The organism is Janthinobacterium salmonicoloratum (assembly GCF_051380845.1).
GTDB lineage: Bacteria > Pseudomonadota > Gammaproteobacteria > Burkholderiales > Burkholderiaceae_D > Janthinobacterium > Janthinobacterium lividum_F.
This window is the reverse complement of the sequence record NZ_JBNYXV010000009.1, coordinates 57,672-229,817: the sequence shown is the minus strand read 5'-3', so window position 1 is coordinate 229,817 and position 172,146 is coordinate 57,672. Positions and strand designations below refer to the sequence as shown.

At 64.6% G+C, this 172,146-nt stretch carries 138 protein-coding genes and 2 pseudogenes (1 of these 140 cut by a window edge); 54 read left to right on the top strand and 86 right to left on the bottom strand.

Annotated elements, in window-relative coordinates; genetic code table 11:
• Positions 1 to 163: 163 nt before the first annotated feature.
• Complete coding sequence (locus ACQ4WY_RS27230) at positions 164 to 2,353, bottom strand: prolyl oligopeptidase family serine peptidase (RefSeq protein WP_436506771.1); 2,190 nt, start codon at positions 2,351 to 2,353, stop codon at positions 164 to 166.
• Between the two features lie 408 nt (positions 2,354 to 2,761).
• Between ACQ4WY_RS27230 and ACQ4WY_RS27225 the strand changes: the two genes are divergently transcribed.
• On the top strand, positions 2,762 to 4,549 hold the full coding sequence (locus tag ACQ4WY_RS27225; protein ID WP_436506777.1) for a GGDEF domain-containing protein: 1,788 nt from the start codon (positions 2,762 to 2,764) through the stop codon (positions 4,547 to 4,549).
• Positions 4,550 to 4,600: 51 nt separating this feature from the next.
• Here ACQ4WY_RS27225 and ACQ4WY_RS27220 read toward each other — a convergent pair whose 3' ends face one another.
• The 5 genes from ACQ4WY_RS27220 to ACQ4WY_RS27200 form a co-directional block, all read right to left on the bottom strand.
• Complete coding sequence (locus ACQ4WY_RS27220; protein WP_436506770.1) at positions 4,601 to 5,044, bottom strand: DUF6386 family protein; 444 nt, start codon at positions 5,042 to 5,044, stop codon at positions 4,601 to 4,603.
• Positions 5,041 to 5,517 carry a DUF4262 domain-containing protein gene (locus ACQ4WY_RS27215; protein WP_436506769.1) on the bottom strand — a complete coding sequence of 159 codons (477 nt, stop codon included), beginning with the start codon at positions 5,515 to 5,517 and terminating at the stop codon, positions 5,041 to 5,043. Before ACQ4WY_RS27215 ends, ACQ4WY_RS27220 begins: the two co-directional genes overlap by 4 nt.
• A 137-nt stretch (positions 5,518 to 5,654) precedes the next feature.
• Entirely contained in the window at positions 5,655 to 7,052 is a 1,398-nt protein-coding gene (locus tag ACQ4WY_RS27210) for a tetratricopeptide repeat protein (protein ID WP_436506768.1), read from the bottom strand.
• Between the two features lie 176 nt (positions 7,053 to 7,228).
• Positions 7,229 to 7,858, bottom strand: coding sequence for a 3'-5' exonuclease (locus ACQ4WY_RS27205; RefSeq protein WP_171985014.1), 630 nt, complete (start codon positions 7,856 to 7,858; stop codon positions 7,229 to 7,231).
• Positions 7,859 to 7,897: 39 nt separating this feature from the next.
• Positions 7,898 to 9,148 (bottom strand): Hsp70 family protein, encoded by a 1,251-nt coding sequence (locus tag ACQ4WY_RS27200; protein ID WP_436506767.1) that lies wholly within the window; start codon positions 9,146 to 9,148, stop codon positions 7,898 to 7,900.
• 97 nt (positions 9,149 to 9,245) lie between these two features.
• Between ACQ4WY_RS27200 and ACQ4WY_RS27195 the strand changes: the two genes are divergently transcribed.
• Both ACQ4WY_RS27195 and ACQ4WY_RS27190 read left to right on the top strand, forming a co-directional pair.
• Complete coding sequence (locus ACQ4WY_RS27195) at positions 9,246 to 9,485, top strand: hypothetical protein (protein WP_436506766.1); 240 nt, start codon at positions 9,246 to 9,248, stop codon at positions 9,483 to 9,485.
• A gap of 235 nt (positions 9,486 to 9,720) precedes the next feature.
• A complete protein-coding gene (locus ACQ4WY_RS27190) occupies positions 9,721 to 10,746 on the top strand; it encodes a LacI family DNA-binding transcriptional regulator (protein ID WP_436506765.1) in 1,026 nt (341 codons plus the stop codon).
• A gap of 195 nt (positions 10,747 to 10,941) precedes the next feature.
• Here the strand turns inward: ACQ4WY_RS27190 and ACQ4WY_RS27185 are convergent, their stop codons facing one another.
• A complete protein-coding gene (locus tag ACQ4WY_RS27185) occupies positions 10,942 to 11,361 on the bottom strand; it encodes a YidB family protein (RefSeq protein ID WP_353657385.1) in 420 nt (139 codons plus the stop codon).
• A gap of 260 nt (positions 11,362 to 11,621) precedes the next feature.
• Between ACQ4WY_RS27185 and ACQ4WY_RS27180 the strand changes: the two genes are divergently transcribed.
• From ACQ4WY_RS27180 to ACQ4WY_RS27170, 3 genes are all read left to right on the top strand, one after another.
• Entirely contained in the window at positions 11,622 to 11,834 is a 213-nt protein-coding gene (locus tag ACQ4WY_RS27180) for a hypothetical protein (protein WP_034751103.1), read from the top strand.
• A gap of 79 nt (positions 11,835 to 11,913) precedes the next feature.
• Positions 11,914 to 12,651, top strand: coding sequence for a hypothetical protein (locus tag ACQ4WY_RS27175; RefSeq protein WP_436506764.1), 738 nt, complete (start codon positions 11,914 to 11,916; stop codon positions 12,649 to 12,651).
• A 73-nt stretch (positions 12,652 to 12,724) separates the two neighbouring features.
• Positions 12,725 to 13,198, top strand: a complete 474-nt coding sequence (locus ACQ4WY_RS27170; protein WP_436506763.1) for a DUF6328 family protein — start codon at positions 12,725 to 12,727, stop codon at positions 13,196 to 13,198.
• On the opposite strand, the pseudogene ACQ4WY_RS27165 reads toward ACQ4WY_RS27170, so the two are convergent.
• Positions 13,195 to 13,377: pseudogene (locus tag ACQ4WY_RS27165) on the bottom strand (LysR family transcriptional regulator); the annotation flags it as partial. The gene ACQ4WY_RS27170 and the pseudogene ACQ4WY_RS27165 overlap by 4 nt on opposite strands.
• On the opposite strand from ACQ4WY_RS27165, the pseudogene ACQ4WY_RS27160 reads away from it, so the two are divergent.
• Positions 13,357 to 13,682: pseudogene (locus ACQ4WY_RS27160) on the top strand (aldo/keto reductase); the annotation flags it as partial. The pseudogenes ACQ4WY_RS27165 and ACQ4WY_RS27160 sit on opposite strands and share 21 nt — an antisense overlap.
• A gap of 374 nt (positions 13,683 to 14,056) precedes the next feature.
• Entirely contained in the window at positions 14,057 to 15,274 is a 1,218-nt protein-coding gene (locus ACQ4WY_RS27155) for an MFS transporter (protein ID WP_436506762.1), read from the top strand.
• 50 nt (positions 15,275 to 15,324) lie between these two features.
• On the opposite strand, the gene ACQ4WY_RS27150 is transcribed toward ACQ4WY_RS27155, so the two are convergent.
• The 4 genes from ACQ4WY_RS27150 to ACQ4WY_RS27135 form a co-directional block, all read right to left on the bottom strand.
• The gene (locus ACQ4WY_RS27150; RefSeq protein ID WP_436506761.1) at positions 15,325 to 16,023 is read right to left on the bottom strand and encodes an aspartate/glutamate racemase family protein; all 699 of its coding nucleotides are present in this window, start codon (positions 16,021 to 16,023) and stop codon (positions 15,325 to 15,327) included.
• A gap of 128 nt (positions 16,024 to 16,151) precedes the next feature.
• A complete protein-coding gene (locus ACQ4WY_RS27145; protein WP_436506760.1) occupies positions 16,152 to 16,667 on the bottom strand; it encodes a hypothetical protein in 516 nt (171 codons plus the stop codon).
• 24 nt (positions 16,668 to 16,691) lie between these two features.
• Positions 16,692 to 18,227 (bottom strand): hybrid sensor histidine kinase/response regulator, encoded by a 1,536-nt coding sequence (locus tag ACQ4WY_RS27140; protein ID WP_436506759.1) that lies wholly within the window; start codon positions 18,225 to 18,227, stop codon positions 16,692 to 16,694.
• An 11-nt stretch (positions 18,228 to 18,238) separates the two neighbouring features.
• A complete protein-coding gene (locus tag ACQ4WY_RS27135; protein ID WP_436506758.1) occupies positions 18,239 to 19,069 on the bottom strand; it encodes an alpha/beta fold hydrolase in 831 nt (276 codons plus the stop codon).
• A 237-nt stretch (positions 19,070 to 19,306) separates the two neighbouring features.
• Here ACQ4WY_RS27135 and ACQ4WY_RS27130 point away from each other — a divergent pair, with 237 nt between their 5' ends.
• Positions 19,307 to 20,569 (top strand): PepSY-associated TM helix domain-containing protein, encoded by a 1,263-nt coding sequence (locus tag ACQ4WY_RS27130; RefSeq protein ID WP_436506757.1) that lies wholly within the window; start codon positions 19,307 to 19,309, stop codon positions 20,567 to 20,569.
• Positions 20,570 to 20,584: 15 nt separating this feature from the next.
• On the opposite strand, the gene ACQ4WY_RS27125 is transcribed toward ACQ4WY_RS27130, so the two are convergent.
• From ACQ4WY_RS27125 to mdcA, 10 genes are all read right to left on the bottom strand, one after another.
• On the bottom strand, positions 20,585 to 21,139 hold the full coding sequence (locus tag ACQ4WY_RS27125) for a S41 family peptidase (RefSeq protein WP_436506756.1): 555 nt from the start codon (positions 21,137 to 21,139) through the stop codon (positions 20,585 to 20,587).
• A 64-nt stretch (positions 21,140 to 21,203) separates the two neighbouring features.
• Positions 21,204 to 22,148: a malonate decarboxylase subunit epsilon gene (gene mdcH / locus ACQ4WY_RS27120; protein ID WP_436506755.1), complete on the bottom strand. Its 945-nt coding sequence runs from the start codon at positions 22,146 to 22,148 to the stop codon at positions 21,204 to 21,206.
• Positions 22,145 to 22,753 (bottom strand): malonate decarboxylase holo-ACP synthase, encoded by a 609-nt coding sequence (locus ACQ4WY_RS27115; protein WP_436506754.1) that lies wholly within the window; start codon positions 22,751 to 22,753, stop codon positions 22,145 to 22,147. Before ACQ4WY_RS27115 ends, mdcH begins: the two co-directional genes overlap by 4 nt.
• Positions 22,753 to 23,517, bottom strand: a complete 765-nt coding sequence (gene madM / locus ACQ4WY_RS27110; protein WP_289947998.1) for a malonate transporter subunit MadM — start codon at positions 23,515 to 23,517, stop codon at positions 22,753 to 22,755. Before madM ends, ACQ4WY_RS27115 begins: the two co-directional genes overlap by 1 nt.
• Positions 23,510 to 23,938, bottom strand: a complete 429-nt coding sequence (gene madL / locus ACQ4WY_RS27105) for a malonate transporter subunit MadL (RefSeq protein ID WP_436506753.1) — start codon at positions 23,936 to 23,938, stop codon at positions 23,510 to 23,512. Before madL ends, madM begins: the two co-directional genes overlap by 8 nt.
• A gap of 54 nt (positions 23,939 to 23,992) precedes the next feature.
• The gene (mdcE, locus tag ACQ4WY_RS27100) at positions 23,993 to 24,805 is read right to left on the bottom strand and encodes a biotin-independent malonate decarboxylase subunit gamma (RefSeq protein WP_436506752.1); all 813 of its coding nucleotides are present in this window, start codon (positions 24,803 to 24,805) and stop codon (positions 23,993 to 23,995) included.
• Complete coding sequence (locus tag ACQ4WY_RS27095; RefSeq protein ID WP_436506751.1) at positions 24,802 to 25,656, bottom strand: biotin-independent malonate decarboxylase subunit beta; 855 nt, start codon at positions 25,654 to 25,656, stop codon at positions 24,802 to 24,804. The genes mdcE and ACQ4WY_RS27095 overlap by 4 nt, the downstream gene beginning before the upstream one ends.
• Complete coding sequence (locus ACQ4WY_RS27090) at positions 25,653 to 25,961, bottom strand: malonate decarboxylase subunit delta (RefSeq protein WP_436506750.1); 309 nt, start codon at positions 25,959 to 25,961, stop codon at positions 25,653 to 25,655. The genes ACQ4WY_RS27095 and ACQ4WY_RS27090 overlap by 4 nt, the downstream gene beginning before the upstream one ends.
• The gene (locus tag ACQ4WY_RS27085; RefSeq protein ID WP_436506749.1) at positions 25,948 to 26,841 is read right to left on the bottom strand and encodes a triphosphoribosyl-dephospho-CoA synthase; all 894 of its coding nucleotides are present in this window, start codon (positions 26,839 to 26,841) and stop codon (positions 25,948 to 25,950) included. Before ACQ4WY_RS27085 ends, ACQ4WY_RS27090 begins: the two co-directional genes overlap by 14 nt.
• Positions 26,841 to 28,514 (bottom strand): malonate decarboxylase subunit alpha, encoded by a 1,674-nt coding sequence (gene mdcA / locus ACQ4WY_RS27080; protein ID WP_436506748.1) that lies wholly within the window; start codon positions 28,512 to 28,514, stop codon positions 26,841 to 26,843. The genes ACQ4WY_RS27085 and mdcA overlap by 1 nt, the downstream gene beginning before the upstream one ends.
• A 119-nt stretch (positions 28,515 to 28,633) precedes the next feature.
• Between mdcA and ACQ4WY_RS27075 the strand changes: the two genes are divergently transcribed.
• Positions 28,634 to 29,557: a LysR family transcriptional regulator gene (locus ACQ4WY_RS27075; RefSeq protein WP_436506747.1), complete on the top strand. Its 924-nt coding sequence runs from the start codon at positions 28,634 to 28,636 to the stop codon at positions 29,555 to 29,557.
• A gap of 119 nt (positions 29,558 to 29,676) precedes the next feature.
• Here the strand turns inward: ACQ4WY_RS27075 and ACQ4WY_RS27070 are convergent, their stop codons facing one another.
• From ACQ4WY_RS27070 to ACQ4WY_RS27055, 4 genes are all read right to left on the bottom strand, one after another.
• Complete coding sequence (locus ACQ4WY_RS27070; protein ID WP_436506746.1) at positions 29,677 to 30,036, bottom strand: immunity protein PIM1 family protein; 360 nt, start codon at positions 30,034 to 30,036, stop codon at positions 29,677 to 29,679.
• A gap of 159 nt (positions 30,037 to 30,195) precedes the next feature.
• On the bottom strand, positions 30,196 to 32,085 hold the full coding sequence (locus ACQ4WY_RS27065; protein ID WP_436506745.1) for a glycoside hydrolase family 15 protein: 1,890 nt from the start codon (positions 32,083 to 32,085) through the stop codon (positions 30,196 to 30,198).
• Positions 32,054 to 32,845 carry a trehalose-phosphatase gene (otsB, locus tag ACQ4WY_RS27060; protein WP_436506744.1) on the bottom strand — a complete coding sequence of 264 codons (792 nt, stop codon included), beginning with the start codon at positions 32,843 to 32,845 and terminating at the stop codon, positions 32,054 to 32,056. The genes ACQ4WY_RS27065 and otsB overlap by 32 nt, the downstream gene beginning before the upstream one ends.
• The gene (locus tag ACQ4WY_RS27055) at positions 32,845 to 35,112 is read right to left on the bottom strand and encodes an alpha,alpha-trehalose-phosphate synthase (UDP-forming) (RefSeq protein WP_436506743.1); all 2,268 of its coding nucleotides are present in this window, start codon (positions 35,110 to 35,112) and stop codon (positions 32,845 to 32,847) included. The genes otsB and ACQ4WY_RS27055 overlap by 1 nt, the downstream gene beginning before the upstream one ends.
• A gap of 259 nt (positions 35,113 to 35,371) precedes the next feature.
• Here ACQ4WY_RS27055 and ACQ4WY_RS27050 point away from each other — a divergent pair, with 259 nt between their 5' ends.
• The 4 genes from ACQ4WY_RS27050 to ACQ4WY_RS27035 all read left to right on the top strand — a co-directional run bounded on the left by ACQ4WY_RS27050 (position 35,372) and on the right by ACQ4WY_RS27035 (position 39,377).
• Entirely contained in the window at positions 35,372 to 36,487 is a 1,116-nt protein-coding gene (locus ACQ4WY_RS27050; protein WP_436506742.1) for a mechanosensitive ion channel family protein, read from the top strand.
• Positions 36,488 to 36,537: 50 nt separating this feature from the next.
• Entirely contained in the window at positions 36,538 to 37,833 is a 1,296-nt protein-coding gene (locus ACQ4WY_RS27045; RefSeq protein ID WP_436506741.1) for a cation:proton antiporter, read from the top strand.
• A 109-nt stretch (positions 37,834 to 37,942) separates the two neighbouring features.
• Positions 37,943 to 39,124 carry a serine hydrolase domain-containing protein gene (locus ACQ4WY_RS27040; protein WP_436506740.1) on the top strand — a complete coding sequence of 394 codons (1,182 nt, stop codon included), beginning with the start codon at positions 37,943 to 37,945 and terminating at the stop codon, positions 39,122 to 39,124.
• A gap of 91 nt (positions 39,125 to 39,215) precedes the next feature.
• Positions 39,216 to 39,377 (top strand): hypothetical protein, encoded by a 162-nt coding sequence (locus tag ACQ4WY_RS27035; protein ID WP_436506739.1) that lies wholly within the window; start codon positions 39,216 to 39,218, stop codon positions 39,375 to 39,377.
• Here ACQ4WY_RS27035 and ACQ4WY_RS27030 read toward each other — a convergent pair.
• Positions 39,374 to 39,757 carry a YkvA family protein gene (locus tag ACQ4WY_RS27030; protein ID WP_436506738.1) on the bottom strand — a complete coding sequence of 128 codons (384 nt, stop codon included), beginning with the start codon at positions 39,755 to 39,757 and terminating at the stop codon, positions 39,374 to 39,376. The two genes, ACQ4WY_RS27035 and ACQ4WY_RS27030, sit on opposite strands and share 4 nt — an antisense overlap.
• A gap of 92 nt (positions 39,758 to 39,849) precedes the next feature.
• On the opposite strand from ACQ4WY_RS27030, the gene ACQ4WY_RS27025 reads away from it, so the two are divergent.
• Entirely contained in the window at positions 39,850 to 40,947 is a 1,098-nt protein-coding gene (locus ACQ4WY_RS27025; RefSeq protein ID WP_436506737.1) for a DNA topoisomerase IB, read from the top strand.
• Here ACQ4WY_RS27025 and ACQ4WY_RS27020 read toward each other — a convergent pair.
• Positions 40,901 to 41,131 carry a hypothetical protein gene (locus ACQ4WY_RS27020; RefSeq protein ID WP_436506736.1) on the bottom strand — a complete coding sequence of 77 codons (231 nt, stop codon included), beginning with the start codon at positions 41,129 to 41,131 and terminating at the stop codon, positions 40,901 to 40,903. The genes ACQ4WY_RS27025 and ACQ4WY_RS27020 overlap by 47 nt on opposite strands.
• Positions 41,132 to 41,621: 490 nt before the next feature.
• Positions 41,622 to 42,065, bottom strand: a complete 444-nt coding sequence (locus ACQ4WY_RS27015) for a ricin-type beta-trefoil lectin domain protein (protein WP_353657415.1) — start codon at positions 42,063 to 42,065, stop codon at positions 41,622 to 41,624.
• Between the two features lie 368 nt (positions 42,066 to 42,433).
• Here ACQ4WY_RS27015 and ACQ4WY_RS27010 point away from each other — a divergent pair, with 368 nt between their 5' ends.
• The gene (locus ACQ4WY_RS27010; RefSeq protein ID WP_436506735.1) at positions 42,434 to 45,826 is read left to right on the top strand and encodes a hypothetical protein; all 3,393 of its coding nucleotides are present in this window, start codon (positions 42,434 to 42,436) and stop codon (positions 45,824 to 45,826) included.
• Between the two features lie 13 nt (positions 45,827 to 45,839).
• On the opposite strand, the gene ACQ4WY_RS27005 is transcribed toward ACQ4WY_RS27010, so the two are convergent.
• From ACQ4WY_RS27005 to ACQ4WY_RS26970, 8 genes are all read right to left on the bottom strand, one after another.
• Positions 45,840 to 46,655, bottom strand: a complete 816-nt coding sequence (locus tag ACQ4WY_RS27005; RefSeq protein ID WP_436506734.1) for a ferritin-like domain-containing protein — start codon at positions 46,653 to 46,655, stop codon at positions 45,840 to 45,842.
• Positions 46,656 to 46,698: 43 nt separating this feature from the next.
• Positions 46,699 to 47,619, bottom strand: a complete 921-nt coding sequence (dsdC, locus tag ACQ4WY_RS27000) for a DNA-binding transcriptional regulator DsdC (RefSeq protein ID WP_436506733.1) — start codon at positions 47,617 to 47,619, stop codon at positions 46,699 to 46,701.
• On the bottom strand, positions 47,619 to 48,938 hold the full coding sequence (dsdA, locus tag ACQ4WY_RS26995; protein ID WP_436506732.1) for a D-serine ammonia-lyase: 1,320 nt from the start codon (positions 48,936 to 48,938) through the stop codon (positions 47,619 to 47,621). The genes dsdC and dsdA overlap by 1 nt, the downstream gene beginning before the upstream one ends.
• Before the next feature lie 121 nt (positions 48,939 to 49,059).
• Positions 49,060 to 49,491, bottom strand: a complete 432-nt coding sequence (locus tag ACQ4WY_RS26990; protein WP_436506731.1) for a hypothetical protein — start codon at positions 49,489 to 49,491, stop codon at positions 49,060 to 49,062.
• Between the two features lie 283 nt (positions 49,492 to 49,774).
• Positions 49,775 to 50,248, bottom strand: coding sequence for a hypothetical protein (locus ACQ4WY_RS26985; protein ID WP_436506730.1), 474 nt, complete (start codon positions 50,246 to 50,248; stop codon positions 49,775 to 49,777).
• 131 nt (positions 50,249 to 50,379) lie between these two features.
• Positions 50,380 to 52,467, bottom strand: a complete 2,088-nt coding sequence (locus ACQ4WY_RS26980) for a TonB-dependent receptor (protein WP_436506729.1) — start codon at positions 52,465 to 52,467, stop codon at positions 50,380 to 50,382.
• An 89-nt stretch (positions 52,468 to 52,556) separates the two neighbouring features.
• Positions 52,557 to 52,952, bottom strand: a complete 396-nt coding sequence (locus ACQ4WY_RS26975; RefSeq protein ID WP_436506728.1) for a DUF2946 domain-containing protein — start codon at positions 52,950 to 52,952, stop codon at positions 52,557 to 52,559.
• A 55-nt stretch (positions 52,953 to 53,007) separates the two neighbouring features.
• Positions 53,008 to 55,152: a TonB-dependent siderophore receptor gene (locus ACQ4WY_RS26970; protein WP_436506727.1), complete on the bottom strand. Its 2,145-nt coding sequence runs from the start codon at positions 55,150 to 55,152 to the stop codon at positions 53,008 to 53,010.
• Positions 55,153 to 55,398: 246 nt separating this feature from the next.
• Between ACQ4WY_RS26970 and ACQ4WY_RS26965 the strand changes: the two genes are divergently transcribed.
• Together ACQ4WY_RS26965 and ACQ4WY_RS26960 are read left to right on the top strand one after the other, a co-directional pair.
• Positions 55,399 to 58,872 carry a DUF748 domain-containing protein gene (locus tag ACQ4WY_RS26965; protein ID WP_436506726.1) on the top strand — a complete coding sequence of 1,158 codons (3,474 nt, stop codon included), beginning with the start codon at positions 55,399 to 55,401 and terminating at the stop codon, positions 58,870 to 58,872.
• A 109-nt stretch (positions 58,873 to 58,981) separates the two neighbouring features.
• The gene (locus tag ACQ4WY_RS26960; RefSeq protein ID WP_436506725.1) at positions 58,982 to 59,818 is read left to right on the top strand and encodes a hypothetical protein; all 837 of its coding nucleotides are present in this window, start codon (positions 58,982 to 58,984) and stop codon (positions 59,816 to 59,818) included.
• A gap of 101 nt (positions 59,819 to 59,919) precedes the next feature.
• Here the strand turns inward: ACQ4WY_RS26960 and ACQ4WY_RS26955 are convergent, their stop codons facing one another.
• The gene (locus ACQ4WY_RS26955) at positions 59,920 to 62,370 is read right to left on the bottom strand and encodes a membrane-bound PQQ-dependent dehydrogenase, glucose/quinate/shikimate family (RefSeq protein WP_436506724.1); all 2,451 of its coding nucleotides are present in this window, start codon (positions 62,368 to 62,370) and stop codon (positions 59,920 to 59,922) included.
• Between the two features lie 330 nt (positions 62,371 to 62,700).
• Here ACQ4WY_RS26955 and ACQ4WY_RS26950 point away from each other — a divergent pair, with 330 nt between their 5' ends.
• From ACQ4WY_RS26950 to ACQ4WY_RS26920, 7 genes are all read left to right on the top strand, one after another.
• Positions 62,701 to 64,368 carry a methyl-accepting chemotaxis protein gene (locus ACQ4WY_RS26950; RefSeq protein ID WP_436506723.1) on the top strand — a complete coding sequence of 556 codons (1,668 nt, stop codon included), beginning with the start codon at positions 62,701 to 62,703 and terminating at the stop codon, positions 64,366 to 64,368.
• A 49-nt stretch (positions 64,369 to 64,417) separates the two neighbouring features.
• A complete protein-coding gene (locus ACQ4WY_RS26945; protein ID WP_353657429.1) occupies positions 64,418 to 65,056 on the top strand; it encodes a hypothetical protein in 639 nt (212 codons plus the stop codon).
• 143 nt (positions 65,057 to 65,199) lie between these two features.
• Entirely contained in the window at positions 65,200 to 65,826 is a 627-nt protein-coding gene (locus ACQ4WY_RS26940) for a response regulator (protein WP_436506722.1), read from the top strand.
• A gap of 34 nt (positions 65,827 to 65,860) precedes the next feature.
• On the top strand, positions 65,861 to 66,223 hold the full coding sequence (locus tag ACQ4WY_RS26935) for an Hpt domain-containing protein (protein WP_436506721.1): 363 nt from the start codon (positions 65,861 to 65,863) through the stop codon (positions 66,221 to 66,223).
• Positions 66,220 to 67,683 (top strand): response regulator, encoded by a 1,464-nt coding sequence (locus ACQ4WY_RS26930; protein ID WP_436506720.1) that lies wholly within the window; start codon positions 66,220 to 66,222, stop codon positions 67,681 to 67,683. The genes ACQ4WY_RS26935 and ACQ4WY_RS26930 overlap by 4 nt, the downstream gene beginning before the upstream one ends.
• A 97-nt stretch (positions 67,684 to 67,780) precedes the next feature.
• Positions 67,781 to 71,191 (top strand): response regulator, encoded by a 3,411-nt coding sequence (locus ACQ4WY_RS26925; RefSeq protein WP_436506719.1) that lies wholly within the window; start codon positions 67,781 to 67,783, stop codon positions 71,189 to 71,191.
• 54 nt (positions 71,192 to 71,245) lie between these two features.
• Complete coding sequence (locus ACQ4WY_RS26920) at positions 71,246 to 71,371, top strand: hypothetical protein (RefSeq protein WP_436506718.1); 126 nt, start codon at positions 71,246 to 71,248, stop codon at positions 71,369 to 71,371.
• Between the two features lie 4 nt (positions 71,372 to 71,375).
• On the opposite strand, the gene ACQ4WY_RS26915 is transcribed toward ACQ4WY_RS26920, so the two are convergent.
• The 9 genes from ACQ4WY_RS26915 to ACQ4WY_RS26875 all read right to left on the bottom strand — a co-directional run bounded on the left by ACQ4WY_RS26915 (position 71,376) and on the right by ACQ4WY_RS26875 (position 83,930).
• Positions 71,376 to 72,584 carry an NnrS family protein gene (locus tag ACQ4WY_RS26915; protein WP_436506717.1) on the bottom strand — a complete coding sequence of 403 codons (1,209 nt, stop codon included), beginning with the start codon at positions 72,582 to 72,584 and terminating at the stop codon, positions 71,376 to 71,378.
• A 135-nt stretch (positions 72,585 to 72,719) separates the two neighbouring features.
• Positions 72,720 to 73,382 carry a response regulator gene (locus tag ACQ4WY_RS26910; RefSeq protein WP_175445142.1) on the bottom strand — a complete coding sequence of 221 codons (663 nt, stop codon included), beginning with the start codon at positions 73,380 to 73,382 and terminating at the stop codon, positions 72,720 to 72,722.
• A gap of 23 nt (positions 73,383 to 73,405) precedes the next feature.
• Positions 73,406 to 75,307 (bottom strand): type IV pili methyl-accepting chemotaxis transducer N-terminal domain-containing protein, encoded by a 1,902-nt coding sequence (locus ACQ4WY_RS26905; RefSeq protein ID WP_353657437.1) that lies wholly within the window; start codon positions 75,305 to 75,307, stop codon positions 73,406 to 73,408.
• A 122-nt stretch (positions 75,308 to 75,429) separates the two neighbouring features.
• Complete coding sequence (moaA, locus tag ACQ4WY_RS26900; protein ID WP_436506716.1) at positions 75,430 to 76,416, bottom strand: GTP 3',8-cyclase MoaA; 987 nt, start codon at positions 76,414 to 76,416, stop codon at positions 75,430 to 75,432.
• Positions 76,417 to 76,518: 102 nt separating this feature from the next.
• Positions 76,519 to 77,265: a peptidylprolyl isomerase gene (locus tag ACQ4WY_RS26895; protein ID WP_436506715.1), complete on the bottom strand. Its 747-nt coding sequence runs from the start codon at positions 77,263 to 77,265 to the stop codon at positions 76,519 to 76,521.
• A 15-nt stretch (positions 77,266 to 77,280) separates the two neighbouring features.
• On the bottom strand, positions 77,281 to 77,967 hold the full coding sequence (narI, locus tag ACQ4WY_RS26890) for a respiratory nitrate reductase subunit gamma (protein ID WP_070256335.1): 687 nt from the start codon (positions 77,965 to 77,967) through the stop codon (positions 77,281 to 77,283).
• A 34-nt stretch (positions 77,968 to 78,001) separates the two neighbouring features.
• On the bottom strand, positions 78,002 to 78,670 hold the full coding sequence (gene narJ / locus ACQ4WY_RS26885) for a nitrate reductase molybdenum cofactor assembly chaperone (protein WP_436506714.1): 669 nt from the start codon (positions 78,668 to 78,670) through the stop codon (positions 78,002 to 78,004).
• 9 nt (positions 78,671 to 78,679) lie between these two features.
• Positions 78,680 to 80,230, bottom strand: coding sequence for a nitrate reductase subunit beta (narH, locus tag ACQ4WY_RS26880; protein ID WP_251348990.1), 1,551 nt, complete (start codon positions 80,228 to 80,230; stop codon positions 78,680 to 78,682).
• Between the two features lies 1 nt (position 80,231).
• Positions 80,232 to 83,930 carry a nitrate reductase subunit alpha gene (locus ACQ4WY_RS26875; protein ID WP_436506713.1) on the bottom strand — a complete coding sequence of 1,233 codons (3,699 nt, stop codon included), beginning with the start codon at positions 83,928 to 83,930 and terminating at the stop codon, positions 80,232 to 80,234.
• Between the two features lie 231 nt (positions 83,931 to 84,161).
• Between ACQ4WY_RS26875 and ACQ4WY_RS26870 the strand changes: the two genes are divergently transcribed.
• Positions 84,162 to 84,533: a ribonucleotide reductase subunit alpha gene (locus ACQ4WY_RS26870; RefSeq protein WP_353657442.1), complete on the top strand. Its 372-nt coding sequence runs from the start codon at positions 84,162 to 84,164 to the stop codon at positions 84,531 to 84,533.
• On the opposite strand, the gene ACQ4WY_RS26865 is transcribed toward ACQ4WY_RS26870, so the two are convergent.
• The 3 genes from ACQ4WY_RS26865 to ACQ4WY_RS26855 are packed head-to-tail and all read right to left on the bottom strand — an operon-like array spanning position 84,519 to position 87,900.
• Complete coding sequence (locus tag ACQ4WY_RS26865; protein WP_353661044.1) at positions 84,519 to 85,214, bottom strand: carbonic anhydrase; 696 nt, start codon at positions 85,212 to 85,214, stop codon at positions 84,519 to 84,521. The two genes, ACQ4WY_RS26870 and ACQ4WY_RS26865, sit on opposite strands and share 15 nt — an antisense overlap.
• A gap of 59 nt (positions 85,215 to 85,273) precedes the next feature.
• On the bottom strand, positions 85,274 to 86,659 hold the full coding sequence (locus ACQ4WY_RS26860; RefSeq protein ID WP_436506712.1) for a NarK family nitrate/nitrite MFS transporter: 1,386 nt from the start codon (positions 86,657 to 86,659) through the stop codon (positions 85,274 to 85,276).
• On the bottom strand, positions 86,656 to 87,900 hold the full coding sequence (locus ACQ4WY_RS26855; RefSeq protein WP_436506776.1) for an MFS transporter: 1,245 nt from the start codon (positions 87,898 to 87,900) through the stop codon (positions 86,656 to 86,658). The genes ACQ4WY_RS26860 and ACQ4WY_RS26855 overlap by 4 nt, the downstream gene beginning before the upstream one ends.
• Before the next feature lie 282 nt (positions 87,901 to 88,182).
• On the opposite strand from ACQ4WY_RS26855, the gene ACQ4WY_RS26850 reads away from it, so the two are divergent.
• Positions 88,183 to 88,638, top strand: a complete 456-nt coding sequence (locus tag ACQ4WY_RS26850) for a GNAT family N-acetyltransferase (RefSeq protein WP_436506711.1) — start codon at positions 88,183 to 88,185, stop codon at positions 88,636 to 88,638.
• A gap of 87 nt (positions 88,639 to 88,725) precedes the next feature.
• On the top strand, positions 88,726 to 89,103 hold the full coding sequence (locus ACQ4WY_RS26845) for a SirB2 family protein (protein ID WP_436506710.1): 378 nt from the start codon (positions 88,726 to 88,728) through the stop codon (positions 89,101 to 89,103).
• Positions 89,104 to 89,107: 4 nt separating this feature from the next.
• On the opposite strand, the gene ACQ4WY_RS26840 is transcribed toward ACQ4WY_RS26845, so the two are convergent.
• The 3 genes from ACQ4WY_RS26840 to ACQ4WY_RS26830 all read right to left on the bottom strand — a co-directional run bounded on the left by ACQ4WY_RS26840 (position 89,108) and on the right by ACQ4WY_RS26830 (position 93,136).
• Positions 89,108 to 91,564 (bottom strand): TonB-dependent siderophore receptor, encoded by a 2,457-nt coding sequence (locus ACQ4WY_RS26840; protein WP_436506709.1) that lies wholly within the window; start codon positions 91,562 to 91,564, stop codon positions 89,108 to 89,110.
• Between the two features lie 85 nt (positions 91,565 to 91,649).
• Entirely contained in the window at positions 91,650 to 92,624 is a 975-nt protein-coding gene (locus tag ACQ4WY_RS26835) for a FecR domain-containing protein (RefSeq protein WP_436506708.1), read from the bottom strand.
• On the bottom strand, positions 92,624 to 93,136 hold the full coding sequence (locus tag ACQ4WY_RS26830) for a sigma-70 family RNA polymerase sigma factor (RefSeq protein ID WP_436506707.1): 513 nt from the start codon (positions 93,134 to 93,136) through the stop codon (positions 92,624 to 92,626). Before ACQ4WY_RS26830 ends, ACQ4WY_RS26835 begins: the two co-directional genes overlap by 1 nt.
• A gap of 192 nt (positions 93,137 to 93,328) precedes the next feature.
• Here ACQ4WY_RS26830 and ACQ4WY_RS26825 point away from each other — a divergent pair, with 192 nt between their 5' ends.
• Entirely contained in the window at positions 93,329 to 93,841 is a 513-nt protein-coding gene (locus tag ACQ4WY_RS26825; RefSeq protein ID WP_436506706.1) for a hypothetical protein, read from the top strand.
• A gap of 10 nt (positions 93,842 to 93,851) precedes the next feature.
• Here ACQ4WY_RS26825 and ACQ4WY_RS26820 read toward each other — a convergent pair whose 3' ends face one another.
• From ACQ4WY_RS26820 to ACQ4WY_RS26800, 5 genes are all read right to left on the bottom strand, one after another.
• Complete coding sequence (locus ACQ4WY_RS26820) at positions 93,852 to 95,159, bottom strand: DUF3472 domain-containing protein (RefSeq protein ID WP_436506705.1); 1,308 nt, start codon at positions 95,157 to 95,159, stop codon at positions 93,852 to 93,854.
• A gap of 63 nt (positions 95,160 to 95,222) precedes the next feature.
• On the bottom strand, positions 95,223 to 96,614 hold the full coding sequence (locus ACQ4WY_RS26815; protein ID WP_436506704.1) for a Gfo/Idh/MocA family protein: 1,392 nt from the start codon (positions 96,612 to 96,614) through the stop codon (positions 95,223 to 95,225).
• Between the two features lie 64 nt (positions 96,615 to 96,678).
• A complete protein-coding gene (locus ACQ4WY_RS26810) occupies positions 96,679 to 99,723 on the bottom strand; it encodes a TonB-dependent receptor (protein ID WP_436506703.1) in 3,045 nt (1,014 codons plus the stop codon).
• Between the two features lie 504 nt (positions 99,724 to 100,227).
• Positions 100,228 to 103,173 carry a TonB-dependent receptor plug domain-containing protein gene (locus ACQ4WY_RS26805; protein WP_436506702.1) on the bottom strand — a complete coding sequence of 982 codons (2,946 nt, stop codon included), beginning with the start codon at positions 103,171 to 103,173 and terminating at the stop codon, positions 100,228 to 100,230.
• 100 nt (positions 103,174 to 103,273) lie between these two features.
• Positions 103,274 to 106,624 carry a TIM-barrel domain-containing protein gene (locus ACQ4WY_RS26800; protein ID WP_436506701.1) on the bottom strand — a complete coding sequence of 1,117 codons (3,351 nt, stop codon included), beginning with the start codon at positions 106,622 to 106,624 and terminating at the stop codon, positions 103,274 to 103,276.
• 347 nt (positions 106,625 to 106,971) lie between these two features.
• Here ACQ4WY_RS26800 and ACQ4WY_RS26795 point away from each other — a divergent pair, with 347 nt between their 5' ends.
• The 8 genes from ACQ4WY_RS26795 to ACQ4WY_RS26760 all read left to right on the top strand — a co-directional run bounded on the left by ACQ4WY_RS26795 (position 106,972) and on the right by ACQ4WY_RS26760 (position 117,089).
• Positions 106,972 to 108,108: an SIS domain-containing protein gene (locus ACQ4WY_RS26795; protein ID WP_436506700.1), complete on the top strand. Its 1,137-nt coding sequence runs from the start codon at positions 106,972 to 106,974 to the stop codon at positions 108,106 to 108,108.
• Positions 108,095 to 109,048: an ROK family protein gene (locus ACQ4WY_RS26790; protein WP_353657454.1), complete on the top strand. Its 954-nt coding sequence runs from the start codon at positions 108,095 to 108,097 to the stop codon at positions 109,046 to 109,048. Before ACQ4WY_RS26795 ends, ACQ4WY_RS26790 begins: the two co-directional genes overlap by 14 nt.
• Positions 109,048 to 110,391, top strand: coding sequence for a D-tagatose-bisphosphate aldolase, class II, non-catalytic subunit (locus ACQ4WY_RS26785; RefSeq protein WP_353661046.1), 1,344 nt, complete (start codon positions 109,048 to 109,050; stop codon positions 110,389 to 110,391). Before ACQ4WY_RS26790 ends, ACQ4WY_RS26785 begins: the two co-directional genes overlap by 1 nt.
• 35 nt (positions 110,392 to 110,426) lie before the next feature.
• A complete protein-coding gene (locus ACQ4WY_RS26780) occupies positions 110,427 to 111,194 on the top strand; it encodes a DeoR family transcriptional regulator (RefSeq protein WP_034751280.1) in 768 nt (255 codons plus the stop codon).
• A gap of 3 nt (positions 111,195 to 111,197) precedes the next feature.
• A complete protein-coding gene (locus ACQ4WY_RS26775; protein WP_436506699.1) occupies positions 111,198 to 112,292 on the top strand; it encodes an N-acetylglucosamine-6-phosphate deacetylase in 1,095 nt (364 codons plus the stop codon).
• A 37-nt stretch (positions 112,293 to 112,329) separates the two neighbouring features.
• Complete coding sequence (locus ACQ4WY_RS26770; protein WP_436506698.1) at positions 112,330 to 114,117, top strand: MFS transporter; 1,788 nt, start codon at positions 112,330 to 112,332, stop codon at positions 114,115 to 114,117.
• A 210-nt stretch (positions 114,118 to 114,327) separates the two neighbouring features.
• Positions 114,328 to 115,725: a branched-chain amino acid transporter BcaP gene (bcaP, locus tag ACQ4WY_RS26765; protein WP_353657457.1), complete on the top strand. Its 1,398-nt coding sequence runs from the start codon at positions 114,328 to 114,330 to the stop codon at positions 115,723 to 115,725.
• Between the two features lie 77 nt (positions 115,726 to 115,802).
• Positions 115,803 to 117,089, top strand: a complete 1,287-nt coding sequence (locus tag ACQ4WY_RS26760) for a DUF445 domain-containing protein (protein ID WP_436506697.1) — start codon at positions 115,803 to 115,805, stop codon at positions 117,087 to 117,089.
• Positions 117,090 to 117,104: 15 nt separating this feature from the next.
• Here the strand turns inward: ACQ4WY_RS26760 and ACQ4WY_RS26755 are convergent, their stop codons facing one another.
• Genes ACQ4WY_RS26755 through ACQ4WY_RS26745 form a run of 3 tightly spaced genes read right to left on the bottom strand, consistent with a single transcriptional unit; the run spans position 117,105 to position 119,053 of the window.
• Positions 117,105 to 118,127, bottom strand: coding sequence for an LLM class oxidoreductase (locus tag ACQ4WY_RS26755; protein WP_436506696.1), 1,023 nt, complete (start codon positions 118,125 to 118,127; stop codon positions 117,105 to 117,107).
• Positions 118,128 to 118,145: 18 nt separating this feature from the next.
• Positions 118,146 to 118,769, bottom strand: a complete 624-nt coding sequence (locus ACQ4WY_RS26750; RefSeq protein ID WP_436506695.1) for a glutathione S-transferase family protein — start codon at positions 118,767 to 118,769, stop codon at positions 118,146 to 118,148.
• On the bottom strand, positions 118,766 to 119,053 hold the full coding sequence (locus ACQ4WY_RS26745; protein WP_436506694.1) for a hypothetical protein: 288 nt from the start codon (positions 119,051 to 119,053) through the stop codon (positions 118,766 to 118,768). The genes ACQ4WY_RS26750 and ACQ4WY_RS26745 overlap by 4 nt, the downstream gene beginning before the upstream one ends.
• Positions 119,054 to 119,176: 123 nt before the next feature.
• Between ACQ4WY_RS26745 and ACQ4WY_RS26740 the strand changes: the two genes are divergently transcribed.
• The 5 genes from ACQ4WY_RS26740 to ACQ4WY_RS26720 all read left to right on the top strand — a co-directional run bounded on the left by ACQ4WY_RS26740 (position 119,177) and on the right by ACQ4WY_RS26720 (position 124,858).
• Positions 119,177 to 120,094, top strand: coding sequence for a LysR substrate-binding domain-containing protein (locus tag ACQ4WY_RS26740; RefSeq protein ID WP_436506693.1), 918 nt, complete (start codon positions 119,177 to 119,179; stop codon positions 120,092 to 120,094).
• Between the two features lie 149 nt (positions 120,095 to 120,243).
• On the top strand, positions 120,244 to 122,049 hold the full coding sequence (locus ACQ4WY_RS26735) for a PHA/PHB synthase family protein (RefSeq protein WP_436506692.1): 1,806 nt from the start codon (positions 120,244 to 120,246) through the stop codon (positions 122,047 to 122,049).
• A 24-nt stretch (positions 122,050 to 122,073) separates the two neighbouring features.
• Positions 122,074 to 122,919: a universal stress protein gene (locus ACQ4WY_RS26730; RefSeq protein WP_436506691.1), complete on the top strand. Its 846-nt coding sequence runs from the start codon at positions 122,074 to 122,076 to the stop codon at positions 122,917 to 122,919.
• 100 nt (positions 122,920 to 123,019) lie between these two features.
• On the top strand, positions 123,020 to 124,081 hold the full coding sequence (locus ACQ4WY_RS26725; protein ID WP_436506690.1) for an alpha/beta fold hydrolase: 1,062 nt from the start codon (positions 123,020 to 123,022) through the stop codon (positions 124,079 to 124,081).
• A 78-nt stretch (positions 124,082 to 124,159) separates the two neighbouring features.
• A complete protein-coding gene (locus ACQ4WY_RS26720; protein WP_436506689.1) occupies positions 124,160 to 124,858 on the top strand; it encodes an alpha/beta hydrolase in 699 nt (232 codons plus the stop codon).
• Positions 124,859 to 124,867: 9 nt separating this feature from the next.
• Here ACQ4WY_RS26720 and ACQ4WY_RS26715 read toward each other — a convergent pair whose 3' ends face one another.
• From ACQ4WY_RS26715 to ACQ4WY_RS26670, 10 genes are all read right to left on the bottom strand, one after another.
• Positions 124,868 to 125,854 carry a magnesium and cobalt transport protein CorA gene (locus ACQ4WY_RS26715; RefSeq protein ID WP_436506775.1) on the bottom strand — a complete coding sequence of 329 codons (987 nt, stop codon included), beginning with the start codon at positions 125,852 to 125,854 and terminating at the stop codon, positions 124,868 to 124,870.
• A gap of 425 nt (positions 125,855 to 126,279) precedes the next feature.
• On the bottom strand, positions 126,280 to 126,564 hold the full coding sequence (locus tag ACQ4WY_RS26710; protein WP_436506688.1) for a hypothetical protein: 285 nt from the start codon (positions 126,562 to 126,564) through the stop codon (positions 126,280 to 126,282).
• A gap of 353 nt (positions 126,565 to 126,917) precedes the next feature.
• On the bottom strand, positions 126,918 to 129,143 hold the full coding sequence (gene paoC, locus ACQ4WY_RS26705; protein WP_436506687.1) for an aldehyde oxidoreductase molybdenum-binding subunit PaoC: 2,226 nt from the start codon (positions 129,141 to 129,143) through the stop codon (positions 126,918 to 126,920).
• 4 nt (positions 129,144 to 129,147) lie between these two features.
• Positions 129,148 to 130,107, bottom strand: coding sequence for an FAD binding domain-containing protein (locus ACQ4WY_RS26700; RefSeq protein ID WP_436506686.1), 960 nt, complete (start codon positions 130,105 to 130,107; stop codon positions 129,148 to 129,150).
• Positions 130,104 to 130,763, bottom strand: a complete 660-nt coding sequence (gene paoA / locus ACQ4WY_RS26695; RefSeq protein WP_436506685.1) for an aldehyde dehydrogenase iron-sulfur subunit PaoA — start codon at positions 130,761 to 130,763, stop codon at positions 130,104 to 130,106. The genes ACQ4WY_RS26700 and paoA overlap by 4 nt, the downstream gene beginning before the upstream one ends.
• A gap of 76 nt (positions 130,764 to 130,839) precedes the next feature.
• A complete protein-coding gene (locus ACQ4WY_RS26690; protein ID WP_436506684.1) occupies positions 130,840 to 131,559 on the bottom strand; it encodes an RNA polymerase sigma factor in 720 nt (239 codons plus the stop codon).
• Positions 131,560 to 131,567: 8 nt separating this feature from the next.
• A complete protein-coding gene (locus ACQ4WY_RS26685) occupies positions 131,568 to 144,233 on the bottom strand; it encodes a filamentous hemagglutinin family protein (protein ID WP_436506683.1) in 12,666 nt (4,221 codons plus the stop codon).
• Positions 144,234 to 144,379: 146 nt separating this feature from the next.
• Positions 144,380 to 145,354, bottom strand: a complete 975-nt coding sequence (locus ACQ4WY_RS26680; protein WP_436506682.1) for a FecR family protein — start codon at positions 145,352 to 145,354, stop codon at positions 144,380 to 144,382.
• Positions 145,355 to 145,362: 8 nt separating this feature from the next.
• Positions 145,363 to 145,938, bottom strand: coding sequence for an RNA polymerase sigma factor (locus ACQ4WY_RS26675; RefSeq protein WP_436506681.1), 576 nt, complete (start codon positions 145,936 to 145,938; stop codon positions 145,363 to 145,365).
• Positions 145,935 to 146,675, bottom strand: coding sequence for a hypothetical protein (locus tag ACQ4WY_RS26670; protein WP_436506680.1), 741 nt, complete (start codon positions 146,673 to 146,675; stop codon positions 145,935 to 145,937). The genes ACQ4WY_RS26675 and ACQ4WY_RS26670 overlap by 4 nt, the downstream gene beginning before the upstream one ends.
• Positions 146,676 to 146,884: 209 nt before the next feature.
• Between ACQ4WY_RS26670 and ACQ4WY_RS26665 the strand changes: the two genes are divergently transcribed.
• From ACQ4WY_RS26665 to ACQ4WY_RS26655, 3 genes are read left to right on the top strand one after another with little or no spacing between them, the layout of a single operon-like run.
• On the top strand, positions 146,885 to 147,901 hold the full coding sequence (locus tag ACQ4WY_RS26665; RefSeq protein ID WP_353657482.1) for a M14 family zinc carboxypeptidase: 1,017 nt from the start codon (positions 146,885 to 146,887) through the stop codon (positions 147,899 to 147,901).
• Positions 147,898 to 148,701 (top strand): alpha/beta fold hydrolase, encoded by an 804-nt coding sequence (locus tag ACQ4WY_RS26660; RefSeq protein ID WP_436506679.1) that lies wholly within the window; start codon positions 147,898 to 147,900, stop codon positions 148,699 to 148,701. Before ACQ4WY_RS26665 ends, ACQ4WY_RS26660 begins: the two co-directional genes overlap by 4 nt.
• Positions 148,692 to 149,732: a serine hydrolase domain-containing protein gene (locus ACQ4WY_RS26655; RefSeq protein WP_436506678.1), complete on the top strand. Its 1,041-nt coding sequence runs from the start codon at positions 148,692 to 148,694 to the stop codon at positions 149,730 to 149,732. The genes ACQ4WY_RS26660 and ACQ4WY_RS26655 overlap by 10 nt, the downstream gene beginning before the upstream one ends.
• A gap of 10 nt (positions 149,733 to 149,742) precedes the next feature.
• Here ACQ4WY_RS26655 and ACQ4WY_RS26650 read toward each other — a convergent pair whose 3' ends face one another.
• Positions 149,743 to 150,873: a YbfB/YjiJ family MFS transporter gene (locus ACQ4WY_RS26650; RefSeq protein ID WP_436506677.1), complete on the bottom strand. Its 1,131-nt coding sequence runs from the start codon at positions 150,871 to 150,873 to the stop codon at positions 149,743 to 149,745.
• Positions 150,870 to 151,739, bottom strand: coding sequence for a LysR substrate-binding domain-containing protein (locus ACQ4WY_RS26645; protein ID WP_436506774.1), 870 nt, complete (start codon positions 151,737 to 151,739; stop codon positions 150,870 to 150,872). The genes ACQ4WY_RS26650 and ACQ4WY_RS26645 overlap by 4 nt, the downstream gene beginning before the upstream one ends.
• A gap of 104 nt (positions 151,740 to 151,843) precedes the next feature.
• Between ACQ4WY_RS26645 and ACQ4WY_RS26640 the strand changes: the two genes are divergently transcribed.
• Complete coding sequence (locus ACQ4WY_RS26640; protein ID WP_436506676.1) at positions 151,844 to 152,905, top strand: NAD(P)H-dependent flavin oxidoreductase; 1,062 nt, start codon at positions 151,844 to 151,846, stop codon at positions 152,903 to 152,905.
• Positions 152,906 to 152,927: 22 nt separating this feature from the next.
• Here ACQ4WY_RS26640 and ACQ4WY_RS26635 read toward each other — a convergent pair whose 3' ends face one another.
• Together ACQ4WY_RS26635 and ACQ4WY_RS26630 are read right to left on the bottom strand one after the other, a co-directional pair.
• The gene (locus ACQ4WY_RS26635) at positions 152,928 to 154,007 is read right to left on the bottom strand and encodes an agmatine deiminase family protein (protein ID WP_436506675.1); all 1,080 of its coding nucleotides are present in this window, start codon (positions 154,005 to 154,007) and stop codon (positions 152,928 to 152,930) included.
• A gap of 11 nt (positions 154,008 to 154,018) precedes the next feature.
• On the bottom strand, positions 154,019 to 155,185 hold the full coding sequence (locus tag ACQ4WY_RS26630; RefSeq protein WP_436506674.1) for an agmatine deiminase family protein: 1,167 nt from the start codon (positions 155,183 to 155,185) through the stop codon (positions 154,019 to 154,021).
• Between the two features lie 127 nt (positions 155,186 to 155,312).
• Between ACQ4WY_RS26630 and ACQ4WY_RS26625 the strand changes: the two genes are divergently transcribed.
• Positions 155,313 to 156,239 carry a LysR family transcriptional regulator gene (locus ACQ4WY_RS26625; protein WP_436506673.1) on the top strand — a complete coding sequence of 309 codons (927 nt, stop codon included), beginning with the start codon at positions 155,313 to 155,315 and terminating at the stop codon, positions 156,237 to 156,239.
• Here the strand turns inward: ACQ4WY_RS26625 and ACQ4WY_RS26620 are convergent.
• From ACQ4WY_RS26620 to ACQ4WY_RS26610, 3 genes are all read right to left on the bottom strand, one after another.
• Positions 156,197 to 156,766 carry a phospholipase D family nuclease gene (locus ACQ4WY_RS26620; RefSeq protein ID WP_436506672.1) on the bottom strand — a complete coding sequence of 190 codons (570 nt, stop codon included), beginning with the start codon at positions 156,764 to 156,766 and terminating at the stop codon, positions 156,197 to 156,199. The genes ACQ4WY_RS26625 and ACQ4WY_RS26620 overlap by 43 nt on opposite strands.
• A gap of 10 nt (positions 156,767 to 156,776) precedes the next feature.
• Entirely contained in the window at positions 156,777 to 157,583 is an 807-nt protein-coding gene (locus ACQ4WY_RS26615) for a TOTE conflict system archaeo-eukaryotic primase domain-containing protein (RefSeq protein WP_436506671.1), read from the bottom strand.
• A 72-nt stretch (positions 157,584 to 157,655) separates the two neighbouring features.
• Positions 157,656 to 159,170, bottom strand: coding sequence for an MFS transporter (locus ACQ4WY_RS26610; protein ID WP_436506670.1), 1,515 nt, complete (start codon positions 159,168 to 159,170; stop codon positions 157,656 to 157,658).
• A gap of 150 nt (positions 159,171 to 159,320) precedes the next feature.
• Here ACQ4WY_RS26610 and ACQ4WY_RS26605 point away from each other — a divergent pair, with 150 nt between their 5' ends.
• Positions 159,321 to 160,181: a LysR family transcriptional regulator gene (locus tag ACQ4WY_RS26605; RefSeq protein WP_436506669.1), complete on the top strand. Its 861-nt coding sequence runs from the start codon at positions 159,321 to 159,323 to the stop codon at positions 160,179 to 160,181.
• Here the strand turns inward: ACQ4WY_RS26605 and ACQ4WY_RS26600 are convergent.
• Together ACQ4WY_RS26600 and ACQ4WY_RS26595 are read right to left on the bottom strand one after the other, a co-directional pair.
• Complete coding sequence (locus ACQ4WY_RS26600; RefSeq protein WP_436506668.1) at positions 160,161 to 161,555, bottom strand: MFS transporter; 1,395 nt, start codon at positions 161,553 to 161,555, stop codon at positions 160,161 to 160,163. The two genes, ACQ4WY_RS26605 and ACQ4WY_RS26600, sit on opposite strands and share 21 nt — an antisense overlap.
• A gap of 92 nt (positions 161,556 to 161,647) precedes the next feature.
• Complete coding sequence (locus ACQ4WY_RS26595; RefSeq protein WP_436506667.1) at positions 161,648 to 161,857, bottom strand: Asp23/Gls24 family envelope stress response protein; 210 nt, start codon at positions 161,855 to 161,857, stop codon at positions 161,648 to 161,650.
• Positions 161,858 to 161,941: 84 nt separating this feature from the next.
• Here ACQ4WY_RS26595 and ACQ4WY_RS26590 point away from each other — a divergent pair, with 84 nt between their 5' ends.
• The 3 genes from ACQ4WY_RS26590 (at position 161,942) to ACQ4WY_RS26580 (ending at position 164,261) form a co-directional block, all read left to right on the top strand.
• Entirely contained in the window at positions 161,942 to 162,838 is an 897-nt protein-coding gene (locus ACQ4WY_RS26590) for a LysR family transcriptional regulator (RefSeq protein ID WP_353657495.1), read from the top strand.
• Between the two features lie 108 nt (positions 162,839 to 162,946).
• Entirely contained in the window at positions 162,947 to 163,555 is a 609-nt protein-coding gene (gstA, locus tag ACQ4WY_RS26585; protein ID WP_436506666.1) for a glutathione transferase GstA, read from the top strand.
• A gap of 133 nt (positions 163,556 to 163,688) precedes the next feature.
• Positions 163,689 to 164,261: a DUF4337 domain-containing protein gene (locus tag ACQ4WY_RS26580; protein WP_436506665.1), complete on the top strand. Its 573-nt coding sequence runs from the start codon at positions 163,689 to 163,691 to the stop codon at positions 164,259 to 164,261.
• Positions 164,262 to 164,274: 13 nt separating this feature from the next.
• On the opposite strand, the gene ACQ4WY_RS26575 is transcribed toward ACQ4WY_RS26580, so the two are convergent.
• Together ACQ4WY_RS26575 and ACQ4WY_RS26570 are read right to left on the bottom strand one after the other, a co-directional pair.
• Positions 164,275 to 164,895: a ParB-like protein gene (locus ACQ4WY_RS26575; RefSeq protein WP_436506664.1), complete on the bottom strand. Its 621-nt coding sequence runs from the start codon at positions 164,893 to 164,895 to the stop codon at positions 164,275 to 164,277.
• Positions 164,896 to 164,944: 49 nt separating this feature from the next.
• The gene (locus tag ACQ4WY_RS26570; RefSeq protein WP_436506663.1) at positions 164,945 to 166,600 is read right to left on the bottom strand and encodes a SulP family inorganic anion transporter; all 1,656 of its coding nucleotides are present in this window, start codon (positions 166,598 to 166,600) and stop codon (positions 164,945 to 164,947) included.
• A gap of 160 nt (positions 166,601 to 166,760) precedes the next feature.
• On the opposite strand from ACQ4WY_RS26570, the gene ACQ4WY_RS26565 reads away from it, so the two are divergent.
• On the top strand, positions 166,761 to 167,090 hold the full coding sequence (locus ACQ4WY_RS26565) for a hypothetical protein (protein WP_436506662.1): 330 nt from the start codon (positions 166,761 to 166,763) through the stop codon (positions 167,088 to 167,090).
• A 223-nt stretch (positions 167,091 to 167,313) separates the two neighbouring features.
• On the top strand, positions 167,314 to 168,411 hold the full coding sequence (locus tag ACQ4WY_RS26560; RefSeq protein ID WP_436506661.1) for an acyl-CoA dehydrogenase family protein: 1,098 nt from the start codon (positions 167,314 to 167,316) through the stop codon (positions 168,409 to 168,411).
• On the opposite strand, the gene ACQ4WY_RS26555 is transcribed toward ACQ4WY_RS26560, so the two are convergent.
• Genes ACQ4WY_RS26555 through ACQ4WY_RS26545 form a run of 3 tightly spaced genes read right to left on the bottom strand, consistent with a single transcriptional unit; the run spans position 168,394 to position 171,137 of the window.
• Positions 168,394 to 169,752: an MFS transporter gene (locus ACQ4WY_RS26555; RefSeq protein WP_436506660.1), complete on the bottom strand. Its 1,359-nt coding sequence runs from the start codon at positions 169,750 to 169,752 to the stop codon at positions 168,394 to 168,396. The genes ACQ4WY_RS26560 and ACQ4WY_RS26555 overlap by 18 nt on opposite strands.
• Positions 169,753 to 169,788: 36 nt before the next feature.
• The gene (locus ACQ4WY_RS26550; protein ID WP_436506659.1) at positions 169,789 to 170,436 is read right to left on the bottom strand and encodes a 4-carboxy-4-hydroxy-2-oxoadipate aldolase/oxaloacetate decarboxylase; all 648 of its coding nucleotides are present in this window, start codon (positions 170,434 to 170,436) and stop codon (positions 169,789 to 169,791) included.
• A gap of 35 nt (positions 170,437 to 170,471) precedes the next feature.
• Entirely contained in the window at positions 170,472 to 171,137 is a 666-nt protein-coding gene (locus ACQ4WY_RS26545; RefSeq protein WP_436506658.1) for an RraA family protein, read from the bottom strand.
• 88 nt (positions 171,138 to 171,225) lie between these two features.
• Here ACQ4WY_RS26545 and ACQ4WY_RS26540 point away from each other — a divergent pair, with 88 nt between their 5' ends.
• Entirely contained in the window at positions 171,226 to 172,119 is an 894-nt protein-coding gene (locus ACQ4WY_RS26540) for a LysR family transcriptional regulator (RefSeq protein ID WP_436506657.1), read from the top strand.
• A 7-nt stretch (positions 172,120 to 172,126) separates the two neighbouring features.
• Here the strand turns inward: ACQ4WY_RS26540 and ACQ4WY_RS26535 are convergent, their stop codons facing one another.
• Positions 172,127 to 172,146 carry the 3' end of a (R)-mandelonitrile lyase gene (locus ACQ4WY_RS26535; protein WP_436506656.1) on the bottom strand. The gene runs 466 nt beyond the window's last position, so 20 of the gene's 486 nt are visible here — the last part of the coding sequence; its start codon lies beyond the right edge, outside the window — the gene reads right to left on this strand; the stop codon is at positions 172,127 to 172,129.

Sequence of the window (172,146 nt, the reverse complement as noted above, 5' to 3'; positions counted from 1 at the left end):
TGTTTGCCGAGATCAATGCCGATGAGCGTAACGGTTTCCATGATGGCCTCCTTCAGAAATGAAAACACCCTACAAGTTTAGTAACTTATAGGGTGGAGGGTGACCATCTCATTAAGCGCGGGCCAACTGCGCCCGCGCTTTTCACCTTACAGCAACTGCTTGATTACTGTGCCGCCACCTTGGCCGGCTCCGCCACTACCGGCGTCATCTTCAGCGAACGGCTGAGGAAACCCCAGCGATCGGCCACTTCTTCGATCTGCTTGGTCGTCGGCTTGCCGGCGCCATGGCCAGCCTTGCTGTCGATGCGGATCAGCACGGGCGCCGCGCCGCCTTGCGCTGCCTGAGCGGCGGCGGCGAACTTGAAGCTGTGGGCAGGCACGACGCGGTCATCGTGGTCGGCCGTCGTGATCATGGTGGCCGGATAGCAGCCGCCCGCCTTCAGGTTGTGCAGCGGTGAGTATTTCACCAGCGCCTTGAACTGCTCGGCATCGTCCGACGAACCATAGTCAGGCACCCAGCCCCAGCCCACGGTGAACTTGTGGAAGCGCAACATGTCGAGCACGCCCACTTGCGGGATGGCCGCCGCGAACAGGTCGGGACGCTGCGTCATGGCCGCGCCCACCAGCAGGCCGCCATTGCTGCCGCCGCCGATCGCCAGTTTCGATGGCGAGGTGACCTTGTTGTCCACCAGCCACTGCGCCGCGCCAATAAAATCGTCGAACACGTTTTGCTTGTTCAGCTTGGTGCCAGCCTGGTGCCAGGCTTCGCCGTATTCGCCGCCGCCGCGCAGGTTGGCCATCACGTAGACGCCGCCCATTTCCACCCAGGCAAGGTTGGCCACGGAGAAGCTTGGCGTGAGCGAAATATTGAAGCCGCCATAGCCGTACAGGTAGGTCGGGTTCGTGCCGTCCAGCTTCATGCCTTTTTTCGAGACGATGAACATCGGCACCTTGGTGCCATCGCGGCTGGTGAAAAATTGCTGGCGCGTTTCAAAGGCGTTCGGGTCGAAATCGACCTTCGGCTGGCGGTAAACCGTGCTCTTGCCCGATTTCATGTCATAGCGGTAGATGGTCGCCGGCGTCGTAAAACTGGTAAACGAGTAGAACGTTTCCGTGTCGCCACGCTTGCCCGCGAAACCACCGGCCGAACCGATGCCCGGCAAGGCCACTTCACGCACCAGCTTGCCGTTCAGATCGACGATCTTGATTTGCGTTTGCGCATCTTTCAGGTAGTCGAGCACCAGCTGATTGTTGATCAGGTTGACGGCGACCAGGGTTTCCGCGCTTTGCGGCACGATTTCCTTCCAGTCGGCAGGTGCAGGTTTACGCGTGTCGATGGCGATCACGCGCGATTTCGGCGCTTGGTTGTCCGTCTTGAAGAAGAACACGGGGCCGTCATTGTCGATGAAGGAGTAGGAAGCGTCGAACGCTTCCAGCAAGCCCACGACCTTGGCGTCCTTCTGGCGCAAGTCCTTATAAAAAACGCGGTTCTTGCGTTCCGTGCCTTGCGTGGCCGTGATGATCAAATAATTGCCGTCGTCGCTGACGGTGCTGCCGCCAAACGCCCATTCCTTCTGGTCGGGACGGTCGAAGACCAGCACGTCGTCTCTTTGCGGCGTGCCGATCTTGTGGAAATACAATTTCTGGAAGTAATTGATATCGGCCAGCTTGGTTGCTTCGTTCGGCGCGTCATAGCGGCTGTAGAAGAAACCCTTGTTGTCCTTGGTCCACGACGCGCCGGAGAACTTGGCCCACTTGATGTGGTCCGTCAAATCCTTGCCCGATTCGATGTCGCGCACCTTCCACTCGTTCCAGTCGGAACCGGAGGCGGAGGTGGCGTACGCCAGGTACTTGCCGTTCGGGCTGATCGAGGTGCCGGCCAGCGCTACCGTGCCATCCGTGGACAGCGTGTTCGGATCGAGCAGCAGACGTGGCTCGTCCGTTAGTTTTTTCACCGTGTACAGCACGGCCTGGTTCTGCAAGCCGTCGTTGCGGCTGTAGAAGTAGCGGCCACCCTGCTTCGTTGGCGTAGAGAAACGCTCATAATTCCACAGCTTGGTCAGGCGCTGCTTGATCGCGGCGCGCTCGGGAATGGTGCCCAGGTACGACTGCGTCAGCTTGTTTTGCGCCGTGACCCACTCGCCCGTTTCGGCGCTGTTGGCGTCTTCCAGCCAGCGGTACGGATCGGCGATGGTGGTGCCGAAATAGCTGTCTTGCTGGTCGACTTTTTTGCTGAGCGGATACGTCACGGGAGCGCCGTCGCCTGCCGGGCATGCTGGTGCGGACTGTGCCATGGCATTGCCACCGAAAGCGGCCAGCAAGCTGAATATGAGGGTTGCACTACGTAATTGCATGGGTTGTTTGTCTCATTGTTGGATGTCGAGGAAAGCAGGCCGCTCAAGCACGGCTGCCCATGTTGACTTTCGCCAAGAGAAATCATAGCGCGGATTGCCACTTTTAAAGCACAGTTATCCGGTAGATTTGCCGTCTTTTGTTTGGACAATTTACATGAATGACCATGATAAATCTCGCTTTCACCGGAATCGGCAAACTGACGTTCATACAAGAAACATTATCAAAAGCAAAGTCGTTTCATCATGCCGTCATAAATCTTCTTTACCATCGGCAACATGTTCATGGCCCGTCCAGAGGCCGTGCCGCCACGTCCGCCTATGCACACTCTCGCCCTCCCATCCGCCACCGCCGCGCCGCCCGGCGCGATGCCATCGAATGTGGCTTACCTGAAGCCGCCTTCGACCCCCATGTCCATCGAAGGGACGGATGCCTTGCACGATATCCTGGCGGGCCGCAAGCTCAGCGCGCTGTTCCAGCCCATCATCCACATGCACAGCGGCGACATCATCGGCTACGAAGGCTTGATACGGGGGCCGTCCGACAGCCCCCTGCACGCACCGATGAATCTGTTCAAGGTGGCGCGCGCGCATGACCTGACCCTGGAAGTGGAGCACCTGTGCCGGCAAGTGGTGCTCGAACGCTTTGCCGAACTGCAGCTGCCAGGAAAACTGTTCCTCAACGTCAGCCCTGAATGCCTGCTGCTGCGCAATGCGCGCCATGGCGAAACGCTGGAATACATCGAACATATCGGCATCAACCCGGACCGTGTCATCATCGAGCTGACGGAAAACCAGCCCACCTACGATTACGAGCTGATGCGCGAAGCGGTACTACATTACCGCAACATGGGTTTCCAGATCGCCATCGACGACCTGGGTGAAGGCTTTTCCAGCCTGCGCCTGTGGTCGGAACTGCGCCCGGAATACGTGAAAATCGACATGCATTTCATCCAGGGCATCAATAACGACCCCGTGAAACTGCAGTTCGTGCGCTCGATCCAGGAAATCGCCGAGAAATCCGGCACCCTGGTGATCGCCGAAGGCATCGAGGCGCAGACGGAATTGCTGGTCTTGCGCGACCTGGGCGTGGCCTTCGGACAAGGCTATCACCTGGGCCGGCCCAATGCCGTGCCGGCGCGCGCCCTGCCGGCCGAAGTGGTGCAGGCACTGGGGCGCAATGGCGTGGCCGTGTATCCGCAGCGCAGCAGCCTGGAAAAGAACGGCGCCAGCATCCGCAAGCTGCTGCACCGCGTGGCGGCCGTCTCGCCGCAACTCAATAATAACGAGGTGTACGACATCTTCCTGAAAGACCCGAAGCTGATGATTATTCCCGTCGTCGACGACGGGGTGCCGCTGGGCCTGATCAGCCGCTTCGAAATGATCGACCACTTCGCCCGTCCCTACCAGCGCGAACTGTATGGCAAGAAATCGTGCAGCCTGTTCATGGATGCCACGCCCCTGATCGCCGACCACGAGACGAGCTTGCAGGAACTCAGCTATACCATGGTGCAGTCGGATGCCCACCACCTGTTCAACGGCTTCATCATCACCGAACAAGGCCGCTACCTGGGCATGGGCACGGGACACGACCTGATGCGGGAAATCACGCAGATGCAGATCAACGCGGCCCGTTACGCCAATCCGCTCACGCAACTGCCCGGCAACGTGCCCATCAACGAGCATATCGACCGCCTGTTGCACAGCGCTGCCCGCTTCTGGGTCTGCTATTGCGACCTCGACCACTTCAAGCCCTTCAACGATGTGTATGGCTACCGCAAGGGCGACGACGTGATCCAGCTGACGGGAGAAATCCTCAGCAGCCATTGCGACCCGAACCGCGACTTCATCGGCCACATCGGCGGCGACGATTTCATGATTTTATTCCAGAGCGAAGACTGGGAAACTCGGTGCCAGGCCATGCTGGACGATTTCGCGGCCGCCATCCTCGCCTACTACAGCACGGGCGACTGCGAACGGGGCGGCTACATCAGCGAAGACCGGCAAGGCAAGAAAGTGTTTTACTCGTTGATCAGCCTGTCGCTGGGCGTCATCAAGGTCGAGGCGCACCAGTACTACACGCACCATCAAATTGCCACGCAGGCGGCGGAAGCGAAGAAGCAGGCGAAGAAAATCCACGGCAACAGCCTGTTCCTGGACCGGCGGCAAGGCGCGGGCTTGGCGCGCATGGATGCCTAAGCAAGGTTGATAGTCAGAGGCTGAACCGGGATCGGGATCGGACAGGCGCGATCAAATACGCACGAGGTCATCAAACGCATTGCTGCTGCGCGTATCGGGCACGAATGCCAGGCTGATCAACTCGCCATCGCGGCGCGCCATCACGCGGTAGCTGCCTGCGGGCACGTCCACGAACAGGCCGCCGTATGCCGTGTCCGGTTCCAGACCGCCGCCCGTGACGTCTTCCCCCGCGCCGATGAAGACGCGGCCCGAGACGATAGCCAGATGCACGACCACATGCGGCTCGGCAAGTTCATCGTGCACTACCAGGTCATACGCACCGTCGCCGCCCACGTTGAAAAATGCCACCTGGCCCGCATTCACGGCCGCCAGTTCCGCACTGGGGATGCTCCACCAGTCGCAGTCATCGTCCAGCTTGTGACGCAAGAGGGCCGGGTCGAACACGCACAGGGTTGCCGTGCCGGTAACAATTCTGACGGACGTGTCTGCCGTCATGCGGCCAGCGGCGCCGGTCCCAGCAGGGGCTGGCTCTCCACGTACTTTGCGTTGGCCCCGGCATCCCACGGGAAATGGCCATCGCGCGACGGCCAGACGATCTGGTACAGCGTAAAATCATCGCCCTGGTAATACCAGCGCGCATAGCCGACATAGTTGCGGTATTGCTCGACGGGTACGCGCACGAAAGCGCAAAGATGGCCTTCCAGCAAGACATCCGTGGTGGCCATGAAATCCGTGACGGCGCCGCTGCGCGCGGCGTCCAGCGCCACGTCGAGTATCTGGTGGGCCATGGCGCGCGGCAAACCCATGATGAGAAATTCAGGCTGGCCGAAGCTATGACAAGCACCTATCGTGAAGGCATAAGCTGGACCTTCCTCATCTGCACTGATATGGACGCCATGCCAGCCATGCGTGGCGATGTCGTCGATGACTTTTTGCTCGGATGCATCCTCGCCTGCCTGCCTTACCATGTTCCACCTTTCACTGTGCCAAAAACCCGCGCCGCATGCACGTCTTGCCTCATAGCACATTGCCTCCTTGCGGCGCGACATGCCCTTCGGCAATTATCGCATGCAGTGCGCGTGCGCGCCCGCACGACGCCGGCGCTTCAGTCGCGCTGCGGCCGCAGCGGCCGCAGCGGGGAGCGCACCTGATGCCATTGCCGCATGCGCTGCTGCGCCTCTTGCAGCTGTGCCGGCTCCAGCCTGGCGGCAGCCGCTTCCAGGGCCCTGGCCGCCCCGCTATCGCCGCCCTCTGCCGCCAGCGCCAGCCACATATAGCCACAGACGGGATCTTTCTCCACGCCGCGCCCGCTGTTGTGCATGCCGCCCAGGTTGTACTGCGCCAGCGCATGGCCCTGGCCGGCAGCGCGCGCATACCATTGCACCGCCAGGCCATCGTCTTGCAGCACGCCATGGCCGTTCGCATACATGACGCCCAGGTTGTTCTGCGCGCTGGCATCGCCCTGCTCTGCCGCCGTGCGATACCAGCGCACTGCGCACACTTCGTCGCGCTCCACGCCCTGGCCATTGGCATACATCACGCCCAGGTTGAACTGCGCATTCGACGCGCCCTGGGCCGCCGCCCTGGCATACCAGTCCAGCGCCTGGTGCAAGTCGCGGGCGACGCCGCGCCCGCCCGCAAACATGCCACCCAGATTGTATTGCGCCATGCAATGGCCTTGCAGGGCGGCACGCCGGTACCAGACGACGGCGCGCGCCTCATCCTTGTCCACGCCCTGGCCGCGCGCCAGCATCAAGCCAAGGTTGAACTGGGCGTCGGCGTCATCCTGCTCGGCCGCCCGCTGCAGCCACGCATAGGCGCGCAACTGGTCGGGCGCCACGCCCAGGCCTTCCGCATACGCCACGCCGAGTTGCCGCTGCGCCACGGCCATGCCCTGGGCGGCGGCCTGGCGGAACCAGGCCAGCGCCTGCGCATCGCTTTGCGCCACGCCCTGGCCGCGCTTGTAGACGAGTCCCAGGTTCAGCTGCGCCTGCGCATCGCCCTGCAAGGCTGCCTTGCGGAACCAGGCCAGGGCCAGCGCATCGTTCTTTTTCGCCCCCAGCCCTTGCGCATAGGCTTCGCCCAGCAGCGATTGCGCGCTGGCTACGCCCTGTTCCGAGGCGCGGTAAAACCACACCAGGGCCAGCTCGTCGCTCTGCAGCACGCCCCGCCCCTTGCGGTACATCTGCCCCAGGTTTTGCTGGGCCGAAGCATCCCCCTGGGCGGCCGCGCGACGAAACCACAGCACGGCGTCCTCGTCGCTCTGCGCCACGCCGCGGCCGTGGTAATACATGGCACCCAAGTGATTCTGCGCGAAAGCCAGCCGTTGCAGCGCGGCCAGGCGCAGCCAGACAAAGGCGCGCGCATCGTCCTGCGCCACGCCTTCGCCCTTCTTGTACATCAAGCCCAGGTTGAACTGGGCATAGGCATTGCCCTGCTCGGCAGCCGTGCGGAACCAGATATACGCCTGGTGGCTATCTCTGGCAGTGTGGTGCTTGTCCATGTGCGCCCCCATCCACATTGCGCTTGCCGGCAGCACGCGCAAAACGGCGGACCAGGGCGACGAAATCGTGTGTTGCTTAAATTTTAAATTCGATGCGGGGAAAGGACTTGAGCAGGCTCAAACGAAATAACAAAATTATATCGTTTTGATGAGCCCGCTTCGAGAGGAAACGGCGATCAGCGGCGTGACGGATGCTTTTGCAGGAATTGCGGCACCTTGGCGGCGGCGAGCTTGTTCAGCGACACCAGCAGGTCGGCGTCGACATCGGCGATGCCATAGCTGCTGCGCAAGTGGCGGCCGATATGGATCAGCACTTGCGCCGCCACTTCCGCATCGGACTCGGCCCTGTGGGCCGCGCTCTTGAAGGCGATGCCCAGTTGGCTCGACAGCAAGCCCAGCTTGTAGCTGGCCATGCCGGGAAACACGCGGCGCGACAGTTTCAAGGAACACACGAGCGACTGATGCGCTGGCGTCAGGTTCAGCCTGGCGCTTTCCGCGCGCAGGAATTTTTCATCGAAGCTGGCATTGTGCGCCGACAGGGCGTCGCTGCCGATGAAGTCGAGCAGTTGCGGCACCACTTCGGCCACGGGCGGCGCCTTGTCGACCATGGCCTGCGTGATGCCCGTCAAGCCCGTGATGAACGAGGGAATGCGCGCATTGCAGTTGATCAGGGTCACATAGCGGTCCGTGATCTGCCCGCCCTCGATGCGCAGCGCCGCCACTTCCGTGATGCGGTCGCCCATGTCGGGCGACAATCCGGTCGTCTCGAAGTCGATCATGACGATCGGTTTGTCAAACACATTCATGGGGCGTTCTTTCGTGGGTGCGGCAATGGGTGACGATTATCAACCAAATTTACGTACTGCGTCCAGCGCCAATCCCGCACCGATACTGCCGAACAGGTCGCCTTCGACCTTGCGCGCGGCCGGCACCAGGGCTGCGATCTTTTCGCGCAGCAGGCGCACGCCGCTGGAGCCGCCCGTGAAGAACACGGTATCGACGGCTTCCGGCGCCACACCCGCGTCGCGCAGCAGGCGCAGCACAGTTTCTTCCACGGAACCGCACAGGTGGCCGATGGCCTCATCGAATTGCGTACGTTTGAGCAACAGGCTTTGCGCGGGCGACAAGCGGTCCAGCTCCAGCTGCACTTCGGCCGCGTCGGACAGGGCAATCTTGCCCTCTTCCACTTTCATGGCCAGCCAGTGGCCGGCGCGCTCGTCGATCAGCTTTTGCAGACGGCCCATCTTGTCTTGCTCACGCGCATCGCGGCATACATCGGCCAGCTGCACCCAGATCTTCTTCGTGTACGCCAGGTTGATCGTATGCCAGGTAGCCAGGTTGAAATAATAGCTGGACGGCACTTCGCTATTGTTATGCAGACGGCTGCCGTAGCCGAGCAGAGGCATGACGGAAGACAGGCTCAGGTATTTATCGAAGTCCGTTCCGCCGATGTGCACGCCGCCGGTGGCGAGGATATCTTCGCGCCGCTCGGTTTTTTTCGCCCGTTCCGGCGACAGCCGCACCAGCGAAAAGTCGGAAGTACCGCCGCCGATGTCGGCGATCAGTACCAGCTCTTCCTTGTCGATTTGCGACTCATAGTCGAACGCGGCGGCAATCGGCTCGAACTGGAAGGCGACATCCTTGAAGCCGACGGAGCGGGCCACTTCGGCCAGCGTGTCTTGCGCCAGCTGGTCCGCTTGCGCATTGTCATCAATAAAGAAGACGGGACGGCCGAACACGGCGGACGAGAATTCGCGGCCGGCGGACTGCTCGGCGCGGCGTTTCACTTCGCCAATGAATTGCGCCAGCAACATGCGGAATGGCAGCGCGCGGCCGCCCACTTCCGTCTGGCCATCGATAAGGCTCGTGCCCAGCAAGCTTTTCAGCGAGCGCATCAGGCGCCCCTCGTAACCGGCCAGATAGCCGGCCAGCGCCGCGCGGCCAAAACTGACTTCCTCATCTTCCGCATTGAAGAAGACAACGGACGGTAAGGTCGTCTTGCCATCTTCCAGGCCGAGCATGGTGCTCTGCCCGGGACGTGCCCAGCCTACCGTGGAATTTGACGTGCCGAAATCGACGCCGCAAGCATTGGCCATGTCGACCCTTCCCTGAATAAAGGGGCGTTATGTTATCAGAAGGCAGGCCATTGCACCAGCAAAACCGGTTCGACGGGGTCAGCAGCATAAGCTTGCTTTGCATCAAGTACCCGCCGCGTGCAAAAGCTGTATCCCCCTAACCGTCAGCTATCCGCGCAATGTTGGTTCCTGGGTGCATGTCACCCTGACTGTGCGCGGCACCGTCAGCGGTACGGAGGCAAGCGCCACGGCGGCTTTCCCATTACCCACCTTGGCCAGCGATTTCAGCGCCCGCCGCGTCGATCCGCCGGGACGCCTCAGTCCCTATGGCAGCGGCCCCTGCAACAGTCCCGATTGAGGAGCAAGCATACCACTTGCCATTCAGTCATATTTTTTGCAACATGAACAAGAAAACAGTCTTGCCACACGGCAATCTTTTGCGCTATGCTCGTTCTGCCCTCCCTGCCGCCACAAGTGGCCGGGCCTGCAGGATTACTTTGACACAGCTTGCTTGCCAGACCAATATGCGAAAAAAGAATACTGTCGCCCGGACGCCCAGCACCACCCGCCCAATCCCCGGTACCGCACGGCGCGTGACCTCGTATGACGTGGCCCTGCTGGCCGGCGTGTCGCAATCGGCCGTGTCGCGCTGCTTCAAGCCGGGCGCCAGCATCTCACCCGCCACCCATGCCAAGGTCATGCAGGCGGCCATCAGCCTCGACTACATCCCCAACGCGGCTGCGCGCAGCCTGATCACGCGACGCTCGAACCTGGTGGCAGTCATCATTTCCAACCTGGCCAATCTCTACTATCCGCAAGTGCTATCCGACCTGAGCCAGCAAATCGCCCGCCAGGGCAAGCGCCTCTTATTGTTTACCCTGGAGCGCGAAGCGGACATCGGCAAGGTCTTGAGCGATGTGTGGCAATACCAGGTCGACGGCGCCGTCGTGGCCGCCTGTCTGTCAGACGAGCTGATGGCGGAATTCGGCCGGCGCGACGTGCCGCTGGTGCTGTTCAACCGCAGTCCGCGCGAGCACGCCGTGCATGCCGTACTGTGCGACCAGGCTGAAGCGGCGCGCCTGCTCGTCTCGCGCCTGGCCGAAGCGGGCCACCGCCAGTTCGCCATCATCGACGGTCCCGGCGACTCGGCTGTCGCGCAGAAACGCAAGGCGGGCATGCTGGACCGCTTGCTGACCCTGGGCTTGCCCGCGCCCATCGTCGTCAGCGGCAACTACGATTACGCCAGCGGCGGACGCGGTTTGCGCAAGGTCATCGACCGCCTGGGCCGCGTGCCGGACGCCGTCATTTGCGGCAACGACATCATGGCCATCGGCTGCCTGGACACGGCGCGCCACCAGATGGGCATTCAGGTGCCGCTGCAAATGTCGGTGGCCGGTTTCGACGCGCTGGAAGCCTCCGGCTGGCTCAGCTACGACATCACCACCCTGCGCCAGCCCGTGCAAAAGATGGCCACCGACGCCGTCGCCATGCTGGGCGAACTGATGGAGCGGCGCGGCGGCATCGCCGAGCGGCGCCGCTATTGTTCCTATCTGGTCGAGGGGAGCACGGCGCGGCTGACTGCCGAGCCTCAGCGTTTCGGCATGATGGCCGCCGCTTAGAACGCCTGAGAAAACGCCCATGGCGTTGTTGCCGGGGTTGCTCTTGTCCTTCGCCGTACTCGCGTACTGTCTTCGGGGCGGCGCCTAGCCCTGGGCGTTTTTCAGACGTTCCCTCCTCTCATACAAAATACAAAAATCCCGCGCAACAAAAAACCTCGCATCGCTGCGAGGTTTTTTGTTGTTGCATCGGCTGTATCAACCGAAAATCTTGCCCTTGAGCATATTCAAACCCTGGCTGACCAGGTCATTGCCTTCTGGCACTTGACCGTTCGGGGTCAGCTTGTCGATCAACTGTGGCAGCAGAGCTGCCAGGCCGCCCGAGGCCGCGTCCGGGGCGACGCCCGCTTTTTCCGCGATCTGGGTGATCGTGTCGGCGCCCAGCGCATCCTTGATCTGGTCGCCGGAGACGGGCGCATTGGCGCCGGTGCCGATCCAGCTGGCCACCTGATCGCCCAGGCCGCTTTCCTGGAATTTCTGCAGCAGGCCGGGCAAGCCGCCATGCTGGTTGACCAGGTCCATCACACTGGCCATCAATCCCGACTGGGCTTCCCCGTCCGCACCCTTGTTGCCCAAAGCGCTCATCGCCTGTCCTGCAAGTTGATCTAGCAAACTCATCGTATTCTCCTGAACGCTATCGATTCGTGCCGCGTAACTGCGGCGTCCGGCATGACGCAGACTATTCTCCGCCATGGAAATCATTATACTATGAATAATAACAGTGCCATAATTACAATTTCAAGACGAACGCACAGAGAGACTCAATGTCGAGCCGCCCACCTCCATCATATTTAGTTCAGCACAACTTGCAAGCGTAAATTGATGGTTCACAAAAACGTGTAGAATTAATTTTCCTATTTACTGAGGAGTTTCAACACATGAACATCAATAAAGCGGTAGACAAGGCTTACGAGAAAAAAACGTTCAAGGAAATCGCTGATGCACCCGTCGATGCGCTGCAAGGCGTAAGCGAGAAAGATGCGGAACTGCTCAAGCAGGCATTCAATATCAAGACCGTGCGCGACCTGGCGAACCTGAAGTACTCGAAGTGGGCACGCGCCATCGTTACCCTGGCCGATACGGAAGAATAGACCGGGCCATGCCCCTTGCATTCCCGTCAGCACAGCCCGCCCCAGTCGGCGGGTTTTTTCATTCCAGCAGGCTATTGGGTTGCAAGCCGATAGCTGCGCGGACGCGCCATTGGCCACGTCGCTGACCCTGCCCGGCATCTGCTGGCCCTTGCAAGCGAGCACGGGCCATCTTGCCGTCACCACGCCCCACATCACGGGCCACTTTCGCGCCGGCGCGGGAACTGACGCCATCGTCCTCTGTGATCTGCTGCCCGCTGGAAAATTTCGCAACGGCGCGGCACGCCACTGGTGCCGCACGCATCAGTGCTACTGGGGCACGCAGGCCGACCTGGCCGGCTGGCAGGCGACGCGGCAGATGCGTTGCCGCCAGCACGCCAGCCCCATGGGCTATGTGCTGTATCCGGCGCTGTTCGACCCCAGCCAGTTTCACGCCACCACCTTGCGCCTGGGCCCGGACGGCTTGCTGCAACTGCGCGCCAGGGCCGATGACGGCGGCGCCCTGCTGGCGCGCGACGCGGCCGCGCTGGCCATCGACTGCCGCGCCCTGCCCGGCCTGTTTCCTGCCGACATAGTGCAACTGAATATCACACCACCGGCCGCGCAGGCGTTCGCCGCCGCCTTGCAGGCCGGCGCGCCGCTGGACTGCAGCGACTGCGCCCGCTGCGGCCACCCGCATCTGGACCTGGACAGCTTCGCGCTGGCGCCGCACCGGCGCCACAGTTGCGGCCATTGCGGCCATGACGCCTCGCACAGCGCCACGCCCATCGTTTCGAGTCCCCTGTGGCGCTTGCGTCTACGCATCACGCAATGCTTCTGAAAGTGCGCCCGCCCACAGTCGGACTGCTCGCTTGTGCGTAGACTGGCCCCATCTCCACCACGAGGACGGTTCCATGCCAGACGCGCAACACCAGGATGAAGATGACCAGCCAGGCGACGAAGGCGATTTGTCCGACCTGCTCAGCGAATTGCGCATCCTGCTGCCGGGCGCGCAGATGCTGACGGCCTTCCTCATCATCCTGCCCTTCAACGGCGGCTTCGCGAAGATCGTGCAAGCGGAAAAGATCGTCTTCCTGCTGACGTTTTTCCTTTCCATGATCAGCCTGGTGCTGCTCAGCGCGCCAGCCATCCAGCACCGCGTGATGCGCCCCCTGCAAGACCGCGAACGTTTCAAGCGCGTGGCCGACCGCATCATGATGTGCGGCGCCTTTTCGCTGGCGCTGGCATTCATCCTCGGCACCAATTTAGTGATGTCGGAAGTGTTCGGCCACATCGCCGGCATCGTCGCCTGCGTGCTGATGGGTGCGCTCATCATTTGCATGTGGTGGTGGCTGCCCTTGCACTTGAAGCGCGCCAGGAAAATCTAGGCTGCTGCACCTGCCTGCTCCAACAACGTTTCGCGGAAAATCCCCACCAGCGGACGCAGGTTCACCTTGTGCCAGGCCAGCCATAAGGGCGTGCGGTAGCTGAACCACGGCAATGCGCGCACGACGACGCCGGCCGGCGCGTGCTGGCGCAGGCTGTGCTGGATCATGGCCGTGCCCAGCCGGACGCCTTCCTGCTGGCCGACCGCTACACCCAGCTCGACCATTAACGGGCACTGCAGCGCCTGATGCCTGCCGCGGCAAAGCAAAACGTCGACATCGTCGTGGGCGGCCCCTACAGTTCGTGCATCCTGGCCGGCGGCGCGCACTTCGAATACCAGCAAGACTCACCGAGATCATTGCCAAAGTCGAATGCATCAAGGCGATTGCCGCGCGCCATGGCATCAGCGTGAAGGCCGCTGCCCTGCAATTCTCGCTGGCCAATCCTGCCGTGGCTGCCGTGATCCCCGGCGCCAGCCGTCTGGAATGGCACACACGACTGCTTCCATCGACATCGCCGCCACGCTAGCGGGCCTGGAAGCGCTGCAGCAATCATTAGTAAAGTAACACGCGACGTAGACCATTTCCGCCACAGCCTGCTTTTCTTCGCCTGCCCTGTGGCGGAATCGCGCGCGTTCCGTGTTATCGTTAACAACAAGAGCAATCGCTGGTGTGTGCGGTGCAGCAGATTTTAGCCATCGCCCAGCAGAGCTGGCCCGAATCTTTTACAATGTTGTCCTTGGGCAGTTCCTATAGCCCGAAAATACCGGCCAGCCGTCGACTCTGGTGGCACCTGGCCACTTCCGGCCGGGCCACAGCGCGCCTCTCCACCCTGTCATTCTTTACCCAACTAACAAGAACATGCACGCCTCCGTAGATCCCCTGATTCCGCGCGTCACCGCGCCTTTTGGCGCTGCTTATGCCGACCTGGCTCTGGCCATCGGCGGCCTCGCCATCGGCACGGGCGAATTCGCCTCCATGAGCATCTTGCCCGTGGTGGCCGACGACCTGGGCACGACCTTGCCGCAGATGAGCCACATGATCAGCGCCTACGCGCTGGGCGTGGTCATCGGCGCCCCGCTGATCACGATCTTCCTGGCGCGCATGCCGCGCCGTTTGATGCTGATCTGTTTGATGCTGATGTTCGCTGGCGGCAACTTGCTCAGCGCCATCGCCCCCAACTACGGTTTGCTGGTGGTGGCCCGCTTCGTCGCCGGCATCCCGCACGGCGCCTACTTTGGTGTGGCAGCGCTGGTAGCGGCCGCGCTGGCCGAACCGGACAAACGGGGACAAGCTGTCGCCCGCGTCCTGATGGGCTTGACCGTGGCGAATATCTTCGGCGTGCCGCTGGCCACGTATATCGGCCAGACCCTGGGCTGGCGCTCGGCCTTTTTGCTCGTCGCTGCGCTGGGCTTGCTGACCATGCTGATGGTGCGCATCTTCGTGCCCATGGTCGCTGCCGGCGATTCGAGCCCGCGCCGCGAGCTGGGCGTGTTCCGCCGCCTGCAAGTGTGGCTAACCCTGCTGATGGTGGCGATTGGCTTCGGCGGCATGTTCGCCGTCTACACCTTCATCACGCCAACCTTGCTGGAGATCACGAAAGTCTCGCCGCTGGTCATCTCGATCTTGCTGGCCATTATCGGTGTCGGCATGACGGTGGGTAATCTGATCGGCGGCTGGCTGGCCGACCGCTCGCGCCTGTGGACCATCTTTGGCGTGCTGCTGTGGAATGTGGCCGCCCTGGCCGCCTTTACCTATACCAGCAGCAATGTCTGGCTGACGGCGATCAACCTGTTCGCCATCGGCGCCGGCATCGCTGTCGCCCCGGCCGTGCAGACGCGTTTGATGGACGTGGCCGGCGACGCGCAAACCGTGGCTGCCGCTCTCAACCATTCCGCCTTCAACATCGCCAACGCTCTGGGCGCCTGGGCCGGCGGCATCGCCATCGCCATGGGCATGGGTTTGCGCTCGACGGGCTGGGTCGGCGCCATGCTGGCCTGCGGCGGCATCGTCGTGCTTGGTATTTCCGTGCTGGTGGAAAACCGCAGCCGCAACCTGGGCGGCGCGCAGCCGGCTTGATGGTGTCAGCGAGCGGCGGCCTGCTCAGGCGGCCGCTCATGTGCAAGCAGCTAGTTGTCGATGGCAAACGCCACCGCCGCCTCGCAGTGAATGGCCGTCGTGTTAAATAGCGGCAAGTCGACATCGCCCTGCTGGATCAGCAGCGGTATCTCCGTGCAACCCAAAATCACGCCCTGCACGCCTTGCAGCCGCAGCTTCTCGATGATGCCCAGGAAGATCTTCCGGCTGGCGTCGGTAAAGATATTCTGCACCAGTTCCGTGTAGATAATCTCGTGGAGGATTTCCTGGTCGGCCGCCTCGGGCGTCACCGTCGCGATGCCGCACTGTTCCAGTGCCCGGTGATAAAAGCCGCCCGCCATCGTCTGTTTAACGCCCAGCAAACCGACCTTGCGCACGCCCGACTGCTGCACCCGTTTCGCCGTTTCCTCGACGATGCTGATAAAAGGCAAGCCGATCCGCGGCACGACGGCCGGCGCGAAACGGTGCGCGCCATTCGCGCACAGCAAAAAGAAATCCGCGCCCATGCCTTGCAGGCGCTGTCCTTCGCCGATCAGAAATTGCTCGATGGCATGCGAATCGGGCTGCGCCGCGTGCGCAACGAAATCGGCCTGGTCCATGCTGACCAGCATGATGCGCGCGCTATGCGCCGGCCCGATGCGCGCTACCAGCATTTCATTGAGCAAGCGGTAGTATTCCAGGGTGGAAGCCCAGCCGATTCCGCCAATCAAGCCTATCGTTTTATGTTGCACGGTTATCCTGGCAAAAATAGTTGTGTAAATTATATGTTAATGCATATACATTTGGCTGCAGAGATGCACGCAGGCAAGACGAACGAAAGAGCAGCCGTTGGCGGGATTGAAGGTCAATCATGCGCACCTTACTTGATGTCATGGCCATTGGAAGTCTGTCGGCTGTATGCACGTTCGAACGCGGCCAGACTCTCCGCTTGCGCCCACAGGCCGGCGATATAGTGAAATTCATCCTCGAACGGCTGCTCGAAATTCGGCACATCCGTCGCATACTCGCAATTGCGGCTCAGCATGACCAGCCAGTCGGGATAATCGAGCGCTGGATACAAACGGGTAAAGATGACATCGAGCGACGACACGCTTTCCCGGCCCGCCAGGTAAGCTGCGCGCAGTTCGACGATATATTTGCCGGCGAGAAATTCGTCCTCCAGGCGCTGCGCGCCCCGATAGCGCGCGATGATCACGTCGGCCAGCGGCAGCACCTCATCGCGGCCACGGGCGCTGGCCAGCAGCACGACCTCCAGGTCATCGCCTTCCTGGTCCATGCGCAAACGCTCCACGGCCCAGTCCACGCAGCGGTCCGCCGTGGCAAAGCCCATGCGGAGCTGGAAAACGGCGATTTCAAGTGCTGTCAGTTGTTCCATTACTTTCACCTGCGAATACCATCCTCACCCAGGCTGCAACATCTTTTGCAACACCGCATCGAGCTCATAAAAATCCACGGGTTTGGTCAAGTGCAAGTCAAACCCCGCATCGGACGCCATCTTGCGGTCCTTGTCCTGGCCCCAGCCCGTGACGGCCACGAGGATGGCGTGCTGGCCGCAGGGCTGGCTGCGCAACAGTCTTGCCACGTCGTAGCCGTTCATGTGCGGCAAACCGATGTCGAGCAGAATCACTTGCGGCATGAAACTTTGCGCCGCCGCGATGCCGGCCGCGCCATCGCAGGCCGTGCGCACGTCGTAGCCGAGGATGTCGAGCGCCAGCGCCAGGCTTTCGGCGGCGTCGGCGCTGTCGTCGATGACCAGCACCTTGCCCTCGCGCGTGCCGGCCAGCAGGCGGCGGTCCACGGGCACGGGCGGTTCCAGCGGCACGGCGGGCAGCGGCAGGCGCAGCTCGAAGGTGCTGCCCTGCCCCACGCCATCGCTGCGCGCGCTGATGCTACCACCATGCAATTCGGCCAGGCCGCGCACCAGCGACAGGCCGATGCCCAAGCCGCCCTGGGCCCGCGACAGGGCTGGCTCCAGCTGCGAAAACAGGTCGAACACCTTGTCCAGGTGCTCGGGCGCGATGCCGATGCCCGAATCACGCACGCTAATGTGCACTTCGTTTTCCGTGCAAGCCACTTCCAGCCCGATGACGCCATCGGCCGGCGTGTACTTGACGGCGTTGGTCAGCAGGTTGGCGATCATCTGCCCCAGGCGCGTGGCGTCGGCGTCGAGCCAGACGGGCTGCGGCCATTGCACCACGTGCACCTTGTGGCCGGATTGCGCGGCCAGCTCCGCCACGCTGTGCAGAGCCGCTTCCACCACGGGCGCCAGCTCCACGCTAGCGCGGCGCAATTCCAGACGGCCCTGCGTGATGCGCGACACTTCCATCAAATCGTCGACCAGGTGCGTCATATGGCCCACTTGGCGGCCCAGCACATCGCGGGCCCAGCGCAGCTGCGGGTCGTCCAGCTGCGCCAGACGCAGCACTTCCAGCACATTGCGGATCGGCGCCAGCGGATTGCGCAACTCGTGCGCCAGAGTCGCCAGGAACTCGTCCTTGCGCCGGTCGGCGGCCGCCAGCTGTTCGTTGAGCTCGCCAGCCTCCTTGCGCGCCAACTGCAGCTGCTGTTCATATTTGCGCCGGTCGCTGGCGACAAAGGCGGCGATTTCGTCATAGCGCACGCCGTCATGCACGCGGCGCACGGCATTGAACAGCATGGGGATGGATAGCCCCTGGCGCTGGCGCATGTCGAGCAAGATTTCCGACACGCTGCCCTGCACCTGCATCAGGGGCAGCCAATGGGTCTGGTGAAACACGCGCCCACCGATGGTCAGCAAGTCCTGCAATTTCTTATTGCCGATCAAATCCCCGGCGCCATAGCCGAGCCAGCCGCAAAAGGTGGCGTTCGCCTGCACGATGGTGCCGTCGGCCGTGCATAGCAGCAAGCCGCAGGCCGCGTGCTGGAACAAGGTACTGGTATCAGGCAAGGAAGGCATCGTCTCGCGCATTACAGGTGCAAGCCGTCAAGAAAGTGACGGATGGCACGGTAGCTGGCATCGGGCACGCTCATGTGCGGGCAATGGCCCACATTCTCGACCACGTGCAGGCTGCTGTGCGGCAGCCTCTCGCGCAAGTATTCCCCCACGGACGGCGGCGCGATGAAATCGTCGCTGCATTGCACGATCAGGGCCGGCGTGCTGTTATGCGGCAAGATGGCGCGGTGGTCGGACAGAAACGTGGTTTGCGCGAAATGCCGGGCGATGTCCGGGTCCGTGCGGCAAAAACTGTGCGTCAAGTCTACTCCCAGCGCTGGCTGCCCGGGCGCGCCCATGATGGCAGGCGCCATGCTGGCAGACCAGCCCAGGTAATTGCTGTCCATGGCGCTGAGCAGGTCATCGATATCGGCACGGCTGAAGCCGCCCCGGTAGCCGGCGGCCGCATCGTCGACATAGCACGGCGACGGCGCCAGCATGACTTGCGCGGCGAACAACTCCGGCTCGGCGATCGTGGCCAGCAAGGCGCTCATGGCGCTGACGGAATGGCCCACGCAAATCACGGGGCCGCCGCCGATGGCGTGGATGACCTGGCGCAAATCGGCGCCATGCGCATCGAGCCGCGCATAGCGATCAAAATCATAGGCGCTCAGGTCCGACGCGCCGCTGCCGACCAGGTCGAACAATACCGTGCGGTAATGCGGACGAAACAGCGGCTCCAGATAGCGCCACATGGTTTGATCACAGCCAAAGCCGTGCATGAACACCACGGTTGCTGCCGCGCCCGCCTGCGGCGCACCGCTGGGTTCGCTAACGCGGACATTGTTACGATTTTCTATACGCATACCTGTTTCGCCCTGAATGTTTCCACATGGAATGCAAGTTAGCATCTTGCTAGTATCTTAGCATGCGCGATTTGACCCTGGCTAACACCATTGGCACTGGACAAACGCCACGCCCCGGCAGATAATGAGAACGATTCCCATTATCAAAATACCAGGCCTGTGCCTGGCTTTCCCTGCGCGCCGCCATGGCGCCTGCTGGCGGCTACAAGCCGGTTTTATGTTGAAGGTTTGTACCGCATGCGCGCTTTCTGGACTGTCATACACCGCTGGGCCGGCCTGACCATCGCCCTCTTCCTCATCGTTGCGGGACTCACGGGCGCCATCACCTCGTGGGACCACGAACTGGACGAATGGCTCAACGCCGACATCATGGACACGCCCGGCCGTGGCCCACTGCAGCAACCATTTGCGCTGGCGCACAAGGTAGCGGCCGCCGACCCGCGCGTGGAAGTCAATTACATGACCCTGGGCCTGGAAGAAGGCCATGCGGCCGCGTTCATGGTACGCCCATTGACCGATCCGGCCACGAACAAACCGTTCGTACTCGACTACAACACCGTCTACATCGACCCCGTCACGGCGCACATCACGGGCACGCGCGATTCGACAGCCATCTCCCTGTCGCGCCGCAGCCTGATGCCGTTCTTGCGCCACTTGCACTACAGCCTGCACGTGCCCGCTTTCTGGGGCACGGACCGCTGGGGTTACTGGCTGATGGGCACGGTTGCCCTGATCTGGCTGCTCGACAGCATGGTGGCGTTCTATCTGACGACGCCGCGCCGTTTGCGTGAACGGGCTGACGCGCCGCGCCACCGCGACGCCGCCAACTGGTGGCAACGCTGGAAACCGTCGTGGGTGGTCCGCTGGGCGGCCGGCGGCTACAAGCTCAATTTCGATTTGCACCGCGCGGGCGGCCTGTGGGTGTGGAGCATCATTATCGTCGTCGCGTTTACGTCGTTCTCGCTGAACCTGTACCGCGAAGTGTTTTATCCCGTCATGTCGCTCGTTTCCACCACCACGCCGGGACCGTACGAAACGCAAACGCCAGCGCCCTACGGCACCTACATCACGCCCGTGATCGGCTTCGAGCAGGCTGTGGAGATCGCCAAGAAGCAAGCCGTGCAGCGCGGCATCACGGCGCCCATCGGCGGTATTTATTATGGCGGCAATTATTCGTTCTACAACGTCTCGTTCTTCGACCCCGCCGACGAATTCGGCGCGGCCGGCATGGGCCTGTCGAACCTGTACGTCGATGGCATGGACGGCAGCATCATAGGCCAGCACAAGCCGTGGGAAGGCACGGCAGCCGACGTCTTCGTGCAACTGCAATTCCCCCTGCACTCGGGCCGCATCCTCGGCCTGCCGGGACGTATACTGATGTCCTTCATGGGCGTGATGGTGGCCATGCTGTCCATCACAGGCATCGTCATCTGGGAAAGAAAGCGCCGTTCGCGCCGGCTGCAGGCGCATAAATTGAAGGCAGTGGACACCCGTGCATAGCACCGCCGCGTCACGCTAGGGCTTCAATTCACCGCGTTTTTCTCCAGGCCGGGGATCGACGCGCGCCGCCGCCAATCGCTCCAGCGCCAGTTGATGGGCCTTTTCCAGCGCCTCGCTGGCCGGCACGCCGATATCGGGCGTCACGCCATTGCCTTCCCAATTGCTCTTGCTAATCGGATTGATGGCGCGCCCGTTCGGGATGAAGGCGGCGAAATGCGGACCCAGTTCACGCATGCGGCCGGGATTGGCGCCGCCGCCCGTTGTCTCGCCCACCAGGGTCGCGCGCTTGAGCTGTTGCAGCTTGTAGCTGAATTCTTCCGCGCCGGAGAAAGTACGGGGTCCCGTCAGCACGTAGACGGGCTTGTGCTGGCCGTAATGCTTGGCCCGCAGTGCCGCATCGATCCTGGCGGCTACCTCTGGAAACACATAATAGTCATTGAGCTGCTGGCGCAGGGTATCGATCAACTGCCCCCGTGTGGCGGCATCAAGGACGGGCAATTGCGCCTGCGCGGTCCTGCAGAACAGGGCAAATGCGAGCAAGGCCGCAGCGGCTGGACGGGACAGTGGCATGGCGGCTCCGAAGGAAGTGGGTGCGCCGATTCTACCGGAAAGCGCTGCGCCATATTGCCTGACGTCAAGCCCTGTCCGTATCCCTATTCTGCTCGCGCTGCACCAGCGCCAGCAGGCTGTCGCCCCGGTTGCCGTCGCAGCAGACGGCCACGCCGTCCGTGAAGTCAGGCGCCGTCAGCCGCGTCAGCACGCTGCCCGGCGGCATTTCCAGCGCCAGCCGGGCGCCCCGCTCCCACGCCAGGCGTATGGTGCTAGTCCACTGCACGCGCTGCGCCATGTTGGCGGCCAGGCTGTCGCGGATGCGGGCCGGATCGAACAGCGCGCGCGCCGCGCTGCTGCTCAGGTAAACGAGCGACGGGCGGCGCACAAGCACGCCATCGAAGGCGGCGGCCATGTCGGTCGCGGCGCCTTCCAGCAGCGGACAGTGCGACGGCACGCTGACGGCCAGGCGCTTGGCCTTGCTGGCGCCATGCGCCAGGGCCAGCGCCATGACGGCTTGCAGGGCGGGTTCGCTGCCGGCAATGGCGATCTGGCGCGGCGCGTTCAGGTTGGCGATATACACAGGCGTGGCGGCGCCGTGCACCTGGGCCAGCAACGATTCGAGTTGCGCCAGTTCAAGCCCGATGATGGCCGCCATGCCGTAGCCGGTGGGATACGCCTGCTCCATCAATTCTCCGCGCCGCGCCACCAGGCGCACGGCATCCGCATAATCGAGCGCGCCAGCCACGACGGCCGCCGCATACTCGCCGATGGAAAAGCCGGCCACCATGTCGGGTGTCGCGCCGCGCGCGGCCAGGGAACGCGCCATGGCCACGCCCGCAATCAGCAAGCACAGTTGCACGGCCCGTGTCGACGCCAGCGCGCAAGCCGTGTCCAGCGCCAAAGGATCGTGGCCCAGCACGCCCGCCGCTTCGGCCAGAGCCGCCCTCACCGCCGCGTCGTCCGGCAGCGCGTGCAGCATGCCCGCATACTGGGCGCCCTGGCCGGGAAAGGTAAATAACACGCTCATGCACGCTCCCATGGCGTGGCCGTCAGCATGGGCCCCTGGTCCGTCTTCAGCAAGACCCTGCCCCGGCCCGCCGCCCACTCGGCGTAGGCAAAACCGCCATGGCCCGTGTCGATCTGCAGGTCCAGCCGGCACGCCGTGACGCTCGCCGCTATGGCGCGCAGGGCGTCGGCCTGGGCAGCGTCCGGCGGCGCGACGATGCGCAGCACGAGATCGAGGTCGCTGTCGGCGCGCAGCACGGGCAAGCCGCTGGCCAGCGCGAAACCCACGCCGCCCGTCGGTCCCCAGGCCCAGCCCGTGGCGTCGAGCAAGGGCGCCACCTGCCGCAGCGCATCGAGCGCAGCGCAGGAAAAACCTGGCATCGGCATCCGCGCCAGCATTTCCGGCGTCACGCGGCGCACGACGGCAGCGACCTCCACTTCGCACGCATGCCGCTCGCTGCGCAGCATGCCGCGCAAGCCCACGGGAATGCGTCCGGGCGCACAGCTGGCGCGCCGCACCACCAGCGGCGCCTCCCGCAGCCAGGCCGCGTCCAGCCAGGCGGGCAAGGATGCGTCGTCCGGCAGACTGTCCAGCCACAGCAAATCATGCGCGCGCCAGGCTTCCATCAGGCCACCACCGCCTTGACGGCAAAGAACAGCAACGATGGTCCCAGCAGACAGCCCAGGCCCGTATGAAACGTGGCCACAAGCGCGCCATACGGCACCAGTTTGCGGTCGGTGGCGGCCAATCCGGCCGACACGCCGCTGACCGTGCCGGCCAGGCCGCCGAACACCATCGCCGAGCGCGGCGTTTTCAGGCGCAGGAAGCGCGCCGCTGCGGGCGTGCCCACCATCACCAGAATGGCCTTGATCAAGCCCGCCGCGATGCTGAGGGCCATGACGTCCGAGCTGGCACCGATGGCCGCACCCGTGACGGGGCCGACGATATACGTGACGGCGCCGGCGCCGATGGTGGTCATGCTCACGGCATCTGAATAACCAAACGCATAGGCGACGCCGGCGCCCACGAGGAACGGCAGCACCACGCCCAGCATCAGCGCCACGACGCCGATCAAGCCGGCCTTGCGCGCCTCGGTCGCTTGCACTTCGAAGGCGGTGGCGACGATGGCGAAGTCGCGCAGCATGGCGCCGCCCATCAGGCCGATGCCGCCGAACAGCGACAAATCGGCCAGGCCCTTGTGGCCGCCGCTATGCACGCCGCCCCAGTAAGCGAGCCCCAGGCCAATCACGATGGCAATGGCCGAGCCGTGCACGCGGCCCAGGGTCAGATACTTCGACAGCGCCACCGACAGCAGCATGATCAGGCCGACAAAGGCGAATGCCGTCACCAGGCCATTGTGGATGGCGGCTTTTTCAAAGATTTCAAGCATGACGGTGCTCCTTCATCAGCGTGGATTCGGCTTGCAGACCCTCAGCTTCGGCGGCGGCGATGGCGGCCGGGCTTTCCATCCTGTTAATCAGAGAAATCACGGCGCCGCAGACCAGCACGGAACCGATGGCGGCCAGCACGGCCACCGGGCCGCCGCGCAGCGCCGCGACCACGTCCTGCTGCGCCGCCATCGCCACCACCACGGGAATATACATGGCGCCCCAGTATTCGACGCCCCGTTCCGTCATCTGCGGCAGCCAGGCGCGGCGCTGCATGTAGAGCCGGGCGCAAATCAGCAGCAGCATGGCGATGCCCACGCCACCCACGTTGGTCTTGACGCCCATCAACTGCCCGAGCAAGTCGCCCAGGAAGATGCCAAGCAAATGGCACAGGGCCAGCAATGCGGTTCCGTAAATGATCATGATGTGTCTCCTCTATAGGAATGGAATGACTTGATGTCTTCTCTTGTGTTGCACCTACCATTGCTGCCCTAGCACCTCCCTGACCCGGACCGAGGCCTGGCGGTGCGACGCACCCAGGCGGCTGGACAGATCGCGCTCCGGAGCGGCACGGATGTCGGCCAGCGCCGCCCGCAGGCAGGCGTCGACGGTGGCCGTATCCTGGGCCGACGGATCGTCCGGCTGCGCCACCTGCAAGGTTTGCCACAGCAGCCCCAGGGTGGCGTAGTTGCGGATGTCGTAAGCCATCGGCGCGATGGTCTCGGCCAGCGCTTCGAGCGCTGCGACGGTGCGCAGGGTGATGCGCGCGGCCGACGCCTTGCCCATGGCATGCACCATCACTTGCGGATCGTCCAGGGCGATCAGGCGGTTGGCCTGGTAACCGTGGGCGAGAAAAGCACCCGACATGGCCTTGCCGACGATCAGGCCGATCACGGGATGGCCGGCCAGGCGCGCCTCGGCGTAAGCCCCCGCCGCGCCGGCCAGCGCCTGGTGGATGCCGTACGCTTCTTCGCGCCGGCCATACGCCTGGCTGGCCACGTCGATGACGGCGACGATGGGACGCTTGACGGCCAGCGCGTGGTCCTCAATAACCACCTGCTTCACGGCGCGCGCCAGCTGCCACGCTTCGACCAGGCCGATTTCACCCGTGCGCGCACGGGTAAAACGGTTGTCCGGGTCGGGCAGCACGGCCAGGTAACGCGCCGGCTCGCCCGCCAGCGGCGCGTCCACCACGCGCACGGAAGGCGGAAAGCCGTCCAGCGGCGCGGCATTGTGCGTCAGGGCCGCGAGCCAGGTGGCGCCGCGGCTCGTATCGGTAATGGCGTTCATGCTGCGACTCCTTTGCTGTAGACGGCGCGCACGTCGCCTGGCGTAGCTTGCGGGCCGGCGTCCACTTCCGCCAGGCGGGCCAGGAAGACGTCTGCCTGGCTGCTGCGGTGCTGCTGCGGCACGCCGCGGGCGAACAATTCGGCCACGGTGGCGCGCATCTGCGCCGTGTCATCCGCCACATAGGCGTCGGCCAGGCCGCTGTGAAAGCGCTGCTCGCCGCCCGTCAGGCTCCAGATGTAGGGCTTGTTGCGCGAGTCGAATTCGTCCACGCCCGCTTCCTGCTCGATCACGGCCGGCCCGTTGAGACCCAGGCGCGCCTCGCGCGTGACGATCAGATAGCTGCACAGGCCCGCCGCGATCGACATGCCGCCGTAGCAGCCGACGGTGCCGGCCGTGATGCCGATGACGGGCTGGTAGCGGCGCAGGTCGACGATGGCGGCATGGATATCGGCAATGGCAGCGAGGCCCAGGTTGGCTTCCTGCAGGCGCACGCCGCCCGTTTCGAACAGGATCACGGCCCGCGTCGGCACGCCCTGGCGGTTATCGCGCGCCGCCAGTTCCAGCGCGCCGGCGATCTTCGCGCCCCCAACCTCACCCATGCTGCCGCCCTGGTAGGCGCCCTCGATGGCCAGCACCACGGCCGGCTGGCCGTCGAACAAGCCCTTGGCCACTACCACGCCATCGTCGGCCTGGGCCGTCACGCCCTGCCGCGGCAGCCAGGGGGAAGCGATGCCGCAGAACGGGTCGAGAAGTTCGCGCATGCTGCCAGCGTCCAGCAAGGCACGCGCCCGGCTGCGGGCACCGCGCTCGATGAAGCTGTCGCGTTCGAGTAATTCCTTCAATGTGCTCATGCCGTCCTCCCCGCTTGCAATTCTTCGTAGGCTTGCTCGATGCGCATGCGCACCACGCCCGGCGTGGCGCCGCAATCGTTGATGGCGATGCGCGCCGCCGGCAGCGGCTCGCCGCCGAATACGCGCTGCAGGAGCGCATCCCACACGGCGCCCTTGCCGTCGACGGAGGTGTTGACAATGATGCGGGTCACGCCATCGTCGCCGGGCTGCAGCAGCACTTCCAGGTCGCCGGAGCCCACCACGCCGGCCAGGGCGCGCCCTGAGGCCGGCTGCCCGGCCGGGAATGTATAGTCACGCGTCTCCATGCGCTTCTCCTTCTGTCAATCGATCCAGGAACAGGGTGGCCGCCAGCAGGTCCGCCGCGCCGCCCGGCGACACGCCGCGCGCCAGCGCCACCGCTTCCAGCGCCAGCAGCGCCTGCGACCCGGCGGCAGTGGCCGCGCCGCCGGCGGCCAGCACCCGCGCCGCACCCGCCTGCAGCGCCAGCAAAGCCGTCTCGCCGCCGCGCGACAGCACGCAGGTGTCGTCCAGCTGGCTGATAATCGCCAGCAATGCGTTCAGGCGCGCTGTCGTTTCGTTGTCGCCGCGCGCCCGCGAGGCGTGCAAAGCCTGCAACCCGGCGCCCGTCACCAGGGGAAAACCCGCGCGGGCCTGGCCGCGGGCCCCTTCGACCCGATACTGGCGGCAGGCCAGCTCGCCCTTGTTGCCCGTCTCGCCTGGCGCGCTGCGATCATGCAAACGGGCCAGCGCACCGGCCCGCGCCGCCACGGCTTTTGGCGCCAGCGACGCGCCGCGCGCGCCCTGCTGCGCCGCCGCCGTCACCAGCAGGCCCAGCGCCCAGATGGCGCCCCGGTGCGTGTTCACGCCACCCGTAGCTGCCAGCATCAGCGCCTCCCCATCGCGGCCGATGGCGCCGATGCGCTGGCGCAGGCCGTCGTCATCGTTACCTTCCCAGCCTGCCTGCGCCATGGCGGCAAACACCGGTTGCAGCACGCAGGCCGAATGGCACATCAGGGCCCAGTTCAAATCTGTATGGGCGCCACGGCTGCGCAAATCGACCAGGCCCGGTTTCGGCGTCAGGGTCACTTCATCGAGCAGCGCCTGCAGCACCTGCCGCGCCAGCGCGGCGGCGCGCTCCCGCACCGGCGCTGTCGTCATCATCATTGTCGTCATCATTGTGCTCATTACCAGCTCCTGAATTTGGCGGGGGGTTGATACAGGCCGTCGGACCATTCGACCAGGTCGGCGATGCTTTTCGCCGCCAGCAGCGAGCGGTTCGCCTCGCCGCGCTGCACGCCGATATCCTCGGGCAGCGCGATCAGGCCGTCGGCGCGCAATTTGGCCGTGGTCTTCGGGTCGTGGCGCAGGCCGATGGGCGTCACGCCGGCGACCGCCGCCAGCATGGCCTTGCGCTCGTCGAGTGAACGGGCCTTGTACAGGTAGGCGATGCCCTCCTCCGTCAGCACGTGCGTGACGTCGTCGCCATAGATCATCACGGGCGCCAGCGGCATGCCGCTGGCCTGGCCCACGGCCACGGCGTCCAGCGATTCGACGATGGTCGGCTGGCCGCCATCCTGGAACGTCTCGACCATCTGCACCACCAGCTTTTTGCCGCGCGCCAGCGGATCGTCCGTCTCGATCAGGTCCAGCCAGGCGGGTGTCGGGTGGCGCCGTCCGTGCGGGTCGTGGCCCATGTTGGGCGCGCCGCCGAAGCCGGCCAGGCGGCCATTCGTCACGGTCGACGAGTTGCCCAGGCCATCCATCTGCAAAGTCGCGCCGATGAACAGGTCGACCGCGTACTGGCCGGCCAGCTGGCACAGGGCGCGGTTCGAGCGCATCGAGCCGTCGCGGCCCGTGAAAAACACGTCGGGCCGCGCAGCCGCATAGCCTTCCATGCCCAGTTCCGCGCCGAAGCAATGCACGCTCTCGACCCAGCCCGTCTCGATGGCCGGTATCAGGGTGGGATGGGGATTGAGCACCCAGTTGCGGCAAATCTTGCCCTTCAAGCCCAGCTGCTCGCCATACGTGGGCAAAATCAGCTCGATGGCGGCCGTGTTGAAGCCGATACCGTGATTGAGCGACTGCACCTGGTGTTTTTCATACACGCCGCGGATCGCCATCATGGCCATCAGCACGTGCACAGGTTTAATGACGCGCGGGTCGCGGGTAAACAGCGGCTCGATGAAGAACGGTTTGTCCGACTGCACGACGAAATCGATCCACGAGCCGGGCACGTCGACGCGCGGCAAGTCGCTGACGTCGTCGACGATCTGGTTCACCTGGGCGATGACGATGCCGTCGCGGAAGGCCGCCGATTCCACCAAAGTGGGCGTGTCTTCCGTGCTGGGACCCGTGTACAGATTGCCCTGGCGGTCGGCCATGTAGCCGGCCACCATGACGACGTTGGGCGTGAGGTCGACGAACAGACGCGCATACAGTTCGATATACGTATGGATGGCACCCACTTCCAGCAAGCCATCCTGCAGAAACTGGGCGATGCGCAGGCTTTGCGTGCCGGCAAAGGAAAAATCGAGCTTGCGGGCGATGCCCCGTTCGAACAGGTCGAGGTGCTCGGGCAGGCTGACGCTGGGCATGATCAAGTGCAGATGGTGGATCTTGTCGGGATTGACCTGGGTCAGCATGCGGGCGAGAAAATCGGCCTGCTTCTGGTTATTGCCTTCAAGAACAACGCGGTCGCCCGGCGCGAGCAAGGCTTCGAGCACGGCGACCATGTCGCCCTGTTGCAGCACGGGGCCGCTGGCGTACTGGCGCACGGCATCGAGCCGGCGGCGTTTCTCGGTGCGCCGCGTGTCCCATTGTTTTTGCCGCTGCGCTGGCGCTGCTGTGGCGGTTGACATCTTGCCTCCGAAGTGAGCTATCGAAGCCTGACGATAGAGCGAAAACGGAGCCGCGACAATCAAGCTGCTACCATATTCATTACCTTGAAGTTAATGAACTCCCTTGAAAGAGGCTGGCCATGGCCATCAACGAAGAAATCACCCTGAAAAAGCTGGAAGTTTTTCTCAGCTTTATGGAATTGAACAATCTGGCGCGGGTGGCCGATGCGCTGGGCCAGAGCACGGTCAGCGTGCACCGCGCCCTGCATACACTGGAAGACGGCTTGCGCTGTCCCCTGTTCAAGCGCGAGGGACGCAGCCTGATCCCGCTGCATGCGGCCTACACTTTTGCCGAATCGGCGCGGCGCGTGCTGGCCGAGTGCGAAGAAGGCGTGCGCAAGGTGCGCGAAATGTCCGGCATCAACCCCGTGCGCTTGAAAATCGGTTCGCTGTATTCCTTGACCCTGCACTGCATCCCGCAACTGGTGATCGCCTTGAAACTGCGCCGGCCCGGTCTCGACATTGACCTGACCCTGGGCTCGAACCGCGAACTGCTGCAAAGCCTGGCTGATGGCCGCCTGGACGCCATCATCGTCGGCGTGCAGGAAAACGAACACCATGCCGGTCTGGTGGCGGTGCCGCTGTTCCAGGACGACGTCTACCTGGCCGCCCCGCTCGGCTCGCCGTATGCCGGCGCGGCCTCGGTGGACTTGCAGCAGCTGCGCGATGACAAATTCGTCACGCTCAACGAAGGATTCGTCACCTCGCAAAGCTTCAACCATGCATTTGAACTGGCGGGCTTCGTGCCCGACACGGCCATGCGCGTGGGCGACATCTTCTCACTGATCAACCTGGTCAGCGGCGGCATCGGCTACAGCCTGCTGCCGGGCCGCGTGCGCGCCTTCAGCTCGCGCATCGAACTGCTGCCGCTGGACGCGCGCTACGGCTCGCACCAGCAGATCACTCTGCTGATGCTGAGCAGCCGCGAGCGCGATCCGAATTTGCTGGCGCTGGCGGCGGAATGCAGGTTGTATGGGCGTGGCGAGCGCGCAACTGGTAGCTAAAATGACGTCGCACGTCGAAACGGTAGCGCGGAAGACTCGACCGTGCCCATCATGTACTATCAATCTTCAACTGGACAGATCGAGATCATTTCTGCACTTTGAACCAAGCCTGTATCAGCTCAAGTTGGAAATTCTCCGCGCATATAGGTTTTCCAGAGATTGTCGATAAAGTCGGTCTCGACTTTATGGTGACATGCCTGCGCAATCAAGCCCATGTCGTCCGACACATATCCAGCAAGGTCGGAATTTTCAGTGACTTGATACACTTTCTTGAATACGATCTCCCTGATTTCCTTCACCAGGACGCCTTCGGGTGGACAAGATGCGGTCACTTTTTCGTAGCTGGCACACCATGCGCCATCAAACTCAAAAGAGTCCCTGGCGCACAATGCAGCATCCCAGTCAGTATCTTTCTGAAAAATAGTCTCAAAAAAAATACTCTCATTTATTGTCGCTAAAATTTCGCTTACTGTCGTCATCTCGATATTTCGTATTCATCTGTGTGGATGCCATTCGGCGTTTCGGGTGCCGGCGCGCCAACGATTGTTATGACCTGACGCTAAAACGCCCGCAAGCACGTCAACACGCCCATTATAGGGACTGGCATGGACTGCTCACGGGAATGGAGCACGATACAATTAAATCGCACTATCCCACGGCGCCGACAACCTGACCGCGCAATTGATCAACCCCACCATCGAATACGTCTGCGGGAAATTGCCCCACATTTCGCCCGTCACGGGATGTGTATCTTCCGACAACAGGCCCAGGTGGTTGCGCGCCATTAGCATCGTTTCGAAGATCTTGCGCGCCTCGTCTTTCCTGCCGATGCGGGCCAGGGCGTCGATGCGCCAGAAGGTGCAGATGTTGAAGGCTGTTTCCGGCTTGCCGAAGTCGTCGGGCGCCTCGTAGCGGCGCATGTAGGGGCCGTCGCACAGCGACGCTTCCAGCGCATCGACTGTCGCGATGAATCGCGGGTCCATGGGGTCGATGAAGTTGACTTCCGCCATCAGCAGGACGGAGGCGTCCAGGTCGCGCCCGCCCAGGCTTTCGGCGAAGGCCTGGCGCTCCTCGCTCCACGCTTCGCGCAGCAGGCGTTCGCGGATCAGCACGGCGCGGCTGTTCCAGTGGTCGGCCCGGTCCGGCAAACCCAGCTTATGGGCGACCTTGGCCAGGCGGTCGCAGGCGGCCCAGCTCATCAGCATGGACGAGGTATGCACGCGCGCCCGCGTGCGCAGCTCCCACATGCCCGCGTCCGGCTCCGCATGCAACCGGAATGCCTGGTCGCCCACGGCTTCCAGCGCGGCAAACTCAGCCTTGCCGGCCCGGTGGAACAAACGGTGGTCAAGGAAAGCTTGCGCCGCACCAAGGACGATGTTGCCGTACACATCGTGCTGGAAATGTTCCTGCGCCTGGTTGCCAACGCGCACGGGGCCGTTGCCCCGGTAGCCAGGCAAGTGGTCGAGCATCGATTCCGGCAACTGCTCTTCCAGGCCGATGCCGTACAGGGGCTGAATGTGGCCACCTTTCGAGCGGGCCACGATATTCGTCAGCCAGCGCAAATACTCTTCCATCGTGCCCACTTCGGACAGGCTGTTCAGGGCGCGCACGACAAAGAAGGCGTCGCGCAGCCAGCAGTAACGGTAATCCCAGTTACGGCTGCTGCCCGGCGCTTCCGGGATACTGGTGGTCATGGCGGCGATGATGGCGCCCGTGTCTTCATATAAAGACAGCTTTAATGTGATGGCGGCGCGGATGACCACGTCCTGCCATTCCAGCGGCACGGCCAGCCGGCGCGTGTAGGTGCGCCAATAATTGATGGTTTCCTTTTCGAAGATGCGCGCCGTCTCGTCGATGCCGCCGGCCAGGGTTTCATCGGGGCCCAGCAGGAAGTTGGCGGTGCCGCCCAGCACGAAATACGTTTCGCTCAGTACATAGTTGAGCGACACATCCGTATTCAGGCGCAAGGTCTGCTCCGGTCCCACATAGCGGATGTGGTGGCTGCCCTGCGTGATCTGCGGCGCCAGCTTGCCCCAATCGTAGCGGGGGCGCAGGCGCACCCGGATGCGCACGGCGTGATCGAGCGGACGCACGCGGCGGATCAGCATCAGCGGGCGGAACATGCGGTCGCGGCTGAGGAATCGGGGCGCGAAATCCGTGATTTCCACGCCGCGCCCTTCCGTGTCGTACAAACGCGTGCGCAGTACGGCCGTGTTCGGTTCGTAGAATTGCTCGCTGCGCGCATAATTTTCAATGTCGATGGCCCACACGCTGCCGTTTTCCGTGTCATCCAGCAAGCGATTGAAGACGGGATCGCCATCGAAACGTGGCAGGCAGGACCAGACGACTTGCCCGGCCTGGTCAATCAGGGCGCTGAAGGCGCAATTGCCCACCACGCCGCAGTTGAGGCTAGCCTGGATGGGGGTGGCAGGTGCCGACGCGCTGGCCGCAGCGGTGGCGGAAGCGGCCAGCGAGGCGGCAGCGCCGCTGGGCGTGTCATACACTTGTTCTTGGGAACTCGTCATCATCTACTCCTTCTGGGGATACGGAGGCGGCCAGCAGCGCGGCGCGCAAGGCGCCCGGGCTGGCCAGGCGCAGGGTGGCGGCGCTGTGGCCGCTGCCCACCTTTACGCCCTGCCCGCCAACTTGTTGTACAAAGGCAAAGCCTGCCTCATCGGTGGTATCGTCGCCCGCGAACACGGGCCGGCGGCCGGCGAATGGCGCCTCGGCCATGAAGGCGGCGATGGCGCCGCCCTTGTCCGTGGCGGCCGGCTTGGCTTCCAGGACCATTTTGCCATGCAACAGCAATACCCCCGGGCACGCTTGCACGGCTGCCGTCATTTCCTGCACACATAGTTGCCCGAGTTCCGGTGCCAGGCGGTAATGCAGGGCCACGGCGCCCCGCTTCTGTTCCACCAGCAAGCCGGGGTGGACAGCGGCCAGCGCCAGGGCGCGCGCCAGCACGGGCGAGACGTCAGGCGTGGCCGCCACATGCAGCGCGCCATCGGCGCCGCGCCGCTCCACGCCGTGCACGCCGGCCACCGGCAAGATCAAGGGCGCCAGCATGGCATCGATCTGCGCCGTCGGACGCCCGGAAATGAGGGCCAGCGCGCCGCCGTGGCGCTCGGCCAGCAGCGCCAGCGCTTCGACCACGCCCGCTTCCAGGCGCACGCCATCGGGCGTGGGCGCCAGGTCGACCAGGGTGCCGTCGAAGTCGAGGAAGACGGCGCTGCCGGGAGTACTCAGCAGCTGCAACAGGGCTGCGCTATCGTCAGGGATATCGGCCATCAGAGCCCCTTGCGCCGCTTGATGCGGCTGTGGGCGTCGATCTTGGTCATGACCTTGTCGCGCTGGCGCAAACGGGCCGCGTCCAGCAGCATGCGCCCGGCCCAGCGGTACACATTGAAATGCTTGACTCTGGCCCGCATGCTTTTCATGCGCTCGCGCTGCTCCACGGGCGGCATCACGAGGGCGCGGTAGAGGGCGTCGGCGCCCTGCTCGATGTGATACGGATTGATGATCAGCGCTTCGTGCAGCTCGCGCGCGGCGCCCGTGAATTGCGACAGCACCAGCACGCCCAGTTCGTCATCGCGCGCGGCGATGAATTCCTTGGCCACCAGATTCATGCCGTCATGCAAGCTCGTCACCATGCACACCTCGGACGCGCGGAAATAGCGCTGCAAGTCGTCCTGGCCATGGTGCTCGGCCTTCAGCAGGATGGGCACGTAATCGCCGCCGCCGAAGCGGCGGTTGATGCGCTCGACCATCTTGCGCACCCTGGCATCGAAACTTTGATATTCATCGAGCGACGCGCGGCTCGGGGCAGCGATTTGCACGAAGGTAAAATTGCCCACCATGCCAGGCTGCTGTTCCAGCATGCGCTCGACGGCCTGGAAGCGTTCGACGATGCCTTTCGTGTAATCGAGGCGGTCCACGCCGATGCCCAGCAAGTGGTCTTGCGCCACGCCCAGTTCGGCGCGGATTTGCGCGCGGCACGTGGCCACGTCGGGCTGCGCCGGATTGTCTTCCGGCCAGGCGATGGAAATCGGGTAATCCTCGACCTGCGTCATCTCGCCGCCATAGGAGATGGTCGACGCTTCCGGTTCGATGCGGGTTTCCAGGTAGCGGTCCACCGTTTCGAGGAAATTCTTGCGGTGGAACGGCGTGTGGAAACCAAGAATCGTGCTGCCCAGCAAGCCGTCGAGGATTTCTTCGCGCCAAGGGCAAATGCCGAACGATTCCGAGTTTGGCCAAGGGATATGCCAGAAGGTGATAATCGTCGCTTTCGGCAACGCTTCGCGCACCATGCGCGGCAGCAAGGCAAAGTGGTAATCCTGCACCAGCACGACGGGGTTGTCCGTTTTCGCCTCGGCAATCACGGCGTCGGCGAAGCGGCGGTTGACCTTCACATACTGCTCCCAGTCGGACGAGCGGAACACGGGGCGCACGTGGGCGATATGGCACAGCGGCCACATGCCCTCATTGGCGAAGCCATAATAGTATCCCTGCTCCTCCTCTTCCGTCAGCCACACGCGGCGCAAGGTATAGCTGGGATTGTCGGGCGGCACGGGCACGTGGTCGAGCTTATCCACCGTTTCGCGGTCGGCGGAACCGGCGCCATGCGCGATCCACGTGCCGGAACAGGCGCGCATCACGGCTTCCACGGCCGTCACCAGGCCGCTGGCGGGGCGCTGCACCGTGATGCCTGCGTCCGTTTTCGTGTGGATATACGGTTCACGGTTCGACACCACCAGCACCTGGTCGCCCTGCAAGTCCGCTTCCAGCAAGGCGCGCAGCTTGTCCGGCGTCCAGTCGGATGACCAGCCGTTATCTCCCTGGCGTTCCAGATGGTATTCCTGCAGCAATTCGCGCAAGTCGCCGATCAGCGGTTGCATTTCCGGTGGCGGCGCGGGCGCGGCGGCGGGCTCCGTGGCGGCGGCCACTGCGCCATTACTTTTCGTCAGCAACTCGCCCCGTAAAATATCCTTCACGGCCGACAGCCAGCCGCGCCAGCTCAGGTGCGCCACGAACACGGTCATCAGGGAAATCAGCACGGCCAGCACGGCCAGGAAGGCAAAGATAAAACGCTTGGTATCCGTATTGCGGCGCTCGACAAAGCTCATGTCCTGTACCAGCACCAGGCGGCCCAGCTGGGATGCCTCCTGCATGACGGGCGTTTCGCTGATGTGGACTTGCCCTTGCGGCAATTGCGCCAGGGATTTGTACAGGCCGCCCGTGGGAGGCGTGCTCCAGCAGCCGATGGAAGCGGGGTATTGCGCGGACTGATAGACCAGGTGGCCCGCGTTATCACAAAAGCCGATGGCGATCAGGCGTTCGTCGCGTGTGGCGCCCTGGAACAGTTCGCCGATGCGGGTGGCGTCCCGCGCGGGCAGGTATTCAGTGAGCGAGGGCCGGAGGGTTCCAGCGAGTAATTCTGCCCGGCTGTCGAGGTCGCGCACATACCAGCGCAGGGTGATATTGTCGAGCAGGGGTACCACGATATAAGCAAACAGTCCCAGCACCAGGGCCAGTGGCAGGATGAAGCGCAAGGACATTCGGAGTGATCGTACTATCATCGTTTTCCTTTGCAAAAACAAAAAGCATGGCAAGTATGGCTATGTTTTCCATGCGGCGACGCGCGTCTGCTTTCCGTAGTGAAACGGCAACCAGGTATGGCGCAGCGCAGCAATTTCGTCCAGTATCCACCTTGATGCAGCTCTTATCCGTTCGGCAACGCACGCCCCCGCGACGTCATCTGCCCGTAAAATAGCCGCTTCCGATATCCATCTCACCAATCTCAAGGAGTTTTCGCCTATGGATCTCAGCACGTTTCACTCGCTGATGGGAGGCCCGCTGCGTTCGGCGCTGACCGTGCTCGTTTCCGCCCTGCTCGTCACTCTGGTCGCCATGGTCGTGCACCGGGCCGGCATCGGCTTGCTGAAAAAACTGGCCTATGGCCACCCGCTTGCCAGCAACGTCGCGCGCGTGGCCTTCCGCGCCAGCCAGCTGTGCATGATCGTCTTCGGTCTGCGCATGGTGCTGGCCAGCGCGCCCGACGACACGCCGGCACTGGTGGCCATGTCGCACCTGGCCAGCGTGGCGCTGATCATCGCGCTGACCTGGCTGGCCATGCAATGCATCGAGTCGCTCAGCATCACGATTTCCCAGATCAATCCCGTCGACGCGGCCGACAATCTGCGCGCGCGGCGCCGGATCACCCAGGCCCGCGTGCTGACGCGCAGCGCGCACGCCATCGTCGTCCTGCTGGGCCTATCCTTCGTGCTGCTGACCTTGCCCGGCGCGCGGCAGATCGGCGCCAGCCTGCTCGCTTCGGCCGGCGTGGCGGGCCTGGTGGCCGGTATTGCCGCCCGCCCCGTGCTCGGCAATTTCATTGCAGGGCTGCAAATTGCGTTTTCTCAACCCATCCGCATCGACGACGTGCTGATCGTCAATGGCGAATGGGGTACGGTCGAGGAAATCAAGGGCACGTATGTGGTCGTGCGCGTGTGGGATGAACGGCGTTTGATCGTGCCGCTGCAGTGGTTCATCGAAAATCCGTTCGAGAACTGGACGCATACCTCCTCGGACATCCTGGGCACGGTGTTCCTGTGGCTGGACTTCAGCATCCCGCTCGAACCGCTGCGCGCGGAACTGACGCGCATCTGCGAGTCCGCCACCCAATGGGATGGCCGGGTTTGCACGGTGCAAGCGACGGATTCGAACGAGCGGGCCGTGCGCGTGCGCTTTCTCATCAGTGCGCGCGATTCGGGCACGGCCTTCGAATTGCGCTGCCTCGTGCGCGAGCAGATGCTGACCTTCATCACCGCCCACTACCCGCACAGCCTGCCCCGCTTGCGCTCCACGCACGACCCCATCGAAGTGCGCGAGATGCAGGCGCAAAACGATACGGTGTTGCTGCACAAGGCTTAAAAAACCCAGCGGCGCGCTGCCCGTGCCCATGCGCCGCTACAATGGTTCGCATGAGCACCACCGCCTGGTTCATCCTGATCGGCTGCCTGATGCTGGCGCGCGGCCTGGGTGCCGCCGGCATCGCGCGACTGCCATGGACTTCGGCCATGGCTTACCTGGGCGTGGGCCTGCTGCTGGGGCCCATGTTCCTCGGCCTGTTTGCGTTCGACCTGCTGCAGCAGGCGCCTCTGCTGGAAACCCTGACGGAAATTGCCGTCCTCATCTCCCTGTTTTCCGCCGGCGTCAAGATGCCCGTGCCCTTCAGCCTGGCGCGCTGGCTGCCCTCGCTGCGCCTGGCCTGGCTGTCGATGGCCATTTCCGTGGCCCTGGTGGCGGCCTTTTCATGTCTGGTGCTGGGCCTGCCCTTTGGCGCGGGCGTGCTGCTGGGCGCCATCCTCGCTCCCACCGACCCCGTGCTGGCCACCGACGTGCAGCTGCGCCATGCGGGCGACAGCGAGCAATTGCGCTTCATCTTGACCAGCGAGGCGGGCATGAACGATGGCAGCGGCTTTCCGTTCGTCATGCTGGGCCTAGGCTTGCTGGGCCTGCATGAGCTGGGGCCGCATGGCGCCACCTGGCTGTGGCGCGACTTGCTGTGGGCCAGCGGGGCCGCCATCGCCATGGGTGCAGCCGGCGGCGCGCTGCTGGCCTGGCTGGGCTGGCAGGTGCGCGCCAAGGAGCCGAAACACGCCATGCTGGATGACCTGGCGGCCCTGGGCCTGATCGCCCTCGTGTATGGCGTGGCCACCTGGCTGCACGCGTGGGGCTTTCTGGCCGTGTTCTTTGCCGGCGTGGCCTTGCGCCAGACGGAACTGCGGCTGGCCGGCGCGCCCGAAGACCGGCAAGGCTTGCTGCAGGCAGAAGAAACCCATGCCGTGTCCGCCGCCAAGCCGCACGACAGCGAGGTGCCGCTGACCGTCAGCGGCGAATCTCTCGTCTTCAAGGAACATCTGGAGCGCCTGTCGGAACTGACCCTGGTGCTATTGCTGGGCGGCACCGTCACGGCCGCCGCCTGGAGCTGGCAGGCGTGGAGCGTGGCGCTGTTCCTGCTGCTGGTGGCGCGCCCGGCCAGCGTGATGCTCGGCTTGCTGGCCTCGGGCACCAGCGTGCGTCTGCGGGGACTGGCCGCCTGGTTCGGCGTGCGCGGCATCGGCTCGCTGTACTACCTCAGCTATGCCATCGCGCATGGCTTGCCGCACAGCCTGGCGCGCGAACTGGCCGACATCACCTTGGTCGTCGTCATCCTGTCCATCGTCGCGCACGGGCTGACGGTCAAGCCCCTGCTGGAACGCTACTGGCGCGAATAGGCGCCGGCAATCCCCGATTGTCATTGCCGCACAGCAATGTTTTGTCAATTGCCCCTATGCCGGGCGGAAATATTGTTAAGATAATTAAAAATGGCAAAAGAGAGAATCAATGAAACGAAGAAGCGTGCTGGGACTGGGCGTCTCACTGGCCCTGCTGCAAGCGGGCTGCGCCACCGATCCGGCCAGGCTGGCGTGGGAAACGGCATTTGACGGCTTCATGCGCGATGGCCTGGCCCGCACGGAAACGCCGGGCATGAGCGTGGCCGTGGTGCGCGGCGAGCAAACCATTTTCGCGCGCGGCTATGGCTGGGCCGATATCCAGGCCGGCAAGAAAGCCGATGCCAGCACGGCGTTTCATATCGCCTCCGTCAGCAAGCTCGTCACGGCCACGGCCGTCATGATGCTGCTGGAACAGGGCGCCTTCCAGCTCGACGACAAGGTGGCGGCCTATCTGGACTTCCCGCTCATGCACCCGAAGTTTCCCGACGTGCCCATCACCTTTCGTCATTTGCTCAGCCACACCTCGGGCATTTCCGACGCCGTGTACGAAAAGACGACGGCATTTTCCGTGCAGGGCGACCCGCGATTGCCCCTGCGCGACTTCGTCAAGGGCTACCTGTCGCGCGGCGGCGCCTGGTACGACGCCGATGTATCGTTTGCGGCACGGCCCGGCACTGAATGGCGCTACAGCAATGTCGGTATCGCCCTGCTCGGCTATCTGGTGGGCCGTTTGAACCCCGATGGCCTCGACGCCTACGCGCACGAGCACCTGTTCGAACCGCTGGGCATGGACAGCACGGCGTGGAACCTGGCCGGCTTGCCGCGGCGCGCCGTCGTCGCCCAGCCGTATGCGCACAAGGAACCGGGCCTGCAAGTGCTGCCGCCCGTCGGCTATCCGGACTGGCCAGCCGGTCTGCTGCGCAGCTCCGCGCACGACTTTGCCCGTTTCCTGGCCATTTTCAGCAATGGCGGCCGGGTCGACGGCCACCGCTATCTGCAAGATGCCACCCTACAATTGTTTTTCGCCCCGCAAGTGACCGCCGTCGTACCCGCCGACTCGTCCGTGCGCCAGGCCCTGGTCTGGCTGCTGCGCGACGTCGATGGCAAGCCGCTGGCCACGCACAGCGGCGGCGATCCGGGCGCCGCGTCTGTCGTCTGCGTCGACCGCGCCAGCAAGACCGCCGTGCTGGCCTTCGCCAACGTCAGCGCGGACAAGGAGTTTCGTTCATTCCAGAAAGAAGTCGTGCTGCGCCTGCTGGCTCATGGGGGCAGCGGCGCGCCAGCCAGGTAGGCATGCAGCTTGTGTGAGCGGGCGCACGGTGTCGCCCGGGCAAGAGCGTACGCTGTGCTGGTCAAACTTGACACTCAACGAGGAGACCAGCATGACGAACCGCATCGGCAACAAGGACGTGGCGCAGCAGCGCAGCAAGAGTGAAAAAGCCCGCATCAAGGCCCAGAACATCGCCAGCGAGGCGGTGAAGAAAACCGAGGCCAGGGCCCGCTACCGCAGCGCGGTCAAGGGCCAGCCCGCGCCTGGCGCTTAGGCGCCGAACCAGCCGCGCAGCTTGTCGGCGGCGCGTTCCTTGACGTCGGCCGTGATGTAGGTGGCGACCGTGGCGACAGCCGCCGCCAGCACGGCCAAGTCATCCGCATAGCCGACCACGGGCGTGATGTCGGGAATCGCATCGATGGGCGAAATGAAATAGCCGAGCGCGCCATAAATGGCCGTCTTGGCCCACAGCGGGGTATTCGGCTGCTGCGCCGCGTAGTACAGCCACAGGGCTTTCTCGATGACCTCGCGTCCCGCCGTCCTGGCGAACTTGACGACCTTGTCCCAGAAGCTATCTTCCGTGTATTTCTTTTCATACTGCTTGTCGGCCTGGGGGGCGTGGTCTTCTTCCAGATTCTTTTTTCTGCCAAACATCTGCTGCTCCTGTCTGCCGCGCACGGCGTTACGAATGCGCACCTTAGCATAACGGCGCGTCGGGTGCGCGGCGTGCAAGGTAAGCTAGCGTCATGGAAATATCTGCCACCACCACGGCCCGCGCCGCCGGCCTGCGCTACACGGGCGACCACCAGAGCGGCATCATCCGCCTGGGCAAGCCCGGCAAGTTCCGCTACCGGGACACGGACGGCCAGTTCCTGCGCGATGCCGCCACCTTGACGCGCCTCAAGGCACTGGCCATTCCACCGGCCTGGACGGACGTGTGGATTTGCCCGCACGCCAACGGCCACCTGCAGGCGACGGGACGCGACGCGCGGGGCCGCAAGCAGTACCGCTACCATGCGCGCTGGCGCCAGGTGCGCGACGAAGTGAAATATGAACGCATGCTCAGCTTTGGCCGCGCCCTGCCCGCCATCCGCGCCGCCGTCGCGCGCGGCATGCAGTTGCCGGGTTTGCCCCGTGAAAAAGTACTGGCCACCATCGTGCACCTGCTGGAATTGACGATGATGCGCATCGGCAACGAGGAATATGCGCGCACGAACAAGTCGTTCGGCCTGACCACCCTACGCACGCGCCACGTGCAGGTCGACGGCAGCGCCGTGGCCTTTAACTTCAAGGGCAAGAGCGGCGTGCGCCACGATATCCGCCTCAGCGACCGGCGCCTGGCCAGGGTGCTGCAGCGCATGCGCGAACTGCCGGGGCAGGAACTGTTTCAATATGTCGACGAGGATGGCGCGCGCCATGGCGTCGATTCGGGCGACGTCAACGATTACCTGCGCGAGGTGACGGGAGAAGACTACACGGCAAAGGATTTTCGCACCTGGTCCGGCACCTTGCTGGCCGCGCTGGCGCTGCAGGCCTTCGAACAGGTCGATTCCGAGGCGCAAGCCAAGAAAAACATCGTGCAGGCGATCGAATCGGTGGCAAAGAAGCTGGGCAACACGCCGACGATCTGCCGCAAGTGCTATGTGCACCCGGCCGTGCTGGAATCGTATCTGGATGGCAGTTTATTGGAAGGCATGCGCGCCCGGGCGCAGCAGCAGTTGCAGGAGGACTTGCCGGCGCTGGCGCCGGAAGAAGCGGCTGTACTGGCCTTGCTGCAACAGCGCCTGCAGGGTGCGGTCAAGCCTGGCGCGCCGGTTGGGGTTGGCACTGGGCGGACAGTTTGAGGGCGTCGGTGCTGCAGGCGGGCAAGACGCCGTGGCCGGCGTCGCGCGCCACGGGCGCCGGCGCGGCATCGTCCGTCTGCGCCTCGCCTGTATTCATCAGCGTGGCCGCGAGGGTCGAAAATGTAAACAGGCAAATCAGCAGGAATGGCTTGTTCAGTCCGCTGGGTGTGGCTGGCTTGTGCATTGCATACTCCATTGGTGGGTTGTTGCAGCGTTGACATCATCATCGCGTGTTTCCACCAGGCATACAATCGGACATCTCCCGCAAAACGGGTAGGACAGCGCTGACAGAGTCAGCCATGCCTCGGCTAGCAGTTATTTACCTATTTTGAAATGAAACAGGTACGCGGCGATTATCTGAAATTGACGGACATGGATATTCCTGCCAATATTAAATATCGGCAACATGTAAAATAAAAACACAGAGTTTCTATTTTAAATCTCCCATAAAAAATATAAGCATTCGAATCACGATAAACAATGCAAATAAAACGACGCAATCCAATTGCGTGCCAGCTTACACTTAACACGTCAGGAATTAGTGCCGCCCATTTAAAACAGGCACGGCCATCTATTTACCGATATGACGGCAGCGATATGTCCGCAGACAGCCAGCGCCAGCGACGCGGAACAAAGGCGCTGGAGCTAGTGGAGTACCGTTCCCCGCCGGATGCTTACGCCGCTTCCAGCATGGCCTTCAGGGCAGGCACGGCAAGGCAGCTCCATTTCTGGTTCTGTCCGCCGTTGTATGGCCACACGAGGATGGCATTGCCGGGATTGGCGTTGTTGTTGGCGTTGTCCAGTACCATTTGCGGGTACTGCACGTTCGAGATGTTGGGCGCGCGGCCCACCCAATTCCACAACTGGCTGGTACGACCCAGTGTCATCGTGGCAACGATCACCTGGCCCTGCTGGCCATCGTAGCCTTGCACATCGAGGCACAGGCTGGGATTCGACGCCAGCGTGATGTAGCCGGAGTTCGGGTCCATATTCCATTGCGAATTCGTGCCGCCGATGCCGGAAAGAACTTGCAAGGTCACGGGAGAACCTGCCGCCACGCTATTGACGCCAATGCAAAGATTCGTATTTTGCAAGCTTTGGATTACATATGCAGTCATGCTATATCTCCAATTAGGTTATCGACGTTAATATATCAGGCTGGCAGCAAAATATATTAGCGGAGCTGTTTTGCAGCAACGTCAGTATGAACCGTATTTTTTAATTTATTGTCACGCTTTGTCACTTTAAAACATATATATTAAAGAATTAAAAGCAATTAAATTCATTGATTGATAAAATAATTCCCCAGCCGCACGGACGGCATGGCCAGGCACTAGGGCAAGACTGTCAGCGCATTTGACAGTGCGCCTGGCCGCGACGACGGTGCCAGGCTCAAGTCCTTGTTTTACAAGCGATAAATTTTCAGGAACGCTTCCTGCTTGGCCCTCTGCCAGGACCGCGCGGCGGCCCGCACGGGGGAGCGAGCATGAAGCAGATCCAACGGCATATCACACAGACGCTGCTATCGCTGCTGGGCCTCATGCTGTGCATGATGTCCGCCGCGCACGCCACCAGCATTGGCTACACGGCAACAGCGCTGGGCGGCACGCTGTGGCGCTACGACTATACCGTCAGCAATACCACCATGGCCGTCCCCATCGCCGAATTTACGCTGTTCTTCAGCGTGGGACAGTACGCCAAGCTGCACAATATCTCCACGGTACAAGGCTGGGACGTGCTGCTGGTGCAGCCCGACGTGGCCATTCCCGCCAGCGGCTACCTCGACGCACTGGCGCTGGCCGGCGGCATCGTCCCCGGCGCCATGGCCACGGGCTTTTCCGTCACCTTCGATTACCTGGGCGCGGGCAGCCCCGGCGCCCAGCCATTTTCCATCCTCGACCCCGTTTCCTTCATCGAACTCGAGACGGGCCTCACGCAGCCGGCCGCCATCGCCCTGCCGTCCACGCCCTGGCTGCTGCTGGCGGGCGTACTGGCCGCGGCATGCCTGCGGCGCCGGCAACTGGCGGGCGCCGCGCTGGCCACGGGCCTGGCGCTGGGCCTGTGTGCCTGCGGCGGGCCGAACGATCCTACGCAGCCGCCCGCGCCGAAAATCATGCTGGCCGCCGCTACCACCGTCCAGGCCGCCGGCGACTTCGAAGTGACGCAACTGGAAAAAGTAGCCGAGCAACGCGTCAGCCGCACGGCCTGGGACTACACTTACCGCGTGCACATCCGCAACAACAGCAGCGCGGCGGCCAGCAATGTGCAAGCCGTGCTGGCCGGCGCGCCCGAAGGCAGCACCATCATCGATGGCGAGGTGCTGGCCGGCAGCATCGACGCGGGCGCCACCGTCACGCCCGATGACACCATCACCCTGCGCATCGAGCGCAGCATCGCCTTCCAGAGTGCGGCCCTGGCGTGGACCTTCAGCGCCAACGCCAGCATCGAGCTCGACCCCGTGCTGCCCGCGCAAGTAGTCACGCTGTCGCTGGCCGCGCTGGGTTTGACGGACGGCGCCGACAGCGTCAAGGCCAGCGGCGCCGTCACGGACGTGCTGCTGCAGGACGGCAGCCTGCGCTTTTCCACGCCCGGCGACACGGGCGTGTACCAGCACGCGCAGTTTTCTCTCAGCAAGGGCAACAAGGTCACCACCCTGAAGGTGCTGATCCAGCCGGACCTGCCCACGGCCGTGGAAACCCATGTGGAGCCGGACGACGACGGCAGCCTGCCCGCCACGGCGCCCGTGCTGGCCATCACGGGCCTGGGACCGAACAACCGCCTGCAGCCGGGCGCCCTGGCGTTCCGCCTGGTGGGCGCGCCGTCACTGCCCCTGCAGGACGACAGCGACGGCCTGCTATCCATGCCGGACGGCGTGGCCGTCAATCTCAAGCCCTATTGGGTCTTCGATGCGGCCAGCGGCACCTTCAGCATCAGCGCCACGGCCATGCGGCAGTTGCTGGCATCTTTGCCCAACGGCAGCTATGACCTGAACCTCAATTTCGTCTCGCGGGATGGCGAATTCACGGCCAGCTATGCCTTGATCGTCATCAAGTCCGGCATCGTGCTGCAAGGCCAGCTGCGCACGCCGGCAGGCGGCAATGCCACGGGACTGGCCGGCAAGAAGATGTTATTGGCCGGCTACAACAACCACCAGCGTCAGGTGGCCATGGTCGACGCCACGGGCGCCTTTCATTTCGCTGGCGTGCTGCCCGATACCTACCAGCTGACCTTGAACGACCTGGCCCATCCGAACGTGGTCAGCGTCAGCGCCGTCGTCTTCGACAACAGCAGCACCGTCAGCGTCGGCATCGTCTATCCGTACGAGCCCGGCCTGGCCCGGCGCGCCACGGCACAGAGCTATGTGGCAGGCAGCGTCACGCAGGATGGCGCCGGTCCGCCCGCGCGCGAAGTGCCCGCCAGCCCCCGTGCGGCGGGCGACCTCACGCCGCGAGATGACGGGGACAGCAAGAGCTTCTCGGCCACGGCGGCCGCGCAAAACCAGACCATCACCTCGCCCGTCGCCTTCACGGTGCCCAAAGGCACGAAAAACGTGGGCGTGAAGATCACCGTCAGCACGGCCGAGTATCCCGTCTACACGACGGCGCAAAGCCAGTACAACGATACCTGGTCGTACGCCGTGACGGGGCTGCCCGGGGTCAACCTGGCCGCCACGGGCGCCGTCAACCAGACGCACTACACGCAGGGCACCATCGTCAGCACGGAGTGCGTCGACGTCAGCAAGCAAACCAGGGATGAGGCTTTGAGCCTGGGCGGCAATGTCAGCGCCACGAATATCGGCGACAACGCCCTGCCCACCGTGACGACGGTGGAACTGAGTCTCGCGTGCAAGGGTTTGAAGGTGACGCAGGCAAAATTCCTCTCACCCAACAAGGCCACCTATCCCGTTCTGCAGCCGATCAAGCTGACGGGCAATTTGGCGGGGCCGTATGTATCCGTCTCGCAAGGAACGGCCACGGCCACCCACACCTTGCCGCTGGAATTGCACTACACGCCGGCGGCGGCGACGATTACGGAAGTCAATATTGGCATTTCCGCCGGCGGCGACAATCCCGCCTTCAGCACGGAGAATTTATTGACCCAGACCAATACCAAGACTGCCGGCACAGTAAAATTTCCCAGCCTGGTACTGCCCTCCTTTGCTGGCGCCAAGCTCGACAAGAAAGCCGTCGTCACAGTGCGTCTGAAGGGCCGGGTCGACAATGCCGATGCCAGCTCCGACCCGGCCGAAGGGGGACAAGTGGAGTTCAAGGGCGACACGGCCTACATTCCCCTGTACCTGGCCAACAACGAGGCGGCGCTGGCGACGCGGCGCTACGGCACGCGCGATGCGGGCGGCGATTCGTGGGCCACGCGCCTGGCCATCGCCTGGTTGGCGGGCAAGGCTTACCGTTTCGACGACATCAGCGGCCAGCACGTGACGCAGACGGCGGCGGGCCGCTCCATCCTCGGCCACAGCGGCCACAGCGACGGCCAGCAGATCGACTTGCGCTACGCGGACGGCGCGGGCGGCTACTCGGATGCGCTGGGCGGCCAGAATGATGGCGCCGCCATCCACCAGCTGATCACCGACGCGAAGGCGGAAGTGGTGGCCAACCTCGCGCAAAAACCGAAACTGGCAGCCCTGCTGGCGTGGATCGCGGCGAACCGGGCCATGCTGGCACAGGAGGCGGCGCCAGCCAGCACGCGCGTCGTCTACATCGGCCCCAGCTTCATCAAGCTGGCCCTCGTCGACGGGCGCTTTTCCGCTGCGCCTGCTGACAAAATTCCCGGCGCGGGGAGCTGGATCAAGCCGATCAAAGTGCACATCGAAACGGGACACCTGAGCCACTGGCACATCAGCATCACGGCCCATCCGTGACGCCGCGACAAATTCAGGCAGGCAAGTCGGACAATTCCAGCTCGGAAAAGCCGGCCCGGCGCCGCGCTTCCAGGTTGAACGGGCCGCGCAGGGTGGGCGCTTCGTAGCGCAGCGCCAGCTCGGCATAGGTGGCGCGCAATTCCAGGCCACGCTGCTGGCACAGGTAGCCATACCAGCGGTTGCCGATTTCCACATGCCCCACTTCATCGCGCAGGATGATGTCGAGGATGGCGGCGGCGGCCAGGTCTCCCGCCTGCGCCAGCTTGGCGCGCAGTGGCGGAATCGCGTCCAGACCCCGCGCTTCCAGGGTGCGCGGCACCAGCGCCATGCGCGCCAGCACGTCGCCGCGCGTCTTGTCGACCATTTCCCACAGGCTGTCGTGGCCGGGGAAGTCGCCATAGGTGTGACCGAGCACCTGCAGATGCGCCTGCAGCATGGCGAAGTGCGTGGCTTCCTCTTTCGCCACGCGCAGCCAGTCCGTGTAGTAGTCAAAGGGCAAGTCCGGGAAGCGCCACAGGGCGTCCAGCGCCAGGTTCATCGCATTGAACTCGATGTGCGCGAGCGCGTGCACGAGCATGGCGCGCCCTTCCGGCGTGATCATCGAGCGCCGCCCCACCAGGCGCGGCGGCACCAGTTCCGGACGCTCGGGACGGCCCGGCACGGCGCCGGTCGGCGCCAGCGGCGAATGCGCATCCAGCGCCAGCTGCGCTTCGGCCATGGACGCCACCATCGCCACCTTGATTGCCGGATCCGGTTCGAGCAGGCAAGCGAGCGCATACGTGCGCAATTCCTGTGGCGCGGTGAAGGTCAGTGGGGATGTTGCGTGCATGGTGTTTCCTTGGTGCGCTGATACCGATAAGGGGCGCAGTGTATCAAATTGCCTGCCCCATCAGCCAGTCCAGCAGCGCCTGCACTCTCGCCGGCAGTGTCCGCGCGGCATGCACGAGGTAATACGCCTGCGGGCTGGCCAAGGCAAATCCGCCAAACGGCAAGACCAGCTGGCCGCTGGCTAGCCACGGCTGCACCAGCTGGCGCCGGCCCATGGCCACGCCCGCATGGTGAATGGCCGCCTGCGCGCACAGGTCGGCGCGGTCGAAACGCAGGCTGCGCGTGGGCAAGTGCACCTCTGACGCCTGCCCGGCCAGCCACAGGCGCCACTCGGCATCGGGCGCGCAGGCGGGCCAGGCCAGGGTATCGTGCAGCACCGTCGCGCCGGACAGCTGTTGTGGCGCATCTTGCAAGCCGTGGTCGCGTGCATACGCGGGGCTGCACACGGGCGCCAGCCATTCGTCCATCAGCTTGCGCGATACGAGGCCGGGAACGCTGCCGTCGCCATAGTGCAGCGCCAGGTCGACCTGGCCCGCGCGGAAGTCCACGCTATCATTGCCCACGCGCAAGTCAATCGACAATGCCGGATATTGCGCAGCGAACCCTGCCAGGCGTGGCACCAGCCAGCATTGCGCCACCGAGGGGCGCGCATGCACGGTGATGCTGCCAGTGAGCGCGTCGCCGCCGGCCAGTGCCGCATGCAAGCCTTCCCAGCCAATTTGCAAGGCGGAAAAGATGCGTTCGCCGTCTTGCGTCAGTTTTACCTGCCGCGTCAATCGTTCGAACAGGCGCAGGCCCAGGCTCGCTTCCAGGCGGGCGATGCGGTGGCTGACGGCGCTGGGCGTGAGCGCCAGTTCCTGCGCGGCCAGCGCGAAGCTGGCATGGCGCGCCGCCACCAGGAAGGTGTGCAGGTTGGCGAACTGGCTGGCCGTCAGCGTGGCCTTGAGCGGCGCGCCGGCCGGCATCAAGCGGCTCCGGCCGCCAGCAAGGCACGGCCACGGGCCACGTAGGCGGCCATTTCCTCTTGCGGCACCATGCTGCCGCCCGTGCCCCACACCAGGTGCGTGGCCGTTTCCAGGTGCTGCTGATATTGCGGCGCGGCCAGCACAGGTGCTATGCCCGCGAAACCGGCCACGGCGGACGGTTCCAGGCGCAAGCCTTGCGTTTGCTCCAGCGTCGCCAGCAAGCGGTACAGTTCTTCATCCGTGACGGTGGCGTAGCCGTCGATCAGCCGCTGCATGGCGCGTCCGACGAAACCGGACGGGCGTCCCACGGCCAGGCCATCGGCGGCCGTGAGGTTGTCGATGCCGATCTCCTGCACGCTGATCCCATCGTGCAAGCCCGTGTACACACCCAGCAGCATGCACGGCGAGTGGGTCGGTTCGACGAAGACGCAGTGAACGGCATCGCCAAACGCCAGCTTCAAGCCGAAGGCCACGCCGCCAGGGCCGCCGCCCACGCCGCACGGCAAGTACACGAACAAGGGGTGCGCGGCATCCACCGCGACACCGTTTGCGGCGAACTGGGCTTTCAGGCGCTGCCCCGCCACCGCGTAGCCGAGAAACAGATCGTGCGAGTTTTCATCGTCGACGAAGTGGCAACTGGGGTTATTCTCCGCCTGCCTGCGCCCCGCTTCCACGGCCACGCTGTAGTCGGTCGCGTACTCGACGACGGTGACGCCATGGCTGCGCAATTTATCCTTCTTCCACTGGCGCGCATCGGCCGACATGTGCACGGTGGCGCGAAAGCCCAGGCGCGCGCTCATGATGCCGATCGACAAGCCCAGATTGCCCGTGGAGCCGACGGCGATCGCATACTGGCCAAAGAAGGCCCGCACGGCGTCGCTGACCAGCAGGCTGTAATCATCGCCCGCCTTCAGCAAACCGGCGTCCAGCGCCAGCATTTCCGCGTGTTTCAGCACTTCATAAATGCCGCCGCGCGCCTTGATCGAGCCGGAAATGGGCAAATGACTATCCTGCTTGAGCCACAGCTGACCACTCGTCACGCCCAGCGCCGCCTGCATGGCAGGCAGCGGCACGACGGGCGACTCGATGATGCCGCCGCTGGCCTGCGTTTCCGGAAACGCCTTGGCCAAGTAAGGCGCAAAGCGCGCCAGGCGCGCGCTGGCGTCCGCCACGTCCTCCGCCGTCAAGCCAACGTCGTTCAAGGCCTCGGCCGCCGGCGCGATGGCGGGATTGAACCAGCTCAAGGGCTGCAAGGCCATCAGTTCTGTAATCAGGGGAAATTTTTCGCGCAGCGCGGCGATGGCGGAAGTGGGCAGCATGGCAACCTCGTGAAGGAACAAGCCATGATTAGACCCCATCCCGGCGCCGCTGGCAAAGGATGGTTGATCAGGCAATGGGTGACGGGAGATCACCTGTTATGCTACAACAGAGAAAACAAGGCTATTCGCCAGGAGCAAGGGCCCTGGGGTTTCTGCTGCTTAAGAACGATGCGATGAACACGGCTGGAAAGCAGGCCAGCCAAAGATAGCATCCGGCACCGAATCCCAGCACCGTGTGGGAACTATCATCACTGGGAATAATTTTAATGCCAAAGGATGTCAGGGCAAGCGCAAAGCCAAAAAAGGCGGCCACCTTTGCGGCACTTGGCTTCTCTTTCGAGAAGTACATGGCAAAAATAAGCAGCGGATTGGCAAACCAGGCAAAACTGCCGGTCAACGGTCCTAGCCAGCCGAGCAATAACACGCCCACGCCCAGCCAGACTTCGTGGGAATCCACCATTGCCGTTAAAAACAAGGATGCCACATACGCGACAACGGTAATGGACAGAACGACGGCGGACGCATCCTCGCCAAATAATTTCTTATATTTCACAGGTTTCCGATGGCATGAACTGGTAACGCAAGACGACGGTAATTCGGCTGCTATTGGCCGATTGGCCCCCGTCCATCCAATATTAACTAAGAGCAATATCAATCTGCTTACGGTTTCAACGGCACGGCGCCAACGTCATACCAAACCCGAATACCTCGCTCAACCTGAATGACCCTCATCCAGCCACTGGTTTCCGTGATGGCTTCGATACTGACAGGGCGAACTCTTTTTTTAATGGCGGCGCTGACGCGCCAGCACCTCGTCCAGCGCCACCAATTCGCCATCACTGCCTGGCGCTACGCACTACCGCCTCGACGCATTTGAACAGCGCATCACTCTTTTCAGAGCCATGTAGCTGTTGACACTTCTCCACCTGCGGCCGCAGGCTCGCAAGGCGTGGCGCCCTTTTACCGCCCAACGTTTCGCCAAAGCAGGCCTCGGCGCGATAGGCAAACTGTGACTGTGTCGACAGCTCCGGTAAATCAAAGGCATCTTCAACGTTCTCGCGCATGGCACTGACCACGCGCAATGTCATGCCTTTCGGGCTATCCGGCAGCAGCGCCAATACTTCCGCCTTGCTGCGTCCCTGCTGCCGCAGTTCCCCTGCGGCCAAGGCCGACTTCACCTGTGCGGCGCAAAGGGTATTCGATGCTTCGATTAATGCCATGGGGTCCGGAATCGACCAGGGTTCTGGCGTTTGCGCATGCGCCGCGATACTAAAAACCGTGGCAAAGATAAAACAGGAAACGTTTTTCATCATTCTGAATGGTCGATAACTTTACATGAAAGGCCAAATCATAACTGCCCGGCCGATATTTGTTATCGATATTTCCAATAACACGCACCTTCGCCCTTTTTATGCCAGGACGAAGGCGCGTTATTTCCATTCTAGAATTTCAGCTGCATTCCCAGATCAATTGACCTGCCCTCGGCCGGCAAGGCTTGCAGCGCGCCTCCATTTGCCTTCAGGCCCGACAGGTACACGCCACCGAGCGGATCCGCGTAGGCGCGGTTGAACAGGTTGCTCACGCCTGCACTCAGGCTGGCCATCTTGCTCAGCGCCACACTGCTGCGCAGGTTGACGAGGGCATAGCCGCCCGTTTCCGGTTCGAAGCGGCGGGCATCGACCTTGTCCTTGCGGGCAACGATCTTCGTTTCGATGCGGCTACTCCAGGCGCCCAGCTTGTGCTCGACGGCCAGCAAGGCGTTGAACGGCATCATGCGGTACAGGTCGCCACCATCGCCGCGCTTGCCCCGCGTGTAAGCGGCATTGCCCGTCGCCATGAAGCGGCCCCAGCGCGCGCTGCTGGCCAGCGGCAGCTGCCACGACAGGTTTGCGCCGTACAGCTTGGCGTCGTGGTTGGCAAAACGCAACAAGTTGCCGTTCGCACCCATTTTCATGTACGGGTGGAAAGACGCCAGCACATCGACATCGATGTAATTGTCGACCTTGCTGTAGTAGGGATTGACGCGCACAAACCAGCCTTCCTCGCCACCGCCATGCCAGTCGGCCGTGAACGCCGCCGTATAGGCCGTCTCGGGCTTGAGGTCGATATCGCCCACATAGCCATTGCCGTCGCCAAACCAGTTGGTCATGGTCATGGCCATCGAGCCACGGCCCCACGAGTAGCGCTCGTACAGGTTCGGCGAGCGCACCTTGCGCGCCAGCGCGAATTCGTAGCTGCTGGCCGCGTCCGGCGTAAAGGTGGCTTGCGCCGAGGCGTCGATGTTCGTGTCGCGCTGGCTGCGGCTGCGCGCATTGAAGGCCCGGGCGGCCATCACGTCCGGCATGTTCATCATGTTGGTGCCGTACGATTGCACCTCGCCCGTCTCCATACGCACGGATTCGCCGCGCAAGCCCAGCACGCTGCTCCAGCGCGCATCGTGGCGCGTTTCCAGCTCGCCAAACAGCACGGTGCGGTCGCGCTTGCCATCGTTGATGTTCAGATAGCTACGCGGCCCCATCATCATGGAACCGGGCACGGCCGGCCAGTAATCGTCGAGGCGGAAGCCGTGCCACTCCTGGCCCAGGCGCAACTCGCCCGCAGCGGTCGGCAAGCTGGCCATCAGCGCATAGCCCGTGTTGCGCCCGTGCGTGATCATCGGCATCGTGCCCGTGCGCTCGGGTGTGAAAAAGCCCATTTCATGGTCCGTCTGCTGCCAGTAGGCGCGCGCGTCAAACACGCCCCAGGCAAATGTGCCCTGGTAGGCCAGGTTGGCGAACTGGCCATGGTTATCCGTCATGTCCATGTACTGGTTCGGGAACCCCTGGTATGGGATGTGCTGCACGCCGGCGCGCAGGGTCAGTTGCTGGCCCTGGCCTTTCGCCGCCAGCACGATGGCCTGGTTGATGCTCTCAAACATGCTGCCCAACACGGTGTTGCCGTGACCATCTTCATAGCTGTGGCCGCGCGTATAGGCGCCGCTGTAGCCGACGCTCAAGGTGTCGCTGGCTGCCGAGGCGTTCACGCTGGTCGCCACGCTGTTGTTGACGCTGCGTCCCGAGACGGCAAAACTGCCTTGCGTCAACAGCGGTGCGCCAGACTGGGCGAACACGGGCGCGTTTGACTGCACCTCGATGGTCCCGCCGATGCTGTCGCCGCCGGCGCTGACTTGTGTCACGCCCGCGATCAGGCGGATGCGCTGCACCTGCTGCGGGTCGATATAGGACAAGGGCGCATTCATGTGATTGGCGCAGGCCGATGTCAGCTCCATGCCGTCGATGCGGATTTTCAGCCGGTCGTCGGCGAAACCATTCACGACTGGCAAGCCGGACACGCCGCCACCGGCCGCCACGCTGTAGCCGGGCGTGCTGCTGAGCATCAGCGCCGTGTCGGCGGCGGGCCGGTAACCGTCCTTGACGCCCGCGACGATGACTTTCATCTCGGGTAAAACAGTGGTGTCTGCTTCAGTACGCGTTTGCGCCACGGCCGGTACGGCGATGGCGAGGGAAATCAATAAAGGGAAATGTTTCATGGTGCTGCTTTCAGAATCTGTATAGGTAAGACGAACAGACGCAAGCGCACGACACGCGCGGCGCAAGGCAGTTCAGGGAAAGGGACAGATCAAAAAGCGGCAGGCGGGCCACGAGGCTGGACGGGTGTCCAGGCGAACAGAGGCGTGGCGGATTGGTAGAACAGCAGGGGCAGCAAGCTCGTGAGGATTTCTCCGGAAGCGAGCACGAGGGCCGTTGGGGGAATATCCAGGGTGGCCGCATGCATGCTGCAGCACGGGCAATCGCCCATGCGCATGCTGCCCTTAGAGGTATCGGGCGCGTCCGTGGAGAGTGTTGCGGGCAGCATGGTCATGCCGCCCGCCACCGAGCAGATTTCCAGGCTGGGCACGGCCATGCCGCTGGCGACCGTCAGCGCGCGCGACACCGTAGGGGCGAGCGTGGCCAGGAAGATGGCGATACACGCGATCCACAGGACGATGCTGGCCTTGCCTTTGCTGATGAACATGGCAACATTGTATCAGGGCAAGCACCCTGCGCACAGGGCGCAGGTCAAACCTTCCTTACAAATCCACCTTCATCGACAGCTTGACGGCGCGCGGCGCACCGGACGCCAGGCGCGTGCCGGCGCCAGCCCAATAGCGCTTGTCTGCCGCGTTTTCCACGTTCAGCTGCCACACGACGGCCTTGTCCATCACGCGGCTCGCATAGCGGGCGCCCGCACTGAACAGGCTCACGCCACCGAGGAAGGCCTGGTTCAGGTCGTTGACAGGGCGGGCGCTGTAGTAGTACGCGCCGCCGTTGACGGACAGGCCCGGCACGGAGTCAAACGCATAGGCGAGGAAGGCGCTGGCCGTGCGTTTGGAGGCATTTTCCGGCGCCTTGCCGTTGTAGTCGGCGTTGATGTGCGCAAACTTGGGGTCGAGGAACTGGGCAGACGTCTGCCACGACAGCTGGCGCGTCAGCTTGCCCTGGGTCGACAGTTCCAGGCCGCGGTAGCGCTGTTCGCCATCCGACGTGAACACATTGCTGGTGTTGGTGTAGTAGCCAGGGCGCGTGATGTCGAACAGCGCGGCCGACAGCAAGGTGCCGTTCGGCGTCAGCCAGCGCGCGCCCAGCTCTTTCTGTTTGCTCACGCCAGGCGCCATCTTGACGCCCTGGTTGGCCGTGCCTGTCGGGCCCGTTTCACCCTCTTCCAGACCCCGCGCCGTGGATGCGTAAAACGACAGCTCGGGCGTGGCCTTGTAGATCAATGACGCCATCGGCGTGGTCTTGCTGACGTCGTAGTGGCTGATGCCCTGGTCGCTCTGGTAGCTGCTGCGGCGCACGCCGATGACGCTTTGCCATTGCGGGCTGAAGACCATGCGGTCAAGCGCATACAGGCCCGTGTCGCGCGTGTCCAGCGCGGCCGTCGTGGGCGAAGTCGGCTTGGGGCTGAACACGACATTCGTCACGGGCACAGGGTTATACAGGTTTTGCGACGCAATCGTATAGTTGCTCTGATAAATAGGATCTTGCGACTTGTCCGTGCGCGAAGCGCCCAGGGTCAGTTCATGGGCGATGAAACCCGTAGTGAAATTGCCGGCCAGTTCCGCGCGCAGCAAGTCCGACGCCGTCACGCTGTGCTGGATATTGCCCGTGATGCGGCCCGCGCCCGTGGCCAGCGCGGCCGCGTTGTTCAGGCGGAAGATTGCCAGGCGGCGGTCGCGCGCCGTTTCCGAGTGGCCCGCTTCCACTGTCAAAGCCCAGCCATCCGTGATGGCGTAGTCGGCGCGCAATTGCGCGTTTTTCGTCTGCGCTTCGAACGCCGACCAGTCGGGGCCGATCAGCTTGCGCGGATCGACGGCGCGCGGCAAGCTGATCACGCCTTTCACGGCGGCCGGCAAGGCCACGCCCGCCTGCTCCGTCACCTTGCGGCGGTCGTATTCCAGGTCCGCCTTCAGCAACAATCGGTTTGTCACTCGCCAGTCGAGCGCCGTGGACAGGGAACTGCGGTTGCCATTGCCGACATTGTCCAGGTAGGAACCCAGGGTGCCGCCGGCCGCGTTCACGCGCACGCCGAATTCCTGCTGCGCGCCAAAACGGCGGCCCACATCGACGTTCGCCACGGCACTGCCGCGATCGTCGAGGCTCAAGCCCACGCTGGTGACGGGCTTGCTGCCGGCCCGCTTGGTGACGAAGTTGACGACGCCGGCCGGCGAGGTAAAACCGTAGTACAGGGCCGACGCGCCCTTCAGCACTTCCACCCGCTCCTTGTTTTCCATGGGCACTTGCGAGAAGTTCATGATGGGCATGGAGCCATTGAGACGGTAATTCGTGCGGTTTTCCACGGCGATGCCGCGTATCACCAATTGATCCCACGTTTCGCCGCCGTTTTGCTGGCGCGTCACGCCCGCCGTATTGCGCACGGCGTCGTACAGGCCGGACACGGCTTGCTGCTCCAGCAATTCACGCGTGATCACGTTGACGGTCGAGGGCACGTCCATGATGTTGGCGCCACGAAAGCTGCCCGCCTCCGTAGTGACGGGCACCAGCCCTTGCGCGCGCGTGCCCGTCACCTGCACGGCTTGCATGACTTTCGCATCACCAGCCGTCAGGTCGTCCTGGCCGCTGGCCCCATTGGCCGCCAGCGCGGCGTGGGAAGCGAAGGCCAGCGACAGGGCTGCGGCGACTGGAAGTAAGCGGGTGCGGGGAGAGACGACAGGCATGACATCGGGCTTTCAATGAAAAAGAGGTACAAATGGGAACTTACGGTTGCGGCCATGATACCGATAATGAGAATCATTATCAAGTAAGAGTGAGTTTTTGTGAGTTTTACAGAAGAAACAAGGTCACCGCAGCGCCTGTTATCACTTGAACACGTTTGGATTTTGCAGACGAGGCCGCAAAGAGGCATACTGACAGTCACGGCGCGCAGGATGTGCCGCCCAACAAGATACTAAAAGGTCAGTTTCGTGAACACAATCGACAAAAAAAGCGTGCAGACGAAAACATTTCGCTGGAAACGCTGGCAGCGCTGGGCCGTTGGCACAGGCTGCGCCCTGGCCGCCTACAGCGCGGCCGGCTTCTGGCTGGTGCCCTACGTCATCAAAAATCAGCTACCCAAATTTGCTGAAAAGGAATTGTCGCGCCAGGCCAGCATCGCCGACGTGCGCTTCAACCCGTTTACCCTGCGCCTGGAAGCGGACCAGATCGCTTTCAAGGAAGCGCCCAGCGCAGATGGCAAGAGCGGTGCGCCGCTGCTGTCGATCGGCGCCCTGGCCGTGCAATTGGAATGGAAATCCATCGTGCGCCGCGCCTGGAGCCTGGCGGAAATCCGCATCACGGCGCCACAGACGCATTTGACCATCACGCCGGACGGCAAGTTCAACCTGGCCGAAGTGCTGGCCACCTGGCAACGCAATCATCCGGAAAAGAGCGACGGCGGCATGCCGCGCCTCGTCATCGCCCACTTTGCGCTGGAACAAGGCAAAGTGGATTGGCAAGACCAGAAGGCGGGTTATGCAGACAACTTCACGCCGATCAACTTTACGCTTGACAATATCTCCACCCTGCCCGACGCCAACGGCAGCTATAGCCTCAGCGCCGACGCGGCGCGCGGCGGCAAGCTGCACTGGCGCGGTACGGCCTCGCTCAGCCCGATTCGTGGCGAAGGCGAACTGATACTGAACGACGCTTCCCTGCCCGGTCTGGCCGCGTATTTGAAAGCCTATACGCGCGCCACGGTGACGAGCGGCAAGCTGTCGGCGCGCCTGCCCTACGCCTTTTCCTATGCGGACGGCAAGCTGGAAGCGACGGTCAAAGGCGCCGGCCTGGCCTTGCGCGACCTGGCGCTGGTGCGCGACGGAAAAGGAGAAGCATTTACATCGTTGAACACCCTGGGCATCGCCGGCGTGAACCTGGACCTGGCGCGCCAGAGCGTCACGGTGGATAAAGTCAATCTGTACGGCGGCAAGGTGGCCGTGCGGCGCGACAGCAAGGGCGAGATCGACGTGGCGAACCTGACGCTGCCGGGCAATCCCGCACCTGCAGCATCGCCAGCCGCCGCGCCGGCTGCACCAGCCAAGCCTGGCAAGTGGAAGGTGGACGTGAAACAGCTGGCCTTGGCCAATGTGGACGTGTCCGCCATCGATGAAACCGTCTCGCCTGCTTTGCAGTTGAGCGCCAGACAGCTGCAGCTGAATCTGCAACTGGCCTTGCAGCAGGAGCAGGCGGGAACCAGCATCATTCTCGACGGCGCCAGTTTTGCGCTGGCCGACCTGGCCATGCAACGGGGCGCGCAAACCCCGTTCAAGCTGGACCAATTGGGATTTACAGACGGCAAGATCGACCTGGCGGCGCATACCGTGCACCTGGGCGCCGTGACGGCCAGCGGCGCGCAGATCGACCTGGCGCGCAACCGCCAGGGGGAATTTGCGATTGCGCAAAAGCTGCCCGTGTTTGCCTCCAGCAAGGCCGACACGGCCAAGGATGCACCGTCAGCGCCGTGGTCTACCACGGTAGACAAGGTGGAACTGAGCAAGTTCGGCGCCCGTTTCGACGATGCGGGCACTGGCATCAAGGGCAACTTGCAGGATGCTAGATTGTCCCTGCACAACGTCAGCAACGATATGAAGCAGGCGCTGCCGTTCGAGCTGGGCGTGGGCTTGCGCGAAGGCGGCCTGCTCACGGCCAATGGCAAGTTCGTGCCAGGCACGGGCGCCGTCGATGCGCAATTGAATTTGAAACAGCTGACCCTGGCGCCCGTGCAACCCTTGCTGGCGCAGCATCTGAAACTGAAACTGGCAAGCGGATCGCTCTCCGGCAGCGGCCGCCTGACGACGGGCGGCGGCGCGCCGAAAGCACCAAAAGTACGCTATGAGGGCGGCGTGGATATCGCCGGCCTCGTACTCAATGAAACGGATGGCAAGCGCTTCGCCTCGTGGAAAAGCGTGCGCGCCGACAAGCTGACCGCCAGCGTAGGCCCCGATTTTGTCGACATCCCGGAACTGCGCGTGGTGGAGCCGAATGCCCAGCTGATCATCGAAAACGACCGCAGCCTGAACGCGCAGCGCTTGCTGGTCAAGGCGCCGGAGCCAGCGGCCGCACAAACTGCTACAGCGAAGCCAGCAACTGCCAGCGCGCCGGCCGCCGACGCCGCCTTCCCCGTGCGCGTGCGCCGCGTGCGCCTGCAAAACGCCAAGCTGGACTTTGCCGACCTCAGCTTGCGGCCCCAGTTCGCCGCCAAGATTTATGAACTCAACGGCGTCGTCACGGGCCTGTCGACCAAGCGCGATGCGCGCAGCCAGATCGAACTCGATGGCCGCATCGACGAATTCGGCCTGGCCCGGGTGCGTGGCCAGCTGAACCCGTTCGCACCGACCGACAACACGGACTTGAACGTGGTCTTCAAGAACGTCGACATGGTCTCCGCCTCGCCGTACACGATGAAGTTCGCCGGCTACAAAGTGGCCGAAGGCAAGATTTCGCTGGACTTGCAATACAAGGTGCGCAACCGCCAGCTCGACGGCACCAACCAGATCGTGCTCGACAAGCTGACCCTGGGCGAGCGCATCGATAGTCCGGACGCCCTGAAACTGCCGCTGGAACTGGCGCTGGCCATCCTCAAGGATAGCGACGGGCGCATCGACCTCGGCTTGCCCGTGTCGGGCGACATGAACGATCCGCAATTCAGCTATGGCGCCCTGATCTGGAAAGCCGTGGGCAATGTGCTGACGAAAATCGTCACGGCGCCGTTCCGCGCGCTGGGCAACTTGCTGGGCATCAGCGCCGACAAGCTCGAATCCATCGACTTCGATGCGGGCAGCGCTGTGCTGCTGCCGCCTGAACGGGAAAAGCTCAAGCAAGTAGCGCAAATCCTGGCCAAGCGCGAACAGCTGAAACTGGCCGTACCGGGCCAGTACAGCGACACGGATGCGGCCGCCCTGCGCGCCCAGGCCGTGCGCCGCGCCGTCGCCGCCAAGGCTGGCATCAAGCTGGAAGCGGGAGAAGAACCGGGACCGTTGAACCTGGGCGAACGCAAGATACGAGGCGCCCTGCGCGAGCTGTACGGCGAACGCTTCGGCAAGGCCGAGCTGGACAAGCAGAAGAAGGCGGCGGAGTCGGCCAGTCCCGCGGCAGCGGCCGCCTCCGCTCCGGCGGCGGCAAAAATCCCCGTCTTCCAACGCCTGGGCAAGCTGATCGAAGGAGAGCCGCAAGTGGCCGATACGGGCGCCTTCTATAACGGCTTGCGCGAGCAGCTGGAAGCCAAACAGCCACTGCCTGCCGACGCCTTGAGCAAGCTGGGCACCCAGCGCAGCGCGGCCATCGTGGCGGCCCTGCAGCAGGACGGCACGCCAGCGGCGAGGGTCAGCGCAGGCGCGCCGGAAAAAACGGAGGCTGCGCCGGGCAAGCTGGTGGGGCTGAAGCTGGGCTTGGCGGCGCAATAAGGGAATGGCTGCGACCTTCTCGCGGCCAGTGGAGTGCTAACGGTATTTGATTAATTCAGCCGCGATTACCGTACCTCCACGACAACGTACGAAATTCAATAATAAATTCATGCCAAAAATTTCTTCCTTAATAATCGCATTCGTGGTGAGCGGTTGCAGTGTGAACTCTGCATGCGCCGCGCCAAAAACCGCCCCCGGGCCATTCGATATCGAACGGCGAGAAAGCGTCATTAGTGAAACGCATAGTCTCGACGTCTTGATCGAGTCAATCAAAAAACTGAAGCTAAATAAAGACGATTTTGAAACAACCGAGCAATTTCAGTCCAGGCTTGCGGCATTTAGACTGCCCGGGAACCTGCCACTTGATGCAACGATCGCCATCAAATATAAAACCGAGAATATTTCGCCGTTTTGCGATAACAAGTACAACGCTGATGCTCGTGAAATCACTTTTTCATGTGAGGCTGGACCCACAAATATTTTTTCAGACCCTATCAATGGACGCCCTCTTTCCCCATGGACCATTGGAGTGCCTAATGCCAGGGATACGGGTAGCTACATTGCAAAGACTGCCTGGGGTGCCACAATCAAGGTCACAAAACGCGTGGCCTACGGTCGTGGACTGGCAATTGATAATTTAATTGCTTCTATACCAGCCACGGCTGCGAATTATCCTCGCAAAATCAAATTAACACTGACGGATATCTCTTCCGAACGCGCCCGGAAACTCGTCCGCAATATCGGCGTCGTCTTTATTGCTGATCTCAAGTCACCTTACTTTGTAGAGTACAGCCGAGAAGATTCTCCGTCGCTGTCGGATCCGACGGCTTTCAAAGGTCAATATGACTATCTTTTCGTACACGTACGGCAAATGTGGCTCGTGGATGTAAAGTCGGGTGAAATATTGGGACGCTTTGACGATACTTACAAGGTACTTCAAAACTAGCAGGAAAAGAGTTCAAATCTCATTCAACTTCGACACAAGCTAACTTTAGAAAAACAATAAAATGTGCGGCACCGTCAAACACGGTGCCGCCCCGGTCTTGCTTATTTCCCTTTACCCGCCGCCTTCACCGCCTCATCCGGCAAGGCAAACGCCACCAGACTATCCCCCATCTTCGTACCCAGCGAACCGTGGCCGCCAGCCATCACCACCACGTATTGCTTGCCCGTCTTGTCGGAGACATAGCTCATCGGCGTAGCCTGGCCACCGGCCGGCAGGCGGGCTTTCCACACGGTTTTGCCGTTGCGCACGTCGTAGCCGCGGATGTAGTAGTCGAGCGTGCTGCTGAGGAAGGCCACGCCGCCGCCCGTGGTGCTGATGCCGCCCAGGCTGGGCACGCCCAGCGGCAAGGCGATGGGCACGGGAGCACTGTCGCGCGTGGTGCCGTTCTTGCGCATCCACACTTTCTTCATCGTGCGCAAGTCAACCGCGGCGATGTAGCCCCAGGGCGGCGCCTGGCATGGGAAGCCCAGCGGCGACAGGAAGGGCTTGATTTCCACGGCAAACGGCACGCCCGTCTGTGGCTGCAAGCCCATTTCCGTGCCCGTACCGCCCTTCGCGTTCGCTTGCGCGCGCGGCACCAGGCGTTCCAGAAAGCCCATGTAGTCGGGATTAACCAGCAGCAACTGACGCACCGGATCGACAGCCGCCCCACCCCACTCGAAGATGCCCAGCGGGCCCGGCGAGATGATGGCGCCCTTGATCTTGCCTTCGGCCACGGTTTGCGGCGTGAACGGCCCTTCGTAGCGGTGCTGGCGGAAGATGATGCGGCACGCCAGCTGGTCGAACGGCGTCGTGCCCCACATATCCGTTTCGCTGATGTGTTTCTCGGGCAGGAAAGTGAGGGCCGAGAACGGCTGCGTGGGCGACAAACGGTCGCCAGGGGCGGCGTTGGCGGTCGGCACAGGTTTTTCCGGCGCCGGCACGACCAGGCTGCCATCGCGGCGGTCAATCACATAGATGTCACCCCGCTTGGTCGTGGCGACCACGGACGGGACCTTGCCTTTCGGCGTGTCGATGTCAACCAGGGTGGGCTGGCCGCCGATATCCATGTCCCAGATATCGTGGTGCACGGTCTGGTAGACCCAACGCACCTTGCCCGTCGCCAGGTCCAGCGCGACGATGGCGCTATTGTATTTCTCGCCATGGGGATTGCGGTTGCCGCCCCAGGTGTCAGGCGTTTCATTGCCCATCGGGATGTACACCATGCCCAGCTTTTCATCGACGCTGGACACGCCCCAGGAATTGGGCGAATTGTTGGTGTAGGTTTTTCCCTCGGCAATCGGCGCCGTGTCGTCCGGGTTCGAGGCATCCCAGTTCCACATCAGCTTGCCGGTGACGGGATCGTAGCCTCGGATCACACCCGACGGCTCTTCGGTGGAAAAGTTGTCGGTCACGCTGGCGGCCATCACCACCACGTTTTGCGCCACGGCCGGCGGCGACGTGGGCATCAAAAAGCCCCGCTTCTTCATGCCCATGCCGTGGTACAGGCCGATCACGCCATTTTCGCCAAAGCTCTTGCAGGCTTCGCCCGTATCGGCATTCACGGCGATCAGGGTGGCATCCATGGTAGGCGCGAAGATGCGGCGCGGGCACTCCATGCCGGCCGCCTCGGGTGCCGGGTCGCCCTTGGCGCGGCCGGCGTTCACATCCCAGTAGGCCACGCCACGGCAGATCATGTGCTGGTAGCTGGACGCGTCGCGGTTGATCTTCGGATCGTGGCGCCACAGCTCCTTGCCCGTGTCCGGGTCCAGCGCGATGACGATGTTATGCGGCGTGCACAGGTACAGCATGCCGTTCACTTTCAGGGGCGTGACTTCGTTGGCGATCTCGCCTGGGTCGTTCGGCCCCTTGAAGTCGCCCGTATTGTAGACCCACGCCTGTTTCAGCTGCGCAGCGTTGGCCGGCGTGATCTGCGCGGCCGGCGCATAGCGGTCGCCATAGCCGGAGCGACCATACGCGGCCCAGTCGTTGGGCGCCACGCCCGGCGCGAAATCGCCTTGCGGCCCGGCCGCCATGTTTTCGGCCGGCACTTCGCCGTGCAAGGTGTAGTAGTCCTGGAACAGCGAGAACACCCCCACGGCGGCCGTCAGCACCACGGCGGCGGCCAGGGCGCTCTTGCCGGCGTCGCGCGGTTTCGCCCCGGCCGTCAATGGCGGGTCGAGGCGGCGGTCGACGAACGGCAGCAGCAGCCAGACGGCGGCGGCAAACCAGATATCGAGGCGCGGCAGCAATTGCCACCAGTCGAACTTCACTTCGATCACGGACCAGATCAGGGTGGCGAACAGCAGCAGCGCAAGGAAAGGCTGGGCGCTGCGCCGCCCCTTCCACACGAGCGCGCCCGCGATGAGCATGCCGATGCCAGCCACGACGTAATACCAGGAACCGCCGAGGCTGACGAGCCAGGCGCCGCCCCCAAGGAGCGCCAGGCCCAGCAAGATGAAGATGACTGCAGTGATGACAAGCAAGGGTCCAGGCCGGGCAGAGGCAGTCATGATGCTCCTTTACAAGAGTCAGTCGGCGGCACGCGCCTGCGCACCGTATTTGATGGCGATCAAGAAGTTTCATTTTTTCACTAATTGGCAAAGCGTGGCACACGCGAGAAGGAATATTTGCGTGGTGTTGCTTTTCGCCACAGGCCCTTCCCTCCCGTCGCACTGCCAGTGCGCTCCCATCTCTCAGGCGATTTCGATTAAAAAATTAAATAAAATAAATAACAAACAAATATATCGAATAAAACAAATTTTTATCGTAAAATGAAAATCACGCACACTGGCACACCGGTTTTCCCGATTTTCCATCCATTTCATGGAGCGGCGCCCATCATGACCATCGCTAAACGCCTGTACGCATTGATCCTTGCCGTCGTCCTGGGACTGGCCGCTCTGGCAGGCTTCAGCATCTATGAAATGGACCGCGTGTACACGGCAGCCAGCTACGCCACGGTCAACACGGTTCCCAGCCTGCTGACCTTGAACCAGGCTTTCGTGCCCTTTGCGCAGATGCGCACGGCCGTCTGGCAGCACATGGCCAGCAAGGATGCCGCCAGGCGCGACGCCCTGGAGAGTGGCATCAAAGAGGCGCGCGCGGCAGTCGGCCAGGCGCTCGACAAATATGAGAAAGAGAGCCTTTCCGACGAGCAAGACAAAGCCCTGCTGGCCGCGGACCGCGCCGTCCTGCAGCGCTACGATGGCGTGCGCGACAAGGTACTGGCCCTGTCGAAGGCGGGAGAACTCGATGCGGCGCGCGACTTGCTGATGCAGAACCAGCCCATCATCAAGGAACTGGTCGACGCCTTTGACGCCCACCACCACTACAACGAAAGCCTGGCCGCCAGGGGCGCCGCCGACGCCGCAGCAGTCGCTGCCAACGCACGCTGGGTTTCCAGCGGTCTGGCCCTGGCCGTGACGGCGCTGGTGGCCGGCATGGGCCTGCTGCTGGCGCGGCGCATCGCCGCCTCGCTGGCCCGCGCCATCGGCGTGGCCCGCACTATCGCGGGGGGCGACCTCAGCGTGCAAGTCCACGCCACGTCGAACGACGAGGTGGGCCAGCTGATGACAGCCCTGGCGGACATGAGCGAAAGCCTGGTGCGCATCGTGGCCGACGTGCGCGCCGGCACGGAGACCATCAGCACGGCTTCGAGCGAGATCGCGGCGGGCAATCTGGACCTGTCGGCGCGCACGGAACAGCAGGCCGGCTCGCTGGAAGAAACCGCCTCGGCCATGGAAGAGTTGACGGCCACCGTGCGGCAAAACTCGGACAACGCCCGCCAGGCCCAGAAAATGGCCGTCAGCGCCTCGGACAAGGCACAGCGGGGCGGCCAGGTGATGGGCGACGTGATACGCACCATGGAAGCGATCGACAGCTCGTCCAACAAGATCGCCGACATCATCGGCGTCATCGACGGCATCGCCTTCCAGACAAATATCCTGGCCCTGAATGCGGCCGTGGAAGCGGCGCGCGCCGGGGAACAGGGGCGCGGCTTTGCCGTCGTCGCCACCGAAGTGCGCAACCTGGCGCACCGTTCGGCGGCCGCCGCCAAGGAAATCAAGGTGCTCATCAGCGACTCCGTGCAACAGGTGGCGCAAGGCGGCAAGCTGGTCCGGCAGGCTGGCGCGGCCATGACGGAAGTGGTCGACACGGTACGCAGCGTCACCGACATCGTCAACGAAATCTCGGCCGCCAGCGTGGAGCAAAGCACGGGCATCGAGGAAATCAACCGCGCCATCACGCAGATGGATGAAGTCACCCAGCAGAATGCGGCCCTGGTCGAAGAAGCGGCGGCGGCATCGCAATCGCTGCAGGAGCAGGCGGGCATCCTGGCCGGCGTGGTGGGCGCCTTCAAGCTGGCGCAAGAACAGCTCGGCGCGCCACTGCGGACAGCGCCGCCTCAAGCACCGCCTGGCGCCCGGCGGCCCGCACAGCACAAGGCGGCACGGCTCAAGCTGGTCGCCACGCGCGCCGCCGACACCGACGACTGGGAAGTATTTTAAGCCCGCCATCACGCAGGATCACTAGCCTAGACCACACTGGAGCACTGCCATGAACGCCTTCCTCGCCAGTCACCCCTTCCTGCGCTGCGAAGACCTCTCGCTGATGCGCCCGGCACTCGCCCTGGCGGGCCTGTTGCTGCTGCTGGCCGCCCTGCTGTGGCGCCGCACCCGCTGGCGCCATGCCGATCACACGCCGGCCACCAATGCCACACCGCCCGATCTGCATCAGTTGCTGCAAACGCGCAAAGCGGCCCAGCCGGCCAAGGTGGCCGACAGCGCACCACCAGCGCCCGCAGCGCAGGACACGCTGCCATTCGAAGCGGCCCGCCTGGACACCATGTTCGGCCACGACCGGCGCCTGCAGGGCGAGATTCTGGCCCTCTTCGTGGCCGAGACGCGCGAACGCCTGGCCGGCATCGCCCATGCGCTGCGCTGCGAGCGGGCCGCTCCGGCACGCGTGCTGGCGCAGGAAATTCTCGACGGTAGCCAGTCCATGGGACTGCTCCCCTTGCAGGCGCTGGCGCGCCAGGCCGTGCATGCGGGTTTTTCCAACGATATCGGCGCGTTGCGCCACCTGCATGCGGAACTGCTGATGACGCTCGATGCCCTGTCGCTAGCCGTCACTACCCTGCAAACGGCAGGCGTGGCGCAGGCGGATGATTGCAGCGGCGTAGGGAGCCGGCCATGAGCGCCCACCTCGACATAGCGCACCTGCCCGGCCCTGAAAAAACCGGGGTTTTTTAGTGAATTCATCTAATTCGTTGAAATTGATTTTTTGAGCGCGATTGCGTATCATTCCCTTCAACTTCATCCGCGACCATAAAACCCATCATGCACACTGCAGACGTTTGCACTACTCAAAAGGCCGCCGAAATCCTCGGCATCTCGGTCACATCGGTGCAGCAACTGGTCGAGGCAGGCGTGATCGAAGCCTGGAAGACCAAGGGCGGCCACCGGCGCATTCCCCTCGCGGCCGTCGAGGCCTACAAGGGCAATCCCGGCCAGCCAGGCCAGGACCAGCGCGCGGCGCGGGCCCACCGCGCCGCCCCATCGGGCCGCCCGGCCTCCATCCTGGTCATCGAAGACAATCCGATCGAACGCGCGCTGTATGAAAAGCAGATCGGCTCATGGGGCTTGCAGGCAACTTTGCGCTTTTGCGAAAACGGCTACCAGGCGCTGATGGAAATCGCCCGCGACCAGCCCGACATTTTGCTGGCCGACATCATCATGGAAGGCATCGACGGCTACGAGGTGATCCGCACCATCCTGGCCGACCCGCTGCTGGCGGACATGCACATCGCCATGCTGTCGAGCCTGACGCCGGAGGAACTGGAAGAACGCGGCGGCGTGCCGCCCGGCGTGGTGTTCTTTGCCAAGCCCGTCAATTACGACGAGCTGCGCGGCTATCTGCGCGCCTGCTGCGCCGGCCATGCGCGGCGCAACAGCCTGGCCGCCTAGTCCGCCAACGCTTTCCCTTCTCCACGGAGCCGCCATGCAAGCCTATCGCCGCATCGATCCTGCCGTGCTGTTCCAGGCCACCGGCCACGACCTGGAGATGTTCCGCGCCCTGTCGCAGACCTACCTGGACACGTCGCCGGCCATGTTTGCGCGCGTCGAGCAAGCCGTGCGCGGCGGCGCGGCGCAAGCCATCGTGCATAGCTGCCACACCTTGCGCGGCAGCGTGGCCCTGCTGGGCGCCAGCGCCCTGGTGGCGCACCTGGCGGAACTCGAGCAACTGGTGCGCCACCAGGGCGTGGCGGCATCGGGCTGGCTGGCGGAAACGGCAGCGCTGGTCGGCGAAGTGGAGCAAGAGGTACGCCGCAGCCTGCTTGACTACACGGGCGCACAGGCATGAACGCGCGCCAGGCCGTCCTGCGCCTGGTGCACCGCTATCGGCCGCGCACCACCGCGGCCGTCGTGGGCCTGGTGCTGGTGGGCCTGCTGGCGCTGAGCATCGTCGCCTCCGGCGTGCTGCTGCACCGCGAAGCCGTCGATGACTGGAAACAGGACCTGTCCAGGCTGTCGCTGCTGCTGGCGGAAAACACGGCGCAGAGCATGACGGTGGCCCGCCTGGTGCTCGACAGCGTCGGCAACGACATCGAGGCCGCCGCCCCCGCGGACGCGGCCGCGCTAACCGCTGCCGTCGGCACCCCGGCCATGCAGCAGAGGCTGCTGCAAAAGATCGAAGGCGTGCCGCAAGTGAATGTGGTATCCATCGTCGGCAGCGATGCGGCCGTGCTGGCCTTCAGCCGCGCCTTTCCCGCGGCGCCCATCCGCCTCGACGAGCGCGATTACTTCGAGTATCACCGGCGCCACCCGGACGGTGGCATGCATGTCAGCGCGCCCGTGCAAAACAAGGGCAATGGCGGCTGGAGCTTCTATATCAGCCGGCGCATCAGCGGGCCGGACGGCCGCTTCCTGGGCGTGGTGCTGGTCGGCCTGTCGTGCGACTTCTTCAGCAAATTCTTCCAGAGCGCCAGCATCGGCGAACACACGGCTTTGTCCCTGTACCGCAGCGACTACACACTGCTGGCCCGCTGGCCAGCCGTGCCCGCCTTGATGGGCCAGCGCGACCTGACGGGCAGCACCTACCGCCTGCTGGAACAGGGCAAGACCGATGGCGTGCTGCAGGTGGACTCGCCGCGCGCGGCCGACCGCCTGGCCGGCATACGGCTGGTGCGCGACTATCCGCTTGCCATCAACGTGACCGTGACCGACGAAGTCTATCTGGCAGGCTGGCGGCGCATGTTGCGCACCATGGGCGGCGCGGCCGTGGTCAGCCTGCTCGTGCTGGCCGGGGCCATCGCGCTGATCCTGGCCCTGCTGCGGCGCCAGGAGCGCGGCGCGGCCATGGCACTGGCACTGCAAACGCGCGCGGAAGCGGCGCATGCCGCCAAGCCGCCGGCGCCAGAGATAGCACCGCCATCCGAATCGGCGCCGGGCGCACGCATCCTGCTGGTCGAGGATACGGCGCTGAACCGCCAGCTGGTGTGCCTGCAGTTGGGTGGCCGCGGCTACTGCATCGATACGGCCGAGAACGGCGCGCTGGGCCTGCAAGCCCTGGCCGCGCAGCAGTACGACCTGGTCCTGATGGATTGCATGATGCCAGTCATGGACGGCTACCAGGCGTGCCAGGCCCTGCGCGCCCGCGAAGCGGCCAGCGGCGCACCGCGCCTGCCCGTCATCGCCCTCACGGCCGGCGTCACCGGGGACGACCGGCAGCGCTGCGTGGCGGCCGGCATGGACGATTATCTGTCCAAGCCCTTTACGGCCGCCCAGTTGCGCGCGATGGTGGAACGCTGGCTGGCGCGCTAGCCTGCGGCTGCCGCCTGGCGGCAAATTGACCACACTATCAAATGCATAGTTGCGCACAGCGGTTGTTCTCCGTGCCTATCGGGTATAGCATCGCCTCATGACTTACCACACAGATGCGGCGGCAGTGCGCAGGCGATTGATCGAATGGCTGTTTTTGCTCCTCGGGCTGCTGATCGTGGCTGCCGCCCTTGCCTACGCGCACCTGGCAGAAGCGTCGCGGCACGATGCGGCCGAGCGTGAACGGCTCAGCGTGCTGACGGCGCTGCTGGCAAAAAATATCGAAGTCGACCTGGCGGCAAGCAACCTGGTGCTCGACGGCGTGATCCGCGACTATCTCGCCGCCGGCGCCGCGCCCGACGCCGGACTCGCCCTGCCCCGGCGCCTGGCCGCGCTGGTCGACGCCATGCCCGGCGTGCGCACCATGCTGGTCATCGATGCCAGCGGCAAGGCGGTCGCCACCAGCATCCCGGAACTGTCGGAGCAGGATTTTTCGCGCCGCAGCTACTTCCAGACGGCGCGCGACGCCCCGGATGCGCGCATGCTGTACATCTCGGCGCCTTTCCTGTCCTTCAAGCGGGACCTGGTCATCACGGCGTCGCGCATGGTGCAGGACCGGCAAGGCCGCTTTGCCGGCGTCGTGGTGGCCACCTTCGACCCCGAATACTTCACGGCCAAGTTCCGCACCGCCATGTATGCCACCGATGTCTGGGCCGTGGTCGTGCATGGCGACGGCCGGCAATTCCTGAACTATCCGGCCAGGAGCGCCAATGGCGGCAATGTGGACCTGCCCGGCAGCTTCCTGCGACGCTTCCGCGACAGCGGCTATCACGCGGGCGTGCTGAGCGGCGTCGAGATTGCCGGTGCCGGCGCCTCCAGCGCTCCCCGCGTCATGGCCATGGAGACGATTGCCCCCGCCGCGCTGCACATGGACCGCGCCCTGATCATCGGCCTGAGCCGCGAAGAGGCGGCCATCGCCGCGCCGCTGCGGCAGCAGGCGCTGGGCTACATCGCCTGCTTTGCCATGCTGACGCTGGCCGCAGCCAGCCTGCTGTTCTGGAGCCAGCGGCGGCGCCGGCAGCATGCCGCCTGGCAGGTGGAACAGGAAAGGGAGCGCCAGGCCATGCAAGCCATGTCCGACAGCGAAACGCGCTTTCGCACCTTGATCGAAGATGCGCCCGTGGCGATCGCCATCCTGCGCCACGGTCGCTTCGTGTATTCCAATCCGCGCTACCGCCACCTGCATGGCTATGCCGCCGAGGATGACCTGAGCGGCCTGCCCTGGCGCGCCATGCTCACGCCCGCCTCGCAAGTCGCGCTGGCAAGCATCGAAGCGCTGATCGAGGCCGATTCGGCCAGCGAACAGATGTTTGAAGCCGTCGGCCTGGACAAGCAGGGCCGGCCCGTGCCCACCCTCAAGACCAGCACGCGCGTGATGCTCAAGGATGGACCGGCCACCTTGATCTTTGCCCAGGATATTTCCGCGCAAAAGCAGGCCGAGGCCGCCATGCTGCTGGCGCGCGATGGCGCCGAAGCGGCCAACCGCAGCAAGGCGGAATTCCTCGCCAACATGAGCCATGAAATCCGCTCGCCGCTCAACGCCATCCTCGGCATGGCCTGGCTGCTGGAACGGGGGCGCCTGGATGAAGAAGGACTGCTGATGACGCGCAGGATTCGCGCGGCCGGCCAGTCCCTGCTGGGCATCATCAACGACGTGCTGGACGTCTCGAAAATCGAGGCGGGCCACATGACCATCGAACAGGCGCCGTTCCGCCTGGCCGAGGTGATCGAGAAGATTGCCGCCAGCATGGGTGTTGCCGCGCACGACAAGCCCATCGCTGTGCGGATCGGGCCGCTGCCCGATGGCATCGACCACATGCTGGGCGACGCACTGCGGCTGGAACAGGTGCTGGTCAACCTGGGCAGCAATGCCATCAAGTTCACGCCGCAGGGCACGGTCGAGCTGCTGACCACGCTGGAAAGCCGCGACGGCGACGCCGTGGTGCTGCGCTTTTGCGTACGCGACACGGGCATCGGCATCGCCACCGCGGCGCAGGAAACGATCTTTTCCGCCTTCGCCCAGGCTGACAGCTCCACCACGCGCCGCTTCGGCGGCACGGGCCTGGGCCTGACCATCTGCCGCCAGCTGGTCCGCCTGATGGGCGGCACCCTGCAGCTGAAAAGCGGCCTGGGCCAGGGCAGCGCATTCAGTTTCACGGTGCCGCTGCAACTGATGCCCGCCGGCGTCCTGTCCTCGCCCGACATGCAGGGCCTGCATGTCTTGCTAGCCGATGGCAACGCCGATACGCGCGAGGCGGTGGGCGCCGTGGCGCGCGGCCTGGGCTGGAACGTGCATGCCGTATCCGGCGGCCAGGCGGCACGCGATTATGCGCTGGCCTGCGCCGAGGGCGCGCGGCCCGGCGTCGTGGTGCTGGCCGCGCGCATGCCGGACCTGGATGGTGTAGCCACGGCGCGCGCGCTGCGCGAGCACCTGCCGCCGCAGGACTGCCCCGTCATCATCCTGGCGGCCAGCGGCGCGCAAGCGACAGCAGCAACGCGGCGACGCACCGACCCGGCCAATGCCGCCGATGCCATCCTCAACGAACCGGTGACCGCGTCCAGCCTGTACAACGCGACGATGGAGGCGCGCCAGCAGCGCGCCAGGGCCGCCGGCCTGGATGCCAGCCGTGTTCCGCTGGAAGAACGCCAGCTGGCCGGCGTGCGCGTGCTGGTGGTCGACGACAGCGAGATCAACCGCGACGTAGTCAGGCATATCCTGTGCGACCAGGGGGCCGTGCCCTCGTTCGCCTGCGATGGCCAGCAAGCGCTGGACTGGCTGCTGGCCCACCCCGCCGACGTCGACCTCGTGCTGATGGATGTCCAAATGCCCGTCATGGATGGCTTGGAGGCGACGCGCGCGCTGCGCCAGTTGCCGCAGTTTCAGGACTTGCCCGTGGTGGCGCTGACGGCCGGCGCCTTCCAGACACAGCGCACGGCGGCACTGGCAGCGGGCGTGAACCATTTCATCAGCAAACCGTTCGACGTGCCGCGAACCATCGCCCTGATCGCGCGCGTGCACCGGCGTCATGCGCAAGGGCTGCCGGCCATGGCGGAAGGAACGATGCCCGTGCCGCCGAGCAGTGCGGCGCCCGCGATCGACCTGGCGCAAGGGATGGCTCAGTGGCTCGATGAAGTGCCCTACCGCCAAAACCTGTCGCGCTTTGGAAACACCTACAGCAACACGGTCGGCACCATGCGCGCACTGCTGGCAGCCAATGCGCGCGGCGACGCCGCCGCGCTGGCGCACAAGCTGGCCGGCGTGGCCGGCAGCCTGGCCCTGCCCGCCACCCTGCATGCGGCCCAGCATGCCGAACAGCTGCTGCACACCGGCGACGATGCGGCCGCCGCGCTCGACACACTGGAACAGGCGCTGGCGCACGCCATCGATGCCGTCGCTGCCTTCACGGCACAGACGCCGCCGCCCGGCCAGGCGGCCATGTCAGAAACTTAACATGGCCGCGCATGCCAATGATAAACTTGCCAATATGAAAATTTGGGAGACGCCATGATCTGGTGCAGGGATTTACTGCTGAGAGCCTTGATGCTGGGGCTGCTGCTATTCGTCGTGGGCGAATCGCTGTCTTACTGGACGCCGGAAATCAAAAAACTGCTGGCCTGGCGTCCTTTCTGACAGCTTAGCCTTCGCGGCCGTCCACCCTGGCGCGCCACAGGTATGGCGCATACACGCACGCATACAGGCCAAAGGCCAGCGACCAGCACGCGCCCGCTGCCAGCAGCAGCGGCATGGCCAGCGCTGCGGGACCGATGGCAGCCAGCAGGCGTGCCAGCGCGCCCAGCTGGATCAGCCAGTACATCGCCGCTTCCGCCTGCCCGCCCTTCAGTGGGCGGCCCGTGTGGCCCAGGGTGGTGCGCGTCATCATGCCGATGATCAGTCCCGCCATCGACCCCACCGTCAGCGCGTGAAACGCGGCGCTGGCCGGCAGCAGACCTAGGCTGGCCAGCGCCAGCAGTGCAAAGCCGATGCCTATCCACGCATACGACAGGTGCAAGATCCACAGCAGCGGCACGCGCACCGTGCGCTGCGGCTGCCAGGCCAGCAGATTGGCCAGCGAGACGCCGGCAGCGCAGAAAGCCAGCGGCGCCGTCAGCCAGGCTGGCGCGCCGGCCAGCCACGCGATGGCCGCCGCCATGCAGGCCACAGCCACCAGCGCGCGCTTCGGGCTGGCCACGGGCGTGCTGCCATGCGCGCCATTGCGGGTAAACATGGGGATCACGCGCGCGCCGATCACCGATTCGATCAGCACGATGATGAAGATGGCCGCCTGCACGGGTACAAACAGCGACAGCGGCAGCCAGCCCAGCACGGCCGCGTGGAACAGGCCATTGGCCAGCGCCAGCAGGGCCAGCAAGCCAACCAGGAACAGGTTGCGGGTATTGCCCGAGCGGCGCAGCACCAGGTACAGGGGCCAGGCGGCCAGCGGCAGGAACAACCAGTCGACCAGCGCCGCCAGGAGTCCTGGGCCGCACAGCATGGCCACGCGCCCCGCCAGCCACAGCGCCACCAGCGCCATCAGTTGGGCGCCGTGCGGCGTGGGCAAGCCCGTCCAGTTGCGCCCCGCCGTGTACAAGAAGCCCACGACGACAGCCAGCGCGAAGCCGAACACCATTTCATGCATATGCCAGCCCAGCCCCACGTGCAGGCCGCCCGCCAGCAAGCCGGCATAGCTGGCCAGCCACAGGGGAATGCTGATGGCCGCAAACACGGCCGCCAGCAGGTAGAACGGGCGGAAACCCAGTTGCCAGACGGCGTGGCCAGCATGCCAGGGCGCCGCGCCAGGGGCGGCAGCAGAAGGAGATGGTTCGCTGATCGGAGTGATGGCCATGATGGATTCGCCTTTAAAGATATATTCAATATACTACTTTAAAAGCACAAAGACGGCTATCGGCAAAAAGAACTAGCAAAATAGATAGAAGTGGGCATGGGGTCCGACCCGGCGGGCCAGACCCCATTTACCGGGCTACTTGCCCTGGCGGTGCTCGACCGCATACACGGCCGCCTGCACGCGGCTGGTGAGGTTGAGTTTTTTCAGCACGTTCTGCACGTGGATCTTGACCGTGCTTTCGGCCAGGTCGAGGGTGCGGGCGATGCCCTTGTTGCTCTCGCCGCGCGACAGGCAGTCGATGATTTCCTTTTCGCGCGGTGTGAGCTTGTCGAGTTCCGACACAGGTTCCTCGCGCCGCGTGCCCGCCTGCAGCTGCGCCACCAGCTTGCCCGTCATCGCTTCGGCGATGACGACTTCGCCGGCGGCCGCGCGGCGGATGGCGCGCACCAGGTAATCGGCGTCGATATTCTTGATCAGATAACCGCAGGCGCCCGCGCGCAGGGCCGTCGCCAGGTCCTCCGCGTCTTCGGACACGGTCAGCATGACGATGGCCGTGTCGGGACAGTCGTGCTGCATCAGCTGCAACGCTTCCACACCGGACATGCCGGCCATGTTCAGGTCCAGCAGCACCACGTCGGGCTGCAGCTGGATGGCGCGCTTGATACCTTCCACGCCATCGGCCGCCTCGCCCACGACGGAAAAGTCCGTGTGCCGCTGCAGCAGCGAGCGTATGCCGCTGCGGAACAGCGCGTGGTCGTCCACCAGCATGACGGTGATCGGTTTATCGGGAATCTCCATTTTTTGTACTTTCAGGTGGTTACTTAGGCGGCGCGGCGCTGCTCGCGCGACAGATGCAGTTCGACGGTGGTGCCGCCGCCGGGACAGGCGTGCACGTCGAACGTGGCTTCGATGCGCTGGGCGCGCTCGCGCATGATATGGATGCCGACATGACTGTCGCCCTTTTCCAGCACGGCGCAAGCCTCGAAGCCGACGCCATTGTCGCTGATCGTCAAGGTAAAGTCCTGGTGATCGGCGAGGCGCACCTCGACGTGGCTGGCCTGGGCGTGCTTGCGAATGTTCGACAGCGCTTCCTGCACGATGAATAGTAACTGCAATTGCTGCTCGCGGGGGAATGGCGCGCCGTCGACGTCGGCCAGCAGCTCGGCGTCAATGCCCGTCTGGCGGCGGAATTTGTCCACCGCCGCGCGCAGGGAGCCGATCAGGTCATCTTCCATCAGGCGGCTGCGGAAGTTGGCCAGCAATTCGCGCACGTCCTCGTAGCTTTCCTTCACGCCCGCATGCAGGGCCGGCACGATGCCCGCCACCTCGTCGAAACGGGCGTTGCGCACGGAGTCGTCGAGCATCTGCACTTGCAGGTTGAGGAAATTGAGGCTTTGCGCGATGCTGTCGTGCAGGCCTTGCGCCACCAGGTTGCGCTCTTCGGAAATGGCCATTTCGCGCTCGCGCGCGGCCAGGCGCAGGTTTTCCAGGGCGATGCCCAGCAGCTGGCCCAGGGTTTCCAGCAAGGCCAGCTCGCGCGCGGAAAATACGCGCGCATGGCGGAAATGCAGGTTGAAGAAGCCCAGGTGCTGTTCATGCGCGTGGATATGAAAGACGGAGACGGTGGCAAAGCCCTCGCGGTGGCAGCGCAGCTCATGCGCCTTGTCGATGCGGCGCATGTCGTGCACCTTCGCCACCTTCATCTCGACGGCCGTGCCGCACAGGCAGTCGCCCACCTTCAGGCAATGCTCGGACGCCACCAGTTCTTCGGACAGGCCGTGGTGCACCACCATGTGCAGGTTGCCCCGCTCGGCGTCGAGCACGCGCACGGTGGAGCCGTCGGCCTCGAAATAGTCGACGATGCGCTGCATGAAGCCGCCGCAGATGTCTTCCAGGGGCTGCGGGCGCTGCAGGAAGGCGGCGCTTTCGTACAGCAGCGCCAGTTCGCGGTTGCGGTATTCCAGGGTGGCCGTCTTGCTGCGCACGCCCTCTTCCAGATTGCCGTACAGCGCCTGCAGGCGGTCGGCCATCTGGTTGAAGCCACTGGCCAGCTGGCCGAATTCGTCATTGCTTTCCACTGCCAGGCGCACGCTGAAATCGCGCTCCTTCATGCGTTGCATGCCCAGACGCAGCCGCGTGACGGGTTCGATGATCAGCATGAACATCAGGTAAATCATGCTGACCGTGCCGATGACGGCCATGCCGACCAGGATCAGCTGCGAGGCGCGCAGCCAGAAGGTGCGCTGTTCGCTATCGTGCTCGATCAGGCGCACCAGCTGGTCCACCTGGCCGACGAAGGTATCGGCATCATGCTCGAACTGGCGCGCGCGCACGGTGGAATCGGCGGCCAGGGCAGCCGGACGCAAGGCGCCGCGCCAGGCAGTGCCGATGCGCTCGAATTCGGACTTGATGGCGGTGCTGGGGGGCAGGAACAAAGGGCGCTGCGGGTCGCCGTGGCCGATCTTGGCCAGGGTCTCGTCGATCAGCAGCACTTGCTGGCGCGCCTGCTCGCCGGCGTCGCTGGCAAGCAGCAGGGTCAGGCGGTAGGTCTGCATGCGCAGCCGGCCCGTCTCGTTGATGGCGGCCGAACTGCCTTCGAGCTGCCACGACAAAAACAGGGTGCAGCCGATGGCACTCAAGGCCAGCACCAGCATGAGCAGCAGCGCGCCGACGATCTTGGTCGACAGCTTCTGCCAGGAGGAAAACATCGCCTTGAATTTCATACTGTCCCTAGTAAATGCCTGTTTATGGCTCCAATGCCTTCAAGTCAGCGAAATCATTTCACCTACAGGCCAAGATCTCGGGTCAGACCCGGCGGGTCTGACCCCGGCAGTCACGCCGCAGTTCAGCCTCCGGTTTGGGCCATAAAACGGATAATCTTGTCCGGCTGCGTATTGAAATCGTGCTGCTGCGGCTTGAGTTCGATGGCGGCGCGGATCGCCGCTTCGATCTCCGCATCCGTGGCACCGCCGCGCAGCATGGGGCCAAAGGCGAATTTTTCTTCCTGGCCCAGGCACAGATACAGAGTACCATCGACGGACAGGCGCACGCGGTTGCAACTGGCGCAGAAATGCTGCGACATGGGCGTGATGAAGCCGATGCTCGACCGTCCATCCGGTGTCGCCATATAGCGCGCCGGCCCGCCGCCCAGTTCCTGCGCCTGCGGCACCAGGCCAAAGCGGGTCGCCAGGCGTTCGCGCACGGGGCCCAGCGGCATGTAGCGGGCATTGCGGCCCGTACTGCCCATGGGCATGGCTTCGATCAGGCGCAGGATAAACTGCTGCTCGATGCAAAACGCGGCCATGGCCTCGATCTGGCCGTCATTGACGCCGCGCATGGCCACCATATTGATCTTGATGGGGTCGAAACCGGCCGCCTTGCCCGCCATCAGGCCATCTAAAATAGGCTGCAGGCTGTCGCGCCCCGTGATCTGCTGCATGCAGGCGCGGTCCAGCGAGTCCAGGCTGACGTTGATGCGGTCCACGCCCGCCGCGCGCAGAGCCACGGCATGCTTGCCCAATTGGGTGGCGTTCGTCGACAGCGACAGATCCTGCAAGCCGGGCAGCGCGGACAGTTTCTGCGCCAGCTCGGGCAGCTTGCGCCGCAACAGCGGCTCGCCGCCCGTCAGGCGCACGCGGCGCGTGCCGAGGCGAACAAAAATACCCAGCAGGCGCTCGATCTCGTCGAACGTCAGCCAGTCCTTCGGCTCTTCGAAGCCGCGAAAGCCCTTGGGCATGCAATAACTGCAGCGCAAATCGCAGCGGTCGGTAACGGACAGCCGCACATAATCGATCGAACGGCCAAAACGGTCCTGCAACTTGACGCTACCCATGACGCTACTCCTGTTTCTTCCTAAATTGTAAAGGCTGGGACACGATCTGGCTGTGCCCCAGAAGGCCTAGCGGCCTACGCCTTCCGGACTACGCATTTCAGCCTACTGAACCAACGGACTGGCTGTGCCTTCAAGCTCGATGCCGGCGATGTCGGCGCGCCCCACCAGCAAGTGCAGATACTGGTGCACGGCCCGCTGCCACGCGGCGCGCGACAGGCGGTCGGCGATCTGCGCCTGCACCGCTTCGTAGGCAATGGCCTGGCCTTCGACGCGGCGCAGCACCTGCACGATGTGGTAGCCGAAGCGCGTTTCCAGCAAATGACCGGCCAGCGCGCCCTCTTCCAGGCGGAACAGCAGCGCGTCGAACTCCGGCACGCTCTGGCCCGGCGACAGCTGGCCCAGGCTTCCCCCCAGGGCGCCCGACGGGCAGTTCGAATACTGCGCCGCCAGTTCGCCGAAGCGTTCGGGCGCCAGTTTAAGGGCGTCGAGCACGGCTTGCGCCGTCGTGCGCAGCAGCTCCAGGGGCGCTTCCGGCGTCACCTGGAACAGGATGTGGCGCGCCTCGACCAGCGCCCCGCTGCGGAACAATTGCGGGCGCTGCGCATAAAAGGTGCGGCAAGCCGCATCGTCGGCGGGCGGCACGCGCACTTCCTGCGCAAACAGCGCCTCGATGCGGTCGTCCACACTGTCGCCCTGCACGCCAAGGCGTTCGGCCTCGTCCTGCAGCAGCCGGCGCAGCACCAGTTCATGCACGGCCTGTTTCAAGGGATTGCCGGCGCGGTCGTGATGCGGCAATTCCTGCGCGATGTCGGCATCGTCGATATCGATGCCATTGACGGAGATTCCCATGACGTAGCTCCTTTCTTAACGGCGACGAACTAACTGATAAGCGCGGCCCAGATAGCCGATGGCGCCAAAGCCGCTCCACACGTGCACCAGGCGGGTGAACGGGAAGATGACGAACAGCGACATGCCCATGAACAAATGCAGCTTGAACACCAGCGGCGCATCGACGATGAAGCTGGCAGCGTCGCCGCGGAAGGTCACGATGTGCTGCGCCCAGTTCATCAGCAAGACCATCATGTGGCCATCCATGTGCGAAGCGGAGACGAAGATCGACGACAGGCCCAGCAGCAATGTCAGCAAAATCCACACCATCACCAGCTTGTCGCCGGCCGTGGTGACGGCGCGCAACCGTTCATTGCCGAAGCGGCGCGCCAGCAGGATCAGGATGCCGACCAGGCACAGGCCGCCCATCACGCCGCCGGCCGCCATGGCCACGCCCTGCTTCAGGCTATGCGACACGCCCAGGGTATCCCACACCCAGACAGGGGTCAGCAAGCCGGCCGCATGGCCGAACAGCAGGCCGATGATGCCGATGTGGAACAGAATATTGCCCAGGCGCAGGCTGCCGCGGTGCAGCAGCTGGCTGGAATCGGACTTCCACGTGTATTGCTCGCGGTCGAAGCGGATCAGGCTACCCAGGAAAAAGATGGCCAGCGCGATGTATGGATAAATGCCATACACAAATTGATGCAAATAATTACTCATGATGTACTCTCCTCATGCGGGCGCAGGCGGCCAATTAAGCGGCGCGCCGCGGCTGCGGGTGAAAATGCACGGGATGGACGCCGCCTGGGGCTTGGCGTAGCAACGGCTCGACGCCGTCCGCACCGGGACCGAAGGTTTCCAGCGCTTCATCCATGTCGCGCACGGGCGGTTCGGCCAGCATTTCTGCCGTCACGGGGCTCAGGCGTTCGAGCAGCGTGAAGACGGGCGCGTACGGGCTGCCGTTGACCGTCAGCTTGCGGCCGATGTGCGCCAGCACGTGGACGGCGTCGCCCAGCAGCGGCGCCGAAGCCGTCTCGTCGAGCTGCGCCAGAAATTCCAGGAACAGGGGCACGAAGTCGGGTAAGTCGTCGCCCACCATCTGCAGGCCGTGGCGCTTGTATTCCTCCATCAGGTCGACCATGGCCTGGCCCCGGTCGCGCGATTCGCCGTGGATATGCTCGAACAGGTGCAGCGAGTGCGACGGATTGCGGTCGAAGGTGGCCACGTACTGCTGCTGCAGGTCGATCAGACTGCTGCTTTCCAGATGCGCCAGCAAGGGCCGCAGCAAGGGGTACATCAAGGCGTGCTGCTCCGGCATGGCTGCCAGCGCGGCATCGAGCTGCGGCAGGTGCGCGATCAGCTCGGGCTCCGGATACAGCAGCAGGCGCGAGAGAATGTGATAATGGTTCATCGAGTTGGTCATATCAGTTCCTTAGGCGCCAGGCGCCGTTTTGCGCGACTTCGGCATCTGCATGAAGATGGCCGAACCGTGTTTTTTCTTGCCGAACAAGGTCGGTTCGCTGGTGCCGTCCGAGCAGCCGTTGCCGAAGCTGAAACCGCACGAACCCTTCTCGTTGAAGCTGTCCTCGGCCATTTCCTTGTGGCTGCTGGGAATGACGAAACGGTCTTCGTAATTGGCGATGGCCATGATGTGGTACATGTCCTCCACCTGCGCCTTGGTCAAGCCCACTTGCTTGAGCACCGTGAGGTTTTCCACCTTCTCGACGGTCTTGCTGCGCATGTAGGCACGCATGGCCAGCATGCGGTCCAGCGCCGAGACGATGGGCGGCTGGTCGCCGGCCGTCAGCAAATTGGCCAGGTACTGCACGGGAATGCGCAGGCTTTGCGTGTCGGGCAGCATGCCGTTCACGCCCAGCTTGCCCGATTCGGCTGCCGCCTGGATCGGCGACAGGGGCGGCACGTACCACACCATCGGCAAGGTGCGGTATTCCGGATGCAGCGGGAACGCCACTTTCCACTCGACGGCCATCTTGTAGACGGGCGACTTGACGGCCGCTTCCAGCCAAAGGTCGGGGATGCCCTGGCGGCGCGCCTCGGCGATGATGGCCGGGTCGTGCGGGTCGAGGAACAGATCGAGCTGCGCCTGATACAGGTCCTGCTCTTGCGGCACGGAGGCGGCAGCCTCGATCTTGTCGGCGTCGTACAGCAGCACGCCCAGGTAGCGGATGCGGCCGACGCACGTTTCCGAGCACACGGTAGGCTGGCCCGCTTCGATGCGGGGGAAGCAGAAGGTGCACTTCTCCGCCTTGCCGGACGACCAATTGTAGTAAATCTTCTTGTACGGGCAACCGGAGATGCACATGCGCCAGCCGCGACACTTGTCCTGGTCGATCAGCACGATGCCGTCGTCTTCGCGCTTGTACACGGAGCCGGACGGGCAAGACGCCACGCACGTCGGATTGAGGCAATGCTCGCACAAGCGCGGCAAATACATCATGAAGGTGTTTTCGAACGTGCCGTACATCTCCTTCTGCATGTTGTCGAACAGCTTATCCTTGCTGCGCTGGGCAAACTCGCCGCCCAGGTCATCTTCCCAGTTCGGACCCCATTCGATTTTCTCCATCTTTTTCCCCGTCAGCACGGAGATCGGACGGGCCGTCGGCGGCGTCTGCGACAACGGCGCGCTTTGCAGGTGCTCGTAGTCGTAGGTGAACGGTTCGTAGTACTCGTCGATGGCCGGCAGGTTCGGGTTGGCGAAGATGTTCGCCAGGATTTTCAGACGGCTGCCCTGGCGCGGCTCGATCTTGCCCGCGTCCGTGCGGCGCCAGCCGCCATTCCACTTGTCCTGGTTTTCCCACTGCTTCGGATAGCCGATGCCTGGCTTGGTTTCCACGTTGTTGAACCATGCGTACTCGACGCCGTCGCGGCTGGTCCACACGTTTTTGCAGGTGACGGAACAGGTGTGGCAGCCGATGCACTTGTCCAGGTTCAGCACCATGCCGATTTGCGCTCTGATTTTCATACTATGCTCCTTCTTCCTGCAACGGGCCTTCGAGCCAGTCAACCTTGTTCATCTTGCGCACCAATACGAATTCATCGCGGTTGGAGCCCACCGTGCCGTAGTAATTGAAACCGTAGGCCAGCTGGGCGTAGCCGCCGATCATGTGCGTCGGCTTGGGCACGGCGCGCGTCACCGAGTTATGGATGCCGCCCCGCTTGCCCGTCATCTCCGCGCCAGGCACGTTGATGATTTTTTCCTGGGCGTGGTACATCATCGTCATGCCGGCCGGGATGCGCTGGCTGACGATGGCGCGCGCCGTCAGGCTGCCGTTCACGTTGAAGACCTCGATCCAGTCGTTGTCGACGATGCCTGCCGTCTTCGCATCGGTTTCCGACAGCCACACGTGCGGCCCGCCGCGCGACAGGGTCAACATGCGCAAATTGTCCGAATACGTGGAGTGGATGCCCCACTTCTGGTGCGGTGTCAAAAAGTTCAGCGCCAGCTCCTTGTTGCCGTTCGGCTTGGTGCCCAGCAGCGCTTCCGTCGTCTTCGTGTTAATCGCCGGCTTGTACACGCACAGCCCTTCGCCAAAATCGCGCATCCACAAATGATCCTGGTAAAACTGCTGGCGGCCCGTCAGGGTGCGCCATGGGATCAGTTCATGCACGTTGGTGTAGCCGGCCGTGTAGCTGACTTCTTCGCTTTCCAGGCCTGACCAGGTGGGCGAGGAAATGATCTTGCGCGGCTGCGCCTGCACGTCGCGGAAGCGGATGCTGTCATGCTCGCGCGGCAGCGCCAGGTGCGTATGCTCGCGTCCCGTGATGGCGGACAGCGCGGCCCAGGCTTTCACGGCCACGTGGCCATTCGTTTCCGGCGCCAGCGACAGGATCATCTCCGCCGCATCGATGGCCGTATCGAGGCGCGGCTGGCCTTTGGAAACGCCCTCTTCGAGCACCGTGCGGTTGATGCCGCGCAGTACCTCGACTTCATGGTCCGTTTTCCAGGAAATACCCTTGCCGCCGTTGCCGATGGTTTCCAGCAGCGGGCCGATCGACGTGAATTTCTTGTAGACGTCGCGGTAATTGCGCTCGACCACCGTCATGTTCGGCATGGTCTTGCCGGGAATGGCGTCGCATTCGCCTGCGCGCCAATCCTTGGGATCGAAAGGCTGGCCCAACTCACCAGGCGTATCGTGCATCAGCGGCGTGAGGATGATGTCTTGCTGGGTACCCAGCAGTTCGCCGCCGATTTCCGAGAACTTCTCGGCGATGCCCTTGTAGATTTCCCAGTCCGACCTCGATTGCCACAAGGGCTGCACGGCTTCCGACAGCGGGTGGATGAACGGATGCATGTCCGACGTGTTCAAGTCATCTTTTTCGTACCAGGTGGCCGTCGGCAGCACCACGTCGCCATACAGGCACGTAGTCGACATGCGGAAGTCCAGCACCACCAGCAGATCGAGCTTGCCTTCGGCGGCAGGACGCACTTTCACCTGTTTCGGCGTGATGCAGTCGTCTTCATCGCTGAGCAGGCCATTCTGCGTGCCAAGCAGGTATTTCAGGAAGTACTCATGGCCCTTGCCCGAGCTGCCCAGGATGTTCGAACGCCAGACAAACATATTGCGCGGGAAGTTGGCCGGGTTGTCCGGGTCGTCGCAGGAGAACTGCAGCTGGCCCGCCTTGATCTGGTCGAGCGCATACGCGGCCGGCGCCTGCCCTGCCGCCTTGGCGGCCTTGGCCACTTCCAGCGGATTGGTTTGCAGCTGCGGCGCCGATGGCAGCCAGCCCATGCGTTCAGCCTTGGCGTTGTAGTCAAGCAGGGTCAAGTCACCCGTGCCGCCGGCCGCCGATGGCGAGGCGATGTCACCCGTTTCCAGCTTTTCATGGCGCCACTGGCTCGTGTGGGCATAGAAGAACGAGGTACCGTTCATCTGGCGCATCGGGCGTACCCAGTCCTGGGCGAAGGCCAAAGGCGTCCAGCCCGTTTGCGGACGCAGTTTTTCCTGGCCCACGTAATGGGCCCAGCCGCCGCCCGACTGGCCGATACAGCCGCACATCATCAGCATGTTGATGATGCCGCGGTATGTCATGTCCATGTGGTACCAGTGATTCAGGCCGGCGCCCACGATGACCATGCTCTTGCCGCGCGTCTGGTCCGCGTTTTCCGCGAACTGGCGCGCCACAGTGATGACGTCGGCACGTTTCACGCCCGTGTGCTTTTCTTGCCAAGCCGGGGTGTAGGGTACGTCGTCGTCATAGCTCTCGGCCACGTTTTCGCCGCCCAGGCCACGGTCAATACCGTAGTTGGCCAGGGTCAGGTCGAACACGGTGGTGACGAGGCCCGTCGTGCCGTCGGCCAGGCGGATGGTTTTCACCGGCACCTTGCGCAGCAGCATGTCGGACGCATCCTTGCCGCCGAAGTAGGCAAAACCCACTTCCGTGACGGCGTCGCTGTCGTTGATCATGGACAGCATCGGCACGATAGGTTCGCCGCTGCCACCCGCTTTTTGCTCCAGGTTCCACTTGCCCGATTCGCCCCAGCGGAAGCCGATGGACCCGGCCGGCGCCGTGATGGCGCCCGTGGTTTCATCGATGACGAGGGTTTTCCATTCCGGGTTGTTGGTTTCGTCGAGGTTGTTGTCCAGATGCGAAGCGCGCAGGAAGTAATCGGGCACCAGGGTGCCGTTATGCTCCTTGAGCAGGACCAGCATGGGGAAGTCCGTGTACTGGCGCGCATAGTCGCGGAAATAGGCGCTCTGCCCTTCCGAGTGGAATTCCTTGAGGATGACGTGGCCCATGGCCAGCGCCAGCGCGGCATCCGTGCCCTGCTTCGGGGCCAGCCAGATGTCGCCGAACTTCACCATTTCGCCGTAATCGGGCGAGATGGCCACGGTTTTCGTGCCCTTGTAACGCACTTCCGTGTAGAAGTGGGCATCCGGCGTGCGCGTCATCGGCACGTTCGAACCCCACACCATCAAATAGGTCGAGTTGTACCAGTCGGCCGATTCCGGCACGTCCGTCTGTTCGCCCCACACTTGCGGGCTGGCCGGCGGCAAGTCGCAGTACCAGTCATAAAAACTCAGGGCCACGCCGCCGATCAGGGACAGGTAGCGCGTGCCGGAGGCATAGCTGACCATGGACATGGCGGGAATCGGCGAAAAGCCGACAACACGGTCCGGGCCGTATTTCTTGATCGTCAGCGCATTCGCGGCGGCGATGATTTCATTCGATTCGTCCCACGTGGCGCGCACGAAGCCGCCCAGGCCGCGGATGGATTTGTACTGCTGCGAGCGCACGGGATCCTGGCTGATCCAGTCCCAGGCCGTGACGGGGTCCATGGTCTTGCGCGCTTCGCGCCACATTTCCATCAGGCGGCCGCGCACCATCGGGTATTTCACGCGCTGCGCCGAATACACGTACCAGGAATAGCTGGCGCCGCGCGGGCAGCCGCGCGGCTCGTGGTTCGGCAGGTCGGGACGCGTGCGCGGATAATCAGTTTGCTGGGTTTCCCAGGTGATCAGGCCATTCTTGACATACACCTTCCAGCTGCACGAGCCGGTACAGTTCACGCCATGCGTGGAGCGCACGATCTTGTCGTGCTGCCAGCGCTGGCGGTAGGCGTTTTCCCAGGTGCGGTCTTCATCGACCACGGTGCCATGGCCGTTCGAGAACGGCTCGGCGGGCTTGCTAAAAAATTTAAGACGGTCCAGAAAGTGACTCATGCTACCTCCACATTGCGCCGCAGGAGCGGCGCCAGGTCATAAAAACGCTGCGAGCAGGATGGCTCAAGCGTCGATACAAACAGTCTATCGATGCACCGTGCCCGGCGGTATTGGCAAGAAGTCGGTTTCCGGCACCAGGAATGCATAGACGGGTAGTCACTATTGCCTATGGGCGGCAAGGCGGCGCTACGGTATACCTGTCGTCATCGTTCAACCCAGAGAAAGAGCACCATGTCGATTACCGATTACGCCAGCCTGCTGCGCAGTGCCCGCAACCAGGAGCAGCCGCAACGCCTGCTGTTCACCTTTACCCAGGCGCAGGCCCAGCCTGGCGGCCAGGGCAAGTCCCTCACGCCCGTGATGTGCGCCGACAAGCTGCCCGAGGAACTGGACAGCTTCGAGACATTGAAGGAGGAGTCGAAACAGATGCAGACGCACTGGGACGTGGTCTTCGTGGCGGGACTGGCGGGCCACGATGGCCAACCACCTGCGGCGCAGGAATGCGAGGCGCCCCTGCGCGCCATGGTGACGGCCATCGAGCAAGGTCGCATCGACAGCCTGCTGGCGTTTGACCGCAGCGGGGATTTATTACGTTTTAGCTGAATCCGGCCAAGGGCGCTCGTGCAGGTGGCGCGCCCTTTCTATCGGGCAGACGAGGGGTAAAAACTGCTGCTGGCGCGCCGAATACGCCATCAGCGCCCCGCTGTCGATATCGAAATACCATCCGTGCAATTTCAACACCCCCTGCTCCACCCGTCGCTTCAGCCATGGGTAGGTGAGCAGGTTGTCCAGCGACTGCAGGATGCTGGCCAGTTCGCACGCGTGGTGCTGCTCTTCCGACGAGCGATGCGCCAGCTCGCGCCGCACGCGCTGCGCCACCGGTTCGGCGATGCGCATCCACTGTCCCACGAAGTCCGTTTCCTGGCCCTCCGCGCGCGGCTGCGGTTCCAGCAGCGCGCGGATGCCGCCGCAACGCGCATGGCCGAGCACGATGACCCTGGCCACTTCCAGCTTGCAGACGGCGAACTCGATGGCCGAACTGACGCCGGGCGGCGCGTCGGGCGTGCACGGCGGCACCAGGTTGGCGATATTGCGCACGACGAACATGTCGCCCGGGTCGCTGCCCGTCAGCAGCATGGGGTCGACCCGCGAATCGCAGCAGCCGATCAGCAAGGTCGAGGGCCGCTGTCCGTCGCGCAAGCTGTCGTACAAGGTTTGCGGCTCGCTGAAATACTGCTGCTGAAACAGGCTGAAGCCGTTGACGAATTTTTCCAGTTCTTCCATGACTACCTCGAATACTTTATACAGCGCCCGGCAAGCAAGACTTGCCAGGCGTTCCATCTTTAGCAAGGCATCGGTGCGTTCTTGCGGGCATAGCACCACCAGGTGATCGCGATGCAGCTGACATAAAAGCCGATGAAGCACCACAGGGCCGCGTCGGGACTGCCCGTCAGCGAAATCGAGGTGCCATAGCTTTTCGGGATGAAGAAGGCGCCGTAGGCGGCCACGGCCGAGGTGAAGCCCAGGACGGCCGCGCCTTCCTTGTTGGCGTCGACGATGGCTTGCTCCTGCACCGCCTTGCCCTTGCCGGCGGCAGCGCGCTGGTGCTCCGTCAAAAAGATCACGGGGATCATGCGGAAGGTCGACGCATTGCCGATGCCCGTGCCGGCAAACAGCAGCATGAACATCCAGAAGAAGCCATTGAAACTTCCCCCCACGCCGGCTTGCGGCATGAAGTACAGCACGCCCAGCACGGCTCCTATCATCAGCAGGAAGGACCACAGGGTGACGCGGGCGCCGCCCAATTTATCGGAAATCACGCCGCCGGCCACGCGCGCCAGCGCACCGACCAGGGGGCCGAGGAAGGCGTAATCGAGCGGGTTCACGTCAGGGAACTGGATCTTGATCAACAGCGGAAAGGCGGCCGAATAACCGATGAAAGAGCCGAAGGTGCCCGTGTACAGCCAGCACATGAGCCAGTTGTGCTTGCGCTTGAAGATCACGGCCTGCTCGGAAAACGAGGCCCTCGCCGAAGCCAGGTCATTCATGCCGAACCAGGCCAGCAATGTGGACAGCGCGATGAACGGCACCCAGATGAAGCCCGCGTTTTGCAGCCACATGTCCTTGCTCACGCCATTCTTGACCCAGGTGAGCGAATCGCCGCCCCAGGCGCCGAAGACGGCGAAGGTGATCACCAGCGGCACGACGAACTGCACCACCGACACGCCCAGGTTGCCCAGGCCCGCATTCATGCCCAGCGCGAAACCCTTGCTCGCCTTCGGATAGAAAAAGCTGATGTTGGCCATCGACGAGGCGAAATTGCCGCCGCCGAAGCCGCACAGCAGGGCCAGGATCAGCATGGTCGGATAGCCCGTGTTCACATCCTGCACGGCCAGGCCGATGCCGATGGCGGGGATCAGCAGGGAACCCGTGGAAATGGCCGTCCAGCGCCGGCCGCCGAAGATCGGCACCATGAATGAATAAAAGATGCGCAAGGTGGCGCCGGACAGGCCCGGCAAGGCCGTCAGCCAGAACAGCTGGTTATTGCTGTAGGTGAAGCCGATGTTGGGCAGGTTGACCACCACCACGCTCCACACCATCCACACGGCGAACGCCAGCAGCAGCGCGGGAATCGAGATCCACAGATTGCGCGCGGCCGTGGCCTTGCCCGTGTTTTGCCAGAAGCTCGGGGTTTCCGGCTCCCAGGTATTGATCATGTAGCGGCTCATGCTTTTACTCCTGCAGGTTGAGGGATAGTCGCCGCACGCAGCGGCTTGAACGAGAAATACATCCAGACGAGGGAAACGCAAACGGTGCCGTACAAGAGCATGAAGGAGCTCGAACGCACGCCGGTGAAGTCCACCAGGGCGCCGAACATCACGGGCAGGATGAAGCCGCCCAAGCCGCCGGCCAGGCCTACCACGCCCGAGACGGCGCCGATATTGTCGGAAAAATCATCGCCGATGAACTTGAAGACGGACGCCTTGCCCACGGCCATGGCGATGCCGACGATGAACAGCAGCACGGTGAACCACAGCGGCGACAGGCCTATGTGGAAGGCGAGCGGTCCCGTGACGGTTTCCACCACCATCTGCGTTTGCGGATACGACAGCAGGAAGAAGCACACCCAGCACACCCACATGACGGCCCAGGTGACTTTCGCCGCACCATATTTGTCGGATATCCAGCCGCCAAACGCGCGCAGCACGCCGCCCGGCAGCGAGAAGCAGGCGGCCAGCAGCGCCGCGTGCTTCAGATCAAAACCGTATTCGGCCACGTAGTACTTCGTCATCCACAGCGCCAGCGCCACGTAGCCGCCGAACACCACCGAGTAGTACTGGCAGTAGCGCCACACGCGCGGATCTTTCAGCACCTTCATTTGCGCCGAAAAGCTCTCGCCCGATGGCGCCAGGTGCGATTTGTCCGTGTACGAAAACAGCCAGAAGATGATGGCCGTGGCCAGCATGGCCACCGCATACACCTTGGGCAGCATTTGCCAGCCGAAGGCGGCGACGATACCGGGCGCGACGAACTTGGTCAGCGCGGAACCGGAGTTGCCGGCGCCGAAGATGCCCATCGCCAGGCCGCGGCGCTCCTTTTCATACCAGCGCGCCACGTATGGCGTGCCGACGGAAAACGAACCGCCCGCCAGGCCCACGAACATGCCCAGCGCGAGGAAATGCCAATAGGCGGTGGCGTAGGAGATCAGGTAGATCGGCACGACGCTGGCCAGCATCAGCCAAAAGAAGACGCGGCGTCCGCCGTATTTGTCCGTCCAGATGCCCAGGGGCACGCGCACGAGGGAGCCCGTCAGCACGGGCATGGCGGCCAGCAGGCCAAATTGCGTTTCCGTCAAGCCCAGGCTGGTCTTGATGGGGATGCCCAGTACGGCAAACATCATCCAGACTGCAAAGCAGATGGTAAACGCGAAGGTACTGCTGACCAACACGGAAAACTGCTTGCGCCGCATGCCGGGTTCGACTGCCTTGTTACTACTGTTGTTCTTAGTGCCATCTAGGGTAGCCACGATGTTTCTCCATGAATGCACTGGCCGTCTGGCCAGCCGTCCCGACCAGCTTACGTGGCAGAGGGGAAAGGCACTATCGGCCACAGGGTGATTCTGGAAAGGCAATCTGGATAGCCGTATCGGCAAAAGTGACTAGATGGAGGGGTGTGGGCCTAGCCTGGATGGCGGGTGTTTTACAAACGCAGGTATTTTTGGCACACTCGGCGCCTGGAGAAAAGGAGCGGCATGCAGAACAAACACGACAGGCACGAAACAGACGCGGTCATCACCCGCGTGGCCCAGGCTGGCGATGTGGACGCCATGCTGGCCTGCGATGCGTACGCGCAGGCGCACGCCAGCCGGGGCGAGGCCGTGCGCGCCGCCGTCGGCAAGGGGCACTGCCAGGTCGCCATACGCGCCGGCCAGGTGGCCGGCTATGTCCTCACGCACGACGACTTCTTTGGCTACGGTTTTGTCTCGCTGGTGGTGGTCTCGCCCGCGCAGCAGCGGCGCGGCGTGGGACTGCGCCTGCTGGCGGCCGCCGAAGCCGCGTGCCAGACAGCGAAACTGTTCACCTCGACGAACCAGTCCAACCTGGCCGCGCAACGGCTGTTCGCCAGCGCGGGCTTCGTGCGCAGCGGCCAGATCGACCATCTCGACGAGGGAGATCCGGAGCTGGTGTACGTGAAATGGTGCCGCTGATTGCGCGTCCTCCCGACGACGTATGGCGCGGCGCGTCAAAGACGGCTATGCTGGCGCCACTGTCAATCAACACCCACCACATCACGCATGGATTATCTGAGCCTCAAGCATTTCCACATGGGCTGCGCCGCCGCCAGCGGCTTTCTTTTCCTCTTGCGCGGCGCCTGGATGCTGCGCGCCTCGCCCGCCTTGCAGCAGCGCTGGGTAAAAATCCTGCCGCACCTGGTCGACACGGCCCTGCTGGCCAGCGCCATCACCCTGGCCGTGTGGAGCGGCCAGTCGCCGGGCAGTCAGCCCTGGCTGGCCGCCAAGCTGTGCGCGCTGGTGGCCTACATCGTGCTGGGCACCATCGCGCTCAAACGTGGCAAGACGCCAGCCGTGCGCGGCGCCGCCTTCGCGGGCGCCATGCTGGCATACGCCTACATTGTCGCCGTGGCCATCACCAAACAGGCCTGGCCACTCTGATGCATCAGAAGAGGTAGCGCAGGGTGACGCTGGCGTTGCGCGGCGCGCCCCAGTACGCCTGGTTGTACATGCCAAGCTGGCTGTAGTACCGCTTGTCGAACAGGTTGTTGATGTTCGCCTGCAGGGACAGCTGGCGTGACAGCGCGTACTTCGCCATCAGGCTGGCCACGGCGTAGCCGCCCTGCTCCACGCGCTCGACACCGTTCGGCCCCGTGGCGTCGCGGTAGGCGCCGCTCTGCCAGTTCACGCCGCCGCCCAGCGACATGGCGCGCCAGTCGCCGTGCAGCTGCCAGGTGGAAAACACACGCGCCAGGGTTTGCGGCACATAGCTGTTCAAGCGCGCGCCCGCGTTGTCTTCAGCCGCCGCGTGCGACACGCTGGCCGATACGTTCCAGCCCTGCGCCAGCTCGCCCGAGACGTCCAGTTCCACGCCCTTGCTGGTGGTGCCGGCTGCCGCGAAATACGCCTGCGTCAGCGAGTTGCCGACAACATGGCCCGTGTCTTCCTGCGCCAGGCCATCCTGCGCGATGCGGAACACGGCCAGCGCGGCATTGAGTTTGCCGCCGAAATACTCGCCCTTCACGCCCGCTTCCAGATTCTTGCCCTGTACGGGATCGAGGTAGCGGCCGAACCGGTCCTGGTAGCCCTGCGGCTTGAAGATTTTGCTGTAGCTGGTGTACAGCGCATGCTGCGCATCGATATCCCATACCAGCCCCGCGTAGGGAGTCACGGCATGCTTGGCATAGGCGTAACTGCCGCCCCATTCATCGACGTGGTCCGCCTTGTAGCGGCTGTAGCGCGCGCCGACGATCAGTTTCAAGGGATCGGCCAGCGAAAAACGCGCCGTGCCGTAGACGCCGCGCTGCTGCACCGTGTCGAGCAGCTTCCAGCGCGAGAAATTCGGGTCGTTCCAGTCCGGCTCCGGCGTCACGCCCTGCCATTGATGGAAATTGCCGTAGTCGACGCTGCCGCCGGCCAGGCCCGGATTGCTGGAGAACTGGTTGCTGCCCGAGACGCCGAACGCCAGGTCGTGCGTGCGCCCCAGCAGTTGCACCGGCCCCTGCACATAGGCGTCGACGCTGTCCTGGCGCCGCGTGCCCGAGTAAAACCCGGAGTAGCCCGTCACGCCCTGCCCCGTGGCCTTGTCCGGCCAGGTATTGGCGAAAAGCTCGGCCGCCGAGTAATTGCCCCAGCCGTGATTCAGCATGGCCGTCAGGTTCCAGCCCTTGCCCAGCTCCTGCTCCAGGCGCAGGAAGGCCGTCTGGCTGGTGCTGAACCAGCGGCTCCAGGTGGTCGCCGTGGTGGCGGAGCGGGACAAGGTGGCCCGTTCGCCATCCGCATACCACAGCGGCAAACCGCCATACATGCCGCCGCGCGGACGGTTATCCTGGTATTCATAGCCGGCGATCAGCACGCTGCCGGGCGCCAGGTCCGCTTCCACGGTGGCGTAGGCCATGGCCTTCTTGCCGTGATACAGGTTCACATACGATTCGCTGTCCTGGTAACTGGCCACGAAGCGGCCACGCACCTTGCCGTCGCTGCCGAGCGGCGTGGAGACGTCAGCGCTGGCGCGCGCATTGTTCCATGATCCCAGGCTCAGGGCGGCGCTCCCGGCCAGTTGCCTCGATGACGCGCGCTTGCGCACCAGGTTGATGGTGGCCGACGGTTCGCCGGCGCCAGTGAGCAGACCCGTGGCGCCGCGCACGATCTCGACCCTGTCGTAGGCCGTCATGTCCAAGGTGCTGTCACCCACGCTGAACGCATTGTCGACCGTGGTGGGTATGCCGTCGTACTGGTAGCTGGCGATGGAAAAACCGCGCGCGAAGAACGAGGTACGGTCGCTGTCGTAGCGGTTGATGGCCACGCCGGCCGCATTTTGCAGCACGTCTTCCACCGTTTGCAGGTTCTGGTCATCCATCTGCTGGCGCGTGACCACGCTGACGGCTTGCGGCGTCTCGCGCACGGACAGGCCCAGGCGCGTGGCCGAACGCATGCTCTGCGTCGTGTACGAGCCGCTGCCTTCCGTCGCGCCGTTCGCCTCGGCGCTGGCGCTGACCTTCATCTCGGGCATGGTCTGGCCGCCATCGGCCGGTGCCACATCGAGCACATAACCGCCATTCGCTTGCGGCACGGCGCGCAAGCCCGAGCCGGCGAGAATGGCGCCCAGCGCTGCAGGCACTCTGTAGCTGCCCGTCAGTCCGGCGCTGCGCTTGCCCGCCAAGCTGGCAGCCTGGTAGGAAATCATGGTGCCCGTCTCCTGGCCGAAGCGCACCAGCACCTGTTCCAGGGTGCCGGCGGGTATCGCCAGTTCGATGCGCGCCGCATTGGCGGCCTGGGCAAGGGGTGCGGCAGCCGAGGCGCCGCTGGCGGCGAGCAGCCACAGGGCCTGGCTGACGGCCAGCGCCGCCACGCTGCGGCGGCATACGGTGGAAGTGGCGTAAATAGGTGTTGTGCTGGGCATGCGGACTGTTTTCCTGAAAGTGAATGAAGGGTTCACTTGCTATGTCACGCGAAAATCGAAAACCCCTCAGTTTTTCAGAAAATAATTACGGATGCTTCCGATGCGGCACCACGGTCACCCAGAAGCGCGTGCTCTGGCGAACGTCGACGGGCAAGGTGCGCGTCAGCATGTCGAGCACTTGCGTCGTGTCTGCCAGCGGGTAGATACCCGACACGCGCAGATGGGCGACGGCCGGATCGCAGGCCAGGCGCCCGTGGCGGTAGCGCGCCAGCTCGCCGACAAAATCGGCCAGCGGCATGTCGTGCGCCACCAGCATGCCGGCCGTCCAGGCGTCCGCGCCGGCAGGCAGGGACGCGACGGAGCCGATGCGGCCCGCCGTGAAAGTCGCCTGTTCGCCCGCCTGCAGCCTGCGCTCCGCATCGGGCGCTTGCTCCGGCACCATGTCGACGGCACCCGCGAACACGCCCAGGCGCGTGACTTCGCTGCCGGCGCGCACGGCAAAGCGCGTGCCCACGGGTTGCAAGCGGCCCTGCGCCGTCCGCACCATAAAAGGCCTGCCTGCAGGATCGCGCGCCGTGCTGACCATGATCTCGCCCTTCAATACAGTCACCAGGCGCTGGCCTGCGTCATAGCGCACGTCGATGGAGGTGGCCGTATTCAAGGCGATGCGCGTGCCGTCCTGCAGCGCGATATGGCGCAGCTCACCGGTGCCGGTGCGGTAATCGGCCAGCGAGAATCGCAGCTGTTCATCACCGCCCGCCATCCAGGCGCCGCCGCCCACGGCCAGCAGCGCCAGCAACTTGAGCGATTGCCGGCGCGCCGCATTGGCCTGCGCATGCGCGGGCTTGCGCGCCAGGGTGCCGTGCGCCAGAGGCGCGGGCAAGGCACGCATGCGCGCCATGCAGCCTTCCACATGCTGCCAGGCTTGCTCGTTTTCCGGGTCGCTGCCGCGCCAGGCGCGCCAGGCCTGCTCCACTTCCGGCGTGGCGTCACCGGCCTGCAGGCGCACCAGCCACTCCACGGCCTGCAGGCTCGCCGCTTCCGGCGTAAGGGCGCCCATCACGGCGCCGGCGGGAAAAAGAAACACTGGTGCATGGCTTTGACCAGGTGGCGCTGCACGGTGGCCAGCGAGATATTCAGTTCCAGCGCGATGGCCGCCTGCGGCATGCCGTCGAGCTGCGACAACAGAAAGGCGCGGCGCACGGCAGGCGCCAGGCCATCGAGGCGGCGGTCGATGTCGAACAGGGCTTCGAGCAAAATCGCCTGCGCCTCGGGATCGGGCGCACTTTGCGCCGGCAGGCTGGCCAGGGTTTCCAGGTAGGCCGCCTCCAGGTCGCGGCGGCGGTACAGATTGCCCAGCACGCCCTTGGCCACCGTCGTCAGAAAGGCGCGCGGCTCGCGCGCGGCGATGGCCTCGTCGCGATTGAGCAGGCGCATGAAGGTGTCGTGCGCCACGTCGGCCGCGTCAAACGCGTTGCCCAACTTGTGCCTGAGCCAGCCTTGCAGCCACCGGTGGTGTTCGTGATACAGGCTGCCCACCTCCTGGTGGACGCCGGATTGGGCAGCCGACACGTCGCATACTCCCTGGCTCTCAAATAGTAATGATTCGCATTCTATATCTATGCGGTACTGCGGCGCAAGCGACCGGCGACGGGCGCGTGCTCGGTTCTGCAGAACGCGCCAGCTTGCGCGGCAATGATAGTATTTACAACATCATGCACAAGCTGGCCATCCCGGCCATGCCACCGCCATTGAAAGGCAAACATGCTGCTATCTGAACTGCTGACCAAGCTGACCTGCGGTGACCTCGAAGGAGAGGAGCTCGCCGAAGCTGTCACCGCCATCACCGATGCGCCCTCCGCACCACGCGACGAGTGGATCGACAGCGATGCGCAGGCCTACACGGTGGCGATCCTCTTGCACCTGGCCTGCCATATGGCATCAAGCGACAAGCTCGATGAACTGCACGAACAGATACAGGACATGTTCGACGAATTCCCCGACTTCCCGTACGAAATGCTCGAGGACAGCGGCGGTAGCGCGCTGCCCTATTTCGAGTGGCTGGACACGGAACTGGCGCAGCGCGCTGTGGACGAAGGCGGTTATGAGCTGATCCAGATCGACGGCAACGGCTCCGACGAAATGGATGCGCTGGTGGTGTACCGGCGCGATACAAACGACATCATCCAGGCGGCGGCATTGATGGGAGTGACGATACGCCAGCCGCTCACCTACTATCGCGGCATCGAAGCGATGGTGGGCAAGCGGCCGTTCTGAGAACCGACGCCTATTGCATCGGCAAGGCGCTCACATCGACGGCCGGCGCCTGGCCCGTGGCCGGGCGTGTGAAGTTCTGGCCGGTTTTCACGTACTCGGCAAAAAAGCCGCCGTTACGCAGGTAGAACTTGCCGTTTTCCAGGCCGCCCGCGTAATCCATGCGCTGCGCGTTGGTGGCCGTGGCGTCGCCCGTGAAGCGCCCCGCCGTCACTTCCGACCAGGTGCCGGAAACGTTCCTTGCCCACTGGTTGCCAAACTGGACGCGGCGCTCCGTGTAGCCCAGGGTATCGATGAAGTTCTCGAGGAAGGAATGCACGCCCGTCAAATACGTGCTGATGGCAGGCCGCTTCCAGGTGGCGATGTAGCGCCACTTGCCCGTCTCGGGCGCGAAGAACCAGGCCGAGTAATCGCTGCCGCCCTTGCCATCGGGCCGCGCGCGCGTGATGAAACGGTAGGTGGTGCCGGCCGCCCAGTTATATGAAAGGTAAGTCTGCCCGCCCGTGCCCTCGCCGCCAAACGCATTGTCGACCACGCCGGCACCCTTGCTGACCAGGGTGGTCTTCGCGCCATTGTCGGCGTCCCACACGGAAAACAAGATCCAGCGCTCGCTGGGCGACTTGACCTGGATGCCCATGTAGCCCTGGCCGAAGCCGTTGGCCATGAAGTAGGAGCCGATGGCATCCTGCCCCTTGGGTATCGTCATCTCGTTATAGAAATACTCGGTATTGGCCGGCACCGCGTAGCCCATGTGTACGGACGGCCCGCGCCGCGACCAGTAGTAATTGGCCGGGTCGTTGGCGTACGCGAGTGCCGCGTTCGCAGTCACCTTCAGCGCGGAGACGTCGCCAAACGTGCCCTTCACGCGCGACAGCCCCTGCAAGTCCACCTTCACATAGCCGGCCGCCGGCACATTGACCGTACCGACGGCGTAGGTCTTGCTGGCCTTGCCGGCCAGCTTGACGTCGAACGGCGTGCCGTTGATCTTCACGCGGATGGTGCTGTTGCCGCCATCGGCCAGGCTGGCGTCGAGCGCCACCTGGACGGGACCCGCCCCGTCGACGCGAAAATACGTGCTGGCGATGGCAGCCGGATTGCTCCAGCCGGCCAGGCCATGTTCGCCGATGACGGCGCCCTCCTGCCCGCTGGTGATGAAGGCATTGCCGGCCAGTTCCACGCTGACGGACGTGGCCGGCGCGGCCACGCTGGCGGCCAGCAAGGCGGTGCCGCCCGTGCTGGTGGCGGTGGCGCCGCCGCAGGCCGCCAGCAGCAAGGGCATGACGGGAAGGACTGCGTAGAGTAATGAACTTCTGTGTTTCATCAACGTCTCCTGGGATAGAAAAAACCCGCTACGGCGGCAGGCGCGGTAGCGGGTAAATGGTGCTTAGTACTTGCCGTCGAGGGCGAAGATCGGCTTGCGCGATTTCCATTGGCCGCCCGTGAAGTCCGGGAAGTCCAGGGTCTGGAAGTTGGCGGCGATCGACTGCTCGGACAGCGGCGTGATGGCGCTCCACGTCACGGCATCATAGATATCGATCGGCATCGGCGCGTTGGCCTTGAGGGCTTCGACAAAGGCGTGGATGACGAAGAAGTCCATGCCGCCGTGGCCCGCGCCTTCCGCTTGCGCCGCGTACTTGCGCCATACGGGGTGGTCATACTTGTCCTGGTACGCCTTGAAGTCGTCCCACTGGTGCGGCTTGCTGACGCCCTCGATATGGATGGAATTGTTCAGGTCCATCCACAGGCCGTCCGTGCCTTGCACGCGGAAGCCCAGCGAATACGGGCGCGGCAGGCTCGTGTCGTGCTGCAGGATGATGGTTTCGCCGTTTTCGCACGCCAGGGTGGTAGTGACCACGTCGCCCAGCTTGAACTTCACCTTGGCGTTCGCGTGCTGCGCGCCGCCCGGCTGCTTGACGATGTAGTCATGCAAGCCGCGCGCCTTGGTGGCGAAGGCGTTGATGCGCGTAAAACGGTTGCCGCGGTTGATGTTGGTGTACATGGCGCACGGGCCGATGCCGTGGCTCGGATACAGTTCGCCATTGCGCTCGACCGAGTGCTGCGTGCGCCAATGGGCTTCCGACCAGCCCTTTTCGCCGAATTCCACGCCGCCGCCATACGGCTTGGCCGGATTGCCGCTATTGAATTTGACGGCGCGCAGGTCATGCTGGTAGCCGCCCTGCAGGTGCAGCAGTTCGCCGAACAGGCCCGCGCGCACCATCTGCAGCGCGGCCATCACGTCGCGGCGGTAGCACACATTTTCCAGCAACATGTAAGGCGTGCCCGTTTTCAGCTGGGTATTCAAGACGTCCCAGTGGTCTTGCAGGGTGATGCCGGCCACCACTTCGCAACCGACGGCGATTTTCGCCTGCATGGCGGCGATTGCCATGGGCGCGTGGAATTCCCACGGCGTGGCGATGATCACGCCATCGAGGCCGCCCGCGTCCAGCATGCGCTTGTAGGCTTTCTCGTCGCGGTCTTCGCCATACGTGCGCGGACGCGGCTTGCCGGCTTTTGCCACTTGGCCCAGCGCGTGTTTCAGCATGATAGGCTCGATATCGCACAGGGCGACCACTTCCACGTCGTCGCGGCGCACCAGTTCAGCCAGCAGCACCTGGCCACGCATGCCCGTGCCGATCAGGCCCAGACGGACCTTGTCGCGGCCGGCGGCAGGTGCGGCGTTAGCGTCGCCAGGCAGCAAGGCGCTGCCGGCCATGGCGCCACCGGCCAGCGCGGCGCTGGCGGACAGGAAATTGCGTCGATTGAATTGTGTCGTCATTGTCTCTTCTCGCTCCATTGGTAATAATCGTCACCGGCCCGCCATACAGCAGGCCGGCTGCAGTTTAATAGGTGTATTCCGCAGTGAAGCGCACCGAACGCGGCGCCGTGCGTCCATCGACCTGCAGGTAATTGCGGGAGATAGCGCCATGGTCTTCGCGCGTTTCGGTGTAGCGGGTTACGGTCTGGCTGTTGAACACATTGAAGACGTCCACTTTCAGGCTCAGGCCTTTGACGGCGCTGGGAGTATAGGCCACATTCATGTCCAACTGGGCTTGCCACGGCAGGCGGCCCTGGCTGCCGCGCGGCGCCGGCTTGCCATTGCAATAGAAGTAGGAATCGCCGTAGTCGTTCTCGAACTTCAGGTTATCGGGCAGCGCGCCGATGCAGTTGCGCGGCGCACCCGAGGTCAGCGACAAGTTGGCGCCCACCATCACGTCCGGGATAACCTGCATGAAACCATAGGCCTTGAAGGCGTGGCGGTGGTCGCCAGGCAGGTAGCCATACGCGTTGTACATCAGTTCCTTGTGGTCGTCGCTGACCGTCAGACCCACGTCGCCGCCGCCGATGCTGTCCGTCTGGCCTTCCATATTGCCCTTCAGGCCGGACAAGGTGTAGGTCAGCTTGCCGTACCAGCCGTTCGTGTACGGGTGCTCGACGAACATGTTCAAGGCGCGGTAAGTACGCGATGGCAGCGGGTTGCCCCACTCTGCCGCCGAAATATCCACGCGGCGCAGGCCCTTGCCATCGTCAAAGTCCACCATCAGGCTGTTGTCGCGGCCCGGGTTGATGATGGCGCACTGGAAGCCGCTCCATTTGCCCGTGTCGACGCCGTTGCGCGTGGCCCAGGCTTGCAGCGGACGCTCGTCGCAGGTGTCGTCGTTGGTGTCGTTCAGCTTGCGGTACAGGACGCTGGCGCCCACCACCAGCTTCTTGCTCAGGGCGCGTTCGAAGCCCAGCGAGAATTCATCCTGCGACAGCGGTTTCAGGCCAACGGCCGTCACTTCGCGCGCATCGCGGCTCTGACCGTACGCGTTGTTGGCCGAATACGGCTTGCTGATCGCATGCAGGCCTGTCGGCGCGCCCGTGACGGGATCGACGCCCGTGTAGGTGTACATCTCGCTGGTGGCCAGGAAGGGGCTGGCCATGTTGCTCGACAAATTCGACGGCACCGGCAAATGGTAGCGGCCACCGTTGGCGAAAAATTTCAGCGTGCCGTCACCCAGGTAGTCCCAGGTGGCGCCCACGCGCGGGGCGATCATGTTGCGCTGCGAGATGAACGCCACGCCATCGGTGCTGTAGTTGGTGAACTGTTCGCGGCGCAGGCCCAGGTCCAGCAGCACCCGCTCCGTGACCTGATAGTGATCCTGGATGTACTGCGCCGACTGCACGCTGGTCGGACGCGCCAGATTGGCATTCAAGTCCTTGCTGACATAATAGCCATCCTTGCCGTAACCGCCGCCCTGGGCCGGCGTCTCAAAGGCGCCGTTGATCGGCAGATTCGCATCTTTGGCTTTCAAATAGCTCCAGCGGTAGCCGCCGGCCAGGCTCAGGCCCACTTGCGATTCCACGTCGATGCGGTCGATGCCACCGCGCAGCGAGTGCTTGCCCAGCTTGTATTCCAGGTCCAGGCGCTTGGCCTTCTGGCGGTCTTCCGAGGAAGGGTCGGTCAGGGAGCCGGTAACCGATTGCGGATTGACATAGACCAGGCCTGGGACTTGCGTCGATTGGATGGACTTGGTTTGCGCCAGGCTGGGGTCATAGCCTTCGGGAGTGCGGCGGTGGCTGGTGCGCGACTGACCCATCATGGCCGTCACCGTCAAGTTGTCCGTCAGGTAGCCCGTATACTTGAAGATGTCGACATTCGCGCCTGGCGCGGCCGACGAGCCACAGCAGTTGATGGTGGTCTCGCTCCCGCCGCCAGGCACGTTGTTGCGTTTCAGCGTGGCATAGTCGAAACCATAGCTCTGGCTGTCCGTAGTCGTACGGTCATACAGCTTGGTATATTCAAAGTGATGATCGTCCGTCAGGTTGTAATCCAGCTTGGCCATCATGCGGTCAACCTTGCTCTTACTCTCGCGCCAGCCGTTCGGCAGCACCTTGTCCGAGTCGTCGCGCGCACCGGCGACGGAACCGCTGTTCGTGCGCGTCTGTTCCAGCGCCACGAAGGCAAAAAGCTTGTTCTTGATCAGCGGGCCGCTGCCGTACAAGCCGACGACCTTGCTGCTGCTGTTATTATCGCGGTTCCAGTACTTCAAGGTGCCATCCGTGTCCGGATTGGCGCCTGTGTTCGGGTAATACCGGTTTTCCGTCGTGCCTTTCAGCGAACCGGGGATGATGGACACCTTGCCGCCAAATTCGACCTTGTTGCCGCCGCTCTTGGTGGTGATGTTGATCACGCCGCCCGTGGAACGGCCAAATTCCGAACCGTAGCCGCCCGACAGCACCTGCAGGTTGGAGATCGCGCCGAACGGCAGCTCCGACGCGCCCACCTGGGTCAGGATGTTGGTGATGGGGAAACCGTTGACGTAGAACGCGTTTTCCGACTGGCCCGAGCCGCCGATCGACGGCGCATTGCCATACACGCTGTTGGTGCCGCGCGCCACGCCCGGCGTCAGCTGCACGATGGAGGCGACATCGTTCCCGACTGGCAGCGCTTTCAATTCCTTGGCCGTGAAGATCACGCCATTATTGGTGTTCGACACGTCGATCGGATTGCGCGACGCCTTCACCACGACGGTCTGCTCCTGGCCCACGGGGCCGGCCGCGCTGGCAGGGCCGAAGTTCGCTTCAGCACCGGCGCCGATCAGGGCTTCGACTTCCTGCGACGCTTCGACCGAACCGGCACGCAGCACGCGCACCGCATAGCGGCCTGGCGGCATGGAGTTGGCCACATAGCGGCCCGACGTATCGGGCGTCAGGCTACGCTGCACGCCCGTCGCCAGGTTTTCCAGCACCACGGTGGCACCGGCCGGCGCGCTCACTTCGCCGAAAATGGTACTGGTGGCGTTCGACTGTGCCCAGGCCTGGCCTGGTACGCCGGCCGCCAGTGCGATCACGATCGCGGCGGCGCGGCTGATGTCGCGCAATTTGAGTCGGGTGCTATGCATGATGTGTCTCCGTCTATATCGAGGGTTATACGCGCCCTCCCCGCTCCAGGGCGGAGTCGGGGGGATGCAATTTTTATGGTGGTCGTCGGCCGGTGCAGCCAGGCAGTTGCACCTTTCGGGAAATCAGTCCGTATCGGCTGATTTTCGTTTTCTTGGGATTACTTTAAAAAGAAAAATAAGCATCGTCAACAAAAAGAAAGTTATAACGCAAATTTATCGTTCAATTGGGCAAATAATGGCGATTTATCTTTCGATTCAATCAGTGGCGCGGCAGATAACTTTCGTTATCGTGGCGTGGCAGATACACGCGAATGCAAGGAGATGGTCAGCAGGGCAGAATCCGCGCGACAATCCGGCGAGAAAAACGCGAAAGAAGACAAGGGCGTCGCCTTTCGCTTACGTTTATCTTTCGTATTGTGCATTTCGGAACATTATCTTTTTCTTTCCATGACAAGACCCTGGCCCGCCACCATGCCGGCTGGCGGGCCGGGGCAAGGTCACGCCTTAAAAGAACTTGTAGCTGGCCGAGAGGGCAAACTGGCGGCCGAACAGGTCCTGGCTATGGTTGTAGCCTTCCCAGCCGTTCGGGTCGTAGTAAGGCTGCTTGTTGAACGCGTTTTTCACGTTCAGGCCCACGTCCAGGTGCTTGATCGGCTTCCAGCTGAAGGCCAGGTTGACCGTGGTGTACGACGGCGCACCCTTGCACTGGCCCGCAGGCAGGGCCACGGAGGCGGCGGTGCAGTTTTCCGGCGTGTTGTCCTTGTCCCAGGGACCGTAGGCCCAGCGCGTCTTGCCCGAATAGTTGATGAACACGCTGCTGACGAAGTTGCGGTAGCTCCAGTCGGCATTCACGGTGGCGCGGTAGCGCGGCGAATCGTAGTAGCCGACGGTGTTGCCCTTGATGTCGCTGCCGTCTTCGCTGTCGTGGGTGTTGCGCTTGCTGATGGTGGCGGCGATGCCGGTACTCAGCTTGCCCCAGTCACCGAGCGCAAAGCGCGTGCGCGCATCGATGTCCACGCCGTCCATCAGGGTGCGGCCGCGGTTCGAATACGAGTTGATCAAGCCGCCCAGGTTGCCCACCGAGTAGCCCGGCACGCCGCCCGCGCACACGCCCGCGTTGGCGGGGTTGGCGCACATGGCCGCCACCGCCGCCATATTGCCCCGGTCCGTATCCGTCAGGTCGTTGCGGATGGCGCTCGACGTGCCGGCCAGGGTCGGGCCATACTTGTCCACCAGTTCCGTAAACAGCTCGTTGAAGTCCTGGCGCACGATTTCGTCGCGGCGGTTGATGAACCAGTAATCGATGGAGATGCTCACGTCCTTGGCCGGCTGCAGGACCAGGCCCACGGTGGAAATCTTGGCTTTTTCCGGGCGCAGGTTCTGGTTCGGCGGCGTCAGGCCGCCCACCGTCGTCGAGCAATTCGAATTGAGCAGGCTCTTGCCCAGGTCCGCATCCGTCGCCACCCTGGACTTCAGCAAGGCGCGCGCCATGGCATTCGTTTCATCGCAACGCACCGTGTCGCGGATGCCGCCCACCTGCGCAAAGACGCCGCCCGACCCCGCTTCGGCCAGGTTGGGCGCGCGGAAGCCTTCGGAATACGTCCCGCGCAGCATCAGGTCCGGCCGCGCGCGCCAGATCACGCCCAGCTTGGGCGCCAGGTTGGCGGCGAAATGCGGATATTTATCCAGGCGCGCGGCCGCATTGACTTCCAGCGTGTCGCTGAGCGGCACCACCACTTCGCCAAACACGGCGGCGATGGTGCGCCGGCCATCGAACCAGGAACCGCCCTGCTGCGTGATCAGGCCATTCGCGGCGTCCGCGTTGCCGGGCGTGAGAAAGCTCTCGCGCATGATGTTGGTGCCCACGGCGGCGCGCACTTCGCGCTCACCGAGCTTGAACAGGGTACCTTCCAGCTTCGCATCCCACGTCATCAGCTTGGTCCAGGATTCGATGGCGAAGGTCGGGTAGGCGGCACGCAGGAGCGCCGCGTTGGCGTCGCTGATTTCGCCGAACTTGTAGGCGGGATTGTCCGAGATGTACGTGCGGCCGCTGACGGGGTCTTTCGTAAACGGCCCAAACGCCTGCTTGAAGCCATTGATATTCAGATTCGCTGTCTGGAACAGCGTGGAATGGCTGCCCGCCACGCTCAGCGCCGTTTCAAAATCCCAGCCGCCGCCGATGCTGCCGCGCAGGCCCACCAACGCGCGGTAGTTTTCATCGACATTCTTCTGGCCGAAGTGGCCCGTCGCATCCTGCAGCAGGTAGTTCAAGCCAGCCGCACCGCCCATCTTGGCCACCATGTCGGCATCGAGCTTGCCCTTCAGATAGACGCTGTTCGGACTCAGGAAAGGCGTGGCGAAGGTGTTCAGGGTATTGCCCGTGTTGCGCGCGAACCAGTTGTTCGTGCTGCCGCTATTGAAGCTGGACGGACCATTCTCGCCGCGCATCTTGATGTGGGTGAAGGCGCCTTCCGCGAACGCTTCCATGTCGCCGCCGAGTTTCAGCCGGCCGCTCAGGTAGGCCGTGGCGCGCTCCGAGGTAGGCCCCGTGTCGAGCTGGTTGGGCAGCGCATTCCACACGCAGCGCGTGCCCGACGCTTCGGTGATGCTGGTGTTGCAGCCAGGCGCGGCGCGCTGGGTGCGCGCATTGTTGTTGGCCTTGTCGAAGACAAAGAAGGTCCCGGGATTCATCACGCCCGGTTCGCTGCCGACGCCCAAGCGCATGTTCGGGATGAAATTGGGATTGTTTACATAAAAATACGAGGGACGTTTGCGGTAGGTATCGGCCAGCGCGATGCGGTCGCGCTGGTAGACGTTCACGGAACCGTAGATGTTGTAGCCGTCGCTGGCCAGGTCGCCCAGGCCATACAGCACGCTGGCCTGGCGCTCGCCATAGGCTTTCACGCTGGGCGAAAACTCGCCATTGGCGCGCGCTTCCAGGCCTTGATACGACTTCTTGGTGATCACGTTGATGACGCCGGCCACGGCATCGGAGCCATACACGGCCGACGCGCCATCCGTGAGGATTTCCATGCGCTCGATCGCGGCGGCGGGAATGGCGTCGATGTTGACGAACATGGTCTGGAAGCCGGCCGGCGCGCCGTAGAACGACAGGCGGCGGCCATTGAGCAGCACCAGCGTGCCCTGCGCACCGAGGCCGCGCAGGTTCGCTTGCGAACCGCCATCGGACCCAGTGAACATCGAGCGGAAATCCTGCTGCGCCGGACGGGCGGCTGGCAGGTTGTCCAGCACTTGCAGCAAGGTGAGCGCGCCCATGTTTTCGATCTGCTTGGCATTGATCACCTGTACGGGCGACGCCGTTTCAGCGTTGATGCGCTTCAGGCTGGAGCCCGTCACTTCGACGCGCGCCAGTTTCTCCTCCTCCGCCGCCAGCGCCGTTGAGGCCAACCCTACCGCCACCATGGCGGCCATCAGTTTTTTCAAGTGCATTCCCATCTCCCTTTTTATAAGTGATTTGTTTTCGTCAGGCTGCAAGAGCCCCTCCCCGCTCCGAAGAGGGGCTCGTTTTTAGTGAAATGATGAAGTGTGTCTAGCGCGGCTTGACTGTCGCGCCTTCCGTGCCGGTCAACACGGCGTTGGCCCAGTTACCGCAGACCTGGGCCGGGTGGGCGCCGCGCGCGCCCAGGGTGCGCAAACTGAGCTGGCTCAGGCCGCGCACGTCGATTTCGGGTTTGACTACCCCGGGAGCCGTGACCAGGCCGCTGTCATACAGCAGCCGTTCACCGCTCCAGACCTGGAATTGTAAGCCGCCCGCGCTGCGGCAGCTGTCGTCCACGCCCAGGTCGGCGCGCAGCAGATTCCAGTTACCCGCCAGCTGCAAGTCGATGCGGCTGGCAGGTCCCACGCCGAGGCCCTTGCGGAACCACAGCCCGTTCATGCGCATCTCGGCCGCCTTGCCGGCCGGCCGGTCCCTCGCGATATTCTTCGGCAGCGCCAGGTCCGACAGATAGCGCTGCACCTCCTCGCCTTCGGCCACGCGGTGCTCGAGCACGCGGAATTCGGACAGGGTGACGGGCGCCACGTCGGTCGCCAGCGCCGCGTCAAACGCGCGCGCCACCGGTCCCGCTTGCGCCGCCGTGACCATCGGGTCGGTGGACGCCGCGCCATCGCCTTCCGGATTTTGCGTGCTCATGACGCGGAAGCGCAGCAAGCGCCCGGCCGTGGCGGGGAAGTTGATCGTCTGCTTGCCTTCCTGCAGCTTGAGGGTGCCGCGCTGCAGGGGCGCGCCCCACTCGCCATTGTTGTCGCCGATGTAGATTTCGTAGTCGCGCACCTGGCCATGTTTCCAGTGCTGGTCGTTGCGCGGCGCCAGTTCGACGCCGTCCACCAGGCGCCGCTCCGTAAAGCCGATCACCCATTCGTGCGGACCGCTTTTCACGGACGGGCTGCGCACGGTGCGGAACCACGTCTCGGGCTTGCCGTCGAAGGCGTTTTCCAGCGGATAGCCGCTTTCTTCAAAGGGACGCGCCACCACCTGCATGGCGTCGGCCGGCAAGGCGCGGCCCGGCACGGGGGCGACCGGGAAGTCGGCATCGATCCTCGCCACGGCCAGCGCGCCGGCGACCCGCAGAATCAAAGGCTGGCGGATATCCTGCGCCGCCACTTTCACGTGCAGGGTGCCTTGCCGGTCTGCCGCGTCGAAATACCAGCCTTCGACCGCCTTGTCGTAGGCGGCACGCTCGCCAGATGCCGCGATCAGGCGTTCGCCAGCGCGCACGGCGGCCGGTGCCTGGCCCGCCAGCATGCGCAGCGCATAGCCGCGGCGCGCTTCCTGGCCCTGGTACTTGCCATCGACGGCGCCGATATCGACCTGCACATCGCCGCCCGTTTGGCGCATGCGGATGACTTGCTGGCTGAAGGCGCCGCCCTGGTACTGGCGCGTGTTGCCATCGTCTTCATACAGGGTGTAATACGAGTCGCCATGCGGATAGATATCCAGCGTGAGTTGATCCTTCGGCCTCTGGCCGTCGTACAGCATTTCCGGATACATGGGCAGGATGGCGCCGGCGCGCACGAACACGGGCAGCTTGTCCAGGGTCACCTGCATATCCAGGTCGCGCCCTTTCGCGTCCGCCGTGGCCTGGCGGCCATCCCAGTAGTCGTACCACGTGCCTTGCGGCAGGTGGATGCCCTTGCGCCAGCCGCCGCTGACGGCCTGGCTGCGGTAGACGGGCGCCACCAGCACGTCGCGGCCCAGCAGGAATTGATATTTATAGGCTTCCGTGTAGGCGGCCGGGTCTTGCGGATAATCCCACATCAGCCCCCGCACCAGCGGCGCGCCCGATTGCTCCGCTTCGCGCACGAGCGTATACATATACGGCGTAAGGCGCATCTTAAGCTTCAGATAGCGGCGGTTGATGTCGCGGTACGGCGCATCGAACCACCACGGGTGCTTGCGCTCGGCCGCGGCCCAGCCGGACATGCCCATCAGGACAGGCGTAAAACTCTTCCACTGCAAATCGCGCAAATAGGTTTCCGGGCTGCCGCCAAAGATGGCGTCCACGTCGCCCGATGCATACGCCTGGCCGGACAGGCCCGAGCCGATCAGGGTCGGGATATGCCAGCGGATGTAGTCCCAGCTGGCGCTCTGGTCGCCCGTCCACGCCACGGCGTAGCGCTGGATGCCGGCCCAGCCCATCACCGTCCACAGGAAGGGGCGGCTGTCGGAGTTGTTCAGAATGCCGTCGTAGGCGGACTTGTTCGCGTCCATGGCGAACTGGTAGCCCTTGCCCGTCCACGCCACGTCCAGCTTTTGCACGCGGCTGCCCGCCTGGCCCACTTCCCAGGCGATCTTGTCGACGCCGTTTTCCGTCCACAGGCCAGTGCGGAAGCCATAGCCTGCCAGGCCTTTCACCGTTTCAGGCAAGTTCGTGTAGCCGCAGCCATAGCCATCGTTGGGCAGGATCCAGCCACCCGGCATGTCGTGTTCGCGGTACTGGCGCGCCACCGTTTCCACCACGTCCGGCGTCTTGCCGGTCGGGCCATCGCTCCAGCCCTTCGGCACGGAGCCGGGCTTTTTCACATTGTCGCCATCGTTGTAGCAATCGGCGTCGCCGTATTCCAGCGCCCAGCGGGGCAGCATGCGGGCGCGGCCCGTCAAGTCCGTGTAGCGGGCGACGACGTCGCGCAGGTCCTTGCCGACAAAGAAATACGCATCGAAGCGGCCTTCCGCGTGCTGCAGCGAGATCTGCTCCTTGTCGCGCAAGTCGTAGTTGCCGTCGGCCCAGGTATTGCGCAGCACGCCCCAGCCCCGTGAACTCATCAGGAATGGCGCGGGATTCGGCCGGTCGCCCTCTTCCCAGCCGCCCGAATACGACACGGGCACCTGCTTGCCCTTGAATTCGAAGCGGCCATTCTGCTGGCCGCCGCCAAAGTAACGCTCGCCCGGCAGGCTGGAAAGCACTTGCACGCCCTGCTTGTCGTCGAGCGACAGCGGCTGCACTTCACGCCACAGCGGCACAGCATCGCCCTTGCGGTACAAGGTAAAGCGCAAGGGTTTGCGGTCGATGCGCAGGCTCAGGGCTTCGGTACTGATCAGGATATGGTCGGCCTGCTCGCTGAGTTTGTACGCCACTTGCGCGGCCGGCTGGCCCACGACGATGGGCGCGGCCTTGTCGCCCGGCCCCGTCAAACCGGCCTTGCCGCCCGCCTGGATACGCAACACGTCCGCCTGCGGCAGGCTGATACGCAGCTGCATGCCCGTATCGCTGCGCAGGTCCCAGCCCAGTGCCTCGCCCTTCGCCACGTCGGCAGCGTGCACGGCGGAGAGCGACTGCAAATTGCCGATAGTCGCGGCATGCAGGCCAGGCGCAGCCAGGGTGGCAAGGGCGGCGAGGACACAGGCGGCAAGGGCGCGGCGGGGAAGCGGGAGTGGTTTCATCAGGCGGCTTTCAGAAAATCAAAGTGATGGAAATACTTTAAGAAGAAAAATAAATATCGTCAATCAAAAGAAAGTTTTACCACCAATTTATTAATAAAATGCCCAAAATCGGCGCGATTTTCTTACGTTTCACCAAAATGTCACAAAACATACTTTCGTTATCGTCGCATTTCAGCGACAAGCGGCAGCAGCACTGGGTTTCATGCGGCACCGCAACATGATTTGAACCCAATAAAACGACATTATTTCGCAAGACAGAAAAGATTTTACTTTCGTTTTACTTTCGTATTTGACTTTTCGAAATTTAGTATTTATGCTTTCTCCAACAAACACTTTACTGACACTCCATGACTACCCTTCTTCAGCGTGACATTCAAACCTGGCGCGACATCGGCGGCCTGCACACGGCCGAGGAAATCGCCCACCAGCCGGCCATCTGGCGCGCGCTGGCCGGCATCTTGCGCAATGAGCACGCAAACCTGGCCGCCTTCCTGGGCGGCGCGCTGTCCGATCCCCGCCAACGCGTCATCCTGACGGGCGCCGGCAGCTCGGCCTATGTGGGCGAGATCGTCGTCGATACCTTGAATGCGGCCTGGCCTGCGCACATCCGCGCCATCGCCACCACCACCCTGCTGACGCACCATGAGCTGTACCTGGAAGCGGACGCGCCTACCCTGCTCGTCTCGTTTGCCCGCAGCGGCGACAGCCCGGAAAGCCTGGCCGCCGTGGAATTGCTGCGCAAGGTCGTGCCCGGCGCGCGCTTCCTCAACATCACTTGCAACGCGGATGGCAAGCTGGCACGCCAGGGCGCCAACGACAGCAATACCTATAACCTGCTGATGCCGGAAGGCAGCTGCGATCGCGGCTTCGCCATGACCAGCAGCTTTAGCAGCATGCTGCTGGCGGCCCTGTCGGTACTGGGCAAGGACACGGATTTGTCTCGCCTGGAGACGCTGGCGCAACTGGGCGAACAGGCCTTGCGCGACTGGTCGGCGCCTGTGGCGGACCTCGGATCAACCCCCGTGCAGCGCGTCGTCTACCTGGGCAGCGGTCCGCTGGAAGCGCTGGCCAAGGAAGCAGCCCTGAAAATCCTGGAATTGACAGGTGGCCGCGTGATGGCGATGGCGAATACCCCGCTGGGTTTCCGTCACGGCCCGAAATCGGCCGTCACCACGGAGTCGCTGGTGATCCTGCTGCGCAGCAGCAAGCCATTGGCACGCCAGTACGAAAACGATCTATTAAAAGAACTGCAGCGCGACAGCGTGGCGCAGACGTGCCTGACGGTGGGTATCGGCGGCGACCTGTCGGCCGACGCCCCGGCCTGGCCCGACGCCTGGTTGGCCCCGCTGTGGCTGCTGATGGCGCAGCAATATGCGCTGCACCAGTCCGCGCTGCTGCAACTGCGCCCCGACAATCCATTCGCCGGCGGCATCGTCAACCGTGTCGTGCAAGGCGTCACCATCTATGGCCATGACCAATTCTAATCACACAGCCGGTTACCACGGCATCGACATCGGCGGCAGCAAGATGGAGCTGGTCGCCTTTGCCGACCACGACGGCGCGCTGACGGAAGTGTTCCGCGAAAGGGTGGCCACGCCGGGCGACGATTTTGCCGCCTTCGTGCAAGCCATCGTCGACCTGGTGGCGCGCGGCGACGCCGCCCTGGGCACGACGGCGCCTGTCGGCATCGGCTTGCCAGGCGTGATCGACAGCGCCAGCGGCCGGCAACTGAGCTCCAATGTACCTGCCCTGAACGGCCGCCTGGTGGCGCAAACCCTGCAGCAGGCCTTGCAGCGCCCTGTCGCCATCGGCAATGATTGCCAGTGTTTCGCCCTGTCGGAAGCACAAGGCGGCGCCGCCGACAATGCCGCCAGCATGTTCGGCGCCATTCTCGGCACGGGCGCCGGCGGCGGCTATTGCGTGGGCGGCCAGCTGCTGCGCGGCTTTAACGGCGTGGCCGGCGAATGGGGCCACTGGAGCCTGCCCGCCACCCTGCTGGCGCAGCATGGCCTGGCCGACTATCCCTGCCCATGCGGCAAGGCGGGTTGCCTGGAACGCTACGTCTCCGGCCCCGCCATGCGCAAAATCCACGCGCATTTTGGCGGCGACGGCGCCGAGCCGCTGGCTATCGTGGCCCGCGCCAACATGGGTGACGCCGTGGCCCAGCGCACGGTGGCCGTGCACCTCGATGTGCTGGGCCACGCGCTGGCCGGCCTGGTACTGGCCTACGACCCGCACGTCATCGTGCTCGGCGGCGGCCTGTCCAAGCTGCCGCACCTGTACGACAAGCTGCCGGCCGCCGTGAAGCGCCACCTGTTCCCCGGCGTGCACGTGCCGCCCATTCTGCCGCCCCGCTTTGGCGACGCCGGCGGCGCGCGCGGCGCGGCCCTTTTGATACGACAACATACAAAGGCGTCAACATGATGAAGCAAGCGGAAAACCCGACTTTTACCTTGTCCCCGATCCAGCAAGTGATCAAGGCGCACCGCCGCGGCGAGCGCGTGGGACTGTACGCCGTCTGCTGCAGCCACCCGAGCGTGCTGCGCGCCGCCATGCGCGTGGCCAGCGAGTACGACACCGTGCTGCTGGTCGAGGCGACGTCGAACCAGGTCGACCAGTTCGGCGGCTACACGGGCATGACGCCGGTTGTTTTCCGCGATACCATGCTGGCACTGGCCCGCGAACAGGGTTTCCCCGCCAGCCGCCTGGTGCTGGGCGGCGACCATCTGGGCCCGAACGCCTGGCAGCACCTCGATGCGGCCACGGCCATGGACCACGCCGAGACCCTGATCGCCGCGTATGCGTCAGCCGGTTTCCATAAAATCCACCTCGATTGCAGCATGCGCTGCTTTGATGACCCCTTGCAGCTCGACGATGAAACCGTGGCCGCCCGTTCGGCGCGCCTGTGCATCGTCGCCGAAGCGGCGGCCGCCGCCGCCGGCTTCGCGCCGCCCGTCTACGTGATCGGCACGGAAGTGCCGATTCCCGGCGGCGAAGCGTCCCTGGCGCAGGCCGGCGCCGTCACCAGCCCGCACGCCGCACGCCGCACGCTCGACGTGCACCGCCGCGCCTTCCTCGACAAGGAACTGCATGGCGCCTGGCGCCGCGTCATCGCCATGGTGGTGCAGCCGGGCGTCGATTTCGACCAGAGCAGCATCCAGCACTACGACGCGGATGCCGCCACCGAGCTGTCGGCCTTTGTCGCCGAGCAGCCTGGCCTCGTGTTCGAAGCCCATTCCACCGACTACCAGCGCGAGTCCGCCCTGCACGCCATGGTGCGCGACCATTTCGCCATCCTGAAAGTAGGCCCGGCCGCCACCTTCGCCCTGCGCGAAGCGCTGTTCGCGCTGTGCCAGATCGAGGAAGAACTGCTGCCGGCGCACGCCACGTCGCAACTGATGCAGGTGCTCGACGACGTGATGGTGGCCAAGCCGAAGAACTGGATCAAGCATTATCTGGGCACGCCGGACGAGCAGCGATTGATGCGCCGCTACGGCTTGAGCGACCGTTGCCGCTATTACTGGGGCGAGCCGGAAGTGGCGGCCGCCGTCGGCAAGCTGCTGGCCAACCTGGACACCGTGGCGATACCGCTGCCGCTGTTGAGCCAGCATTTGCCGGAACAGTACCTGGCCGTGGTGCAGGGCAGCCTGCAAGCGCAGGCGCCAGCCTTGATCGAGCACAAGATCGGTAGCTTGCTGGCGCAATATGCGCGCGCCTGCAATCGCAATGCGGCAGTCCCCGCCATTGCCGAAGCGGCAATCTGTTAAGCTCGGTATTTTCATTTTTTACTGAGCCCGCCACCATGCGAAATACCAGCCAACGCCGTGAATCCATCCTCCAAATGCTTGCCCAGCAGGGCTCGGTGCAAGTGACCGATTTGGTGGAAAAGCTCGGCGTGTCCGCGGTCACCATCCGCAGCGACTTGAATGCGCTGGAAGCGCAAGGCATGGCCACGCGCAGCCACGGCGGCGCGACCCTGACGCGCACGCCCCCGCTTGAACACACGATACGCCAGAAGGACGCCATCAACCACGAGCAGAAGGAACGCATCGGCGCCTATGCGGCGCGGCTGGTGGAACCGGGCGACAACATCATCATCGACTCGGGCACCACCACCATCTCGCTGGCGCGCCATCTGCGCGACGCGACGGGCGTGACGGTGGCCACGAATGGCCTCAATATTGCGTGGGAACTGGCGGACGCGCCCGGCGTGGACCTGATCCTGACGGGCGGCTTGCTGCGCAAGCAGTCGCTGTCGATCCAGGGAAGCCAGGCCGAAACCTGTTTGCAAGCCTACAGCTTCGACAAGCTGTTTCTGGGCGTGGACGGCTTCGACCTGCAATTTGGCGTCACCACCCACCACGAAGCGGAAGCAAGCCTGAACCACAAGATGGTGGAACGGGCCAAGAAAATCATCGTCCTCACGGACGCCTCCAAGTTCGGCCGCGTCAGCCTGCACCGCATCGTGCAGCTGGACCGGGTCGATACCGTCATCACCGATGCCAGCATCAGCCAGGAGTACCGCGAAGGGCTGCAAAAGCTGGGCATCGAACTTTTTATAGCGGAATAACACATGCTGAGCGGCAGAATCCTTACCCCATCTGGCTGGATCACGGGCACCATCACTTTTGACCAGCGCATCGTCCAGATACAAGAAGAGCCTGCCGCCGACAGCGCGCTGACCATTCTGCCCGGCTTCATCGACCTGCACGTGCACGGCGCGGCCGGCGTCGACATCATGGAAGGCGCAAACGCGGGCGCCACCGTGGCGCAGGTGCATGCGCGCCACGGCACCACGGCCCTGCTGGGCACCACCCTGACGGCGAAAGAGCCCTCGATCCTGCGCGCCCTGCAAGGCCTGGCCGGCGTCATCGCCGAGCGCCCCGCCAACGGCGCGCGCATGCTGGGCGTGCACCTGGAAGGCCCGTTTTTGAACCTGCACCGCCTGGGCGCGCAGCCGCCCGACGTGGTGCAAGCCAGCTTGGCGCTGGTGCAGCGCTTCCACGCCATCGCCCCCATCAAGGTGCTCACCATGGCGCCGGAAATCTCCGGCCATCTGGAGCTGATCCCGCAACTGGCGGCGATGGGCATCCGCGTGCAGATCGGCCACAGCGCCGGCACGTATGACGAAGGCGTGGCGGCGCTGAAAGCCGGCGTCTCCGGTTTTACCCACCTGTACAACGGCATGACGGGCATGACCCATTACGACCCGGGCATGGTGGGCGCGGCGCTGGCGCATGCCGAATACGCGGAAATCATCCCCGACCTGCAGCACGTGGCCAAGGGCGCCCTGCGCGCGGCCCTGCGCGCCATCCCGCGCCTGTACGGCGTGACGGACGCCACCTCGGCCACCGGCATGCCCGATGGCGAATATGGCCTGGGCACGCAGCGCGTGTATAAATGCCTGGGCTGCGTGCGCCTGGCCACGGGTTCGCTGGCTGGCAGCGTGCTGACCATGGACCAGGCCCTGCGCAATTTCGTCGACCTGGGCCTGGACCTGGCCGACGCCTCGAACCGCTTGTCGCTGTACCCGGCCGACTACCTGGGCGAATCCGAACGGGGCCGATTGGCGCCCGGCGCCTGGGCCGACATCGTCGTCCTCGATTCCACACTACAGCCAGTGTCCGTCTTCGTCGAAGGCGCGGCAATCGATCTTTCCACCCGCTAGACCCAGCCCCCAACCTCAACCCCGTCCCGGAGTTTTCATGCACGACACGTCACACAAGGCCCCCGTGTGGGCCATGCGCTACCTGCTATTTATTGCCGGCATGGGGGGATTGCTGTACGGCATAGACATCGGCATCATCGCCGGCGCCCTGCCCTACCTGGAATCGACGGCCTCCGTGGCCTGGAAACTGACGGCCCAGCAGCTGAGCTTTATCGTCGCCGCCGTGCTCCTGGGTTCAGTCCTGTCCTCGCTGTTCGCCGGCGCCCTGGCCGACCTGCTGGGCCGTCGCTGGGTGATGTTCCTGGCCGGCGCCCTGTTCAGCGCCAGCATCCCGCTGATCGCCCTGGCCGACGGCTACACGCCGCTGCTGCTGGGCCGTCTGCTGCAAGGCATCAGCGGTGGCTTGATCGGCGTCGTCGTGCCCCTGTACCTGGCCGAATGCCTGCCCGCGCAACAGCGTGGACGGGGCGCCGCCCTGTTCCAGCTGCTGCTGACCATCGGCCTGGTGGCCGCCGCCCTGATCGGCCTGCTGCAGGCGCAGACGGTGGAAACGGCCACGCAGGCGGCGCAAGCCTTGCCGGAAGCGGGCCGCATCGCCGCCATCTTCACGGCCAAAGACCACGCCTGGCGCAGCATCTTCTGGGTCTGTTTGACGCCGGGCCTGGTATTTACCATCGGCGCCCTGCTGCTGGCCGAATCGCCGCGCTGGCTGGCGCAACGGGGCCGCATCGCGCAAGCGCGCCAGTCGCTGCTGCGCACGCGATTGCCCGCTGCCGCTGACATCGAGCTGCGCGAAATGCAAGACACGCCGGAGAACGCGGCCAAGGCGAGCGGCAAGGCCAGGGATCCGCTGCTGAGCCGCCGCTACGTGCTGCCCTTCCTGCTGGCTTGCCTGATCCTCGCCTGCACGCAGGCGACGGGCATCAATTCCATCCTCGCCTATGTCGTCAATATCCTCAACCAGGCGGGCCTGTCGGGTGCCTCGGCCAATATGGCTGATGTCTTGTTGAAAGTACTGAACGCCGTGATGACGGTGGTGGCCGTGCTGCTGGTGGACCGCAAGGGCCGCAAATTCCTGCTGATGCTGGGCACGGGCGGCATCGTCATCTCGCTGCTGGCGGCCGGTTTGCTGTTCCGCGGCGCCGAAGCGCACCTGGCCGACGTGCGCCCCGCCATCGCGGCGCAAGTGCAAGCGGACAGCCTGGCCTTGCACCTCGATGCAGCCACTTTGACAGCCCTGGGCGCGGCGGCCGACGGCACGCCGCAGCAGCTGACCATCGCCTACGCCTACGGCCCGTTCACCAACGTGAAAAGCTTGCGCAGCGATGACCCCGTGCTGCGCCAGGTGTCCATCGCCCGCGAAGACGCCGTGCAGGCCGACAGCGTAATCGGCGTCTTCTTCCGCAAGCTGCACCTGAACCCGTTCGCCGACCCGGCCGCCGGGCGCGAGGCGCCGCTGCGCATCGAGAAGGCCAGCCTGGGCCCCGTGCCCTCGTCCACGCATGGCTGGCTGGTGGCGATCGCCATCTGCGTGTTCGTTTCCAGCTTTGCCGTGGGACCGGGCGTGTGCGTGTGGCTGGCCCTGTCCGAACTGATGCCGACCCGTATCCGCTCGAACGGCATGAGCATCGCCCTGCTGGTCAACCAGTTCGTCTCGACGGTGATCGCCGCCATCTTCCTGCCCACCGTGGGCTTGCATGGCTATTCGACGCTGTTCTTCTTTGGCGCCGGCTGCACCGTGCTGTACTTCCTGGCGGCCGCGTTTTTATTGCCAGAGACGAAGGGCAAGACCCTGGAAGAGATCGAGGCGCACTTTTCAAAGTAAGCCAAAGTAACCATTTGTAGCAGTCTCCTTTCCAGCCCCGGCACACAACCGGGGCTGTTTTTTTGCCTGCTGGACAAGTTTACAGGGCTGGCGCGCACGACACTGTACAGTTTTCCTTCTGGAATCCTGGCCGCCTGGGCTAGAATCTGGCTGCGTCGTGCTACTCACGAGGCGGCAATGGCGCCATGACAAAAACCACCAGGAGACACAGTGAGCTTATTTAGAACCAAGAATTTGGATGACATGATTGCCCACAGCAAGAAGCCAGGAGGTCTGGCCAAGGTGCTGGGGCCCTTCGACCTTGTCCTCATGGGCATCGGCGCCATCGTCGGCACCGGCATTTTCGTGCTCACCGGCACGGGCGCGCTGACGGCCGGCCCCGCCTTGTCGCTGTCATTTGTCGTGGCGGCTGTCGCCTGCTGCTTCGCCGCCCTGTGCTACGCGGAATTTGCCTCCACCGTGCCCGTGGCCGGCTCCATCTACACCTACAGCTATGCCACCCTGGGCGAGCTGGCCGCCTGGATGATAGGCTGGGACTTGCTGCTCGAATACGGCCTGGCCGCGGCCGCCGTCTCCGTCGGCTGGTCCGGCTATTTCCAGTCGCTGCTGTCGGGCTTTGGCATCGCCTTGCCCGTCGCCCTGACGGCCGCACCGGGCGCCCTGCCCGGCGTGACGACCTTCATCAACCTGCCGGCCCTGGTCATCATGCTGGCCCTGACTGCCATGCTGGGCTGGGGCGTGCGCGAATCGGCGCGCCTGAACAACATCATGGTAGCCATCAAGGTGGGCGTGGTGCTGCTGTTCATCATCTTCGGCGCGCGCCACGTGCAGCCGGCCAACTGGCAGCCCTACATGCCGTTCGGCTACCACGGCATGCTGAGCGCCGCCGCCCTCGTCTTCTTCGCCTTCATCGGCTTTGACGCCGTCACCTCGGCCGCCGAGGAAGTCAAGAAGCCGTCACGCGACTTGCCAATCGGCATTATCGGCTCGCTGGCCGTGTGCGCCGTGCTGTACGTGGTGGTCTCGGCCATCATGACGGGCATCGTGCCCTATCAAAAATTCCTCGGCGTCGATCATCCCGTCTCGCTGGCCCTGCAGTATGCGGGCGAAAACTGGATCGCCGGCTTCGTCGACCTGGGCGCCATCCTCGGCATGACCACCGTGATCCTGGTGATGGCCTTCGGCCAGACGCGCATTATCTTCGCCATGTCGCGCGACGGCCTGCTGCCTAAGCGCCTGTCGACCGTGCACCCGCGCTTCCACACGCCGTTCTTCGCCACCTGGCTGGTCGGCATCGTGTTCGGCCTGATCGCCGCCGTGATCCCGCTCAACATCCTTGCCGAGCTGATCAACATTGGTACTTTGGCCGCCTTCACCATGGTGTCGATCGCCGTGGTGGTGCTGCGCAAGCGCCGTCCCGACCTGCCGCGCGCGTTCCGCTGCCCCGGCGTGCCGTACGTGCCGGCGCTGGCCGTGATCCTGTGCGTGGGCCTGATGACTTTCCTCAGCTGGGTCACCTGGATGGCCTTCAGCATCTGGCTCGTGCTGGGCCTGATCATCTATTTCGGCTACGCGCGCCGCCGTTCGCTACTGCACCCACCGCAGTAAAAAGTCCCCGACAGCGACATATCCTGTCGCTGCCGCAGTTAAGATGGCGGTCTCGCAACCAATGCAGGCCGCCATCCATGCAACCTTCCCCCGACCTCATCGCACAGCTGGACCAGAGCACGGACCAGCTCAAGCGCGCGCGCCTGCGCAACATGCAGTGGCTGGCCGCCGGCCTGCTGCTGCTGGCCGCGCTGGTCTTCGCCGTGGCCCGCTCGCAACGGGGCGGCCACCCCGCCTGGGGCTATGTGGAGGCGTTCGCCGAAGCGTCTATGGTGGGCGCGATCGCCGACTGGTTCGCCGTCGTCGCCCTGTTCCGCCACCCGCTGGGCATCCCCCTGTGGCATACGGCCATCATCCCGAACAGCAAGGCGGACATCGGCCGCAGCCTGGGCGCCTTCGTGGAAAACCATTTCATTACCGAGCAAGGCATCGCCGAGCGCATCGTGCAGGCCGACCCTGCCGCGCGCCTGGGCGCCTGGCTCAGTGACGAGGTCCACGCGCAGCAGCTGGGCATGGCCAGCGCCGGCGTGGTGAAACAGCTGCTGGCGATGGCCGACCACGACAAACTGGGCCGCCTGTTGCGTGTACAGGCCAGCAACTACCTGGGCCAACTGAATCTGTCGGATGTGGCGGCCGACTGCATCGACGCGCTGATCGCCGACGGCAAGCCGCAGGAATTGCTGGACTTCCTGCTCGACCGCAGCGCCGCCTACCTGGACGACGAGCACCACCACGCCGCCATCGGCGATTTCGTGCTGGGCGCCTTCCAGATCGAGAACGCGCTCGTGAAAAAGGCCGTGAAAGCGTACGAGCCGCGCATGATCGCCTCGCTGCAAAAGTTTGCCCTCGCCGTGCGCGTCGACCCGCAGCACCCGCTGCGCCAGCGCATCGCCGGCTGGATCGCCGACAGCGCCTTGCACCTGAAGGCCGACCCGCAGTGGCAAGAGACTGTGCGCCGCTACCAGTTGCAGCTGGTCGCCAGCGATACGGTGCAAGCCATGCTGGGCGACGTCTGGCACCACATCGGCACGCGCCTGCTGGCCGACCTGCACGCCGACCAGCCCGTGCTGGCGCAAGCGATTGCCAGCCTGGCGCGCAACACGGGCAAGGTGCTGGACACGGACAAGCCTGCGCGGCAATGGCTGAATGACGCCATCGTCGCCGGCAGCGGCGCGCTGGTGCGCCGCTACCGGGGCGAAGTGGGCGCCTTCATCGCCGGCCGCCTGGACCTGTGGAGCAAGGACGAAATGAGCGAGCGCATCGAACTGGCCATCGGGCGCGACCTGCAATTCATTCGCATCAACGGCACCATCGTGGGCGGCCTGGCCGGTTTGCTGATTTACGCCGCCAGCCAGGCGTTTTAAGTCCCCCCCTTTTTTTTACCAGCGCGGCACGGCGCCGGGCAGCGCCGCATGCGACGGAAAGTGCGGCAGCACCTCCTCGGCCAGTTCCTGCAGCACCTCTGCGGCCGGGCGCTGGCCATGCTGGATGCCCAGCGCCGCATGGTTGACGCCCGCTTCGCGCCATTCACCGAGCAGGTCGATCAATCCCTTGCGCCCCGTGCGCAGCACATAGCCGCTGCGCACGGGCGTGCGCGGGTAATCGGGGTCGTCCACCAGGTCCAGCCACTCATTGCACATATGCGGGCGAAAGCCGCCATCCGGTATGCAGGCGCGCCAGGCGCGGATTTTTTCCGCCAGCCTGCGCGGCCCGTCCGGCGTATCCGTCGCTTCCGGATACGTCAGCCAGCCATCGGCATGGCGTCCTATCCACTCCAGCGGCTGGCCCGAGGAACTGGTGACGACCAGGGGAATGGCGCCCGCCACGGACTTGGGCAGCAATTCGAGGCCTGCCAGGCTGCCCAGCGGGCCGGCGATATGCGCGGGGCCGGCCCGCAGCAGCTGACGGAACATGTGCACGGCCTGCGCATAGCGCTCGCCGCGCGTAGCGTACGGCACGCCATACGCGGGAAATTCGCTGGCCCGATCGCCCGAGGCCGTGCCCAGCACCAGGCGCCCACCCGACAATTGGTCGATGCTGGCGGCCGCCTTGGCCAGGTCGATGGGATGGCGCAGCGTGAAAATGGCGCTGCCCGTGGCCAGGGCCAACGAGTCCGTGCGCGCCGCCAGGTAGGCCAGGTAGGTCCACGGGTCGAACAGCTGGCCCGCATCGCCGAAGCGTGGGTCGAACAGGGGAATGTCGCGCACCCAGGCGGCGGCAAAACCTTGCCGGTCCATGGCGGCGACCAGGTCGGCCTGGCCGGCCAGCGCCTGCATGTCGCCCTGGTAAAAACGCAGCGGCAGATAAATGCCGAGGGTCAGCGCGCCGGGCGCGAACATGCGGCGGTAGCCTGCATGGTTGGCAAACGCGTGCGAGGAAGCGCCGCTGGTATCAATAGTCATGTTGTTCCTTGAGATAGGTCAGGCGCCCGTGGCAGGTGCGGGAACGGAAATGCCCAGCTGCACGGCCGGGCGGGCCGCCACGCGGGCGTACCAGGCGCCCACGTGGGGCCAGGCGGAAAAATCGAAGCCGACCAGCTGCGCGATATGCAGCCAGCCAAAGCTGGCAATGTCGGCCGCCGAATAGTCGTTGCCGGCCAGGTAGGCGTTGTCGGCCAGGCGGCCATCCATGCTGGCCAGCGCGGCGTCGCACAGCTGGCGAAAGTGCGCCGTGGCGGCCGCATTCGCGCCTGCGTCCGCGATCTCGAAATGCACGCGCTGGCCCAGCATCGGTCCCATGCTGGCCGCGTGAAATTGCAGCCAGGTGATGGCAGCCCAGCGCTGCTGCGGCTGCGCCGGCAGCAGCCGTCCCGTTTTCTCGGCCAGGTACAGCAGGATGGCGGCCGATTCGAACACGGTGATGCCCGTGTCGTGATCGACCAGCACGGGAATGCGCCCGTGCGGATTGAGGGCCAGGAAGGCGGGCTGCCGGTGCTCGCCCAGTTCGATGCGTACATGGCGCAGCCGGTATGGCAAGCCCAGTTCTGCCAGCGCAATGGTGGCTTTGAAACCGTTGGGCGAGCTGTCGGTGTAGAGTTCCATCATGGCGCCGCCTCCTGGCGCGCGGCCTTGCCGGGCAGGATGGATGCGCCCCACAAGGCGAGCGTGGCCACCAGCATGGCCGGGCTGTGCGAAACGCCGCCCAGCAGCAGGAAGCCGGCGATGGCAACGCCATACGCATTGATCACCCACTGCAAGCCGTCAGGCGTAAAGCCCAGGCTGTGCTGGATTTGCGGCAAGGGGATCATGGTGATGGAAAAATCGAGCAAGGCAACGAATTGCGTGGCGCACAGCAAAACCAGGCAAAGTTGCCGGTATGAAAGTAACATGGAGATCCTGTCGATATAGTTTTACTCGACGTCAAAAGAACGCCGCATTCCCCTATAATGCGTTTTTTAAGAGTGAAACTGAAACGATGATTTTTCGCTCCTGACTATAGAAAAACTATACTAATGAAGCATCCTTTACCACTCCAGGCGCTGCGCGCCTTTGTCGAAGTGGGCCAGCGCGGCAGCATCAAGGCGGCCGCCGAAGCGCTGCACGTGACGTCGGGCGCCGTCAGCCAGCAAATCCGCCTGCTGGAAGAACGGGTCGGCATGCCGCTGTTTACGCGCGAACGCCAGGGCTTGCGCCTGACCGAGGCGGGCGCCATGGTCCACCCCGCCCTGCTGGGCGCCTTCGCGCAGATCGCCGGCGCCAGCCAGGCGCTGGAAGACATGGGCGCTCGCCAGACGCTGACCGTCAGCACGGTCGCCACCTTTGCCGCCGCGTGGCTGGTGCCGCGGCTGGGCCGCTTCAACCAGCGTCATCCGCACATCGAGGTGCGCGTGGAAGCGACATCCGCGCTGGTCGACCTGCGCCGCGACCGCGTCGACGTGGCCTTGCGCCACGGCCTGGGCGACTATCCGGGCCTGCAGGTAACGCGCCTGATGGCGCCCGTGCTGGTGCCCGTTGCCAGCCCCGGCCTGATGGCGGGCCAGCCGCCCATCGCCACGCCGGGCGATTGCCTGCGCTACCCGCTGCTGCACGATACGGACCGTGCCGACTGGTCCCTGTGGCTGGCCGCGCATGGCGCCCCGGACGACAGTGCCAATGCGGCGCGGGCGCTGCGTGGCTCGGCCTTCGAAGATGATTTTCTGTTGATACGCGCGGCCGAGGCGGGCCAGGGCCTGGCCCTGGTGCCGCAGTTGTACGCGCAGGAGGAAATCGCCGCCGGACGCCTGGTGCAAGTGCTGGACTTGCCCTGGCCCGCGCGCTTTGCCTACTACCTGGTGGCGCGGCCCGACGCGGCCACGCGCCCCGCCGTGCAGGCATTCATGGCATGGATCTGCGAGGAAGCGCAGGCCGCTGGCGCTTCCGGCCACACCTGATGCAGCTCACCGGAGGCGGGAGGCAGCAAACGGACGCGGCCATCCAGGCAGGCTGCCTGCCCACTGCACGCATCTGAGCAAACTTGATGTAGATCATAATTTTTTAAACAAGCTCTTGCTATCCTGTAACAAAATGACAGGAGCCCTGGATGAGCAAGACGCGGCCGAGCAATGCGGAGCAACAAGTTGAACATGAGCGCCAGGGCAGCGCATGGCAAGGCGTGCCGGCGCCCGACTATCCGGAAAGCGCGCCGGAAGGCGCCACCCTGGATCTGCTGCTGAACGCCTGGCTGGGCAAGTTCACGGGCGGCATTTCGCCAGCCGCGCTGGGCAATGCCTATGCCGACTGGCTCAGCCACCTGGCGCTGGCGCCTTCGAAGCAGCAAACCCTGCTGCAGGAAGCGTGGAAGAAGATCGGCCGCTGGCAACAGTACGCCATGCAATCGGCGATGCCGGGCGCTCGGGCGAACCAGCCATGCATCGCGCCGCTGCCGCAGGACCGGCGCTTCGACGACCCGGCCTGGCAGCGCTGGCCGTACAACCTCATCTACCAGAGCTTCTTGCTGCAGCAGCAGTGGTGGCACCGCGCCACCACCGGCGTGCGCGGCGTCTCGCCGCACCACGAGGATGTCGTCACGTTCACCGTGCGCCAGTGGCTCGACATGCTGGCGCCGTCGAACTTCATGCTGACCAATCCCGTGGTGCAGCAAGCCACCCTCGAGAGCGCCGGTGCCAGCCTGGCGCGCGGCATGGTTCACGCGGCCGACGACTGGCAGCGCGCCGCCATGGGGGCTGGCGCGCCAGGCGAAGCAGCGTTCAAGGTGGGCGAGAACGTGGCCGTCACGCCGGGCAAGGTGGTCTACCGCAATGACTTGATCGAATTGATCCAGTACGCCCCCACGACAGCCAAGGTGCATGCCACGCCCCTGCTGTTCGTGCCCGCCTGGATCATGAAGTTCTATATTCTCGACCTGTCGCCGCACAATTCGCTGGTGCGCTACCTGGTGGGCCAGGGCCACACGGTATTCATGATTTCCTGGAAAAACCCGCTGGAAGAAGACCGCGAGCTGTCGCTGGAAGACTACCGCCAGCTGGGCGTGATGGACGCGCTCGACGCCGTTGCCCGCATCACGGGCGCGCCGCAGGTGCACGCGGCCGGCTACTGCCTGGGCGGCACCCTGCTGGCGATTGCCGCCGCAAGCATGGCGCGCGACGGCGATGCGCGCCTGGCCAGCCTCACCATGCTGGCCTCGCAAGTCGATTTCAAGGAGCCGGGCGAACTGTCGCTGTTCATCGACGACAGCCAGGTAAGCTTCCTGGAAGCGGCCATGTGGAAGCAGGGCTACCTCGATACGAAGCAGATGGCGGGCGCCTTCCAGCTGCTGCGTTCCAACGACCTGATCTGGTCGCGCCAGCTGCGCCATTACCTGCTGGGCGAAAACGAGCAGGACAGCGACCTGATGGCCTGGAACAGCGACGCCACGCGCATGCCCTGCCGCATGCATTCGGAATACCTGCGCCGTTTGTTCCTGCACAACGACCTGGCCGAAGGCCGCTACCGCACGGCGGGCCGCCACATCGCCCTGCCCGACATCGACGCTCCCATCTTTGCCGTCGGCACCCTGACAGATCACGTGGCGCCATGGCGCTCCGTGTATAAACTGCAGCTGCTGACCGACACGGACGTCACCTTCCTGCTCACCTCGGGCGGCCACAATGCGGGCGTGGTCTCGCCGCCGGGCCAGCCGCGCCGCAGCTACCAGGTGGCCACGCACCGCCACGACGCGCCCTATATCGATGCCGACAGCTGGCAGCGCGACGTGCCGCACCATGACGGCTCATGGTGGCCCACCTGGCAAGCCTGGCTGGAGGAACGCGCGGACGCGCAAGTGGCGCCGCCGGCCATGGGCGCCGCCTTGGGCGACGCGCCGGGCAGCTACGTGCTGCAGACCTGACAACCGACAACCGAGGAAAACGCCATGCCCTACACTACCCTGCTGGTCCACGTAGACAATTCCCGCCACTGCGCCCAGCGCATCCGCCTGGCCGTGCGCCTGGCAGTCGCCGAAGGGGCCCACCTGATCGGTTCGGCCATGAGCGGCATCTCGCGCTACGCCTATGGCGGCGGCGTCAACGCGCTGCAGTTTGCGCCGGCGCAGATGCAGGTACTGCGCACCCAGGCCAGTGTAGCCTTGCACGACTTCGAGCGCATCGCCCGCGAAGAAGGCCTGGGCACCTATGAAACGCGCTTTGTCGACGACGATGCGCAAGGCGCGCTGCTGCTGCAGGCGCGCTATTGCGACTTGCTGATCCTCGGCCAGACGGACGCGCAGGATACGCCGTCGCGCGTCATCGCCGGCACTGCCGAATATCTGATGCTCCATTGTGGCCGGCCCGTGCTGATGGTGCCGCACGCGCCTTCCGCTGCGCCAGCGGGCGCCACGCAGCATCCGCTGCTGGCCTGGAATGGCAGCGCCGAAGCGCTGCGCGCCATCACCGATGCGCTGCCGCTGCTGCGAAGGGCGCGGCAGGTCAGCCTCGCCGTCGTCAATTCGCACGCCCAGCCGGCCGCGCATGGCGAGCAGCCGGGCGCCGACCTGGCCCTGTACCTGGCGCGCCACGGCGTCAACGTCGAGGTGCTGCAGCACGACACGCCGCCGGGCCAGGACGTTGGCGCGGCCCTGCTGGCCATGGCCGCGCAGCGGCACTGCGACCTGATCGTGATGGGCTGCTACGGCCACATGCGCCTGCGCGAAGCGCTGCTGGGCGGCGTCACGCGCACGGTGCTGCAGGAGATGACCTTGCCGGTGCTGGTATCACACTAGCGCGGCCGGCAGGCCTTCAGCCTTCCCTCACCGGCCCCTCATCTGCGCTTCATGCGCGGCGCCAATACTGCTCATGCCCTCACCCACACAGGAGTACAGCATGAGCAACACACCCGACGCCGGCACACATTGCCACACCCGCCGCCTGCTGTTGCTGGGCACAGCCGCATTGGCGGCACTGGCCGCCTGCGGTGGTGGCAGCGCGCCGCACACTGCCGAGGTGATAGACCGGCAAATTGATGTCGCCCCCGGTGTCAGCCTGCATGTGCGCGACTGGCCGGCCGCGCCAGATGGCGCCAATGACGACGTGATCGTGCTGCTGGCCGGCCTCGGTGGCACGGCGCACGCTTTCGACAGTCTGGCGCCCGCGCTGGCGCGCCGCCACCGCGTGCTCGCCATCACGCGGCGCGGTTACGGTTCATCGAGCAAGCCGCTGCCCGTGAACGCCGCCACCTACGCGCCCGCCACCCTGGTAGCCGACCTGCTGGCCGTGCTCGACGCCTTGCGCATCGGGCACCTCGTCCTGGCCGGCCACTCGATTGCCGGCAACGAGCTGACCCTGTTCGCCGGCAGCCACCCGCAGCGCGTGCGTGGACTCGTCTATCTGGACACAACCTTCGATTACCTGGCCAGCGGCGGCTACGAGGAGCCTGAAGCCACGCCCTTCGACGAACCACCACCGAGCCCGGCCGACCTGGCATCGGTGGCCGCCTCGATCGTCTATGCCAGGCGGATCAACAAGCAATGGTGGCCCGCGCTGGAAGCGAACTGGCGCGACGCGCTGGAAGTGCTACCCGACGGCGCCGTGCGGCCCAATACCCCGCCCGCCATCGCCAGGGCCATGGACATGGCCGCGCACAATTTTTCGCCCGACTACCGCCGCGTGCGTGCGCCGGCACTGGTCGTCACTGTCGATCCCGGCACCTTGCGCAACCTGTTTCCATGGCTGTTGCAAGCCGACCCAGCCACCCAGGCCGGCGCGCAAGCGACGCTGGACTTTATCCGCCCGCTGCGCCTGGCCGACGGCGACCGCCTGGCCGCCGCCCTGCCCGGCAGCAGCCACCTGGTGATACGCAACGGTTTCCATAGCGATTTCTTCATCGAATACGAGAGCACGGTGGTCGATGCCATCGAGGCCATGCGCTGGGAAGGTCTACAATAAGCGTGCATCTGCCCACCGCGCGGTGCCCCTCGATCACAGCGCGGTCTTCGCCGTTTCCCTTGTCCAAGGAGTATCCGCATGAGCAAGCAAGCCACCATTGTCCTCGTCCACGGTTTCTGGGGCGGCGCCGCCCACTGGAGCCGCGTCATTCTCGAATTGCGGCGCCAGGGCCACACGGCCATCCGCGCCGTCGAGCTGCCCTTGACGTCGCTGGCCGACGACGCCGAGCGCACGCGCAAGATGGTGGCGCAAGTCGATGGTCCGGTGTTGCTGGTAGGACATTCCTATGGCGGCGCCGTCATCAGCGTGGCCGGCAATGCGCCGAATGTGGCGGGCCTCGTGTACATCGCCGCCTTCGCGCCAGACGCGGGCGAAAGCCCGGGCAGCATCACGCAGGAACACCCGCCGCTGGGCGCGGCCAATCTGGAAGGCGATAGCGACGGCTATCTGTGGGTCAAGCCCGAGCAATACCATGACAGCTTTTGCCAGGACCTCGATGCGGAAGAAGGCGCCGTGCTGGGCGTGGTGCAGAAAGCGCCGCTGGCCAGTACCTTCGGCGACACGGTCAGCGACCCGGCCTGGAAGCATAAACCCAGCTGGTACCAGATTTCCAGCGCCGACCGCATGATTTCCCCCGTCAACCAGGAGCGCATGGCAGCGCGCCTGCAAGCGCGAAAAGTCATCACGCTCAACGCCAGCCACGCGTCGCTGGCCTCGCGTCCCGCGGAAGTGGCGGCGCTGATACTGGAAGCGGCGAGCGCGGTGGCGGACGCGTAAGGCAGCGGCCTACAGCCAGCCTTCGCGCTTCAGGCGCCGGTGCAGCCAGTAGCAGCCGGCGATGATGACGACGATGACGGCCGGATAACTGCCGCGCCACTTCAGTTCCGGCATGAATTCGAAGTTCATGCCGTACAGGCTGAAGACCATGGTGGGCACGGCCAGGATGGCGGCCCAGGCGGCCAGGCGCTTGACCACCTCGTTCTGGCGGATCGAAATTTGCCCCAGCGCCACCTGCATGGCCGAATTGACCAGTTCGCGCATCTGCCCCGCCGTGTGCGTGACCCGTTTGACGTGGTCGAGAATGTCGCGGTAATAGATGCGGTTTTCCTTGGGCACGATATCGCCATGGAAACGGATCAGCTGGGTGCAAATGTCATGCAGGGGGTTGACTGCCGCGTCCAGCTTCAGCAGTTCCGTCTTGAGCTGGTAGAAATCCTGCAGCTTGTCTTCGCTCAGACTGGGCTTGAACAGTTGCAGTTCATGGTGCTGGAAACGGGCCTGCAAATGGTCGATGCAGGGCTGGTACTGGTCGACGATGAAATCGATGATGGAATACAGTACGTAGCCAGGGCCGCTGGCCAGCTTCTCGGGCACGCTTTCCTTGCGCTCACGCAGCTTCGCATAGCCGGCCGAGGCGCCGTGGCGCACCGTGATGATGAAGCGGGGGCCGAGAAAGACGTGGGTTTCGCCGTAGACGATGGCCTCGCCGTCCAGGGTCGCCGTGTGCATCACCATGAACAGGGTGTCGCCGTATTCTTCCAGCTTGGGCCGCTCGTGTGCGCCCTGTGCATCTTCGACGGCCAGTTCGTGCAAGCCGAAAGCCGATTGCAGCGCCTGCATGGCCTTGACATCGGGGCTGGCCAGGCCGATCCATACGAAACAATCTGGATCGCCGAGGAAGTCGCCCACCTTGTCGATATCAAAGTGCGCGATCTTCTTGCCATCGCGATAGGCTGCGCCATTGACGACGGCGGCGTGGGTACTCAGGTCCATGGTGATTTTCAGCGAATGGCGGCAATATTGGGGGGCCAGTATAGCGGAAAGACCATGTGCGTTGTAACGCCAGGCGGGCCGGCAAGTATAGATATTGGCGACCTTGATGAAAGAATACGGACTGAAGACGTCGCCCGACTGCCTGCGGTAGGCGTTCGCCCCCACCGCCAGTTCATGCGTGTGGCCCAACAGGCTGAGCGGGACCTTCGCGTACACGGCCAGGCCATTGCTGGTGGCGTCGCTGTTGTACTGGCGCGCAGTGGCGTTGTCACTGAATAGCTGTGGCACTCCCAACAACAGTGCCAGAAAAACTGGCACATATCATGCAAATTCAACCATCCTGCGTCATTACTGTTCATACCGCCAAAATTGAAATATCCCCTGACTTCAAGGCACTTGAGGAAGCGTGCACGCGGAGAATTTTCTTATATTTTTATTTTTTTGAGGGGACGCTCAGCCGCTTTTCCTGGAAGCTTCCTGTTCAAGTCCGCCCATCGCAACACCGTGATAATCTCAGATGGCAACATATTCTGGAGGTAGTCTTCCGGTACATCCGTCATCGCCAGCCTACTCAGCAATACTTCAGCCATGTACCTGAAAGCATGTATTGTTGGCGGCAAGTTCCATAGTTCATATTCTCCGAACTCGTTTATCGCTATTTGTTCAGCATTATGAATTTCATCGTCAAAATAAATATCACCATCTCTCATTTTATCTCCTCATATTTTAATATTAATAATCATAACACAATTAATATTTAAATCAATATGTTTTGATGTTAATTTTTTAAAAACTTACACAAATTAATATACCAGAATTAAAATAAGTTAATGAAGCGGGAATAAAACAGCTAAGGAAATAGCATTTATTCGTTGGCCAACATGATGGGAGATTTGGCACCCTGCTCGCGCCGCCATTTGGAAAAGAAATGACTAATCGGCAGTGGCGGAGCCTGGAGCATGTTCAAGGCGACAAGCTGCGCCACCAGCAACAGCTGGCGTCTTGCAGATACCTCCCCATCGTTAAATAAGTTCCAGACAAATAATATTGCAGGCAGCAAAGGCTACATGGCCTGCGCTGCCTGAGCGACGTCCGCTGACACCGGCAATTTAGCCAGCAACTTATCCAGCGTCACCGGATACTCCCTCACCCTCACCCCCGTCGCGTTGTAGACGGCATTGGCGATCGCCGCCGCCACGCCGCAAATGCCCAGCTCGCCCACGCCCTTGGCTTTCATGGGCGAGGACATGGGGTCTGTTTCATCGAGGAAAATGACATCCTGGTGCGGAATGTCGGCGTGCACGGGCACTTCGTAGCCGGCCAGGTCGTGGTTGACGAAGAAGCCGCGGCGCTGGTCGAGTACGAGTTCTTCCATCAGGGCTGCGCCGACGCCCATGGTCATGGCGCCGATCACCTGGCTGCAGGCCGCTGTCGGGTTGAGGATGCGGCCGGCCGCGCAGACAGCCAGCATGCGGCGCACGCGCACTTCGCCCGTGTCGCTGTCCACGCCCACTTCCACGAAATGGGCGCCAAACGTCGATTGCTGGAATTTTTTATCGAGGTCGCCGTATTCCATGTGATCTTCCGCAACGACGTCGCCATGGTAGGCGGCGGCAGCGAGCGGCACGCTGCGCTCGCCCTGGCTCACTTGTCCATCGGAAAAGCGCGCTTCCTTTTCATCGAAACCGAGCTTTCCGGCGATGGCCTGGCGCAGGCGCACGCAAGCCGCGTAGACGCCGGCCGTCGAGCTGTTGCCGCCCCACTGCCCGCCCGAACCGGCCGAGACGGGGAAATCCGAGTCGCCCAGGCGCACGACGACACGGTTTAAGGTCACGCCCAGCATTTCGGCCGCCGTCTGGGCGATGATGGTGTAGCTGCCCGTGCCGATGTCCGTCATGTCCGTTTCCACGGTCACGATGCCGTTGCCATCGAGGCGCACGCGGGCGGCCGATTGCATGACGAGGTTGTTGCGGAAGGCGGCCGCCACGCCCATGCCAACCAGCCAGCGGCCGTCGCGCCGCGTGCCCGGCTGCGCTTGCCGCTCCTTCCAGCCGAACTCCACGGCCCCCGTGCGCAGGCAATCGATCAGGCGGCGCTGGGAAAACGGGCGGCCGGGCTTTTCCGGGTCCACTTTGGTGTCGTTCAGGATGCGAAAGACGATGGGGTCCAACTTTAGTTTTTCCGCCATCTCGTCCATGGCGATTTCCAGCGCCATCAGGCCCGGCGCCTCGCCCGGCGCGCGCATGGCGTTACCCTCCGGCAAGTCCAGCACGGCCAGGCGCATGGCCGTCATGCGGTTTGGTCCCGCGTACAGCAGGCGCGTCTGCATCACGGCCGTTTCCGGCCCGCCGCCTTTCAAATCGCCGGACCACGATTCGTGGCCGATGGCCGTGATCTTGCCATCGCGCGTGGCGCCGAGGCGCAGGCGCTGAATGGTGGCGGGCCGGTGCGTCGTGTTGTTGAACATCAAGGGCCGTGTCAGGGCGACCTTGACGGGGCGCTGCGCCGCGCGCGCACCCAGGGCCGCCAGCAAGGCTTCGGCGCGCACGAACAGCTTGCCGCCGAAACCGCCGCCGATGTAGGGCGAAACGATGCGCACCTTGTCTTTCGCAATGCCAAGCGTGCGGGCCAGGTCGCCACGACCCCAGTCCACCATCTGGTTCGCCGTCCAGACCGTCACCTTGTCGCCCTCCCAGGCGGCAATCGAGGCGTGCGGCTCCATCATGGCGTGCGACTGGTCAGGCGTCGTGTAGGTGGCGTCCAGCCGAACTGGCGCATTGGCAAAGGCGCCGGCGAAGTTGCCCGTCTTGCTGTCGGGCTTGCCGTCCTTCGGCTTGGTCGCCGTGCTCTTGGCCTTGGCCAGGTTGAAAACACCGGGCTGTTCGACATACTTCACGTCGAGCAATTGCGCGGCCGAGCGGGCTTGCTCGAAGGTTTCCGCCACCACCAGCGCGATGGCCTGGTGATAATGCTGGATCTCGGGGCCACCGAGCAGGTTTGCCGTGTTCATCTTGCCTTTGCCCAGCTTGCCCGCCGATTCCGCCGTCACCACGGCCAGCACGCCGGGTGCGCGCAGCGCCGCGCTGGCGTCAAGCGAAGCGATGCGCCCTTTGGCAATCGCCGCGCCGACGACATGGCCATAGGCGGCGTGCGGCGCGGCTTTGTTTTGTTCATAGGCGTACGGCGCCGTGCCCGTGGTTTTCAGGGGGCCATCGATGCGGTCCGTGGGACGGCCCACGACTTTCAGCTGGTCGATGGGATTGGTGGTCGCAGGTGTCGTGAACTTCATGGCCTTAGCCTTTCTTCGCTTGTGCTTCAGCCATCACGGCAGCCATCGTGCGCTGCGCCAGGGTCACCTTGAAAGCGTTGTCGGCGGTGGGATGCGCGCCGGCCAGCAGGCGTTCGCTCACGGCGCCGGCGCCATCGGGTATCGCCTGTTCGGCGGCAAGCACTCTCCACGGCTGGGGCGCGACGCCACCCAAGGCAAGCCGGCCCGTACCGTTGGGCAAGATAATCGCCGCCACGGACACCAGCGCGAACGCGTACGAGGCGCGGTCGCGCACCTTGCGGTAGACATGCGTGCCGCCGATGGGCCGGGGCAAGGTCACGCTGGTGATCAGTTCGCCCGGCTGCAGCACCGTTTCCAGCTGCGGCGTGTTGCCCGGCAAGCGGTAAAAGTCGGCGATGGGGATAGTGCGCTTGCTGCCATCGGGCCGCACCGTGTCGATGGCGGCGTCGAGCACGCGCATGGCCACGGCCATGTCGCTGGGATGCGTGGCGATGCAGGCATCGCTGCCGCCCAGGATGGCCAGGGACCGGCTGAAGCCGCCAATGGCCGAGCAGCCGCTGCCCGGCACGCGCTTGTTGCAAGCCTGGTTCGTATCATAGAAATAGGGGCAGCGCGTGCGCTGCAGCAGGTTGCCGGCCGTCGTCGCCTTGTTGCGCAGTTGCGCCGAGGCGCCGGCCAGCAAGGCGCGCGACAGCACGGCGTAATCGCGGCGCACCATGGGGTGCGCCGCCAGCGCCGTGTTGCGCACGAGGGCGCCGATGCGCAAGCCGCCATCCTTTGTTGCTTCCACTTTATCCAGCGCCAGGCCATTGACGTCGATCAGATGCGCGGGCGTTTCGATGTCCAGTTTCATCAGATCGAGCAGATTCGTGCCGCCGGCAATAAAGCGGGCACCCGGCGTGTGCGAGGCGGCCGCCGCCACTTCGGCCGGCGAGGCGGCCTTCTGGTAGCTGAACACTCTCATGCCGGCCTCCCCGCCACCTCGGAAATCGCCTCGATGATGTTGGAGTAGGCGCCGCAGCGGCAGATGTTGCCGCTCATGCGCTCGCGCAATTCTTCCGGCGTCGCTTGCGGCGGCGCATTCAAGTCGGTGCTGACGTGGCTGGGGATGCCCTGGCGGATCTCTGCCAGCGCGGCGACGGCCGAGCAGATTTGCCCCGGGGTACAGTAGCCGCATTGATAACCGTCATGCGCGATGAAGGCAGCTTGCATCGGGTGCAGTTTATCGGGCGTGCCCAGTCCCTCGATGGTGGTGACCTTGGCGCCGTCATGCATGACGGCCAGGCTCAGGCAGGCATTGATGCGCTGACCGTCCAGCATGACGGTGCAGGCGCCGCACTGGCCGTGGTCGCAGCCCTTTTTGGTCCCCGTCAGGTGCAGGTGTTCGCGCAAGGCGTCGAGCAAGGTGGTGCGCGTGTCGAGTTCCAGGCTGTGGCGCTGGCCATTGACGTCCAGGCTGATTTTCATCAGGACGGGCGGCGGAGAAAAACCGGCCTGGGTGGCCGTATTCACCGCTTGCGCCGCCCCCGCCACACCGGGCACGGCCGCCGCCGTGGCCGACAGCGCGCCGGCGATCAGCAAGCCGCGCCTGCCGGCATTGATGTGATTAGACTCTGTCATCTCGCGCTTCCTCCTGGCTGTGGACTGGCTGGGTGGGCGCATGCAGGCCCGAAGCAGCAGTCTGACGGCCTGATTCCTACGCGTCTGTACGCGAACGAACGTTCAGCCTCAGGCTGCGCCGGGTCGTGCCGACCCCTCCCTGCGCCGCATAACCGGTGTGGCGCGCGCAATGGTCGAGCGCCTGGCGCAGGGCCGTATCGACATTACGCAACGACATATCGTGCCGCTCGGCCACTTCCTGGCGGGTCAGCTCGTCCACGCGCAGCGCTTCGAGCACTTGCCGGTGGCGCCGCGGCAGCAGCTCGACGGCCTGCGCCAGGCGCCGCACGTCGGCCTGCAGCTCGGCCAGGCGTTCCGGCCCCGCCGCCGTATCGGCGAGGAACTCGACCAGGCCAGCGGCGCCGCCCCCATCGCCCTCGTCCGCATACAGCCAGGCGCGGTTGCGACGCAGGCTGTCCATGGCCGCATTGCACGCCACGCGAAACACATAGGCGACGGGGCTGTGCGCCAGCGCAGCGCCATCCCCGGCCGTCAGCGCGCCCAGGCGCAGCCAGGCGTCGTGCAAGCTGTCGCTGGCCAGCTCGACGCAGCCCAGGTGACGCGCCAGGCGCCGGTGCAAGGCCGCGTAATTGCTTTCCAGCACCACCTGCAGCTGGGCGCCCTGCCCTGGCGCCGGTATCGGCAGGGGCGCCATATCGTTGGCCGCCTGCAGGCGGGGCCGGATGGCGGGACGGTACCAGGCCATGCCCGCAGGCCCCATGGCACCCGTCATGCGCAAAGGCAAGGCACGAGCCATGCCGGCCATCATGGCGACAACCTGCTGCGCTCTTGCGCCGTCAGCTGGCGCGTGGCCGATTCCGGCAGCGGGCCCAGGCCCAGCACGCGCACGGCGCTGCGCGGGTTGTAGTCGGCCGCCTCGATGCGCGCGCCGTCGGCCGGGGTAGCTTGCGTGCTGTCGGGCGGTGCCTCACTGCCAAAGCCCAGCACACGCACCGTGAACACGGATGGCTGCGCCGAACGGGTGGCGGCGCGCTCGCGCTGCACCACGTCCTGCGCCGCCGCCGTCGCCTGCGTGGCGGCCGCGCTGGCATTCGTCATGGCAGCCACGTTGACGGATGCTACCGTCGGCATGCCCTTCGCTTCGCCCTTGACCTGGATGTTCGCCGCGTTCATCACCTTCAACGCGGCCAGGTTGACATTGCCCGAGACACGGATGCCAGCCTCGCCCGCGTCGATGGTGCCCAGCGGCGCCAGCAAGTCCACGTCGCCGGCCGGCACTTCCGCGATCGGCGCCAGGGTGGCGATACCGGCGCCCGTGCTCGGCACGTCGGACGACAGGGTCACGTTGCCCCAGTTGTCATACACGCGCTTGGGTGGCGTGTAGACGATGGTCGACTTCGAACCACGTCCCGCGTTGATGTCGCCCTCCGACGACCATCCGAGGATATCGCCGCCAAACGTCGTCATGACGCGGCTCTGGCCCAGCAGAATGCTGCCGTGCGAGAACAGGTCGATATTCCCGCCGCCCTTGGTGATGACGCCTGAAGTCGACGGCGGCGCCTCGCCTTCGATGCCAAACACCTGCTTGCCGCCCGGCGTCAGCAGCTGGATGTCGCCGCCGAAGTTGGTGTGCACATAGCCGCTGCGGGGAACGATGCGGTCGTTTCTTCCCGAGTCCGGGTTGTAGAGACCAAACGTGCCGCGGTACATGATGATGTCGCCCGCATAGGAAAGCGCCTTGCCGCTGGCGTCGGCGGCCGGCGCCAGGCCCGCGATGGCGTTGCGGCTGCGCAAAAAGCTGCCATAACGGGAGCTGTCCCAGTCGTTGTACTCGCGCCCGCCCGCCTTCAGTTCCGCGAAATACACATCGCGGGCAAACACGCGCTGCTGCGGCTCGGGCAAGGCCAGATAAAAGGCCTGCGCTTCGGCTGCCGTGCCCTTGAAGGCGTAGCGCTCGCCGAGCCACGCAGCCAGCTCCTTCTCGTACGATTTCACCACCTTGCCGGCCTGGTCGGCCAGCGGCACGCCTGTCTGCGCCACGTTCGCCGGGTCAAGATAGGGCTTGACGAAGCGCAGGTAGTCGAGGCCGGCCGCGCCAACGCCCGCCTGCATGGCGATGCCGGCACCCGGGCGCTTGTCACCCGCCACGACGGGGCCGAGGCTGACGACGCTGCCCTTGTCCTGCATCAATATGTTGCGTCCGGCACTGATGTCGAGCGTGCCGGGGCCGGCCACGTTGAAGGAACTGCCGAGGATATCGCGTCCGGCCGATACCACCGATACGTCATACGCATTGTTATGCACGAACAGGTTGCTGCTGTTGTTGAACATCATACCGTTCTCGCTGCCGGCGACGCCTTCCAGCAGCGCCGTGCCGCTGCTGACGATGTCGCGGCCCGCCTTCATCCAGACAGGCTGCGCGCCCTCGTACCAGGTGATGCCCGCGTGCTTGGCGTCGTAGAACTCGACGATGCGGCCGACGTTGACACCGACCAGGTCGCCCTTGACGGCATAGATGCGGGCCGCCTGCGTGCCGCTGTTGCCGGGGCCGGCGGCCGAATCGGGACCGAAGGCGAACAGCGGATACTTGTCTTCCGTGGCCGGCGCCCCCGTGCTGGACAGATTACTGGCCAGGGGGCCGGTCGACCACGAGTTGGGGGTGCGCGCGATATAGGCTGGCTTGAACGGCGTCGCCATGCTGTCCGCCGCCGCGCCGGACTGTCCGATGGTAAAACCGCCTGCATAGATGGAGTCGCCGGCCAGCCATTGCAGTTGGGCATAGGGCGAAGGCGCCAGCAGCAGAGGTGCGGCATAGCTATCGGCGCCATTGCGGTCCACGATCGTCTTGCCGTAGTACAGGCTGCCATGCGCGGCAGCAACGCGCACAATGGAGGGGTAAATGGTGGCGAAGTCGGTCTCCGTGCCGATCGGCCCCGTCAACGGCGTCAGATTGCCGCCGGCGGAGAACAGGTCAAGCGCCGTGTGCGGCGTCCACAAGCTGAACCAGCTGTAGCCGACACCCAGTTCTCCAGATGACGCAAGCGCCGAGGTGGGGTTGACCATCAGTACGCGGCCCGGATCGGCCACATCCTGCAGCACCTGGTCACCCAGGGTCGCCACACTGAACGTGGCGTCGCCCGGCACCAGGGTCATGCCGCCCCGTGGCGTAGCGCGCGTGGCCGTGAAGGCATCGTAGGCGCGTGTTTCTTTCGGCGCGTGATCAGTACTTTGTGTTCCGTATTGCAGCACCAAACTACCGAGTTGCGCGGCCGACGTTTCCGCGTGGCCGCGCAAGTCGACCAGGGCGCCATTCATGTGGCCAGCATTCGGCATGCCTGCCGGGTTGATGGCGCCGCCCACGCGCAGGTCCAGGTCGCCGCCGCCCGTCAACAGCATGCTGCCATCAGCATTCACGCGGCCAGTACTGCCCACGGCCAGCAGCAAGCCCTGCGAACGGGTATTGATATTCGCGTCATAGCTGCTGCCCTGCGCGAGCGCCAGCGCGCCCGCGTCACCTGCCACGTCGGCGCGCAGATTGCCGCCACCCAGGGTACCGAAACCCGTAAAGCCCAGGACGTCGTCGGCCAGGGTGCTGCGGCCCACATAGGTGCCGAAATTGACCCACCAGGCCACCGGCTGTGCCAGGCCACCGATGGCGAGACCACCGCTGCCCTGGCGCCACAGCCAGTTGCCCACGGCCGTGCTGTCGTAGCCAGCGTCCGATGTGACGGGGCGCAAATTGGTCGCGGCACTGCGGCCCAGTAGCGAACCGGTCAGGTCACCGTCGACCTTCAGCAGCAGATTCCCGCCCTGGTCGGGGTACCAGGCGCGGTAGATGCTGCCGGTGCCGCCATCGACCAGGTGTTCATGCTCGCCGTCCGGATTGTTCAATACCTTGCCGTCGGCATTGCGCGCCCGTGCCTGGTTGAACGGGTCGCCTGATAACGTCGCCGTGGACGACATGCCGGCCGTGTACACGCCATACAGGCTGTCCATGCGCAAGTCGCCGCCGCTGACCAGGTCCAGGTCGCCCGTACCCGTGCGCAGCACGCTGTAGCGCAGGCTGCTCGCCTTGTAGTCAAACGTGGGACTGGAGGTGCCGCACCAGGTGGGATATTCCTCGCATAAAGTTGGCCAGCCTAATGCCACGGGGTCGAGCAGGTCGCCCGCCTTCACGCTGGGGTCCGCAAACTCTTCGGCGCCTGCCTTGGTCCACACGTATGCCACCTTCAGCACGCACATGCTCGGGTCGTTGGCGCAAAATACCTCGACAGTCTGGCCGAACTGGCTGGTGAATTCTTCGGTGATGGGTTCGCCCGCCACGATGCCGGGGATGCCCTCCCGCTCGCCCAGTTCCTGCGCTTCCTTGGTCCAGTACTGCACGCCCTTCGGCGGCACCAGGATACCGTGCATGCCGTAATGGCTGTCGGCCAGGCGCAGGGTGCCATGGTCGGGATGCGCCTGCACGCTGCGTGTGTCGGCTGCATCGAGGTCGGCGCCCGCCACCAGGCGCATGCCCCACGCTTGCGAGCCTTCGGCCAGCATGGGCGCGATGGCCCACAGCTTGCCCTGGCTACCCGCCACTTCCGGGCGCAGCTGGATAGCCGCCACATTGGCCATCAGCTTCACGTCGGTGCCGGACGGGATCAATGAGCCCACGGCCAGCGCCAGGTTGCCGTTGAGCATGAAGCTGGAACGTTCGCCTGCCACGCCAGGCAGCGGCACGCCCTTGGGCCAGGTCATGGCGCTCACTTTCACCGTTTGCTTGAGCACGCTGCCTGCGTCGAGGCGCATGCCGGCGTCCAAGGTTTGCGCCGTGGCCAGCAGGCTGCCGGCCGCATGGATGATGTTGCCGGCGCTGTTGCGCACGGCGGCCGCCAGCACCGTGCCGGCTGGCAAGGTCACTGCCTGGTCCAGGGTCACGGCTGCGGGCAGGCGGGTATTCGCGTCCAGATTAAAGCCCTTGATGGGCAAATCGTAGTTGAGCGCGATGCCGCCCGGGAACAGCGTGCCATCGGCCACGGTCACGCCCTGGCCCGGCACGATGACGTCGCTGCCATTGATGTCGCGTCCCGGCAGCAATACCCAGCCTTTGTCATCCTTGGTGGCGGGCGGCGGCGCGAAACCGTCGTTGATGCTGCCGTAAATGCTCAAGTCGCCGCCGGCGCGCAGCAGCAAGCTGCCCACTTCGCCCGAACCGCGCACGCCCGTCTGCTGGAAGCGCGGGTTCAGGCTGGCGTAGCGCATGCCTGACAGGTCCAGGTCGCCCTGCACCACCAGGTCGCCATCCGGCGTCTTGCTGACGATATCGACGCCTGGGCGCAGGTGCAGCGCGTCGGCATACGCGGCCGTGTTCAAGCCCGCCAGCTTGCCATTGCGCAAGTGCGTGTTGGCCAGCGCCGCATCGATGAAGGCCGTGCTGTCCGCATGCTTGCTGTCGAGATACGCCTGATTGATCACCTGATACGGGCGGCCGCTGGCCGACAGGTCTTGCACGGGCTGACCATTGGCGCCCGGCACCATGGCGTAGGCTGCGTCGTCGTAGCGCTGCATGGCGTTGACGGCGATGGATTTCGCGCCGCGAATGGTCAAGCCGCCACCGGCTGCAATGGCGATATCGCCAAAGGTGGCGGCGTCAACGTCCGCGCGGGAACCGCCGCTGCCCAGGCGTGGCGCGCTCAGCTCCACCGTGCCGCGCGCGGCGCCGTCATATTCGCCCTTGCCCTTGCCAGCCACGGCCGCCGTGCCGTGGCGCACGTCGATCTGCGCGCCGCCGGCCAGGTCCAATGTGCCCTCGCCCGAGTTCAGTTCCACCATGGCCCGGTTCGGACTGTCGATGATCTTGCCATAGCTGTCAACGCGCAAGACGGTGCCATGCGCGTCGAGCACGGCGTTGCCGGCCAACGTGACGCCATGCTTGCCGGCCAGGCGGATGCTACCCACACGCTCGCCGCTGGCGTCTATCACGCCAGCGACGGTGAGGCGGCCATTGTCGACGGACACCTGCACTTCGCCCGCCTTGACTTCATTGCCTATCGTCAGATCGCCCTGTTTCAGCTGAAAGCTGCGCCCGCCCATCACGCCGCCATCCGTCAGGCGCTTGTTCAGCGCGGCGAACTGGCTGTCCAGTGTGCCGCCCGCGCCCAGGGTTTGCGCGCGCACGTCCACGCTGCCGTTCTTGTACGGCACCACGGTACCGCCCGCGTCATAGCTGCCACTGGCGCCGCCGAGGATCTTGCCTTGCAAATCCACCATGCCGGCCACGCCATCGAGGGCCACGGCCTTCAGGCTGCCGGCGCGATTGTTCTCGGCCGACAGGTCGATCACGCTGCCTGCAGCCTGGCGGATATCGCCGGCGCGGCTGTCCAGGGTCACGTCACCGCCCCAGCTGTATTTATCCACGTCGAAAAAGGTGCTCTTGCGGCCCGCCATGTCGATGCGCGCGCCGTCTGCCACGGTGATGTCGTGCTGCGCGTTGACGGTGAGCTTGCCACTCGGCAACACCACGGCTGTCGCCACAGTCACGCTGTCGCCATTCAAGGCCAGCTGGGCGCCCAGTCCGTCGTTGTTCTTGACGGCAGCCGCTGGCGCCGCGCCGGCCGGTGCCGCCACAGTCAGCGCGCCGCCCGCCGTATAGCTGTGCGCCGAACCTGCGTCGCCCGTCAGCAGCGGCGTGCTGATGTTCAGCTTGCCGCCGCTGTACCGGAAACCCTTGCCCGTCTCATACGCGCCCTGCGCCTGGTAGACGGACAGGCTGCCCTTGTAGTTGGCCGTGACCTGGCCTGACGCTTTCAGATTGACGTTGGCAAAACCCAGCGCGAGGCGGTCGAACGAGGCGACACCGGCCGGCTGCGTGAAGGGGCCGAAACCGAAATCGATGCGTTCCGCTTCCAGGTTCAGTGTGCCGCTGCCCGTACCGGCGCCGTGCGCGATCACATTGCCGGCTGGCGACAGCGCGCCGCCCCAGATCAGGTTGGCCGTGCGGATGGTGGCCACGGTATCGGCGCCGCCCTGGCCATACATGGCCGGCGTGGTCAGCACCAGGCGCTCCAGCGTAGACTTGCCGCTGCTCTTGTCGTAAGTATCGAGCATCACGTCGCCATAGAAATTGATGCTGTCCGCAGCGCTCAGCATCAGCGCCTGCAGCGCTGGCGCGCCCGTGCTGGTATCGCCGCGCAGCAGGCGGTCCAGTACGCTCTGGTTCATGGCCAGGCCGCTGGAACGCGTGCCGCTGGCCTGGGCGGCCGCCAGCGCCTCGCTGCTACCCATGTTGATGGCGCCCACGGACAGGCTCAGGTTGCGCGTGCCGTAGCGCGCCGTGTCGTCCAGTTCGAACCTGCCATTGGTCGACATCAGCAAGGTGCCTTCCGAGTACAGGCTCGCTGTACTGGTGCCGGCGCAAGCGTCGTCGCACACGCCGATGCTGATACCACCGCGCGCCGAACCGCCGACCGGCGCCACGTTCATCAAGCCGTTCGAGGCCGCCAGCATATGTATACCCTCATTACTCTGGTAGACGAAACCGTCGTTGGCGTCATAGGCGACCTTGCCGCGCCCCACCGTGTTGATGCCCGCGCCGGGCGCGACATCGATCAAGCCGGCCGTCCATTCGATATTCCACGGATCGCGCGCCAGCAGCAGCACTTCCGGCGCCGAGAGGATGGCGCCCGTACGCAGGTAGATATTATGTGCCTGCGCCGTGCCAAAACTGATGTAGTTGCCGCCCTGTCCATAGTTGATGATGGGCGCGGAACCGATCACGATGCGGGCAGCGCCGATCGCGTTCAGGCTGGCGGCGTGCAGCGTCACGCCGCCGAAGCCCGCCGTGGCCGACGCGCCGTCGGCGACGATTTCAATATCCTCGGGGCCGCCCGATATCACCGCCACGGTGCCGCCAAAGCCGCCCGTGGCGGCGCCAAACTTGCCCGTGCCCTCAAATTGGAAGGCGTCGATGCCGGCGCCTGGCGCCAGTTGCAGCTTGAGCGTCTTCGCATCAGCCGGCAGCAGCGGACGGGGAATGCCGCGCGTTTGCGCATCGGCCAGGGCAAACGCGGCATAGCCAGTTTCGTTGTACTGGGAATACGTGCGCAAGACCTTGGCCGGCGTAAGTATCAGCTGGCTGGCCATGGGCGCGCGGATATCGGTGCCGGCAATCGACAGGGTGCCGGGCGCGGCCCAGGAACCGTTGCGCAGCGGCTGCGCCAGTGTGCCTGCACTGCCCTGCCCCGCCAGGCCGTTCAGTTCCACGCGGAAAGCGCCCGGCAGCAAGGCATAGGTCGACGGCATCAGGGTGTAGGTGCCAGCAGGCAAGCCTGGCACGCCATTGCCTATCGTCACCTGCCGGCCCACAACCGCATCGGAAGCGCCCTTTTCGCCGCCTGTGGGCGCCTGCGGCGTTTGCACGCCCGGCACGATGGCGTACACGGGGTTGGTCGCCAGGCCCGGCAACACGAAACCGCCATTCGCGCCCACCTGCACCAGCGGATGGTAGCGCGCATCGGTGGAGCCGCCGCGGCCCGCGATGAAACCGGCGCCCGTCAATTCGCCGCCACCGGACAGGTCGAGCACGGCGCCCGGTTTGACGGCCACTTCCACGCTGACGATATCGACGCCGATGCGCATGGCGCCGTTGGCATACACGCCACCGACGCCGATAAACTCCGTCTTCTTGCCATCGACGTTCCAGTTCTGGCCATCGGCCGTGCCGCCATACGGCATGGCCATGCCGGCGGCGCTGACGGAGGTAATACTGCCAGGCAATAAATTGATGCTCAGGCTATTCTCGCCCCCCCGCAGGCTCATGCCAAGGTTGATGAGGCCCAGCGGTGCGCGCACGATACCGCCCTGTTCAATGTGCGCGGCGCCGAACTGCAGCATGCCAAAGGCCGAGTACGGCACGGCGGGAATGGTATCCGTGCTGCGCGCGATGGTCAGCGTGCGCGTGGGATCGTAACCCATGATGCCCTTGAGCTTGGCATAACCGGCGCGCACGGCCGCACCCGCGCCCGTTTCCGGATACAGCTGGGCCGCACTGAGGGTCATGTCGCCTGGTGCGGACAACACCGTCGTCGGTTGATTACCATCCCAGCCCAGCGGGGACAGCAGGAAGCGCAAGTCGCCGCGACTGGTCAGACGCACATCGTTGGCTGCAATGTCGACCAGGCCGCGCACATCGATCAGGTCGCCCTCGATGCGGATCTGGCTGGCGACCGGCGATTCTCCCGCACTGCCCGGCCTGACATAGAAATCACGGCCAACGGGCTTGACGCTGGCCAGGCGCACATAGGGCGCCGCCACGCTGACGCGCGCGCCGGGCGCACTGCCGGGCGACAGCATAGGCGTACCGTACAGCTGGAAGCTCTGCTTCATCTTCAGCGACACGTCGCCATCGAAGGTGGCGGCGCCAAGCAAGGCCAGGTTGCCGAAACCGCCAGCGTCCACCTGTGCCACGGACAAGCGGCCATGGCCATATTGCAGGGCCTGCGCCCCGTCCTGAGCCGCCTCCCGGGCACTGACGCCATCGGCCAGGTCGCTGGCGCCCTGCTGCTGCGTCAACCTCAGCTGGCGTCCCTGCAGCACCTTGGCCTGCGCCAGCTCCTTGCGGTATTCGGGCGAGCCCGTGGCAACGGACAGGGTGCCGCCCGCCGCACCCGCGCCACCCGCCCTGGCCAGCAGCTGGCCATCGAGGTACAAGCCATTGTTCGACGCCAGCGCGATGCTGCCGCCCGCGCTGGCCACGTCGACCGCCGCGCCGTTCACGTCCAGCACGACATGCGCGCCGGAAGCGTCGAGCACGGCGCCGTCACGCACGACGACAAACAGGCTGGCCGCGGATGTACTGCCCTGTGCGTGGTTGATCTCGCCGCCGACGACGATGCTGCCGCCGTCAAGCACTTTGCCATAACGCCGGCCCTGCGCGTCCGTGGCCGTCACGGCGCGCGACGCCACGTCCAGCACGGCGTTGTCGCCTATCCACAGGGAACGGCCATGGCCGGCCGCCTCCACCGCCTCGGAGACAGGCGTATCGACGGTCACGCCACCCAGGCTGATCTTGCCGCCCCAGGCGTTCAAGCGCCCGTCCACCGTCAGCTGGCCCACGCTGGACAGCTTGATGGCCTGGCCCGCATCGACATTCACCACGGCATTCTTGCCCACCAGCAGTTCGGCGCTGGCCATGTCGGCCGCGCCGGACTGGATATCGCCCACCTGCAAGGCAAGGCTGGCGCCCTTGCGCTGCGTCATAGTGCCCTTGACCGCGTTTTCCGTGTATTGCTCCGGCGTCCATAGGGCCAGGCTTTCATTGTCCACCACGCGCAGCACGGGCATGCGCACATCCACCTGCGTGCCATCCGCTACCGTCAAGCGCTGCTTGCCGACCAGGCTATAGCTGGAAAAACCCTTGTCAAAGAAGTCAGCACCCAGCTGCAGGGTAGCTTTCGGTGCGGTATCGGCTGGGCCAGACTGGCCAATCGCGATCTTGTTGGCCTGCAATTCCAGCTTACCGCCGCCTTGCACGCCATGACCGCGCACTTGCGCGCCCTCGCCCAGCAGCAGGTCGGCCTTAGGCCCATAACTGGCCAGGATCACATTGCCGCCCTTGCCGCCCTGCTGTTTCGCCTGCGCCAGGATGGCCGCGCCGGAGCTCACGTCGATCAGGCTGCCATTGCCGATGCGCAAGTCGCCGTACGTTCGCAACGATACCGTGCCGCCGTTCAAATATGGCAGGCCGGCGGCGGCCAGCGGGTCGCGCAGCACATTGGCCAGCAAGCCGCTGGTGTCCAGGCTCACGCCATCGGCCAGCACCAGTTTGCCCGGGGGTGCGCCCGGATTGACGAAGGTATCGAGCATGCCCAGCGCACCGATCTGGTTCAGCACATTGCCGGCCATGATGCTGCCGCCATGGCTGCGCAAGTTGGCGTTGATGGCGACGTCCTTGCCAAACAAGGTGATATTGCCGCCGTCGGCCACCTGCAGCGCGCTGTCGACGGTGATCGCGCCTTTCGCGGCGAGGCGGATGGCGCCCAGTTGCTGATTGTTCAGCAAGTTGGTGTCGAGCAGCAGCTTGCCCTGGCGCTCTGCAGCCAACACGTCGGCCACGTCGAGGCCGGCGGCGATGCCGTCCTGCACGCGCGTCAGGCGCACCTCGTCCATGACGGCCGACAGCGCATGCTGCAGCACGCCCGTGCGCTTGTCGAACATCGGCTGATACTGGCCAACGATCAATTGCCCCCGCTGCGCGGCCGCCAGTTGCGACTGCTGGTAGCCGTCGAGCAACGCCTGCGGCGCCTGCGCCTGGCGCTCGCCCTGGAAGACGTCGCCCGCGATCCCCCCTTCCAGCACGGCCGAAGCGGTAGCGACCACCAGCTTGCCCGCATCGCGGCCCACCGTGTAACCGTTTTCCAGGCGTTTTTGCGCGGCGATCAGGGGATTGGCGTAGAAGGCGCTGGCATCCTTGCCCCAGCGCGCGTGTTCTTCCTCGTAACCCTTGTACACGCCCGCATACGGCAAGTCGGCGGGCGCGCTGCCCGCTTCATATAGCTTGCCGTCCGGGCCTTTCAGCCAGGTCTGGCGCAGCGCGCCCGTCTGTACGTCCAGGGTGCCGCCCGACAGGTTGATGCTGGAGCCAAGCTGCGTCACGACGTCCTTGCCGCCGAAGGTCACGGTGCCGCCCTGCGCCATCCACTCGCTGACGGAATGGCCCTGCGTGCCCAGGTAGCCAGCCACTTCCAGCAAGCCGCCGGCCGTGTACCAGCGGTCGCTGTCGTAGCCGTTCGTGCCCTTCGGTACGAACACCAGCTTGCGGCGGTCGACCCAGATATTGCTGTTGATCAAGGCCTTGCCGTCGCGGTTGACGGGCGCATCGCGCTGTTCGTTGCCCTGCACATTGATCTCGACATTGTTCGCCTCCATCGCCACCTTCACGCCGACGGCGCCGGAGACGTCGAGCTGGGCCCCATCGCGCAGCAGGCTGCGGCTGCTGGCATTGACGGCGATCTGGCCGCCCGTGGCCAGGGTCAGGGAATCGCCCATGAATTCCACCGTGCCGGCGCTGCCGATCTCGATGCGCGACTGGTCGCGGCGGTCGTTCACGGCAAGGATATTGTCCGTGGACGTCACGGCCGGGCCGCGCATGGCGTCGCGCTGGCTGTCGAGCGCCGTGGTCTTGCCATCGTCTTCGACCAGGATGGCCGTGGTGGCGCCGCGTCCCAGCGTCACTGCCGCGTCGCTGCCCAGCGCGTTCAGGTGGATGGTGCCGCGCGTGGCTGTCGTGGTGGAGGCGAGCAGCACGCCGTCCTGCTGTACCGTGCGCCCAGCCAGGGTGATGTCGCCTTCGCGCGCCTGGATCAGGCCCGTGTTGACGACCTTGCCCGCCGTGCTGGCAGCCGCGAACTGCGGCGTGACTTCGCTGCCGCGCGTGGTCGATAGCGGATTGCCATCTGTGCCCACGCCCTTTTTAATGTTGAAACTGTCGCCCGCGGCCAGCAGGGCCTGCCCCTTGGGCGTGCTGATCTCGCCCGCATTGTGGACTTCCTTGCCTAGCAGCATTACGTAACCGCCGCCTTCCGTGCTGCCCTTCGGGGCATTGCTGGCGAGGCGCGCACCGGCCTGCACCTGCACCTTGCCGGCCGCATCGGCAAATGTCGTGCCGCCCGCCGTGCCGGGGCTGTAGATGCCGTCCTTCTGGAATTGCGCGTCGCTGATGCGGGCCGCAGCCGCTACCAGGCTGCGCGTATCGACCTGGCTCGTGCCGGTAAACACAATGCCGTTGCGGTTGACGAGCAGCACCGTGCCATCGGCCTTGATCTGCCCCTGGATTTGGCTGGGACGCGCTTGCGGATCGTTGACCCGGTTCAATACGGCCCAGTCCTTCTGCTGCTGGAACGTCAGGGTCGTGTCCTTGCCCACATTGAATGTTTCCCAGTTCAGGATGGCCTTGTCCGCCGTCTGCTGCACCACCACGGCCGTCTTGCCGTTCGCTACTGTCTGCACGGGCGCCTGGGCATTGAGCCAGCCGGCCGTCAGGCTGTTGGTGTCGACCTGCAAGCCGCCCTGTGCCAGGCCATTTGGCGCGCTGGCGCCGCCGGCGGCTTGCTGGCGCGCTTGCGCCTGGGCCGCTTGCTGCGCGGCGATGGCGCGCGCAGCCAGGTTCAGGTTGTTGAGCGAGCGCTGCAACTGCTGGTTCGCCTGCTGTTGTTGCCCCTCGGGGCGGCTGCCCAGCGGCAGCGGCTGGCCATTCGGCAGGCGGCCCGAGGTGGCCGCCGTATTTTGCGCCGCGCCCTTGGCCGCGAACCAGCCGCCGCTGAACGCCTGCTGGGCGCGCGCCGGCGTGGTAAAGGCGCCCGCCATCAGCATGGTGGTCAATGCGTAAGCGAGCGGCGTGAGCCGCAAGCGGCTGCCCAGCGTGGAGGTACGCTGCGCGCCCGTGTCAACGGTTGGGACTGGGCGCTGGGCAGTGTGAAGCTTGGTCATGGCAATGGTTTCCTGGCTAGAGAGAAGGGAACGGAGCTGGCGCTAGCGCAAGCGTCCATGCCTCCATGACGTAGCTGGGCGGCGGAAGGGATAATGCTTTTGTAAAATATTTTTGCAGGGTGGCCGGATACGCGCTGCAATTCAGATCAACTCAGCAGCACGATGCCGCCTGGCAGGCTGGTCATTTGTGCGCCGTACAGGTCGCGTATCATCGCCAGTGCGCCATCGATTTGCCCGATGGAAAAACGCATGCGCACGAGGCGGCGGCCCAGCTCGGCATTGCGCAGCACCACCCGGCCCGGACGGTAGCGGTTGATTTCATCGACGACATCGGCCAGCGGCCTGCCGACAAACGACAACGCGCCCGTGCGCCACGCGCTGGCCTCCTCCGCCGGCGCGGCCGTGGCCGCCTGCACGCTCCGCTCGTCATACACCAGTTGCTGACCCGCATCGAGGGTCTGGCGGCGCTGTTGCCAGTGCACTTCCACGGCGCCCGCCAGGCAGGTGACGCAAACGGCGTCGTCCGTGTGGCGCACATTGAAGCGGGCCGACTGCGCCAGCAAGCGCCCCGCTCCCGCCACCACCGTGACGGGCTGGCGCGCGCCGCTGGCGAAGATTTCCGCCTCGCCGTCCAGCAATTCGATGGCTTCCGGCGCCCGTACATTGATGCGCGTCTGCGTATTCATCTGCACCGTCATTTGCTGCGACAGGGCCACTTGCCGCTGCTCGCCCGTGCCCGTGCGGTAGTCGGCGCTCAATTCCTGCAGCGACGGCCAGGCCCCCAGCGGTGGACGCAAGGCCAGCACGGCCACGCCGGCCGCCAGCGCGCCGCCGAGGAAGGCACGCCGCCCGGGACGCAGCGGAAACGCCAGCACGGCCGCCCGCTGCGGCGCAGCTTCTTGCAGCGCAGGATCAAGGGCCTGCCACACTTGCTTGAGTTCGCGCCAGGCGCGCGCATGCGCGGGGCTGCGCGCGCACCAGGCGCGCAAGGCGTCGGCGTCGGCCTGCGTAAAATCATCGGAACGCAGCCGCGCCCACCAGGCAGCGGCTTGCTGGCCGATGTCAGCGTCGCTGTCGGCAGTATCGAAAGTGTCGCGTGGATCGCGGTCAGAAGCAGTCATGAGATTCATCAATATTTACGGCGGCCCGACACATCGCTGCGCTGGGCGGCATCGGCATCGGCCATGCACGTTTTACAGTGTTGCATGGCGGCCTGCAATTCTTTCTTGACCATCGCCACGGAAATGCCGAAACGCTCGGCGATTTCCGCATTGAGCATGCCGTCGATGCGCGCCGCCGTCAGGATGGCGCGGCGGCGCGGCGACAGGCCCGCCAAGGCCACGTCGAGCGCCTGCACGTCGAGACGCGCCGAGACGATGCGCGCCGGGTCGCTGATGTCGTCGCCGGCCTCGTCGGCCAGGTGCATCAGTTCTTCACGTTCACGCTCGGTGACAATGATGCGGTCGCGGCGGTAGGCATCGGTGGCGATATTGGCCGCCATGCGCAGCAGATAGGCGTCGGGATTGTGGACGGGCGCGGCGGCTGGGCCAGGCGCCACCATCGCTTCGAGGCGCAGCCAGGTTTCCTGCAGCGCATCGGCCGCATGGTGCTTGCAGCCAACCACCCGTTCGAGGCGCCAGCGCAGCACGGCGTAGCGCGAACTGAGGTGGCGTTTCAGCTTGGTGCGCAGGTCGGGCATGCTCATGGCGCGGTCCTTGCCGGCGCGTCCGGGGCGCAATCGACTTCGCTGCCCGGCCCTTGCGGCAGCAGCAGGATGGAGACGGGCTGCGGCATCGACGGCGATGGTCCCGCGCCCACTCTCATGCCCAGCACCAGGTGCGCGATGGCCGTGTCGCGCGCGCGCAAGCCCGTGCTGTCGAGCAGGTGCACGCGGTCCACCACGCCGGCGCGGTTCAGATACAGCTGCAGCGCCAGGCGGTAGCCGCCGGGACGCGTTTGCGCTGCGCGGCACAGCAGCCCCAGCAGCACGTGCTGCAAGCGGCTGACATAGGCCGCATAATCGCCGCCGCCCTGCGTGGCGCCCGGTATGTCGGCGGCCGCCACGACGGCGGCCTGCGGCAAGTCCGCAGCAGTTGCTACGGCACCCGCCGGGGCATACACGATGACGGCTTGGGCGTCAGACAGACGCGATAGCAGACCCGTGCCCTCAAGTAAGGCTTGCAGGGCCGCGCCCGCCGCATACGCACCACGCACGGCGGCTGACTGGCGCTGCGCGTAGCGCTGGTCCATCAGCACGGCGATGCCCGTGCGGCGGCTGTACAGGTCGAGCGCCTCGCCAAGGTTTTGCGCGGCGATATCGAACTGCAGCACGGGGCCGTCGGCCGGTTGCGCCCGCACGGGTCCCACCGCGGTCAGGAAACCCAGCAGTACCAGGTATCCCGCCAGCGCAAGCACATGGACGGATGCCGGGCTGCCTGTCATATCGCTATCGTGTCGCTATCGTGTGAGGGTGGAACTGCGTGAAAACAAGGCATTGCCAAGTAACAATTCTTGCATCAACTGCAATAGCCTACACTCAAAAAATGACGGCTTCGTGACATCGCCGCCGTGCGCAAATTTCGCCATGCGGGACGTCTGGCGCGGCAGTTATTTCGGCTACACTGGCTGTCACTTTCCCTTTCAGACGCCTGATGATCGAAAAGAATCTGCCCGAGCTGGTCATGCTGAAACGCCTCATCGACGAGGGCGGCAGCCACCTGGAAGTGGCCGCGCCCTGCAGCATCGCCATGGATGGGCGCGAGTTTCCCGTCTACACGATTGCGCTGGGCAATCCCGGCCCCGACGTGCCCGTGCTGGGTTTTTTTGGCGGCATCCACGGCCTCGAACGCATCGGCACGCAAGTACTGCTGTCTTTCCTGGAAAGCTTGATCGCGCGCCTGCGCTGGGATGCCACCCTGCACCAGCAGCTGGAAAGCATGCGCCTCGTGTTCATGCCGCTGGTCAATCCGGGCGGCATGTGGCAAGCCACGCGCTGCAATCCGCAGGGCGTGGACCTGATGCGCAACGCGCCGTTGAGCGCGCGTGAGCGCGTGCCGTTCATGCTGGGCGGACAGCGCTACAGCGCCCGCCTGCCCTGGTACCGGGGCGCAGCCGAGGGGCCGATGGAGGCGGAAAGCCAGGCCGTATGCGACCTCGTCGAGCGCGAACTGCTGTCGCGCCAGTTCAGCATCGCCCTCGATTGCCATTCCGGCTTCGGCTTGCGCGACCGCATCTGGTTTCCCCATGCGCATACCAAGGTGCCGATAGCCCACCTGGCCGAGATCGGCGCGCTGGAAGAACTGTTCAGCCAGAGCTACCCCAACCACAACTATGTGTTCGAGCCGCAAAGCCGGCAATACCGTACGCATGGCGACCTGTGGGATTATCTATACCTGAACGGCACCAGCTACAGCGGGCGCGTGTTCCTGCCGCTGACCCTGGAAATGGGCTCGTGGCTGTGGGTCAAGAAAAACCCGCGCCAGCTGTTCAACCGGGTCAGCATCTTCAATCCCACGGCCGCGCACCGCTTGCAGCGCGTGCTGCGGCGGCACCTGGTCTGGTTCGATTTCCTCATGCGCGCCGCCAGCAGCCACGGCCGCTGGATGCCGGAAGGCTTGCTGCGCAAGGCGCAGCGCCGGCGCGCGCTCATGCAATGGTACGAGTCATGACACCACACACCTGGATTTTATTGCGCGGCCTGATGCGCGAACAGCGCCACTGGGGCGAGTTTCCCGCCAGCCTGGCGCGCGCCCTGCCCGGCGCCAGCATCGTCACGCCCGACTTGCCCGGCAATGGCACGCGCCACGCGCAGGACAGCGCCACCCGCGTGGCCGCCATGGTGGAAGACTGCCGCCAGGAATTGCGGGCGCGGGGCGTCCCCGCACCATACCACCTGCTGGCCCTGTCGCTGGGCGGCATGGTGGCAGTGGAATGGGCGAGCCGCTACCCGCAGGAAATTGCCCGCTGCGTGCTGCTCAACACCAGCATGCGGCCGTATAGACCGTTTTACCGGCGCCTGCGCTGGCAAAACTACGGCGCCCTGCTGCACCAGCTGCTGCTGGGCGACACAGGCAGCCAGGAAGCGCTGATATTGCGCCTGACGAGCCGCCGGCATGCTGGCGGCAACCCCGCGCTGCTGGCCGACTGGCGCGCATATCAACAGCAATACCCGGTGAGCCGGCGCAATGCGCTGCGCCAGCTGCTGTCGGCCGCCCGCTACCGCGCTCCCCTCATCCGCCCGGCCATGCCCGTGCTGGTGATGGCCGGCGCGCAAGATCAGCTGGTCGACCACCGCTGCTCGCAGCGCCTGGCGCGCGCCTGGCAGGCGGATTGCCTGATTCACCGCGACGCTGGCCACGACTTGCCGCTCGACGAGGGGGTATGGGTGGCGCAATCGGTGGCGCGCTGGCTGGGGGTGGACGTGACAGACCATGACAGGACGACAACAGCACAATCATCATGCAGATAACAGGGCAACTGGCAGAACTGGTGCAAGCCGGCGTGCAGGAACAGATTTTTCCAGGCGCGGCCTGGGCCATGGGCACCGTCCACCACAACGTGGCGGGCGCGGCCGGGCGGCTCACGCCCGAGCCCGCCAGTGCCGCGATGCAAGTCGACACCCTGTTCGACATCGCTTCGCTGACCAAAATCATCAGCGTCTGGTCGCTGACGGGCTGGCTGGTACGCCAGAACCGCCTGCGCCTGGACATCCGGCTGGCCGACGTGCTGCCCGGCACGCAGGGCCATGCGCTGGCGCCCATCACCATTTTCCAGCTGCTCACCCATACGGCTGGCTTGCCGCTGCGCGCCCGCCTGCGCGCCAGCTATGGCGAGGTGTACGACGATATCGTGCGCGGCGTGTTGCGCGAACCGCTGGAAGGCACGCCGGGCCGAGCTGTGGAATACACGGACCGCGCGGCACTGATCCTCGGCTTTGTCATCGAGCGGCTGCTGGGCCTGCCCCTGGACCAGGCCCTGGAAACACATGTCCTGCGGCCGCTGGGCATGGCCGCCACGGGCTTCGGCCCGCTGGCAGCTGCGCATGGCAAGCAGGTCGCGCCGACCGAGTATTGCGAGCAGGCGGGCGCCCACCTTTCCGGTGTGACGCATGATTTCTCGACCCGGCTGCTGGGCGGGGTCTGCGGCATCTCCGGGCTGTTTTCAAACGTGCCCGACCTGCAGCGCTTCCTGCAGGCGATGCTGGCGCCGAACGCGGACCGGCACGCCGATGTGTTGGACGCGGACTGGGTACGCGCCTCGCTGACGGTGCAGACGGGCGCCCTGACTCCGTCGCGCGGCCTGTTCTGGCACCCTGCGGCAGGTACAGTGCCGGAAGACGACGTCTGGTGCCATCTCGGCTTCACCGGCACCGCACTATGGCTCAGCCCCCGGCGCGGCCGCTATGCGGTGCTGCTGACGAACAAGCTGTACTACACGCGCGATTTCGCCAGGATCAACGCGCTGCGGGGCGACTTCATGCGTGGCGTATTCGGTCTCTAAAGTAGGCAGCCTACAGCCGCAAGCTCACGGCAATCGCCAGCAGCAACGCGCCGGCCGCCGCCAACAGTGCGCTATTGAAACTGTGCAACTGCGCATACAGGCTGCCGGCCAGCACGGGGCCGATGATCTGCCCCACGCCATACACCACCGTCATGATGGCCATCATGTTGGCGCCTGCCTTGCTGGCGGCCCGCTGCGCGGCCGGCATGGCGATGGTCACCGTGCCGACAAACGTGCCGCCGACGAGGATGGCGCTGAGCAGATAGCCGGTGGCCGAGGGCGCCAGCACGGGCAAGGCCACGCCCAGCGCCTGCAGCAGCAAGTTCAGCCGCAGCGCCTGGCGCGTGCCCAGCCGCTCGTGCAGCCGGTGCCACAGGAAGCACGAGGGCGCCGCGCCCAGGCCAAACACGGCCCATACGTGGGCGGAGTTCAGGCCGGGCAAGGCCGCGCCCACCAGCACGGGCAAGTAGGTGGCCGTGACGATGTAGCCGAGCCCTGCCAGCCCGTAGATCAGCACCAGCGGCCAGGGCGCCACGGGCGCCAGCGCCGATGCCGCCGCTTGCGCCGGCGCGGCCAGGGTCGCCTGGCCACTGGCCGCAATGGCGGGCGCGGCCGCCAGCCCCGCCAGCACGGTGACGCCGGCCAGCAGCAGCCACATGCCTGCGCTGTGCCAGCCCAGGTGCGATGCCAGCACCAGCAATTCGGCCGACACGGCGATGCCGGCGCCCACGCCCGCGTACAGCAGCGGCGCGCCGCGCGCATGCCGGCGCTGTTCCAGCAGCCACAATGACGCGGCAACCATGGCCAGGGCGCTGAAGACGCCCGCCACACCCCGCACCGTCACGATGAGCCAGACGGGCATAGTCAAGGCCAGCACGCCCAGGCACAGCGCCGTGCCGGCCACCGACCATAGGCACAGCCGGTGCGCGCTGTGGGCCCGCGCGCGCATGGCCAGGATGGCGCCCAGCAAATAGCCCGCATAGTTGGCCGAAGCGGCCAGGCTGCCATCGCGCAAGCTCAAGACGCCTTCCTCGAGCATATGCGGGTAGATGGCCGTGAAGGCGAAGCGGCCGAAGCCCATGCCGATGGCGAGGATGGCCGCTGCGGCAATGGCCGCGCGCAGCCTGGCCGGCGCGCTCACGGCGCCACCTCGCCTAGCTGCGCCAGCAAGTGTTGAAAGGCGGGCACGTCGAATCCCGCGCGCCAGACCAGCAAGGTGTCGGCTTGCCCTGCGGACAGGATTTTCAAGGTGGCCGGCGCATCGGACAGCGCCAGCACGCTGGCCGGCAGCAGGGTCACGCAGGCGCCGGCCGCCACGCAGGCGATCATGGTGTGATACGAACTCAGCTCCTGCACGCTCCACTGCGTGCTGCCGGCCACGCCCAGCACCTCTTCGGCGATGCCGCGGTAGGTGCAGCCCTGCGGAAACGCCGCCAGCGAGCGCGTGCGCACCTCCACGGCGCGGCGCGCCTGCGCTTCGCTGGCCGGCAGCAGCAAACACAGTTCCTCGCGCCACACGGCGGTTGATGCCAGTCCCAGCTCCGCCAAGGCGGCGGCGCCGCCAAACGACGACGGCAAGGCGACAAAAGCGCAGTCGAGCAAGCCCGTGCGCACTTGCTCGATCAGGGGGCGCGACGGCCCCGTGCTCAGCGCCAGCCGCGTCGCCGGATAGCGGGCGTGATACGCTGCCAGCAGGGCCGGCAAGCGGCTGGCCGCCGTGCTTTCCATGCTGCCGACGCGCAAGGTGCCCCCCTCGCGCCCGCCCGTGACGACGTGCCTGGCCTCTTCCGCCAGCGCCAGCAAACGTTGCGCGTACTCGAGAAAGCGCTCGCCCGCCGCCGTCAGGGCCATGCGCTTGTTCGTGCGCACGAACAGTTCGGCGCCGATATCGGCTTCCAGCTGCTGGATGCGCGTGGTGACGCTGGAGGGTGCGCGCCCCAGCCGCGCTGCGGCCTGGGTGACGCTCAGTTCACTGGCCACGGCACAAAAAATCGTCAATGACTCCATCTCCATCACGTTCTTTCTTTTGAAATGATTGTGCTATTATATTCTTAAAATACGAATCGAATATGCGTACGACACGGCACCCTCAACTTCGTGAAGGAAACATCATGACTTCAATCCAACGCTTCCTCGACCGCCTCGGCTTGCAGCTCCCCATCATTCAGGCGCCGATGGCGGGCGTCTCCACCCCGCGCCTTGCGGCCGCCGTCTCGAATGCGGGCGGCCTCGGTTCGCTGGCCATCGGCGCCGGCACGCTGGCGCAGGCGCGCCAGGTGATCGAAGACACGCGCGCGCTGACGGACGGCCCCTTCAATGTGAATGTGTTCTGCCATGCGCCGGCGGCGAGGGATGCGCGGCGCGAGGCCGCCTGGCTGGCCCATCTGGCGCCCCTGTTTGCGGAGCTGGGCGCGGCCGTACCAGTGAAGCTCGACGAGATATATAAAAGTTTTCTCGGCAATGACGCGGCATTCGCCCTGTTGCTGGAACAGCGCCCCGCCGTCGTCAGCTTCCATTTCGGCTTGCCGGCGACGGAGAAGATCGCCGCCCTGCGCCAGGCCGGCATCTACACGCTGGCCACGGCCACCAATCTGCGCGAGGCGGCGCTGATCGAACAGGCAGGGGTCGACGCCATCGTGGCGCAAGGCGTGGAAGCGGGCGGGCATCGCGGCGCCTTCGATCCGCAAGCGCCGGACGAGCGCCACAGCACGTCGGTGCTGCTGCGTCTGCTGGCGAATCGCACCACCCTGCCCCTCATCGCCGCCGGCGGCATCATGGATGGCCCAGGCATCCGCGCCGCGCTGGACCTGGGCGCCGTGGCCGCCCAGTTGGGCACGGCGTTCGTGCTATGCCCGGAATCGTCGGCCAATGCGGGCTACCGCGCCAAGCTGCAAAGCGAACGGGCCGCCAGCACGCGCCTGACCAGCGTGCTCTCGGGCCGCCTGGCGCGCGGCATGGTGAACCGTTTGATCGAACATGGCGAAGCGCCAGGCAGCCCGCCGCCGGCCGACTATCCCGTCGCCTACGATGCCGCCAAACAATTGAACGCGCTAGCAAGCCAGCACGGCGACAGCGAATTTGCCGCGCTATGGGCCGGCCAGGGCGCGCCGCTGGCGCGGGAAATGGGAGCGGCGCAGCTGGTGGCAACGCTGGCGAAGGAAATGGCGGCTTGAGCCGTTCGCTGGACCGGCACGCTCACGCCGGCTGCTGCTGCGTGGTGCAGTGGATGCCGCCACCACCGGCCGCGATGGCGTCGATGTTCAGTTGCACGATGTCGCGCCCGGGGAATTGCTCGCGCAAGATGGCTTTGGTGTTGCGGTCGGCTTTCGCGTCGCCGAACTCCGGACACAGCACGGCGCCGTTGCAGACATAAAAATTGATGTAGCCGGCGGCGAAATCCTTGTTTTCATATTGCGGGCGTACTTGGCCCGGGCCGGGCAGGACCACCACCTGCAGCGGACGGCCGCGGGCGTCCGTGGCCTTGCGCAGGATGTCGAGGTGGCGCTGCGTGACGGCGCGCTCCGGCGAGGACGGGTCGCTTTCAAAGCCGGCCGCGACGACGCCGGGGGCGCAGAAGCGGGCATAAAAGTCCGTGTGGCCATCGGTGATGTCCTGGCCCGCGATACCGGGCAGCCAGATGACTTTGTCGATGCCCAGCAGCCGGTGCAATTCCTGCTCGCACTTTGCCTTGCTGACGCCAGGATTGCGGTTGGCGTTCAGCACGCAGCTTTCCGTGATGATGGCCGTGCCCTGGCCATCGACTTCGATGCCGCCCCCTTCCAGTACCAGGCTGCTTTCCAGCACGGCAACGCCGGCGCGCCCGGCCACGAAAGGGGCCACCAGCGCATCGTCGTCATAGTCCTGCTTTTCGCCCCAGCCATTGAAATTGAAATTCACGCCCGCCAGCGCGCCGCCCGCCTTCTTGACGAAGACGGGTCCCGTGTCGCGCATCCACAGGTCGTCGATGGGCTGCACCAGCAGCTTGACCTTGTTGCCGCACAAGCGCGCGGCCACATCGTAGTCTTCCTCGTTGACCAGCATGTGCACGGGTTCGACGCTGGCGATCGCTTGCGCGATGCGCGCCAGGTTCGCCTGCGCGCCCGCCTTGAGGCGCTTGCCCCACACCTCGTCATTCGCGCCAAAGGCCATCCACGTGGCGGCGTGGCGCTCACCTTCGTCCGGCATGCGCCAGCCCGCGCCTGCCGCTAGGGCGGGCAAGCCCACGGCGGCGGCCGCCAGGCCCAGGGCGCCCGAGAGGAAATGTCGTCGTTGCATGCTGCTCTCCTTTATGCAATTTCCTGTTGCGTGGTGCAATGGATGCCGCCGCCTCCGGCCGCGATGGGGTCGATATTGATCTGGATCACGGCGCGCCCCGGATACAGCTGCGCATACTGCGCCCTGGCGCTGGCGTCCGCTTGCGCATCGCCAAATTCCGGCAGGAAAATAGCGCTGCTGGTGGCATAGTAATTGATGTAGCCGGCGGCGAAGGTGTTCGGGTTGTTTCCAGGCCGAATTTTCTCAGGCCCATCGATGACGACGATCTGCAGCGGCTGATTATCGGCATCGGTGGCGCCGCGCAATATCTCCAGGTGGCGCCGCGTCAGCGCGTAGTCGTAGGATTCCGGGTCCATCTCGCGGTGCGCCGCCACCACGCCGGGGCGCACGAAGCGGGCATAGAAATCCGTATGGGCATCCGTGATGTCCTTGTTCTTGATGCCAGGCAGCCAGATCACCTTGCGGATGCCCAGCAGACGCTGCAGTTCCGCTTCGCAATCGGCCTTGCTCCAGCCTGGATTGCGGTTGCTGTTCAGCACGCAGCTTTCCGTGATGATGGCCGTGCCCTTGCCATCGACTTCCAGCGCGCCCCCTTCCAGCACCAGGCGCGTGGCCAGCAGCGGCACCTGCGCCTGGGCGGCGACCACGTCGGCCACCAGGCCATCCCTGCCGGACTGCTGCCTGTTGCCCCAGCCATTGAAATTGAATTTCACGCCGGCCCGTTCGCCGCTTGGCTTGCGCACGAAGACAGGGCCCGTGTCGCGCATCCACAAGTCGTCCAGTTCGGCGGGAATCAGGGTGACGCGTGCATCGAGCAATTGCCGCGCGCTGGCCAGTTCGGCAGGACGCACCAGCATGTTGACGGGTTCGTAAGCGGCAATGGCATTGGCGATGCGCACCAGTGCCAGCTGCACCTGCGGCACTTGCGCGCGCGTCCAGACGGCGCTAGAGGCGCCGTACGCCATCCACGTCGCCTTGTGCGCTTCGGCCTCGTCGGGCATGCGCCAGCCTTCGGCAGGGTTGACGCCGCCATTCGCGCCGCCACTGTTGACGGGTGGCATTGGCGTAATAGCGCCAGTTTCCGGCGCACTGCCGCCACAGGCGGCCAACATGCCGCCCATGGCCAGCGCGCTGCCGCCCACCATGCAATGGCGCAAGAAATATCGACGTGTGTTCATGATTCATCCTTTGAAGTGAGCCAGCACCGCGCACTGTGGCGGACGCATTGGCATGCACGGCATTGTGGATGGATCAAGATATGAAAACAAATGATATGATTTACCTTAATTCATTAGGTTTTCTCATATGTCAGAGCATCGTATTCCTTCGCTGAAACTATTAATGGGCTTCGAAGCAGCGGCCCGCCACGGCAATTTCTCGCGCGCGGCCGACGAGCTGCACGTGACGCAGTCGGCCATCAGCCATCAGGTGCAACTGCTGGAAGAACAGGTCAAGCAGCCGCTGTTCCGCCGCGCCGGGCGGGGCGTGGAGCTGACGGTGGCCGGTGAAGTGCTGCTGCGCAGCGTGCAGCGCTCGATGACCGTGCTACGCAGCGGCCTGGGGCGCATCGCCACCTACCTCGATCCGGGTCTCGTGGTGCTGGTGTGCCCTGCGCCCCTGCTGCACGGCTGGCTGCAACCCCGGCTGCGGGCACTCGAAGCGCAGTTGCCCGAACTGTGTTTGCTGCTGTCGGTCGACGAGAGCGCCCGCTTCGTCGACGAGATCGACGTCGACATCGCCATCGGCGAGCGCCCCCTTTTGCAAGCGGACTTGCAGGAAATCCCCCTGCTGCACGATGAATGGGTATTAGTGGCCAACAGCGAGCTGGCGGCACGGCTGGCCGGCGTGCCGCAAGATGAGCATCATTTACACGCGGATCTGGTTTGCTTGGAAGAAAGCCTGACGGGCGACGCCACGGCGCCCCTGTTCCTGGGGCCGCTGGCACGCTTTCGCAAGCGCGCCATCTACGACGATGCGCGCCTGTTGCTCGACGCCACCCTGGATGGGCGCGGCATCGCCTGCCTGCCCCGCTTGCTGGTCAACGCCAGCCTGGCGCGCGGCCTGCTGCACATCCTGCCCGATTATCCGCGCGTGCCGGGCACCACCTGGTGGTTGTCGGGCGTCGCTGAACATCCCCGTTCGGCCATCGTCGGGCAAGTGTTCGACTGGCTGCGCGCGCAGGGCAATGATTACGGCAGCGGTGCAGGTGCCGTCGCCGGCGCGCGCGCATAGTCGATGCCGCTGGCCCAGCGGTTTTCCCAGTGCGCCAGGTACGATTGCGCCAGCCGCGCGCCATGCCACACGACGATCACATTTTCGCTGTTGGCGGTAGCGGCATCGGCCGTGTAATTGAAGCTGCCATTCTGCACTGTCACGCCATCGGCAACGATGTACTTGTCGTGATGCAGCGCGTAGCGGGAAATGACGCGGGTGGGGATGCCCGCGTCGACGAGCCGGTTCAAGGCGGCCCGGCTGTTCTTGCGTTCGTTGCGCCGCGCATCGACCAGCACCCGGACATCGACGCCCCGTTGGCGCGCGTTCAGCAAGGCCTCGACCACACGGGGCGAGCTGAACGAATAGGCGGCCAGCCGTATCGTCGACGCCGCGCTATCGATGACCTTGAGCACCAGCGCCTCCGCCCCGCCATCAGGGGAAAAGGCGTTCTCGATGGTGACTGTGGGCGCGGCGTCGGCGGCAAGCGATGGGACAGGAACGCCACCAGCCAGCAATAGCGCAGCAATGAACAGGATGTTTTTCATGGCGCGTCGCCTACGGCAGCCGGTGCCGGAACGTCGGCTCGATGTTGCGCGCATGCAGCCAGCGCACGATGTCTTCCAAGGTGGCGTCCTGCAGCAGCAGTCCCGGCTGCGTCACTGACTGGGACACTGGCGCTGGCAATGGGGCGGCGACGGGAGCGGAAGCAGGCACCGCATCGGCCAAGCCCGCATGTCCCTGCAACTTCGCCAGCGCCTGCGCGAACTGGGCGGGGTTGATGCTGCGCAAGCCTTCCAGGAAGCCCAGCTGGGCCGCTGGCGGCGGTGGCATGTCCAGGCCCGGTTCGTCGACAAAGGCGGCGCCCATGCTGGGGTGGATGAAGGCGGCCCATTTCCCCGACGGCTGCAACGCGGGCGGCAGCGCCACCTGTTCCACGTAAGCAGGCGGCGCGACGGCGAGGATGTCGGTCGAGGCGGGTAAGAAGGTCGAGCGCAGCAGCTGCACGAACTGGCGCGCCTGGGCGACAGGCACGGGCGTGGCCAGGGACAGCCATAACTGGAACGCCGTGCCCGAGATGCTGACGGCGGGCGCCGGCAAGTCCAGCTCGTGCTGCACGGCATTGGCAATCGCGCACAGCGCGCTCCAGTGCGCTTCACCGCCACCCTTGCCGCCAAACTCCAGCACCAGCGCCCGCGTCACGCCGCTATCGGTCACGAGTTGCACCGCTACCGTCTGCTCTCCCGCCAAATGGCGCGCCAGCACGGCCGGCGTCAGTGGCTGGGCGCCGCCGTCCGCCTCCAGATAATGCTGCTGTTCCTCGAACAGATACAGGCGGGTGAGTTCGGAAATCAGTTTATGCATGGGCGGCCTCGTAGTGACGTTGGACAACACTTGCCAACGTGCCCAGATTATAGCCTCCCCGGCCCCCGGATTTCAGGGCACCGGCAGTTCGGCTGACCGCCGCGCCCGCCCGGCGCCAAACACCAGCCAGCTGGCCACGGCGAACAGGCAGGCGGCCACGCCGCCGTACAGCATCACGGCGCCAAAGCCTTGTGCCAGCGCAAGCTTGGCCACGCCGGCCGGCAGCGCGCCGGCGCCCTTGCCTGCAGATAAGTCTTCCGCCAGGGCGCGCAGGGTGGCCGCGTCCAGTCCGCCGGGCAGATGCGGCCGCAAGGCGGACTGGAGGGCTTCGACGAGGATAAAGCCCATCAGCGCGATATTGATGGACAGGCTGACCATGCGCGCGCTGATGTCGATGCTGGAAGCCATGCCAGCCCGTTCGCCGGGCACTGCGCCCGTCGTCGTGTTGGTGACGGGCGTGTTCGTCAAGCCCAGCCCCGTGCCCGCCAGCAGACAGCCGGGCAAGATCGTCAACCAGCTGGCAGTTTCGGCTTGGCTGCCCCACAGCATCAGCAAAAACCCCAGGCCGATGGCCAGCAAGCCGGCAGGGATCACCGCATCGGCCCGGTAGCGCAGCGCCAGCCGCTCGGCCAGGGGCGGCACGAGCAAGGTGGGCAAGGTGTAGGCCAGCAAGGTCAATCCCGTGCCCAGGCTGCTGTAGCCGAGGCCATGCTGCACGTACAGGGGCAGGTAAATCATGAGCGGCCAGAAACTGCAGTTCATGCCCGCCGAACCGAGCAAGGCGCCCGAGAAGCGGCGGATACGAAATACGCTGAAATCGATCATCGGTTCCGCCTGGCGCCGTTCGATGACGGCAAACAGCATCAGGCTGAGCAGCGCCACGGCCAGGCTGGTCAGCGTGCGGGGATCATTGAAACCCAGCGCCGGCCCCTGCGTGAGGCACCACGCCAGGCTGAACACGGCCAGCGACAGGGTGGCGATGCCCGCCACGTCCAGCTTGCGCCGCTGCGGGTCGCGCGATTCGCTCACGCCCAGGCCGGCCAGCAGCAGCGCGACGACGGCCAGCGGGCCGTGCACGAGAAATACCCATTGCCAGTTTGACAGCGCGACGATGGCGGCGCCGATGATGGGGCCGAAGCCCAGGCCCAGGCCAAACACGATGCCCCATGCGCCAAACGCCCTGCCCCGCGCGGCGCCGGCCGGGAACTGCTGCGACAGCACGGCCACCTGGCAAATCAGCATGGCGCCGCCGGCCATGCCTTGCAGCGCGCGCGCGGCGATCAGCACACCGGTGCTGCCGGCCCAGCCGCATGCCAGCGAACTGAGGCCGAACAGGGCCAGACTGGCGAGAAGCAAGCGCTTGCGGCCATAGCGGTCGGCCAGTGTGCCTGTTGCCATCAGCACGGTGGTGCAAGCCAGAGTGTAGGCGTTCATGATCCATTGCAAGTCCTTGAAATCGCCATGCAGCACGGTTTCCAGGGTGGGCAAGATGACGGGCACGCTGGAAATTTCCAGCCCGAACATGAGTGAGGCCAGGCACACGGCGGCCAGAGTCAGTGCATTTTGTTGCGAATTAGTAAGGTGCATCGAAGCCTTGCTTTCGGTAGTCGTGGAGGGGTCGAGGGGCGCATAGTGCCGGCGCACTGCGAACCAGCATTCTAGAAAAGCTCGACTCATGAGGGAAATGATAAAATTTTGTACAATTCATTCATTTCCATCATGAATCACGGGAACCCCATGGACTTCGATACCGCCCTGCTGCGCGCCTTTGTGGCCGTAGCGGACACGGGCGGCTTTACGCGCGCCGCCGAACGGCTGCACCTGAGCCAATCCGCCATCAGCCACCAGATCCGCCGCCTGGAAGAGCAAGCGGGCGCCGCGCTGCTGCTGCGCACGACGCGCAGCCTGCGCCTGACGGAAGATGGCGAGGATTTCCTGCGCCACGCGCGGCAGATCCTGGCGACCCAGGATGCGCTGTCGCGGCGCTTCCAGCGTTCCGCAATTGCGGGCGCCGTGCGCTTTGGCGTACCGGAAAATTTCATGGGCGCGCGCCTGCCTGCCCTGCTGGCGCAGTTCGCGCACCTGTTTCCCGCCGTGCGCCTGGATGTGACGGTGGGCACCTATCTGGACTTGCAGAAACTGGTCGCCGCCGATGCGCTGGACCTGGCCGTCGTCATGGCCCTGGCGGATGGGCAAGATGACGCGGCCGTGCTGCGCCGCACGCGCTTCGTCTGGGCGGCCGCGCACGACTTCCGGCATGACGGCGCGCTGCCCCTGCCGCTGGCGTTTTCACCCGCGCCCTGCATGCATCGGCAAGTGGGCGTCGACGCCCTCGATGGCGCCGGCCTCGACTGGCGCGTGGCGTTCACCTCGCCCAGCCAGCAGGGCTTGCGCGCCGCCGTGCTGGCCGGGCTGGCGATCACGGCCCTGCCGCAAGGCGACCTGGAAGCGGGCATGGAAGTTATCGATGGCCAGCATGGCTTGCCCGCCCTGCCCGCCGCCCAGTTCCAGCTCGTCTGGCGCGCCGCCAGCAGCACGGCGGCGGCCGTAGCGTTCGGACAATTGCTGCGCGAGTGGTCAGCCGCTGCGGCGGCATGACAGTACCAGCAGCAAGGCCAGCGCCAGCATGGCGGACGCGCCGCCCAGGGCAACCGTCACGCGGTGCGCCAGCAGCGGCACGTCCGCCAGCTGGCCCGCGCCCAGGCCGGCCACGGCCACCAGCGCCGCCAGCCCCAGCGAACTGCCCAGTTGGTGCGCCACGTTGACGACACCCGAGGCGGCGCCCGCATCCTGCGCCGGCACGCCGGCCACGCAGGCCGCCGTCAGCGGACTCAGGGCCATGCCCTGCCCCGCGCCGATCAGCACCATGGGCAGGGCGACACCCAACCAGTAAGCCGTGCCCGCGTCGACGCGGCTCAGCCATGCCATGCCCAGCAGGGTCAATCCCAGTCCCATGGCCAGCAGGCGCGCATTGCCCAGGCGGCGCGTCAAACGCGGCACGCACAGGGCGACGCCGAAGTTGACCAGGGTCATGGGCAGGAAAGCCAGGCCCGTCAGCGAGGGCGGATAGCGCAGCACCACTTGCAGGAATTGCGTGGTGAAAAAGAAGAAGCCGATCATGGCCCCCATGAACAGCACCCTGGCCCCGTACGCCGCATTGCGTTGCGCATCGGCAAACAGGCGCAGCGGCAGGATGGCTTGCGCGGCGCCCCGCTCGATGAAGATGAAGGCGGCCAGCAGCAACAGGCCCGCCGCCAGGGTTGCTTGCGTCAGGGCATCGCCCCAGCCGGCGCCGGCCGAGCGGATCAAACCATACACGAGGGCCGTCATGCCCAGGGTGGAACTGGCGGCGCCGGCCACGTCGAAGCGGCCACGAGTGGTTTCACTCTCGACGAGGTAGCGGCGCGCCGCCACCAGCATGGCGGCGCCGATGGGCAGGTTGATGAAGAAACCCACGCGCCACGACAGCCATTCGGCCAGCACGCCGCCCAGCACCAGGCCCACGCTGGCGGCAATGCCGGCCACGGCGCTGTACAGGGCGATGGCGCGCGTGCGTTCGCGCCCCTCCGCAAACGTGGTTTGCAGCAAGGCCAGGGTAGATGGCGCCAGGATGGCCGCGCCCACGCCCTGGATGGCGCGCGCGGTAATCAGCATGGCCGGCGACTGCGCCAGGCCGATGGCCAGCGAGGCCAAGGTGAATAGCGCCAAGCCCAGCTGCAGCAGGCGGCGCCGGCCATACGCATCGCCGGCACGGGCGGCCAGCAGCAGCAAGCCGCCAAAGGTCAGGGTGTAGGCGCTTTGCACCCAGGCCAGGCCCGTATCTGTAAAGCCCAGCTCCTGGTGGATTTTCGGTAAGCCCGTCAGCACGATGGACGTGTCGAGCACGATCATTACATAGCTGACAAGGATGATGGCGAGGATGGCCACCTTGTGCGGCGCGGCGGGGATAGCGGGATTGGGAACATTTTTCATGCCATCACTGTAAGACGTATGCATTACCGTAAATAGATGCTAAAGTCTGCATGAACTTATTAGCTAGACTAATGAATTGCACGGAGCCAGGATCAACAGACCAGCCGAGCCGCCAGCATTGCCGCCCCGATGGCAAGGCATAGCCAGCAAGCCAGGAAAATGTCGGCCGCATACGGTGTGCGGTCCCAATAACTGTCGCCGGGAGGCAGTTGCAAGACCAGGCCGCTCCACAGCAACAGGGCGCCCCATGCGATGACGCTGGCAAGGACAAAACCCAGTAGCGAGTAAAGAAATTTTTTCATCAGGCGATAGTCCGGCCACATGGCAGGGAGTGCTTGCAGAATAACAGCATAACGCAGCGTGATGAATGACTGAAAGGTGACAACATGGCGCAGACCAACTTCAACGACATCCTCGCCTTCGTGGCCGTGGCCCGCGAAGGCAGTTTTACCAGGGCGGCAGCCAAGCTGGGCGTGTCGCAATCGGCGCTGAGCCAGACGGTGCGCGCGCTGGAAGAACGGCTCGACTTGCGCCTGCTGGTGCGCACCACGCGCAGCGTCTCGCCCACGGAAGCGGGCGAACAGTTGCTGCGCACGGTGGCGCCCCGCTTCGACGAGATCGAGGCGGAGCTGGCCCTGCTCAGCGCCCGGCGCGACAAGCCGGCCGGCAACATCCGCATCAGCGCGGGAGAACACTCGGCGCTGACGGTATTGCAGCCGGCCATCGCCCGCTTGCTGCCGGACTATCCCGACATCAACATCGAAGTCGTCGTCGACAATGGCATGACCGACATCGTGGCCGCGCGCTGCGACGCGGGCGTGCGCCTGGGCGAGCAAGTGGCCAAGGACATGATCGCCATGCCCATCGGTCCCGATTTCCGCATGGCCGTCGTCGCCGCGCCCGCCTACTTCGCCCGCCAGGCGCCGCCCGCCACGCCGCAGGACTTGATGGCGCACAACTGCATCAATATGCGCCTGCCCACCCTGGGCGGCCTGTTTGCCTGGGAATTTGCCAAGGATGGGCAGGAGCTGAAAGTGCGGGTGGAAGGGCAAATGATCTACAACAACATGGCCATGCGCTTGCATTCGGCGCTCGATGGCCTGGGCGTGGCCTGCATGGCGGAAGACGTCGTCCTGCCCTACCTGGCCGATGGCCGTTTGATCCGCGTGCTGGACGACTGGTGCCCCACGTATGCGGGCTACAAGCTGTATTACCCGAGCCGGCGCCACCCCTCGCCCGCGTTTACCTTGCTGCTCGACACCTTGCGCTATCCCCGGGTTTGAGACAGAGCAATCCTTCACCGGGCAGAAAGTGTGACCGCACGAACACGCGTTTACCGTGCGGCGGTGCAGGACTATAGTGGTATCTTCCCCACCTGTTCAAGGATCGCCATGAAACTCTTCTTCTCGCCGGGCGCCTGCTCGCAGGCACCGCACATCGTCCTGCGCGAAACGGGCACGCCGTTCACCCTGGTCAAGGTCGACCTGCGCCAGCACCGCACGCAGGAAGGCGGCAATTACTACGAACTCAACCCGAAAGGCCAAGTGCCGCTGCTGGCGCTCGACGATGGCACGACCTTGAGCGAAGGCCCCATCATCGCCCAGTACATCGCCGAACTGGCCGGCAGGCAAGATCTACTGCCGCCGGTGGGTGGCTTTGCCCGCTACAAGGTGCTGGAATGGCAAAACTACATCACGTCGGAGCTGCACAAATCGTTCAGTTCCCTGTTCGATCCCCGCATCGACGCGGCCACCAAGACATTATTCATTGAGCAACTTGGCAAGAAATACAAGTGGCTGGACAGCCGCCTGGAAGGCCATGCCTACCTGACCGGCAACACGTTCACGGTCGCCGACGCCTATCTGTTCGTCATCACGGGCTGGGCGCCTGGCCTGGGCGTGGATTTGTCCGCGCTGGCGCATGTGCAAGCCTTCCTCGCAAGAGTGGGCCAGCGCGACAGCGTCAAGGCGGCGCTGGCGGCGGAAAGCCAGGCGGCTTAAAGATCGGGTCCAGTTTTTTTTCAGGCCAGCTTGGTAGGCCGGCGAATATGGGGCACGGCGAAATTGCCCATGTCAGATGAGGTAGTATGAGCGCTGCACCTCCCGTTCACGCTGCCTCCACGAAAGGTCCGCCATGGAAGAAGAATACGAAGTGCCCAGTCCCCATGAACACGCCGTGGAAGAGGCAACGGAGAAGGAACGCGATGGCCTGACGCAAAAAATCGCCCTGATGACGGCCATACTCGCCACCATCGGCGCCCTGATCAGCTACCAGAGCGGCAATGCGCAGAACGAAGCCATGTTCCTGAAGAACGAGAGCATCCTCAAGCAGGCGCAGGCGAGCGACCAGTGGGCCTTGTACCAGGCGAAGTCGACGAAAGGCCATATCGCCGAAGCCACGGCCGCGCTCGCCAGCATGCCCGAGGTGCGCACCCGTTTTCTGGCTGAGCAAGCCAGGCAGGAAAGGGAAAAACCGGCCGTGCAAGCCGGCGCGCGCCAGCTGGAAGAGCAATCACGCAAGCTGGGCGAGGAATCGGAAGCCAAGCTGCGCCCGCACGAACGCCTGGCCATGGCCCTGACCTTCATCCAGATCGCCGTGGCGCTGGCCGCCATCACCGTGCTGACGCGGCGCCGCTGGCTGCTGTGGGGTTCCGTGGGCGCGGCGGCGGCCGGCATACTGGCCGCCGGCAGCGCCTTCCTGCTGTAACGGCAGACGCGCTTCAGGCGGGCGGCACGACGCCGCTCCAGCCGGGCAGATAGCGCGCCTGCTGGCTGCGCGCCAGTTTCATGGCTTGCGCCAGTGCCTTGGGGAAATTTTTTTGCAGGTCGGCGGATGCGATACGGCTGCGCAGGAAATCGGCCCACAAGAATTCGCTGAAGGGCGTCACATCCTTGGCGTAGCCGCCTGCGCTGCGCAATTCGCCGGCCAGGCTGCGGTAGGGATCGTCGTGCAAGCCGCTCAGCTGCCGGGGAATGGCGGAAAAATCGCGGCGCAAGCCTTCACTGTCGTAGGGGTGCACCCATTGATGGTGGTCCATCACATGCCAGAAGTGCAGCGGCTCCAGCCAGGACAAATCCTTGAGTATCATCAGGCTGACGGTTTTCACGCCCTCCTGGTGCAGTGCCAGGCCGAAATGGTGGTGGTCGACGATGTAGTGACGTCCTTCCGGGCCGATGATACTGGGAAACCAGTGATCGGCCAGTGCCGCTGCCCTTGCCTTCCTGCCCAGGCTGGCCCAGTGCGCGCGCTTGAACGCCACTTCGGCCATGCCGACCGTGATTTGCGTGGGCAGCAGCTTGTTCAGCCTTGCCTTGACCAGTTGCGGTTTCGCGCTTGTCATGCTGTCTCCCAAGATGCATCGCCTGGCCGCCAGCGTAGCATAGTCGCCGCTACTTTTCAGGCGTGGCGCCGCCCAGCAGGCGCACGGCCTCGGCCACGCTCAATTCACTGAGCAACAGCGCCGGAGTGCCGGCCAGCATGTCGCGCAGCGCCAGTTGCAGCACGGCGTATGTCGGCTCCTTCAACCGCGCCAGGGTCAGGGCCAGCCCCTGCTGACGCACGAACGCGGCAAAGTCGCGCAAGGCTTCGACGCTACTGCCATCGAGGTCGGGCGACTCTTCCAGGCTGAGGATCACCTTGCGCAGCGGACCGGCCCGCTCCTCCAGCATGGCACGCGCCAGGTGCAGGCTGCGCTCGGCATTGACAAAGAACAAGGGCTCATCGAGACGCAGTATCAACAGCTCCGGCTGCGGCTGGGCATCGCGATGCAGCGCCAGCTTGACGTAGTCGTGGCTGTCGCCCAGCCGCCCCAGCACGGACATGCCCGGCTGCGACAGGCGGCGCAGCATCAGCAGCAGACTGATGGCGATGGCCACCAGCAAGCCGTCGAGCACGCCGAACAGCAGCACGCCGGCAATCGCCGCCAGCACCAGCAGGCGGTCGCGGCGCCAGGCAAAATAGGGCTGCAAAGAAACAGGGTTCAGGGTATGGCTGACAGCGTGGATAACCACGGCGGCCAGCACGGGCACGGGCGTGAGCGCCACCAGCGGCAGCAGGGTCAGCACGATGACGCCCACCACGGCGGCGGCCACCAGCCCCGACAGGCGCGAGGTGGCGCCGGCCGCCTCGTTGGCTGACGTGGCCGAATAGCCGGCGCCCACCGGCATGGCTTGCAGCAATCCCGCCAGCACGTTCGCCGCGCCCAGTGCCAGCAAGTCGCGCTCGGGCGCCACGGGGTCGCCATGCTTCAAGGCAAAACTGCGGATGGCGCCATACGATTCGGCATACAGGATCAGCGCCAGCGCAAACGCCAGCTCGGCCAGGCGCGTCCATTCCTCCTGCGTCAGGCGCGGCAAGACAGGCATGGCCAGGCTGACATCGATGGCGCCCACCAGGGCCACGCCGTGGCGCGACAAGTCGAGCCACTGTCCTGCGGCGATCCCCAGCGCAATGACGATCAGTCCGGCGGGCCAGCGCTGCCTGCGCCGCAGCAGGAACAGCAACAGCAGCGCCGCCGCGCACAGGCCCGCGCCGCGCCCGTTCCACTGCCCTGCCCGCGCCAGCAAGCCGGGGACGAGATGCAGCAGGTCGCCTTGCGGCGGCTGCACGCCTAGCACGCCGGGCAACTGTTTCACGATGATCACGATGGCCAGGCCGAAGGAAAAGCCCCGCAACACGGGCTTGGCGATGAATTGCGTGACGCTGCCCAGCCTGGCCACCCAGGCCAGCAGGAAAAATGCCCCCGTCAACATCACCAGTCCCGCCATCAGCATGAGCCGGTGACCCACGGTGCCGCCCGGCATCGAAGCCATGGCTGCGGCCAGCACGGCGGCCGACGACGACGTGGCCGAAACGATGGCAAAGCGGCTCGTGCCCAGCACGCCATAGCACAGCAAGCCCGCGAACAGGGCCAGGATGCCAGCCTGGGGCGCCAGGTTGCCGATGCTGGCATACGCCACCGCTTCCGGCAGCAACAGGCCGGCGATCGACAGGCCGGCGCTGACATCTTGCCAACGGTTCGTTTGCGTCGCAGCCGATGCGCTCATGGCGATGCTCCTGATAGGTGGCAATGGTCCGCTCCATGATGCGGCAAAACCGCCGTTCCAGCCACATTTGCTTACACTTGAGACAAATATCCTGTGCACCAGCGGCACCGGCGGCGCGTTTGAGCAGTGTCACATCCCTGACATCCACCTGGAGACTGCAATGAAAACCACCACTCTGTCCGCCATCATCCTGATGATTTTTGCCTCGGCTACCGCCAGCAGCTTTGCCGCAGAAACGACCTGGCAGAAAAACCACCCGCGCCGCGAACAGGTGAACAACCGCCTGGCGCATCAAAACGCGCGCATCCACAAGGAAGTCAAGGAAGGCGAAATCACCAAAGGGCAGGCAGCCGCCCTGCACCGCGAAGACCGCAGCATCCGCCGCGAAGAGCGCAGTATGGCCAAGCTCGATCACGGCCATATCACCAAGGCAGACCAGCGCGCCCTGAACCAGCAGGAAAATGTGGTCAGCAAACAGATCGGAAAGTAAATGACGCAAAGGGCAGTGCCGCACAGCGCGCCAGCGACACGGTGCAATTGCCGCTGCCCTAGACACATCCATCTTTTTCGCCTGACAGGGGAAGGATAGCCGGCGCCAGCGCGATCACCAACCGTCCGGAAGGGGCTTCTGGCGCCAGGGCGCCGGACCATGTGCCCACGGCACGCCGCACTGTGCGAAAATGCCCGCCTTCGCCATTGCCGGATACTGCCCCATGCCGCACGCTGTCCTTGATATCCTTTCCGCACGCGACACGCGCCGCATCGCGCGCCACGCGCCGGCGGCCGACGCCGCCCGCTTTTTGCATCCGGCCCAGCAAGCCTTGCTGCACCGGCGTGGCTGGCTGACGATGCTGGCGCCGCACAGTGCCGGCGGCGCCGAGCTGCCTTTGCCGCAAGTGGTGCGCCTGGAAGAAGCCGTGGCCGCCGTCGATGGCAGCATGGGCTGGGTGCTGACCCTGTGCGCGGGCGCGGGCTGGTTCGCGGGCTTTCTGGCGCCTGACATGGCGCGCAGCATCATCGGCACGCCGCGCGTTTGCCTGGGCGGCAGCGGCGCGGCCACGGGCTACGCCGAGGAAGAAGGCGACGGCTACCGCATCACGGGCAGCTGGGACTACGCCAGTGGCGCGCCCATGGCCACCCACTTCACCCTGAATGCCCGGCTGCAGCGCGATGGCCAGCCCCTGCTCGATGCAGAGGGAAAACCGCGCATCCGCGCCTTCCTCGTGCCCGCTGCGCTGGTGCAACTGGTGCCCTCGTGGAACAGCATCGGCATGCGCGCCAGCGCCTCGCACAGCTACCGCATCGACGGCCAGTGGCTCAGCAAGGAACATGGCTTTACGATCAGTCCCGACACCGCGACGGCCGACAGCCCCCTGTACCGCTACCCCTTCTATTCACTGGCCTATGTGACCCTGGCTGCCAACGCGGCCGGCATGGCCGCGCATTTCATGCAGCTGGCCGAGGAATGCATGCGCCACCGCCGCCATGCGCGCGCCGGCTTGCCCCTGCTGGACGTGCCGGAAGTGGTATCCATGCTGCAAGGCAAGAAAGAGGCGTACACTGCCGCCCGCGCCCGTTTTTACGCCGTGCTGGACGACAGCTGGGCGCAGGTGGCAGGCGGCGCGGCGCTCGACGACGACGCCATGCAGGCTGTCCAAGATAGTTCGCTGGCCCTGGTGGCCGTGTGCCGCTCCGCCGTCGATGGCTTGTATCCCTACTGCGGCCTGTACGCTGCCCGCGAAGACAGCGCCATCAACCGCGTCTGGCGCGATTTTCACACGGCCAGCCAGCATTCATTGCTGCTGCCCTGACGGCCGCAGCTTCAGCGGTTCGGCGATCGTCAGCACCACCAGGAAGGTCAGGCAGGAAATGGCGGCCATGAAGCCGAACACATAATCCCAGCCGTAATGGTCGAGCAGCATGCCGACGATCCACGGCGTGGCCGCGCCGCCCAGCTGGCCGCCCATGTTGACGACGGCATTGGCGACGGGGAATTTTTCCTTGGACACGAATTGCATCGGATACACCATGTAGGCGGAAAAACCGATGCTCAGCAGCACGCCCGTCAGGAATAGCAGCGCGCCGTACTGCAGCGGGTCGGCAGGCGCATGGATCAGCAAGTACATCATGACGGCCGTCGACAGGGCCGAAATCAGCATGCCCGGTTTGCGGCGCTTGTCGAGCACGCGGTCGGCCAGCACCCCGCCCAGGATATTGCCGAAGACGGCGCCCACCCACGGCGCGGCCGCCACCATGCCCATGTTCATGATGGAAAACTGCTTTACCGTCAGCAAGTACGTGGGTATCCAGGCCAGCAGCACGCTGGAAATGCCCAGCTGGCAGCAATAGCCGAGCGCGCAGCCGAGGATATTCCAAGACGCAAACACGCCACGGCTGGTGGTCACAGTCGGCACCATACGCACGCGTATCAGCTTGTCGAGCCAGGGCATGGGCCGCGACGTGGCCGCCGTGCCGGTGCTGCTGCCATCGAGCGCCTTTTCCTCGATGACGGCCAATTCTTCGACGTTGACAAAGCGGCTTTCGGCTGGCTTGTTGGTCACCAGGAAGTACCAAAAGATGGCCAGAATCACGCCCGGCACGGAAAACCAGATGAACACTTCGCGCCAGCCCCAGGCGGCAATGATGGCCGCGCCCAGGATAGGCGTGATGACGGGACCGAACTTGACAGCGGACAAGAACAGGCCCGACGCCGTGCCCTTCTCGCGCGAGGGAAACCAGTGATTGATGGTAGTCGTCACGCCTATCGGCAGCGGCCCTTCGGCCAGGCCCAGGCCGAGGCGGCACAGTTTCAGCGACAGCAAGGAACCGACGAGCCCTGTCAGGCCGGTGGCAATCGAGGTGAGGACCATGGAAATGGTGAAGACCTTGCGCACGCCGAACTTCGACAGCAGCCAGGCGGAAGGCAGTTGCGCCAGCGCATAGGCGACGAGGAACAGGCTGACGAGGCCGCCCGCGTCGGTATTGCTCATTTCAAACTCGCGGCGCAAAAAGGGCAGGACCACGCCCAGGTTGGCGCGGTCGGCGGCGGCAATCGTGTAGACGATGAAAAACAGGGCCGCGACGACCCAGCGGTAGCGCGTGGGACGACGTGCGGCTGGCGCCGCAGCTGCGGCGGTAGTGGTGGCATGCATGGGGTGTCTCCTGGTTTTTATAGTGGTATGCGCGTATCAGCCCAGCTGCAGCCTGCGCAGCGTCTCTTCCAGGCCCAGCAGCTCGACGGTCGTGGCGCCGTCTCGGATCTGCTGGCGGAATTGCGCTTCCATCTCTTCGCGCTGGCGGCTTTTCAGCAGCACCGCGTCCACCTCGTGGCGCCGCACCACCACCACGCCGTCCTGGTCGCCGACGATGATGTCGCCGGGATCGATGCCAACGTCGCCGATGGTGACGGTCACGTTGAGGCGCCCCGGCTGGTGCTTGCCCGTGCCCTTGATCGACAGGCCCCGGCTAAAGACGGGAAAGCCCGCCTGCGTCATGGCGGCCGCGTCGCGCACGGCGCCGTGAATCACCAGGCCGGCCAGCCCGATCCGCTGCGCCTGCTCGGTGAACACGTCGCCCCACACGCCCGCTTCCAGAAAGCCCTTGGCGTCGACCACCAGCACGTCGCCGGGCCGGGCCTTGAGCATGGCGTAGTGCAGCATCAGGTTGTCTGCCGGGCGCGTATCGACGGTCAGGGCGGGCCCGGCCAGGCGCATGCCGGGCGCAATCGGCTTGATGCCGCTGTCGAGCGCGCCTTTCGCGCCCTGCGCCTCGTAGATGGTGGCTGCGCCCAGCCGGCGCAGGGCGTGCAAGGTCTCGATGGAAACAATCTGGTCCATGGTGTACTTTCAGTTAGCTAGGGAAATGGATGACGTCAGGCGGCGTGCGCAGGCTTGCGCTGCAGGGTGTGATAGCCGAACTGGCGCCGCGCGTCGCGCAGGGACATGCCGTCCAGCGCGGCGGCGACGATGCGCAATTCCACCGCCTGCATGGCCAGGGCGCGCTCGAACACCGCGTGCGCCCGGCCCGCCGGCACGATGACGACGCCGTCCTGGTCGGCCACGACGAGGTCGCCAGGCGCCACGCGCACGCCGGCCAGGCTGACGGGCGCGCCGACGGCATCCACCTGCACCCGGTCCTTGCCAGTACGCATGAAGCGCCCCAGCGCAAACAGGGGGTAGGCGGCGGCATCGGCTTCGGCCGTGTCGCGGCACACGCCATCGATGACGGTGCCAGTCACGCCCCGGTGCGCCGCCAGCTGGCTCATGATGCCGCCCCAGACGGTGCAATCGCTGCGGCCGGCGTTGTCGAGCACGGCAATGGCGCCCGCAGGAATATCGTCGAGGTAATCGCCCACCGTGCCGGGAGACTCGCTGTCGACTGGCGCGAAGCGCACGGTGAAGGCGGGGCCGAACAGGCGCCGCGGTCCGGCCACCGGGACGAGGCCGGGGACGCTGCCGGGCAAGCAGAAATAGTCGAGCGCGTCCGACACTTCCGCACTACTCAGGCCGCGCGCCTGCGTGAATAAACTGTCTTCCATGAAACGTCTCCTGATTGTCGTGGAGCTCAGTTTCATATAAAGTGTTTTCAATATCAAACATCGATTATTGACTCATGGATCAATAAAAATGAACTTAAGACAGTTGCGGTATTTTTGCGAAGTGGTGGAAGCGGGCAGCGCCGCGCACGCCGCCGAGCGCCTGCACGTGGCGCCGACGGCCATCAGCATGCAGCTGGGGCAGCTGGAAGCCCACCTGGGAGGCGAGCTGTTCGACCGTTCGCGCCGGCCCATGGAGCCAACGCCGCTGGGCCGGTTTTTCTATCCGCGCGCCAAGGAACTGCTGTTGCAGGCGGCGCGCCTGGACGACGAGGCCAAGGGCCTGGCGACGGGCAGCCACGGCTGGCTGGGCATCGCGTTTACCCGCTCGGCCACGTTCTCCGTGCTGCCGCGGGCCATCCGCCAGTTTCGCGCCGCCTATCCGCTGGTGCAGCTGGACCTGGTCGAGGCGCTGTCCGAATACCAGCCGGCGCAGCTGCGCCAGGGCCGCATCGATATCGGCCTGTCGCGCTTCATCGGTCCCTGCGCCGCGCCGCCCGACCTGTGCCACGCGGTCACCCTGGACGACCCGCTGGTGGCCGCCCTGCCCCTGCACCATCCGCTGGCGGCACGGGCGTCGCTGCGCGCTGCCGAGCTGGCCGACATCCCCTTCATCCTGTATCCGAAAGACCCGATCAGCCCCTTCGGCCAGCAGATCGTCGCCGCGCTGAAAGCGGCGGGCGCCGAGCCGGCCGTGGCGTATTCAGCCGTGGAAATCTACACAGCCCTGTCGCTGGTGGCCGCCGGCCTGGGCGCCACCCTGGTGGCCCGCTCGATCGCGGAAAACAACCGCACCGACGTGGTTTTCCTGCCGGTGGACGATATCGCCACCAGCACCACGGTGGTGGCCGTTACGCGGGCCGATGAAAAAAGCCGCCTGGTGGCGGCTTTCCTCGAGATCCTGGCGCATGGCGAACCACGCTGACGGCACGTCAGTTGGGATAAGCGTCTT

What these genes read in the sequence shown, in the direction of transcription:
- ACQ4WY_RS26570 (WP_436506663.1), bottom strand. Translation starts at nt 166,600, where the DNA reads ATGAGCGCATCGGCTGCGACGCAAACGAACCGTTGGCAAGATGTCAGC.
- ACQ4WY_RS26710 (WP_436506688.1), bottom strand. Translation starts at nt 126,564, where the DNA reads ATGAGAGATGGTGATATTTATTTTGACGATGAAATTCATAATGCTGAA.
- ACQ4WY_RS27210 (WP_436506768.1), bottom strand. Translation starts at nt 7,052, where the DNA reads ATGGACAAGCACCACACTGCCAGAGATAGCCACCAGGCGTATATCTGG.
- ACQ4WY_RS26785 (WP_353661046.1), top strand. Translation starts at nt 109,048, where the DNA reads ATGAAGCAAGCGGAAAACCCGACTTTTACCTTGTCCCCGATCCAGCAA.
- ACQ4WY_RS27065 (WP_436506745.1), bottom strand. Translation starts at nt 32,085, where the DNA reads ATGATGACGAGTTCCCAAGAACAAGTGTATGACACGCCCAGCGGCGCT.
- ACQ4WY_RS27015 (WP_353657415.1), bottom strand. Translation starts at nt 42,065, where the DNA reads ATGACTGCATATGTAATCCAAAGCTTGCAAAATACGAATCTTTGCATT.
- ACQ4WY_RS26860 (WP_436506712.1), bottom strand. Translation starts at nt 86,659, where the DNA reads ATGAGCCGCTACATGATCAATACCTGGGAGCCGGAAACCCCGAGCTTC.
- ACQ4WY_RS26950 (WP_436506723.1), top strand. Translation starts at nt 62,701, where the DNA reads ATGACCATCGCTAAACGCCTGTACGCATTGATCCTTGCCGTCGTCCTG.
- otsB (WP_436506744.1), bottom strand. Translation starts at nt 32,845, where the DNA reads ATGGCCGATATCCCTGACGATAGCGCAGCCCTGTTGCAGCTGCTGAGT.
- ACQ4WY_RS27205 (WP_171985014.1), bottom strand. Translation starts at nt 7,858, where the DNA reads ATGAATGTGTTTGACAAACCGATCGTCATGATCGACTTCGAGACGACC.
- ACQ4WY_RS26815 (WP_436506704.1), bottom strand. Translation starts at nt 96,614, where the DNA reads ATGACGACACAATTCAATCGACGCAATTTCCTGTCCGCCAGCGCCGCG.
- ACQ4WY_RS26655 (WP_436506678.1), top strand. Translation starts at nt 148,692, where the DNA reads ATGCAGATAACAGGGCAACTGGCAGAACTGGTGCAAGCCGGCGTGCAG.
- ACQ4WY_RS26940 (WP_436506722.1), top strand. Translation starts at nt 65,200, where the DNA reads ATGCACACTGCAGACGTTTGCACTACTCAAAAGGCCGCCGAAATCCTC.
- ACQ4WY_RS27010 (WP_436506735.1), top strand. Translation starts at nt 42,434, where the DNA reads ATGAAGCAGATCCAACGGCATATCACACAGACGCTGCTATCGCTGCTG.
- ACQ4WY_RS26930 (WP_436506720.1), top strand. Translation starts at nt 66,220, where the DNA reads ATGAACGCGCGCCAGGCCGTCCTGCGCCTGGTGCACCGCTATCGGCCG.
- ACQ4WY_RS26875 (WP_436506713.1), bottom strand. Translation starts at nt 83,930, where the DNA reads ATGAGTCACTTTCTGGACCGTCTTAAATTTTTTAGCAAGCCCGCCGAG.
- ACQ4WY_RS26630 (WP_436506674.1), bottom strand. Translation starts at nt 155,185, where the DNA reads ATGAACACACGTCGATATTTCTTGCGCCATTGCATGGTGGGCGGCAGC.
- ACQ4WY_RS27145 (WP_436506760.1), bottom strand. Translation starts at nt 16,667, where the DNA reads ATGGAACAACTGACAGCACTTGAAATCGCCGTTTTCCAGCTCCGCATG.
- ACQ4WY_RS26775 (WP_436506699.1), top strand. Translation starts at nt 111,198, where the DNA reads ATGCTGAGCGGCAGAATCCTTACCCCATCTGGCTGGATCACGGGCACC.
- madM (WP_289947998.1), bottom strand. Translation starts at nt 23,517, where the DNA reads ATGCTTGAAATCTTTGAAAAAGCCGCCATCCACAATGGCCTGGTGACG.
- madL (WP_436506753.1), bottom strand. Translation starts at nt 23,938, where the DNA reads ATGATCATTTACGGAACCGCATTGCTGGCCCTGTGCCATTTGCTTGGC.
- ACQ4WY_RS27025 (WP_436506737.1), top strand. Translation starts at nt 39,850, where the DNA reads ATGGAAATATCTGCCACCACCACGGCCCGCGCCGCCGGCCTGCGCTAC.
- ACQ4WY_RS26920 (WP_436506718.1), top strand. Translation starts at nt 71,246, where the DNA reads ATGATCTGGTGCAGGGATTTACTGCTGAGAGCCTTGATGCTGGGGCTG.
- ACQ4WY_RS26840 (WP_436506709.1), bottom strand. Translation starts at nt 91,564, where the DNA reads ATGCCCAGCACAACACCTATTTACGCCACTTCCACCGTATGCCGCCGC.
- ACQ4WY_RS26620 (WP_436506672.1), bottom strand. Translation starts at nt 156,766, where the DNA reads ATGAAAAACATCCTGTTCATTGCTGCGCTATTGCTGGCTGGTGGCGTT.
- ACQ4WY_RS27180 (WP_034751103.1), top strand. Translation starts at nt 11,622, where the DNA reads ATGAACATCAATAAAGCGGTAGACAAGGCTTACGAGAAAAAAACGTTC.
- ACQ4WY_RS26560 (WP_436506661.1), top strand. Translation starts at nt 167,314, where the DNA reads ATGCCGCACGCTGTCCTTGATATCCTTTCCGCACGCGACACGCGCCGC.
- ACQ4WY_RS27115 (WP_436506754.1), bottom strand. Translation starts at nt 22,753, where the DNA reads ATGGAAGCCTGGCGCGCGCATGATTTGCTGTGGCTGGACAGTCTGCCG.
- moaA (WP_436506716.1), bottom strand. Translation starts at nt 76,416, where the DNA reads ATGGGTAGCGTCAAGTTGCAGGACCGTTTTGGCCGTTCGATCGATTAT.
- ACQ4WY_RS26685 (WP_436506683.1), bottom strand. Translation starts at nt 144,233, where the DNA reads ATGACCAAGCTTCACACTGCCCAGCGCCCAGTCCCAACCGTTGACACG.
- ACQ4WY_RS27055 (WP_436506743.1), bottom strand. Translation starts at nt 35,112, where the DNA reads ATGTCCTTGCGCTTCATCCTGCCACTGGCCCTGGTGCTGGGACTGTTT.
- ACQ4WY_RS27140 (WP_436506759.1), bottom strand. Translation starts at nt 18,227, where the DNA reads ATGCCTTCCTTGCCTGATACCAGTACCTTGTTCCAGCACGCGGCCTGC.
- ACQ4WY_RS26540 (WP_436506657.1), top strand. Translation starts at nt 171,226, where the DNA reads ATGAACTTAAGACAGTTGCGGTATTTTTGCGAAGTGGTGGAAGCGGGC.
- ACQ4WY_RS27095 (WP_436506751.1), bottom strand. Translation starts at nt 25,656, where the DNA reads ATGAGCACATTGAAGGAATTACTCGAACGCGACAGCTTCATCGAGCGC.
- dsdC (WP_436506733.1), bottom strand. Translation starts at nt 47,619, where the DNA reads ATGCCGGCCGGCGCGCCGCTCAAGGCCACGCTGACGGCCAGCCAGTTC.
- paoC (WP_436506687.1), bottom strand. Translation starts at nt 129,143, where the DNA reads ATGAAGTTCACGACACCTGCGACCACCAATCCCATCGACCAGCTGAAA.
- ACQ4WY_RS27020 (WP_436506736.1), bottom strand. Translation starts at nt 41,131, where the DNA reads ATGCACAAGCCAGCCACACCCAGCGGACTGAACAAGCCATTCCTGCTG.
- ACQ4WY_RS26970 (WP_436506727.1), bottom strand. Translation starts at nt 55,152, where the DNA reads ATGCCTGTCGTCTCTCCCCGCACCCGCTTACTTCCAGTCGCCGCAGCC.
- ACQ4WY_RS26700 (WP_436506686.1), bottom strand. Translation starts at nt 130,107, where the DNA reads ATGAGAGTGTTCAGCTACCAGAAGGCCGCCTCGCCGGCCGAAGTGGCG.
- ACQ4WY_RS26770 (WP_436506698.1), top strand. Translation starts at nt 112,330, where the DNA reads ATGCACGACACGTCACACAAGGCCCCCGTGTGGGCCATGCGCTACCTG.
- ACQ4WY_RS26550 (WP_436506659.1), bottom strand. Translation starts at nt 170,436, where the DNA reads ATGGACCAGATTGTTTCCATCGAGACCTTGCACGCCCTGCGCCGGCTG.
- ACQ4WY_RS27155 (WP_436506762.1), top strand. Translation starts at nt 14,057, where the DNA reads ATGCACGCCTCCGTAGATCCCCTGATTCCGCGCGTCACCGCGCCTTTT.
- ACQ4WY_RS27085 (WP_436506749.1), bottom strand. Translation starts at nt 26,841, where the DNA reads ATGAGCACAATGATGACGACAATGATGATGACGACAGCGCCGGTGCGG.
- ACQ4WY_RS26810 (WP_436506703.1), bottom strand. Translation starts at nt 99,723, where the DNA reads ATGCATAGCACCCGACTCAAATTGCGCGACATCAGCCGCGCCGCCGCG.
- narJ (WP_436506714.1), bottom strand. Translation starts at nt 78,670, where the DNA reads ATGACCAACTCGATGAACCATTATCACATTCTCTCGCGCCTGCTGCTG.
- ACQ4WY_RS26740 (WP_436506693.1), top strand. Translation starts at nt 119,177, where the DNA reads ATGAAGCATCCTTTACCACTCCAGGCGCTGCGCGCCTTTGTCGAAGTG.
- ACQ4WY_RS26600 (WP_436506668.1), bottom strand. Translation starts at nt 161,555, where the DNA reads ATGAAAAATGTTCCCAATCCCGCTATCCCCGCCGCGCCGCACAAGGTG.
- ACQ4WY_RS26960 (WP_436506725.1), top strand. Translation starts at nt 58,982, where the DNA reads ATGCCAAAAATTTCTTCCTTAATAATCGCATTCGTGGTGAGCGGTTGC.
- ACQ4WY_RS26915 (WP_436506717.1), bottom strand. Translation starts at nt 72,584, where the DNA reads ATGGCCATCACTCCGATCAGCGAACCATCTCCTTCTGCTGCCGCCCCT.
- ACQ4WY_RS26615 (WP_436506671.1), bottom strand. Translation starts at nt 157,583, where the DNA reads ATGCATAAACTGATTTCCGAACTCACCCGCCTGTATCTGTTCGAGGAA.
- ACQ4WY_RS26645 (WP_436506774.1), bottom strand. Translation starts at nt 151,739, where the DNA reads ATGGAGTCATTGACGATTTTTTGTGCCGTGGCCAGTGAACTGAGCGTC.
- ACQ4WY_RS26610 (WP_436506670.1), bottom strand. Translation starts at nt 159,170, where the DNA reads ATGCACCTTACTAATTCGCAACAAAATGCACTGACTCTGGCCGCCGTG.
- mdcE (WP_436506752.1), bottom strand. Translation starts at nt 24,805, where the DNA reads ATGAACGCCATTACCGATACGAGCCGCGGCGCCACCTGGCTCGCGGCC.
- ACQ4WY_RS26895 (WP_436506715.1), bottom strand. Translation starts at nt 77,265, where the DNA reads ATGGGAATCTCCGTCAATGGCATCGATATCGACGATGCCGACATCGCG.
- ACQ4WY_RS26595 (WP_436506667.1), bottom strand. Translation starts at nt 161,857, where the DNA reads ATGAAAAAATTTCTTTACTCGCTACTGGGTTTTGTCCTTGCCAGCGTC.
- ACQ4WY_RS26870 (WP_353657442.1), top strand. Translation starts at nt 84,162, where the DNA reads ATGTCGATTACCGATTACGCCAGCCTGCTGCGCAGTGCCCGCAACCAG.
- ACQ4WY_RS26855 (WP_436506776.1), bottom strand. Translation starts at nt 87,900, where the DNA reads ATGCGGCGCAAGCAGTTTTCCGTGTTGGTCAGCAGTACCTTCGCGTTT.
- ACQ4WY_RS26975 (WP_436506728.1), bottom strand. Translation starts at nt 52,952, where the DNA reads ATGTTCATCAGCAAAGGCAAGGCCAGCATCGTCCTGTGGATCGCGTGT.
- paoA (WP_436506685.1), bottom strand. Translation starts at nt 130,763, where the DNA reads ATGACAGAGTCTAATCACATCAATGCCGGCAGGCGCGGCTTGCTGATC.
- ACQ4WY_RS26730 (WP_436506691.1), top strand. Translation starts at nt 122,074, where the DNA reads ATGCCCTACACTACCCTGCTGGTCCACGTAGACAATTCCCGCCACTGC.
- ACQ4WY_RS27185 (WP_353657385.1), bottom strand. Translation starts at nt 11,361, where the DNA reads ATGAGTTTGCTAGATCAACTTGCAGGACAGGCGATGAGCGCTTTGGGC.
- ACQ4WY_RS27030 (WP_436506738.1), bottom strand. Translation starts at nt 39,757, where the DNA reads ATGTTTGGCAGAAAAAAGAATCTGGAAGAAGACCACGCCCCCCAGGCC.
- ACQ4WY_RS26850 (WP_436506711.1), top strand. Translation starts at nt 88,183, where the DNA reads ATGCAGAACAAACACGACAGGCACGAAACAGACGCGGTCATCACCCGC.
- ACQ4WY_RS26780 (WP_034751280.1), top strand. Translation starts at nt 110,427, where the DNA reads ATGCGAAATACCAGCCAACGCCGTGAATCCATCCTCCAAATGCTTGCC.
- ACQ4WY_RS26925 (WP_436506719.1), top strand. Translation starts at nt 67,781, where the DNA reads ATGACTTACCACACAGATGCGGCGGCAGTGCGCAGGCGATTGATCGAA.
- ACQ4WY_RS26675 (WP_436506681.1), bottom strand. Translation starts at nt 145,938, where the DNA reads ATGAGCATGCCCGACCTGCGCACCAAGCTGAAACGCCACCTCAGTTCG.
- ACQ4WY_RS26760 (WP_436506697.1), top strand. Translation starts at nt 115,803, where the DNA reads ATGCAACCTTCCCCCGACCTCATCGCACAGCTGGACCAGAGCACGGAC.
- ACQ4WY_RS26905 (WP_353657437.1), bottom strand. Translation starts at nt 75,307, where the DNA reads ATGAAATTCAAGGCGATGTTTTCCTCCTGGCAGAAGCTGTCGACCAAG.
- ACQ4WY_RS26745 (WP_436506694.1), bottom strand. Translation starts at nt 119,053, where the DNA reads ATGTTACTTTCATACCGGCAACTTTGCCTGGTTTTGCTGTGCGCCACG.
- ACQ4WY_RS26835 (WP_436506708.1), bottom strand. Translation starts at nt 92,624, where the DNA reads ATGGGCGCCCTTACGCCGGAAGCGGCGAGCCTGCAGGCCGTGGAGTGG.
- ACQ4WY_RS26845 (WP_436506710.1), top strand. Translation starts at nt 88,726, where the DNA reads ATGGATTATCTGAGCCTCAAGCATTTCCACATGGGCTGCGCCGCCGCC.
- ACQ4WY_RS26580 (WP_436506665.1), top strand. Translation starts at nt 163,689, where the DNA reads ATGGAAGAAGAATACGAAGTGCCCAGTCCCCATGAACACGCCGTGGAA.
- ACQ4WY_RS27130 (WP_436506757.1), top strand. Translation starts at nt 19,307, where the DNA reads ATGCGCGCTTTCTGGACTGTCATACACCGCTGGGCCGGCCTGACCATC.
- ACQ4WY_RS27230 (WP_436506771.1), bottom strand. Translation starts at nt 2,353, where the DNA reads ATGCAATTACGTAGTGCAACCCTCATATTCAGCTTGCTGGCCGCTTTC.
- ACQ4WY_RS26825 (WP_436506706.1), top strand. Translation starts at nt 93,329, where the DNA reads ATGCTGCTATCTGAACTGCTGACCAAGCTGACCTGCGGTGACCTCGAA.
- ACQ4WY_RS27125 (WP_436506756.1), bottom strand. Translation starts at nt 21,139, where the DNA reads ATGCCACTGTCCCGTCCAGCCGCTGCGGCCTTGCTCGCATTTGCCCTG.
- ACQ4WY_RS27200 (WP_436506767.1), bottom strand. Translation starts at nt 9,148, where the DNA reads ATGGCCAATGCTTGCGGCGTCGATTTCGGCACGTCAAATTCCACGGTA.
- narI (WP_070256335.1), bottom strand. Translation starts at nt 77,967, where the DNA reads ATGAGTAATTATTTGCATCAATTTGTGTATGGCATTTATCCATACATC.
- mdcA (WP_436506748.1), bottom strand. Translation starts at nt 28,514, where the DNA reads ATGTCAACCGCCACAGCAGCGCCAGCGCAGCGGCAAAAACAATGGGAC.
- ACQ4WY_RS26715 (WP_436506775.1), bottom strand. Translation starts at nt 125,854, where the DNA reads ATGGACCTGAGTACCCACGCCGCCGTCGTCAATGGCGCAGCCTATCGC.
- ACQ4WY_RS26910 (WP_175445142.1), bottom strand. Translation starts at nt 73,382, where the DNA reads ATGGAGATTCCCGATAAACCGATCACCGTCATGCTGGTGGACGACCAC.
- ACQ4WY_RS26955 (WP_436506724.1), bottom strand. Translation starts at nt 62,370, where the DNA reads ATGACTGCCTCTGCCCGGCCTGGACCCTTGCTTGTCATCACTGCAGTC.
- ACQ4WY_RS26670 (WP_436506680.1), bottom strand. Translation starts at nt 146,675, where the DNA reads ATGACAGGCAGCCCGGCATCCGTCCATGTGCTTGCGCTGGCGGGATAC.
- ACQ4WY_RS26735 (WP_436506692.1), top strand. Translation starts at nt 120,244, where the DNA reads ATGAGCAAGACGCGGCCGAGCAATGCGGAGCAACAAGTTGAACATGAG.
- ACQ4WY_RS26555 (WP_436506660.1), bottom strand. Translation starts at nt 169,752, where the DNA reads ATGCATGCCACCACTACCGCCGCAGCTGCGGCGCCAGCCGCACGTCGT.
- ACQ4WY_RS26790 (WP_353657454.1), top strand. Translation starts at nt 108,095, where the DNA reads ATGACCAATTCTAATCACACAGCCGGTTACCACGGCATCGACATCGGC.
- ACQ4WY_RS27045 (WP_436506741.1), top strand. Translation starts at nt 36,538, where the DNA reads ATGAGCACCACCGCCTGGTTCATCCTGATCGGCTGCCTGATGCTGGCG.
- ACQ4WY_RS27215 (WP_436506769.1), bottom strand. Translation starts at nt 5,517, where the DNA reads ATGGTAAGGCAGGCAGGCGAGGATGCATCCGAGCAAAAAGTCATCGAC.
- ACQ4WY_RS27035 (WP_436506739.1), top strand. Translation starts at nt 39,216, where the DNA reads ATGACGAACCGCATCGGCAACAAGGACGTGGCGCAGCAGCGCAGCAAG.
- ACQ4WY_RS26805 (WP_436506702.1), bottom strand. Translation starts at nt 103,173, where the DNA reads ATGCACTTGAAAAAACTGATGGCCGCCATGGTGGCGGTAGGGTTGGCC.
- ACQ4WY_RS26755 (WP_436506696.1), bottom strand. Translation starts at nt 118,127, where the DNA reads ATGACTATTGATACCAGCGGCGCTTCCTCGCACGCGTTTGCCAACCAT.
- ACQ4WY_RS27070 (WP_436506746.1), bottom strand. Translation starts at nt 30,036, where the DNA reads ATGACGACAGTAAGCGAAATTTTAGCGACAATAAATGAGAGTATTTTT.
- ACQ4WY_RS26935 (WP_436506721.1), top strand. Translation starts at nt 65,861, where the DNA reads ATGCAAGCCTATCGCCGCATCGATCCTGCCGTGCTGTTCCAGGCCACC.
- ACQ4WY_RS26820 (WP_436506705.1), bottom strand. Translation starts at nt 95,159, where the DNA reads ATGAAACACAGAAGTTCATTACTCTACGCAGTCCTTCCCGTCATGCCC.
- ACQ4WY_RS26545 (WP_436506658.1), bottom strand. Translation starts at nt 171,137, where the DNA reads ATGGAAGACAGTTTATTCACGCAGGCGCGCGGCCTGAGTAGTGCGGAA.
- ACQ4WY_RS27225 (WP_436506777.1), top strand. Translation starts at nt 2,762, where the DNA reads ATGTCCATCGAAGGGACGGATGCCTTGCACGATATCCTGGCGGGCCGC.
- ACQ4WY_RS27090 (WP_436506750.1), bottom strand. Translation starts at nt 25,961, where the DNA reads ATGGAGACGCGTGACTATACATTCCCGGCCGGGCAGCCGGCCTCAGGG.
- ACQ4WY_RS26640 (WP_436506676.1), top strand. Translation starts at nt 151,844, where the DNA reads ATGACTTCAATCCAACGCTTCCTCGACCGCCTCGGCTTGCAGCTCCCC.
- ACQ4WY_RS26865 (WP_353661044.1), bottom strand. Translation starts at nt 85,214, where the DNA reads ATGGAAGAACTGGAAAAATTCGTCAACGGCTTCAGCCTGTTTCAGCAG.
- ACQ4WY_RS26750 (WP_436506695.1), bottom strand. Translation starts at nt 118,769, where the DNA reads ATGATGGAACTCTACACCGACAGCTCGCCCAACGGTTTCAAAGCCACC.
- ACQ4WY_RS27135 (WP_436506758.1), bottom strand. Translation starts at nt 19,069, where the DNA reads ATGCGTATAGAAAATCGTAACAATGTCCGCGTTAGCGAACCCAGCGGT.
- ACQ4WY_RS26725 (WP_436506690.1), top strand. Translation starts at nt 123,020, where the DNA reads ATGAGCAACACACCCGACGCCGGCACACATTGCCACACCCGCCGCCTG.
- ACQ4WY_RS27040 (WP_436506740.1), top strand. Translation starts at nt 37,943, where the DNA reads ATGAAACGAAGAAGCGTGCTGGGACTGGGCGTCTCACTGGCCCTGCTG.
- ACQ4WY_RS26665 (WP_353657482.1), top strand. Translation starts at nt 146,885, where the DNA reads ATGATCGAAAAGAATCTGCCCGAGCTGGTCATGCTGAAACGCCTCATC.
- gstA (WP_436506666.1), top strand. Translation starts at nt 162,947, where the DNA reads ATGAAACTCTTCTTCTCGCCGGGCGCCTGCTCGCAGGCACCGCACATC.
- ACQ4WY_RS26605 (WP_436506669.1), top strand. Translation starts at nt 159,321, where the DNA reads ATGGACTTCGATACCGCCCTGCTGCGCGCCTTTGTGGCCGTAGCGGAC.
- dsdA (WP_436506732.1), bottom strand. Translation starts at nt 48,938, where the DNA reads ATGCTGCCCACTTCCGCCATCGCCGCGCTGCGCGAAAAATTTCCCCTG.
- ACQ4WY_RS26985 (WP_436506730.1), bottom strand. Translation starts at nt 50,248, where the DNA reads ATGAAAAACGTTTCCTGTTTTATCTTTGCCACGGTTTTTAGTATCGCG.
- ACQ4WY_RS26795 (WP_436506700.1), top strand. Translation starts at nt 106,972, where the DNA reads ATGACTACCCTTCTTCAGCGTGACATTCAAACCTGGCGCGACATCGGC.
- ACQ4WY_RS27050 (WP_436506742.1), top strand. Translation starts at nt 35,372, where the DNA reads ATGGATCTCAGCACGTTTCACTCGCTGATGGGAGGCCCGCTGCGTTCG.
- ACQ4WY_RS26625 (WP_436506673.1), top strand. Translation starts at nt 155,313, where the DNA reads ATGTCAGAGCATCGTATTCCTTCGCTGAAACTATTAATGGGCTTCGAA.
- ACQ4WY_RS26660 (WP_436506679.1), top strand. Translation starts at nt 147,898, where the DNA reads ATGACACCACACACCTGGATTTTATTGCGCGGCCTGATGCGCGAACAG.
- ACQ4WY_RS26565 (WP_436506662.1), top strand. Translation starts at nt 166,761, where the DNA reads ATGAAAACCACCACTCTGTCCGCCATCATCCTGATGATTTTTGCCTCG.
- ACQ4WY_RS26720 (WP_436506689.1), top strand. Translation starts at nt 124,160, where the DNA reads ATGAGCAAGCAAGCCACCATTGTCCTCGTCCACGGTTTCTGGGGCGGC.
- ACQ4WY_RS27170 (WP_436506763.1), top strand. Translation starts at nt 12,725, where the DNA reads ATGCCAGACGCGCAACACCAGGATGAAGATGACCAGCCAGGCGACGAA.
- ACQ4WY_RS26590 (WP_353657495.1), top strand. Translation starts at nt 161,942, where the DNA reads ATGGCGCAGACCAACTTCAACGACATCCTCGCCTTCGTGGCCGTGGCC.
- ACQ4WY_RS26800 (WP_436506701.1), bottom strand. Translation starts at nt 106,624, where the DNA reads ATGAAACCACTCCCGCTTCCCCGCCGCGCCCTTGCCGCCTGTGTCCTC.
- ACQ4WY_RS26680 (WP_436506682.1), bottom strand. Translation starts at nt 145,354, where the DNA reads ATGACTGCTTCTGACCGCGATCCACGCGACACTTTCGATACTGCCGAC.
- ACQ4WY_RS26945 (WP_353657429.1), top strand. Translation starts at nt 64,418, where the DNA reads ATGAACGCCTTCCTCGCCAGTCACCCCTTCCTGCGCTGCGAAGACCTC.
- ACQ4WY_RS27220 (WP_436506770.1), bottom strand. Translation starts at nt 5,044, where the DNA reads ATGACGGCAGACACGTCCGTCAGAATTGTTACCGGCACGGCAACCCTG.
- mdcH (WP_436506755.1), bottom strand. Translation starts at nt 22,148, where the DNA reads ATGAGCGTGTTATTTACCTTTCCCGGCCAGGGCGCCCAGTATGCGGGC.
- ACQ4WY_RS26690 (WP_436506684.1), bottom strand. Translation starts at nt 131,559, where the DNA reads ATGGCTCGTGCCTTGCCTTTGCGCATGACGGGTGCCATGGGGCCTGCG.
- ACQ4WY_RS26635 (WP_436506675.1), bottom strand. Translation starts at nt 154,007, where the DNA reads ATGCAACGACGACATTTCCTCTCGGGCGCCCTGGGCCTGGCGGCCGCC.
- ACQ4WY_RS27075 (WP_436506747.1), top strand. Translation starts at nt 28,634, where the DNA reads ATGGCCATCAACGAAGAAATCACCCTGAAAAAGCTGGAAGTTTTTCTC.
- ACQ4WY_RS26575 (WP_436506664.1), bottom strand. Translation starts at nt 164,895, where the DNA reads ATGACAAGCGCGAAACCGCAACTGGTCAAGGCAAGGCTGAACAAGCTG.
- ACQ4WY_RS27005 (WP_436506734.1), bottom strand. Translation starts at nt 46,655, where the DNA reads ATGCACGCAACATCCCCACTGACCTTCACCGCGCCACAGGAATTGCGC.
- narH (WP_251348990.1), bottom strand. Translation starts at nt 80,230, where the DNA reads ATGAAAATCAGAGCGCAAATCGGCATGGTGCTGAACCTGGACAAGTGC.
- ACQ4WY_RS26980 (WP_436506729.1), bottom strand. Translation starts at nt 52,467, where the DNA reads ATGAAACATTTCCCTTTATTGATTTCCCTCGCCATCGCCGTACCGGCC.